The 218,180-nt window shown below is 67.6% G+C and carries 240 protein-coding genes and 9 tRNA genes (2 of these 249 cut by a window edge); 120 read left to right on the top strand and 129 right to left on the bottom strand.

The genetic code is table 11. The features are described from left to right. Together C461_RS08215 and C461_RS08210 are read left to right on the top strand one after the other, a co-directional pair. Positions 1-1,111 carry the 3' portion of an MFS transporter gene (locus tag C461_RS08215; protein WP_008000269.1) on the top strand. Its footprint begins 245 nt before the window's first position, so only the last 1,111 of its 1,356 coding nucleotides appear in the window; its start codon lies off the left edge, out of view; it ends in the stop codon at positions 1,109-1,111. Between the two features lie 100 nt (positions 1,112-1,211). After that, a complete protein-coding gene (locus tag C461_RS08210; protein WP_008000268.1) occupies positions 1,212-1,688 on the top strand; it encodes a 50S ribosomal protein L11 in 477 nt (158 codons plus the stop codon). A 635-nt stretch (positions 1,689-2,323) separates the two neighbouring features. Here C461_RS08210 and C461_RS08205 read toward each other — a convergent pair. Beyond that, positions 2,324-3,049: a DUF4013 domain-containing protein gene (locus C461_RS08205; RefSeq protein ID WP_008000266.1), complete on the bottom strand. Its 726-nt coding sequence runs from the start codon at positions 3,047-3,049 to the stop codon at positions 2,324-2,326. A 153-nt stretch (positions 3,050-3,202) separates the two neighbouring features. Here C461_RS08205 and C461_RS08200 point away from each other — a divergent pair, with 153 nt between their 5' ends. Next, positions 3,203-3,490, top strand: a complete 288-nt coding sequence (locus C461_RS08200; protein ID WP_008000264.1) for a hypothetical protein — start codon at positions 3,203-3,205, stop codon at positions 3,488-3,490. Positions 3,491-3,552: 62 nt separating this feature from the next. Here C461_RS08200 and C461_RS08195 read toward each other — a convergent pair whose 3' ends face one another. Together C461_RS08195 and C461_RS08190 are read right to left on the bottom strand one after the other, a co-directional pair. Continuing rightward, the gene (locus tag C461_RS08195) at positions 3,553-4,071 is read right to left on the bottom strand and encodes a universal stress protein (RefSeq protein WP_008000263.1); all 519 of its coding nucleotides are present in this window, start codon (positions 4,069-4,071) and stop codon (positions 3,553-3,555) included. Positions 4,072-4,192: 121 nt separating this feature from the next. Further along, on the bottom strand, positions 4,193-6,142 hold the full coding sequence (locus C461_RS08190; RefSeq protein WP_008000262.1) for an ATP-binding protein: 1,950 nt from the start codon (positions 6,140-6,142) through the stop codon (positions 4,193-4,195). A 142-nt stretch (positions 6,143-6,284) separates the two neighbouring features. On the opposite strand from C461_RS08190, the gene C461_RS08185 reads away from it, so the two are divergent. Genes C461_RS08185 through C461_RS08175 form a run of 3 tightly spaced genes read left to right on the top strand, consistent with a single transcriptional unit; the run spans position 6,285 to position 8,834 of the window. Next, entirely contained in the window at positions 6,285-6,620 is a 336-nt protein-coding gene (locus C461_RS08185; protein WP_008000261.1) for a DUF7113 family protein, read from the top strand. A 59-nt stretch (positions 6,621-6,679) separates the two neighbouring features. Continuing rightward, positions 6,680-7,387: a DUF2270 domain-containing protein gene (locus C461_RS08180; RefSeq protein ID WP_008000260.1), complete on the top strand. Its 708-nt coding sequence runs from the start codon at positions 6,680-6,682 to the stop codon at positions 7,385-7,387. Between the two features lie 55 nt (positions 7,388-7,442). Continuing rightward, a complete protein-coding gene (locus C461_RS08175; RefSeq protein ID WP_008000259.1) occupies positions 7,443-8,834 on the top strand; it encodes a M28 family peptidase in 1,392 nt (463 codons plus the stop codon). 64 nt (positions 8,835-8,898) lie between these two features. Here C461_RS08175 and C461_RS08170 read toward each other — a convergent pair whose 3' ends face one another. Together C461_RS08170 and C461_RS08165 are read right to left on the bottom strand one after the other, a co-directional pair. After that, entirely contained in the window at positions 8,899-9,087 is a 189-nt protein-coding gene (locus tag C461_RS08170) for a hypothetical protein (RefSeq protein ID WP_008000258.1), read from the bottom strand. A gap of 104 nt (positions 9,088-9,191) precedes the next feature. Continuing rightward, positions 9,192-9,881, bottom strand: a complete 690-nt coding sequence (locus C461_RS08165) for a helix-turn-helix domain-containing protein (RefSeq protein WP_008000257.1) — start codon at positions 9,879-9,881, stop codon at positions 9,192-9,194. A 150-nt stretch (positions 9,882-10,031) separates the two neighbouring features. On the opposite strand from C461_RS08165, the gene C461_RS08160 reads away from it, so the two are divergent. Further along, positions 10,032-10,631 (top strand): hypothetical protein, encoded by a 600-nt coding sequence (locus tag C461_RS08160; protein WP_008000256.1) that lies wholly within the window; start codon positions 10,032-10,034, stop codon positions 10,629-10,631. A gap of 26 nt (positions 10,632-10,657) precedes the next feature. Here C461_RS08160 and C461_RS08155 read toward each other — a convergent pair whose 3' ends face one another. After that, the gene (locus C461_RS08155) at positions 10,658-12,499 is read right to left on the bottom strand and encodes an SLC13 family permease (protein WP_008000253.1); all 1,842 of its coding nucleotides are present in this window, start codon (positions 12,497-12,499) and stop codon (positions 10,658-10,660) included. 120 nt (positions 12,500-12,619) lie between these two features. After that, complete coding sequence (gene eif1A, locus C461_RS08150) at positions 12,620-12,904, bottom strand: translation initiation factor eIF-1A (protein ID WP_008000252.1); 285 nt, start codon at positions 12,902-12,904, stop codon at positions 12,620-12,622. A 213-nt stretch (positions 12,905-13,117) separates the two neighbouring features. Here eif1A and C461_RS16180 point away from each other — a divergent pair, with 213 nt between their 5' ends. From C461_RS16180 to C461_RS08140, 3 genes are all read left to right on the top strand, one after another. After that, complete coding sequence (locus C461_RS16180) at positions 13,118-13,252, top strand: hypothetical protein (protein ID WP_008000249.1); 135 nt, start codon at positions 13,118-13,120, stop codon at positions 13,250-13,252. A gap of 153 nt (positions 13,253-13,405) precedes the next feature. After that, on the top strand, positions 13,406-14,107 hold the full coding sequence (locus tag C461_RS08145) for a carbonic anhydrase (protein ID WP_008000248.1): 702 nt from the start codon (positions 13,406-13,408) through the stop codon (positions 14,105-14,107). A gap of 157 nt (positions 14,108-14,264) precedes the next feature. Continuing rightward, positions 14,265-15,506: an outer membrane protein assembly factor BamB family protein gene (locus C461_RS08140; protein ID WP_008000247.1), complete on the top strand. Its 1,242-nt coding sequence runs from the start codon at positions 14,265-14,267 to the stop codon at positions 15,504-15,506. 263 nt (positions 15,507-15,769) lie between these two features. Here C461_RS08140 and ndk read toward each other — a convergent pair whose 3' ends face one another. From ndk to rpl7ae, 4 genes are read right to left on the bottom strand one after another with little or no spacing between them, the layout of a single operon-like run. Continuing rightward, positions 15,770-16,249, bottom strand: a complete 480-nt coding sequence (ndk, locus tag C461_RS08135; RefSeq protein WP_008000246.1) for a nucleoside-diphosphate kinase — start codon at positions 16,247-16,249, stop codon at positions 15,770-15,772. After that, complete coding sequence (locus tag C461_RS08130; RefSeq protein ID WP_008000245.1) at positions 16,249-16,437, bottom strand: 50S ribosomal protein L24e; 189 nt, start codon at positions 16,435-16,437, stop codon at positions 16,249-16,251. The genes ndk and C461_RS08130 overlap by 1 nt, the downstream gene beginning before the upstream one ends. A gap of 3 nt (positions 16,438-16,440) precedes the next feature. Beyond that, a complete protein-coding gene (locus C461_RS08125) occupies positions 16,441-16,665 on the bottom strand; it encodes a 30S ribosomal protein S28e (RefSeq protein WP_004046478.1) in 225 nt (74 codons plus the stop codon). 6 nt (positions 16,666-16,671) lie between these two features. Continuing rightward, a complete protein-coding gene (rpl7ae, locus tag C461_RS08120) occupies positions 16,672-17,034 on the bottom strand; it encodes a 50S ribosomal protein L7Ae (protein ID WP_008000244.1) in 363 nt (120 codons plus the stop codon). 294 nt (positions 17,035-17,328) lie between these two features. On the opposite strand from rpl7ae, the gene C461_RS08115 reads away from it, so the two are divergent. Further along, positions 17,329-18,741 carry a bifunctional metallophosphatase/5'-nucleotidase gene (locus tag C461_RS08115; protein ID WP_008000243.1) on the top strand — a complete coding sequence of 471 codons (1,413 nt, stop codon included), beginning with the start codon at positions 17,329-17,331 and terminating at the stop codon, positions 18,739-18,741. 97 nt (positions 18,742-18,838) lie between these two features. On the opposite strand, the gene C461_RS08110 is transcribed toward C461_RS08115, so the two are convergent. The 3 genes from C461_RS08110 to C461_RS08100 all read right to left on the bottom strand — a co-directional run bounded on the left by C461_RS08110 (position 18,839) and on the right by C461_RS08100 (position 21,366). Further along, positions 18,839-19,348, bottom strand: coding sequence for a GNAT family N-acetyltransferase (locus tag C461_RS08110; RefSeq protein WP_008000241.1), 510 nt, complete (start codon positions 19,346-19,348; stop codon positions 18,839-18,841). A gap of 190 nt (positions 19,349-19,538) precedes the next feature. Next, positions 19,539-20,468: a bifunctional methylenetetrahydrofolate dehydrogenase/methenyltetrahydrofolate cyclohydrolase gene (locus C461_RS08105; RefSeq protein WP_008000238.1), complete on the bottom strand. Its 930-nt coding sequence runs from the start codon at positions 20,466-20,468 to the stop codon at positions 19,539-19,541. 121 nt (positions 20,469-20,589) lie between these two features. Next, positions 20,590-21,366, bottom strand: coding sequence for an aldo/keto reductase (locus tag C461_RS08100; RefSeq protein ID WP_008000236.1), 777 nt, complete (start codon positions 21,364-21,366; stop codon positions 20,590-20,592). Positions 21,367-21,595: 229 nt separating this feature from the next. Between C461_RS08100 and C461_RS08095 the strand changes: the two genes are divergently transcribed. Next, positions 21,596-22,141: a hypothetical protein gene (locus C461_RS08095; RefSeq protein ID WP_008000234.1), complete on the top strand. Its 546-nt coding sequence runs from the start codon at positions 21,596-21,598 to the stop codon at positions 22,139-22,141. A 46-nt stretch (positions 22,142-22,187) separates the two neighbouring features. On the opposite strand, the gene C461_RS08090 is transcribed toward C461_RS08095, so the two are convergent. Continuing rightward, positions 22,188-22,871, bottom strand: coding sequence for an HAD family hydrolase (locus tag C461_RS08090; protein ID WP_008000232.1), 684 nt, complete (start codon positions 22,869-22,871; stop codon positions 22,188-22,190). Between the two features lie 138 nt (positions 22,872-23,009). Here C461_RS08090 and C461_RS08085 point away from each other — a divergent pair, with 138 nt between their 5' ends. Then, the gene (locus C461_RS08085) at positions 23,010-24,149 is read left to right on the top strand and encodes a CBS domain-containing protein (protein WP_049906439.1); all 1,140 of its coding nucleotides are present in this window, start codon (positions 23,010-23,012) and stop codon (positions 24,147-24,149) included. A gap of 149 nt (positions 24,150-24,298) precedes the next feature. Here C461_RS08085 and C461_RS08080 read toward each other — a convergent pair whose 3' ends face one another. From C461_RS08080 to C461_RS08070, 3 genes are all read right to left on the bottom strand, one after another. Beyond that, entirely contained in the window at positions 24,299-27,787 is a 3,489-nt protein-coding gene (locus C461_RS08080) for a S8 family serine peptidase (protein WP_049906438.1), read from the bottom strand. A 50-nt stretch (positions 27,788-27,837) separates the two neighbouring features. Beyond that, entirely contained in the window at positions 27,838-28,545 is a 708-nt protein-coding gene (gene radB, locus C461_RS08075) for a DNA repair and recombination protein RadB (RefSeq protein ID WP_008000227.1), read from the bottom strand. A gap of 155 nt (positions 28,546-28,700) precedes the next feature. Then, positions 28,701-28,907, bottom strand: coding sequence for a cold-shock protein (locus tag C461_RS08070; protein WP_008000225.1), 207 nt, complete (start codon positions 28,905-28,907; stop codon positions 28,701-28,703). 173 nt (positions 28,908-29,080) lie between these two features. Between C461_RS08070 and C461_RS08065 the strand changes: the two genes are divergently transcribed. Genes C461_RS08065 through C461_RS08055 form a run of 3 tightly spaced genes read left to right on the top strand, consistent with a single transcriptional unit; the run spans position 29,081 to position 31,006 of the window. Beyond that, complete coding sequence (locus C461_RS08065) at positions 29,081-29,785, top strand: SCO family protein (RefSeq protein WP_008000223.1); 705 nt, start codon at positions 29,081-29,083, stop codon at positions 29,783-29,785. Beyond that, complete coding sequence (locus C461_RS08060) at positions 29,782-30,327, top strand: TlpA family protein disulfide reductase (protein ID WP_008000222.1); 546 nt, start codon at positions 29,782-29,784, stop codon at positions 30,325-30,327. The genes C461_RS08065 and C461_RS08060 overlap by 4 nt, the downstream gene beginning before the upstream one ends. A gap of 13 nt (positions 30,328-30,340) precedes the next feature. Further along, positions 30,341-31,006 carry a cytochrome c biogenesis CcdA family protein gene (locus tag C461_RS08055; RefSeq protein WP_008000220.1) on the top strand — a complete coding sequence of 222 codons (666 nt, stop codon included), beginning with the start codon at positions 30,341-30,343 and terminating at the stop codon, positions 31,004-31,006. Between the two features lie 59 nt (positions 31,007-31,065). On the opposite strand, the gene C461_RS08050 is transcribed toward C461_RS08055, so the two are convergent. After that, on the bottom strand, positions 31,066-31,476 hold the full coding sequence (locus tag C461_RS08050; RefSeq protein WP_008000218.1) for a hypothetical protein: 411 nt from the start codon (positions 31,474-31,476) through the stop codon (positions 31,066-31,068). A gap of 187 nt (positions 31,477-31,663) precedes the next feature. Between C461_RS08050 and C461_RS08045 the strand changes: the two genes are divergently transcribed. The 3 genes from C461_RS08045 (at position 31,664) to C461_RS08035 (ending at position 33,958) form a co-directional block, all read left to right on the top strand. After that, positions 31,664-32,296: a hypothetical protein gene (locus C461_RS08045; RefSeq protein WP_008000216.1), complete on the top strand. Its 633-nt coding sequence runs from the start codon at positions 31,664-31,666 to the stop codon at positions 32,294-32,296. Between the two features lie 108 nt (positions 32,297-32,404). Next, a complete protein-coding gene (locus C461_RS08040; protein WP_008000215.1) occupies positions 32,405-33,061 on the top strand; it encodes an AIM24 family protein in 657 nt (218 codons plus the stop codon). Positions 33,062-33,127: 66 nt separating this feature from the next. Next, on the top strand, positions 33,128-33,958 hold the full coding sequence (locus C461_RS08035; protein ID WP_008000213.1) for a glycerophosphodiester phosphodiesterase: 831 nt from the start codon (positions 33,128-33,130) through the stop codon (positions 33,956-33,958). A gap of 51 nt (positions 33,959-34,009) precedes the next feature. Here the strand turns inward: C461_RS08035 and C461_RS08030 are convergent, their stop codons facing one another. Then, positions 34,010-35,365 carry a sodium-dependent transporter gene (locus tag C461_RS08030; RefSeq protein WP_049906436.1) on the bottom strand — a complete coding sequence of 452 codons (1,356 nt, stop codon included), beginning with the start codon at positions 35,363-35,365 and terminating at the stop codon, positions 34,010-34,012. A 224-nt stretch (positions 35,366-35,589) separates the two neighbouring features. On the opposite strand from C461_RS08030, the gene C461_RS08025 reads away from it, so the two are divergent. Next, a complete protein-coding gene (locus C461_RS08025) occupies positions 35,590-36,996 on the top strand; it encodes an NAD(P)/FAD-dependent oxidoreductase (protein ID WP_008000209.1) in 1,407 nt (468 codons plus the stop codon). Positions 36,997-37,035: 39 nt separating this feature from the next. On the opposite strand, the gene C461_RS08020 is transcribed toward C461_RS08025, so the two are convergent. After that, positions 37,036-38,157 carry a M24 family metallopeptidase gene (locus C461_RS08020; RefSeq protein ID WP_008000207.1) on the bottom strand — a complete coding sequence of 374 codons (1,122 nt, stop codon included), beginning with the start codon at positions 38,155-38,157 and terminating at the stop codon, positions 37,036-37,038. Positions 38,158-38,364: 207 nt separating this feature from the next. Here C461_RS08020 and C461_RS08015 point away from each other — a divergent pair. After that, positions 38,365-38,439, top strand: a tRNA-Val gene (locus tag C461_RS08015). A 582-nt stretch (positions 38,440-39,021) separates the two neighbouring features. Here C461_RS08015 and C461_RS08010 read toward each other — a convergent pair. Beyond that, positions 39,022-39,945 (bottom strand): ferritin-like domain-containing protein, encoded by a 924-nt coding sequence (locus C461_RS08010; RefSeq protein ID WP_152418369.1) that lies wholly within the window; start codon positions 39,943-39,945, stop codon positions 39,022-39,024. Between the two features lie 222 nt (positions 39,946-40,167). On the opposite strand from C461_RS08010, the gene C461_RS15670 reads away from it, so the two are divergent. From C461_RS15670 to C461_RS07985, 6 genes are all read left to right on the top strand, one after another. Beyond that, positions 40,168-40,320 carry a hypothetical protein gene (locus C461_RS15670; RefSeq protein WP_156062196.1) on the top strand — a complete coding sequence of 51 codons (153 nt, stop codon included), beginning with the start codon at positions 40,168-40,170 and terminating at the stop codon, positions 40,318-40,320. An 18-nt stretch (positions 40,321-40,338) separates the two neighbouring features. Beyond that, entirely contained in the window at positions 40,339-41,013 is a 675-nt protein-coding gene (phoU, locus tag C461_RS08005) for a phosphate signaling complex protein PhoU (protein WP_008000204.1), read from the top strand. 138 nt (positions 41,014-41,151) lie between these two features. After that, positions 41,152-41,556, top strand: coding sequence for an acyl-CoA thioesterase (locus C461_RS08000; protein ID WP_008000202.1), 405 nt, complete (start codon positions 41,152-41,154; stop codon positions 41,554-41,556). Between the two features lie 130 nt (positions 41,557-41,686). After that, complete coding sequence (locus C461_RS07995; protein WP_008000200.1) at positions 41,687-41,926, top strand: glutaredoxin family protein; 240 nt, start codon at positions 41,687-41,689, stop codon at positions 41,924-41,926. Then, positions 41,923-42,456, top strand: a complete 534-nt coding sequence (locus C461_RS07990; RefSeq protein ID WP_008000198.1) for a cob(I)yrinic acid a,c-diamide adenosyltransferase — start codon at positions 41,923-41,925, stop codon at positions 42,454-42,456. Before C461_RS07995 ends, C461_RS07990 begins: the two co-directional genes overlap by 4 nt. Before the next feature lie 75 nt (positions 42,457-42,531). Then, positions 42,532-42,810, top strand: coding sequence for a DUF7553 family protein (locus C461_RS07985; protein WP_008000196.1), 279 nt, complete (start codon positions 42,532-42,534; stop codon positions 42,808-42,810). Between the two features lie 33 nt (positions 42,811-42,843). Here the strand turns inward: C461_RS07985 and C461_RS07980 are convergent, their stop codons facing one another. Continuing rightward, entirely contained in the window at positions 42,844-43,356 is a 513-nt protein-coding gene (locus C461_RS07980) for a hypothetical protein (protein ID WP_008000194.1), read from the bottom strand. A gap of 83 nt (positions 43,357-43,439) precedes the next feature. Here C461_RS07980 and C461_RS07975 point away from each other — a divergent pair. Continuing rightward, positions 43,440-43,514, top strand: a tRNA-Val gene (locus C461_RS07975). 858 nt (positions 43,515-44,372) lie between these two features. On the opposite strand, the gene C461_RS16290 is transcribed toward C461_RS07975, so the two are convergent. Continuing rightward, on the bottom strand, positions 44,373-45,173 hold the full coding sequence (locus C461_RS16290; RefSeq protein WP_008000192.1) for an IclR family transcriptional regulator: 801 nt from the start codon (positions 45,171-45,173) through the stop codon (positions 44,373-44,375). A gap of 146 nt (positions 45,174-45,319) precedes the next feature. Between C461_RS16290 and C461_RS07965 the strand changes: the two genes are divergently transcribed. The 6 genes from C461_RS07965 (at position 45,320) to C461_RS07940 (ending at position 53,045) form a co-directional block, all read left to right on the top strand. After that, on the top strand, positions 45,320-46,570 hold the full coding sequence (locus C461_RS07965) for a Zn-dependent hydrolase (protein WP_008000191.1): 1,251 nt from the start codon (positions 45,320-45,322) through the stop codon (positions 46,568-46,570). Positions 46,571-46,795: 225 nt separating this feature from the next. Further along, positions 46,796-48,367, top strand: a complete 1,572-nt coding sequence (locus C461_RS07960) for an ABC transporter substrate-binding protein (RefSeq protein ID WP_008000190.1) — start codon at positions 46,796-46,798, stop codon at positions 48,365-48,367. A gap of 55 nt (positions 48,368-48,422) precedes the next feature. Next, the gene (locus tag C461_RS07955) at positions 48,423-49,382 is read left to right on the top strand and encodes an ABC transporter permease (RefSeq protein ID WP_008000189.1); all 960 of its coding nucleotides are present in this window, start codon (positions 48,423-48,425) and stop codon (positions 49,380-49,382) included. Further along, entirely contained in the window at positions 49,382-50,272 is an 891-nt protein-coding gene (locus C461_RS07950; protein ID WP_008000188.1) for an ABC transporter permease, read from the top strand. The genes C461_RS07955 and C461_RS07950 overlap by 1 nt, the downstream gene beginning before the upstream one ends. Next, positions 50,269-52,377, top strand: coding sequence for an ABC transporter ATP-binding protein (locus tag C461_RS07945; RefSeq protein WP_008000187.1), 2,109 nt, complete (start codon positions 50,269-50,271; stop codon positions 52,375-52,377). The genes C461_RS07950 and C461_RS07945 overlap by 4 nt, the downstream gene beginning before the upstream one ends. Beyond that, positions 52,374-53,045, top strand: a complete 672-nt coding sequence (locus C461_RS07940) for a DUF1028 domain-containing protein (RefSeq protein ID WP_008000186.1) — start codon at positions 52,374-52,376, stop codon at positions 53,043-53,045. The genes C461_RS07945 and C461_RS07940 overlap by 4 nt, the downstream gene beginning before the upstream one ends. Before the next feature lie 930 nt (positions 53,046-53,975). On the opposite strand, the gene C461_RS07935 is transcribed toward C461_RS07940, so the two are convergent. After that, positions 53,976-54,845 carry an SDR family NAD(P)-dependent oxidoreductase gene (locus C461_RS07935; RefSeq protein ID WP_008000184.1) on the bottom strand — a complete coding sequence of 290 codons (870 nt, stop codon included), beginning with the start codon at positions 54,843-54,845 and terminating at the stop codon, positions 53,976-53,978. A 3-nt stretch (positions 54,846-54,848) separates the two neighbouring features. Beyond that, positions 54,849-55,604 carry a competence/damage-inducible protein A gene (locus C461_RS07930; RefSeq protein WP_008000183.1) on the bottom strand — a complete coding sequence of 252 codons (756 nt, stop codon included), beginning with the start codon at positions 55,602-55,604 and terminating at the stop codon, positions 54,849-54,851. Positions 55,605-55,802: 198 nt separating this feature from the next. Between C461_RS07930 and C461_RS07925 the strand changes: the two genes are divergently transcribed. Then, positions 55,803-56,591, top strand: a complete 789-nt coding sequence (locus tag C461_RS07925) for a DUF7260 family protein (protein ID WP_008000182.1) — start codon at positions 55,803-55,805, stop codon at positions 56,589-56,591. A gap of 9 nt (positions 56,592-56,600) precedes the next feature. On the opposite strand, the gene C461_RS07920 is transcribed toward C461_RS07925, so the two are convergent. Both C461_RS07920 and C461_RS16175 read right to left on the bottom strand, forming a co-directional pair. Further along, positions 56,601-57,944, bottom strand: coding sequence for an MFS transporter (locus C461_RS07920; RefSeq protein WP_008000181.1), 1,344 nt, complete (start codon positions 57,942-57,944; stop codon positions 56,601-56,603). Further along, positions 57,937-58,071 carry a hypothetical protein gene (locus C461_RS16175; RefSeq protein WP_275039110.1) on the bottom strand — a complete coding sequence of 45 codons (135 nt, stop codon included), beginning with the start codon at positions 58,069-58,071 and terminating at the stop codon, positions 57,937-57,939. The genes C461_RS07920 and C461_RS16175 overlap by 8 nt, the downstream gene beginning before the upstream one ends. A gap of 468 nt (positions 58,072-58,539) precedes the next feature. Between C461_RS16175 and C461_RS07915 the strand changes: the two genes are divergently transcribed. Next, the gene (locus tag C461_RS07915) at positions 58,540-58,944 is read left to right on the top strand and encodes a universal stress protein (RefSeq protein ID WP_008000180.1); all 405 of its coding nucleotides are present in this window, start codon (positions 58,540-58,542) and stop codon (positions 58,942-58,944) included. Positions 58,945-59,066: 122 nt separating this feature from the next. Then, positions 59,067-60,104 carry an NAD(P)/FAD-dependent oxidoreductase gene (locus tag C461_RS07910; protein ID WP_008000179.1) on the top strand — a complete coding sequence of 346 codons (1,038 nt, stop codon included), beginning with the start codon at positions 59,067-59,069 and terminating at the stop codon, positions 60,102-60,104. A gap of 157 nt (positions 60,105-60,261) precedes the next feature. Here the strand turns inward: C461_RS07910 and C461_RS07905 are convergent, their stop codons facing one another. Beyond that, positions 60,262-60,549, bottom strand: a complete 288-nt coding sequence (locus C461_RS07905; protein ID WP_008000178.1) for a hypothetical protein — start codon at positions 60,547-60,549, stop codon at positions 60,262-60,264. A 253-nt stretch (positions 60,550-60,802) separates the two neighbouring features. Here C461_RS07905 and C461_RS07900 point away from each other — a divergent pair, with 253 nt between their 5' ends. The 5 genes from C461_RS07900 to C461_RS07880 all read left to right on the top strand — a co-directional run bounded on the left by C461_RS07900 (position 60,803) and on the right by C461_RS07880 (position 64,272). After that, positions 60,803-61,213 (top strand): hypothetical protein, encoded by a 411-nt coding sequence (locus C461_RS07900; RefSeq protein WP_008000177.1) that lies wholly within the window; start codon positions 60,803-60,805, stop codon positions 61,211-61,213. A gap of 135 nt (positions 61,214-61,348) precedes the next feature. After that, complete coding sequence (locus C461_RS07895) at positions 61,349-61,708, top strand: hypothetical protein (RefSeq protein WP_008000176.1); 360 nt, start codon at positions 61,349-61,351, stop codon at positions 61,706-61,708. Positions 61,709-61,816: 108 nt separating this feature from the next. Beyond that, positions 61,817-62,737: a DNA adenine methylase gene (locus C461_RS07890; protein WP_008000174.1), complete on the top strand. Its 921-nt coding sequence runs from the start codon at positions 61,817-61,819 to the stop codon at positions 62,735-62,737. Positions 62,738-62,896: 159 nt separating this feature from the next. Further along, positions 62,897-63,346, top strand: a complete 450-nt coding sequence (locus C461_RS07885; RefSeq protein WP_008000172.1) for a universal stress protein — start codon at positions 62,897-62,899, stop codon at positions 63,344-63,346. Further along, positions 63,346-64,272: a DUF63 family protein gene (locus C461_RS07880; RefSeq protein WP_008000170.1), complete on the top strand. Its 927-nt coding sequence runs from the start codon at positions 63,346-63,348 to the stop codon at positions 64,270-64,272. Before C461_RS07885 ends, C461_RS07880 begins: the two co-directional genes overlap by 1 nt. Positions 64,273-64,468: 196 nt before the next feature. Here the strand turns inward: C461_RS07880 and C461_RS07875 are convergent, their stop codons facing one another. The 3 genes from C461_RS07875 to C461_RS07865 all read right to left on the bottom strand — a co-directional run bounded on the left by C461_RS07875 (position 64,469) and on the right by C461_RS07865 (position 67,268). Then, on the bottom strand, positions 64,469-65,050 hold the full coding sequence (locus C461_RS07875) for a DUF2150 family protein (RefSeq protein WP_008000167.1): 582 nt from the start codon (positions 65,048-65,050) through the stop codon (positions 64,469-64,471). A 178-nt stretch (positions 65,051-65,228) separates the two neighbouring features. Beyond that, complete coding sequence (locus tag C461_RS07870; RefSeq protein WP_008000165.1) at positions 65,229-66,077, bottom strand: TatD family hydrolase; 849 nt, start codon at positions 66,075-66,077, stop codon at positions 65,229-65,231. 126 nt (positions 66,078-66,203) lie between these two features. Beyond that, a complete protein-coding gene (locus tag C461_RS07865; RefSeq protein ID WP_008000163.1) occupies positions 66,204-67,268 on the bottom strand; it encodes a succinylglutamate desuccinylase/aspartoacylase family protein in 1,065 nt (354 codons plus the stop codon). A gap of 180 nt (positions 67,269-67,448) precedes the next feature. Here C461_RS07865 and C461_RS07860 point away from each other — a divergent pair, with 180 nt between their 5' ends. After that, complete coding sequence (locus C461_RS07860) at positions 67,449-68,801, top strand: putative ATP-dependent zinc protease (protein ID WP_193365806.1); 1,353 nt, start codon at positions 67,449-67,451, stop codon at positions 68,799-68,801. Between the two features lie 158 nt (positions 68,802-68,959). On the opposite strand, the gene C461_RS07855 is transcribed toward C461_RS07860, so the two are convergent. Together C461_RS07855 and C461_RS07850 are read right to left on the bottom strand one after the other, a co-directional pair. After that, complete coding sequence (locus C461_RS07855; RefSeq protein WP_008000159.1) at positions 68,960-69,199, bottom strand: UPF0058 family protein; 240 nt, start codon at positions 69,197-69,199, stop codon at positions 68,960-68,962. A gap of 413 nt (positions 69,200-69,612) precedes the next feature. Then, complete coding sequence (locus tag C461_RS07850; protein WP_008000157.1) at positions 69,613-70,209, bottom strand: DNA-3-methyladenine glycosylase family protein; 597 nt, start codon at positions 70,207-70,209, stop codon at positions 69,613-69,615. A gap of 127 nt (positions 70,210-70,336) precedes the next feature. Here C461_RS07850 and C461_RS07845 point away from each other — a divergent pair, with 127 nt between their 5' ends. After that, a complete protein-coding gene (locus C461_RS07845; RefSeq protein WP_008000155.1) occupies positions 70,337-72,331 on the top strand; it encodes a 3-hydroxyacyl-CoA dehydrogenase/enoyl-CoA hydratase family protein in 1,995 nt (664 codons plus the stop codon). 98 nt (positions 72,332-72,429) lie between these two features. Here the strand turns inward: C461_RS07845 and asd are convergent, their stop codons facing one another. Next, positions 72,430-73,476, bottom strand: coding sequence for an aspartate-semialdehyde dehydrogenase (gene asd / locus C461_RS07840; RefSeq protein WP_008000153.1), 1,047 nt, complete (start codon positions 73,474-73,476; stop codon positions 72,430-72,432). Between the two features lie 243 nt (positions 73,477-73,719). Between asd and C461_RS07835 the strand changes: the two genes are divergently transcribed. Further along, positions 73,720-75,399: a Na+/H+ antiporter NhaC family protein gene (locus C461_RS07835; protein ID WP_008000151.1), complete on the top strand. Its 1,680-nt coding sequence runs from the start codon at positions 73,720-73,722 to the stop codon at positions 75,397-75,399. A 272-nt stretch (positions 75,400-75,671) separates the two neighbouring features. On the opposite strand, the gene C461_RS07830 is transcribed toward C461_RS07835, so the two are convergent. Together C461_RS07830 and C461_RS07825 are read right to left on the bottom strand one after the other, a co-directional pair. Continuing rightward, positions 75,672-76,757 carry a hypothetical protein gene (locus tag C461_RS07830; RefSeq protein WP_008000150.1) on the bottom strand — a complete coding sequence of 362 codons (1,086 nt, stop codon included), beginning with the start codon at positions 76,755-76,757 and terminating at the stop codon, positions 75,672-75,674. Next, complete coding sequence (locus C461_RS07825; protein ID WP_008000149.1) at positions 76,754-77,386, bottom strand: hypothetical protein; 633 nt, start codon at positions 77,384-77,386, stop codon at positions 76,754-76,756. Before C461_RS07825 ends, C461_RS07830 begins: the two co-directional genes overlap by 4 nt. 163 nt (positions 77,387-77,549) lie before the next feature. Here C461_RS07825 and C461_RS07820 point away from each other — a divergent pair, with 163 nt between their 5' ends. The 3 genes from C461_RS07820 to C461_RS07810 all read left to right on the top strand — a co-directional run bounded on the left by C461_RS07820 (position 77,550) and on the right by C461_RS07810 (position 81,130). After that, positions 77,550-78,542, top strand: a complete 993-nt coding sequence (locus tag C461_RS07820; RefSeq protein ID WP_008000148.1) for a calcium/sodium antiporter — start codon at positions 77,550-77,552, stop codon at positions 78,540-78,542. Between the two features lie 207 nt (positions 78,543-78,749). Further along, positions 78,750-80,579, top strand: coding sequence for an ATP-binding protein (locus tag C461_RS07815; protein ID WP_008000147.1), 1,830 nt, complete (start codon positions 78,750-78,752; stop codon positions 80,577-80,579). A gap of 47 nt (positions 80,580-80,626) precedes the next feature. Further along, positions 80,627-81,130, top strand: coding sequence for a DUF367 family protein (locus C461_RS07810; protein WP_008000146.1), 504 nt, complete (start codon positions 80,627-80,629; stop codon positions 81,128-81,130). A gap of 111 nt (positions 81,131-81,241) precedes the next feature. Here the strand turns inward: C461_RS07810 and C461_RS07805 are convergent, their stop codons facing one another. Next, positions 81,242-81,604 carry a DUF5518 domain-containing protein gene (locus tag C461_RS07805; RefSeq protein ID WP_049906431.1) on the bottom strand — a complete coding sequence of 121 codons (363 nt, stop codon included), beginning with the start codon at positions 81,602-81,604 and terminating at the stop codon, positions 81,242-81,244. Positions 81,605-81,730: 126 nt separating this feature from the next. Here C461_RS07805 and C461_RS07800 point away from each other — a divergent pair, with 126 nt between their 5' ends. From C461_RS07800 to C461_RS15825, 3 genes are all read left to right on the top strand, one after another. Beyond that, positions 81,731-82,729: a hypothetical protein gene (locus tag C461_RS07800; protein WP_008000144.1), complete on the top strand. Its 999-nt coding sequence runs from the start codon at positions 81,731-81,733 to the stop codon at positions 82,727-82,729. Positions 82,730-82,834: 105 nt separating this feature from the next. Beyond that, on the top strand, positions 82,835-83,134 hold the full coding sequence (locus C461_RS07795; protein WP_008000143.1) for a hypothetical protein: 300 nt from the start codon (positions 82,835-82,837) through the stop codon (positions 83,132-83,134). 162 nt (positions 83,135-83,296) lie between these two features. Continuing rightward, on the top strand, positions 83,297-83,473 hold the full coding sequence (locus C461_RS15825; protein WP_008000141.1) for a hypothetical protein: 177 nt from the start codon (positions 83,297-83,299) through the stop codon (positions 83,471-83,473). A 95-nt stretch (positions 83,474-83,568) separates the two neighbouring features. Here C461_RS15825 and C461_RS07790 read toward each other — a convergent pair whose 3' ends face one another. Then, positions 83,569-84,636: a type II glyceraldehyde-3-phosphate dehydrogenase gene (locus tag C461_RS07790; RefSeq protein ID WP_008000139.1), complete on the bottom strand. Its 1,068-nt coding sequence runs from the start codon at positions 84,634-84,636 to the stop codon at positions 83,569-83,571. Between the two features lie 199 nt (positions 84,637-84,835). On the opposite strand from C461_RS07790, the gene C461_RS07785 reads away from it, so the two are divergent. Beyond that, positions 84,836-85,786, top strand: a complete 951-nt coding sequence (locus tag C461_RS07785) for an aminopeptidase (RefSeq protein ID WP_008000137.1) — start codon at positions 84,836-84,838, stop codon at positions 85,784-85,786. 23 nt (positions 85,787-85,809) lie between these two features. On the opposite strand, the gene C461_RS07780 is transcribed toward C461_RS07785, so the two are convergent. Next, complete coding sequence (locus C461_RS07780; RefSeq protein ID WP_008000134.1) at positions 85,810-86,745, bottom strand: HVO_0234 family beta-propeller protein; 936 nt, start codon at positions 86,743-86,745, stop codon at positions 85,810-85,812. Positions 86,746-86,901: 156 nt separating this feature from the next. On the opposite strand from C461_RS07780, the gene C461_RS07775 reads away from it, so the two are divergent. Next, on the top strand, positions 86,902-87,885 hold the full coding sequence (locus C461_RS07775; RefSeq protein WP_008000131.1) for a hypothetical protein: 984 nt from the start codon (positions 86,902-86,904) through the stop codon (positions 87,883-87,885). A gap of 538 nt (positions 87,886-88,423) precedes the next feature. Here the strand turns inward: C461_RS07775 and katG are convergent. Next, complete coding sequence (gene katG, locus C461_RS07770) at positions 88,424-90,565, bottom strand: catalase/peroxidase HPI (protein ID WP_008000128.1); 2,142 nt, start codon at positions 90,563-90,565, stop codon at positions 88,424-88,426. Between the two features lie 288 nt (positions 90,566-90,853). On the opposite strand from katG, the gene C461_RS07765 reads away from it, so the two are divergent. Together C461_RS07765 and C461_RS07760 are read left to right on the top strand one after the other, a co-directional pair. Next, positions 90,854-92,173: a phosphoribosylamine--glycine ligase gene (locus tag C461_RS07765; protein ID WP_008000126.1), complete on the top strand. Its 1,320-nt coding sequence runs from the start codon at positions 90,854-90,856 to the stop codon at positions 92,171-92,173. A gap of 76 nt (positions 92,174-92,249) precedes the next feature. After that, a complete protein-coding gene (locus C461_RS07760) occupies positions 92,250-92,819 on the top strand; it encodes a helix-turn-helix domain-containing protein (RefSeq protein WP_008000124.1) in 570 nt (189 codons plus the stop codon). Positions 92,820-92,950: 131 nt separating this feature from the next. Here the strand turns inward: C461_RS07760 and C461_RS07755 are convergent, their stop codons facing one another. Next, positions 92,951-93,355, bottom strand: a complete 405-nt coding sequence (locus C461_RS07755; protein ID WP_008000122.1) for a universal stress protein — start codon at positions 93,353-93,355, stop codon at positions 92,951-92,953. 113 nt (positions 93,356-93,468) lie between these two features. Between C461_RS07755 and C461_RS07750 the strand changes: the two genes are divergently transcribed. The 3 genes from C461_RS07750 (at position 93,469) to C461_RS07740 (ending at position 96,550) form a co-directional block, all read left to right on the top strand. Further along, positions 93,469-94,716 (top strand): HD domain-containing protein, encoded by a 1,248-nt coding sequence (locus C461_RS07750; RefSeq protein ID WP_008000120.1) that lies wholly within the window; start codon positions 93,469-93,471, stop codon positions 94,714-94,716. A 70-nt stretch (positions 94,717-94,786) separates the two neighbouring features. Next, complete coding sequence (locus C461_RS07745) at positions 94,787-95,851, top strand: amidohydrolase family protein (RefSeq protein ID WP_008000118.1); 1,065 nt, start codon at positions 94,787-94,789, stop codon at positions 95,849-95,851. A 24-nt stretch (positions 95,852-95,875) separates the two neighbouring features. Next, positions 95,876-96,550 carry a thymidine kinase gene (locus tag C461_RS07740; protein ID WP_008000116.1) on the top strand — a complete coding sequence of 225 codons (675 nt, stop codon included), beginning with the start codon at positions 95,876-95,878 and terminating at the stop codon, positions 96,548-96,550. A gap of 89 nt (positions 96,551-96,639) precedes the next feature. Here C461_RS07740 and C461_RS07735 read toward each other — a convergent pair whose 3' ends face one another. The 3 genes from C461_RS07735 to C461_RS07725 form a co-directional block, all read right to left on the bottom strand. Then, a complete protein-coding gene (locus C461_RS07735; protein ID WP_008000113.1) occupies positions 96,640-96,933 on the bottom strand; it encodes a hypothetical protein in 294 nt (97 codons plus the stop codon). 127 nt (positions 96,934-97,060) lie between these two features. After that, entirely contained in the window at positions 97,061-97,591 is a 531-nt protein-coding gene (locus C461_RS07730; RefSeq protein WP_049906467.1) for a transcriptional regulator FilR1 domain-containing protein, read from the bottom strand. Between the two features lie 103 nt (positions 97,592-97,694). After that, a complete protein-coding gene (locus C461_RS07725) occupies positions 97,695-98,318 on the bottom strand; it encodes a class I SAM-dependent methyltransferase (protein WP_008000109.1) in 624 nt (207 codons plus the stop codon). A 60-nt stretch (positions 98,319-98,378) separates the two neighbouring features. Here C461_RS07725 and C461_RS07720 point away from each other — a divergent pair, with 60 nt between their 5' ends. After that, complete coding sequence (locus tag C461_RS07720) at positions 98,379-98,930, top strand: CinA family protein (protein ID WP_008000108.1); 552 nt, start codon at positions 98,379-98,381, stop codon at positions 98,928-98,930. A gap of 55 nt (positions 98,931-98,985) precedes the next feature. Here the strand turns inward: C461_RS07720 and C461_RS07715 are convergent, their stop codons facing one another. The 4 genes from C461_RS07715 to C461_RS07700 form a co-directional block, all read right to left on the bottom strand. After that, positions 98,986-99,189 (bottom strand): hypothetical protein, encoded by a 204-nt coding sequence (locus tag C461_RS07715; protein ID WP_008000107.1) that lies wholly within the window; start codon positions 99,187-99,189, stop codon positions 98,986-98,988. Positions 99,190-99,264: 75 nt separating this feature from the next. After that, positions 99,265-99,338 (bottom strand) — tRNA-Thr (locus C461_RS07710). Between the two features lie 69 nt (positions 99,339-99,407). Beyond that, positions 99,408-100,052, bottom strand: a complete 645-nt coding sequence (locus C461_RS07705) for a GNAT family N-acetyltransferase (RefSeq protein ID WP_008000106.1) — start codon at positions 100,050-100,052, stop codon at positions 99,408-99,410. A 43-nt stretch (positions 100,053-100,095) separates the two neighbouring features. Continuing rightward, entirely contained in the window at positions 100,096-100,716 is a 621-nt protein-coding gene (locus C461_RS07700; protein WP_049906429.1) for a CBS domain-containing protein, read from the bottom strand. Between the two features lie 160 nt (positions 100,717-100,876). Here C461_RS07700 and udk point away from each other — a divergent pair, with 160 nt between their 5' ends. Then, positions 100,877-101,575: a uridine kinase gene (udk, locus tag C461_RS07695; RefSeq protein WP_008000104.1), complete on the top strand. Its 699-nt coding sequence runs from the start codon at positions 100,877-100,879 to the stop codon at positions 101,573-101,575. Between the two features lie 517 nt (positions 101,576-102,092). On the opposite strand, the gene C461_RS07690 is transcribed toward udk, so the two are convergent. Then, complete coding sequence (locus C461_RS07690) at positions 102,093-103,478, bottom strand: DEAD/DEAH box helicase family protein (RefSeq protein WP_008000103.1); 1,386 nt, start codon at positions 103,476-103,478, stop codon at positions 102,093-102,095. A 49-nt stretch (positions 103,479-103,527) separates the two neighbouring features. On the opposite strand from C461_RS07690, the gene C461_RS07685 reads away from it, so the two are divergent. Both C461_RS07685 and C461_RS07680 read left to right on the top strand, forming a co-directional pair. Further along, entirely contained in the window at positions 103,528-104,559 is a 1,032-nt protein-coding gene (locus C461_RS07685; protein ID WP_008000102.1) for an alpha/beta hydrolase, read from the top strand. A gap of 116 nt (positions 104,560-104,675) precedes the next feature. Continuing rightward, positions 104,676-105,047: a hypothetical protein gene (locus C461_RS07680; RefSeq protein WP_008000101.1), complete on the top strand. Its 372-nt coding sequence runs from the start codon at positions 104,676-104,678 to the stop codon at positions 105,045-105,047. A 38-nt stretch (positions 105,048-105,085) separates the two neighbouring features. Here the strand turns inward: C461_RS07680 and C461_RS07675 are convergent, their stop codons facing one another. Further along, positions 105,086-106,099: an alpha/beta fold hydrolase gene (locus C461_RS07675; RefSeq protein ID WP_008000099.1), complete on the bottom strand. Its 1,014-nt coding sequence runs from the start codon at positions 106,097-106,099 to the stop codon at positions 105,086-105,088. Positions 106,100-106,349: 250 nt separating this feature from the next. On the opposite strand from C461_RS07675, the gene C461_RS07670 reads away from it, so the two are divergent. Next, positions 106,350-107,933 (top strand): sulfatase-like hydrolase/transferase, encoded by a 1,584-nt coding sequence (locus C461_RS07670; protein ID WP_008000096.1) that lies wholly within the window; start codon positions 106,350-106,352, stop codon positions 107,931-107,933. Further along, positions 107,933-108,355 carry a GtrA family protein gene (locus C461_RS07665; RefSeq protein WP_008000095.1) on the top strand — a complete coding sequence of 141 codons (423 nt, stop codon included), beginning with the start codon at positions 107,933-107,935 and terminating at the stop codon, positions 108,353-108,355. The genes C461_RS07670 and C461_RS07665 overlap by 1 nt, the downstream gene beginning before the upstream one ends. Positions 108,356-108,379: 24 nt before the next feature. Here the strand turns inward: C461_RS07665 and C461_RS07660 are convergent, their stop codons facing one another. The 6 genes from C461_RS07660 to C461_RS15515 all read right to left on the bottom strand — a co-directional run bounded on the left by C461_RS07660 (position 108,380) and on the right by C461_RS15515 (position 111,590). Beyond that, positions 108,380-109,084: a VTT domain-containing protein gene (locus C461_RS07660; RefSeq protein WP_049906464.1), complete on the bottom strand. Its 705-nt coding sequence runs from the start codon at positions 109,082-109,084 to the stop codon at positions 108,380-108,382. A gap of 355 nt (positions 109,085-109,439) precedes the next feature. Further along, positions 109,440-110,528, bottom strand: a complete 1,089-nt coding sequence (locus C461_RS07655) for a tyrosine-type recombinase/integrase (RefSeq protein ID WP_008000090.1) — start codon at positions 110,526-110,528, stop codon at positions 109,440-109,442. Between the two features lie 118 nt (positions 110,529-110,646). Next, the gene (locus C461_RS15665; protein ID WP_156062194.1) at positions 110,647-110,808 is read right to left on the bottom strand and encodes a hypothetical protein; all 162 of its coding nucleotides are present in this window, start codon (positions 110,806-110,808) and stop codon (positions 110,647-110,649) included. Next, positions 110,805-111,080 (bottom strand): hypothetical protein, encoded by a 276-nt coding sequence (locus tag C461_RS07650; RefSeq protein WP_008000088.1) that lies wholly within the window; start codon positions 111,078-111,080, stop codon positions 110,805-110,807. Before C461_RS07650 ends, C461_RS15665 begins: the two co-directional genes overlap by 4 nt. After that, a complete protein-coding gene (locus C461_RS07645; RefSeq protein ID WP_008000087.1) occupies positions 111,077-111,400 on the bottom strand; it encodes a helix-turn-helix transcriptional regulator in 324 nt (107 codons plus the stop codon). The genes C461_RS07650 and C461_RS07645 overlap by 4 nt, the downstream gene beginning before the upstream one ends. Then, entirely contained in the window at positions 111,393-111,590 is a 198-nt protein-coding gene (locus C461_RS15515) for a hypothetical protein (RefSeq protein ID WP_152418368.1), read from the bottom strand. Before C461_RS15515 ends, C461_RS07645 begins: the two co-directional genes overlap by 8 nt. A 317-nt stretch (positions 111,591-111,907) precedes the next feature. Here C461_RS15515 and C461_RS15110 point away from each other — a divergent pair, with 317 nt between their 5' ends. From C461_RS15110 to C461_RS15105, 3 genes are read left to right on the top strand one after another with little or no spacing between them, the layout of a single operon-like run. Continuing rightward, positions 111,908-112,213, top strand: a complete 306-nt coding sequence (locus C461_RS15110; RefSeq protein ID WP_321163300.1) for a helix-turn-helix domain-containing protein — start codon at positions 111,908-111,910, stop codon at positions 112,211-112,213. Positions 112,214-112,215: 2 nt separating this feature from the next. Further along, a complete protein-coding gene (locus C461_RS07640) occupies positions 112,216-112,539 on the top strand; it encodes a winged helix-turn-helix domain-containing protein (RefSeq protein WP_239639102.1) in 324 nt (107 codons plus the stop codon). After that, a complete protein-coding gene (locus tag C461_RS15105; protein WP_080506269.1) occupies positions 112,539-114,137 on the top strand; it encodes a pentapeptide repeat-containing protein in 1,599 nt (532 codons plus the stop codon). Before C461_RS07640 ends, C461_RS15105 begins: the two co-directional genes overlap by 1 nt. 239 nt (positions 114,138-114,376) lie before the next feature. On the opposite strand, the gene C461_RS15510 is transcribed toward C461_RS15105, so the two are convergent. The 5 genes from C461_RS15510 to C461_RS07610 all read right to left on the bottom strand — a co-directional run bounded on the left by C461_RS15510 (position 114,377) and on the right by C461_RS07610 (position 122,124). Beyond that, positions 114,377-114,844 carry a hypothetical protein gene (locus C461_RS15510; RefSeq protein WP_152418367.1) on the bottom strand — a complete coding sequence of 156 codons (468 nt, stop codon included), beginning with the start codon at positions 114,842-114,844 and terminating at the stop codon, positions 114,377-114,379. After that, the gene (locus C461_RS15505) at positions 114,822-116,321 is read right to left on the bottom strand and encodes a PIN domain-containing protein (protein ID WP_152418366.1); all 1,500 of its coding nucleotides are present in this window, start codon (positions 116,319-116,321) and stop codon (positions 114,822-114,824) included. The genes C461_RS15510 and C461_RS15505 overlap by 23 nt, the downstream gene beginning before the upstream one ends. Positions 116,322-116,407: 86 nt before the next feature. Then, on the bottom strand, positions 116,408-120,598 hold the full coding sequence (locus tag C461_RS07620; protein WP_008000080.1) for an Eco57I restriction-modification methylase domain-containing protein: 4,191 nt from the start codon (positions 120,596-120,598) through the stop codon (positions 116,408-116,410). 241 nt (positions 120,599-120,839) lie between these two features. After that, complete coding sequence (locus C461_RS07615) at positions 120,840-121,247, bottom strand: hypothetical protein (RefSeq protein ID WP_008000078.1); 408 nt, start codon at positions 121,245-121,247, stop codon at positions 120,840-120,842. 265 nt (positions 121,248-121,512) lie between these two features. Beyond that, on the bottom strand, positions 121,513-122,124 hold the full coding sequence (locus tag C461_RS07610; protein ID WP_008000077.1) for a tyrosine-type recombinase/integrase: 612 nt from the start codon (positions 122,122-122,124) through the stop codon (positions 121,513-121,515). A 167-nt stretch (positions 122,125-122,291) separates the two neighbouring features. On the opposite strand from C461_RS07610, the gene C461_RS07605 reads away from it, so the two are divergent. After that, complete coding sequence (locus C461_RS07605; RefSeq protein WP_008000075.1) at positions 122,292-122,504, top strand: hypothetical protein; 213 nt, start codon at positions 122,292-122,294, stop codon at positions 122,502-122,504. 225 nt (positions 122,505-122,729) lie between these two features. Here C461_RS07605 and C461_RS07600 read toward each other — a convergent pair whose 3' ends face one another. From C461_RS07600 to trmY, 13 genes are all read right to left on the bottom strand, one after another. Next, on the bottom strand, positions 122,730-124,019 hold the full coding sequence (locus C461_RS07600) for a DNA-methyltransferase (protein WP_008000072.1): 1,290 nt from the start codon (positions 124,017-124,019) through the stop codon (positions 122,730-122,732). Between the two features lie 129 nt (positions 124,020-124,148). Next, on the bottom strand, positions 124,149-124,403 hold the full coding sequence (locus tag C461_RS07595; protein WP_008000071.1) for a hypothetical protein: 255 nt from the start codon (positions 124,401-124,403) through the stop codon (positions 124,149-124,151). Between the two features lie 12 nt (positions 124,404-124,415). Next, positions 124,416-124,934, bottom strand: coding sequence for an HNH endonuclease (locus C461_RS07590; protein WP_008000070.1), 519 nt, complete (start codon positions 124,932-124,934; stop codon positions 124,416-124,418). A gap of 7 nt (positions 124,935-124,941) precedes the next feature. Beyond that, complete coding sequence (locus C461_RS07585; protein ID WP_008000069.1) at positions 124,942-125,787, bottom strand: hypothetical protein; 846 nt, start codon at positions 125,785-125,787, stop codon at positions 124,942-124,944. After that, positions 125,787-125,969, bottom strand: coding sequence for a hypothetical protein (locus tag C461_RS07580; protein WP_008000068.1), 183 nt, complete (start codon positions 125,967-125,969; stop codon positions 125,787-125,789). Before C461_RS07580 ends, C461_RS07585 begins: the two co-directional genes overlap by 1 nt. Before the next feature lie 373 nt (positions 125,970-126,342). Then, on the bottom strand, positions 126,343-126,579 hold the full coding sequence (locus C461_RS07575) for an AbrB/MazE/SpoVT family DNA-binding domain-containing protein (RefSeq protein ID WP_049906428.1): 237 nt from the start codon (positions 126,577-126,579) through the stop codon (positions 126,343-126,345). 201 nt (positions 126,580-126,780) lie between these two features. Further along, complete coding sequence (locus C461_RS07570; protein ID WP_008000066.1) at positions 126,781-127,008, bottom strand: hypothetical protein; 228 nt, start codon at positions 127,006-127,008, stop codon at positions 126,781-126,783. Continuing rightward, complete coding sequence (locus tag C461_RS07565; protein ID WP_008000065.1) at positions 126,998-127,510, bottom strand: hypothetical protein; 513 nt, start codon at positions 127,508-127,510, stop codon at positions 126,998-127,000. Before C461_RS07565 ends, C461_RS07570 begins: the two co-directional genes overlap by 11 nt. Before the next feature lie 268 nt (positions 127,511-127,778). Then, positions 127,779-128,234 carry a hypothetical protein gene (locus C461_RS07560; protein ID WP_239639100.1) on the bottom strand — a complete coding sequence of 152 codons (456 nt, stop codon included), beginning with the start codon at positions 128,232-128,234 and terminating at the stop codon, positions 127,779-127,781. Beyond that, entirely contained in the window at positions 128,231-128,572 is a 342-nt protein-coding gene (locus C461_RS07555) for a hypothetical protein (RefSeq protein ID WP_008000062.1), read from the bottom strand. The genes C461_RS07560 and C461_RS07555 overlap by 4 nt, the downstream gene beginning before the upstream one ends. Positions 128,573-128,645: 73 nt before the next feature. Next, a tRNA-Pro gene (locus C461_RS07550) sits at positions 128,646-128,718 on the bottom strand. Between the two features lie 108 nt (positions 128,719-128,826). Beyond that, positions 128,827-129,207 (bottom strand): CHY zinc finger protein, encoded by a 381-nt coding sequence (locus tag C461_RS07545; protein ID WP_008000060.1) that lies wholly within the window; start codon positions 129,205-129,207, stop codon positions 128,827-128,829. A gap of 3 nt (positions 129,208-129,210) precedes the next feature. Beyond that, positions 129,211-129,837 carry a tRNA (pseudouridine(54)-N(1))-methyltransferase TrmY gene (trmY, locus tag C461_RS07540; protein ID WP_008000058.1) on the bottom strand — a complete coding sequence of 209 codons (627 nt, stop codon included), beginning with the start codon at positions 129,835-129,837 and terminating at the stop codon, positions 129,211-129,213. A 50-nt stretch (positions 129,838-129,887) separates the two neighbouring features. On the opposite strand from trmY, the gene C461_RS15495 reads away from it, so the two are divergent. Beyond that, the gene (locus C461_RS15495) at positions 129,888-130,031 is read left to right on the top strand and encodes a zinc finger HIT domain-containing protein (protein WP_152418364.1); all 144 of its coding nucleotides are present in this window, start codon (positions 129,888-129,890) and stop codon (positions 130,029-130,031) included. A 69-nt stretch (positions 130,032-130,100) separates the two neighbouring features. Here C461_RS15495 and pyrF read toward each other — a convergent pair whose 3' ends face one another. The 6 genes from pyrF to C461_RS07510 all read right to left on the bottom strand — a co-directional run bounded on the left by pyrF (position 130,101) and on the right by C461_RS07510 (position 136,884). Next, a complete protein-coding gene (gene pyrF, locus C461_RS07535; RefSeq protein WP_008000056.1) occupies positions 130,101-130,931 on the bottom strand; it encodes an orotidine-5'-phosphate decarboxylase in 831 nt (276 codons plus the stop codon). A gap of 25 nt (positions 130,932-130,956) precedes the next feature. After that, a complete protein-coding gene (locus C461_RS07530) occupies positions 130,957-131,688 on the bottom strand; it encodes a class I SAM-dependent methyltransferase (protein WP_008000054.1) in 732 nt (243 codons plus the stop codon). Continuing rightward, positions 131,646-132,446, bottom strand: a complete 801-nt coding sequence (locus C461_RS07525; protein ID WP_008000052.1) for a hypothetical protein — start codon at positions 132,444-132,446, stop codon at positions 131,646-131,648. Before C461_RS07525 ends, C461_RS07530 begins: the two co-directional genes overlap by 43 nt. Positions 132,447-132,566: 120 nt before the next feature. Continuing rightward, positions 132,567-133,919, bottom strand: a complete 1,353-nt coding sequence (locus tag C461_RS07520) for a M14 family zinc carboxypeptidase (RefSeq protein WP_008000049.1) — start codon at positions 133,917-133,919, stop codon at positions 132,567-132,569. A gap of 130 nt (positions 133,920-134,049) precedes the next feature. Further along, the gene (locus C461_RS07515; protein ID WP_049906427.1) at positions 134,050-135,693 is read right to left on the bottom strand and encodes a succinic semialdehyde dehydrogenase; all 1,644 of its coding nucleotides are present in this window, start codon (positions 135,691-135,693) and stop codon (positions 134,050-134,052) included. Between the two features lie 75 nt (positions 135,694-135,768). Continuing rightward, complete coding sequence (locus C461_RS07510) at positions 135,769-136,884, bottom strand: AI-2E family transporter (RefSeq protein WP_008000046.1); 1,116 nt, start codon at positions 136,882-136,884, stop codon at positions 135,769-135,771. Positions 136,885-137,056: 172 nt separating this feature from the next. Here C461_RS07510 and C461_RS07505 point away from each other — a divergent pair, with 172 nt between their 5' ends. The 4 genes from C461_RS07505 to speB all read left to right on the top strand — a co-directional run bounded on the left by C461_RS07505 (position 137,057) and on the right by speB (position 139,851). Continuing rightward, positions 137,057-138,208 carry an aminotransferase class I/II-fold pyridoxal phosphate-dependent enzyme gene (locus C461_RS07505; protein WP_008000044.1) on the top strand — a complete coding sequence of 384 codons (1,152 nt, stop codon included), beginning with the start codon at positions 137,057-137,059 and terminating at the stop codon, positions 138,206-138,208. Between the two features lies 1 nt (position 138,209). After that, on the top strand, positions 138,210-138,494 hold the full coding sequence (locus tag C461_RS07500) for a hypothetical protein (protein WP_008000042.1): 285 nt from the start codon (positions 138,210-138,212) through the stop codon (positions 138,492-138,494). 127 nt (positions 138,495-138,621) lie between these two features. Next, the gene (locus C461_RS07495) at positions 138,622-138,999 is read left to right on the top strand and encodes a translation initiation factor IF-5A (protein ID WP_008000040.1); all 378 of its coding nucleotides are present in this window, start codon (positions 138,622-138,624) and stop codon (positions 138,997-138,999) included. A 9-nt stretch (positions 139,000-139,008) separates the two neighbouring features. Continuing rightward, the gene (gene speB / locus C461_RS07490; protein ID WP_008000038.1) at positions 139,009-139,851 is read left to right on the top strand and encodes an agmatinase; all 843 of its coding nucleotides are present in this window, start codon (positions 139,009-139,011) and stop codon (positions 139,849-139,851) included. A 46-nt stretch (positions 139,852-139,897) separates the two neighbouring features. On the opposite strand, the gene C461_RS07485 is transcribed toward speB, so the two are convergent. Both C461_RS07485 and C461_RS07480 read right to left on the bottom strand, forming a co-directional pair. Continuing rightward, entirely contained in the window at positions 139,898-140,149 is a 252-nt protein-coding gene (locus C461_RS07485; protein WP_008000036.1) for a hypothetical protein, read from the bottom strand. A gap of 92 nt (positions 140,150-140,241) precedes the next feature. Continuing rightward, positions 140,242-141,924 (bottom strand): amidohydrolase, encoded by a 1,683-nt coding sequence (locus tag C461_RS07480; protein ID WP_008000033.1) that lies wholly within the window; start codon positions 141,922-141,924, stop codon positions 140,242-140,244. Between the two features lie 232 nt (positions 141,925-142,156). Between C461_RS07480 and C461_RS07475 the strand changes: the two genes are divergently transcribed. The 3 genes from C461_RS07475 (at position 142,157) to C461_RS07465 (ending at position 143,439) form a co-directional block, all read left to right on the top strand. Next, the gene (locus C461_RS07475) at positions 142,157-142,606 is read left to right on the top strand and encodes a universal stress protein (RefSeq protein WP_008000030.1); all 450 of its coding nucleotides are present in this window, start codon (positions 142,157-142,159) and stop codon (positions 142,604-142,606) included. A gap of 69 nt (positions 142,607-142,675) precedes the next feature. Further along, complete coding sequence (locus C461_RS07470) at positions 142,676-143,002, top strand: cupin domain-containing protein (protein ID WP_008000028.1); 327 nt, start codon at positions 142,676-142,678, stop codon at positions 143,000-143,002. Beyond that, on the top strand, positions 143,002-143,439 hold the full coding sequence (locus tag C461_RS07465; RefSeq protein WP_008000027.1) for a rhodanese-like domain-containing protein: 438 nt from the start codon (positions 143,002-143,004) through the stop codon (positions 143,437-143,439). Before C461_RS07470 ends, C461_RS07465 begins: the two co-directional genes overlap by 1 nt. A 20-nt stretch (positions 143,440-143,459) precedes the next feature. Here C461_RS07465 and C461_RS07460 read toward each other — a convergent pair whose 3' ends face one another. The 4 genes from C461_RS07460 to C461_RS07445 form a co-directional block, all read right to left on the bottom strand. Beyond that, a complete protein-coding gene (locus tag C461_RS07460; RefSeq protein WP_008000025.1) occupies positions 143,460-145,574 on the bottom strand; it encodes a hypothetical protein in 2,115 nt (704 codons plus the stop codon). 181 nt (positions 145,575-145,755) lie between these two features. Next, the gene (locus C461_RS07455; protein WP_008000023.1) at positions 145,756-146,664 is read right to left on the bottom strand and encodes a Vms1/Ankzf1 family peptidyl-tRNA hydrolase; all 909 of its coding nucleotides are present in this window, start codon (positions 146,662-146,664) and stop codon (positions 145,756-145,758) included. Positions 146,665-147,134: 470 nt separating this feature from the next. Continuing rightward, positions 147,135-147,479, bottom strand: a complete 345-nt coding sequence (locus C461_RS07450; RefSeq protein ID WP_049906461.1) for a DUF5802 family protein — start codon at positions 147,477-147,479, stop codon at positions 147,135-147,137. Positions 147,480-147,661: 182 nt separating this feature from the next. Continuing rightward, a complete protein-coding gene (locus tag C461_RS07445; RefSeq protein ID WP_342764033.1) occupies positions 147,662-148,687 on the bottom strand; it encodes a decarboxylating 6-phosphogluconate dehydrogenase in 1,026 nt (341 codons plus the stop codon). A gap of 95 nt (positions 148,688-148,782) precedes the next feature. Here C461_RS07445 and C461_RS07440 point away from each other — a divergent pair, with 95 nt between their 5' ends. Further along, positions 148,783-149,523, top strand: coding sequence for a helix-turn-helix domain-containing protein (locus tag C461_RS07440; RefSeq protein WP_008000018.1), 741 nt, complete (start codon positions 148,783-148,785; stop codon positions 149,521-149,523). 122 nt (positions 149,524-149,645) lie between these two features. Beyond that, positions 149,646-150,545 (top strand): DUF6159 family protein, encoded by a 900-nt coding sequence (locus tag C461_RS07435; protein ID WP_008000016.1) that lies wholly within the window; start codon positions 149,646-149,648, stop codon positions 150,543-150,545. 36 nt (positions 150,546-150,581) lie between these two features. Here C461_RS07435 and gcvPB read toward each other — a convergent pair whose 3' ends face one another. From gcvPB to fen, 5 genes are all read right to left on the bottom strand, one after another. Beyond that, complete coding sequence (gcvPB, locus tag C461_RS07430; protein ID WP_008000015.1) at positions 150,582-152,012, bottom strand: aminomethyl-transferring glycine dehydrogenase subunit GcvPB; 1,431 nt, start codon at positions 152,010-152,012, stop codon at positions 150,582-150,584. Continuing rightward, positions 152,013-153,344 carry an aminomethyl-transferring glycine dehydrogenase subunit GcvPA gene (gene gcvPA, locus C461_RS07425; RefSeq protein WP_008000014.1) on the bottom strand — a complete coding sequence of 444 codons (1,332 nt, stop codon included), beginning with the start codon at positions 153,342-153,344 and terminating at the stop codon, positions 152,013-152,015. It lies immediately after the preceding gene. Next, entirely contained in the window at positions 153,341-153,496 is a 156-nt protein-coding gene (locus tag C461_RS15660; protein WP_156062192.1) for a hypothetical protein, read from the bottom strand. Before C461_RS15660 ends, gcvPA begins: the two co-directional genes overlap by 4 nt. Next, the gene (gene gcvH, locus C461_RS07420) at positions 153,493-153,876 is read right to left on the bottom strand and encodes a glycine cleavage system protein GcvH (protein WP_008000013.1); all 384 of its coding nucleotides are present in this window, start codon (positions 153,874-153,876) and stop codon (positions 153,493-153,495) included. The genes C461_RS15660 and gcvH overlap by 4 nt, the downstream gene beginning before the upstream one ends. Before the next feature lie 257 nt (positions 153,877-154,133). Further along, positions 154,134-155,111, bottom strand: coding sequence for a flap endonuclease-1 (fen, locus tag C461_RS07415; protein ID WP_008000012.1), 978 nt, complete (start codon positions 155,109-155,111; stop codon positions 154,134-154,136). Between the two features lie 173 nt (positions 155,112-155,284). On the opposite strand from fen, the gene fer reads away from it, so the two are divergent. After that, on the top strand, positions 155,285-155,944 hold the full coding sequence (fer, locus tag C461_RS07410) for a ferredoxin Fer (protein WP_008000011.1): 660 nt from the start codon (positions 155,285-155,287) through the stop codon (positions 155,942-155,944). 12 nt (positions 155,945-155,956) lie between these two features. Here the strand turns inward: fer and C461_RS07405 are convergent, their stop codons facing one another. Beyond that, positions 155,957-158,137 (bottom strand): DHH family phosphoesterase, encoded by a 2,181-nt coding sequence (locus C461_RS07405; protein WP_008000010.1) that lies wholly within the window; start codon positions 158,135-158,137, stop codon positions 155,957-155,959. 96 nt (positions 158,138-158,233) lie between these two features. Beyond that, positions 158,234-158,848, bottom strand: coding sequence for a YIP1 family protein (locus C461_RS07400; protein WP_049906425.1), 615 nt, complete (start codon positions 158,846-158,848; stop codon positions 158,234-158,236). Between the two features lie 229 nt (positions 158,849-159,077). On the opposite strand from C461_RS07400, the gene C461_RS07395 reads away from it, so the two are divergent. After that, positions 159,078-159,545 (top strand): type IV pilin, encoded by a 468-nt coding sequence (locus C461_RS07395; protein ID WP_008000008.1) that lies wholly within the window; start codon positions 159,078-159,080, stop codon positions 159,543-159,545. Positions 159,546-159,578: 33 nt separating this feature from the next. Here C461_RS07395 and C461_RS07390 read toward each other — a convergent pair whose 3' ends face one another. Together C461_RS07390 and C461_RS07385 are read right to left on the bottom strand one after the other, a co-directional pair. Further along, positions 159,579-160,712: a Gfo/Idh/MocA family protein gene (locus C461_RS07390; RefSeq protein WP_049906424.1), complete on the bottom strand. Its 1,134-nt coding sequence runs from the start codon at positions 160,710-160,712 to the stop codon at positions 159,579-159,581. A gap of 15 nt (positions 160,713-160,727) precedes the next feature. Then, complete coding sequence (locus C461_RS07385; RefSeq protein ID WP_008000006.1) at positions 160,728-161,699, bottom strand: sugar phosphate isomerase/epimerase family protein; 972 nt, start codon at positions 161,697-161,699, stop codon at positions 160,728-160,730. A gap of 206 nt (positions 161,700-161,905) precedes the next feature. Between C461_RS07385 and C461_RS07380 the strand changes: the two genes are divergently transcribed. Then, positions 161,906-162,805, top strand: a complete 900-nt coding sequence (locus C461_RS07380) for a PspA/IM30 family protein (RefSeq protein WP_008000005.1) — start codon at positions 161,906-161,908, stop codon at positions 162,803-162,805. An 89-nt stretch (positions 162,806-162,894) separates the two neighbouring features. Here the strand turns inward: C461_RS07380 and C461_RS07375 are convergent, their stop codons facing one another. From C461_RS07375 to C461_RS07335, 9 genes are all read right to left on the bottom strand, one after another. Continuing rightward, positions 162,895-163,941, bottom strand: a complete 1,047-nt coding sequence (locus tag C461_RS07375; RefSeq protein WP_008000004.1) for a dipeptide epimerase — start codon at positions 163,939-163,941, stop codon at positions 162,895-162,897. Beyond that, complete coding sequence (locus C461_RS07370) at positions 163,938-164,999, bottom strand: DUF1611 domain-containing protein (protein WP_008000002.1); 1,062 nt, start codon at positions 164,997-164,999, stop codon at positions 163,938-163,940. The genes C461_RS07375 and C461_RS07370 overlap by 4 nt, the downstream gene beginning before the upstream one ends. A gap of 93 nt (positions 165,000-165,092) precedes the next feature. Further along, positions 165,093-165,326 (bottom strand): YgaP family membrane protein, encoded by a 234-nt coding sequence (locus C461_RS07365; protein ID WP_008000000.1) that lies wholly within the window; start codon positions 165,324-165,326, stop codon positions 165,093-165,095. A 169-nt stretch (positions 165,327-165,495) separates the two neighbouring features. Beyond that, a complete protein-coding gene (locus C461_RS07360; protein ID WP_007999999.1) occupies positions 165,496-166,368 on the bottom strand; it encodes a sulfurtransferase in 873 nt (290 codons plus the stop codon). Positions 166,369-166,463: 95 nt separating this feature from the next. Next, complete coding sequence (locus C461_RS07355) at positions 166,464-166,889, bottom strand: universal stress protein (RefSeq protein ID WP_007999997.1); 426 nt, start codon at positions 166,887-166,889, stop codon at positions 166,464-166,466. A 114-nt stretch (positions 166,890-167,003) separates the two neighbouring features. Continuing rightward, positions 167,004-167,978 (bottom strand): Gfo/Idh/MocA family protein, encoded by a 975-nt coding sequence (locus tag C461_RS07350; protein WP_007999995.1) that lies wholly within the window; start codon positions 167,976-167,978, stop codon positions 167,004-167,006. A 72-nt stretch (positions 167,979-168,050) separates the two neighbouring features. Further along, positions 168,051-168,602, bottom strand: coding sequence for a GNAT family N-acetyltransferase (locus C461_RS07345; RefSeq protein ID WP_049906422.1), 552 nt, complete (start codon positions 168,600-168,602; stop codon positions 168,051-168,053). Position 168,603: 1 nt separating this feature from the next. Beyond that, positions 168,604-169,890 (bottom strand): ornithine cyclodeaminase, encoded by a 1,287-nt coding sequence (locus C461_RS07340; RefSeq protein ID WP_007999991.1) that lies wholly within the window; start codon positions 169,888-169,890, stop codon positions 168,604-168,606. Positions 169,891-169,991: 101 nt separating this feature from the next. Beyond that, positions 169,992-171,863, bottom strand: a complete 1,872-nt coding sequence (locus tag C461_RS07335) for a site-2 protease family protein (RefSeq protein ID WP_007999990.1) — start codon at positions 171,861-171,863, stop codon at positions 169,992-169,994. Positions 171,864-171,972: 109 nt separating this feature from the next. On the opposite strand from C461_RS07335, the gene C461_RS07330 reads away from it, so the two are divergent. Next, positions 171,973-172,212 carry a hypothetical protein gene (locus C461_RS07330; RefSeq protein ID WP_007999988.1) on the top strand — a complete coding sequence of 80 codons (240 nt, stop codon included), beginning with the start codon at positions 171,973-171,975 and terminating at the stop codon, positions 172,210-172,212. Positions 172,213-172,265: 53 nt separating this feature from the next. Here C461_RS07330 and C461_RS07325 read toward each other — a convergent pair whose 3' ends face one another. The 4 genes from C461_RS07325 to C461_RS07310 all read right to left on the bottom strand — a co-directional run bounded on the left by C461_RS07325 (position 172,266) and on the right by C461_RS07310 (position 176,173). Beyond that, on the bottom strand, positions 172,266-173,930 hold the full coding sequence (locus tag C461_RS07325) for a methyl-accepting chemotaxis protein (RefSeq protein WP_007999986.1): 1,665 nt from the start codon (positions 173,928-173,930) through the stop codon (positions 172,266-172,268). Between the two features lie 157 nt (positions 173,931-174,087). Then, a complete protein-coding gene (locus tag C461_RS07320) occupies positions 174,088-175,071 on the bottom strand; it encodes a 5,10-methylenetetrahydromethanopterin reductase (RefSeq protein ID WP_007999983.1) in 984 nt (327 codons plus the stop codon). A gap of 1 nt (position 175,072) precedes the next feature. After that, the gene (locus C461_RS07315) at positions 175,073-175,831 is read right to left on the bottom strand and encodes a coenzyme F420-0:L-glutamate ligase (RefSeq protein WP_007999981.1); all 759 of its coding nucleotides are present in this window, start codon (positions 175,829-175,831) and stop codon (positions 175,073-175,075) included. A 269-nt stretch (positions 175,832-176,100) separates the two neighbouring features. Beyond that, positions 176,101-176,173: transfer RNA gene (locus C461_RS07310), tRNA-His, on the bottom strand. Positions 176,174-176,382: 209 nt separating this feature from the next. On the opposite strand from C461_RS07310, the gene C461_RS07305 reads away from it, so the two are divergent. The 6 genes from C461_RS07305 to C461_RS07280 all read left to right on the top strand — a co-directional run bounded on the left by C461_RS07305 (position 176,383) and on the right by C461_RS07280 (position 181,515). Then, positions 176,383-176,838, top strand: a complete 456-nt coding sequence (locus C461_RS07305) for a DUF5814 domain-containing protein (protein WP_007999979.1) — start codon at positions 176,383-176,385, stop codon at positions 176,836-176,838. A 530-nt stretch (positions 176,839-177,368) separates the two neighbouring features. Continuing rightward, entirely contained in the window at positions 177,369-178,205 is an 837-nt protein-coding gene (locus C461_RS07300; RefSeq protein WP_049906460.1) for a COX15/CtaA family protein, read from the top strand. Between the two features lie 62 nt (positions 178,206-178,267). Next, positions 178,268-179,065: a basic amino acid ABC transporter substrate-binding protein gene (locus C461_RS07295; RefSeq protein WP_007999973.1), complete on the top strand. Its 798-nt coding sequence runs from the start codon at positions 178,268-178,270 to the stop codon at positions 179,063-179,065. Between the two features lies 1 nt (position 179,066). After that, positions 179,067-179,846, top strand: a complete 780-nt coding sequence (locus C461_RS07290) for an amino acid ABC transporter permease (protein WP_007999971.1) — start codon at positions 179,067-179,069, stop codon at positions 179,844-179,846. Beyond that, the gene (locus C461_RS07285) at positions 179,843-180,589 is read left to right on the top strand and encodes an amino acid ABC transporter ATP-binding protein (RefSeq protein WP_007999969.1); all 747 of its coding nucleotides are present in this window, start codon (positions 179,843-179,845) and stop codon (positions 180,587-180,589) included. Before C461_RS07290 ends, C461_RS07285 begins: the two co-directional genes overlap by 4 nt. Beyond that, positions 180,589-181,515 (top strand): amino acid ABC transporter permease, encoded by a 927-nt coding sequence (locus C461_RS07280; RefSeq protein WP_007999967.1) that lies wholly within the window; start codon positions 180,589-180,591, stop codon positions 181,513-181,515. The genes C461_RS07285 and C461_RS07280 overlap by 1 nt, the downstream gene beginning before the upstream one ends. A gap of 23 nt (positions 181,516-181,538) precedes the next feature. Here C461_RS07280 and C461_RS07275 read toward each other — a convergent pair whose 3' ends face one another. Next, complete coding sequence (locus C461_RS07275; protein ID WP_007999966.1) at positions 181,539-182,612, bottom strand: alcohol dehydrogenase catalytic domain-containing protein; 1,074 nt, start codon at positions 182,610-182,612, stop codon at positions 181,539-181,541. 251 nt (positions 182,613-182,863) lie between these two features. On the opposite strand from C461_RS07275, the gene C461_RS07270 reads away from it, so the two are divergent. Continuing rightward, positions 182,864-183,883: a sensor histidine kinase gene (locus C461_RS07270; protein ID WP_049906458.1), complete on the top strand. Its 1,020-nt coding sequence runs from the start codon at positions 182,864-182,866 to the stop codon at positions 183,881-183,883. Here C461_RS07270 and C461_RS07265 read toward each other — a convergent pair. Further along, complete coding sequence (locus C461_RS07265) at positions 183,880-185,355, bottom strand: replication factor C large subunit (protein WP_007999962.1); 1,476 nt, start codon at positions 185,353-185,355, stop codon at positions 183,880-183,882. The genes C461_RS07270 and C461_RS07265 overlap by 4 nt on opposite strands. Before the next feature lie 117 nt (positions 185,356-185,472). Between C461_RS07265 and C461_RS07260 the strand changes: the two genes are divergently transcribed. Both C461_RS07260 and C461_RS07255 read left to right on the top strand, forming a co-directional pair. Next, entirely contained in the window at positions 185,473-186,108 is a 636-nt protein-coding gene (locus C461_RS07260) for a DsbA family oxidoreductase (protein ID WP_007999960.1), read from the top strand. Beyond that, positions 186,105-187,235, top strand: a complete 1,131-nt coding sequence (locus C461_RS07255; protein WP_007999959.1) for a redoxin domain-containing protein — start codon at positions 186,105-186,107, stop codon at positions 187,233-187,235. Before C461_RS07260 ends, C461_RS07255 begins: the two co-directional genes overlap by 4 nt. Positions 187,236-187,342: 107 nt before the next feature. Here C461_RS07255 and C461_RS07250 read toward each other — a convergent pair. The 5 genes from C461_RS07250 to C461_RS07230 all read right to left on the bottom strand — a co-directional run bounded on the left by C461_RS07250 (position 187,343) and on the right by C461_RS07230 (position 190,561). Continuing rightward, positions 187,343-187,413, bottom strand: a tRNA-Pro gene (locus tag C461_RS07250). A 95-nt stretch (positions 187,414-187,508) separates the two neighbouring features. Further along, positions 187,509-188,492 (bottom strand): RNA-guided pseudouridylation complex pseudouridine synthase subunit Cbf5, encoded by a 984-nt coding sequence (locus tag C461_RS07245; RefSeq protein ID WP_007999958.1) that lies wholly within the window; start codon positions 188,490-188,492, stop codon positions 187,509-187,511. A 22-nt stretch (positions 188,493-188,514) separates the two neighbouring features. Then, positions 188,515-189,093 (bottom strand): (d)CMP kinase, encoded by a 579-nt coding sequence (cmk, locus tag C461_RS07240; RefSeq protein ID WP_007999957.1) that lies wholly within the window; start codon positions 189,091-189,093, stop codon positions 188,515-188,517. Between the two features lie 102 nt (positions 189,094-189,195). Continuing rightward, on the bottom strand, positions 189,196-189,531 hold the full coding sequence (locus C461_RS07235; RefSeq protein WP_007999956.1) for a hypothetical protein: 336 nt from the start codon (positions 189,529-189,531) through the stop codon (positions 189,196-189,198). Next, positions 189,521-190,561, bottom strand: a complete 1,041-nt coding sequence (locus C461_RS07230) for a zinc-binding dehydrogenase (RefSeq protein WP_007999955.1) — start codon at positions 190,559-190,561, stop codon at positions 189,521-189,523. The genes C461_RS07235 and C461_RS07230 overlap by 11 nt, the downstream gene beginning before the upstream one ends. A gap of 349 nt (positions 190,562-190,910) precedes the next feature. On the opposite strand from C461_RS07230, the gene C461_RS07225 reads away from it, so the two are divergent. The 13 genes from C461_RS07225 (at position 190,911) to rpsB (ending at position 197,111) form a co-directional block, all read left to right on the top strand. After that, a tRNA-Ser gene (locus C461_RS07225) sits at positions 190,911-190,996 on the top strand. 57 nt (positions 190,997-191,053) lie between these two features. Beyond that, entirely contained in the window at positions 191,054-191,578 is a 525-nt protein-coding gene (locus C461_RS07220; protein WP_007999954.1) for a 30S ribosomal protein S13, read from the top strand. Next, positions 191,575-192,102, top strand: coding sequence for a 30S ribosomal protein S4 (locus C461_RS07215; protein WP_007999953.1), 528 nt, complete (start codon positions 191,575-191,577; stop codon positions 192,100-192,102). Before C461_RS07220 ends, C461_RS07215 begins: the two co-directional genes overlap by 4 nt. Before the next feature lie 6 nt (positions 192,103-192,108). Beyond that, the gene (locus C461_RS07210; RefSeq protein WP_004046448.1) at positions 192,109-192,498 is read left to right on the top strand and encodes a 30S ribosomal protein S11; all 390 of its coding nucleotides are present in this window, start codon (positions 192,109-192,111) and stop codon (positions 192,496-192,498) included. A gap of 1 nt (position 192,499) precedes the next feature. Next, complete coding sequence (locus C461_RS07205; RefSeq protein ID WP_007999946.1) at positions 192,500-193,252, top strand: DNA-directed RNA polymerase subunit D; 753 nt, start codon at positions 192,500-192,502, stop codon at positions 193,250-193,252. A 149-nt stretch (positions 193,253-193,401) separates the two neighbouring features. Next, positions 193,402-193,486, top strand: a tRNA-Leu gene (locus C461_RS07200). Positions 193,487-193,525: 39 nt separating this feature from the next. Further along, entirely contained in the window at positions 193,526-193,879 is a 354-nt protein-coding gene (locus C461_RS07195) for a 50S ribosomal protein L18e (protein WP_007999944.1), read from the top strand. Next, a complete protein-coding gene (locus C461_RS07190; protein WP_007999942.1) occupies positions 193,876-194,325 on the top strand; it encodes a 50S ribosomal protein L13 in 450 nt (149 codons plus the stop codon). Before C461_RS07195 ends, C461_RS07190 begins: the two co-directional genes overlap by 4 nt. Then, positions 194,319-194,717 (top strand): 30S ribosomal protein S9, encoded by a 399-nt coding sequence (locus tag C461_RS07185; protein ID WP_007999940.1) that lies wholly within the window; start codon positions 194,319-194,321, stop codon positions 194,715-194,717. Before C461_RS07190 ends, C461_RS07185 begins: the two co-directional genes overlap by 7 nt. A gap of 12 nt (positions 194,718-194,729) precedes the next feature. Then, positions 194,730-194,924, top strand: coding sequence for a DNA-directed RNA polymerase subunit N (locus C461_RS07180; protein WP_007999938.1), 195 nt, complete (start codon positions 194,730-194,732; stop codon positions 194,922-194,924). A gap of 2 nt (positions 194,925-194,926) precedes the next feature. Further along, positions 194,927-195,106 carry a DNA-directed RNA polymerase subunit K gene (locus tag C461_RS07175; protein WP_007999936.1) on the top strand — a complete coding sequence of 60 codons (180 nt, stop codon included), beginning with the start codon at positions 194,927-194,929 and terminating at the stop codon, positions 195,104-195,106. Beyond that, positions 195,106-196,308 (top strand): phosphopyruvate hydratase, encoded by a 1,203-nt coding sequence (gene eno, locus C461_RS07170; RefSeq protein ID WP_007999935.1) that lies wholly within the window; start codon positions 195,106-195,108, stop codon positions 196,306-196,308. The genes C461_RS07175 and eno overlap by 1 nt, the downstream gene beginning before the upstream one ends. Further along, positions 196,305-197,111 (top strand): 30S ribosomal protein S2, encoded by an 807-nt coding sequence (gene rpsB / locus C461_RS07165; protein WP_007999932.1) that lies wholly within the window; start codon positions 196,305-196,307, stop codon positions 197,109-197,111. The genes eno and rpsB overlap by 4 nt, the downstream gene beginning before the upstream one ends. A gap of 37 nt (positions 197,112-197,148) precedes the next feature. Here rpsB and C461_RS07160 read toward each other — a convergent pair whose 3' ends face one another. Then, entirely contained in the window at positions 197,149-197,520 is a 372-nt protein-coding gene (locus tag C461_RS07160) for a DUF4870 domain-containing protein (RefSeq protein ID WP_007999930.1), read from the bottom strand. Positions 197,521-197,545: 25 nt separating this feature from the next. Beyond that, the gene (locus C461_RS07155; RefSeq protein ID WP_007999928.1) at positions 197,546-198,139 is read right to left on the bottom strand and encodes a mechanosensitive ion channel domain-containing protein; all 594 of its coding nucleotides are present in this window, start codon (positions 198,137-198,139) and stop codon (positions 197,546-197,548) included. 127 nt (positions 198,140-198,266) lie between these two features. Between C461_RS07155 and mvk the strand changes: the two genes are divergently transcribed. The 4 genes from mvk to C461_RS07135 are packed head-to-tail and all read left to right on the top strand — an operon-like array spanning position 198,267 to position 201,483. Beyond that, positions 198,267-199,283 carry a mevalonate kinase gene (gene mvk, locus C461_RS07150; RefSeq protein WP_007999926.1) on the top strand — a complete coding sequence of 339 codons (1,017 nt, stop codon included), beginning with the start codon at positions 198,267-198,269 and terminating at the stop codon, positions 199,281-199,283. Further along, entirely contained in the window at positions 199,280-200,080 is an 801-nt protein-coding gene (locus C461_RS07145; protein ID WP_007999924.1) for an isopentenyl phosphate kinase, read from the top strand. Before mvk ends, C461_RS07145 begins: the two co-directional genes overlap by 4 nt. Before the next feature lie 45 nt (positions 200,081-200,125). Next, on the top strand, positions 200,126-201,166 hold the full coding sequence (locus C461_RS07140; protein ID WP_007999923.1) for an Mrp/NBP35 family ATP-binding protein: 1,041 nt from the start codon (positions 200,126-200,128) through the stop codon (positions 201,164-201,166). Continuing rightward, positions 201,163-201,483, top strand: coding sequence for a hypothetical protein (locus C461_RS07135; protein ID WP_007999921.1), 321 nt, complete (start codon positions 201,163-201,165; stop codon positions 201,481-201,483). The genes C461_RS07140 and C461_RS07135 overlap by 4 nt, the downstream gene beginning before the upstream one ends. 362 nt (positions 201,484-201,845) lie before the next feature. On the opposite strand, the gene C461_RS07130 is transcribed toward C461_RS07135, so the two are convergent. Beyond that, positions 201,846-202,313, bottom strand: coding sequence for a hypothetical protein (locus C461_RS07130; protein WP_007999920.1), 468 nt, complete (start codon positions 202,311-202,313; stop codon positions 201,846-201,848). Between the two features lie 97 nt (positions 202,314-202,410). On the opposite strand from C461_RS07130, the gene C461_RS07125 reads away from it, so the two are divergent. Continuing rightward, on the top strand, positions 202,411-203,595 hold the full coding sequence (locus C461_RS07125; RefSeq protein WP_007999918.1) for a CobW family GTP-binding protein: 1,185 nt from the start codon (positions 202,411-202,413) through the stop codon (positions 203,593-203,595). Between the two features lie 33 nt (positions 203,596-203,628). Here C461_RS07125 and C461_RS15820 read toward each other — a convergent pair whose 3' ends face one another. After that, positions 203,629-203,781 (bottom strand): hypothetical protein, encoded by a 153-nt coding sequence (locus C461_RS15820; RefSeq protein WP_007999915.1) that lies wholly within the window; start codon positions 203,779-203,781, stop codon positions 203,629-203,631. Positions 203,782-203,903: 122 nt separating this feature from the next. Here C461_RS15820 and C461_RS15815 point away from each other — a divergent pair, with 122 nt between their 5' ends. Continuing rightward, the gene (locus tag C461_RS15815; RefSeq protein ID WP_007999913.1) at positions 203,904-204,071 is read left to right on the top strand and encodes a hypothetical protein; all 168 of its coding nucleotides are present in this window, start codon (positions 203,904-203,906) and stop codon (positions 204,069-204,071) included. Between the two features lie 64 nt (positions 204,072-204,135). Here the strand turns inward: C461_RS15815 and C461_RS07120 are convergent, their stop codons facing one another. Next, positions 204,136-205,305 (bottom strand): glutathione-independent formaldehyde dehydrogenase, encoded by a 1,170-nt coding sequence (locus C461_RS07120; protein WP_007999910.1) that lies wholly within the window; start codon positions 205,303-205,305, stop codon positions 204,136-204,138. A 277-nt stretch (positions 205,306-205,582) separates the two neighbouring features. Between C461_RS07120 and C461_RS07115 the strand changes: the two genes are divergently transcribed. After that, positions 205,583-205,900: a DUF5785 family protein gene (locus tag C461_RS07115; protein WP_007999909.1), complete on the top strand. Its 318-nt coding sequence runs from the start codon at positions 205,583-205,585 to the stop codon at positions 205,898-205,900. Between the two features lie 207 nt (positions 205,901-206,107). Here the strand turns inward: C461_RS07115 and C461_RS07110 are convergent, their stop codons facing one another. Together C461_RS07110 and C461_RS07105 are read right to left on the bottom strand one after the other, a co-directional pair. Next, on the bottom strand, positions 206,108-206,695 hold the full coding sequence (locus C461_RS07110; protein ID WP_007999908.1) for an NAD(P)/FAD-dependent oxidoreductase: 588 nt from the start codon (positions 206,693-206,695) through the stop codon (positions 206,108-206,110). Between the two features lie 78 nt (positions 206,696-206,773). After that, positions 206,774-207,646 carry a hypothetical protein gene (locus C461_RS07105; protein ID WP_007999907.1) on the bottom strand — a complete coding sequence of 291 codons (873 nt, stop codon included), beginning with the start codon at positions 207,644-207,646 and terminating at the stop codon, positions 206,774-206,776. Positions 207,647-207,807: 161 nt separating this feature from the next. Here C461_RS07105 and C461_RS07100 point away from each other — a divergent pair. The 7 genes from C461_RS07100 (at position 207,808) to C461_RS07075 (ending at position 212,340) form a co-directional block, all read left to right on the top strand. Next, positions 207,808-207,881, top strand: a tRNA-Tyr gene (locus C461_RS07100). Between the two features lie 301 nt (positions 207,882-208,182). Then, a complete protein-coding gene (locus tag C461_RS15480; RefSeq protein WP_152418362.1) occupies positions 208,183-208,872 on the top strand; it encodes a hypothetical protein in 690 nt (229 codons plus the stop codon). A 280-nt stretch (positions 208,873-209,152) separates the two neighbouring features. Continuing rightward, entirely contained in the window at positions 209,153-209,668 is a 516-nt protein-coding gene (locus C461_RS07095) for a hypothetical protein (protein ID WP_007999906.1), read from the top strand. A gap of 141 nt (positions 209,669-209,809) precedes the next feature. Then, on the top strand, positions 209,810-210,385 hold the full coding sequence (locus C461_RS07090) for a hypothetical protein (RefSeq protein WP_007999905.1): 576 nt from the start codon (positions 209,810-209,812) through the stop codon (positions 210,383-210,385). Further along, complete coding sequence (locus C461_RS07085) at positions 210,375-210,767, top strand: hypothetical protein (RefSeq protein WP_007999904.1); 393 nt, start codon at positions 210,375-210,377, stop codon at positions 210,765-210,767. Before C461_RS07090 ends, C461_RS07085 begins: the two co-directional genes overlap by 11 nt. Beyond that, positions 210,764-212,041 carry a helix-hairpin-helix domain-containing protein gene (locus C461_RS07080; RefSeq protein WP_007999903.1) on the top strand — a complete coding sequence of 426 codons (1,278 nt, stop codon included), beginning with the start codon at positions 210,764-210,766 and terminating at the stop codon, positions 212,039-212,041. Before C461_RS07085 ends, C461_RS07080 begins: the two co-directional genes overlap by 4 nt. Beyond that, positions 212,038-212,340: a hypothetical protein gene (locus tag C461_RS07075; RefSeq protein WP_007999902.1), complete on the top strand. Its 303-nt coding sequence runs from the start codon at positions 212,038-212,040 to the stop codon at positions 212,338-212,340. Before C461_RS07080 ends, C461_RS07075 begins: the two co-directional genes overlap by 4 nt. A 60-nt stretch (positions 212,341-212,400) precedes the next feature. On the opposite strand, the gene C461_RS07070 is transcribed toward C461_RS07075, so the two are convergent. Continuing rightward, a complete protein-coding gene (locus tag C461_RS07070; protein WP_007999901.1) occupies positions 212,401-213,561 on the bottom strand; it encodes a hypothetical protein in 1,161 nt (386 codons plus the stop codon). Between the two features lie 108 nt (positions 213,562-213,669). Here C461_RS07070 and C461_RS07065 point away from each other — a divergent pair, with 108 nt between their 5' ends. Then, positions 213,670-214,158 (top strand): universal stress protein, encoded by a 489-nt coding sequence (locus tag C461_RS07065; protein ID WP_007999900.1) that lies wholly within the window; start codon positions 213,670-213,672, stop codon positions 214,156-214,158. Between the two features lie 81 nt (positions 214,159-214,239). On the opposite strand, the gene C461_RS07060 is transcribed toward C461_RS07065, so the two are convergent. The 4 genes from C461_RS07060 to C461_RS07045 all read right to left on the bottom strand — a co-directional run bounded on the left by C461_RS07060 (position 214,240) and on the right by C461_RS07045 (position 217,251). Next, the gene (locus C461_RS07060; protein WP_007999899.1) at positions 214,240-214,920 is read right to left on the bottom strand and encodes a DJ-1/PfpI family protein; all 681 of its coding nucleotides are present in this window, start codon (positions 214,918-214,920) and stop codon (positions 214,240-214,242) included. A gap of 90 nt (positions 214,921-215,010) precedes the next feature. Beyond that, a complete protein-coding gene (locus C461_RS07055; protein ID WP_049906421.1) occupies positions 215,011-215,700 on the bottom strand; it encodes an SCO family protein in 690 nt (229 codons plus the stop codon). Positions 215,701-215,804: 104 nt separating this feature from the next. Beyond that, the gene (locus C461_RS07050; protein ID WP_007999896.1) at positions 215,805-216,674 is read right to left on the bottom strand and encodes a sulfite exporter TauE/SafE family protein; all 870 of its coding nucleotides are present in this window, start codon (positions 216,672-216,674) and stop codon (positions 215,805-215,807) included. 73 nt (positions 216,675-216,747) lie between these two features. After that, positions 216,748-217,251: a winged helix-turn-helix transcriptional regulator gene (locus tag C461_RS07045; RefSeq protein WP_007999895.1), complete on the bottom strand. Its 504-nt coding sequence runs from the start codon at positions 217,249-217,251 to the stop codon at positions 216,748-216,750. Between the two features lie 164 nt (positions 217,252-217,415). Between C461_RS07045 and C461_RS07040 the strand changes: the two genes are divergently transcribed. Continuing rightward, on the top strand, positions 217,416-217,751 hold the full coding sequence (locus tag C461_RS07040) for a DUF7471 family protein (RefSeq protein ID WP_049906456.1): 336 nt from the start codon (positions 217,416-217,418) through the stop codon (positions 217,749-217,751). 86 nt (positions 217,752-217,837) lie between these two features. On the opposite strand, the gene C461_RS07035 is transcribed toward C461_RS07040, so the two are convergent. Further along, positions 217,838-218,180, bottom strand: the 3' portion of a protein-coding gene (locus C461_RS07035; RefSeq protein WP_007999891.1) for an ABC transporter permease subunit. The gene runs 551 nt beyond the window's last position; only the last 343 of its 894 coding nucleotides appear in the window; its start codon lies beyond the right edge, outside the window — the gene reads right to left on this strand; the stop codon is at positions 217,838-217,840.

Raw genomic sequence — 218,180 nt, 5'->3', positions numbered from 1 at the left:
GCTGCTCATCGAGGGGATCGCCACTTTCGGCTACGTCCTCGCGCTGGTCTTGCCCGCCGCGGCGTCGCTCCGGTGGATCGCGGAGTCGCTACCGACGGCTGCGATCGGACCCGTCGTCGTCAGCGCCGACTGGTGGATGACGCCGATAGCGGTCGCCGTCGCACCGGAGACGTGGTTCCTCTTGGCTCGGGTCCTGTGGGGGCTCGGGTCCGCCGCGGTGTTCGCGACCGCGTACACCATCGCCGCCGACCTCTCGGACAGCGGCTCGCGCGGAACGAACATGGGCGTCGTCCGCGGCGGGATCACGATGGGCTTTCCGGCCGGTCTCGTCCTCGGCGGAATCGTCTCCTCGCTGGCTGGCAACGCCGCCGCGTTCACCGTCGCGGCCGCGTTCGCGCTCGCCGCGAGCGTCGTCGCCTACCGGCTCGTCCCCGAGACCCACGTGACGGGCGATCGGTCCGGGGAGTCGATCAAACCGTGGGACATCGACACCTCGGTCCCGGCGGTGACCGTCGGGCTCGTCAACTTCGGGCTGCTGTTCGCGTACATCGGCGCGCTGTTCGCCACGCTCGTGCTGTTTCTGAACGAGAACGAGCTCTCGCTGCTCGGACTGGACCCGCAGGGAACGTCCGGGCTGTTCATGGCCGGCACCGTGCTCTCCGCGTCCGCGTTCATGCTCCTCGGCGGGCGGCTCTCGGACACGCGCGAGTCGCGGACGCCGGTGCTTCTCGCCTTCCTCGTCGTGTCTTTCGTCGGATTCTTACTGCTCGCCCGGGCGAGCTCGGTACTCGACCTCGGGCTGGCCTGCGTCTTCATCGGCGCCGGGCAGGGCGGGACGAGCGGGCCGATGATGGCGCTGTTAGCCGACCTCACGCCCGACGAGCGGATGGGGCGGGCCTCCGGGACGAACAACGTCCTCGGCGACATCGGGGGCGGACTCGGTCCGATGGTGTCGCTGCCGCTGGTCGAGACGGTCGGATTCGCGCCTATCTACGCCGCCTGCGCCGTCGTTCCGCTCGCGGCGGGCGTCGCGCTCCTTCTCGGCGTCCACCGGGAGACGGGAACGTTCCTGCCCGGGCGGACCGCGGGAGAGGCGGGAGCGGAATCGTAGCCGAGCCCGTCGTCTGCGGGCGGGACCGCCGTATGCGAACCGCTGGCTCCCGCTGCTCGAAAGAACAACCGTTAAAAGTCGCCACCGGGTTCCTATGGGTATGGCTGGAACTATCGAAGCGCTCGTCCCTGGCGGGCAGGCCAATCCCGGCCCGCCGCTCGGTCCCGAGCTCGGGCCGACGCCGGTGGACGTACAGGACGTCGTGGCGCAGATCAACGACGAGACCGCCGCGTTCGACGGTATGGAGGTCCCCGTCACCGTCGAGTACGAGGACGACGGCTCCTTCACGATCGAAGTCGGCGTCCCGCCGACGGCCGAACTGATCAAAGACGAGGTCGGGTTCGAGACGGGCTCCGGTGAGCCCCAGAAGGACTTCGTCGCGGACATGTCGATCGAGCAGGTGAAGAAGGTCGCAGAGCAGAAGTCGAGCGACCTGCTCGCGTACGACGTGAAGAACGCCGCCAAGGAGGTCGGCGGCACCTGCGCCTCTCTCGGTGTCACCATCGAGGGCGAGGACGCCCGGACGTTCGACGACCGCGTCGACGCCGGCGACTACGACGACGTTCTCGACGAGTAACGTCGCCTTTTGCGTTCGCGACTTTCGTTTTGCCGTCTCTGTGGAACGCAGTACGTGACGCGCTCTGATCCAGCGACGGTCGAGGCAGGGACAGCGATGATCGGGTGCGGGAGTGGGCGTCGCAGAACGGTTGAGTGATTGTTTATAAGCGAAGCAGTGGTGTTGCTGTCGGCTGTTTATAAATAGCTGCTGGCGCAGTAAACACTCACAAAGCCCCAGCCACGACGACTCGCGCGCCTTGCTGCGCTCCTCGCTCAGTCGCTACCGCTCCCTTCGCTGCGGTGCTTGCTGCAGCGTGCTTCGCCCTCGTGGCTGCCCCTTTGAGTCCCGCCCGCACCGCAACCGCAGCCTCACGCCTCCCCAACCTCGTCGCTGGCGCCGTCGGCGCCAGCGACTCCCTCGCGCTCGGGTTCGCGCCTTGAGAAGGCGCTCACCGGAGCGCGCCACCGCATTTATTTATAAACAGTCGCCGCCGCTCGCGTCTATTTATATACTACGCCGCTGGCGGCGGTCGATGACACTCATCTTCGCACTCGCTCAAGAAGGAATCCTCATCGAACAGTCGGTTCACGCTGTGTTACGTCTGAAAACGGAGGGTTTCTACGGAGCCGTTGCGCTCACTGTCCGTCGACCGCCTACACGGCGGGCCGTTCGACGGGTTCGGGCTCCGTCAGATCGGTCGCGACGGGGCGCACGTCCGCCCACGTCCAGCCGATGACGGCGGCCGCGGCGACGAGCGCGTAGAACTGGACGAAGAGCCCGGCGATCGTGCCGAGCACGGGGACCACCGAGAGGACCCCGACCGCCAGCGTGCCGGCGAGGACGACCGCGGCCGCCGAGAGCCAGCCGACGGCGTACGCCCGCTTCGTGATGACCCCCCAGAGCGTGCCGACGGCGAAGCCGTCACCGACGCGCCCCGAGTCCGCGACCGCGGCCAGCGCCGCGGGCGTCACGTAGAGGCCCGCGAGCGAGACGGCGAACGCGACGAGGACGAGGAGCAAGGCGAGCGCGCCGCCGAGAAGGCCGCCGAAGAGCCCGGCCGCGCCGCCGTCGCCCGCGCCCACGACGACCGCACCGACGCCGAACACCGCCGCGACGGCGAGGATCGCGAGCGGGAGCAGCGAGTAGACGAGCGTGACCGCGAACGCTTTCAGGCCCTCAACGAGGAGGTCCGCCCACGCTTCGAAGACCGGCAGCTCGTCGTCGCCGCCGGCCGTCCGCCGCACGACGCGAGAGACGTACCCGAGCACGAGGACCGAAGGGATGATGAGCGGACTCGCGAGCAGGAGTAGTCCGCCGATGACGACCGTCATGACGGCGTCGTCGCCGTCTTTGAGGTAGTTGAAGGACGCTGATATCATGGGTGATCCCATGTGATAACGCGCCGAGAGGACTTAATTTCGTACGGTGACACCGTGCGAGCCGGTGACGCTGCCTGCGGACGTGACATCCGCACGAACCGGCGACGCCGCGCGGACGGCGCTTTTATCTCCGAAACGCGCTGAGACGGGGACATGCCCGACCTCAACCCCGTCGCCAAGCGGATCCACAACGTCCAGCCGCGACCGGTTCGGCTCACGATCGACGACGACGAGACCGGCGTGTTCGAGTTCTCCTCGACGGAGTTCTTCCAGCGCGAGTTCCGCGGGGAGGGCGTCCGCACCGACGACGACGTCGACGCCGCGTTCCGGCTGATCACCTCCGACGACTACGAGTCGGTGCTGCTCGGGCGGTCCGGGCCGGACGAAGACGGCTGGACCGTCGTCGGCGAGGTCACCGCCGCGGAGCGCGCGGACGACTGAACGGAGGTTCGACGCTCCGCGGGCTCGGTTCAGATCACCGGACACCGGTCACCGGACGCCGATCATCGGACGACGGTCACCGGAATCTCGGCGCGGCGGACGACGCTCTCGGCGACGCTCCCGAGGAGGACTCGAGAGAGTCCGGTCCGACCGCGGCTCGCGAGCACGACGTGATCGAAGGGGTCGGCGTCAACGGCCTCGCGGCCGTCGGCGTCGGTGGCTTCGCGGTCGTCGGCGTCGGTGTCGCCATCGCTATCCTCGGCCGCGTCCCCGATCGCCCGCTCTCCGCTCGCGACCGCGAGGATCGTCGAGGTGGGGCGGCCGACCTCCAGCCGCGTGTCGATATCGCGGTCGACCGCGTCGGCCGCCTCTCGGAGGATCCGCTCGCCGCGCTGCGTGGCGCTGTCGTACCACTGGTCGACCGCACCGGGGAACCCGCTTTCCGCACCGGTCATCGAGTCGGCCGGACTGATGACGTGTAGCGCCGTCACCTCGGCGTCGGGCCACTCCGACGCGGCGAACTGCAGCGCCTCGATCGCATCCGCCGAGCCGTCGACCGCGACGAGGATTCGTTTTCCCATACCCGCGCTTCTCAGTGGCGGATAAAAAAGGGGTTGCCGGCTCCGGGGCGGTGAAAACGCGGGCGGGCGGCGGACTGTCAGCGGGTGATCGGCGGACCGTCAGCAGGCGGGCGGCGGACCGTCAGTCGTGCCGCGTGACGCACTCCGAGAGCCCGATCAGCTCGACCGGTTCGGAGTTGTCCGGCGAGTAGACCACCATCTGCCCTTTCTCCATGTACGGGACCTTCCCCGCGAGGTTCGAGGGAATGTTCACGCTGGCGATCGCGTCCTCGTCGCCGAGGTTGAGGACGACTTTGGTGTTCACCTGTTTAAATACAGACTCGGCCACGTCCTGTGGGTCCTGCGTGATCAAAAAGAGGCCGAGCCGCTCTTTTCGGCCCTGTTTCGCGGCCTCCGTGAACTTCTGGACGACTTTCTGCGCCTGCACGTTGTCGGCGTCCGCGAGGAAGTTGTGCGCCTCGTCCATCCCGATCAGCAGCGGCGTCTCCTTGATCCGATCGCTTTCGGGATCGTTCGAGAGCTTGTCGTCGACGAGCAGCCCCGCGACCGCGAGGACGACGATCTCCTTCTGTCGCGAGGTCGGCAGGTGGTAGGTGGGGACGACGGAGAGTCCACCGGGGCGGACGAGGGTGTGGTCCAGTTCCGTGATCGGCTTCGCGTCCTGGTCGAAGATCCCGCCGGGGACTCCGCGGACCCGTCGCTTGACGGCGTCGAACGTCGCCTCGTGGATACGGCCGCTCTCGTGGAGCTCCTCTTTGAGCGCCGGGTCGTCGAGGTACGAGAGGAACTGGCTGTACGTCCCCGAATCGCCGTAGTCGCGGAAAAAGCGGTTGATAAGCGTCAAAAGCGCCGGATACTGGTTGTCGTTGAGCCCCGACCCCGCAACGAGCCACGGCATCTCCTGTGTGAGCGAGAAGGGAATCGTGAACTCGACGCGCTCCGCCCGGTGGCCCTCACCCGGGTACGTCGCGTTCGCGGATCGCGGTACCAGCGCGACGGTGTCGTCGTGGCCGCCGTGGGCGATCCCCTCGCGCTCCAACCGCCGGGCGAAGTCGGCGTCGAGGTCGGGGTTGTCGTCGTGCATCTGCGCGTACTCGTCTTGCGGGTCGAACTGCACGACCGCCATCCGCGACTCGCGGCCGTCGCCCATCGGGTACGTCCGGTCGGGGTCGAGGTACTGCCGGAGGAGGTTCTTCGAGGCGTGCGTCTTCCCGGAGCCGGTACCGCCGGCGACGAGCGTGTGCCTGAACGCGAGCGGATCGCCGTCGGTGTAATCGTCCTTCACCCGGTAGTCGACGGTGGGCGGCTTCGCGGCGGTCCGCACCTTCTCGCCCCCGACGGAGAGGTGCCCGAGGAAGACGCCGTCGTCGGGGATCTTCAGCCCCGTCTTGATCTCGGCGTCGTCCGCGGCCTCTTCGACGACCGCGCCGGGCTTCGGGACCCGATCGGTCATCCGACGCGTCAGGTCCTCCCCGGTGCCGTATATCACCGACATCGGCTCCAGTTCGGCCATGAACTTGTAGTCGCGCTCGGCGAACTCGTCGCGGCGCATCTGTCTGCGCGCGTGGATCTCGGTCGCGTCGTCCGACTGGAACTCCTGTGCGTACTCCAGGGCCGTGATCCGACAGAACAACCGCTCGCCGTCGGGATAGGGCACGAGGAGATACTTACCGAGCCGGACCGCCTCGCGGTTGCCCGTCGTGACGAACGCTCTCAGGGTCGTCTCCTCCGCCTCCTCGGCGACCCGGAGCCCCTGCGAGACAGAGACGACGCCGAGTCCCCGGTCGGTGCCCGCCGGTTCGACGTCGTACGTCGCGAAATCGTCGGCGGCGCCGTCGCGTCCGGTATCGGCACGCCCGGCACCGCCACGCCCGCCTTCGGCGGCGCCGTCATCGTTGGCGCCGTCATCGTTGGCACCGTCGTCCCCGTCGCCCCCGTCTCCGGCGCCGCCGCCATCGCGGCCGCCGCCGTCGCGGCCGTTTCGATCCGACGATCCCTGTTGCGGTCGGCGGTCACCGTCTCCGCCGTCCGCGTCCTCGTCGGTGAAATCGGTGAAATCCTCCAGCGTCATGAGTGGATCACCGCCGGCTACCCCGAAAGCGTTTCCCCCTCCGCGCGGGCGTCGACCGTCGGGCCGCTGACGGTCCTCGGCGGACGCCCGGCCGGCCGTGTCACCGCGGCGCCCTTTTCACCGTTGAGCACGTACCGAACGCATGATACTGGTTTGCGGCAGCGGCGGCGGCACCGACCTCACCGGGACGGTGTTCGAGCGCGGCGAAGAGCCGCCGGCCTACAAGGGCGCACCGAACGAGGATGCGCCGTACGTCTGGGTGTGCGACTCCTTCTACCAAGTCGAGAGCGGCGGCTCCGCGCTGCTCGTCGACGGCGAGGAGATCCGTGTCGCCTTCGAGGAACCGATGCCCCGCGGGTTCGACACCAAGGCCGCCGCGATCGACGCCGCGAAAGAGCACGTCCGCACGCAGTTCGCTCGGATCGGCGTCGATCCCGATTCCGTGACGATCGAGGTGACGAAGGCGGACCCCGCCTGAGGCGTTGCCACACCGGGGTGCGCGTCGGACTTACCCGTCTCGCCCCCGGAACGGACGGTATGTCCGAACCACCAGAGGACTTCGATCCGGGTTCGCGGAAGGAGCGCGAGGTCGCGGCCGAGGCCGCGGGAGACCGCTCCGACTTCCTTTCGCTTATGGCTCACACGTATCGTGGCGAGCTCGGTCGGACGACGTCGTGGCGGACTCGCATCGACCGAACGACCAACTGGGCGGTTGTGGTGACGGCGTCGCTGCTCACGTGGACCTTCTCGAACGAGGCGCGCCCCCACTACGTGCTGCTCATCGGACTCGTAATGCTCAGCGTCTTCCTCGGGATCGAGACCCGCCGCTACCGGATGTTCGACATCTGGCGGTCCCGCGTGCGACTCTTAGAGGAGAACGTGTTCGCGAACGCGCTCGATCCGGAGGGCGTCAAGCAGTCGAACTGGCGGAAGCTCCTGAGCAATGACCTCCGTAAGCCGAGGATCAAGACGCCCGCCGTCGAGGCGATGTCCCGACGCCTCCGTCGAGTGTACGCACCGCTGTTCTCCGTCCTTGTCGCCGCGTGGATCGTTCGGCTCACCGTCTTCACCCCGTCCGGGAGCGGCGTCGTCGCGACCGCGTCGATCGGCGCGATCCACGGCGCCTTCGTGCTCGCGCTCGTCGGCTGTTTCTACCTCGTCGTGCTGACGCTGACGCTGCGGCGGCGCCCCAGGCAGGCGAAGGGGGAAATCCAGTCCGCGGACGGCGCCGACGAGTGGAAGTGATTCGGGTCGATTCCGCTTTCCATACCCCTTTTCACTCTCGGTCCAACCGAGTCGTATGACAGCGCTACCGGACCGCGTCGTCGGCGACGCGCGCACGAGCGACTTCGGGTGGGACATCCTCACGGACCTGACGGACATCGGAAACCGGATGGCGGGATCCGCCGGCGAGCGCCGCGGCGCAGAGCGAGTCGTCGCTGCCTTCGAGGAGGTCGGCCTCCGCAACGCCGGGCTCGTCGAGTTCGAGATCCCCGGCTGGTGGCGCGGCGACGCCGCGATCGAGCTGTCGGGCGCCGTCGACCGCCGCCACGAACGGTCCCACGAGGTCATCGCGCTTCCGGGCACGCCCGCCGGCGAGGCGACGGCGCCGCTCGTCGACGTCGGCGACGGCACCGACGAGGCGTTCGAGGCGGCCGGCGACGACCTCGACGGCGCCGTCGCGATGGTCACCTCGCGCACGCCGGAGTCCCACGGACGGTGGATCCACCGGATGGAAAAGTACGTCAACGCGGCCGAGCGCGGCGCCGTCGCGTTCGTCTTCCGCAACCACATCGAGGGCGCGCTCCCGCCGACCGGCGAGATCGGGTACCACAATCGCCCCGGCCCGATTCCGGCCGTGGGCGTCTCGAAGGAGGTCGGCGAGCGGCTCGCGCGACTCGCCGAGGACGCCGCGACGAGCGCGGACGCCGCCGACCACCTCGACGTAACCGTCGAGGTCGACTGTCGGAACGAGCCGGCGACCTCGATCAACGCCGTCGCCGACGTGGGGCCGGACACCGACGAGGCGGTGCTGCTCACGGCGCACGTCGACGCCCACGACGTGAGTGACGGGGCGAACGACAACGGCGCCGGCTCCGCGCTGGTCGCCGAGGTCGGTCGCCTGCTCGCGTCGGTCGAAGACGACCTCGACACCCGCGTCCGCCTGATCACCTTCGGCTCCGAGGAGATCGGTCTCTGGGGCGCGTACCATACCGCGGAGACGACCCCCCGCGACGAGATCGCCTGCGTGGTCAACCTCGACGGCGCGTGTAGCTCCCGGAACCTCCGGGTCGGCACCAACGGCTTCGACGGGATGCGGGCCGTGTTCGAGGCGGTCACCGACGCGTTCGACGCCCCGCTCTCGGTCGGCGAGACGATATCGCCGCACGGCGACCAGTGGGCCTTCGTTCAGGAGGGGATCCCGGCGGTGATGGCGTCGACGACCTCGGACCGGTCCGGTCGGGGCTGGGGTCACACTCACGCCGACACGCTGGACAAACTCGACCCGCGCGACCTGCGAGAGGTGGCGACGCTGATCGCGGAGGCGACGTACAGGCTCGCGACGCCGGGCGACGACGCGGCGCACGGCGGGGCGGTCGAACACCGACCCAGAGACGAGATCCGCCGATCCATTCCCAGCGGATACGTTCAAGAGCTCAAGACCGGCGGTCGGTGGCCGTACGATCGGTGACCTGTCCGACCGGTGGAGTCGGAACCGCCGACAGATAGCTCTCGTCTGTCTCGCGGCGCGCCCCCTACGCCTCTTCGGAGTCGCAGACGCCGAGCGGCAGCGTGTCCGCCGCCTCCGCGTCGCCGTCGAGCCCTTCGTAGGCGTCGTCGATGAGGCGGGCGAGTTGGGCCTCTGGCGTTACCCCGCGGGCGGCCGCGAGCGCCGTGAGCCGGTCGTACTGCTCGGCCGGAACGGACACCGAACCCTCGTTCATACGCGGCGCTCCGTCCCGAAGCTACAAAAGTATTGTTCGAGAATCGCCGCGAACGAGCCGTTTCGGGGGAATTTCGGCAGCCACCGGCTCCCACGAACGGGACCTCACTCGGTCTCGAACCGGTCGAACAGCGCGTTCATCACGCTCGACTCCGCCCGAGAGAGGTGTTCCCACACCGTCGTCGACCCGAGCCCGAGTTCGTCGGCGACGTCCTCGACGCCGACGCCCCCCTGGTGATCGTAGTACCCGATCGAGATGGCGGTCGCCAGCACCTCCCGCTGTCTCGCCGTGAGCCCGTCGAGGATCCCGGACGCCGGGAGCGACGGGGGGCGCTCTATCGACGCCAGTTCGACGTTTCGGGCGAGTTCGACCTCGTTCCCGCCCTCTTCGAGCCGACGCATCACTTCCGAGAGGTCGTCGTCGTCGTCCAGGTACGCCGTCCATCGCTCGATCCCGCCGGCGATCGTCGTCCCCATTCGGTAGTGGATACCCATCTCGGCGAATCGCCCGCGGATCGAGCCCCAGCCGACGGTGTCGATGATCAACGCGAGATACGTGTGATTGCCAGTTACCGACGAGAGCGGCTCCGCTTCGATCACCGCGGGAGCGTCCCTGAACTCCTCGATAAACGACTGAATCTCCTCCGTCGGCCCTCGAAGCTCGATGATCCGTTTCCGTTCGGTCCCGCGCCCGGTCATCGAGGAGACCGACCGGAACGTCACCTCGGGGTGTCGGGCGCTCACGTCCGACTCCGGCCCGCCGTGGTGGCGTATCCGAAACGTCACTTCACGCATACGAACGGATACGCGCGGAAGGGGATACGGTTTCCGGCGGGAAGGTGCGGGCTTCGACGAGGCCCGATCCGGGCCGCAGGGGCGCCGTCAGCCGTGCTGGCCGCTACTCTGCCGCGCGCTTATTGCGCCGCGTCACCAACTCCGGGACGAATGCCCGACCGACCCTCCCGAGACGGGCGAACGTCCGAGTCGACCGAATCGGCCGCGTCGACGGCTGCGAACGTCAACGATCCCGTCGACGATCCCGTCGACGGCTCCACCGACAGCCACGTCGACGGCTCCACCGACAGCCACGTCGACGAGGCGGTGAAGCGCCGTCTCCGCGAGGCGTACCTCAACGACGAGGAGCGCGTCCTGATCGTGACCGGCGTGCGGTCGGTCGGCAGCACGGTCGTCGTGGAGCTCGAACCGCCACACGGCGGTACCACGCACACCGAGCGGTTCGCCGCCCCTCGGGACGGCTCGCTGTCCGAGTCGGCGGCGTTCCTCGAGTTCCTCGCCGCCGCCGGCGTCTCCCCGCTCGACGTCGACGAGCTGGTCGGCACGCGGATCCCGGCGACGTACGACCCGGAGACGGGATGGCGCCTCGACGAGGCGTACGCGACTGACCGAGCGGACGAGTCGGCCGACGCGGCGCCCCGGGACCGCGCCGCCGACTGGGTCTGGACGAACCGCTACTGGCTGCTCGCGGTCCTCCTCGTCGGCGGCGAACTGCTGTTCGTGGCCGTGATAATCGTGCTGTTCGCCTGATCGGCTCGGCGGGCCAGCGATCGCGGCTACACGCCCCAGAGCAGCGTCACGCCGACGGTCGTCACGACCGCCAGCAGGATCTGAAGCGGTCCGCCGACCCGGACGAAGTCGGTGAACTCGTAGCCGCCGGGACCGTACACCATCAGGTTCGTCTGATACCCCACCGGCGTCGAGAAGGAGGTCGCCGACGCGAACATCACGACGAGCAGGAACGCGAACCCGTTCGCGCCGAGCTGCGCGGCCGCGTCCACCGCGATCGGGATCATCAACACGACCGTCGCGACCGGTGTGATGACGTTCGCGAGGATCCCCGTCACCAGCGAGAACAGCAGCAACACCGCGACGGTCGGGAGTATCGCTCCGGTCGCCACGAGCCCTTCCGCGATCAGCGCCGCCCCGCCGGTCCGCTCCATCGCCAGTCCGAGGGGGATCACGCCGGCGAGTAGGAATATCACGTTCCACGAGACGGCGTCGTACGCGTCCGAGGTGGTGAGACAGCCGGTGACAACCATCAGGAACACGCCCCCGAGCGCGGCAATGACCACCGGGAGGACGCCGAGGGCGGCCGCGCCGACGACCGCGACCATGATCCCGACGGCGATCGGGGCCCGCGGCGACAGCGGCGCGACCGTCTCGACGTCCGCGTCGAGCAGGCGGTCCAGTCCCTCCGCGTCCACGCTGACGAGGTCGCCGGACTCCGCGAAGTGGGCCGCGGACTCCGGGGTCGTCCGGACGAGCAGGAGGTCTCCGGCCGCGAGCTCGACGTCGTCGAGTCCGGTACGGATCAGCTTCCCCTCCCGCCGGATCGCGAGTACCCTCGTTCCGTACACCTCTCGGAGGCGAGTCTTCGCAAGCGTCTCACCGACGAACGTCGAGGAATTCGGCACGAGCGCCTTGTCGAGGATGGCGTCGGTCGTCGTGTTCTCGAGCGTCTCGTCCGTCACCTCCTGGCTGCTGAGCGTTCGGAGGTCGCGCTCCGCACAGAGGGCCTCGACCGACTCGTGCGTCCCGTGGACAACGAGCACGTCGCCGGAGCGGAGTCGGCGGGTGGAATCGACCGCGAGCGACCCCTTCCCGTCCCGCCGGAGCTGAAGGACGCTCGCGCCGGCCTCGGTCCGCTCGGCGAGGTCGGACACGGGGATCCCGAGCGAGTCGCTCCCGGGCGGGACGCGGACGTGTGTCAGGAACTCGTCGAGATCGAACTCCTCGACGAGGTCGGCGCCGGCGGGGATACGCGCCGGGGTGAGGCGTCGGCCGATCGTCATCAGGTAGAGAACTCCGACGGAGAGGACGACGACCCCGAGCGCGGAGAACTCGAACATCCCGATCGGGCCGCGGGGGAGGAGGGTGGCCGCGAACTCGCTCGCGAGCAGATTGGTCGCGGTACCGATCAGCGTGAGGACCCCACCGAGGATCGCGGCGTACGAGAGCGGCATGAGCAGCTTCGACGGCGACACCCCGCTCTGGTCGGCGAGATCGGTGATCATCGGGATAAACACGGCGACGACCGGCGTGTTGTTGACGAACCCCGCGATCGGTCCCGTGGTCAGCACGGTCGCCGCGAGCGCGCGCGTCTCGCTCCCGCGGGTCACCGACGCCAGTCGAATCCCGAGCCGCTCTACCAGTCCCGTGCCGTTGATCCCGGCGCTCAGCATGTACATCGCGACGATGGTGATCGTCGCCGTGTTGGCGAACCCGGATATCGCGCCGCGGGCGCTCACACCCGTCCACGGCTCCAGCGCCGCCAAGGCGACGACGATTCCGATCGCGGTGATGTCGTTGGGGATCGCCTCCGTGACGAACAGCACCAGCGCGGCCGCTATCAGCCCGAACACCACGAGCGTCCCTGTCGACGCGCCGGCGAGCATGGTACACTCCCCTCTGTCGAACTACATAGGGCTTCGCTCTCGAGACTCACGTTCCGTTCTCCGACGACCGACCGCGTCCGGGTCCGTCTATCGGGCGGCTCCGCGACAGAAGTAGAGAAACTACTGGATGTGGCCTTCGCGCCGCAGCTGGTCCGCGTCCTCGTCGGTGTACCGCCACTCGACGTTCGCCTTCTCGTCCTGCCAGGACCACGGTTCGGCGAGGACGACGTCGCCCTCGCTTATCCACGTGCGGTACTTCATGCGGCCGGGGATCCGACCGAGTCGCGTCTCGCCGTCCACACAGCGCAGACGGACGTGATTCCCGCCGAGATGCTCCGTCACCACGGCGAACACTTCGTCGTCCGAGGGCATTCGGAGGTTCCGACGCCCGGATTCTTCGCTCATACAGCCAGTAAGTCGTTCTGCCGTATAAGTGATGGGAGATCCGTGTGCGCGTATCTCGTGCCACTATTTCCCACGAATTGGCGGTGAACGAAGGTCGGTACTGGCGGTGAACGCGGGACGCGCTCGCCGTCGACGGAGTGCACGAGAGAAACCTCGCTTCGAGGGCGACGGCGAGCGAAGCGTTCAAATCCCACCGCACCGCTCGTAGGAGACATGGAAGACATGGAATCCATCGTCCTGAACGACGACGACGAGGTGCTCGCGCCCGCGGTCGTGGTGGCGACGATCGCCGTGCTCGCCGTCTTCGTCGTCGGATTCGTCGTGTTCGGGATCGGTCTGATCGTCTGACCGCCCGGACCGAGATGCGTCCCGCCCTCGCCGCGGCGGGCAGCGCTCGTCTCGACGTCACCGTGGCTGGCAGCGCTCGTCTCGCCGCCGCCGTGGTGACCCGTGTGTGGCGCTTTCGTGTGCCTTTTTCATTCGACTCGTCGAACCGGCCCCATGGCCCACGGTTTGCTGATCGAACTCCTCGACCGCAACGACCGGCACGTCGACTCGCTCGACGTGGACGCGTTCGCCGACTATCGCGAGGCGCAGCGCCCGCCGGTGGTCTCCGTCTGCTGTTCGGACTCTCGCGTCTCTCAAGAGGGGATGTGGGCGATCGATCGGCCGGGGTATCTGTTTACCGCAGGCAACATCGGGAACCGCGTAAGCGACGTCGTCGACGGCGATCGCGTCCTCTCGGGGAGCATCGCGTACCCTCTCGGTCACGCCGACACGGACGTGCTCGCGGTCGTCGGCCACACCGGCTGCGGCGCGGTCGGCGCCGCGCTCTCGGCGGTCCAAACCGGCGAGTACCCGGCCGAACCGGGGGTGCGCGCCGACGTCGAGGACCTCGTACCGATCGTCGAGCGCGGGTTGGCCGACGACGCCGTCGCCGGAGACGGCTCGGACGTCGGTGCGACTCGCCGCAACCGACTCGTCGAGTACAACGTCCACGAGCAGGTCTCGGCCGCGTTAGCGACCGACGAAGTTGCCGACGGCGACGCCGACGTGTACGGGTTCGTCTACGACTTCCATCACGCCTACGGCGAGCGCGACGGTGTCACCTACCTGGTGAACGCGAACGGCGAGCGCGACCCGGCCGTGCTCCGCGACCTCGTCGGCGACGAGCGAGCCGACCACGTCGCGACCCTGCTGTAGTCGGCTCCGTCGATCCGGCGACCCACCGCGCTCTCGGGCCACCGTTCTACTGACCAACCACCCTCCCGGGCCACCACTCTATCGACCCGTCACCCTCTGTTCTATTTTGGTTCTGCATCCGACAGCGGTATGAGCGCTCCGGCCGAATTCCGAGCACATGGACCGTCGCGTTCTGTTTGCGAGCCTGATCCTCTTCGCCGGCGGCGCAACCGGCGTCGGGGTCGCCCTCTTCGCGTTCGTCGGTATCGACGACACGTCGATCGACACGGAGATCGTCTGGGAGACCGAACCCGTCGAGGGCGACGACGGCACCGGCGCCGTGATCGCCTCCATGGAGGGCGACTCGGTCGTGCTCCAATCGACGGTCGCCGACGGCGAACGCGCCGTGCGCGCGACGACCGTCGGCGAGGGCGTCGCGTGGACGACACCGCTCTCAGCGCTCGCCGTCGGCGACCGCGGGGGCGACGAGACCGACGATCCCGCGGGGATCAGCGAGCTCACATCGGGCACCCTCGGCGGCGACCCGGTCGTCGCGTTCACCACGGACTCCGGGTCGCTCGTCGTTCTCGACGCGGCCGACGGCGCGGAGCGGTTCGTCGTCGAAACCGACGCGCCGGGCGGACTCCAACCGGCGATCGGTGACCTCACCGGCAACGGAGAGTCGGAACTCGCCGCGACCGGGGCGGACGGCACGGTGCTCGTCGTTGACGGCGACGGTGACCGACTGTTCGAGACCGACCTCGGCGAATCGGTCGACAGACGGCCCCTGATCGTCGAGCCCACCGACTCCACCCCCACCGACGACGCGGATCTCGGCGGGCTCGCGGTGGCGACGGAGCGAGACGGGAACTACACGGTCCACCTGCTCGACGAGCGGGGCGAGACGCGGTGGACGACGACGCCCGCGGTCACGCCGCTGAGCTGGAACGCCGCGGACACGAGAAACGGGCCGATACTGGCGCTCGGCGGGGCGAACGGGAACCTAGAGACCATCGAGACCGAGGACGGGTCGCTCCGGTACGAGATCGGGTTACAGGACCGCCCCGTCTCCGTCGGCGACGCCAGTCCCGGACAGGTGTTCGTCGGCGGCGTCGGGAGCGTCTGGGCGGTCGACCTCCTCGACGGAGAGGTCTCGTGGAAACAGCAGTACGGCGGTCAGACCCGCGTGAACCCGCCGGGAGTCGGCGACGTCGACGGCGACGGAACGGTGGCGCCGGTCGCGGTGAACCGAGACGGAGACACGCTCGTGATGAGCCGAACCGGAGAGGCGCTCACCCGCGGCGGCGTCGGCTCTGCGGTCGTCTACGCCGGGCCGCTGTTCGCCGACGTCACCGACGACGGAAGCGACGAGGTGATCGTCGTCACCGAAGACGGTCGGATCATCGCGCTGTCGCGGTAGCGACCACCGGTCGCTGGAGGGCTGCGACTTCCCGCGTTCCGGTCCCCGGTCCGTCGCTCTCGGTCGGCGACGCTGGCCGGCGGGTCGCCCCGGTTTATTAACCAACGAATCTCAAAAACCGGCAGACGAGAGCGAGGTGTCACCGAATTTTCATCGGAAACGCGGTGTGTCACGATAGCGACCGCTACCGCGGATCCCACGTCGGGTCTCCAAAACGAAACGGCGCGAAACGACGCCGACGAAATCGCGTCGGGGTCGCCGGCTCAGTGCTGCTCGTCCTCGTACACCCACGCGGCGGTGTCGAGGCCGTAGTCGACGAGTTCGTCCTCGTCGAAGAACAGGTCGATCTCGCGGGCGTTCGCGCCCTCGTCCTCGTGGTCCGACGCGTGGATCACGTTGTGGCCGAGATCGAGGCCGAAGTCGCCGCGGATCGTGCCCGGGGCGGACTCGGCGGGGTCGGTCTCGCCGACCATCGCGCGGACCTGTCGGGTCGCGTCCGCGCCCTCCCACACCATCGCGAAGACGGGGCCGGAGGTGATGAACTCGACGAGGCCGTCGAAGAACGGTTTGTCCTCGTGCTCGCCGTAGTGGTCGTGCGCGAGGTCCTCGTCGATCTGCATGAACTTCCCGCCGACGAGCTTCAGGCCGCGGTCCTCGAAGCGAGAGACGATCTCGCCGATGAGGCCGCGCTGGACGCCGTCGGGCTTGACCATCACGAAGGTGCGTTCGTCGTGGTGGCTCATTACTCGCCTCCCTGCTTACGGCCTTCCTCGGTCCACTCGAGGTCGCGCGCCTCGCGGCCGAGGAAGTAGTTCTTCTCCGCCTTCGAGTCGACGAAGTGGAGGATGGTGCCGTCCTTCTTGACGTACATCGTGCCCGTGCCGGGCTCGATCTCCTCGCCGGTGTAATCGCAGGTGCGTGTCTCGACCATTGGTTATCGGCCTCCGATGGAGTCGGCGTCGCGCTGGGTCTCGCGGAGCTGGAGCACGTCGCCCATGCGGACGGGTCCCAGGACGTTCCGGGTGATGATCCGGCCCTGGTTCGATCCTTCCTGGATGCGGCACTTGACCTGCATGGCCTCGCCGTGCATCCCGGTCTTGCCGACGACCTCGATCACCTCGGCGGTGGTCGAATCGCCGGTGCCCTCTTCTGCGCTCATGGGTGGTTATCGGAGCTCCGCGACCTTCTCGCCGATGTCCTCGACGTCGTCGTCGGCGTCGCCGGCGTCGACGATGGCGGCGGCGGCCGAACCGACTTCGAGGCCGGCGGCGTGACCGACTTCGTCCTGCGTCTCGACGAAGACGACCGGGATGCCCTTCTCCTCTGCGAGTTCGGGGAGGTGCATCACGATCTCCTCGGGGGAGACGTCCTCGGCGACGATGACGAGATCGGCGTTGCCGCGCTCGACGGCCTTCGTGGTCTCGTTCGTTCCTTTCTTCACGGTACCGGTGTCTCGGGCGACCTCGAGCGATTCAAGAGATCGCTCGGCGAGGTCGGCTGGGGTTTCGTAGTCTACGTAAACGGGCATATGTTGTTCACCTATCCTCGGCGTGGGCTCGCGTGTCCGTCCCGTGGTCGGTCCCTAACGGAACGGCACATCATCAACCCCGCAGAGGCTGTGAAGCGACGTAGTCCGGACATCCATAAAAGCGCTTTCAATGTCCTGCGCGTGTGCGAGCGGGGATCACGGCGACGGCGTCTCGGTCACGTCGGGACGTTCGTGACAGTTTCGGCGGGCGCCCGTTCGCGAACGCGCACGCCGAATCGACGACCGAAACTCCGCGCTTTTTAAGCGCCGCTCGCTCCTCTACACCGACATCGAATGGTCCGTCTCGTCCACTACTCCGACATCGAGAACGTCTTCGACGCCCCCGAGCGGGCGGCCCGCCTCGCCGGCCGGATCGCCGAGCTCTCGGGCCCCGACGCCGCCGTGGTCGCCACCGGGGACACGACCGCCCCCGGCGTCCTCTCGCTGGTCGCGACGGGACGGCAGATCCACGACTTCTACGCCGCGACGGACACCGCCCTCGACACCTTCGGCAACCACGAGTTCGACTACGGCCCCGACGCGCTCCGCGACCTCGTCGCGGACGCGTCCGCGACCTTCGTCTCGGCGAACGTCCGCGACGAGGACGGCGAGCCGTTCGGCCGCGAGCAGGGCGTCGTCCCGTGGGCGACTCGAGAGGTCGACGGCGCGACGGTCGGGTTCGTCGGCGTCACCGATCCCGCGACCGATTCGCTGAACCCGATGGCCGCCGAGCTCTCCTTTTCGGACCCCGTGACCGCCGCCCGCGACGCGCTCGACGAGATGCGGGCGGCGGTCGCCGCAGCCGACGGCGCCGGACCACTCGACCACGTCGTCGTGCTCTCACACCTCGGTGCCGGTGACGACGACCTCGCGCGCGAACTCGACGTCGACGCGGTCCTCGGCGGACACGTCCACAGCCGGCGCAACGAGGTCGTCGCGGACACGCGGCTCGTCCGCCCCGGCGTCAACGGCGAGACGGTCGCCGAGATCGAACTGGGGTCCGCCGTCCCCGACGCGACGCTCCACGAGCCGGACGGCGCCGCGCCCGTCCCCGGGCTCGAAGCGGCCCTGGCAGACCGGATGGCCGCCGCCGACCTCGGCGAGGTCGTCGACGTCGTCGACGAACCGATCGAGCGCGCGGGCGCGGTCGTCCACGGCGGGGAGTGCCGCGTCGGTAACTTCGTCGCCGACGCGTTCCGGTGGGTACACGACGCCGACGTCGGCCTGTCGAACGCGGGCGGGCTCCGACAGGGCGACCCCCTCGCGGGCGACGTGACGAAGGCCGACCTGATCAGCCTCATCCCCTTCGAGGAGCCGGTGACGCTCGCGTCCGTGACGGGCGCGGAGCTCCACGACGTGTTCCGGGAGATGGCCGCCCCCGACGTCGACTTCGGCGAGGACGACTGGTGGCACGGCCACGTCTCGAACGCGCGGGTCGTCTGGGACGCCGACGCCGAACTGATCCTCGAAGCCACCGTCGGCGGCGAGCCGATCGATCCCGAGGAGCGCTACACGGTCGCCGTCTCGGAGTACCTGCTCCACTCCGAACACGAGTTCCCGACGCTCGCGCAGCGCCACCGGATCGACGAGGCCGGCATCCAGTACGAGGTGCTCGCCGACTACGCTCGCGAACGGGGGATCGACCCCGCGATCGAGGGTCGGATCGAGATCGAAAACCGGGCCGCGGTCGCGAGCGACGACGACTAGGGCGCGTGGCCCCGACGGCGATTTCGCGATCACACGCGCTCGGCGCCGCCGAACGCCTCGGAGCTACCGGGGCCCGCTCTGGGACCGGCCCGACGCTTCACTCCTTCGTCTGAAACTCCGGCCGGTACGTGACGAGTCCGTTCACCCCGTCTAACGCCCCCTCGTAGAGCGGTTTGACCATGAACGCTTCGTCGGCACCGTACTCGTTGTCGAGCTCGTACCCGCTCGCTCGTTCGAAGCCGAAGCGACCGTAGTACTCGGGGTCACCCAACACGACTACCGCGTCAACACCGGCCGCACGGCATCGCGCTATCCCCCGCCGAATCAGCGCCGAGCCGACGCCCTCGCGTTGGTGTTCCGGGAGGACACCGACCGGTGCCAGCCCCACCAGCCTGACTGTCTCGCCGTGACCGGCGACGGTCGTCGGGGAAAACAGGACGTGCCCCACGACGCGGTCGTCTGTGACTGCCACGAGCGAGACCACGGCCTTGTCGGCGTCGTGTAACCGCCGTACGATGCGTGATTCGTCGGTCCTCCCGCCGAAGGCGCGTCGATGTACCGCAACGACGGCGTCCGCGTCATCCGCGGTGAACGGTCGTATCTCCATGGACGAGTGGCAGAATCTGAAATCTATACCTAAATATGCGGTCCGGTGGCGGGCCGACGGCAAGTGCGCGCCCGCGAGCGATCGCCGATAACCAGAGGGCCGGGATTTGGGCGGATTCCGTCGCAGTCGTCTTCGGTGCGTCAGCGACGGGTCCTGAGCAGCCCGCGGTCCGTCCGGCCGCGTCCTCGCCTCACTCCAGATCGATCGCGACGTCGTGTTGCAGACCGGCCGCCTTCACCGTATTATAAAGCAGCATCGCGCGCGTCATCGGGCCGACGCCGCCGGGAACCGGGGTGATCGCCCCCGCGACCGACTTCGCCGACTCGTACTCGACGTCGCCCACGAGCGCGTATCCCTTCTCGGTGTCCGCCTCGACGCGGTTGATCCCCACGTCGATGACGGTCGCGCCCTCCTTCAGCATCGAGCCGTCGATGAACTCCGGTATCCCGACGGCGGCGATCACGATGTCCGCGTCCGCCAGCTTGCCCGCCAAGTCCTCCGTCCGGGAGTGACAGACGGTCGTGGTCGCGTTGCCGGTCGGTCCCTTCTGGATCAGGAGGTTCGCCATCGGTTTGCCGACGATGTCGGAGCGGCCGACGACGACCGCGTCGGCGCCCTCCGTCTCCACGTCGTACGCGGCCAAGAGCTTCTGGACGCCGTGCGGCGTGCAGGGTTTAAACCGGGCGTCGCCGGCGACCAGTCGCCCGACGTTCTCCGGGTGGAAGCCGTCGACGTCTTTCTCGGGCGCGATCCGTCGGAGAACGCTCCGCTTGTCGACGTGGTCCGGCACGGGCAGCTGCACCAGAATGCCGTGCACGTCCTCGCGCGCGTTCAGGTCGTCGATGGTGTCGTACAGCTCCGCGGCGGGGGCGTCGGCGTCGATCTCGACGTGGATCCCCTCGATGCCGACCTCCTCGCAGTCGCGCTGTTTCATCGAGACGTACGTCTCGCTCGCGGGGTCGTCGCTCATCAGCACGGTCGCCAGCCCGGGCGTCACGCCGGCGTCTTCGAGCGTCTCGACGTGCTCGGCGACGTCGGCGCGCACGTCCGCAGCGACGGCGTTACCGTCGATGATCGTGGTCTCATCGGCGGGCTCCGTCTCCTCGGCGGTCTCGGTCATACCGACACGGACGGGAAGGCGATATAAAAACAACGCGGGATCGTGGTCATATCCGGTCGTCGCTCGGCCGATATATGCGTATCACTGGATCGTTCCGGTTCGAGAGGTGGGTCGGCGGCGGCTACTCGGGAAACAGTTCCTCCTCGCGTTCGACCGCGTCGATGGCGGCGGTCTCCGCGGGCGAGAGCTCCAGATCGGCGGCGGCGAGGTTCGCCCGGAGGTGTCGCTCGCTCGACGCCTTCGGGATCGTCACGACCGGCTCCTTCGCGGTCGCCCACGCGATCGCGACCGCTTCCGGCGTCGTGTCGTGCGCCGCCGCCGCGTCGACGACGGCGTCGATCTCGCCGACCCGCCCGCCGGCCAGCGGCGAGTACGCGACGACGGTGTACCCGTGTTCGCGGGCGTGTTCGATCAGCGCCGGCTTATAAAACAACGGGTGAAGCTCCGTTTGGTGGGCGGCGAGCGGCGCGTCGAGCGCCTCGATCGCGCGGTCGAGGTCGGCGAGTTCGAAGTTCGAGACGCCGACGTTCCGGACGAGGCCGTCGTCGACGAGCGCGTCGAGCGCGGGCAGCGTCGCCTCGGGGTCGTACGCGCCGCGCGGCCGGTGGACGTACAGCAGGTCGAGCGTCTCGACGCCGAGCAGATCGGCGCTCTCGCGGGCCGTCGGCCCCACGTCGTCGGGACCGAGGTCGTCGATCCAGAGCTTCGTCGCGACGGTCACGTCCTCGCGACGCACGTCGGTCGCCGCGAGCCCGGCGGCGAGCCCCTCGCCGACGACGGCCTCGTTGTCGTAGATCCGCGCGGTGTCGAGGTGGCGGTAGCCGACCGACAGCGCCGTCCCGATCGGCTCGGGATCGTCGATTCCCATCGTCCCGAGACCGACTGGCGGAAGGTCCATACCCCGTCAACGCTCCGCCCCGGATAAAAACGCCCGACTCGCGAAGGCGACCGGGGGGTGCCAATTTAAGTCGTTTCCCGGACACGATCGGCTGTCCCGCCATGGTCACGCCCGCCCTCCCTCGCCGCCGAGCGTCCGGTTCGAGATCCCGGTTCGAACCCGAGTTGACACGCCCGAACGCGACGTCGTTCTCGAACCGCCTCGCCGACTCGCCGCGTCCCGGTCGTCGATGACCGCGACGGACACGTGGGCGTTCGAAACGACTCGCGGGTCGGTGCTAGTCGGGCCGAGCGAGCTTCGCTTTCGGCACGGCGTGACGGGCGCCCTCGCCGGGAGCTTCGCTGCGCTGGCCGCGGGACGGCTCCCACCGGTCGTCCGACACGGCGGGTGGCCGGGCCTCGCGCTCGTCACGGCCCTCGCGACCGTCGCGATGGAGTGGGCGTGGAGCGACGGGGTGACGGTACAGCTCGTTCTCGGCCTGTTGGGGGTCGTCGCGGTTTTCAGCGGTAGTCTCGTCTCGGCGATACGGTTGGGCGCCGACGCGATCCCGCTCCGGACCGTCGAGCACGCGACGTTCGAGGACGGAACGATCACCGTCGCGCACCGGACCGACGACGATCTGACGGAACGAACGATCCGCCCCCGGAACGACGCGGAGCGAGCGGACGCGGCGCTCGCGCTCCGGCTCCGCGGCGTCACCCTCCGCGGTATCGCGGACGACGAGGCGGTCTCTCGGACGGTCGTCGACGCGCCCAAGACGGAACTCGTCGTCTGAGCGGTTCCGAGGCGTAATCGGCTACCGATTCAAAAGGCGCGGCCGATCAGGCCGACTCCTCGGGGTCGACCGGCGCCCGTCCGCAGATGCTCACGAGGTCGTGGAGATCGGCGATCTCGTAGGTCGGCTGACACGAGAGGTCGGCGGAGCGGCGGTGCGGACGCCGGACGAACGCGGAGTCGATGCCGGCGTTGTCGGCGGCGCGCACGTCGGACTCGTTGTCGCCGACGAAGATGGCGGTCTCGGCGTCGAGGTCCTCCAGCGCGCGCTCGATGTAGTACGGGGACGGTTTCTTGCGCGAGAGACTCGCGATCGACGGCTCGCGCCCGTAGGCGACCTCGAACTGACCGGCGAGGTCGAAGTGGTCGAGCACGGCGTCGACCGTCGCCTGCTGGTTCGAGGAGACGACGCCGAGAGACGCGTCCAGGTGTCGGATCGCGTCGACGTCGTCGTAGGGTGTCTTCTGTCCCTTCCGGGCGGCGTCGAGCTGCGCGGCCGAGGCGGTCTCGTCGCGAATGCGCCAGAACTCCGTCGGGTCCATCCCGTAGCGCTCGCAGATGTCGGTCAGCGTCGCGGGGTCGACGCCGACGGCGACGTCGTCGACGTGGGCCAAGTCCGGGTCCTCGACGCCGAGGCTCACGAAGGCGTCCCACGCGGCCTCTCGGAGGGTGTCGAACGAGGTCCGTCCGATGAGTACCCCGTCCTTGTCGAAGACGACGGCGTCGTACACGGGTGGCTCTCGGTCGGTAACGGGCAAAAAGCTTTCACCGGAACGGCGGGTGACCGCGAGACGTCGGAGCGGACTCCCACCGATCGCCACACCGCCCGCACTTTCAATACCCGGCGCGTCCTACCTTCCACTTGGACCATGAACATTGTTGATATCGCAGTGCCGGAATACGTCGAAGTAGACGCCGATGAGCGACTCGCGAAGGTCCGGTCCATCTTCGAGCGGGAGAACCCGAAGGGGATCATCGTCATGGAGGACGGCGAGTACGCCGGCGTAGTCGGAGAAAAGCAGCTCCTGCGATCGCGAATGGAAGACGACACCAAGGTGTCGGTCGTCATGAAGCCGGCGCCGTCGGTGGATCGCCACGAGGACGTCCGCGAGACGGCGCGGCTCCTCGTCGAGGGCGACGTGAAGATCGCTCCCGTCTACGAGGGCGAGAAGCTCTACGGGATCGTCACCGTCGACCAGATCCTCGAGGCGGTTCTCGACAGCCTCGACGCGATCACCGTCGGACAGATCGCGACCGAGGACGTGATCGGGATCCACGAGAAAGAGAGCGTCGGCCGCGCCATCAACCGGCTCCGCGAGAACGGCATCTCGCGACTTCCGGTTCTCGACGAGGACGGCGGTCTCGTCGGCGTCGTCACCACCAACGACATCGTCGAGTTCGTCGTCCGCGACCACGAGCGACAGGGCAGCGGCGACCGCGCGGGCGACATCGACCGGATGCTCGACATCCCCGTCTACGACATCATGTCGAACCCCGTCGTCACCGCGACGGCCGACGAGACGGCACGCGCGGTCGTCTCGCGCATGTTCGACAACGACGTCTCCGGCCTCGTCGTCACCCCCGGTGACGCCGAGACCGTCGCCGGCATGGTGACCAAAACCGACGTGCTCCGCGCGCTCACGTTCACCGAACAGGAGTCGATGGACGTACAGATCACCAACGTCGATCTGCTGGACACGACCACTCGCGGCCACATCGTCGAGTCGATCGAGCAGGTCGCGGACAAGTACGCGGACATGCACGTCATCCACGCGCACGTCCGGTTCCACGCGCACAAAGAGAAGCTCCGCGGCACGCCGCTGATCCAGTGTCAGATCCGCCTCCGGACCAACGAGGGACAGGTCGGCGGCTCCGGCGAGGGGTACGGCGCCGAACACGCCTTCCACGTCGCGCTCGACAAGCTGGAGCGGAACGTCTTAGAGATCAAAGGCGTCAACGCCGACGAGGAGTACCGCGGGCAGCTGCTGCGCAAGCTCGGCGAATTGTAAGCGGGTGAGGGTCGCCGCAGTGTTCCGCGGCGTCCCGTGACGTCTGACCGTTCCGGCGTGTCGGCGGCCCCGATCGATTCGATCGGACCCGGTCGCTCCGGCACTCGGTACCGGTTCGATCGCCCGCCGCTCGCGATTTCGGTGCGACTTCATCCAGCGGAGCGACAGGTGACCAGCGCCGTCACGAGAACCGCCGCGATACCGGCTGCGAATCCGAACCCCGGCACGTCGTCGGACGTCTCGGAATCGGACTCGGCGGCCGCCTCGTCGTCTCCGTTTTGCGTGTCTTCCGTCTCGCCGTCGGTCTCACTGTCGGTCGCGCCGCCATCGGCGTCCGTCTCGCCGTCGCTACTGGGCTCGGCGTCGACGGTCCCGCCCTCGATGTCAGCCGACTCGTCGTCGATCGGATCGTCGCCGACGGAGCCCACATCCTCGGTTTCGTTCGTCGGGTCAGTCTCGCCGGTTTCGTTCGTCTCGTCGGTTTCGTTCGTCTCGTCGGTTTCGTTCGTCTCGTCGGGCTCGGTCGAGGACTCTTCGGTGTCGTCGGTGCCGTCCGACGACGGTGCGCGCGCCCCGCCTCCACCACCGCTACTTCCGTCGCCACCGGAGCCGTCGTCCGAACTGCCATCGTCGGAGCCGCCGTCGCCACCGGAGTCGTCGTCGCTGTCGCCGCCCGACACCTCGAAGGAGAGCGAGCGCGAGTCGTCGTCCGTCGTGGCAGTGAGTTCGTACGCCCCCGTCTCCGCGTCCGAGCCGACGGACACCGTGAACGATCCGGCGTCCGTCTCGCCGACCGCGACGCCCGTGATCGTCGTCGGGTTGGGCGACGCCGAGCCGCCGGGCGTCACGTCGACGTCGACTGTCGCGTCGCCCGCCGCCCGCCCGTCGTTCCGAACGGAGACGGTGAACTCGCCGCTCTCGCCTCGTTCGATATCGCTCGGGCCGGTGAGTTCGCGGACGGAGAACACCGCCCGCGGGGCGAGTGACGCGTTCACTTCCCGCGTCTCGTTCGCCGCGAGATCGACCGACTGCGAGGAGTTCGCATACCCATCCGCGGCGGCGGTCACCGTGCGCGTACCGCGATCGACCGCGAGCGAGTAGGTCCCGTCGGCGTCGGTCACGTTCGACGCCGAACCGACCGTCGTTGTCGCGCCCGCGATCGGTTCGCCGCCGCTCGAATTCACCACGGTTCCGAACACCGTCGCCGGTCGCGGACCGAGCCGGAACCCCGGATCTGTCGTCGCGTTGGGCTCGATCTGTACGCCCGTTTCGGTCGTGGGATCGAAGTCGGGCGCGTCCGCAGTGACGTCGTACGCGCCGGGCCGAAGGTCGACGGCGTACGTCCCCTCGGCTCCAGATTCGACTGCGGCCACTTCGCTTCCGCTCTCGTTCGTGACAGTTACCGTCGCGTTCGTCGGGGGATCTCCTCCGTCGCTCGCGTCCACGCCCCCGGCGAGCGTCCCGTTCCGGAGTGCCAAGGAGACGTTCGCAGTCGCGGTGTCGCCCGATTCCGCGAGGCTCACCGTCTCGTCGGCCGGCGCGTACGTCGCGTTGCTCGCGGTGACGGTCAGATTCGTCGCCGGCACGGCGACCTCGTAGGCCCCGTCCGGTCCGGTTACCGCCGTCCCCACGGTCTCCGTACCGTTCTCAACGGCCACGTCTATCCCGGAGAGCGTCGCGTTCGTGTCCGCGTCGGTGACGGTACCGTTGACGGTCCCGACCGCCTCGGCGATTCGGATCGACCCGGTGGCGGCGTCCTCCGGAGAGGCGATCGTCACGGTCGTCTCGCCGGTTCCGAAGCCACTGGGGACCGTTCCGTTGAGCGGGACGGTCGTCTCGTTTCCGGAGGCGATCGAGACGTTTTCTTCGGTGAGCACGGTGACGTTGCTGGCGTTTTCGGGGTCGGTAAGACGGAGTTCGACGGTGCGGTTGTCGCCGCCCGCGCGGCCGGTGTTCGTCACCGTCGCCGTCGCGTTGAGCGGCCCGGGCCGCTCGACCGTCGCCGGGACCGAGAGGTCCGAGACGTCGTACGCGGGCGCGACGGCCGACACGGCCGCGAACCCGTCGACGATACCGGTCCCGTAGCGGGCGTCAGGCGCTGTCGCACCGTCCGGGTGGTTCGCCGTGGTTCGGATCGTCTCGTGGAGCTCGTCGTCGGTGACGTCCCGGGGTGACGCCGAGATCATCAGCGCGGCGACGCCGCTGACGTGCGGTGCGGCCATGGAAGTGCCGTCGAACCGCTCGTACCCGCCGCCGGGCACGGACGAATTAACGCTCACGCCCGGCGCCGCCACGTCCGGGACCACGTACTTCTCCGGCCAGTCGTCCGGTGGTCCGCTCCGGTCGTCCACCCGGCTCCAGTTCCAGTCCTCGGTGCCGTTCAGCGTCTGACCGCCGGAGAAGTACGCGGCGTCGCGGTTCCGATCGACGGCCCCGACCGCGGTGGCGTCGTAGACGTTCCCCGGAGAGCTCGACGTTCCCGGTCCGCGGTTTCCGGACGCGGCTACGACGATCTTCCCCGCATCGCGCGCGTTTCGGACGGGCTCTACGAACTCCGCGAAGGTGCCGTCGGCACCGAGACTCATCTGAAGCACGTCCACGCTCGACTCGTCCATCGCGTGCTCCATCCCGGCGAGCACCTGCACGAACGTCGCGCCCTCTCCGGACTCGTCGAACGTTTTGATCCCGTAGAGATCGGCCGCGGGCGCGACGCCGATCGCGGTCCCGCTCCCGTTCCCGCCGGCTACGGACCCGGCGACGTGGGTTCCGTGTCCGTCCTCGTCGTAGGCGTGTTCCGGACCTTCGCTTACCAAGGCGCCGGAGGCGTTGTACTCGGCCCACCCGCTCACCGTCAGGTCCGGGTGATCGGGATCGATCCCGGTGTCGATCACGGCGACGGTCGCCCCCTCCCCGCGGGTATCGAACGTCGTCCAGACGTCCGGCGCTCGAACCATGTCGACGCCGTACGTGGCGTTCGTCGACGCCGACGTGGTGGACGCGAAGTCCGGATCGGGACCCGCGACGGAGCCGGAACCGCCGACCGAACCTCCGCCATCGTCGGCGGTAGCCGAGTCGAGTTCCACTCGGAAGTTCTCGTGGACGCGCTCGACGCCCCTGACTTCGAGGAGTCGGTCGATCGGGACGCGGTCAGTGTCGACCGTGACGAGCATCGCGTTCGCGAGCCAGAAGTGCCGGTCGACCGTAACCGCGTGGTGGCGGTCGGCGAACCGGTCGAAGTCGGCCTGCGAGTTCGCGGCGGCCGTCTTGAGTCCCTCCGTCGAGACGGTGCCTGACTCCCCAGGGCCCTCGGCGTCAGTCGAGCCGACCTTCGCGTCGCCCTCGAACCGGACGACAAGTTCGACGGTACCGTCGACCGACCTGAGCCCCGGACTGATCGCGCCACGGGCGGGTGTCTCGCCGGCAGACACCTCGCTGGCGGATACCTCGCTGGCAGCTGTCTCGCCCATGACCGCATCGTCGACCGCACCCGTTCCGGCGCTGTCGGCACTCGATGCGGGAGCGCTTCCGGCCGAACCGATTCCGCCGGCCACCGCGACCGGCGCGACGGCTCCGACAAGTAGGCAGGCGACGAGAACGATCACGGCCACCGCGGTCGGAGCCCGCCGCTGGCTGCTCATTATCACTCAGGCCGGCGCGGCGTTCATAACTCTCCCGACAGGGGCGACGCTTACGACTCCACGCCTTCAGCGAGTCCGTCGGCGACGATCCGGAACGTCGTCGTGTCGCCAGCGGGCTTCGATCGGTGTTTTTCGAGCGTCGCCCGCCGGTTGCCGCCACGGAACCGGTCGACGCGGAGGATGGCACCGGTCCAGTGGTTGAGCGTGTTACCGCCGAGCGCGCGGTCGCGGTCGCTGTCGGGATCGGTGAACACCTGGTTGGTGATCACGACGGCCAAGTCGTGTCGGCGGGCCAGAGAGAGGAGGTGCGTCACCTGTTTGGCGACTTTCCGGAGCGACTCGCCGCCCTCGGTGTCGCCGGCGCGTTCGAGCCGGTAGAAGCCGGTCGCGGAGTCTAACACGATCAGGTCTACCTCGCCGGCGAGCTCCTCGGCGTCGCGGACCGCCTCGCGCTGGTCGTCGAAGTCGTACGCCTCCGAGATCACGAGCCGCGAGGCGATCTCTTCGACCGTCTCGTCGGTGTCGGACCGGTCGACCTGCCCCGCCGCGAGCTGCTCGAAGCGGTCGATGGAGAGCCCCTCGGTGTCGATGTACAGCGCGCGGTCGCCCCGCGCCGCGACCTCGACCGCCGCCGCGAGCGCGAGGTTCGTCTTGCCGGCGGCCGGCGGGCCGTACACCTGCGTCACGACGCCGCGCTCGAACCCGCCGCCCAACAGGTCGTCGACCGGTCGGCAGCCGGTCGGAATCGGATCGCTCACTACCGGGTCGTTCAGACGGGCTCCTACTTAAACAATCGATTCCGTCGACGAAACGCGTCTGCGGACCGCCAGCGGACGCGTCGCTCGTCGGAAGTTGAGAGTGTGGAAAAGCGGATCAGCGGTCGATCACGCGGACCGACGGCCGGGATCCGAAATTAGTTGCGAGTGAGGTTCGTCGCGCGGGGTCCCTTGGGGGACGACTCGATGTCGAACTCGACCTCCTGGCCCTCCTCGAGGTCCGGGCCGCCGACGTCTTCCATGTGGAAGAACACGTCCTCGTCGTCGTCCACGCCGTCGTCGTCAGTCGAAATGAAACCGTAGCCGCCAGTGTCGTTGAAGAAGTCAACCTTACCGTTTGCCATTACAACCAAACATACAGGCGTTTCGGGGATAACGCTTGCGAGGGTCGTGGTACCACGACCGTTTCCGGACGTTTGTCACGATCGCTTCGATCGCCCCCGCGGTGGCTGTGCTCACCGGATGCAACCAGCCGCGAGGTTCATTTACGAGCGTCCACGTAGCTAGGCGTATACACATGGATCGCCGCACCTACCTCCGGTCGCTCGGCGCCGCGACTGCGACCGTCTCCACCGCCGCGACCGCCGGCTGTCTCGGCGGGCTAGGCGGGCTCGGTGACTCGGGCGCTGAGGGAACGATTCTCGGGCCGCCCGAGAGAGACTTGAGCGAGGCGTCCCACCCGAGCTACGGGGACGAGATGCCGCATATCGCCGTTCCCGATCCGATCACGGGCGAGACGGTGTCCACCGAGGGCCTCGAGGGCGAGCGCGCCGTGCTGTGGACCTCGTTTTACACGAACTGCCCCGACGGCGTCTGCCCGGCGCTCATCCTCCGTCTCCGGCGCGCGCAGGAGTACGCCGCCGAGCAGGGGGTCGGCGACGAGGCGGCGTTCCTCTCGCTCACGTTCGATCCCGAACAGGACACCGCGGAGGTGCTCCGCGAGTACGCCGACCAGCGCGGGGTCGACCTCGACGCGGGTAACTGGCACTTCCTCCGGCCCGAGAGCTACGAGCGCGGACGGGAGCTGATGGACGAGCAGTTCGGGCTCATGATCGAGAAGCGGGACGCCGACGAGCACGAGAACCTGGAGTACCAGTTCCCCCACGTCGGGATTATCCTCCTCGCCAACAAAGACGGGATCGTCGAGCGGGTGTACCCGAGGGGGCCGCAGACGGACATCGAACGGCTCGTCGACGACTTCGAACGGGTGGTCACCGCGTGAGGCGTCGCCACCTCCTCGCCGGGCTCGCGAGCGTCGGCGTCCTCGGCGGAGCCGGAGTCGTCGCGAGCGGGAACGCGCCCGACGCGCTCGGCGGCGGCGACGCGGCCGAGCCGATCGAGCCGGTGACGATCGCCACGGTCGAGGCGCCGGGAAGCCGCGACGGCGAGGTGACCCTTCCGGCGCCCGACCGCCCGACGTTCATCGACTTCTTCGGCACGTGGTGTGCGCCCTGTTCCGAGCAGATGCCCGACCTCGTCGCGGCGCACGACCGGATCGGCGACGAGGCGCTGTTCGTCTCGGTGACGACCGAGGACGTCGGCGACGCGGTCAGCGAGGAGACGGTCGCCGAGTGGTGGGCCGACCACGACGGCGACTGGCTCGTCGCGGCCGACGTCTCGGCCGAGCTCGCCGCCCGGCTCAACGTCGGCGGCTACCCGAGCGCGCGCGCCGTCGACGCGACGGGACGCGTCCGCTGGTCGACCTCCGGGACCCACACCACGGAGGAGTTCGTCGACGGCATCGAGAGAGCGCTCGACCGATGACGGGACGGGTCCGATGACCGACGTCTCGCTCGCGACCAACGTGCCGTTCGCCGTGACCGCGGGGGTCGCGACGTTCTTCTCGCCGTGCGCGTACCCGCTCTTGCCGGGATACGTCGGGTTCTACGTGAACTCCGTCGACGCCGACCAAGCCTCGGTGACCGGCGCGGGGGTGCGCGGCCTCGCGGCCGCGGTCGGCGTGCTCGCGACGTTCACGCTGCTCGCGGGCGCCACCGTCCAGGTCGGACAGTCGGCGCTGTCGAACATCACCGTCTTCGAGACGCTCGTGGGCGGACTGCTCATCGTCTTCGGGCTGCTCGTCGTCGCCGGCTGGGGCCCCTCTATCTCCGTGTCGCTGCCGAAGCGACGGTCGAGCGTCTTCGGGTTCGGGGTGTTCGGGGCGGGGTACGCGCTCGCCGGGGCGGGCTGTGTCGCACCGGTATTCCTCGCCGTGGTCGCGCGCGCCATCGCGCTTCCCGACGACGCCGCCTTCCTCGTCCTCTCGGTGTACGCCGGCGTCGTCGCGGCCTTGATGGCCGCGACGACAGTCGCGACGGGCGTCGGGCTGATCAGCAACGCGAACCGGGTAATGACTCACGCCGACTCCCTGAAACGCCTCGCGGGCGCGGTGATGATCGTCGCCGGTGCCGGCCAGCTGTACCTCTCGCTGGTCGTCTACTGACCGGTTGCGGAGTCGAGCCGAAACGCCGACCCGGGTCGTCAGAGCGTGTCCCCGGGTCGTCAGAGCGTGTCCCCGAGTCGGTCGGTCGTCGTTTCGTTCACGAAGGAGGTCGCCTCGTACGGTTCGCCGTCGGCGATCACGATCGGCCGGTCGGGGCCGTCAGCGCCGAACGTCCAGTAGTAGTCGACGCTCACGACGATATCGTAACCGTCGTCCCGCTCGCTCACCGAGACGACGCCCGCGCCGACGACGATCTCCCGGATCGTCTCGGTCTCCTCCTCGACGGTCCGGTTGTGCCGGTACACCTCCTCGTATGCGGCGGCGTACGGGCCGGCCGTCTCCGCGTCCACCGTCGGCGGCCGTTCCGGGTACTCTCGAGGGCCGACCGCATCGCCGCCGATGCCGCCGAGAAAGCCGCCGAGGAAGATCAGCGCGACGATTCCCATCGCGGCGAGGGAGCGATCCGTCATATGCGCTTCCCCAGCCGCGGGCGTCATAGCCCTGTTGGCGCGCAAACGGCGTCCTCTCGAGCGGCGACGCTCCCTCCACGGCCGATCGTCGAGCGCCGATCGTCGAGCGCCGATCGATCGCGTCGGAACGCGTCGGAACGCGTCGACTCAGAGACATTCATATACGTATCTGCGTCCTGATACGACTATGGTCACGACGCGAAGGCGGTACCTCAGCGGCATCGGCGGCGGATCGGCCCTGCTCATTGGTGCCGGGTGTCTCGGCCGAGATCCGCCGGGCGGCGGCGACGGCGACGACGGCGGGAACGATAGCGACGGTGCGGGCGGAACGCGTCCCGAGGGAACGGGCGGGCCGGGGATCACGGTCGTCTCGGTCGACGCCGCCGACGGCCTCCCCGTCGTTCCCTCCGTCGAGGTCGTCCGCGAGGCCGCGACGGAGGAGTCGCCGCCGCGGATCCGGACGGTCCTCGAGAACACGAGCGACGAGTCGGTCACGGTCGGCGAAGGCCGTGCGGTCCACCTCGAGTACGTGTACGACGACACCGACGCGCTCGTGTTCCTTCCGAGCGACGGGGGGTATCCGGCCGAGCCCGGTTGCTGGCGACTCACGGACGGCGTGGCCGTCACCGAGGAGTTCCGCACGTTCGAGATCGACGCCGGCGGGTCCAGCAGCCGAACGGTCGACCTCTACGGGGCGCCGGGCGAGGACGCCTGCCTCCCGGTCGGGGAGTACCGGTTCGAAACGCCCGTCACGATCGGCGACCCGGGGTCCGACCCCGAGCAGTCGGGCCGGTGGGGTCTCACGATCCTCTTGGAGTGAACGGGCCGGCGCCCGGAAGGCTCGCGGCGCCGACCACGAAGGACCAAGATTGATAATCGATTGCGAGGAAACGGCCCGTAGCCGAACCCGACGGTTCGGTCCCCGCACATGAACTTAGATCAGTTCGCAGCCGAGAACGCGCCGACGGAGAGCGCGGAACCGTTCCAGCGCGAGAACAGCTACACCCTCGACGTCAGCGTCGACGGCACCGTGATGGCGAAGGCCGGATCGATGATCGCGTACACGGGCGACCTCTCGTTCACCGGGAAGGCCTCCGCCGAAGGCGGCATCACCGGATTCCTCAAGCAGGCGGCGACCGGCGAGGGAACTCCCGTCATGGCCGTCGAGGGTCGGGGACACGCGTACCTCGCCGACGACGGGAAGAAGGTGCAGGTCGTCGAACTCGCCGACGGCGAGTCGATCACGGTCAACGGCGAGGACGTCCTCGCGTTCCAGGAGTCGCTCTCCTACGAGATCAACACGATCGACAGTCTCGCCGGCGCGTTCGCCGGCGGGTTCAGCAACGTCTACCTCGAAGGTCCCGGCTACGTCGCGCTCACCACCCACGGCGATCCGATCGTCCTCGAGCCGCCGGTGTCGACCGACCCGAGCGCGACGGTCGCTTGGGGCGAGACTACACCGAACGTCGAGGTGAACCGCAGCCTCTCGGACATGGTCGGCCAGGAGTCCGGTGAGCGGTACCAGATGCGGTTCGACGGCTCGGGCGGATTCGTCGTCGTGCAGCCGTACGAGGAGCACGTCTAGTTCGCGACCCGACAGCTGCCGAGCGCGGCGACAGCTATTTTTTTCGCCCCGCCGAGCCGTCGATCGATGGACGACCGCGCAGCCGCCGGTGACCCGACCCTGATCGCCCACCGCGGGTTCGCCGGCGAGAACCCGGAGAACACCGTGGCCGCCGTCGAGCGAGCCGCCGACCGCCGAGCCGACTGGATCGAGGTCGACGTCATGCCCACCGCCGACGGCGACGTGGTCGTCGTTCACGACGCGGAGCTCTCCGGTCGCGGCGAGCGGGGGCTCACCGACGCGACGGGCGTCGTCTGGGAGACGGACACCGCCGCGGTCACCGGCGCGGAGGTGCTCGACAGCGGGGAGACCGTCCCGCTACTCGCGGAGGTGCTCGACGCGGTCCCCCCGGCCGTCGGCGTGAACGTCGAGCTCAAGAACCCCGGTCGGTGGGACCTCCGCCCCGACGAGAAGCTCGCCGCCGACGCGCTCGCGGACCGGACGGCCGTCTGGCGCCCCTTCGTCGACCGCGTGCTCGACGCGACGGAGGGGCGTGACAACGACCTCTTGTTCTCGTCGTTCTGCGAGGGCGCGCTCGCGGCGGTCCGGGAGCTGTCGTCGCTGCCGGTCGCTCCGTTGGTGTCTCGGTCCGTCGCGGCTGGACTCGCGATCGCCCGCGAGCACGAGGCGGCCGCGATCCACCCGCCGCTCGACGCGATTCGGGGCACGCCGTTTTTCGACGCGGAGCGGTTCGGCGCTCCCGACGACGTCGGGGGCGAGTCGATCGTCGCCGCCGCGCACGACGAGGGACGCGCGGTGAACGTCTGGACCGTCGAGACGTGGCATCAGGCCGACCGCCTCGCGGCGGCGGGCGTCGATGGGGTCATCGCGGACTACTCAACGCTCCTGCGCGACTGAGACGACTGTCGACATTTAAAAAAAAGCGTTCGGCGGTCCGGTGCGGCTCGCTTACCGCGCGGCCAGCCACTCGGCGAGGTCCCCGGTGAGGAAGTCGACGTAGTCGACGATCCCGAGGTACAGCGAGATGAGCACGACGATCACGATCGGGATCCGGACGATCCAGATCCAGGCGTCGCCCAAGCCGCCGAGGGCGCCGATTCCCCGTTCGAGCTCCTCGCGGGCGATCTCGGGGATCACCCAGCCGACGAACAGCGCGAGCAGCAGCGACCCCAACACGAGCAGGACGCCGTCGGCCAGTTTGTCGTACAGGTCGAGGAAGATCAGGTCGATCGTGACGGGCACGCCCAGCAGGAAGACGGCGACACCGAGCGCCACCGACGCCGGCACGCGGGCGACGCCGAGTTCGTCGATCAGGTACGAGACGAGGACTTCGAGAATGCTGATCGCAGAGGAGAGCGCCGCGATCCCGACCATCGCGAAGAACACGACCCCGAGGATGCGACCGCCGGGAATCCCGGCGAACGCGGACGTGAGGCTCACGAAGATCGCGCTTGCGCCGCCCGATCCGGGTTCGATCCCGGCCGCGAAGAGGAAGGGGAAGACGACGAAGCCGACGATGACGGCGATGAGGGTGTCGAGGGTGACGATCACGCCCGCGTCGGCCGCGAGGTTCCGGTCCTCGCCGAGGTAGGAGGCGTAGGTGATCATCACGCCCATCCCGAGCGAGAGCGTGAAGAAGGCCTGTCCGGCGGCCGCCGGCAGGATGCTCGCCCAGTTCGCCGCGAGGTAGCCGAAGTCGGGCGAGAGGTAGTAGCTGTACGCGGCCGTCGACGCGTCCAGCGTGAACGCGTACGCCGCGAGTCCGAGGAGCAGCGCGATGATCGCGGGCACCATCACCTTCACGCCGATCTCGATGCCCTTCCGCACGCCCGCGGCGATGATCCCGATGACCAGCGCCATGAACACGGCGTGGAAGAGCAGCGAGTCGAGTCCGGTCGAGACGGTGCCGAACAGCGCCCCGGCCTCTTCGGGGCCGGCGAGCGCGTAGCCGTCGGTGACTCCGATGAGCGTGTACCGGAGGAACCACCCGGCGACGACGCTGTAGTACGAGAGAATGACGAAGCCGGTGACGACGAACAGCCAGCCGAGGTAGTTCCACGCCCCGCTGCCGAGTTCCCGTATCGCGCCGACGGGGTTCAGGTTGGTGTACCGCCCGATCACGAACTCGACGAGGATCGCCGGGAAGCCGATGAGCGCGACGAAAAGCAGGTAGGTGACGAGGAAGGCGCCGCCGCCCTCCTGTCCGGTGATGAACGGGAACCGCCAGATGTTCCCGAGCCCCACCGCGCTGCCGACCGCAGCGAGGATGAAGCCCGCTCGCGTTGCCCATGTCTCACGTGGCATTGGTATCGGATCACTTCCTCCCCCCGGTAAAAACGTGTCTCTCCGGCGCTGTATCCAGTAATGAACGTCCCTGAACGATCCGTGTCGGGTGCGGACCGGGGCGTGTCGATCGCGTGTCAATTGCGTGCCGATCGCGTGCCGATCGCGTGTCAATCGCGTGTCGATCCACCGTCGGTCTCGGACTGGACCGTGAATTTAATAGCCGGAGGGTTACCTCACGGGATATGGAACGCGTAGACGTCGCGATCGTGGGCGGCGGTCCGGCCGGGGCCTCCGCAGCGCACGCGGCCGCGACTGACGGCGCCGACGCCCTCGTCTTCGAGAAGGGCGTCCCCCGAGCGGACAGGGACCGACTGGGTCCCGACTCGACGGACGCCGCGGGCATTCTGGACTACTGGGTCGACATCATGGGGATCCACCCCGACGAGTTCGACGACGGCGTCGTGCAGCGGGAGCTGAACCGCGCGGAGTTTCGCGGCCCCGACGAGGCCGCGACGCTCACCTCGACCGGCATCGACTCCTCGTACGACAAGTTCGGGTACACCTTCCAGCGCGCCCGCTTCGACGACTGGCTCCGCGATCGCGCCGAGGACGCCGGCGCCGAGTACCGCGTCGGCGAGTCCGTCCGCGGCGTCGACACCGATCTGGCCGTGACGCCGGGCGATGGCGGCGACGCGAGCGTCGACGACCCGCGTCACACCCTCGAACTCTCTTCCGGCGAATCGGTCGGAGCGGACTTCGTGGTGCTCGCCGACGGCCCGCAGCGAACCGTCACGAACCGCGTGCTCGACGAGTACCTGCCCGCCGACGCGGCCGCTTCCGACCGCCTCGCCTCGCGGACGGCGAACCACATCGCGTATCAGGAGTACCGACGCGTCCCCGAAGCGGTGTTCGAGGAGGTCAACGACGCCCTCGTCTTCTGGTGGGGCGTGATGCCCGGCGAGACCGCCTACCCGTGGATATTCCCGAACGCGGACCGCGTCTGCCGGATCGGGCTGACGATGCCGATCGGCCTCGACATCGACGAATTCGACCGGGACGCCTACGCGCTCCTCGATGCGGACGACGAGTCGATCCCGCGAGGCGGCGAGTACGTCCGACGCCTGCTGGAGTGGCAGTACGGCGACGAGTACGACATCGAGACGGACTTCCCGATCGTCGAGGACGCCGGCAAGCGGAACGGAACGGAGACGTATCCGATCTCCTCGACGCGACCGATCGACTCGCCGACCGACGCCGGAATCGCCGTCGTCGGCGGCGCGATGGGAACGACCTCCGCCTTCCACGAGGGCGGCGACCACGTCGCGGTCCGCACCGGCGCCATCGCCGGCGAGTTGGCCGCCGCGGGCGATCTGGCGCCCTACAACCGGCGCTGGAAGGAGGCGATCGGCGACGAGATCGTCCGTAACGTGACGATGGCCGACATGGTGGCCGACTACGACCCGGACGACTGGAACCGGATCATCGGCGCGGCCGACGCGATGCTCGCCGCCGAGGCGGGGGACGGGCTGCTCTCGCAGCCGTACCGCTCCGGCTGGGAGTCGGCGAAGCTCCTGCTCGGGTACAAGTGGAACAAGCGGCGCGTCAAGAAGGACTACGTCGGGATCGACGAGAGCGAGTACGTGTACTGAGGGCGGTTCGTTTTTTTTTAATCAGCCAGCAAGGCCGACCTATCGGATCACCGGCGCGGTCAACTCCCGCGTCGTCGCGCTGATCCCCTCGACGTCGACGGGTGCAACCTCGTGGGTCGGCCACTGTCCCGTCTTCGTGAGCGTCTCGGTTCGGTCCGCCGCGACGAGGTGTGTGTCCTCGCTTTTCGCACCCTGCACCGTCGGATTCCACGCGTATCCCATCGGTCGCCGAACCGGCTCGTCTCCCTCCGGGGTGGCGATCCACTCGCGGCCCGCGAAGCCGGCGGCGCCGCCCTGGTGGTGTCGCTTCCACTCGTCCGCGAAGCCCACGGCGGCGTACGCCTCGCGGATCGCGGCGAACACGTCGCCGGCGGTGTCCGGGCCGGCCGCGTCCGTGAGTTCGCCGGCGGCCGCCGCCTCGGTGGCGGCGAGTGCGGTCGCTTCCACGCGAGCGGCCGCGCGGTGCCGTTCTTCCAGCCAGTCGGGGGCGTCGAAGGCGACGGTCCGCGTCAGGGAGGCGTACAGCCCGGCCCGCTCGGCGGTGACGGAGACGAGCGCGTAGTCGCCGAGCGCCGCGTCGGTCGGTGTGTAGTGGCGGTACTTCTGTGCCCGTTCGGCGCCGCCGACGAGCACGACGGGGGTGTCGACGTCGCGGGAGGCGAGCGAGATATCGATCCCGGCGGCGACCTCGTACTCGGGGTCCTCGGGTTCGAGATTGCGACAGACGGTCTCGACCGCCGCCGCGGCCTCGCGACCGAGTTCGCGGTAGCGCTCGACGTCGGCGGCGGTGAGCGGCTGTCGCAGCCGGCTCCCGTCGACGCGCTCGAAGCCCGGCACGTCGAAGTCGGCGGCGGCGGGCGCGGGCGAGCGCTCCGCGAGCGCGTCGGCCAGCGAGTCGGCGTACCACGGGAACGACTCGACGGCGACCGCGTCGGGGAGCTCCTCCTCGGCGAGGCGGGCAGCCTCGATGTCGTCGGTGACGACGCGGAGGTCGCCGTCGTACCCCGCGGCCGCGACGCCGACGTCGGCGTCGGCGTCGACGACGTTGTCGCCGCCCGTGAGCCACGCGAACCCGTTGGGCTTGGCGAACCAGACCGCTTCGAGCCCGCGCTCGTCCAGGTACGCGTCGAGCCTGTCGGTGCGGGCGGCGAGATCGACCATACCGACCGACTCTCGTCAATCCAGTAAAACCGGTCGAAAGCGGGCCGCGGTCGACGCCGGCGACGACGAGTATCCCCGCCACTGCGCCGCAGGTCGCCTCACGCGACCGGCGGCCGATCGAGGGACCGCACCCCTGCGACGGCGACCGAAACGAAAGGTTCAATTATATCCCCCGGATACACGAAAATGCGTCAGAAAGCCCCACTCGGGTTGGTAGTCTAGTCCGGTTATGACACCTCCTTGACATGGAGGAGGCCGGCAGTTCAAATCTGCCCCAACCCACTTCTACTTTCGTTTTGGTCCGTTAGCGGTCGACATCCGCACCGCGCCAGCGGGGGCGCAAGCTCGGAAGGCGCACCCCGCGAGTTGTGGAAGCCACGAGGCCGAAATCCACTTCCAAGGTGGGGGAGCGTGTCACCACGACGAGTCGGATCGATCTGTCGTTCCGGAGGACGGCGACAGCGTCGCAGATTGACATCCTCTCCGCGCTGAAGCGCGAGGCTTTGCGTTGAATTTTCCGTAAGCGGTGATTTCTCTCCGCAGGGTGCGGACTTTTCGATGAGATCGACGAGCTGCTCACTGCCAAATGGGACATAGTCGGAAAGTGTGTCGTACGAATCACAGGGCGGCGTTACCGCCGAGTACGCTCGACCAACCGAAATTGACGCCCTCTCCCCTGGGAGACGTTTCAGCCTCGAAACTGTCACAGAAGAGTCGGGTCCAATCGAGACCGACGCGGTCTCGTCGGCACGGGACCCGATTCTCAGACCGGAGCGGCTATCGGCGTCACTGGAGGCGAACGACCGGTGGTACCACGGGCGGAGGCGCTATTGCTGTTCCGCCGTGGTCCCGCTCGCTGCTCCGTCAGTTCGAGGTGTCGGTACCGTTCCCGTTTTCGGGAGTGTCGGTACCGTTCCCGTTTTCGGGAGTGTCGGTGCCGTTCTCCTCTTCGGGAGCGTCGGTGCCGTTCTCCTCTTCGGGAGCGTCGGTGCCGTTCTCCTCTTCGGGAGCGTCGGTGCCCTCACCTTCCTCCTCGTCACCCTCCTCCTCGTCATCCGGCTCTTCCATACCGACGATGAACGGAGCGACGAGTTCCTCGACCTCCGACCGGGACCGCGGTGCGTCGACCACATTCGGGAAGTTCGTGTCGCCGTTGAGCGTCCGCAGGTACGAGGTGTGGCGCGCCTCGACGCTGTGGATTCCGAGCGCCGGAACGAGGATGTTTTCGTTCTCGATATAGGGTGCGGCACCGGCGTACGCTGACACACCGACATCCTCGATCTCTGCGGCCGTTTCGAGGAACTCCACGGGGTCCTCCACTACCCCCCCGAAGTCGAACTCAGGCTCCTCGACCGGCTCGCCTCCGAGTTCCTCGACCGCTGCCCCGAGCGCCTCGGCGTGGGCTTCCTCGTGGGCCTGTATCGTCTCGAGTTCTCCGAACATCCCATCACGGAGCGGATCCTCCTCGCTGAGGGTCTCCATGAAGGCCTCCTCACCGATGTTTTCCAGCGCTTCCGCGTAGAAGCGCGCTTCGAGGAACTCCAGCGTCCGAGCGTAATTGAGGATGTCGACGTCGTCCTCGAACTCGCTTTCGACCGGCTCGGTCTCTCCGCCGTCTTCGCTCTCGCTCTCTTCTTCATCATCCGCTTGGGCGACCGCGGACCCGACGGACGCGCCTCCGAGCGCGAGACCGCCGAGCGCACCGGCCGACCCGATCATGAACTTTCGCCGCGTGTTGATCGTCGCACTGTCCGTCAGTCGTTCGCTGTCGTCTGCGTTCGGATTCACCACACCCCACCGTAATACGGGTCAGTTCTTTGTTATATATCTCGTATTATTCGCTCCGTCCGGCTTACAAACGCGAGTGTGATAGAATACCGAGTCGGCTGTATTTCCGGTCGCACTTACGCCGTCTCCCGGTATTCCGACCACATTCGGAGTAATTCCGTTGTACGCGGTCTGCCGGCCCACACGCGATTCGTCGGTTCACACTCCCGATGCGTGGCGCTGATGCACTCCGAAGCGTCGGATCTCACGAAGCACGACGCCGAAACACGGCGCGATCGGGGCTCCGAGGAGCCGTTCGGAGGGAAACTCTTCTCAGTGATCGACGCATCCGAAGCTCAAGAGGCAATCGCCGACGTGTTTTTATACGTCGAGTGAGGCGATTACGCCAACACAATGCCACGCGAACAGTACCAGACGAAACTGGAGGGGCTCCGCGACGACGTGCTCTACATGAGCGAGGTCGTCGCCGAGCGGCTCCGTATGGGTCTCGACGCCTTAGAACAGCAGGACTCGGAACTGGGGGAAGAAGTCATCACCGGCGACGCCGAAATCAACGACCTCTACCTCGAGTTAGAGGGCAATTGCACCGACCTCATCGCGCTCCAGCAGCCGGTCGCGGGCGACCTGCGCTTCATCGCTGCGTCGTTCAAGATCATCACCGACCTCGAGCGGATCGCCGACCTCGCGACGAATCTCGGCGAGTACGCCAAGCAGGCGGACCAAGAGGTGTTCCCCGACGTTGACGTCCAGCGTATCGGCGACGAGACGCTGGCGATGCTCGACGAGGCGATGGACGCCTACGCGGAGTCGGACTCGGAGCGCTGTTTCGCCGTCGCCGAGGCCGACGACGAGCTCGACGCGGCCTGCGAGGCCGCGAGCGACCTCGTCGTCCGCGATCTCATCGAGCGCGATGATCTCCGCGAAAAGGCGGACGTGGAAGGGACGATGCAGAACGTCTCCCGGCTCCTCCTGACGATCCGCGACCTCGAACGGGTCGGCGACCACGCCGTCAACATCGCGGCCCGGTCGCTGTACATGATCGAGAACGACGACGAGTTGCTGTACTGACCGGCGGTTCCGCGGATCGGCGGCTCTGCGGTTCGCCGGCGTCGGTAGACCGGCGGCCGGTCCGACGAGCGCTCGGCGAAACCCGGCGCCGCCGTCCGATGCCGACGCCTACATTATCCACGCTGGAGAGTGACCACCATGAGCACGTACACCGCCGAGATCGACGTTCGCTTCCGCGACATCGACGCGATGGGTCACGTCAACAACGCCGTCTACGCGACGTACGTCGAGCAGGCTCGGACCGAGTACTTCCGCGACGTACTCGACGCCGACCTCACCCGCGTCTCCACCGTGCTGGCGTCGCTCTCGATCGATTTCCGGCGACCGGTCGAGCTGACGGACGGGACGGTCACGGTGTCGGTCGACGTCGCGGAGATCGGTCGCTCCAGCGTGACGATGACACACGAGATCCGGGCCGGCGCGGACGGCGCGGTCGTCGCGGACGCGGACGCGACGCTCGTCGCACTCGACCCCGAGACCGGGGAGCCCGCGCCGCTCCCGGAGGCACACCGGTCGGAGATGGAGTCGTACCACGGGCTGTAGCCGAACTGTAGCAAAACCGTCGCCGAGCCGTAGCCAAACCGTCACCGAGCCGTAGCCGGACCGCCCCTGTCGGCCGCGAACCGTTCGGCGACACCCTACCTTCTTGCTCCCGCGCGCCGATCGCTTGCGTATGACTGTGCAACTGTACGCCCTCGACGGGTGTCCCTGGTGTGAGAAGGTGTCCGACGCGCTCGATGCCGCCGGCGTGGCGTACGAGACCGAGTGGGTCGACGCGCTCCACTCCGACCGCAACGACGTGAAACGAGTCAGCGGCCAGCGCGGCGTTCCCGTACTGGTCGACGAGGCGCGCGGGGTGACCATGTCCGAGAGTGCGAACATCCTGGAGTACGTCGAGCGGAGCCTCGAATGACGATCTACACCGGGCGCGGAGACGAAGGCGACACCGACCTCCGGGACATGAGCCGAGTGTCGAAGTCCAGCCCGCGGATCGAGGCGTACGGGACCGTCGACGAGGCGAACGCGCTGATCGGCACGGTGCGCCCGACCGGCCACGACGACCTCGACGGCCTCTTGGAGGCGATCCAAAACCACCTCCACGTGGTGCAGGCGGACCTCGCGAACCCGGATCCCGATCCCGACGATCCGCAGGTGGACACCGAGATCGTCGCGACCCTCGAAGACCGGATCGACGAGTTCGACGAGGAACTAGAGCCGCTCAGGTCGTTCATCCTCCCCGGCGGCGGCGAGTCCGGTGCCCGACTCCACCACGCGCGGACCGTGACGCGGCGCGCCGAGCGCCGAGTCGTGGAACTCGCGCGATCGGAGCCGATCAACGAGACGGTCGTCACGTACCTGAACCGGCTGTCAGACCTGCTGTTCACCCTCGGGCGGGTCGCGAACGCCCGCGACGGCGAGCCTGAGGAGTCTCCGTCGTACTGATCGCGGCCGCCCGTCGAATTCTGTCCTCCGTGCGTAGCCACAAAGGATATATCCGTTGTCCGCCAAAGGGCAGATATGAGCAAACACTTCGAAGACGCACGGTACTACCTCGGCCGCGCGGCCGAACACGCGAAGGCTGGCGTGAAAGAGGAGCTGGAGCCGCTGCAGGCTCGCGTGAAAGACCTCGTCGGCGCCGACGAGGACGAGGAGCCCGAGGCCTCGCGGTTGGACCGGCTCCAGGCGGATCTGAAGGAGTTAGAAGAGCGCGCGGAGGGCGAAGCCCGCGAGGCGATCGCCTCGGCGCGCGAGCGCGTGAACGCGTACCGCGGCCGCGACGCCGCCGCGGAGGAGTAACGGGTCGACTCGGCCGCCGACCGGCGCATACGACTATTTTTCGGGTCCGTCAACGTCGACCGCGAGCCGTTCGCGCTCGGGCACCACCGCGTACTCGATCCCGGCGCGCTCGAACAGGTCGCGGGTCCGCTCGACGCCGGCGGCGGCGTCGACGGCGGTCGCCCGGTAGTGGCGGATCGGGTGTCGGATCCACGAGGGCTCCCAGTGTGCGTACACGTCGGTCGTCTCGTCGTTCGGGCCGACGAACAGCGCGAGGTGGAGTTGGTCGTCGCTCGCGAGCGCACCCTCGGGGTAGCGGACCCAGCTCGCGACGGTCGTCTCCGGGGGCGTGCTCCCGCGGATCTTCAGCGAGGAGACGAGATTGCGGACGAATCCGAGTCTGTGGAGCCGCGCCTCGACGAGGGGATACGGCTCGCGGAGCGTGAGCGCGTACTGGTCGCGAGGCGTCGTCCGCTCGGCGTATAGTCCCACCACCGAAAGCGGCAGGTGAAGCAGGCTCGTGATGCGCTGCCGAAGGCGCTCGAGGAAGCGGAGTTCGTGGGTCACGCGGCCCTGTTGGCGCGCTCGACGAATGAATCCTCGCGACAAAGTAACCCTTAAGTCCCGAGGTCGGATACGTCGACACGAGCGGGTTGGTGGTCTAGCCAGGTTATGACGGCTCCTTCACACGGAGCAGGTCGGCGGTTCGAATCCGCCCCAACCCACTTCTGGCGGCACACTGCGACGAACGAGCGACGCAAGTGAGGAGCCGTGCCGCCAGAATGGATGACGCGGATTCGAAGCAGGGAACGAAGCGAGCGTTAGCGAGCGGGGTGGCTGAGGTTCGAAGCCGCCCAACCCATTTCTGTCGACACCGCAACTGCGAGCGCGCCGATTCGGGCGACCCCAGCAGAGACGTTTCTGACCGGCGGAGTACACCTGCACGGTGTAGTTCGTCCACCCGTACTGCGGGATACGGACCGCGACGGCCGCCGGTCGAAACGATCGTTCCGTCGGTGCGCGAGAGTAAGATCTACTCATATTTAAGTATATCTCCAAATCCGATATATCTAGAGAAAAGATAGTTTCGGAGGATACGCAGAGAGACGGGATAATCGGTTACTAGCGATATACTCGAGTATTGTGGAACGTGTCGGCCGATACGCTCATGCAGAGAGGATCCGGTACGAGAGATCGACGTCAGCTATAAAACCCGTGTATTTTAGGCAATATATAAATAACACTTGTAGTTTTTACCATATAAAACACAGATACAGATAGTTCTCTGCGTATTAGCACCCATATGTGTGATACGCTCTAAAAAACATATATCTTCTGTGGTATCTATAAAATGGTCAAAATGAAATAATTACACAGACACCCCCGCACGCGTTCCGGCCGAGGTTCGTGTCGTCCAGAACGACGCGGCCGTTCTGCGTGTCGCACGATCCGTGAGACCTCTCGGAAGTGATAGTACTTTACACATATAGGCTTGTAACGCATCTGGGCGGACGGCGGCTGTGGGGTGATCCAGTGGGGGATCGACGACTCTCCAGCTCGTTCGCAGTATGCGAACGGATCGGTCACCGAAGCGATTCGCTCGCGCTCGACATGTTGAGTTTCGCTTCGATCACGTTCGCGCGCTCGGTGATTTTCTCCGCGAACACCTCGTGGCATCGATCCAGCGTGAATCGGCCGGTCGGTCCGGAGATACTGATCCCTCCGAGCACCTCGCCGTCCGCGTCTCGGATCGGAGCACCGACGGCACGAATCCCCATCACCTCTTCTTCGTCGTTGATCGCGTATCCCTGCGAGCGAATCGCCGATAGCTCCGCGAACAGTTCGTCGGGGTCCGTGATCGTGTTCGGTGTCTTCTCCGGTAATCCGTGCTCCTCGACGATCGAGTCGACTCGCTGTTCGGGCAGCGCCGCCAGCACGGCCTTGCCGCTCGCGGTGAAGTGGAGGTAGTCGGGCTGTTGCTCTTTGGTGGTGTGATACTCCCCGCCGACGGCGTGTTCGCCGGCGGATTTGTAGATATTTCTCTCGAAGCCGTGCTGTTCACACATCAAGTGGACGTACTCGCCGCTGTCCGCGGCCAGATCCTCGACGACGGATTGTCCATATACGAACAACGGCTCTCGGTGCCGAACCGCGTTGCCGAGATAGAGAAACTCGAGGCTCAGCCTGTACCTCCCTTCGTCTCGGACGACGAGGTGTTGTTCTCGCAGCGTGTTGAGATACGCGTGAGCCGAGCTTTTCGAGATGTCGACGTGCTCGGCGAGCTCGGTCACCCCCGCGCCGCCGAGTTCGTTCAGAGCCGCCACGATGTCGCACGCTCGCGCGACCGTCGCGAGCCGCCGGGGTTGGGTTCCGGATCCGGTCATGAGTGGTTCTCGGTCGAATCCACCATAATTGTTCGCATTTGACGAACGCTCGATCGCCGCGCCGAGCGGGGTCGGCAGTCGGTCGCGCCGAGGGCGATCGTCCCAATACGAACGCTTAACACACGGCACGCGACACCACAACGGTGATGGACACCGTGTCAACAACGCGCTTGCGGACCGATATCGAGGCGAACGCCGAGTTCGGGCGCGTGGACGTGGACGACGGACGGGGACGGACCGTGCTCGCGGGGACGGATGCGAACCGCGACGCCCGAGACTACTTCGTGACCAGGTTGCAAGCCGCCGACATGGACGTCACGATCGACGCCGTCGGAAACGTCGTCGGGCGGTGGGTTCCGGCGTCGGCGGACCCGGACGCGGCCCCCATCGCGTCCGGGAGTCACCTCGACTCCGTGCCGCACGGCGGGATATTCGACGGTCCGCTCGGGGTGTACGCGGCGCTGGAGGCCGTTCGTGCGCTCCAAGACGCGGCGGTCGAACTCGCCCGGCCCGTTCACGTCGTCTGCTTCACCGAAGAGGAGGGACAGCGGTTCGGGAACGGGCTCGTCGGATCGTCGGTCGCGACGGGGCGCTCCTCCGTCGCCGAGACGCTCTCGTACACCGACGAGTCGGGCGTCACCTTCGAGGAGGAGTTCGAGCGGATCGGGTACCGCGGAACCGGGTCGATCGACGCGAGCGAGTGGAGCGCGTGGATCGAGCTCCACGTCGAGCAAGGGACGCGGCTGGAAGACGCGGGCGCCGCGGTCGGGATCGTGAGCGACATCGCCGGGATCACGCACTGTTACGCGGACGTGATCGGACACGCCGACCACGCCGGATCGACGCCGATGGCCGATCGGACCGACGCGCTGGCCGCCGCGAGCGAACTCGTGCTCGACGTGGAATCCGACGCGCGCCGATCGGTGACGGACGGCTCGCAGACGGCGGTCGGAACCGTCGGGAGCCTCGACGTGTCCCCGAACGCCACGAACGTCATTCCCGGTGACGCGCGGTTGGGAATCGACATCCGCGACGTCGACGACGCCTCGATCGAGTCGCTGGTCTCGGACCTCGAAGCCAGCGCCCGCCGCATCGAAGCCGACCGGGACGTCGAGGTGAGGATCGAACGGCCCTACATGGTCCCGCCGGCACCCATGGCGGAGCGCTGCCGGTCGGGCTTGCGGACCGCGGCCGAGACGGCAGACATTCCGGCGCTCGAACTCCACTCGGGGGCGGCACACGACACGATGAACGTCGCGCGGGTGACCGACGCCGGCCTGTTGTTCGCGCCGTCGGCTGACGGTATCTCTCACAACCCGCTCGAGTGGACGGACTGGAGCGACTGCGCGGCGGCGACGGCCGTGCTCGCCGGGGCGATCAAAAATATCGAGACGTGATGTGAATGTGGAACCTCCGGCACGGGAAAACCCACAGAGCGGCGATCAATAAGCGTCGATCCTCCAAAACAGTATTATGTGATAATATTCTGCCGCTCACTGCGCAACCATTCTGACCCATAGTTTTATATAGATAACATCGGTACGGAGCTACAGCGAATGACAACTAATAACAGTAGTCATAGTGACGGCGCGTCGTCAGACGGACCGAGCCGTCGGTTGTTCATGAAGGCCGCGGCGACCGGGGTTCCGATCGCGTTCGCCGGGTGTCTCGGCGGCGATGGCGGCGACGGCGACGGCAACGGTGGCGGCGACGACGGGAGCGGCGAGACGGCGGACACGCCGGACAGCGGCGGCGTGTCCGACGAGGAAAACGCCCTGCTCTGGGGCGGGAGCGTCCCGGTCCAGAGCCTCGATCCGCACTTCGAAAGCGCGGCGGCGACCGCACGCGTCCTCGAGAACATCACGCAGGGCCTGCTCAGGGTTAACTGGGATTACGACCTCGAACCGCTGCTCGCGGAGTCGTGGGAAACCTCGGACGACAACCTCGAAATCACGTTCTCGCTCAGAGAAGACGTCGTCTTCCACGACGGCACCGAATTCACGTCCGAAGACGTCATCGAATCGTTCCGGCGAATCCGCGACGGCGAAGCGATCGCCGCCGGATATATGGACCGGGTGGATTCGATGGAGACGCCCGACGATCACACCTTCGTCATGCGGCTCGCGGAGCCGTTCGCGCCGATGCTGTTCCGGATGGCGACCTCGGACATGCACATCCTCACGGCCGAGCAGGCCCAGCAGGACTCGATATCCGAGCCGATCGGGACCGGCCCGTTCCAGTTCGACAGCATCGAGATCGACAGCGAGTTCGTGATGACGAAGTTCGACGACTACTGGGACGACGAGCTCCCGTACCTCGACAAGGTGACGAAACTCGAGATCTCGGACGACGACAACCGCCTGAACACGTTCAACGCGGGCGAAGTCGACTTCATCAACGACGTGCCGCCCAGGCACGCCGAAGACCTCGACGCGGACGAGGACGTCGATTTCATCAGGCGGTTCCCGAAGTCGCTCACCTACCTCGGCGTCAACTGCAACGAGCCGCCGTTCGATAACCGCGACGCCCGGCTCGCGCTCGAATACGCGATCGACAAACAAGAGGTCATGGAGGCGGCGCTGTACGGACAGGGACAGGTAGCGACCAGCCCCGCGTCGCCCGGGAGCCAGTGGGAGCACCCCGATCTCGAGCCGCGAGAGCAGGACTTCGAGAAGGCCCAAGAGCACCTGGAGGCCGCGGGGTACCCCGACGGGTTCGAGGCGACGTTCCAGATCCCCGAGCAGTACAACGACCAAGTCACCGCCGCACAGGTCATCGAGGCGTCCGCCGCGCAGGTCGGGATCGAACTGGATATCCAACAGATCACGTGGAGCAACTGGCTCAGCGACGTGTACTCCGACCAGAACTTCCAGGCGACGACGAGCTCGTACCTCGCGCTGTGGTTCCCGGACGCCGGGTTCCACCGCCCGCTTCACAGCGACGGAGCGTTCTTCTTCACCGGCTGGGAGGACCAGGAGTACAACGACCTGATCGACGAGGCCCGGACGATGTACGACATGGAGAATCGGGCGCCGCTGTACCACGAGGCGGCGGAGATGCTCAAGGAGCGTCGCTCCGGTCACATCCTGCTGTACTGGGCGCCCACGCTCATGGCGCGTCACAACAACTACACCGGCGAGGTCATGTCACCGGACGGCTCGACGTTCCGGTTCGAAGGCACGCAACTGGAATAACCACAGTCGCACAATGACACAGACCTCCACGTACCGATCCGGGATACGCACATAGATGGCGTTCGCCAACTACCTCGCCAAACGGCTCGGATTCATGGCGGTGACGCTGTTTCTCGTGACGCTCATCACCTTCGGGTTGACGAACATCCTTCCGGGTAACGTCGCGCTCCTCATCCTCGGACCGAACGCGAACGCGGAGTCGATCGCCCAGTTGGAAGCCCAACTCGGATTGAATCAGCCGCTTTTCGTGCAGTACGTCGACTGGATCGTTAATTTGGCACAGGGAGACATGGGCATGTCGCTGCGGTACAACACGCCGGTCGTCGATCAGATCGCTGTTCGGCTCCCGCGATCGCTGCTGCTGGCGGTGTCGGCGACGGCCGTCTCGGTGACGCTCTCGATTCCGCTCGGGATCATCGCCGCCGTGAAAAAGAACACGCCGACCGATCTGACCGCGTCGATGTTGGCGTTCTTGGGGCTCTCGCTGCCGATCTTCCTCTGGGGACTCGTGTTCATCTACGCGTTCGCGCTCACGATTAACGGCTTCCCCACCCGCGGATACGTCTCGCCGTGGGTCGATCCCGTCGGGGCGCTCCACCACCTCGTCTTGCCGGCGAGCGCGATGGGCGTCGCGCTCACCGCGTACATCATGCGTATGACCAGATCGAGTATGATCGACGAACTGAGCGAAGACTACGTCGAGTTCGCGCGGTCGAAGGGGCTCAGCGAGCGGGCCGTCGTCCTTCGACACGCGCTGAAGAACGCGGCGATTCCGGTCATCACCGTCATCGCGTTCCAGTTCAGTTACGCGTTCGGCGGCGTCGTGGTGCTCGAAGAGGTGTTCTCGTGGCCCGGTATCGGTCGCCTCACGCTCACCGCGATCGAGAACCGCGACATCCCGCTCTTACAGGGCTGTATCATCGTTATCGCGCTGATCTACATGCTCTCGAACTTCCTCGCGGACGCGTTCTACGCGTACGTCGATCCGCGCATCCGATACGGAGGGTCCGACTGATGTCGTCCGAGCGATTCTCGATAAGCGACGAGCGGAAGGCGCACTACGGTCGGTTTATCCGTCAGTTCCGCCGGAACCAGAAGGCGATGATCGGGCTCGGCATCGTCGTGAGCCTGTTCGTCATCGCTATCGTCACGTCCCTGTTCCCGGAGATCGTCCCGTACGATCCCGGTGCGACGAACGTTCCCAACAGGGAGGCCGCGCCGAGCCTCTCGCATCCGATGGGGACCGACGAACTCGGGAGAGACGTGTTCAGCCGCGTCGTGTTGGGCACGCAGATCTCGCTGTACGTCGGGTTCACGTCGATCAGCGCGGCAATGGTCATGGGCACCTCGATCGGGATCGTCGCGGGCTACTACCAGGGGCTCACCGACGAGGCCCTGATGCGCGCGATGGACGCCATGATGTCGTTCCCGCCGATCCTGTTGGCGCTCACCATCGTCGCGGTGATGGAGCCGAGCCTGAACAACGTCATCATCGCGTTGGCGCTGGTGTACACGCCGTTTATCGCGCGCGTGGCACGCAGCGCGGCGCTGTCGGTGCGCAACGAGTCGTACATCGAGGCGGCGGAGGCCCGCGGCGAGAGCGATCTGTACATCATCTTCCGCGAGGTGCTGCCGAACTGCGTCGGCCCGCTGCTGGTTCAGGGGTCGATCAACATCGCGTTTACCATGCTGCTCGAAGCGAGCCTCTCGTTCCTCGGGCTCGGCGTGCAGCCGCCGGAGCCGTCGTGGGGGTTGATGATCAACTCCGGGTGGGCGTACATGGGTGACGCCCCGTGGATGGTCTTCTTCCCGGCGGCGGCCATCGCAACCGCCGTCATCGGGTTTAATCTGCTCGGCGACGGGCTCCGCGACGTGCTGGATCCGAAAGGGGAGATCATCGAATGAACCCGAACACCACAGACCCGCTGTTGTCGGTCGAATCGCTTCGGACGCAGTTCCGCACTGAAGAAGGGACGGTGACGGCCGTCGACGACGTCTCTTTCTCGTTGGAGAAGGGCGAGGTCATGGGCATCGTCGGCGAGTCCGGCGCCGGAAAAAGCGTCACCGCGAGGTCGATCATGCAGCTGATCGACTACCCCGGCGAGATCGTCTCCGGCTCGATCACCTTCGGCGACCGAGACCTCCTCTCGCTGTCAGAAGAGGAGATGCAGGGCGTCCGCGGCAACGAGATCACGCTCATCCCGCAGGACCCGATGACCGCGCTCAATCCCGTGTTGACGGTCGGCCAGCAGATCACCGAGACGATCGAACTCCACCAGGACGTGAGTTCCGCGGAGGCCCGGACGATCGCGATCGACGCGATGCGGGAGGTAGAGATCCCCGCTCCGGCGGAGCGGATCGACGAGTACCCGCACGAGTTCTCCGGGGGGATGCGACAGCGGATCCTCATCGCGATCGGGCTGGCGTGTGAGCCGGACCTGATCATCGCCGACGAGCCGACGACCGCCCTCGACGTCACGACGCAGGCGAAGATCCTCGATCTGCTCAACGACCTGCGCGAGAAACACGGCGTCTCGATTCTGATGATCACGCACAACCTGGGCGTCGTCGCACAGACGTGCGACCGCGTGGGCGTCATGTACGCCGGGAACCTCGTCGAGACGGGAGCGGTGTCGTCGATCTTCGCGCGACCGCGACACCCGTACACCCGGACGCTGATAGACGCGATCCCGGCGGTCGACTCCGACCGCGACCGCCTCTACGCGCTCCCCGGGTCGATGCCGGACCTCAAATCGCTCCCCGACGGCTGCAACTTCGCGGAGCGGTGTCCTCACGCCGTCGACGCGTGTCGAACCGGCGACGACCCGACGCTCGAACCCGCCTCCGACGGGGAGGGCGGATCGCACGCGGCGTGTATCCGCTCGGACGAACTCGACCTCTCGGAGTCGGCCGTCGAAGCGGGCGACGCGCGACAGCAGAAGGATATCGCCGACGACCCGCTGCTCGAAGTGAACGGGCTGAAAAAGCACTTCCCGTCGGGCGACGGGTTGTTCGGGAACCTCTCGCTCGCGCGGACGGACGGCGGAGGGTTAACGCTCGAACGCCGGTACGTGAAAGCGGTTGACGGCGTCGACTTCACGATCAACCGCGGCGAGACGGTCGGGCTCGTCGGCGAGAGCGGCTGCGGGAAGTCGACGGTCGCCCGGACCGTCATGCAACTGCTCGAACCGACGGCCGGCGAGGTGTACTTCGACGGCCAGCCGCTTCACTCGCTCGGCAAATCGGCGATCCGCAGTCTCCGTCAGGAGATGCAGATCATCTTTCAGGACCCGAAGAGCTCGCTCAACCCCCGGAAGACCGTCGGGCAGATCGTGGGGCGGGGGATGGAGAAGCACGGGATCGCCACGGGCGACGAGAAGCGCGAGCGGATCGCGGAGCTGTTAGAACGCGTCGGCCTGCAGGCGAGCGACGTCGACAAGTACCCGCACCAGTTCTCGGGCGGGCAACAACAGCGGATCGCGATCGCTAACGCCCTCGCCGTGGAGCCGGACCTCATCGTCTGTGACGAGCCGGTCTCGGCGCTCGACGTGAGCGTGCAGGCGCAGATCCTCAACCTGCTCGACGACATCCAAGCGGAGTTCGGCCTGTCGTACCTGTTCATCTCGCACAACATCAGCGTCGTCCAGCACATCTGCGACCGGGTCGCCGTCATGTACCTCGGCAAGATCGCCGAGATCGGATCGGTCGACCAAGTGTTCGACGCCCCGTACCACCCGTACACGGAGAGTCTCCTCTCGGCGGTCCCGCACCCGACACCCGAGACGCAGCCGGAGCGGATCCTGCTCGACGGGACCGTGCCGAGCCCGCTCGACCCGCCGAGCGGGTGCCCGTTCCACACGCGGTGCCCGAAGAAGATCGGCGACGTGTGCGAGACCGACGTCCCGGTTCCGGAGCCGGTCGGCGGCGAATCGACCCACCAGATATCCTGTCACCTGTCCGAGGCGGACATGTCTGACCCGCTGTACGAGACCGGAGAGAGCGACGCGTGACCTTCTCGATCTGCGCGTCCGTCGACGGTCGACACGGCGCCGCGATCGCCACGAAGGCGATCGCCGTCGGCTCGACGGCGCCGTTCGTCTGTCGCGACGGGGCCGTCTGCACGCAGGCGATGACGAAGACGCCGATCGGCGTCCGCGCGACCGACCGCATGGCTCGGGGCGCGTCCGTCGACGAGGCGGTCTCGGCGCTGCTGGCCGCCGACGAGCACGCCGACCAGCGACAGGTCCACGGGATCGACGGGGCGGGCGAGACCGTGACGCACACCGGCTCCGACTGCGAGTCGTTCGCGGGCGACGCCGCGGCGGAGACGCACACCGTGGCCGGGAACATGCTCTCGGGACCCGCGGTGCTCGAAGCGATGACCGACGCGTTCGCGGCGGCCGGGGACCGGCCGCTCGACCGCCGACTGCTCGCGGCGCTCCGCGCGGGCGAAGACGCGGGCGGCGACAAACGCGGACCGAACGCCCAGAGCGCGGCCCTCGTCGTGTTCGACCCGGAGACTCCGCGGATCGAACACGACCTCCGCGTCGACGAACACACCGACGCGGTGACAGAACTCGAGCGAGTCCACGACGCGGCGGCGACCGCCGGCGCCGACTGGGCCGCCGAGTATCCGAACCTGGACCTACAGCGGTTCCCGCCGCCGGAGACGGACTGAACGGATCGCGCCGGCGGCCCACCGCCGACACGTGTCTACGGTCGGCGACGACGATCCGAAGGGCGAGGGCGGCCCCGATCGCGGTCGCCCCCGCTCTCGACGATTCAGCACACGAGAGCGGCGCGCGGAGAACCCCCCGCGAATCGGTGTCTTCACCGTGACCGTGGCCCGGACGAGCGCGGAGACGTTGTTCGTACATCTCATAATAATATAGTACTATGAATTCTGGTATATCTGAGGCACGTCGAGTCAGAGCTATATTTCGAGGCTGATACGCCGGTCCGATTCGCGATCGGCGGGCGCGCGGGTCCGAGTTCCGTTGCGGACGACCTGCGAACGACCTGCGAGCGACTTGCGAATGACCTGCCAACGACTTGCGGACAGTGGGTTCCGATCGACGGCGTGAACGATCAGTTATAGATGAACCGGTGGTGTTGCTGTCGGCCATATATAAATCGCTGCTGGCGAGGTCACCTCTCTGCAACCGCGCCGCATTGCAGCGCGCACCGGGTTTCCCCGTCGAAGCGCAGAGAGACAGCGGCGCTCTCGCTTGCAATCGGCGACGCCAACCGCACGGTCCATTTATAACCGATCGTCGCCCCGCTCGCGATTATTTATATACGACGTGGATAAACGACGTCGCCAGCGACGGTCGACAACATCCACTCCCGCTATCGAGTCAATCTCACTTTGGTTGTCTCACTTTGGTTGTCTCACTTTGGTTGCCTCACTTGGGTGTGCGTTCACGAATCGACGATCGCTCCGAACGCACCGGTCGAGGGAGATCGAGGTACCGCTATATCTATCGTTTCCTCGGTGGTTTATTAGAGACACCAGTATTCATATGTTTTTGTGGGCCGATCCGACGAGCGACGTCGGGACGCCGCTGCAGTCTGTCTCGCCGGCCGCGATCCCTGCCCGCCGGCCCCGTCACGGCCAGTCGGCGTCCACGCCGACCAGCTCGGCGCTCGCCTCCCAGAGCCGCTCGCGCGCCGCCGGATCGCTCGCCGCGGTCGACGGCGTCAGGTCGCCGTCGCCGACGTACGCGCCGGTTCGCTCGGCGAACGTGTCGTCGGCGATCAGTCGGACCACCCGAGCGGCGGCCTCGTCCGCCGAGGTCCCGACGCCCGGGACCAGTCCGGCGGCGCGGACCATGACCCGCGTCGGGAGGGACGCGTCGCGGAACAGGTTCGTCGAGGGAACGAACCCGGGGTGGACGCAGTTCGCCGTGATCGCGTCGTCGTCGGGGATTCGGGCCGCGAGCTCCAGCGTGAACGCCACGGTCGCGAGCTTCGACCGGGCGTACGCGTCCAGCGCGTCGTAGTCGGCGGCGAACTGGAGGTCGTCGAAGTCGAACGCGGCGCGCCGGTGGATGTCCGAGGCGGTGACGACGACTCTCGCGGGAGCCGACGCGGCGAGCCGGTCGTACAGCTCGTGGGTGAGCAGGTACGGCGCGAGGTGGTTCACGGCGAGCGTGAGTTCGACGCCGTCGGCCGTTTCGGTCCGCGATCGGGTCGAGAGGCCGGCGTTGTGCGCGAGGACGTCGATCCGATCGTACGCCTCCAGCAGCCGAGCGGCGAGGTCCCGGACCGCCGCGGTCGTCGCGAGGTCGGCGCGGTGAAATCGGACCGTCCCGGCCGCGTCGGCGGTCTCGGCGACGAGCGACTCGCCGCGGCCGCGGTCTCGGCCGACGGCCGCGACGGTGGCGCCGCGCTCCGCGAGGGCGACCGCCGCGAGGCGACCGATACCGCTCGTGGCTCCGGTGAGAACGACGACGCGGTCGGCGAGGTCCGTCGGCACCGCTTACTCGCCCCCGTCGCCCCACCCGCGCCGCACCGGCGTCTCGCTCGCGTCGACGTTCGCGAGCAGCCACTCGGCGGCGCCGGCGAGCGCCTCGTCGTCGGTGGCGGTCACCTTCAGGCGGTTGTGATCGGCCTCGCGGTCGGGGTAACAGCCGACGGCGACGTCGAACCGCTCCATGCTCTCCGTCAACGCCGGGATGATGTTCGACTCCGGCTCGACCGTGTAGAGGAACCGCGAGCACCGGTCGCCGCTGAACTCGTCGGCGACGGCGTCGAACATCGCTTTCAGTTCGCTCGGAATTCCCGGCATCACGTACACGCCCTCGACGACGCAGCCGGGCGCGAGCCCCGCCTCGTTCAGCAGCGGTCGGCTCCCCGCCGGGATCGCGGCCTCCGCCTCCACGTCCACGTCCACCTCGCGGTCGGGGATCCGGTCGCGAATCTCGGCGAGCCGACGCCCGACCGCCTCCCGCGTCAGGTCGGTGGGGGCCATCTCTCGGTCGAACGCGTCCGCGACGGCCTCCATCGTCACGTCGTCGGGCGTGCCGCCGAGTCCCCCCGTTACGATCACCGCGTCGAAGGCGGCGGCGTACTCGCTGACGCGCTTCGCGATGACCGCTCGGTCGTCCGGGATCGAGAGGATCCGCCGCACGGCGACCCCGCGGTCGCTCAACTCGGCCGCGAGCCAGTTCGCGTTCGTGTTCACCGTGTCCCCCGAGAGCAGTTCGTCGCCGACCGTGATCAACGCGACGTCCATTACCGCCCTCTTAGGCCGGGCGACGGATGTGCGTTTCCCGTCTCCCATCGCTTCGTTCTCCTTTCCCTCCGTCTCCCACCCCTCCGTCCTCCTTTCTCTCCGTCGACTCGGGAGTGCTATAGAGGAGTCAATACCGCTATTTCGCGCCGGATACCCCTCATAGCAGCGTTTACGCCGGCGACACCTAACGGGTGCGGTATGGCAACGGGTACCGGATCGTCGGCGGGCTGGGAGGAACAACTCGGCGAGGCGCGAGAGCGACTTCGGATCGAGCGGCGGCGCGTCGTCGACGAGCGCGAGGCGTTTCGCGCCTTCCGGAGCCGAGTGGACTCGGTCGCGGCTGAAACTGTCCAACCGGCCCAGCGGAGCGGCGGCGCGATGCGCGAGACGGCGCCCGCGCCCGGTTCCGGGCTGGTGGCGGTCAGGGACGCATACGTGGAGACGGTGATGTCCGTGCCGCACTACGAGGACGAGTACGACGACACCTACGAACGGAGCGTCGCCGCCGAGTTCGGACCGGAGTTGGCGTACGCGCTCGCTCGGACTTCCCGGTTCCACGCCGAGTACAAGCGATCGCTGCTCGCCGCGGCGGACACCGCGGTCGAAGAGCGCGAGCGGTTCCTGAAGACGGTCCGTTCGGAGACCGAGTCGGTCGAGCGGGCCGCCACCCGGCTCTCACCGATAGCGGCCGAGACGGAGTCGATGGCGGGGACCGCGGATCCCGATGCGGGGTTCGGTGCGCTCGACGCGTCTCGCGCCCGAGCGAAGGTCCTGCTCGGCGACTGCGACCGGATCGCCGCCCGCCGTCAGCGCGAGTTGGCGGCCCACGAGCGCGACCTCGCGCTCGGCGACGATATCGACCTCCCGACGTACCTGTACCAAGACCTCGCCGTCACGTATCCGGTCCTCTCGGCCGTCGGCGCGGTCGGCGATCGCCTAGACGCGCTCGTCAACCGGATCGAGCGGTCGATGGCCGAGACCGCTTGAGACGGGCGGTCAGTCCGTCGCCGTCGCGTCTGGTTCCCCGAGTCCGGCGTCGCCCGGGGGGCGGAGCGCGAACGTGGCGACGCCGGCGGCGACCGCGAGGCCGCCGCCGAGCGCGAACGTCGGAGTCCAGCCGAAGGTGGCGACGAGGTAGCCGGTCACGGTGCCGGCGAAGACGCCGCCGCCGACCTTCGCGGTGTACAACACCGCGTAGTTGCCCGACGAGTGCCGCGCGCCGTAGTAGTCGGCGAGCAGCGCCGGGAAGTAGACGTACAGCGGGGAGGAGAAGAACATCGCCCCCATCACGAGCGCGATAAAGAGGACGCCGGACCCCGCGGACCCGGCGCCGATGAGCGCGATCCGGAACAGGCCGGCGAGGACGAACGAGATCGCCATCACCCACTTGCGGTCGAACCGGTCCGAGGCCTCGCCGAGGATCATCCGCGAGACCCCGGCCGCGACGGGGAGCAGGGTCGCCGCGGCGGTCGCGATCCCGGCGGCCAGCCCGAAGTGGTCGGCGAACCGGACCACGTTGGCGATGACGATGAGGTCGGCGCCGGCGGTCGCGATGAACATCGCGTACAGCAGCCAGAACTGCCACGTCGAGAGCATCTCGCGCGTCGTGTAGGCACGTCCCCGGAGCGACGCCGCCAGCCTCGTGTCGTTCCCGTTGTCGTCGGCGGCCCCACCGTCGGTATCGTCGTCGGAGTTGCGATCGTCCAGTCCCAGCCAGTCGTCCGGCGGGTCCCGAAGCAGGAACGCCCCGACGAGGGTCACGACGAGGATCGCCAGTCCCACGTTCCGGAGCACGTCGCTGTAGGCGGTGACCGTCGCGTTCGCGCGGACGTAGGGGACCACGAGCGCGCTCCCGCCGGCGAACGCCATCGTGCCGATCCCGGTAGTGAGCCCGGTTCGGTCCGGGAACCACTTGACCGCGGTGTTGACCGCGACCGTGTACACGATGCCGACGCCGACCGCCCCGAGCGAGTACAGCAGGTACAGCTGCCAGACGCTGGTCGCGTACGCGAGACCGATGTACCCCCCGCCGGCCAACAGGGCCGCGAGGAACGTGAGCGCGCCCGGACCGCGGCTGTCGCGCCACTTCCCGGCCGGGAACTGCGAGAGCGACTGGAACACGACGTAAAACGAGAACACCGCCCCGAGCGCCGGGAGCGCGATGTCGAGGCTCTCCGCGAGGGGCTGTTCGATCGACGACCAGACGTACTGGTAGGGGCTCACGGCGGCCATCATCCCGGCCGCAGCGAGGATCTGCCACCACCGGGAGAAACCGAGTATCTCGGACGCGCGTCCGGCGTAATCCACGCCGTCGCCGTCGGAAGCCGGTTCGTCACCCATCGTTGCGGTGCGTCGCGCCTGCAGTGGTGTTGGAGATCATGTCGATGGAGATCGTGTCGATAGCGTCGGCGACCGCGACCGCGTCGGCCTCGGTCGTGACCGCGTTCGTCTCGTACTCGACACACACACCGATTAAAACGCGTCGTTCGGGAGGTTCTTGCCCCCATCGTCGGCGGCTGCCGCGGAGAAGCGCCCGACCGACGCCGCGTCGCGCGAATCCGGTAGTTTCGATCACAGATTTTTACCAAATTTCGCCGTAGAACTGCATAATCGTTCGACATTTGTCAGGCGTATCGCTGCAGACGAGCCAATAGATAATGATAATCGTCTATCCTGTCGAAAATGATTAAGTAACGCCTTCGCCACTATCGGAGTAAGCACGGCCGGGGTCGTTTCGGAGCGGCGACCGGCACACGAATCCATGTCAGCCGATCCAGATCTCGCGGAGTCAGACCCCATCGCACCGACCACCAGAGTCCCGTCGTCCTCGTCGGCGTCCGCATCGTCGTCCTCGTCGGCGTCCGCATCGTCGTCCTCGTCGGCGTCTGCATCGTCACCCTCGTCGGCGTCCCCCGCAGCCGGGCGGTTCGAGCGCGTGCTCGTCGTCGTCCGCGATGACGACGCTGGCCGGGCCGCCGCCGGGACCGCGCTCGACGTCGCCGCCGTGCACGGCGGCACCGTCGACGCCCTGTACGTCGTCGACACGACCGAGCACTGGGACATGGCCGTCGAGCGCCACGAGCGCACCGGCGAGACCCTCGTCGAAGAGGTCGAGGCGCGCGGTGCGGCCGCCGACGTCGACGTGGACAAGTGGTTCCGATACGGCACCGCGCACGACGAGGTGCTCGACTTCGCCGAGTGCCACGACGCCGACCTGATCGTCGTCGGCTCCGCGCGCCGGACCGGACTCGACCGACTGGTCAACCCCGAGACGCTCCCGGTTCGCGTCCAGCGCGGCGCCGACGTTCCAGTCATGGTGGTCGGTCCGGAAGACCGGTGAGCGTCTCACCGCTTTGGTGAATACCCTGACGGCGTGGCGAGCGACTCGTCGGCTTCGGCCCGTTCGGGCCGCGTCGCCCTCACCGAGCCATCGATTAAGTGCTCCGAGTGTGTACGGAGAGTGTGACACACATCGGCATCGTCGGCGCCGGCGCCGGGGCGGCGGCCGCGGCGTTCGCGCTCGCTGACGCCGCTCCCGAGGCGGACGTAACGATCCTCGAAAAGTCCGGCGGGGTGTGCGGTCGCGCGGCGACGCGCCGCCGCGACGACTGCACGTACGATTACGGCGCGAACTACCTGAAGGCCGACGACGAGCGCGTCGTCGAGTTGATCACGAACGTGCTCGACGACGACGGCCTCGTCGACGTCACCGAACCGATCTACACGTTCAACGCGGACGGGACGGTGTCGCCGGGGCGCGACGCCGACGCGCACAAGTGGAGCTACCGTCGAGGGCTCACCCAGGTCGCGAAGCGGCTGCTCGCGCGGACCGACGCGACGGTCCACCGGCGGACTCGCGTCGAGCGGGTCCGCCGGGCGGGTTCACAGTGGGAGCTCGACGACGCGGACGGGGCGACGTGGGGGCCGTTCGACGCCCTGCTGTTGAACCCGCCGGCGCCGCAGACCGCCGAGCTACTCGGCGACGCCGAGTGGGACGCCCCCCTCCGCGAGCGGCTCGTCGACGCCGTCGGCGAGGTCGCGTTCCGGACCGTCTGGACCGCCGCGCTCCACTATCCGTTCGCGGTCGACGTCCCCTATTACGGACTCGTCAACACCGACAAGGAGCACGCCGTCGGGTGGATCTCCCGCGAGGAGTGCAAGGCCGGTCACGTCCCCGACGGCGAGACGCTGTTGATCGCGCAGGCGAACCACGAGTGGTCGGTCGAGCGCTACGACGACGATCCGGCGACGAACGTCGCGGCCCTCGCCGAGCACGCGGCCGCGATCGTGGGCGACGACCGGCTCGCGGCGCCCGACTGGACGGATCACCAGGGCTGGCGGTACGCACAGCCGGAGACGGGCGTCGATAGCGACCCGGTCGAGTCGGCGCGCGAAGCGGGGCTGTTTCTGACCGGTGACTGGGTCGCCGGCGAGGGCCGGCTCCACGCCGCGCTCGCGAACGGACTCACCGTCGGCGAGCACGTGGCGGACGGGATATAAAAAGAACGACGGAGCGGTGCGGTTCGCGGGAGCTCCGGGTGAACGGGTACTTAGCTCCGGGTAAACCGTATTTAGCTCCGGGTGAACGGGTACTTAGCTCCGGGTAAACCGTATTTAGCTCCGGGTGAACGGGTACTTAGCTCCGGATAAACCGTATTTAGCTCCGGGTGAATCGGTACTCGACCGTGCCGAGACCGGGGAGCGTCAGGTGTCGCACCGATCCCCGGTGTCGGCGAGCGTGGTCGGCGATCGATCGCGAGATGGCCGCGACGGCGACGCCGCCGACGAGGAGGGTCACCGCGGCCAGCGGATGCTCCGCGATGAAAAACGGGAGGGTGAAGAGCGCGACGAACGCGACGGTGCCTTTCGGAGAGCTACCGGTGGACAGGACGCCGGCGCCGCTCGCGTTGCGGTCCGCCGCCGATCCGATGGTCGTGGGGTGCATACTAACGGGTACACGCTCCGCCGATATATACCTTTCATATTCCAAATATGTTTTGAGAAAGGGTAGCATGGATCATTCGCTAGATCGGTCTAAAACGGTTGTTAACGGAGTGTACTATCTACCATGGTACGGAGTCGTACACCTCTCATATATCTGTGAATTCGGCGCCGTTGGCGCGGCTGCACCTCCTCGACGACGTCCGGGACGGCACCGGAACCGGAGGGTTTCTGCCCGCTCCCCTCCTTGCGTATTTATGACGGAGCACCCGCCGCCGAGCACGCAGGCGAACGTCCCCTTCTGGACGGTGGTCGCACTGACCGCGCTGTACCTGCCCGTGTCGCTCGTGGCGTCGTCGCTGATCGACTCGGGAGAGCGTGGATACCCCGCCGCCCTCGACGCCGTCGCCGGCCCCGTTGCCGAGACCGGAGGCGTTCTCGCCGCGGCGGTCGGCGGCGCGGCGTGGCTTCTCGTCGGCGGCGCGCTGCTCGTCGCGTTCCGGGCCGAACTCGGCTCGATGCGACGCCGGACGGCGTGGCGACCGCCAGAGAAGGGATACCTGATCCTCGCGGCCGGCGCGTTGTTGGCGCACCCGCTCACCGGGCTCCCGTTCATCTTTCTGATCGTCGCCGGGTACACCCTGCATCGCGGGCTCCGAGTTCGATAGGACGCGAGGGAGTCCGTGCGCAGAAGCGAGCGGCGCTCGCGCGGTACCGGATCGTGCGTCTCGTCGCGGGCACTGACACGTTGCCCCATACATTTATTTCACTCCAGTCGATCGTAAGATACGGAGCGACACAGCATGATACGGAACACCTCCACCTCACGGCCGGCGGCAGCCACGGAGCCCGATCGATGGCGAGTCATCGCCGGACTCGCCGACGGGACCGTCGAGACGGTCGCGGACCTCAATCTCCGCGGCAGCGCCGACGATATCGCCGCCGAACTCCGTGAGCAACACCTCCCCGCCTTGGAGGAGGCCGGCTACATCGAGTGGGACCGCGAAGCGGGCACGATCGAGCCCGGGCCGAACTTCGAGGAGGCGGCCGCCCACGTCTCGGACCTCCCGACCCCGAATCTCGGCGCCACCGGCGACGGCGGCGTCGTGGACGGAGATGCCACCGAGAGCGACACCGCCGAAGGGGAACCGGCCGACGACTGATCGGGAGACCCGGTCGGCCGTCCGCCCTCCACCGCCGTCTCGCTTTTTAGCTCCGTCTCGCCTCGCCCGAGACGTTTATACGCCGGCGCCGGGGAGTCCCGACATCGCATGGCCGAGCCGATCCTGAAGTGGGCCGGCGGGAAGCGGCAGCTCCTCGACGAGCTGTACGCCCGGTTCCCGACCGACCACGACCGCTACCACGAGCCGTTCATCGGCGGCGGCGCGCTCTTCTTCGACCTCGAACCGCCCGACGCGACGATCAACGACGCGAATCCCCGGCTGGTGAACTTCTACGAGCAGGTGCGAGACGATCCCGAGGCGCTCATCGATCGGCTGGCGTCGTTCGACGACCCCGAGGCCGACCCGGACCCGTCGCTCCCGTACGACGAGACGACGGCCCGGGACCGCTCCGTCGAGAGCTACTACTACCAACAGCGCGCGCGGTTCAACCGACGGCCGTACGAGAGCGAGTTCGATCCGCTGACGGAGGCCGCGCTCCTGTTGTACCTGAATCGGACCTGCTACAACGGGCTCTACCGCGAGAACGCCGACGGCGGGTTCAACGTCCCCGTCGGTCGGTACGCGAACCCGGACTGGGTCCAGCGCGACCGGATCCGGCGGGCGAGCGACGTGCTCGCGACGACGACGATCCGCAACGACGACTTCGCGTACGTGCTCGACGTCGCCGAGCCGGGCGACCTCGTCTACTTCGATCCGCCGTACGAGCCGATGAGCGCGACCGCGAGCTTCAACGAGTACAGCGCCGACGGCTTCGACCGCGAGGACCAGCGTCGGCTGCTCGACGTGGCGGGCGCGCTCGACGAGGCGGGGGTGTGGGTCGTGGTGAGCAACAGCGGCGTGATGTACGAGCCGTACGCCGAGGCCGGCCTCCACGTCGACGTGGAGGGCGCGACCCGCGCGATCAACAGCGATCCCGACAACCGCGACGCGGTCGACGAGATCGTCGCGACGAACGTGCCGCCCGACGAGCGACTCGACGGCGGGCAACGCGGGCTCCCGGAGTTCTGACGATCGGGAGGCGTCCGCCGTCGCTTGCCGTCCATCGCGGCCGCCGTCCACCGCGTCCGCCGTCCACCGCGTCCGCCGCCCATCGCGGCCGCCGTCCACCGACCGACCCGCCCGATCGCATGGGGCGGGCTTTTTGAACTCCCCCGACGACGTCCAGGTATGACCGATCTCGACATCGACCTCGTCCTCGTTCCCGTCGACGGGAGCGAGGAGTCCCACGAGGCGGTCGACTACGCGATCACGGTCGCGAGCGAGTACGACGCGAGCGTCCACGCCCTGTACGTGCTTGACGAGGACGTGGTCCGCGCGCTCGACCACGGCGTGGTCGAGACGGCCGACGTCGCCGACGACACGGAGGCGTTCACCGACTCGGTCGCCACGCGCGCCGAGGCCGCCGGCGTCGCCCACAGCAACTCCATCGCGTACGGCTTCTCGACGACCGTGAAGACGGTCCACCCGGGAAGCGTCGTCCTCGACACCGCGGAAGAGCTCGACTCCGACTTCATCGTCGTCCCGCGCGAGCCCGTCAGCGGCGACCCCGGGCAGGTGCTCGGGAAGGCCGCGGAGTACGTCCTGTTGTACGCCAGCCAGCCCGTGCTGTCGGTGTGATGGCGGTCGCCCTCGCTGCCCTCGCCGCCCTCGCCGCTCCCGCCACCCTCCCGTTTCTCCCCGCCGGGACGACGCTCCCGCCGGCGCCCTACCTCCTCGCGGTGCTCCTCGTGGCCGGTGTCGTCGCCGTCGTACTTCGGCGACGCCCGCCCACCGTCACCGACCGGCACGTCCTCGCGCTCACGCCGTGGGTGATCCTCGGATCGGCCGCCCACGTCCTGTACGTGATCGACGCGCTCCCGCCGCTCGTGAGGCCGCTCGCGGGGTCGCCGACGGTGTACCTCACGGTCGGCGCGCTCGCCGGCGCGAGTTGGCTCGCGGCCGACGCGACCGACGCAGAGGCGGCCGACGCGACCAACGCAGAGGCGGCCGCCGCCGCCGACGGTCGAGGAGCCGAGCGCGACCCGGCCGGATCGGGTGTTCCCCGGGCGCTCGCCGCGGTCGGGACGCTCGCGCTCGTCCCGGTCGTCGCCGTCGCCGTCGCCGCCGGCATCTCGACCGACGGCGCGTTCTGGTCGGCCGTCTCGCTCGCGGCGGCCGTTCCGATCGCCGCGCTCGTCTGGACCGGCCTCACCAGAGCCCGTCCGGAGACGGGGATAACCGGCGGCGTCGGCGCGCTCGCCGTGTTCGGACACGCGCTCGACGGCGCCTCGACCGCGGTCGGAACGACCCAGCTCGGGTTCGGCGAGCGGACGCCCCTCTCGCGGCTCATCCTGGAGATCGAGGGGCTCCCGGCGGTGCCGGTGTTCGGCGAGGGGTGGCTGTTCGTACTGGTCAAGCTCGCGGTCGCGAGCCTCGTCGTCTGGCTGTTCACGCCGTACGTGCGAGACGAGCCCGCGGAGGGGTACCTCCTGTTGGGGTTCATCGCCGCCGTCGGGCTCGGGCCCGCGGCGCACAACTTGCTGCTCTTTTCGGTGGTGGCGTGAGTGCGGCGGTCGAACTGACGGGCGGCAGGTCACGGCCGTCGCTATGCGGGATGAGAATATCGAGAGAGGGGAGAAAACGGGAAAAGACGGGAGCACGAGATAACGAGATACCGGGCGCCGCCGAGCGAACGGCGTAGCGGCCGAGATCCCGGGCGCCGCGGCGGCGGGACGCTCAGGGGTGCGTGAGACGACGCCGTCAGTCGTCTTCTTCGACGACTTCCGGGTCCTCGATGGCCGACTGGAGCGAGTCGAGCCCGTTGACCCACTCGGAGACGAGCCCGTACTCCAGCTCGTCGACGAGTTCGATGTCGAGCGGCTCGCCGTCGATGACGCGGGTGCCGGCCTGCACGACGTAGCCGAGCGCGGCGTCGAGGTCCTCTTCGGCCTCGGCGTCGGCGGCCGCGTGGACGAACTCGGTGACGTCGCCCTCGACGACGCCGCCGACGACGTACTCCTCGGCCGCGTAGAACACGGGGACGAGCGAGGTCTGAACCCCGTCGATCAACATGAGCTTGTCCTCGTCGTCGAACGCGACCTCGGCGAGCACGATCTCGCGGATGTCGCGGATCTCCTCGACCGCGCGCTCCTCGTCGATGCGCTCCTCGTCGAGCGCCGCGAGGACCTTCACGACCGCGATCGCGGCGTCGTCTTGAAGGTTCAACAGCAGGCGGGCGGAGTCCTCGTTCTCGGGGTCGAGCTCCTCTTCTTCCAGCCGGTCGAGCCAGTTCTGCCAGCGTTCGTCGGTATAGAACGTTTCAACGGCGTCGTCGTCGGTCATGTGCTGTACGTTGCCCGGCCAACTCAAATGCCTTTCCTATCGATCGCCGCGCGAGACGGTTTCGCACCCTCGATCCGGCGAGATTCGGCGATTCGGTGGCTCGATGAGCTTGACGGTCGGCGGTTCGGTGGGTTTGAGGATCGGCGGTTCGGTGGGTTGACGCTTGGCGAGCCGAGGGTCACTCCAGCGTCGCCTCGGTGTCGATTCCGTACACGGCGGCGGGCGTCTCGACGTGGGCGCGGCGGACCGCCTCGTCGTGGCCGTTCTCTACCAGCCAGCGCACGCGGCGGGGAACCGTCTTCGGCCCGAGCACCATTCCCGGCTTCTCGGGGTCGTCGACGAAGTCGGTCTCCATCAGGAACGGCTCACCCGACTCGGCGGCCCGTTCGAGCCGGTCCTTTTCGCTCATGACGCTCGGCGTCACCCCCGCGAGCCGGCCCTCGGCGTAGTGTTTGACCACGGTCGCGGGGTCGAGCCCGACCTCCTCGGCGACGGCGGCGAGATCCGTCAGGTCCTCGGTGGCCTCGGTGTGGAGCTGCACGGCGCAGTCGAGGGCGGCGCCGAGTTCGAACGCGCGCCGGGTCACGGCGTTCGACGCGTCCCAGACCGCGTCGCTCACCTCGTAGTGCGGACGGCCGGACTTCAGCGCGAGCGCCTCGCCGTCGGCGACGAACTCGCTCGCGACCTCCAGACCGCCTTGCATCAGGTCGCGGGCCGCCTCGGGCTCGAATCCCCGCTCGTCGACGAGGCGGCTTATCAGACCGGGGTGGACGCCGAGAACGGGCCACGCGCGGCCCGGCAGGACCTCGGTCGCGGCGTCGACCGCGTCGATCGTCTCCTCGAAGACGGGCCGGAAGTCCGCGGGCTCGTCCGGCTCGACGCCGAGGTGCCACGACGGCTTGTTCACCACGAGCAGGTGGGTGCCGCCGAGGTGAACGAAGTCCTCGACGGCGTCGATCCCGCGGCCGTGACGCGGGTCGAGGTGGAGGTGGTTGTCGAGCACCGGCGTGTCGAGATCGTCGGTCATACCGGCGACACGGTCGGGCGGCGCATATACGCCACGCCTTCGAAGAAGGGTCGGGAGCCGGCTCGTCTGCCGCGGCCGACTCAGTTCGCGCCGGTCGACTCGTCCACCATGTCCGCCGCGTCCGACTCAGTTCGCGCCGGTCGACCCGTCCACCACGTCCGCCGCGTCCGGCTGCCCGACCGGCTGCGGGGCGTTGCCGGTCTCGATCGCCCGCCGCGTCGACTCGTCGATCTCGACGAGGTGACACAGCGGGTTTCCGGGGTAGACGACGGGGTTCTCCAGGAGACCGATCAGGAGTCCCGTGAAGGGCGCCTCGATGGCGACGGCGTCCTGTTTGAACGGGTTGGTGATGGTCGCGATCCGCTCGCCCTCGTGGACGAGCGAGCCGCTCTCGAAGTGCGTATCGACGATGCCGCCGGAGTCGGCGCGGAGCCACGTCTTTTCGCCCGCGCCGGAGACGATCGTCCGCCAGCCGGGCCAGCGCACGGTATCGGTTTCGAGCAGCTCGTACTCCGCGAAGACGGAGCGGGCCCCGCCGAGCGCGTCGTCGATGAGGGGACGCTGGAAGCGGTGCGCCTCGCCCATCTCGATGGTGATCGTGGGGATCCCGTCGGCCGTCGCCTCTCCGCGGAGGGTGCCGCTCGGCCCCTCGCTGTCGATGATCACCTTCGAGCCGAACGCCATCGCGAGGCGGTGGACTCCCGCGTCGGTCATGTCCGCGCGGACGTGGAGCATGTTCGTCCGTCCGCGGGTCGAGGTGTGGAAGTCGAGACCGAAATCGCAGGGGGCGATGAAGTTCGAGTAGATCTGATTCGCCATGCGGTTCGAGCTCGTCGACCCCGCTTTCCCGGGGAACGAGCGGTTGAGGTCGCGGTCGTAAACGGGGAGGTAGCGCTGCTGGGCGATGAACCCGGGGACGTTGAGCACGGGCAGACAGACGAGGGTGCCCGCCAGCTTCTCGAGGTCCCACTCGTGGGCGATTTCGCGGACGACTTCGATCCCGTTGAGCTCGTCGCCGTGGGCGGCCGCCGTGAGGAAGACCGTCGGTCCGTCGAGTTCCCCGTTGACGATAGTCACGGGTATCCGGACCGGATCGCCGAGGTACGTCTCGCTGATTCCGTAGCGGATGTTCTGCGTCTCGCCGGGCGGTACCGCGCCGCCGTTGTACGTGAACACCCGATCGTCGCTCATGTCACAGTGGAGCGGGGCAGAGAGTATATATATGGCGGCCCGGAGATCTCGCAGGCGGCGTGCCGGATCCGGCCGCCGAGGCGGTCGTCGCTGGCGGTTGAGGCGGTCGTCGCTGGCGGTCGAAACAGTCGCCGGGCGAAAATCGGGCGACCTTTTACGTCGGCCCGTGCAGATCCGGCCATGAGTTCGGATCCGGTACGGGTGGGAGTGCTGTCGCTACACAACAGCAAGGAAACGAAGGCGATCTGCAACGCGGTCGAAGACCTCGGCCACGAGCCGGTGTGGCTCCGCGAGGAGAACGCAGCGATAAGCGTCGAGGACGGCGACGTGTCGGTCGAGCCCGACGTCGACGTCATCGCCAACCGACTGCTGTTGTCGAACACGGACCAGCCCGCGGAGCTGCTCGGGCTGGCGACGACGTTCGAGCGGATCCGGCCGATGCTGAACGAGCCGGACGCGGTGCTCGCGTCGATCCACAAGTTCGCGACGGCCGCGACGCTCGCCGACTGGAACATCCGCGTGCCGGACGCCCTGCTCGCGCTGTCGAACGACCGGCTCAACGAGGGCCGCGAGCGCTTCGGCGACGTGGGCGTGTACAAGACCGCGATCGGCACCCACGGCGGCGGCACGTGGAAGGTCGATCTCACCGAGCGCGTGAACCCGAAAGTCGGCAACCGACAGGCGTTCCTCCAACAGCTCATCGACCGCGACGACGAGAAACACCGGGACCTCCGCGTGTACATCGTCGGCGACGAGATCATCGGGTCGATGTACCGCTACGCGCCCGAGGGCGACTGGCGGACCAACGTCGCGCTCGGCGGCGCCGTCGAGGACGCGACCGACGACATGCCCGAGGAGGCCGCCGAGACCGCGCTGTACGCGGCCGACGTGATGGATCTGGACTACGCCGGCGTCGACCTCGTCGAGGGGTACGACGGCTGGTACGTGCTCGAAGTGAACCCGACGGCCGGGTTTAAAGGCCTGTTCGAGGCGACCGGCACGAGCCCCGCCCCGCACATCGCGAAACTCGCGATCGAGACGGTCGGCGGCGAGGTCGACGCCGACGACGTCGAACGCATCTCGGCGACGCTCGACGACTCGCGGCCGTCCTGTGCGCCGATCCCGAAAAAGACCAGCTCCGAGCAGCCGGACATCGGCTACATCGAGGAAGTCGTCGTCACCGGTACCTCCGGGTCGACGCAGGCGCTCGCGAAGTCGGACACGGGCGCGACCCGGACGAGCATCGACACGCAGTTGGCCGCCGAGATCGGCGCCGGTCCGATCAAGAGCATGACGCGCGTGAAGTCGGGCAGCGTGAAGGGCGGGAAGGCGCGCCCGGTCGTCGACCTCGTGATCGGTATCGGCGGCAACCAACACACCGTCACCGCGAGCGTCGAGGACCGCGGACACATGGAGTACCCGCTGCTTCTCGGCCGCGACATCCTCAGCGACTACCGCGTCGACGTGCGGCGGCGGGCCGACGTCGACGAGGCCGAGCGCGCCGAGGCCGGCGAGATCCTCGAAGAGGAGTAGAGCACCTCGCGAGCGCCCCGACCCCCGTGCCGGCGTTCGTCGCTGGCGTGTGTATTGACGACGGTGTGTCCCTGTCAGACGTGCGAGAGCGGCGGCTATTTATAAACAGATGACGCTGTCGCGATCCTCGAAAGATGAGCGGCGTCGGCCGGCGCCGTTCAGTTCACCGGCCGGTCCACGTTGGCAGCGGGTGCCCGTTCGAGCCACCACTCGATCGAGTCGCCGAGAGCCGCGATCGCTTCGTGATGGTTCCGTTTCGACTTGTGGATGCTCGACGGGCGTACCCCCAGCGCGTCGTACGTGGCAATCGTCTCGGCCGGCATGTCTTCGTTCTCGATCAAATAGTGCGTGACTTCCCGAAGCAGCGCGTGCGTGTGAACGAGTTCTTTCTTTCGCATGACGTTTCTCGTCGAGCGTGAATGGTCGGGCTGCCGTTCCGGTGACTCGGAGCGCGTCCTGCCAGCTTCTCAAACAGCGGTCCGTGACCGGCGCAGGCGTGTGGGAGACGGTTTGCGTGGCGGTGTCAACGGGGCGGGCGCGATCGCGAAGTGAGCCGCGTTCTCCCACGACGACGATGTGTGCGAAACAGTATCAAACACAGCGTTTTCTCAGATGCTCACTACCCGTTCTACAGTGACAGCGGCTCTATCCCGTGTGATGACCGAAAAGCGGGTAGCGACGGGACACCGAACCGCGTGGTCGGCACGCAGCGCCGTCGCCGCCGACCGCGGGCGGCTATTTATAAATGAACGAGCGCGGACCGCGCGTGGACCCGCCCGCACTCATAAATGTGCGCCGCGCCGGCGACGATTCACGACTCGTACTCCGCCCAGATGTACCGCGTACCGTAGCTCCGGTACGGGCGCCACGCGTCGCCGATCTCCCGCATCTCGGCGCGCGAGAGGTCGTCGCCGTCGTTGTACACCTGTTCGATCCCCTTTCGCACCGCGAGGTCGCCGAGCGGGAGCACGTCCTCGCGGCCGAGCGCGAAGATCAGGTACATCCGCGCGGTCCACTCGCCGACGCCGCGGATCTCGGTGAGTCGGTCGACGACCGCGCCGTCGTCGGCGTCGGCGAGGCCCGCCCGCGTCAGGTCGCGGTCGTCGTCGCGGAACGCCTCGGCCGCGTTTCGCAGGTACTCGACTTTCGTCCCGCTGAGGCCGGTCTCCCTGAGCGCCGCCTCGTCGGCCGCGAGCAGGCTCTCGGGAGCTACCGTACCGTCGAGCGCGTCGACCATCCGCCCGTGGATCGCCGACGCGGAGGCGGTCGAGAGCTGCTGGTTCACGATCGAGGTGCAGAGCCGCGCGAACGCGTCGTCCGCCGGCTCGATCGCGAGCGGGCCGTGCCGGTCGATCAGCCGCGCCATCGTCGGGTCCTCGCGCAGGGTCGCCGCGACTCGGTCGTCCATCGGCTCCTCTTCGACCCGGAGCGACCTGTACGTTTCCCGTTCCGAGCGCCCACCCGGATAAACTTACAGTGAGTTTTCCGTTTGGAAGATGGAAACGTTCAACCATGACGGTTCCGACCGATCTGACATGCAGCTCGAAGACGTCCAGCACGTAACGGTCCTCGGCGCCGGGAACATGGGCCACGGTATCGCGGAGGTGGCCGCGCTCGCCGGCTACGACGTGGCGCTGCGGGACATCGAAGACGAGTTCGTCCAGAAGGGGTACGACCAGATCGAGTGGTCGCTCGGCAAGCTCGCCGAGAAGGACCGCATCGGCGACGCGGAGGCCGACGCCGCGCTCGACCGCGTCGAGCCGTTCGTCGACCTCGAAGCGTCGCTCGCCGACGCCGACGTGGTGATCGAGGTCGTCCCCGAGAAGATGGCAATTAAAAAGGACGTGTACGACGAGGTCGTCGAGTACGCGCCCGAGGACGCCGTCTTCGTCACCAACACCTCCAGTCTCTCGATCACCGAGCTCTCGGAGGTCACCGACCGCCCCGAGCGCTTCTGCGGGATGCACTTTTTCAACCCGCCGGTGCGGATGGACCTCGTCGAGGTCATCTCCGGGAAGCACACGTCCGAGGACACCCTCGAACTGATCGAGGGGTTCGCGGAGTCGATGGGGAAGACCCCGGTGCGCGTCCGCAAGGACAGCCCCGGGTTCATCGTCAACCGCATCCTCGTCCCGCTGATGAACGAGGCGGCGTGGATCGTCGAGTCCGGCGACGCGACGATCGAGACGGTCGACTCGACGACGAAGTTCGACATGGGCCTCCCGATGGGCTCGTTCGAGCTCGCCGATCAGGTCGGCATCGACGTGGGGTACCACGTCCTCGACTACATGCACGAGGTGCTCGGCGAGGCGTACCGCCCCTGCCCGCTGCTCGTCGAGAAGGTCGAGGCGGAGGAGCTCGGCAAGAAGACCGGCTCCGGGTTCTACGACTACGAGAACGGCGGCGCACAGGTCCCCAGCGACGCGATCGACGCCGACGTGCGCAAGCGACTGCTCGCCGTGATGGCGAACGAGGTCGCCGGCCTGATCGGCAACGACGTCGCCGACGCGCCCGCTATCGACCGCGCCGTGATGCTCGGCGCCGGCTTCCCGGACGGCCCGGCGAAGCTCGCCGACGGCGAGGGGCTCGCGGAGCTCGTCGCCGTCCTCGACGATCTGCACGAGGAGACCGGTGAAGCGCGCTACGCGGCGACGGACTACCTCCGCGAGGCCGCCGAGTCGGGCGGCTTCCACGGCGACGCCGCCGGCGAGGGCGACGCGGCGGGCGACGGCGCGGACCCCTACGCGAGCTACGACACCCTCAACGTCGCCGTCGAGGACCGGGTCGGTCACGTCGAGATCGACCGCCCGCACCGGATGAACACCATAAGCGGCGAGCTGCTCGACGACCTCGCGGACGCGATCGACCGGCTCGACGCGGACGACGACGTGCGGGCGATCCTGCTGTCGGGCGCGGGCGACCGCGCCTTTTCGGCGGGCGCCGACGTCCAGAGCATGGCCGCCGGCGGGGCGGACCCGATCCACGCCGTCGAGCTCTCCCGACAGGGCCAGCAGACGTTCGGCAAGCTCGAGGCGTCGGACAAACCCGTCGTCGCCGCCATCGACGGCTACTGCCTCGGCGGCGGTATGGAGCTCGCGACCGCGGCCGACATGCGGATCGCCTCCGAGCGCTCCGAACTCGGCCAGCCCGAGCACGACCTCGGCCTGTTGCCGGGGTGGGGCGGCACGCAGCGGCTCGCCCGGATCGTCGGCGAGGGACGCGCGAAGGAGATCATCTTCACCGCCGACCGCTACGACGCGGCGACTATGGAAGAGTACGACTTCCTCAACGACGTGGTCCCCGACGACGAACTCGACGAGCGCGCCCGAGAGCTGGTCGAACAGCTGGCCGCCGGCCCGCCGATCGCACAGAAGTACACGAAGCGCGCGATGCACGCCGGCCGCACCGACGGCGAGGCCGGCCTCGAACTGGAAGCGATGGGCTTCGGCCACGTGATGAACACCGACGACCTCATGGAGGGGATCACGGCGTTCATGGGCGACGGCGAGCCCGAGTTCGAAGGGAAGTAACGCGCTCGCCGACCGACTGCGTGTTCCTCGTTTAAAAAGAAAATCGGCGACTTACTGCCGGCGCCGACCGTATCCGAGCCGCCCTCGACGTTCTCGTCTCAGACGTACCCTTCCTCGACGAGCAGTTCGCCGTTCAAAAGCGAGGCGCCCGCCGCGCCGCGGATCGTGTTGTGCGCGAGGCAGTTGTACTTCACGCCGGCGTTCGTCTCCTGGAGGCCGCCGGCGACGATGCCCATCCCGTCCGCGTACGTGCGGTCGAGGCGGGGCTGGGGGCGCTCCGGCTCGTCGTCGCCGAACACCTTGATGAGCTGATCGGGCGAACTCGGGAGCGCGCCGGCGCCCTCGAACGAGGCCATCGCCTCGCGGAGGTCGTCGATCGAGGGGTCCTCGGCGAACTCGGCGAAGACGTTCTCCAGGTGGCCGTCGAGCGTCGGGATGCGGTTACAGGAGGCGGCGACGTCGGCGCCGTGGAGGTGGACCTCCGCGCCGTCGAACTCGCCGAGCAGCTTGCGCGATTCCGTCTCCATCTTCTCCTCTTCGCCGCCGATGTGCGGGATGGCGTTGTCGATGATCTCCATCGAGGTGACGCCGGAGTAGCCCGCGCCCGAAACGGCCTGCAGGGTGGACACGTGGACGCTTTCGAGGCCGAACTGGTCGATCGCCGCGAGGGTGGGAACCATCGTGATCGTCGAGCAGTTCGGGTTCTTCACGAGGGCGCCGTCCCAGCCGCGCTCGTCGCGCTGCACCTCGATCAAATCGAGGTGATCGGGGTTGATCTCGGGAATCGTGAGGGGGACGTCCATCGCCATGCGGTCGTTCGAGGAGTTCGAGGAGACGACGTACCCGTCCTCTAAGAACGCCGGTTCGACCTCGGCGGCGACGCCCGAGGGGAGCGACGAGAAGAGGAGGTCCACGTCGGCGTCGGCGATGCCGTCCGGCGACGTCTCGACGACGGTCATCTCCGCGACGTCGTCCGGGATGGGGGTGTCGACGCGCCACTTGGCGGCCTCGCGGTACGTCTTGCCCGCGCTGTCCGCGCTCGCGGTGACCGCGGCGAGGTCGAACGTCGGGTGATCGTCGAGCAACTGGATGAACCGCTGGCCCACGGCGCCGGTGGCGCCGAGGATGCCGACTCGTACAGACATTGCGCGTGGGTCTGTCACAGGGACGTAAGTGCGTTCGGATACGCGCCGATACCGCCGGGCACGGACGCATCGCCGATGACATCGAAGGCGAGATCACAACGTCTGCGCGCTTCCGACTGACAAACCCGACCGCTTCGAGGCCGAGACGGATCGGACGTTTTCGAACGCGGCACCGATCGGTCCGGATCCGCTATTCGGCGCCGTCAGAGAGGATTTATGTTTTGAGCGGGAGATTTCGCAACTATGACTCAGTTTGGCGCGGTTTCCGTCGTCCCGCCGCTGCTCGCTATCGTGCTGGCGGTGCTCACCCGCAAGGCGGTGTTGTCGCTGTTCCTCGGTATCTGGTCGGGGGCAGTGATCTACACCGGCGGGCTGGGGATCGTCCAGACGTTCGAGTGGATCGTCGCGGCCGTCTCGGACGAGTTTCAGGCGACCATCCTCGTGTTCACCCTGCTGCTCGGCTCCGGCGTCGCCATGGTGTGGAACCTCGGCGGCACAGCCGCGGTCCGCGACTGGGCGCTCGAACGCCTCGACTCCCAGCGGCAGGCCGGACTCGTCGCGTGGGGGCTCGGCATCGTCCTCTTTTTCGACGACTACGCCAACACCGCGATCGTCGGCTCCGCGATGAAGGACGTCTCCGACCGGCTCCGGATCTCTCGCGAGAAGCTGTCGTACATCGTCGACTCCACCGCCGCGCCGGTGGCGACGCTGGGGATCTCCTCGTGGGTGGCGTTCCAGCTCTCGCTCATCACCGAGGGGTACGAGGCCGCCGGCGTCGACGCCGCGAACCGCCCCGGCGTCTTCGAGGTGTTCGTCTCGTCGATCCCGTTCAACATGTACGCGATCCTCGCGATCGTGATGGTCCTCCTGATCGTCGGCTCCGGGCGGGACTACGGCGAGATGCTCACCGCCGAACACCGCTCGTGGACGGCCGGCAAGGTCACGCGCGACGAGGCCGTCCCGATGCAGGACGTCGCCGGCGAACTCGGCGAGCCGCCCGCGTCGACCCCGCGGCTCGTCAACTTCTTCGTCCCCGTGGCGGTGCTCATCGCCGTGACGGTCGGAACCGCGCTGTGGTCGGGGGAGTTCTCACCGATCGGCTTCGGCGGCGACCTCCTCGCCGGGGAGTTCGGTGCGGCTGGCGGGCGGCTGTGGGACGCCGCGCTCAACGCCTCGTACGAGGTGGCGCTCATGATCGGCTCGTTCGCGATGGTCGCGAGCGGGTTCGTCCTCGGGCGGGCGTACCGCATCTTCGGGCTCGGCGACGCGACCGAGTACACGATCGGCGGGTTCTCGATCATGCTCACGGCGGTCTCCATCCTCGTGCTCGCGTGGGGGATCGGCGAGGCGATCGACGCGCTCGGCACCGGCGCGTACGTCGCGAACGTCGCGGTGGGCTCCGTCTCGTCCGCCCTCCTGCCCGCTCTCGTGTTCGTCGTCGCCGGCCTCATCGCCTTCTCGACCGGCACCTCGTGGGGGACGATGGGGATCGTCACGCCGATCGCGATCCCGATCGCCTGGGAGATCAGCGGCGGCGGCGCGGCGGGCCACACCCTCGTGGCGGCGATGGTCGGCGTCATCTTCTCCGGCGCCATCTTCGGCGACCACAGCTCGCCCATCTCCGATACGACCGTCCTCTCGGCGACGTTCACCGGCGCCGATCTGATCGACCACGTCCGCACGCAGATCTACTACGCGGTCACCGTCGCCCTCGTCGTCGTCCTCCTGCTGGTCGTCTGGGGGGTCACGCGGGTGACGCCGCTCGCGCTGCTCCCGCTCGGCGCCCTCCTGCTCGCCGGGCTCGTGTACCTGCTCTCGGAGTTCGACGCCTCCCGCCGCGGGATCGATCCGGTGTCGGTCTCGGAGCCGCAGGCGGACGACGGCGAGCGCGTGGTCGTCGCTGGGACCGAACAGGACGACTGACGACGACAGACGGCTACAGACGGACGTTTTAAAAGCACAGACCGGCTATCACCGCTCGCGCGCCCTCAGTCCCCGCCCGAGTACTCCCCGATGGGAGCGATGACAGCGCGGAGAACCCAGGCGCGTGATATGTGGTCGCTGACGCGACCCGCCCGTCGCCGCGCAGGCGACCGCCCGCCACGAGGGTTTCCCGGTTGACGCGGCACGCCGCCGGAGATGAGACCGGTCGTTAGTGTTGCGGGCGACACGTCGCTATCCCCGATACCGACGGGTCACTCCGGCCCCGAGTCGCGCAATACCAACGGTCCGATGGCGAGCGTCCGCTTCGCGAGGGTGAGGACGCGGAGCACGTAGGAGACGAACAGCGAGAAGGGGAGAAGCGTGACCGCGAACGCGCCGCCTACGACGAGCGTCACGTGGTCGACGCCGAGAGTCCGTCCCGGAAACGTTCCGGCGTCGACGACCGCAAGCATGAGCCCTGCGACGACCAGCGCCGGCACCGCGGCGTAGAGGATCTGCCGCGAGAGATCGATCAGCACCCACTGGAAGTACAGCGTCTTGACGTGCTCGCGAGCGGGACCGAACAGCGACAGCGACCCTTTCAGCTCTTCGAGCAGATCCTGCTCGTCGTCGATGAGCGCCTCGCCGTGGTCGTCGAGGATGCGCTCGGCTCGTCCGATCTTCGGGCCGTAGTCGAAGTTGAGGGCGGCGAACACCACGTCGAAGGAGCCGAACTCCGCGCCGTCGAGTTGACCGCGTACGGTGTCGGCGTTCTCGACGACGCCCGTGGCGAGTTCGTCGACGTCCTCCCAGAGCGCGGTCTCGTCGGGTTCATCACCACGTCGTTCGTGGACCGACTCGCGGAGGTCCCGGGCGCGGCGGGACGCGGCCCCGAGGATCGCGTCGAGGAACGCGGCGGGATCCGTGGGTACCGGGGTGCCGGTTAGTTCCGCGATAGCGTCCCGAACCGTGAGCGTGTCGTTCATACGCTCCTGCTGGTCTCCGAGCGGGCCGTTCTCCTGCGTAAGCACGACTTGGCCGATCGTGACGACGAGCGTCGCCCCGGTGACGATCACCGTGATCATCGAAGCGAACAGCGTCTCGATCGGGTCGCTCGACCCGACCTTCTCAGCGAGAGACGGCGAGAAGGCGACCGCCACGGCGACAAACGCGACGAAGATAGCGAGTGTCAGCACTCCCGCGACGAGAAGCCGGTTCGCGCGCAACAGCAGCCAGAGTTTCACTCGGCTCTCGCCGGCGCGCTCTCGCATCGTGTCGGCAGTACTCGCATCGCTGTCGGCATCGTCGGCGTCGGCGGCGTCGTCCTCGCTCGACGCCACCTCCAAGTCCCCGCTCATCGCGGCTCGATACTCACGGAGAAGTCGTCGACGTAGTGCGTCGCGTCCGCCTCCCAGATCACGGCCGTCCCGACGGCGAGGTGAAGCGTGTCGGTCGACAGCTCCGAGGTGGTCCACTCGAAGGCGTACTCGCGCCACCCGTCCGCGAGCCACAGCGCGTCCCGGAGCCCGCCGTAGGGCGTCTCGCCGAGGTCCGTCGTGTTGAGACCGGGCTGCGGGAAGTCCTCCTCGGCCGCCGGCGGCTCGGGACCCAGCCGCATCACGGCGTGTCGGATCGTGTTGAACGACTCCGACTCGCTCCAGAACTGACCGCTCACCGCGATCCGATACGACCCGCCCGGCTCGACGGGAACCGGGTGAACGGCCCACGTGACGCCGTCGTCGTAGTCGCCCTGGTTCCAGATCCGGAGCGAGCGATCCCCCGTCGTCGCCTCCGCCTCGGAAACGTCGACTTCCCAGTCGAACTCTCCGACATCGACCTCGGGGCCGATCGCGGCGCCGGTCTCCCACTCGCCGATGCCGTTCTCGAACCCCTCGATGAACGTCGGGTCGTCGCTTCCGCTCGCACAGCCCGCGAGCCCGCCGACGGCGACCGCCGTTCCCGCGCGGAGCACGTCTCGTCGGTCCATACTCGTGTTACTACGACGACACGTATAGTGACAGGGGGCGACTCGCGCCGGTAGCGGAGCCGTCGCTCCGGCGTCACAAAGGGCGTCGGCTCGTGATCCCGGTTCCGCACTCGGCGTCGGCTCGTGGCTCAGGTTTAGTACCGTCCATCGAGAACCGTCGACCATGTCGTCGTCACCGCCGATCGCCCAGTTCGCCGTCCTCGCCGTGTCCGTCCTCGGGCTGTGGATCGGCGCCCGCGCGCTCGTCGACGCGACGGTTCGACTGGCTCGGCGCTTCGGCGTCAGCGAACTCACGATCGGGTTGACGATCGTCGCGATGGGGACCTCGACCCCGGAACTCGTCGTGACGGTCGACGCCGCGCTCGCCGGGCTGGGGGAAATCGGCGTCGGCAACGTCGTGGGGTCCAACATCTACAACCTCGCGTTCATCCTCGGCGCGGTGTCGCTGCTTCGGGTGATCCCGGTCGAGCGGTCGCTGGTCCACCGCGACGGCGTCGCGCTGGTCCTCTCGACGGTCGTCGCCTTCGGCGTCCTCTTCGACCGCACCGTGACCGGGCTCGAAGGGGTCCTCCTCGCGGGGCTGTTCGCCGCGTACACGGCCTACCTCGTTCGCGACGAGCAGTCGGCACACTCGATCGAGACCGAGTACCCGGACTCCCGGGTCACCGGGGCGATCACGGAGGCCGTCCCGAGCGGGCTCTCGGCCCGCGGCCGCGACGCGCTGCTCCTGGTCGGCGGACTGGGGATCGTCCTGATCAGCGGTCACTACATGGTCGAGGCGGCGTCGACGCTCGCCCGGGGCGTCGGGATCTCCGACTGGGTGATCGGCGGAACGATCGTCGCCGCCGGCACGTCGACGCCGGAGCTGGCGGTCTCGCTCGTCGCGATGCGGCAGGGACACGTCGGGATGTCCGTGGGGAACGTCGTCGGCAGCAACGTGTTCAACGTGCTGGGGATCCTCGGCATCGCGGCGGTCATCCGACCGCTCGCCGTCGGCGGCGCGGCGATCGAGAGCCTCCTCTGGCTGCTGGTGATCACGGTGCTCATGGTCGGGGCGCTCTGGTCGGGCCGCAGGCTCTCGCGGCCCGAAGGCGGCCTCTTTGTCCTCAGCGAACTGGCTCGGTGGGCGCTCGGCCTGCTGCGGATATTCGGGTGAGAGCGCGGTGTGATCCCGACGCTCGACCGACCGGAGTTCGGAAGCCACGAATCGTCGACGCCCGCCACGGCGCCGCCGAGAGAGCCCGCGGACGGTTGAAGCGGAGGGGCAGGCCGCCGCGCCGCTCTACAGGTTAGGTATTTGTTGCTTCTGCACTCACACCCGAACCGTTATCGGACGTGGCTTTGAGGGATAAGCCGACGCAGTATGGATCCCGTCTTCCTCGCGCACGTCTCGATATTCGCCGCCTCGGCGCTCGCGTGCGTCGCGGCCGTCCCGCGCGCCAGACGGATCCGTCATCCGGAAACGCGCGACGGAATGGTGGCGTTGCTCCTGACGGTCGCGCTCTGGGCGAGCGGCTACGTCGGCTACTTCCTCGCACCGGGCGAGACGGCCAAGGAGGCCTCGTACATCGTCGGATTCGTGTTCGCGCTGCTCTCGGTCGGCGCGTGGCTCTACTTCTGTGCCGCCTACACCGGTCGGTCGCCGCGACGCGCGCCGTACCGGCGGGCCGTCGTCGGCGTGTTCGTGGTGGTGAGCCTGCTGAAGGTCACGAACCCGCTTCACGAACTCTACTTCACGACCGCGTGGGCCACCGAGCCGTTCCCGCACCTCGCGATCCGCCACGAGCTGTTGTACTGGCTGGTCCTCGGGCTCTCGTACGCCGTGATCGCCGTCGGCTTCTTCATGCTGCTGGAACAGCTCTACTACACCGCACTCGACAGCCGATCGCTGACCGCACTCATCGCCGTCACCGCGATTCCCACCACGGCCACCGTCGCCGGCGAGAGCTTCTCGTGGCTGCTCCCGCTGATGTACGAGCCGCCCGGCGTGGCCCTGTTCGCGGTCGGCACCATGTTCGTCTACTTCCGGCGGTTCGAGACGATCCAGTTCGCCGCCGACAGCGACGACCCGGCGATATTCCTGGACCAAACCGGCCGCATCCGTGATCACAACCGGGCCGCGCGCCTGCTGTTCCCGGCGCTCCACGGCGCGATCGGTGAGCCGCTCGACGCGGTGCTCCCGCGGCTCGCCGTCGACCGCGACGAGGACGCCGTGATCGCGGTCGCGGTCGACGGAGAGCGCGGCGGACCGCGAGACGGAGAGCGCGACGGCGACGCGTCGACGCGGTACTACCAGGTCTCGCGAAACGCCTTCACGTCGCGCGGGGTGACCGGCGGCGAGCTGCTCACGGTCGACGACGTCACCGACAGAGAGCGGTACCGTCTCCGGCTCGAAGAGCGCACCGCGCAGCTCGAAGCGCTGAACCGCGTGGTCAGACACGACATCCGCAACGACATGGCCGTGATACACGGGTGGGCGGAGACGCTCCGGGACCACGTCGACGACGAGGGGCAGGACGCGCTCGACCGCGTGCTCCGCAAGTCGACGCACGTCATCGAGCTGACGGAGACCGCCCGCGACTTCGTCGAGTCGCTTACGGGGGACGCCGTGCCCGAGACGAAGCCCGTCGACCTCTGCGGGCTGCTCGAAACGGAAGTGCAAGCGGCGCGCGACTCCTTCCCGCAAGCCGCGTTCCGGCTCTCCCCGGAGCCGCCGGCCGCGACCGTTCGCGGGAACGAGATGCTCGCCTCGGTGTTCAGGAACCTCCTGAACAACGCCGTCCAGCACAACGACACCGACCACCCGGAGGTGACGGTGACCTGCGAGGCGTTCGACGACCGCGTCCGCCTCAGATTCGCCGACAACGGGCCGGGAATCCCCGACGACGCCAAAGCGACGATCTTCGGGAAGGGAAAGAAGGGCATCGACAGCCCCGGGTCCGGGATCGGGCTGTACCTCGTTCGCGCCCTGACGGAGCAGTTCGGCGGCGACGTGTGGGTGACGGACAACGAGCCGCGAGGGGCCGCGTTCGTGGTCGAACTCCCGAGAGCGGCGGCCGAGTCCGCAGACCGACCGGAGACCGATGACGACGCCGCGACGGAGCCGGGAGCAGCGGACGACGCCGCATCGGAGTCGGACGAAGCGGACGACACCGCGACGGACCCCGGAGAAGCCGACGCCGCGGACGACTGACGCGGACGCTCCGCACGCCTTATTAGCCGTTCAGGCGAACGTGTGACGTGGATCTCCACGTCCGATACGAGGGCGACGACGACCCCGACAAGTGTACGGCTCGGAAGCTCGCGCGGTTCGACCTCGCCGAGCTCCATCGGTCCGATCGGGCGACTCCCTACGGCGTCGTGTTGAACCCCCACGCCGAGCGGGCACTCTCGCCGGCGGACGCCGCGGTCGCCGCGGAGAACGCGCTCGTCGCGCTCGACTGCTCGTGGGAGTCGGCCGGCGAGAAGATGTTCACGCTGCCGGGCGAGCACCGCGCGCTGCCGTACCTCGTCGCCGGGAACCCCGTCAACTTCGGCCGACCGATGCGGCTCACCACGGTGGAGGCGTTCGCGGCCGCGCTCGCGATCCTCGGGGAACCCGAGCACGCAGAGCGGATCATGGCGAAATTCACGTGGGGGGAGACGTTCCTCGATCTCAACGAGGAGCCGCTGCGGCGGTACGCCGACTGCGAGGACTCCGCCGAGGTCGTCGCCGTCCAGCAGGAATACCTCGACCGAGAGTAGTCCCCGCCGCCGAGTTCGCCCGAGAGACGGGGAGCGCCCCTGACGAACGGGACTACCGCTGCCGCTCGCCGCTTTTCAACCCCGCCGATCGGAGAGATCGAGAAGTGTCCCTCAATCGCCGAGCACGCCGCCTATCGCCCCCGCGAGCGCCGAGTCGATCGCGAACAGGAGCGTGAGGAACAGCCCGACGACGAACACGCCCGCCCCGCCGAGCAGGCCGCCGAGAGGCCCACCGGCCAGCCCCACCAAGCCGCCGAAGGCCGCGAGCAGCAGCGTGACCGCGATCCCGCTCACCGATCCCGCGAGCAGCCCGTGCCACGTGCCGGAGAGCAGCCCGCCGCCGGCCACGTAGCCGGCGACGAACCCGCCGATCAGCCCCGCACCGATGTGGCCGATCACGGGCGCAAAGGACGCGAGCAACCCGGCTATCACCATCACCACGAATCCGTACCCGACGGCGCGCCAGTCAGTCATACCGTCCATTAGCCGACGACAAAATAAATACTCGCCGCCGTTGAGTCCCCGATCCATTCGGTCGTTCGAAGGCGATCCGATCGTTCGACCGACAATTTATCCGGAGCGTCGACGTAGCAGCGTCGGATGCCCTCCGAGAACGGTGTCGTCGCGACCGCCGACACCTCCTCCGACGCGGCCGCCGTCGAGTCCGACGACGCCACCGACGTCACCGACGACACGGACGCCGACCGTTCCGTCGGCTCCGCGCCCGACGAACCGATCGAATGGGGACCGGTCCGCTACGACCGGATCCGCTCGCTCGCGGCGGGAGCCGGCCTGCTCCTCCTCGTCGCCCTCGGGACGGTCCTCGCGGTGCTGGTGGGCTCTCTCGGCAGCGCGCTGCTCACCGCCGGTCCCGCGGCGCTCGTCGCGGACGTATCCCCCGGCGGCGTCGCCGTGGCCGCGGGGCTGCTCGTCGCCGCCGCGATCGCGCTCGCTCCGATCCTCCTCTTTCGGTTCGGGAAGTCGACGTCCGGCCTGTTTCCCCCGTACGAGGGCGGATTCGACCCGTCATCGCTCCGGCCGCGGTGGGTCGTCGCCGGCGCCGTCCTCCCCGCAGCGGCGTGGTGGGCCGGCCCGGGGTGGCTCGCGTCGGGCGCCTTCTCGCTCATTCCGCTCGCGTGGCTGGTTCCGATGATGGCGTTCCTGCCGGGCGCTCTCCACCGGCTCGACCCGGCGGCGATGACCCTCGAACGGACCGGCGCGAACGACGACCGGACGCGCGCCGACGACCTCGGCGCCGTCATCCGCACCCGACGCATCGATCTGCCGTGGCTCGGGACCACCGTCTTTCTGCTCGCGTACCGCGGGAACGCGTGGTTCCGATCGACGCCGTGGACGTTCGTTCCGGCCGACCGCGCCGACGCCGTCGAGTCGGCGCTCGCGGACGTGCTCGCGCGTAGCGACGGCCCGGACCGCGCGAGCGTCGCCGAGCGGGTCGTCTTGGCGATCGTCGGCTCCTCGTCGCTCGTCGTCGGCGCGACGATGGCGCTCGCGGCCGGCGAGGGGGCCGGGGGGCTCGCGCTGGCGCTGCTCACGGGACCGTTCAGTCTCCTCTTTCTCGCGCTCGCCGCCCGGTTGTGAGGCGGAGTCACCGCGTTCAGGCGATCGCGCCGGTGCTTCGGTTTCGACCCCGGTTGTGGTACCCTCTACCACGCGACTCAAATACTCGGGCCGCGTAGGCGAGGCATGGACCCACAGCGTCTGGACGGCGCGCTGGAACGGGAGTTCGGCGGGACTGCGGCAGAGCGGCGTGCGGTAGCCCGAGCGGCCAGAGACCTCGCGGACTCCGGTCGCCCGTCCCGCGACCGCGGACACGCGCTGACCGTTCCCGGCGTGATCGACAACCTCGGCGACGCTCCCGAGGGATCGTCGGTCGTCGACCGGTGGAACTGGTGGTTGGGGTCGCTCGACGTCGCCTACGGCGGTTACGACTACTTCACCGTCCGCTTCGTCGAAGGCGACGAAACCGCCGGTCTCCGGCGATAGGGCGGCGCACTTCGACCACACCTCGACCACACCTCGACCACACCCCGCCCACGCCCAATCGTTCGGCGGGCCGATCGCCGGCGTTCGCGCCCGAGGCGTTCACTTTCACTTCCACTCCGCGGATGGCTCGGGTATACGTACGTATCGTCCGGATCGTGAGGTATGAGCGCGACCACTCAGGACCGACCGCGGTACGCGACGGCGACGCGCGTGGACGTCACCGACTGTCCGGCCGACCGGATCGACGATCGGATCCGCAGGAACCGCGTTCGCGGGAGCGAGGTCCACCTCGAACGCCGCGGCGGTCGAACGTTTCTCGTGACGACGCCGGCGGAGTAGTGATTCGGCCAACCACGGCCGACAGAACCCCGAAAACAGCCGAAAGAGAGCCGAAAACAGCCGACAGAACCCCGAAAACAGCCGTCAGCGCCCGATCAGTCGTCTGCGGTGACCGGGTTTCGAGTCGACCCGCCGTCGGAGAGTAGGCTGTCGAGCCCGATCCCGAGCGCCTCGTCCGTCTTCGCGACCGACTCCTCCCGGGAGAGATCCGTCGATAGCGCGCGAATCGCATCGACGTTTTCGGGGACGACGTCGGCCTCTTGGTGGATGTTCTGGAAGAGGTACAGATCGCGTCCCTGGACGCTGATCGACTCGGTCCAGATGCAGTTCTCCCAGAGATCGCCGCGCGGGCGCCCCACGTCCGCCGCGTAGTCTTTGAGCGCGCCGGCGCCGTCGAGGCCCGCGCGCTCGGGGATCAGGAAGAGTCGGCCTTCCCCCTCGAGCAGTTCGCGGACCGCCGTCGCCGTCGGCGCCGTTTCGAGCGTGACGTTGACGCTGTGGGTGTGCATCGCGGTCACCGGCGCCTTGAGCGCGGCCGTGTCGACCGCGATATCGGGGAGTACCGTGTTCACGTCCGGCCCGTGGTGGGAGGGAACCGTCGCCGGATCCGGCACGATGTCGTTGATCGGGCCGCGACCGGTCTCGGTCGGATCGCCGCCCCGGCGGACCAACGTCACCCGCGCCTTTTCGACGCCGTACGTCTCCTCCAGCGGGGCGAGGAGCCGTGAGAGGCCGGTGGTGTTACAGGAGACGACTCGCAGCGAATCGGCGTCGGCGACCGACTCGTCGCTGCCGCGGGCGTTGAACGACGCGTCGGCGACGGTCGCGTCCTCGCCGCCCTGGTACACCGCGGGGGTGTCGTGGGCCTCGTAGATCGACCGGTTCTGTTCGCCAACGCCGCTCGGACAGCAGTCGACGACGATATCGACGGCGTCGAGCAGGTCCGGGAGGGTGCCCGCGACGCCCACCCCCGCCCGCTCGAACTCCTCGACGCGGTCGCCGATCGCGGCGTACAGATCGTAGCCGGAGCGGATCGCCGTCTCCGCGCCGTACGTCGGACTCGTCTTCGTCACGCCCACGACCTCCATGTCGGGCTGGGCCGCGACCGCGTCCGCGACCCGCTTCCCGATAGTGCCGTACCCGTTGACGCCCACGCGTATCATGCCTCACAGTCGCTCAGGAACCGGCATAATTCTTTCGAGGATTTTAGAAAGAAATTAACTACGCCGCGAGTAACGGGTCGGTTAATTCGCGCGATGCGAGCGTGCAACTGAGTTTCGTAACAGAGTAAATAATGCGAAACACCGCGAGGCACCACGAGCGATGCGAAGGACTAACGCCCGCCGTCACCGAGCGGTTGCCATGTCATCCGACCTCTCCGAGGCAGCGGACACCGCCATCGGTCAGTGTTTGAACGTCGCCGCCGGCGAGACCGTCGTCGTCGTGACCGACGACAAGCGCGCGCCGATCGGCGAGGCGCTGTACGCGGCCGCGACCGAGGTGACCAATGACGCGACGATCCTCCGGTACCCGCCGGCCGAACAGCACGGGGCCGAGCCGCCGGCGCCCGTCGCGGCCGCGATGACCGAAAGCGACGTGTTCCTCGCGCCGACGACGAAGAGCCTCAGCCACACTCGGGCGCGGGGCGCGGCCTGCGACACCGGCGCTCGCGGCGCGACGCTCCCGGGAATCACCGAGGACGTGTTCACGACCGGGCTCGACGCTGACTATGCCGCCATCGACGCCGCCTGCGACGAGGTGCTCGCGCAGGTCGGCGACGCCGACGAGATCCGCGTCACCACCCCCGAAGGAACGGACGTCACCTTCGGGATCGGCGACCGCGAGTGGCTCGCGGACACCGGGATGGTCCACGAGCCCGGTCAGTTCTCGAACCTCCCCGCCGGCGAGGTGTTCGTGGCGCCCGAGACGGCGACGGGAACCTTCGTCGTCGACGGGACGATGATGCCCCACGGACTGCTCGACGACGGCCACGAGCTCACCTTCGAGGTCGCTGACGGGCAGGTGACGACGATCTCCGACGACGCGATCCGCGCCGACGTCGAGGCGGCCGCAGAATCGGTCGGCGACGCCGCCTACAACCTCGCGGAGCTCGGGATCGGCACGAACGTCGGGGTCGGCGAACTCGTCGGCTCCGTCCTCTTAGACGAGAAGGCCGGCGGCACCGTCCACATCGCCATCGGCGACAACGCCGGTATCGGCGGCGAGACCGACGCGCCGATCCACCTCGACGGCATCCTCCGGCACCCGACCGTCTTCGCCGGCGGCGAGGAGATCGACCTGCCGACCGCCTGAGAAAGATAACGGGGCCGTCCGGCTCACTCCACGACCGCGAGCGCGACGCCCGCGACTCCCCGAACCCCCACAACTTGATGCCGCCAGCCGTCGCCGGCGTCGACACAGAGGGTGCCGGCGTCGGTGACCGCGACCGACACGCCGGGACCGTAGCCGAGCGCGACCGGCTCCTCGTCGACGGGGAGCTCCGCCGCATTCCACGCCTCGGTGCCCCACTCGCCGTCGCTCTCGTGGACGAACAGATCGCCGTCGACGACCGCCATCGCGTGGCCGTCGCCGTCGGCCGCCACCGCCTCGGCGTCTCCTTCTCGCGCCGGCATCCAACCGTTCCCGAGCCAGTAGAGGCCGTCCGCCGTCGCGGCCAGCGGCATCCCCGATCCCGCCACGTCGCGGGCGTCGTCGAGACCGACCGAGACGAGGCTCGGCCCCGACTCGGCGGCGTCGCCCTCGTTGACCCGGTGGACCCCGTCCGCGGCGGCGACGAGCGGACCGTCGATCGCCCTGGGGTCCGGGACCGATCCGATCCGCGTCGCCGTCGCGTCGTCTGCTGTTGCGTCGTCTGCCGTCGCGTCGCCCGCTGTCGCATCGGACCCGATCGCGATCCGATCGATCTCGCCGTCGTCGCCGGCGACCAGAAAGGCGCCGTCGTGGACGCCGACGGCGACCGCCGGGGCCGGGCCGACCTCGACCGGTTCGAAAGCGATATCGTCGCCGACGGGTGCGACGAGCAGGCCGTCGTCGGTCGCGACGCCGAGCAGATCGGGGGCCGCCCGCCGGGGGAGCACGGCGGCGCCGCGAGCGGGGTCGCGCGCGACCATGTCGAACGCGCCGACCTTGTCCGCCGACAGCGCCACCCGGACCACGCCGCTCTCGGTGGCGACGTACGCGTCGGTCCTCCCCGCCGACCCGGCGTACACGCGCTTCTCCTCGATCGAGATGTCGTCCTCCGCAGGTGCCATTGGCGAGGCCTTCGACGGCGGCCCCCATAAGCCCCCCGCGGCAGTCCTCGTACGCCCCCTGCGGCAGTCTTCATTCGCCCCGCGCGGCAGCCCTCATCCGCCTCGCGCGGCGACCGTTCCGATGCCCATTAGGTCGCCGACGGCGTACCGTCGACCGTGCAATCGGTCGCCGCCGATCTCGGCACCCTGCTCGCCGACGTCGCCCCCAGACTCGCCCGCATCACGGCGTTCATCGCGGTCGGCGTCTTCGTCGCCAACGTCGCCGTCGCGTTCGGACTGATCCGGTACGTCGCCGGCCTCTCCGGCAGTCTCACCCGTCCCGCGAACCTCCCCGACGAGGTCGGCACCGCGATCCTCACGACCGCCGCCTCGACGACCGCGGGGTACGCCACGCTCGCCGAGTACCGCGAGTCGGGGCTGCTCGACGACCGGGCGACGCTCGTCGCCGTGACCATCAACACGTTCTTCGGGTTCGTCCAGCACGTGTTCACGTACTACATCCCGGTGTTGATCCCGATCCTCGGGGTCCGAACCGGGACCGTCTACGTCTCCGCGCGGGCCGGGATCGCGCTCGCGATCACCGTCACGGGCGTCCTCGCCGGCGGCGTGCTGCTGTCCGAGCGCAACGTGAACCGCGACGCGCTCGCCGACGTCGACGCGAGCGGCCCCGAGGACGACGACCGGACCCGAACCGAGCGCGTTCGCGAGGCGGCCGCGAAGTCGTGGTCGACCCTGCGCCGGATCGTCCCGCGGCTCGCGGTGGTGTACACGCTCGTGATCGCGTTCGTCACCGCCTACGACGTCGAGGCGCTGACGAGCGTCGCGGAGCCGATCACCGGCGTCCTCGGGCTCCCCGGCGCCGCGGTCCCCGTGATCGCCGTCTACACGCTCGACACGACCGCCGGCGCGGTGACGCTCGCCGGGACGGAAGCCGGCATCTTCACCGTCCGCACCGCCGTCGCGAGCCTGCTCATCGGCGGGATTCTCTCCTTCGCCGTCTCCACGTTCCGCCGCTCGATTCCCTTCCAGTACGGGATCTGGGGCGCCGAGTTCGGCACGAAGGTGATCGCCGTCAACACGGCGCTCAAACTCGTCTTCATCTCGATCACCGTCGCGCTGCTGCTCGCGCCGGTGTGGTGAGCGGGAGCGTTCGGCCGGTCTCCAGAACGGCTCGAACAGCGGAACCGACGGGGCGGCTGTGGGAACCGACCAATAGACACGACCGGCGGCGACGACTATTTATAAGTGAACGGTGCGGTCGGCGTCGCCGGCGCGGAGCGCCGGCTGCCAGAGAATCTTCGATTCTCGCTGGAGTCGGTCGTCCCGTGCGAAGCGACGGGCGACCGACGAGGCTGGGGAGGCGTGAGGTGCGGGGCTGTACGGTGGGGCTATACCGTGCGATCGAGCCGTCGGTACCGTTCATCCCAACGATCCGCGGTTTATAAACAGCCGACGTCGACACCGCTGCTTCAGTTATCAATAACCGACCACCCGCCCCGATCCAACTACTCCCGCACTCGATCGAGTCACTCTCGCACTCGATCGGGCCCACGCCGCATCGATCGTATCGATCGTATCGATCGGCTGGTTCGGCCAGGAGAGAGTATATAAATAAACGCGGTTCCACCGGCGTCGACGAACCGCAAAAAGCGACGAGTCGCCTCGCGCCGCGACCGATCTACTCCAGATCGAAGCGGTCGAGCCGCATGACCGACTCCCACGTGTCCACGAAGTCCTCGACGAGGTCCTCCTCGCCGTCGTCGCTCGCGTAGACCTCGGTGATGGCCCGCAACCGGGAGTTCGAACCGAAGATGAGGTCCGCGCGCGTGCCCGTCCACTCGACCTCGCCGGTCTCGCGGTCGACCGCCTCGAACACGTCCTCGCTGTCCTCGGCCGGCACCCACTCCGTGTCCATGTCGATCAGGTTCACGAAGAAGTCGTTGGTCAGCGTCCCCGGTCGGTCGGTGAGCACGCCGCGGTCCGTGCCCTGGTAGGTCGCGCCCAGCGCGCGCATGCCGCCGACGAGCGCGGTCATCTCGGTCGCCGTCAGGTTCAACAGCTCCGCTTTGTCCACCAGCAGTCGCTCGATGTCGTCGCCCTGCACGTCGCCGAGGTAGTTCCGGAAGCCGTCGGCCTTCGGCCTGAGCGCCTCGAACGAGTCGGCGTCGGTCTGTTCCGGCGAGGCGTCGGTCCGCCCCGGCTCGAAGGCGACGTCCACGTCGTGGCCGGCGTCCGCCGCGGCCTGCTCGACCGCCGCGGCGCCGCCTAAGACGATCAGGTCGGCGAGCGAGACTCTCGTCTCGTCGGAGCGCGAGTCGTTGAACTCCGACCGGACCGCTTCGAGGGTCTCCAGTACGGTCTCGAGCTGTGCCGGCTCGTTGACCTCCCAGTTACGCTGGGGGTCGAGACGGAGGCGGGCGCCGTTCGCGCCGCCGCGCTTGTCGCTGTCGCGGTACGTCGACGCCGCCGCCCACGCGGTCTTGACGAGCTGTTGGGTGGTCAGGTCGGTCGCGAGGACCTCCTCTTTGAGCGTCTCGATCTCCGACTCGCCGATCAGGTCGTGGTCGACCTCCGGGAGGGGGTCTTGCCACAGCATCTCCTCGTCGGGAACCTCCGGGCCGAGGAACCGCGACGGCGGCCCCATGTCCCGGTGGGTCAGCTTGTACCAGGCCTTCGCGAAGTTCATGCCGAACTCCATCGGGTTCTCCTGGAAGCGCTCGACGATCTCCCGGTACGCCGGATCGCGCTTCAGCGCGACGTCCGTCGTGAGCATCATGGGCGTCTGGGTCTCCGACGGGTCGTGCGCGTCCGGGACGGTGTCGTGTAGCTCCTCGTCGACGGGGGTCCACTGCCACGCGCCACCGGGGCCCTTCTCGGCTTCCCACTCGTAATCGAGCAGGTTATCGAGGTATCCCATGTCCCACTCGGTCGGCGATTGGGTCCACGGCCCCTCGATGCCGCTCGTGATCATCTCGCCGCCCTTGCTCGGCGAGCCCTCGTTCGTCCAGCCGAGGCCCTGCTCCTCGATGGGGGCCGCTTCCGGCTCGGGGCCGAGGTTCTCGTCGGGGTCGTCGGCGCCGTGCACCTTCCCGAACGTGTGACCGCCGGCGATGAGCGCGGCCGTCTCCTCGTCGTTCATCGCCATGCGATCGAACGTCTGACGGATGTTCTTCGCCGACGCGAGCGGGTCGGGCTGGCCGTCCGGTCCCTCGGGGTTCACGTAGATCAGCCCCATCACGGACGCGGCGAGGCCCTGCTCGATCTCGCCGGGCTCGTCGAAGCGCTCCTGCGTGTCCATCTCGGCCTCGGGACCCCAGAAGACGGCCTCGTCGGGCTCGAAGGCGTCCTCGCGGCCGCCGGCGAAACCGAACGTCCGGAAGCCCATCGACTCGATGGCGACGTTCCCGGTGAGGACCATCAGGTCGGCCCACGAGAGCTTGCGGCCGTACTTCTGTTTGACGGGGAGCAGCAGCCGGCGCGCCTTGTCGAGGTTCGCGTTGTCCGGCCAGCTGTTGAGGGGGGCGAAACGCTGTCGCCCGCCCGCCGCGCCGCCGCGGCCGTCGGCCGTCCGGTAGGTCCCGGCGCTGTGCCACGCCATCCGGATGAACAGCGGTCCGTAGTGGCCGTAGTCGGCGGGCCACCAGTCCTGCGAGGTGGTCATCAGCTCTTCGATGTCCGCTTTCACCTCGTCGAGGTCGAGCGACTGGAACGCCTCGGCGTAGTCGAAGTCGTCCTCGTAGGGCCCGACGTCGCGGGCGTTCTGGTCGAGGACCTTCAAGTTCAACTGGTTCGGCCACCAGTCGTGGTTGCGCCCCTGCATTATCGAGCGTCCTCACAGAACTCGGAATCGCCTGTCGTGTGATCGGTGTCGTCAGACATCAGTTACCGTCGAATCTTCTGCCACCGTCAATAAAAATCTGGTTACTCCTGCTCGAATAATGCAGCAAAAACAACCTATATTTCTGATATATGAATATTTATTCTCAGTATTTGAACTCTCGCTTCGCCGTCGACGGTCCAGTGGGCGCGTTCGATCGAGCCGCGTCGACACACGCGTCGACTCTCCGGCGGCACACAGACTCAAGTTCCGTCCGCGTGACAACTGGGTATGGAGCCCAAACGCTTCTTGTTCGTCTCCGCTGACGCCGCACTGATCACCGATCTGGCGTGGCAGGTCCGCGAGGAGGGCCACGACGTCAAGTACTACATCGAGGCCGAAAGCGATCGAGAGATCGGGGACGGCTTCGTCTCCAAAATCGACAATTGGGAGGCCGAGGTCGACTGGGCGGACGTGATCGTCTTCGACGACATCTGGGTCGGCTCCGACATCGGTACCGGCGCGCTCGCCCAGGAACTCCGCGAGGACGGGAACGCCGTCGTCGGCGGGACGCCGAACACCGATCACCTCGAAGAGGATCGCGGGTATGCGATGGATATTCTCGAAGAACACGGTGTGAACACCGTCGAACACCACATCTTCGACAGTTTCGACGCGGGGATACAGCACGTCCAAGAGAACCCTGCCCCGTATGTGATCAAACCGCTCGGCGAAGTCCAGAACGTCAAGCGCTTACTGTACGTCGGGAACGAGGACGACGGGAGCGACGTCGTAGACGTGTTGAAGGCGTACAAGAAGGCGTGGGGTCACCGGATGAAGGGCTTCCAGCTGCAACGCAAAGTAGAGGGTGTCGAAATCGCTATCTGCGGGTTCTTCAACGGGAACGAGTTCATTGACCAGGTCAATTTTAATTTTGAGCATAAGAAATTATTCCCAGGGAATATCGGTCCCTCAACTGGCGAGATGGGGACGTCGATGTTCTGGGCCGGCCAGAACAAACTGTTCAAAGAGACCTTCGGGAAACTCGAAGGCTGGCTCGCCGACGAGGGGTACGTCGGGAGCATCGACATCAACTGCATCGTGAACGAAAACGGGATCTACCCGTTGGAGTTCACGCCGCGGTTCGGGTACCCGACGATCGCGCTGCAAGAAGAGTCGATCGAATCGTCTACCGGCGAGTTCTTCTATGATCTCGCCCACGGCAACGACCCCGACGTAACCGTTCACAACGGCTACCAGATCGCGGTTCGGGTCGTCCTTCCGCCGTTCCCGTTCGACGACGAGAAGACGTACGACGAGAACTCCCGGAACGCCGCCGTCGTCTTCGACACGGAGAGTCGCGACGGGATCCACCTCGAAGACACGAAACGGATCGACGGCCAGTGGCGCGTCGCCGGCGAAAGCGGGATGCCGCTCGTCGTCACCGGCAAAGGCGAGACGATGCAGGCCGCGCGCGAGCAGGCGTACGACCGCGTCGACGACATCGTGATCCCCAACCTGTACTACCGCGACGACATCGGCGAGCGCTGGATCGACGGCGACGGGGATCGACTGCAAGCGTGGGGGTACCTCGGCCCGCACGCGGAGTGAGCCGCCGGTTCGGTGTCCGTCGCTCGGCCGCCGTGGCTCCACGACTTTTTAACGGTCCGGGTCCACTACTCGCGGTATGGCGAAGTACTCGACGGGCGACGGCGGCGGCGGCGACGACGGCGACGCCTGTGAGCTCTGCGGGCGCGAGACGACCGACCTCCAGCGAGCGACGGTCGCCGGGGCGAAGCTACTGGTGTGTTCGAGCTGCCGGCCGCACGACGACGCCGGGAACGCTCCCGGCGGGCGCGGCGGATCCGGCGGAGGCGGCGGAGGTGGCGGAAGCGCCGGCGGCAGTCCCGGCGGCGCGGGCGCCGACTCGACCGGACCCGAGAGCCGGAAAAAGGAGATCGCTCGGAAGCAGGCGAAGATGTACGATTCGGCGACTGGCGACTCCAAGCACTGGGAGGAGGGCGGCACCAACTACGAGTCGGACCGGCTCCCGTACCTCGTCTCCGGCTACGGGGAGGCCGTCGCCGAGGCGCGGCAGGCCGCCGGACTGACCGTCGAGGAGCTCGCGGCCGAGCTCGACGTCGACGAGGACGATCTGTTTGCGGTCGAGGACGGCCGCGCCGCGACCGCCGGCGTCGGCGGCTCCGTCGTCCGCGCCGTCGAAGAGCGGCTCGACGTGGAGATCGTCGACGAGTAGGCCGAGCGAATCGCAGCGGTCGTCACGGTACTTGAGGCCGCTCCCGACGTGCTCGGGCCCCAGATCACTCTTTGACGGCGTGGTGACGGCGTGGTGATAGCGTAGAATTGCGGCGTCTGCCGCCGGTGAGGTTACTCCGCGTCCGGCGCCGGTACCGCGATGACCGGCCGATCGGCGCCCAGGATCACGTCCTGCGTCACGCTCCCGAAGACGGCCTTCCCGGTCGGCCTGCGCTTCCGGCCCGACACGCAGATCGCGTCGGCGTCGACCGCCTCGGCGGCCGCGAGCAACTCGTCTGCGGGCTCGCCGCTCGCCTCGTAGTGCACGCAGTTCACGCCGGCCTCCGTGAGGTGTTCGCGGGCGCGACGGACCGCCGACAGCTGGTTGACCGAGGCGCCTTCGGGGTTGTCCTGAAACACGTGACACAGGTGCGCGGTCACCTCGTCCGCCGCCGTCGGGAGATCCGCGATCGCCGCGGCCTGTGCGATCGCTCGCCGGTCGTCCGCGGTATCGATGCCGATGATCACGTCATACATGATCGGCCGTTTGCATACCGGCCGTATAAATCGTACCGGAGTTCTCACGGCGCGAGTGAGCGCGATCCCCCGAGCACCCGCCTCTTTTATTCGGTGACGACGAACGGCGAGCCATGATCACGGTCAAAGACACCGTCCACGATCATATCGAGATCGACGGTGTCGCCGCCGACCTCCTCGACACGCCGGCCGTCCAGCGGCTCCGCCACATCAAACAGCTCGGTACGGTCCAGCTCGTCTACCCCTCCGCGAACCACACCCGCTTCGAGCACAGCCTCGGCGTCTACCACCTCGCGAGCCGGGCGCTCGATCACCTCGGGATCGGCGGGAAGCAGGCCGACCGAATCGAGGCCGCCGCGATGCTCCACGACGTGGGGCACGGCCCCTTCAGCCACAACCTCGAGACGCTCACGCACCGCCGCACCGGAAAGTACCACGACGACGTCGCCGAGCTACTCGCGACCGGCGAGGTCGGCGCGGTGCTGCGGGCGCACGACCTCGATCCCGACCGGATCGCCGGACTCGTCGCCGGCGAGGAGAAGTACGGCCAACTCGTCTCGGGAGAGCTGGACGTCGACCGGATGGACTACCTCGTGCGCGACGCGTATCACACGGGCGTCCCGTACGGCACTATCGACACCGAGCGGTTCGTTCGCGAGCTGACGTTCGTGGACGCCCCCGGCGACGCCGGTGCGCGATCTAGGCCGCGGCTCGTGTTGGACGAGGGGAACGTCCAGACGGCCGAGAGCCTGCTCCTCGCCCGCGCGCTGATGAATCCCGTCGTCTACACGCACCACGTGGCGCGCATCTCGAAAGCGATGCTGCGGCGGGCCGCGACCGACCTCCTCGACGCCACGGCGACGACCGCCCCCGAGCTCCGTCGGATGGACGACCACGACTTCCTCGCGGCGATCCGCGACTGTCGAGAGACGGACGACCTCTCCCGTCGGTACGACGAGCGCGATCTGTACAAGCTGGCGGTATGGGCCGAGTACGACGACGTTCCCGAGCGGATCCACGCGGCCGACCACGCGACCGAGGTGGCGCTCGAACGCGAGATCGGCGAAGAGGCTGGCGTCGACCGCGATCACGTCCTCCTCGACGTGCCGCCGGAGCCGTCGATGCGCGAGTCGACCGCGCGGGTCACCGTCAACGGCGAAGTGCGCCGGTTAGAGCGGCAATCGCCGCTCGTGTCCGCGCTCCGGACCGCTCAGCGCAACCAGTGGCGGCTCGGCGTGTACGCGCCCGCGCCGGCGACGGACCGGGTCGGCCGCGCCGCCGCCGACGTGCTCGGGATCGACTCCGACGGGCTCGTCGCCGAGGCCCGCGCCGCGATGCCGACGACGCTCGACGAGTTCTGAGGGACGGCCGCTCCGAACTCTGACGATCTGTTCCCGTGAGGTTTTAACCACGGGCTGGCGACCGTGAGGTATGCATCTGGAGGGGACGGTACTCGTCGGTACGGAGTTCGAGCCCGTCGAGGGGCGGGTGGTCGTCGCCGACGGCGAGATCGTCCGGATCGAAGAGGGACCGGTCGACGGCGACGACGTGATCCTCCCCGCGTTCGTCAACGCGCACACCCACATCGGCGACTCCATCGCCAAGGAGGCCGGCGAGGGGCTCTCACTCGACGACCTCGTCGCCCCGCCCGACGGGCTCAAACACCGGCTCCTCCGCTCGGCGAGCCACGAGGAGAAAGTCGCCGCGATGGCGCGGACGCTCCGGTACATGGAGTCGACCGGAACGGGGACGTTCATCGAGTTCCGCGAGGGCGGCGTTCCGGGCGTCGAGGCGCTCCGAGACGCCCTCGCCGGCGACGGGGTCGCACTCGGCGAGCGCGCGATCGACGCGGTCGCGCTCGGACGCGACGACCCCGACGTGCTCTCGGTCGCGGACGGCTACGGCGCTTCCGGCGCCCGCGACGCCGATTTCGACGCCGTGCGGGCCGACACCCGCGAGGCCGGCAAGCTGTTCGGGATCCACGCGGGCGAGCGCGACGCCGACGACATCAACCCGGCGATGGACCTCGAGCCCGACTTCCTCGTCCACATGGTTCACGCCGAAGCGATCCACCTCGATCGGCTCGAAGACCGCGGGACGCCCGTCGTCGTCTGCCCGCGGTCGAACCTCGTGACGAACGTCGGCGTCCCGCCGATCCGCGACCTCGCCGAACGGACGACAGTCGCGCTCGGCACCGACAACGTGATGCTCGACTCGCCGTCGATGTTCCGCGAGATGGAGTTCGCCGCGAAGCTCGCGGACCTGCCCGCCCGCGAGGTGCTCCGGATGGCGACGGTCAACGGCGCGGCGATCGCGGGGGAGAACCGCGGCGTGATCGAGCCGGGCGCCGACGCCGACCTGCTCGTCCTCGACGGCGACTCTGACAACCTCGCCGGCGCTCGCGACATCGTCCGAGCGATCGTCCGGCGCGCCGGGGCCGCCGACGTCTCGCGGGTCGTCCTCGGCGGCGAACCGGTCGGGAAAGAAACGATTTAGTCGTTGGCTCGTGCCCGGGAGTATATGCACGCGATCACTCGATCCGGCTGGATCGAGGTCATCTCGGGGTCGATGTTTTCGGGGAAAACGGAGGAGCTGCTCCGCCGGCTCCGCCGGTCTGAGATCGCCGGCCAGTCCGTCGCCGTCTACAAGCCGGCGGTCGACGACCGCTACGGCGAGACGACTATCGGGACCCACAACGGCCGCCAGTGGGACGCCCGGGTCGTCGCCAACGAGGGGGACGGCCCGCTGGCGATCCTCGACGACGATCCGTACCCCGAGGTCGTCGCGATCGACGAGGCGAACTTCTTCTCGAACGCCCTCGTCGACGTCTGTAACGTCCTCGCCGACAACGGCGTCCGCGTGATCGTCTCCGGGACCGATCAGACGTTCCGCGGCGAGCCGTTCGAGCCGCTCCCCCAGCTCGTGGCGACCGCCGAGTACGTCGACAAACTGCAGGCCATCTGCACGCAGTGCGGCGAGCCGGCCTCGCGGAACCAGCGGCTCATCGAGGGCGAACCCGCCCACACCGACGACCCGACGATCCTCGTCGGCGCCGAGGAGTCGTACGAGGCCCGGTGTCGCGACTGTCACGTGGTCAGAACCGGCGAGCGGGCGGCGAGCGAGCGCTCGTACCTGCCGGCCGAGGAGGAAGAGCGGGACGAGCGAGAGGGTCCGGTCGACGCGGCCGACGACTGACGGCCGCTACCGATCCGCCCGTACTCGGTGGTCAGACGAGAGAACACGCGATAGCGCGGCGGAGCCGCGCGGATCGGTGGCCGCTCCGGTCACGCGGTGAGCTGGTCACCGTCGGCGCCGCCGGCGTCGCTGGCGTCGTCGACGGAGTCCGACGCGTCTGATTCCGGGTCGTCCGCCGCGGTCGCGACCCGGTACAGCCCGACGAGCGCGGCGAGGACCAGCACTGCGCCCTCTATTCGGGCGGCGACGGGGACCCAGCCCCTCGGCTCGGCCTCGCCGGCGTTTCGGTACATGGCACGCGTCCACAGCCGGACGACCGATCGCGGGGCGAGCGTCTCGATCAGGCCGACGACACCGGTGACGAGCAGGAGTAGCGCTTTCATGACTCCTAGTTCGACGCGAGCGGACAAAAACGGTGCGCCGGTTCCGGACGGACGCAGGTCAGATCCCGGTGGCCACGTTTTCGGTCGGCGCTCCGCTTTCCGGTCGGCGCCTCTGCTCCCGCTCCGGTCAGATCGGATCCGCCGCGGCGAGATACCGGCGGCAGGTGGCGGCCGCCCACTCGCGGACCGCGGGGTCGTCGGACCACGCCACCGCGGCGAGCCCGTCTCCGTCGAACAGGCCGACGACGGCGCGCTCGGCGACGAGCAGGACGGCCACGGTCGAGTGGCCGTCGTGAACGAACGCGTCGACCCCGCGGTCCGCGAGCGCGCTCCGCACCGCGGGTCCAACTGCACCGGTGAGCCGCTCGCTCGCGGTGCCGGTGAGGACGAGTCGAACGTCGCCGCCGATCGACCCGGAGAGCCCGCGGGAGAGCCCCCGGACGAGCGCCGGATCGATTCGGGGAACGACGCCGACGATCGACTCGTTCTCTCCGGCTAGCAACTCGAGCGCCCGCGCCGACGGTGCCGGCCGGTCACCGCGCTCAACCACGCGGAGTCGACCGTCGAGCGCGTCGCCGAGATCACCGGCATCGACGCCGACGGCCGCCGCGACGAGCCGTCGGAGGACCGATCCCGGGCCGTCGCCGGTATCGCCGATGCCGCTGTTGCCGCCAGTGCCGCCGGTGCCGCCGGTACCGCCGGTGCCGCCGGTGCCGTCAGCGGTCGAGGGCATCGGAGCGGCGTCGCGACCGTCGGTCTCGTCAGGCATCGCCGCGCTCCCCGTTGGGGCGGGCGGGGTACGACTGCCGCCCGCCAGTCGACCGGCGGGCGAGCAGTCTGGCGCTCGCGCGGCGGCGATCGCCGGGGCGTTCCTGCGTCGTCTCGTCGTAGTACAGCACCGTCAGCCCGAGGCCGGCGCGGAGGAGCTCGTTCGCGGCGAATCGGTACCGGTCGTCGCTCGGCCCGGACGGCGCCGACGCGGCCGAGCGGAGGTGTCCCTCGACGAAGAGGTAGCCGCCGGGAACGAGCGCCTCGGTCAGGTCCGCGAACCGATCGAGGGTGTGGAAGTAGCTCATCGTGATCAGCTCGTACGCGTCGGTCGGGAACCCGTAGGTCGAGACGTCGCCCTGGATGGTCTCGACACGCCCTTCGAGACCGCCCGTCGCAGCGCGCTCGCGGACGATAGCGAGCCCCTCCCGCGAGGCGTCGAGCGCGTCGACGGCGTATCCGCGGTCGGCGAGGAACACCGCGTTACGTCCCGTGCCGGCGGCGACGTCGAGCGCTCGGCCGTCGGGGATCTCGGGTTCGTACGCGCGCAGCACGTCGGCGGGGTCCGGCGCGCGCGGGTACTCGCCGGCGGCGAATCGCTCGTCCCAGTCGGTCATACGGATCGATCGCGCCCCGGCGGGCGTAAACCCCACGGGGGTGGGGCCCGGAGCGGGCGTATGGACGCAGGCCACGACGCGGACGAGCCGATCGAGCCGATCGAGGCGACGCTCGGCGCGCTGTTGACCGAGCGCGAGGAGACGCTCGCGGTCGCGGAGTCGCTGACGGGGGGACTCGTCGGCTCGCGGGTGACCGACGTGCCCGGCGCGAGCGCCTACTTCGACCGGGGGTTCGTCACCTACGCGTACGACGCCAAACGCGAGCTGCTCGGCGTATCGCGCGAGGCGCTCGACGCGGAGGGCGCCGTGAGCGCCCCGGTCGCCGAGCAGATGGCGGCCGGCGCGCGCGACCGAGCGAACACGACGTGGGCGGTCGCCACGACCGGCATCGCCGGCCCGGGCGGCGGCACCGAGGCGAAACCCGTCGGGCTCACCTACGTCGGCGTGGCGTACGCCGCCCCGTGGGGTACCGAGGAGTCGTTCGTCCGCACGGAGCGGGTCGTGCTCGACGGCGACCGCGCCGCGGTGAAACGGGGCGCCGCCGACGCCGCGCTCGAGGCCCTCGTGCGGACGATCCGCGAGGTGGAACCGGTGAGTGAGACGGACGAGTGAGTCGGGCGAGTGAGATGAGGGAACCGAGCGCGCGGGAGAAGTTCTGAGAGGCGTCTCACTCGATGTAGGCGTTGCCGACGACCGCGATCAGGAGCGCTGCGACGACGATCCACGCGATCGGCTCGGCGGCCAGCAACCTGATCGGACGGGCGACGGACTCGTCGAACCCGAACAGCGCGCCGGCCGACAGCGCCGCGGCGAGCACGAGCAGGGCGACGACGCCGGCGACGCCGAGCAGCGCGGAATCGGTCCGGTCCATGCGACCGATCCGGCTTCAGTCCATATAAACGGATCCGAGAGAAGGGCGCCGAGAGACGGAAAACGAGCCGTACCAAGCCAGGGCAGGGATTTGAACCCCGGAAGTCTCGATTACAAGTCGAGTGCATGAACCGCCCATGCTCCCCTGGCGCAGGCGGGCGTACTCGGTCCTCGTATGAGTGCGTGTCGCTTTCGGCGAGCGACGACGCCGGGCGAGGATCAGGCGGGGTCGTCGGTCGTGCCGGTCTCGTTGCCGTCGGCGTCTGTCGGTGTCCGGCCCGAGTCGGTCGGTGTTCGGTCCGGGTCGGCCGACAGCGACTTCGTCAGCTCGACGCGATGGGGTTCGTAGCCGTGGTCGGCGTAGAACGCCCGGGCCCGCTCGTTGTCCGCGAGCGCCTCCAGCGCGACCGCGTCGGCGCCCGCCTCCCGGAGCGCATCCTCGGCCGCGCACAACAGCGCGGTCCCGACGCCCTCGCCGCGGCGCTCGGGCGCGACGAACAGGTTGCTCACCACTCCTCGCGTTCGGTCGCGTTCGTACCCGCCGTGATCGAGCCCGAAGCCGACGAAGCCGATCGGGTCGCCGTCGCGGGGGTCGGCGGGGGAGTTGTCGTGAGCGCCACCGCGGTCGTCCGTGTCGCCGTCCCCGGGGTCGGCGGCCGCCGTCTCGCGCGCGACGAGCAGTTCGCCGGTGACGGCCGCTCGCGCGGCCCACTCGCGGACCGCGCCGCGGTTGTCGTCCGCGAGCAGCGTGGAACCGTACCGCCGCTGTCCCGCGGCGAGCGCGACCCACATATCGGTCACCGAATCGATGTCGTCGACGGTCGCGGGCTCGATCGTGACGCGCGTGCGGTCGCCGTCGCTCATTCGGCTGTCGTTCGGAGCGGTGCGTGTTGAGCCTGCCGCCCGCTCACACGTCTCGGCACTCCGGACAGACGGCCTGTCCGTTCGCGGACACGAGGTCGGGAACGAGCGCGCCGCAGCTCTCGCACACGCCCTGCGTCGCCGATCCCGACGCGTCGGTCGACGACGACGCCACGGCGGGGTCGATCCCGCCGTTCGTGCCCGCCATCGGCGCGTCGGCCGCTCGGGTGTCCTCCAGCGCCGCCTCGTCGGCCACCACGTCGTGTGCTCCGTTGCCGGTCCTGGGCGCGCCCGCGGCGAGCGCGTCCTCCGCGGTGACGACGCCGACGGCCGCCCCGTCGTCGACTGCCACGACGCGATCCGCGCCCTCGGAGACGAGACGTTCCTCGACGACGGCGAGCGCGTCGTCCGGCGCCACCGTCGGCAGGGGCGGTCCCATGACGGACCCGACCGTCGGCCCGTCGGTATCGAGGGAGCCGGCGTCGAGCAGCGCGCCGAGCGCGTCCCGGCAGCCGAGTCGGCCCACGGGCTCACCCCCGCGCAGCACGACCAGGCAGTTCGTGCCTTCGTCGACGAGCAGGGCCGCCGCCTCCGCCAGCGGGTCGGACTCGCTCACGCCGAGGAACTCGCGGTGCATCACGTCCCTGACCGTGGTGTCTGTTCGCATACAACGTGGATATGACGCAACCGGCTAAAAGCTGCCCCCGGTATCGTTATAAGAATTCCCGGCGTAGACGGGCGATCGGCACGGAAGCGGCGGTCTCGCTCCCGTCCGGACGGCGCCGACAAAAAGGAGGCTTCAAACCGTCCGGCGACCGAACGGCGGTATGACCATTCCCTCGTTCGTGATCGGGATCGCGGGGGGGACGGGCGCGGGGAAGACGACCGTCTCCCGGCTCGTCACCCGCGACCTCGGCGACAGCGTCACCCGCATCCCGCTCGACAACTACTACCAGGACCTCTCGCACCTCGACTTCGAGGAGCGACAGTCGATCAACTACGATCACCCGTCGGCGTTCGAGTGGGAACTCCTCCGCGAGCACCTCGAAGCGCTCCTCGAAGGGCAGTCCGTACAGATGCCTCAGTACGACTTCGAGGTCCACAACCGCAAGCCGGAGCGGATCACCGTCGAGCCGACCGACGTCATCGTGCTCGAAGGGATCCTCGCGCTGTACGACGAGGAGATCAACGAGATGATGGACCTCCGCCTGTTCGTCGAGACCGACGCCGACGTCCGCATCCTCCGGCGGATCCGGCGGGACGTCATCGAGCGCGGCCGCGACCTGGAAGGCGTCATCGACCAGTACCTCTCGACGGTGAAACCGATGCACGAGCAGTTCATCGAGCCGTCGAAGAAACACGCCGACGTGATCATCCCGGAGGGCGCGAACAGCGTCGCGATCAACCTCCTCGAAGAGAAGCTGCGCGCCGAGGTCGAGGGCGACGCCGTCCGAAGCTGGGAACGCGGCAGCCTCGAAGAGGAACTCGGCGAGCAGCGCTCGCTCGACGTCGACGGCGACGACTGAACAGATCGGACCGGGCGAAAAGTGTGACCGCGACCGTGTTCCAGCCCGTCCGTGGCCACCGGCGAAACGGCAGCGGTCGAGAGCGGGAGTGAGTATCGAAGACCGCCGACGGCAACGTGGTTTATAAATAACCAAGAGCGGCAGCGACAACTATTTATAAATGAACAACTGCGGTGGCGCGCTCCGGTGAGCGCCTTATAAAGGCGCGAACCGAGCGCGAGGGAGTCGGGCGTCCGGAGCGAAGCGGAGGGCGCCCGACGAGGCTGGGGAGGCGTGAGGCTGCGGTTGCGGTGCCGTGCCGTACGGATAAGCCGTTAGCACCGGTTCTGCCGCGCTCAACGACTGATAAACAGCCGACAGCAACACCACTCGATCACTGATAAACAGCCGACAGCAACACCACGCTTTCACTTATAAACGATCGCTCCACCGCGTGCAACACCCACTCCCGCAATCGCTCGGACGATGCGTGTCGGTGAGCGGCCACGGGCCTCGACACTGCGATCCCGCGACGACCCTACCGCCGTCGGCTCGCGACCCGCTCCTCGGCGGTCTCCGCGCTGACGACCTCGTACAGGACCGCGCGCCCGCCGTCGTCTTTCGGCCGGAGGACGCGTCCGAGCCGCTGGGTGAACTCGCGTTCGCTGCCCGACCCCGAGAGGACGACCGCCACGTTGGCGTCGGGCACGTCCACGCCCTCGTCGAGGACGTTGGCGGCGACGACTCGTCCGTAGGTTCCCTCACGGAAGCGCGAGAGGATCTCTCGGCGCTCCGTCGCGCCCGTCTCGGCCGTGATCGCCGGCAGCAGGAACCGCTCCGAGAGTCGGTAGACGAGGTCCGTGTGCGCGGTGAAGACGATCACGCGGTCGTCGCGGTGGCGGTCGAGGATCGATTCGAGGCGGTCGACCTTTCGACGCGCGTTCATCATGATCTCGCGCGCCTCGCTTTTCGCCAACAGCGCCTCCCGCGCGGCGGGATCGTTTCCGGAGCGTCTGACGAGTTTCTGGTAGTCGCTCCCGCTCGCGAACGTGATCCCGGCGTCGCGCACGTACTCGACGAACACGCCCTGCTTCGCGTCGTACCGGTCCCGCTCGTCGGGCGTCAGTTCCACCTCGATCCGCCGGATGTCGTAGGGCGCGAGGTGGTCGCCAGCCAGGTCGTCCACGGAGAGCGCGTACGCCCGCTCGCCGATCAGCTCCGCGACCGTCTCGTGGGCGCCGTCGGGCCGCTCGAACGTCGCGGTGAGTCCGAGGCGCGCCGGCGCCGCGAGCAGCCGCGCCACGTCCCGGTACCCCTCGCCGCCGAGGTGGTGGACCTCGTCGAAGACGACGAACTCGAAGGCGTCGCCGACGCTCTCGGCTTTCAGGTACGCGGAGTCGTACGTCGACACCGTGATCGCCTCCCGTCGCTGTTCGCCGCCGCCGAACCGGCCGATCGGAACGTCGAACTCCGCCTCCAACTCCCGTTGCCACTGGTCGAGGAGGTCCACCGTCGGCACGACGACGAGCGTCGGGACTCCCAGTTCGACCATCGCGCGGATCGCGATCACCGTCTTTCCGGCCCCGGTCGGGAGTTCGAGCACCCCGCGGTCGCCCGCGTCGCGCCAGGCGTCCAGCGCCTCGCGCTGGTACTCGCGGAGCTCGTAGTCGGTCGCGAGCGCGTCCGGCAGCCCGGCGTCCGCGGCCGCCCGGTCGCTCGCGTCGAGGACGTGATCGTCGACGCTGACGCCCGCGACCGCGAGCGCCCGACGAATCGCGGCGTAGCGGTAGGCGGGCGCCCGGGGCGTTCCGGACCGCGGGTCCGTCTCGACGCCCGGCAGCGGTGGAAGCGACGGCTCGCCGGCGTCGCTCCCGCCGGCGCCGACGCGAATCGTGCCGTTCTCGTAGGTCAGCCGGACGTCCATCGGCGGCAGTAGCCGACCGACTTACAAAGGGTCACCGCCTCAGTCCGCCATGCGCGCGGCCGAACTCGACCCGGAACTCGCCGCGGTCGTCGACGAGATCGAGTCGCTCGGGCTCCCCGAGTGGAGCGCGCTCTCGGTCGACGCCGCGAGACGCCTCGAAGACGAGGTGTTCGCTGCCGAGCCCGACCCTCCCGTCGCCGACGTTCTGGACCTCGCTTTCGCGGGACCGCACGGCGAGGTTCCGATTCGGGTGTACCGCCCGGCGTCCGCCGTGGACCGATCGACCTCGCCCGCCAGGACCCTCGTCCACTTCCACGGCGGCGGCTGGACGCTCGGCACGCTCGACTCCATCGACGGCCCCTGCCGCGAACTGGCGATCCGGGCGGACGCCGTCGTCGTATCGGTGGACTACCGCCTCGCCCCGGAACACCCCTTCCCCGTCGCGGTCGACGAGGCCGCCGCGGCGGTTGAGTGGGTCGCGAGCAACGCGGCGACCGTCGGCGGCGACCCCGACCGGCTGGGCGTGTCGGGCACCAGCGCCGGCGGGACGCTCGCGCTCGCGGCCGCGATGCACGCGCGAGAGTTCGGGAGTCGGAACGAGTCCGCCGGATGTCAGGACGAGTCCGCCGTGTCCGAAGCCATCGGTCCCGGCCCCGACGACCCCGACGCCGACGATCCGGTCATCGCCGGACAGTTCCTCTGTTACCCTATCGCGGGATGCGACTTCGAGACCGAGTCGTACCGCGAGAACGCCGACGGTCCGTTGCTCACCCGGGCCGACATGCGTTGGTTTTTCGACCAGTACCTCCGGAGCCCGGTGGACGCTCGGAACCCCTTCGCGGTTCCGCTCCGCGCTCGCGACCTCGGGGGACTCCCGCCGGCGACGATCGTCACCGCCGGGTACGACCCGCTCCGCGACGACGGCGTCGCGCTCGCCGACCGGTTCGCGAGCGAGGGGACGCCCGTCGATCACCGCCACTATCCGGCGATGGCCCACGGGTTCTGTAGCCTCTCCGACCGCGTCGCGGTCGCCGACGAGGCGCTCGCAGCGCTCGCGGCGGACGTTCGATCGCGGCTCTGAGGCTGAGCGAGACGACCGACGCGAGTGACGCACCGCGAACGCCGCGACCCGCCGGCCGATCGCGTCGCACCGCGACGACGACGCCTCCAAGTGATCGGCCCGGTAAGTGGCGGGACATGACGCTTATCGGATCGGCCGTCACGTTCGTCGTCGGACTGCTCGTCGGCGGCTTGGCCATCTTCATCGGCGCCGCGGTCGTCACCGGCACGCGCGATTACGGACACGCGGTGTTCACGGCACTGTTCGGCGCGATCGTTTGGGGACTGTCGGCGTTCCTGCTCTCGTGGCTCCCCCTGATCGGTGAGTTCGTCCCGCTGATCGCGTGGGTCTGGCTGATTCGTCACCGCTACGACACGTCGTGGGTACACGCCGGAGTCATCGGGTTCATCGCGTGGGGCTCGGCGATCCTCGTGTTGGCGATACTCCCGTTCGCCGGCGTCAGCGACGCGGTCGGCGTCCCGTTCGTCCGAACGCTCGCCGCGGTGTGAGTCGGAGTCGCGGGAGCGGCGGGTGACGCGAGCGAACGCTACTCTCGCGCGCCCGGCGGGAGCGGATCGGCGTGGTCGGCGATCGCTTTGGCGACGCGATGCGGCTCCTCGTGGACGACCCAGTGAGTCGCGGTGTCGAACGTCAGCAGTCGCCCGTCGACGCAGTAGTCGACGCTGCGCCCGGCCATTCGCTTCGTGAGAAACCGGTCGTTCGCGCCCCAGATAACGAGCGTCGGGACCTCGACACGGGTCGTCGTCGGCACGGGACGGTCGCGCACGATCGCGCGGTACCAGTTGACCATCGCCTCGAACGCGCCGTCGCGGTTCCACGCGCGCCGGTAGCGTCTGAAATCCTCCTCGTTGAACGTGCCCGGCGCGCTCGACTCCCGGAGACCGCGCACGGCCAGCCGCCAGTTCCCCGCGCTGGCGACGGCCTCGGGAAGTATCGGCAGCTGAAACGCGAGCACGTACCAGCTCTTCAGCCGCTGGTCCCACGAGTGTCGGAGGGTCTGTTCGAAGACGGTCGGGTGCGGGACGTTCACGGCGACGAACGCGGAGAGGCGGTCGGGGTGGTGGATCGCGAGCCACCAGCCGACCGCGGCTCCCCAGTCGTGGCCGGCGACCGCGGCCGTCTCGTAGTCGTACGCGTCGATCAGGCCGACGACGTCGCGCGCGAGGTCCCCGATCCGGTAGTCGCTCACGTTCGGCGGCTTCTCCGAGAGGTTATACCCGCGCTGGTCGGGCACGACGACGCGGTACCCGGCGTTCACCAGCGGCACGATCGTCTCGTGCCAGCCGTACCAGAACTCCGGAAATCCGTGGAGCAGCACCAGCAACTCCCCGTCTTCGGGGCCCGCCTCGACGACGTGCAGCCGGACGCCGTTCGTCTCCACCGCCCGCGACGTGCCGGGCACCGCGTCGGGGATCTCGTCCGCCGGCACGGACGCGTCGAGGTCGGTGACGTCGACGATTCGGCCGCCGGGCGCGACGGCTTCGGTATCGGTGCCGTCAGCCGATCTCGCGTCCCCTCCCTCGGTCGATGGGTCGCTCATACCGACATATCGACAGCCAGCGGCAAATAGCTACGTCTGCACCGACCTCGGTGATCGAAATCCTCAAGCCACTGGCAAACGGCAGTAAAGTAACTAGTGATTCTGACGTTCGGCCAGACGAGGCGTGGGCCTCCCGCCGGCCCTTCCCCTCGACGGACGCTTCCGACCCGTTCCAACCGTGAACGGCGCTCGGCACGCCCGGTCAGGTCGATCTGCGGTTCGGCGACGTCGGAGACACCAATCGCATAACATGGCACGGGACACGTCACAATCGGAGGGTGGTGCATCGGACGAGAGCGAGTCGGAGTCGGGGTCGGCTGACACGACCGCGGAGACTGAGACGGCTGACGAAACCGGGGAGGCGGCCGACGCGAGTGAACGCGCCGAGGCGGCGCTCGAATCTCGAGTCTCCAACGTCCTGCTCGTCACGATCGACTCGCTCCGCGCGGACGCGATCGGTCCCTACGACGAGACCCGAAGCTCTCCCGTATTGGACAGCCTCGCCGACGCGGGGACCGTCTTCGACCGCTCGTTCGCGAACGGGAACTGGACGCCGTTTTCGTTCCCGTCGATCCTCGCCTCGGAGCCGGTGTTCGCCCGGAACGGGAACATCGGTGTGGCGGAGTCGCGGACGCTCGCCTCGGTGCTCTCCGAGGCGGGCATCGCGACCGGCGGGTTCAACGCCGCGAACGGCTTCCTCACCTCGCACTGGGGGTATCCCGAGGGGTTCGACGAGTTCGAACCGTTCGTCACGAGCGTCGGCTCCAGCCGGTACAGCCGATACCTCGCGGCACACCCCACCGTCGAGGCGTGGATCCAACTCGCGACGTCGCCGATCCGCCGGCTCGGGTCCAAGCTCCGCGGCGAGAGCGACGACCGGCCGTTTCTCGACGCCTCGCGGATGTTCGACGTCGAGGACGCCGCGACCGGTTTCATCGACGACACGGACGAGCCGTTCTTCCTGTGGGTCCACTACATGGACACCCACACTCCGTACGTCCCGGCGCCGCGGTACATCCGCGAGGTGTCGGACGGACTGGTCGGCACCCATCGGATGCTCCACGCACACACGCGGACGAGCCTCGGCTGGGAGGTCGGCGATCGGACGCTCAGCGACCTCCGAACGCTGTACCAAGCGACCGTGCGGCAGGTCGACGCCAGCGTCGGTCGCCTGCTCGATCAGCTCGACGCCGCCGGCATCGCCGACGAGACCGCGATCGTCGTCGCCGGTGACCACGGCGAGGAGTTCCAAGAACACGGCCACCTCGCGCACTACCCGAAGCTGTACGACGAGCTGATCCACGTCCCGCTGATCGTGAACGTGCCCGGCGCGGACGGCGGGCGCGTCTCCGAGCACGTCGGTCTCGACGCGATCCCGCCGACGATCGCGGACCTCCTCGGCGTCGACGCCCCGGACGACTGGCGCGGCGAGTCCCTCGCGCCCGCGCTCGGCGGCGACGCGGACCCCGATCAGGACCCCGTCGTCTCGGTGACCGTCCGCGGCGAAGAGGTCACCGACCAGCCGATCCCGCGGTCGATGGCGGACGGCGACCTGTTGGTGAGCGTCCGCGACGCCGAGTGGACATACATCGAAAACGCGGACGACGGGTCGACGGAGCTGTACCACCGGCCGTCGGATCCCACACAGCAGGCCGACCTGTCCGACGATCCGACAGACGAAGAACTGGCGGTGATCGAGCGGTTCGCGCCGATCGCGGCGACGCACGTCGCGGAGCTTCGCGACCGGGAATCCGATCGGGTGGCCGCGGGCGATTCGGACGACGAGGTCGACGAGGACCTCGAAGCGCGGCTCGAAGCGCTCGGCTATCGCTGATGATCCGCGCTGTTCTCCGCGATCTCGTGAGCGGCCCGATCGCGGTGCAGCTCCGCCGGTTCGTCATCGTAGGGGCGGCCACCGCCGGCGTTCAGATGATACTGCTGTGGCTGTTCGTCGACTTCGCCGGAGTGAACTACCTCATCGGCGCGACGATAGCCATCGAGATCACGATCATCCTGACGTACGTGCTCAACAACGCCTGGACCTTCCGCGCGAGCAAGAACACGGGCGTCCGCGAGTATCTGGCCGGACTGCTCAAGACGAACGTCGTTCGCGGAAGCGCGATCCCGCTCCAGCTCGGCGTGTTATTCGGGCTCGTAGAGTTCGGCAACGTCATGTACCTCGTCGCCAACGCGATCGCGATCTTCCTCAGCGGGATCTATCGGTTCGTGTTGGACGCGCAGTGGACGTGGGGATGAGGTAACGGGGCAGCGGGCGGCCGCCTACCGGAACGGGATCCGCGGCTCGACCCGCGCGAGGAGGTTCCGGACCGACTCCTGTTTGTAGTACCCCACGATCGACGCGAGGACGATGACGGCGAGGATCGCAATCGCCGAGCCGATCCGGCCGTTCGCCAGTTCGCCGCCGGCGTACACGGTGAACACGTACGCGGGCAGTCGGCCGATGGCGATGACGCCCAGAAACGTCGGGAGCGACCACTTCGTGAGGCCGGCGAGAAAGCAGACGGCGTCGTCCGGGAGGCCGGGAATCGCGACGAACGCGAGAAGCCCGGGGATGCCGACGGTGTCGACGAAGCCGTCGAACCGCTCGACGACGTCTTCGTGGACCACGTCCTCGACGAAGGACCGCCCGTATCGCTTCGCGAGCGAGAACGCGATCGCGCTGCCGATGATCACCCCGATGAGACTGTAGACGGTGCCTGCCACCGGTCCGAAGAGGTAGCCGGCCGCGAGCGCGACTACCTGTCCGGGGACCGGGGCGACGACCACCTGCACGGCCTGAATGACGATGAACACGAGCGGGGCGAGCGCGCCGAACTGCCGGATCCACGCGCGGAGCGCGTCGACGTCGGTGATGAACCCGCCGTACCGACGCACGAAGAGGGACAGCGAGACGAACGCGGCGACGACGACCAGCGCGGCGACGACGCCCCGCCGACGGTCCGCCGGCGAGGAGAACAGCTTCATGTACGTCATCGCAACGCCTCGGTGAATGTGAACCTTACCGATAATTCGATCGTCCTGTCGCGCTGTGACAACGGCTGGCGAGCCCGTTGGTCGTCGGTGTGAGTGGAATGCCACGAGCGAGTTCGTCTTCGCCGCCGTTTCGCGGGCGGTTGCTGGTCGATCCGCTCTCTCTACGGCGGCCGGAACGAAGTGCTCGATCAGATCGGCGACTCGCTCTGCCCACAGAACCGCGATTACGGCGACCCGAGGGCCGTCGCTGCGGAGTGTAAAAACGGATGCGGGAGAAGTGGGCCGGCACGATGTACATCTACCCGTCTGCGTAGCCGGCTCGAACTGTTCTCCCGTGTGGTCTCGCTCAGTTGCGTTCATTGTCGAAATTCTCGTTCTGCTTCAGTTGCTCAACGTAGTCCTGCCGCTGTTCCATCCGATCTCTGTACCGCCGCCACCGGTCCTCCTGTGAAGCCCAGTCGTAGTGGTTCTCGATCGTCTTCACCGTCGCGTCGACCCGCTCCGCGACGACCTCCGGCGGAATGCCCTGGTTCAGTTGCCACGTGATCGACCCCGTCCGTATCGGATGGGGAGATCTCGACGACGGGCACTTACTCAGGTGGGCGTACTGCGTCCACTCGCAGGTGTCCGGGTCCTTGTCGTGTGGACAGCCTCCGGCGACGCACGGCTGCGTAGCGCCGTAGCTCCACACCCGAACGGTGTTTTCCGTCGGTCGACCCTTCGCGCTCGCTATGAGCGGCTTGCGGCCGTGATCGTCGCGGACATCGAACCGGTTCTCCCGCACGTACTCGCTGACGACGCGGGCGACCTCGTCGGGAACCCCGACCGGGCGCTCTCCCCGCCGGTTGTTCTTCAGCGGGGTCTTCGTGTCCGGCCGGTGCCGGAACTCGACCCAGCTCTGTTCGCCCTCGTCGACGCGGGCGTTCAGGTCGCGGACGTCGAGCGCCCGCAAGCCGCTCTGGCGGGCGCCGGTGAACCACGCGAGTTCGAGGAACGCGTGGGCTCGGGTGGCCCGATCCTGTTCCGAGGCGCGGTAGTACTCGATCAGGCGTATCGCCGCCGGCGTCGTGAGGCTCGTCTCGTCGGCGCGGTCCTCCGGGTTGATGTCCGGGATGCGCACCGACTCGCTCAGCCCGTCCTCGACGGCGTCGATCTGTTCGAGGTACTCCGCGAACATCCGCAACGTCCACATCTCGCCTTCGAGCGTCGCCGGCGCGACGTTCGCGCTGCGGATCTCGTAGTACTCGTCGATGTCGTAGCCACGGAGCTGGCCGACGTGGTCGAGCCTAATTCCCTCACACCACTCCACGAAGAGCTTGAGGCGGTACTTCCACGACTTCACGGACGCGTCCGTCGCGTCGGCTCGTCGACGCCGGAGGTACCGCTGTGCGGCCTCGCGGACCGACAACTCGGCGGGTGCCTGCCGACCGCTCATGGTCCCCGGTTCACGTGGAAGCCCGACCGGTTGCACGACCAGCCGCAACTCGGGCACCGGTAGCCGTTCACGAAGGGGTCGACGAGGCGATCGCAGCGTCCGCAGCGCCAGAGCGTGCTCACGCAACCACCTTGCCCGTCTCGAACTGGTCGGGACTGATCCCCGCCTGTCGTCGGGCCATGTCGACCGCCGCGTCGTCGGTCGCGACGACGCTGACGCCCACGTCTTCGAGGACCGTGCCGGTCCCGGTCCGAAGGCGAACCGTCAGTGTTCGCGTCACGCATCGGCCCTTGTCGGATCGGGATCGGCGAGATCCTCGTAGTCGAGATCACGGAGCTCGTCGACGACCCAGCCGGCGTCACCCGGCAGCGCGCGGGCGAGCCGGTGGACGTCGTAGTCCGTGACGACCGCGCCGGGTGTCATCACCGCGTAGAGCAACTGCGGGGAGTGATAGCCAGCGGGCTCCAGCTCCGGATCGTCGTCGGGATCGAGACGCTCGACGCCCACCGTGTACGCGGTCGCGGTCCCGTCCGCGATGCGCGTGAACCTCATTCGCCACCTCCGGCAACCCACTGATCGCGACGGTCGAGTGCGTCGCGGGCGTCGTCCGTGAGCGCGTAGTCGTTCGTTCGACGGTCGCGCTCGCCCTTCTCGACCAGTCCCTCCTCGACGAGCGTATCGAGGTTCGGGTAGAGTCGGCCGTGATTCACGGCGATCCCGTAGTACGTCTCCAGTTCGGCCTTGATCGAGAGGCCCTTCTGGTGGTTCTCTCGATCGAGGATCCGAAGAATGTCTCGCTGGAACGCGGTGAGATCGGCGACGGCGCCCGTCCCATTGACCTCGGGCGTCTCGCCGCGTGCCGCGCTACTCATCGCGCACCTCCCGCAGGTCGCTCTGGAGTGCACCGAACGCGTCCGCGCACTCCGCACAGAGCGCACCGCCGTAGGCGGCGTCGTAGCCGTCAGCGGAGGCTGGGCAGAGACCGCAGCCGCCATCGTTGTTTCCGCTCGGTTCGCCGGTCGTCGCGCAGGGCTTAAGCCCCGCAGTTGCCTTCGTTGGCATGGTTCTGTGGTTTCAGCACAGAACCCGACCCGGTNTTCGCCGGTCGTCGCGCAGGGCTTAAGCCCCGCAGTTGCCTTCGTTGGCATGGTTCTGTGGTTTCAGCACAGAACCCGACCCGGTCGGGTGTCCTACCACCGCGACCGGGATCCTACATTTTCTCACACTGCCGAGAGTCTCTCACTCGGGCTCCGTACCTCACACAATAATCCGACTGTTCATAAATGTACTGGCTGGTAGATTCTCTACTATTAGAACATATTTTCTCTAACTCATTTTCTACTATCAATTCCTAGCACCAAAGATGAAGCAGTTAATAAATGAGCACAATGAGAAAGAGCAGCGGATGGATGACTATCTGGGATGACAGAATTATGGAGATTATTCGAGAGGGAGGCCCTACCTCAGCTAGTGAGTTGGCCAAGCACAATTATATTCACACGAGCCGGCCGAATATCTCTCGTCGACTTAACAAGCTAGCAGATCATGGCCTCCTCCAACGACTCCCAAACGGCGTGTATAGTTTGTCACAGAAAGGCGAGCTGTATCTCGATGGTGAGCTGAACGCCGAGGAGCTTGCTGATCAGCCTCAGAACGGTAACGGAAGTGCACACGCAGGAACCTGATCGTGGTCAAGAAATCGGCGAACTGGATGGTTCACGAGGACGATAAGATCCTTGAGTACCTCAGCCGCGAAGACCCCCGGTCGTGGTGGCAGATCGCTCACGATATCCACCTTAGCGGTCGTCTCGTTCGAACTCGCCTCCGCGTCCTCGCGAAAGCCGGCTGGGTCGCCAACGACGATCGCGGCGACCTCGACGACCACTGGTCGATCACGACGCGCGGTGTCGGCTACCTTGCCGGCTACGTCGACGCCAACCTCATTCGCCCGCTTCCGGCACTTCGGCCGCCGCACGCGACGCGTCCCGGCTGGTGGGCCGGGTTCGGGTAATGATGAACGAGGTTCCAGAAGGGAAGTGTGGATACACGTGGCCAGAGAATCACGAAGTGGACGATCGGGCGAACCATCAGAGTTGCTGCTGGCGTGATTCCTTCAAAAACTCGGATCGGTGTGTTTGGCACGCAGATCCGGGTGAAATTGGTGAAAAATCCATAGAAGCACTGCAACAATTTCACCCCGACGCCGAGGCGAGTGAACAGACACAATCGGGTACTGAACTACTTGACGGGGCGATGCTGACCGGAATTAGTTTTGATGACAAATTTTCATTAGATGGACACTATCTTCGAGAATCTGATTTCTCTGAAACAAATATCTCAAGTGTTAGTTTCACCGATGCTGATCTCTTTGGTGCTGACTTCACTGACGCTGATATCTTTGATGCTGACTTCACCGACGCCAACCTTGTGAGTGCCAACCTCACCGACGCCGAGATTTGGAGCGTTAACTTCACCAACGCCGAATTTCTTGGTGCCGACCTCAGCGAGGCCAGAATCATGGGTACTGATCTCACTGACGCCTCCCTCCAAAGTACCGACCTCACCGCTGCCAAGCTTTGGCTTTCCGACCTCACTAACGCCTCCCTTCCAAGTGCCAACCTCACTGACACCGAGATTTGGGATTCAGACGTTACCGACGCCGACTTACGGAGTGCCGACCTCTCTGGCGCCAATTTTACAGGTGCCCCTCTACGTTGGGCATCGCTCCTAGACGCAACTGCGATCCGTACGAACTTCACCGATGCCGATCTTCTCGGGGCAAACTTGGAAGGAGCATCTCTGAAAGATAGCCAATTCGACGGGGCCGATCTCACAGGCGCACGGTTGTACGATTCGAAGCCCCAAGGTGTGTCGATTAACGATCAGACAGTCTTCAGCAACCAGACCGTATACGAGCGAGAAGCCGACCCTTGCGATTCGTGTCACCTCCTCTACAGAGAGCCAACCACCCCAACGTCACTCCCGGACAAGTTTGCTCTCGCAGTACGAAGCGGTCAGGTTCTTCAGTCGCGCTATCGCAGCGCCGACGCGAGCCCACCCTCTGCGTCTATAGCGAAGGTTCGGCAGGCAATCAAACGATTCCGACGCCATCGTAGCCTCGATACGGACGACCGGCGAGAAGTCGGTGATCGACTGAAAAAGGCGATCAGCGTCTACCGCATCCGGCAGCGCCTCCAACGCGAGAACAGCCGCCCGCGCGACGTCGCGCAACCCTACGTGAGAGAACAGCACTGCCGCCGAAAGCGCGCCTTCGCCACGCGCTCGTACTGGGAGTGGTTCAAGCACTCCACGTACCGGTGGGTCATGCTCTACGGCGAGAGCCCCGCTCGCGTCGTCGGCACCTCGGTTGCGGTCGTCGCGATCTTCGCGGCGATCTACTCGATCGTCGGCGGGATCGTGATCGGCGGCTCCGAGCCCGACCTCATCGGCAACATCTACTTCAGCGCCGTCACCTTCTCGACGCTCGGCTACGGCGGCATCGAACCGACCACGACGACCACGCAGCTGCTCGCCAGTGTGCAATCGTTGATCGGTGGCATCCTGATCGCGCTTCTCGTCGCCGTGTTTGGGCGTCGGGCGCTCCGGTAGGGGCGTTATTAGCGTTTGTCGGTGGATTGACGACGGCGAATTCGTCGAACACGAAGATCGAGATCTCGGATTTGATCGCGCCAAGGTAGTGGTCGATCACTACCTGAGGGCAGCGGTATCAGGACGAAGGGTTCCATCAGGGATTGGGCGTTCCTCTGGCAAATTCTCGCCTATCGCTCATGTTACTAGATCCGTTGATAGACGATGTTGTGAGAGGTGGTAATATATCCACGCGTTGCTTAATCAGAAGAGTAATTCTGGTGCCTTGGACTTGGGATGCTATCAAGTGATGTTCCAGACTCGTTCCGAAGCTCCGGAATAAGATCTCCCTTCAAATAATGAAAGGAAGTTGGAGGCACAAAATCAGGATTACGTTCCCAAGGATCGATTGAATCCTGAAAGCGATGGCTCTGGTCGATCTTGTATGCATATCCAATATCTGCTCCGTCAAAATACTCCATGAATCTCTCCCGTGTCTCGATTCCAGACTCATCACCAAATTCTTGCCATAGGCTTGCTGGATCGCTCTCAATCACGGTTTCCATGGTGAATGCGCCCACGATCCGCTGATCGGGAGAGGATGCATAGAGGAATACGGTATCAACCGCATCAGAATCTCGGAAGGAGGTACGACGGAATTCGTAAGCTTTCTCTCCATCGAGAATTTTTCTCGCGAACTCCGGCTTAATCGAGAGCAAAGCGTCCATCGAGCCCTCCTTGTTCCTTGATGTATTCATAATCCTCTTCCGAAATTCCCTGCATGACCTGTAATGGACCACTTAGTACACCACTATCTAATAGGTTCTTATAGGAGATACACTCGTCAAGATCGAAGTGCCACCGGAACAGGATGACATTCGTTCCAGATTCAGCACGTTCTGCAATCTCGTCGGCAGTAAATACAGATCTCTTGCCAACCAGTTTCTGGATTTTGTCTGTGTCCGTGATGTTGAAATAGGCCTCCTCACAGACTCCAATCGAAGTGACCGCTTTTTCGTCTACACTCCTATAGAACAGCAGAATATCACCAGGTTCAATCTGGTAATTCTTCGCACCCGTCAGATATGCCTTTTTAATGGCATTTCCTTCTGTATGGAATTCACCATCAAACTCTACCAACGAGGTCTGTCTGTTCTGGTAAGACGTAAAAAGGCGATCATGGTACGTTGGCCGGATCGGTGTTAGGTACTTGTCTACCTCTGTTCCGTCGTAAAATGAAGGATAATAGTTCTTTGTTATCCCAATAGGATCTGGGTTATGTCCGGGCCCAGGGGTTAATCGTTTGAGAAATACTGACTCACCATCTTTCTCTTCCGCGGCATATTCAAATCCGTAACTCCTGATCAATTCAACAAAGTAATCATCTGTACCATCATCGTAATAGGTCAAATAGATCTCGTCTAATTCGTGGTGAACTGCTTCCCTGATAGAGATTGATACGAGTAGCTCTCCGATTTTTGACCCCCATCGGTGTTCTGCTACTTTTAAAGTCGAGATCTTCATTCGCCTACTCCTACCTAAGGAATGTGAGGCGCCAAGAGCCTCGACTTCATTCGGCTTGAGAACAAGAAGGGCACCAAGTGATCTATCAGTATTATAGGTCACCCAACTTGTCCGCTCTGATTTTTCTTGTGCCCATGACTCAAACCGACTGTAATCCCGTTTCAATGAATCAAAGATGGGATCAGACAGATCCAATTCTCCAAGCGTAGTCCGTTCTAATGAGAGTGGTCCATAGAGTTCTGGTTCATCAGGACTAAAGAAATCCCAACCTTCCTCAATAGTAAATACACGCTCTTCAAGCCCTATATCCAGAGCTTTCTTGTGAATTCCTCTGTCTTCTGTAATAAGAAAGTCAACCAGGTCGTCGTATACAGAGTACAATATTGCGTTATCAACGACATCGTTTATTTTCTGACCTTCTGGTACCTCTTGGCGAAAATCAGAGTCGTCATCAGTGGGGTAGGCAGGAAACCCGATTCGTTCATAGGTTTCTATTCTAGATTCATTTCTCGCCCTTCGTTCCACATCTCCATCATTCCTGATCTCTTTTTCAGAGAGAGGATGTATCAGAATCTTATGGTTATTTTCTCTCAGTGTTTTTTCCAACTTGCGGAGGGACTTAGGGACAACATCGTCGTCCTCACGGTGGATGAATATATTCGTATCAATTAGAATTTTCATTTACGTCACCAGTCTATGATTGGTATCTGAGGTGGTAATGATATATATCTGGGGGTAACGAGTTTGTTGGTTCTCCTCTAGATGTTCTACGCTACCGCCTCCTCAACGATCTCGATCTCCTCCTCAGTCAGCCCGTACAGTTCGTAGACGATCTCGTCGATAAGCTTGTCCGTCTGTTCGATCTTGGCGTCGAGCTCCTCGGCGCGCTCTTTCGTCCGCAGATAGTTCTCCAGGTCGTCGGCCACGTCGTCGACATCGGGTAACTCGATCGCCTTCAGCCGATCGACGAGCGACTTCGTCTTCGTCGCCGTCTCGCGGAAGTTCGCGAAGCCGCCCGCCTCGTCGACGGCGACCGGAACGAAGTGCTCGATCAGGTCTGCCTCCGTCTCCGTGAGGTCCGTGATCCGGAACGCCGGCAGGTACTCCGTCTCTGTGTAGCCCCATCGGTCCGTCTCGTGCGCGTCCTCGTCGTCGGGCTTGTAGCGGGCGGTGGCCTCGATCAGGACCGTGTTGGGGGACTCGCGATTGACGCGGGCGTCGCCGATACGGAGATTAGACCGCTCAGCTTTAGTCTCAGACAACACAGATGTTGGGCTATTTTCGGCCGGTGAGAGCAAACCAATTGTAGATATCTCAACTGCGTTCTTGTAATTTCCAAGATTGTCTAGTAAATCTGGATTGATCCTTTCCCTCTGTTCCTGGAGCTGAACCATTATTTTCCCGATAGGAGATAAGGATGGGACCTCTACGGAATCTCTCTTGATTCTGATTTCCGAATATTCAGACAATAGATTACTAACATGAGACACGTCCGATCGTGATAGCTCAATGTCCTCTTCACCAGCAATAGGTATATTCTCGACGTAGATCTCGCTATTCATGTAGTAACCCCCACGCATTCGCGAGCTGATAGAGTGCAGATACAATTCTGAGATGGTGGAGTTCAGAATAGATAGGAGGTGATAATCCTGGTGAGGAATAATGAATGCTGTCTTATTCGGATAGATTCCTTCTGTATCAATAGCAAAACGTGCGTTCTTCGATACCTCTGGATAGATTACCTTGCTAGAACCGAAATCCGATTCGTAATCAGCTGCATATCGAGATAAGCAGAACCAATCAAAACGGCCCTGTTGACATTCTGGCCGTGACTCTAATTCGTCTCTCCACTTCTCTAGGTGAGCTTTTACAGCAGGGTAATTATTTATATCGAGGTCCCATGTTGCATATATTAGGTATTCTGTAGGAGACTCATGGTAGAACCGTCTGATCTCATTACCGGAAATGAACGGTTTAATTATCTCTGAGCTATCGCCATCTTTTGCTTCCAATTTTTCTTTTGTTTCTTTGTCAATAACAAATGCATCGTTTAATCCAGTCACTATTCCCCGATTTATTTCTCCATCAATGTAGTCCTCCAAAGGTTGCTTTTCATCGACTTTGTCAAGTACAGCATTGGTTCTCTTTGATCTAAGTCTCCAAGTTTCACCGAAATTTTTCGATGGTATACTAACAGATTCTGACTCAACGTATCTCCCTAAATCGGTGAAAGATAGATCCTCGACATCAACATAGTCTGTATCGACGTCGCTCTGTGTTTCTTTTTCCAATATGAATATGGCAGGGGACGTTGTTACACCGGGGAACACCGGCAAATCCTTAAAATCTATAATTTTCCGAATGCCACTTTCCTCTGCTAGGTAGCTTCTTAGGCTTGAGCCGTAATTAGCAGTGATAAACCGGTTAGAAGAAATATACCCCAGGGTCCCATCCAGCCGAGCGATATTCAATCCGCGTTCGAAAAAGTATGAGTAAATATCTGCCTTCCCATCGTAAACTCGGAAGTTCTCCTCGACATAATCTTTAATTTTGCTTAGCTTTTCTTGACGCACATACGGCGGATTCCCTATAACGGCATCAAACCCGGCCGCAGGCATTTTCTCGCCGTCGGCGTCGAAGAACACCTCGGGGAACTCCAACTCCCAGTGGAAGAAGTTCTGCTCGTCAGCCGTCACCTGGGCCGCCATGAACCAGTCTTCTCCGCGGATCGTCGCCCAGTCATCTTCGCTCTCAATCGCCCCCGCCATCTGTTCGTAGGCGTCCTCCGGCACGTTGGCGCCGAACTCCTCGGCGGTGTGGACGTTCGCTAACTCGAAGAGACGCGTGTACAGCGGGTCGTCGCGAATCTCGTCGTACAGCTCCTCCATCGATTTCACGCTCTCCAGTGAGTCGTTGTCGTACGCGAGCAGGTCCGCCATCAGTTCCATCACGTGTTCGAGCGTGTCCTGCCGAACGCGAGCGAACGCCTGCGTCAGTGTGAGCTGACCGCCACTCTCCTCGGTGTCGTCCGAGAGCACCTCCGTGATATCGCTTCCGACCAGCGAGTTCCCGTCCTTCAGGTGGTGATCGAGAAACGCGAGCGGCTGGTCCGCCGCGAGCGTTTCGAGCCACATCGACAGCTTCGACAGTTCGACCGCCATCCCGTTCAGGTCGACCCCGTAGATGACCTCCTTGGAAATCTCCCGGCGGATCTCTTGCTCGTCGTACGACTGAATCTCCTGTTCGCGAACGACCTCCATCACCTGCTCGGTGAGGTATCCCGTCGCCTTCGTCAGGAAGTGGCCCGACCCCATTGCCGGGTCGAGCACGGTCAGGTCCTTCACTCGCTGGTAGAACTCCGCGAAGTACTCCCGATCGCTCGGCTTGAGTCCCTGATCGCGGAGGTCTACGTCGATCTCGTCGATCAGCGGGTCGACCGTCTCCTCGACGATGTACGTGACCACGTAGTCCGTCGTGTAGTACGCGCCCGTGGCCTTGCGCTCGCCCTCATCGTTGACGACGTACAGCCCGCCCTCCTCGACGATTTCGACCGCCTCCGCCGCCGTGACCTCCGAGGCTGGCTTCCACACCTGTCCGCCGTCCTCCGAGACCGCCGCGACGCCCTCCGCGTCCGCGATCCGGAACTCGTGTTCGAGCAGCCCCTCATAGATCGATCCGAGGTGCCGCGTGTCCAGGTCAGCGTAGTCCGCCGGCACGTGCTCGCCGTCCTCGTTCTCCGTGGTCGACAGCCAGTAGATGACCTCGGCGATGTACGGGTCCTTCACCTCGTAGTCGTCGAGGAACGCGTGGTCCTCCTGGCTGAACAGCCCCCCGTTGTACGGCGGGATATCGAGGTCTTCCTCGCCCTCGTCGATCAGCTCGAACAGCTCCGAGAGCCGTCCCCAGATGGAAGAGGAGAATCGGCTGTACTCCTCGGAGAACGCCTCCCCGGACTCGACGTCCATGCCCTCCACGTCGTCGAGAATCTCCTCGCGCTTCGCTTCGAGGCTGAAGTACTCGTGATACTCCTCGGCGTCGTCGGGATCGTCCGGATCGATCAGCCCGCGTGACTCCGCGTACAGCACGAACATCAGCCGGTACAGGAGAACCAGCGACTGCTCTTTCAGCTCGTCGCGGTCCACCTCACCTTCCGCGCCGACGTCGAGGTCGTTCGACTCGACGAAGCCCTTACCGAGTACTCGCAGCGCCCGGAACACGTTGTCCTGGAGGTCCTCACCGAGTTCCTGTGCCGCCGTCTCCGATTCCGTCCATACGTCGTCGAGGAACGAACTCCCCGAGTGCTCAACGAACGCCTCCGGCCGGAAGAACGCGAAGAAGTACTTGAACGCCTCCAGGTTCCCGCTCTCGATGACCTCCGGGAGATCGACCTCGTAGTAGGTCTGTGTCTCGTAGTCCTTTGTGCCGTAGAGCCGCCACTTCTTCCCGTCGGTGAGTACGCCCCACCGCAGGTCTCCCGGCGTCCGTTCGAGATAGTACTTAATCTGGTGAGAGGCGTCCCGATACGACCGCTGTTCGGCGAAGCGCTGCTCGAAGTTGGCGTCCCACTGTTTGGCTTCGAGGATCGCCGACGCCTGTGAGAACATGGCGTCGACGTCGCCGGCCGCGCGCCGCTGTGCCGCCTCCCGTCGGGCGTCGTCGTTTTCGTACAGCAGCCGGTCGACGTGGCCGCCACCGTCGGGAAGCGTCGCCTCGGAGATCGTGTCGAACCCGAGAATGTCGAGGACCTCCGCGATCCACGTGTCGATCAGGCCGTCCTCGTTGTACGTTCCAAGAAGCGCCGCCTCCTTCTGCCAGAGTTCGTTGATCTCGTCGAACGCCTCCTGAGCCTCGACGTCGCAATCCCACGCGTCCAGATCCGAAACGCGCTCGTCGAGATAGTACCCGGAGAAGAGATTCGAATTCCGATAGGGGCCACTGCCGAGTGTGGCTTGGCTCATGTGATATCCAATCCACACATCACCGCGAGTATATAGCTGACGGAGCAGTTACCAGCGCTGGATCACGCCGACGCGAGCGTCCACGAGTCACCGCATCCCAACCGCACCCGGGAGAACCCCTGTGCGCTGGGGATCGTCCACAAACGCGCTCTGCCGTTAGAAGAGCCAGAGGAAGAGCCGACAGAAGCGAGCTAGCGTGGTGGTGTAACTCCGGGATCTCCTTGGCCTGCTCGCTCACTTATCAGTCCTGGCGATAATATGTGTACTCCGTGTAATCGATGACCACAGATGGGTCGACACTGGTTCCGTCGACGGCGTCAACGAATTGCTTGGGGTAGATTCTCACTACCTCTGCCGGATCCGCTCCGGCGTCCTCAAGCATCTCTATAGCGGTCGCGGTGTCCGTCACAGTTGGCTGCTCGGCCTCTACTCTCTGTAAGCCGGCCACGCAGTCTCCGACATCCATCTCCTCATCTAACGCAGGTTCAATCACCTGCTTGCGTGCTTCTTCAGCCGCATTCTCCAGGTCCATAAGCGCCTTCCGCATCTTAGTAAGCGCAATAGCATTGCTCGTGTCTATGCCGTGATCAGCCACACTCTCGGCATAGCGGGCCGCATCTTGGAGCGTCCCAAGGTCGGGGTGTACCATTGTATCTCGACTGTTGGGGAAGTTTCCGTGTATAGCTTTCTGCAATCTTGGTCAATTAGTCGCTCGTCGATTCATCTACCAAGAGACTCGCCGAGACGACACGCTGTCGCTACTGCTAATCCGGCCCGTTTCGCCCTCCCCCTCCTGTACCCATATATACGCCCGCGCGTGTGAGCAGATTCTCAGTAGGCAGCAGAAACTCCGAACCGGCCGATCTCAGAGATCGCCATATCGAGATATATGGAGATATCGGTGCAGATTCCGGTCAGACGCGGTCGATGTGGTCGTAGACGCGTTCGGTCGTCTGGATGCTCGCGTGCCGGAGCCGGTTCCGCACGTCGTAGAACGTGTTGTTGTCCTCAACGTTGAGCATCCGATAGGCGACGCTGTGGCGCAGCGTGTGCGGCGTCACGTCCTCCGGGGTTCCACGGCCGGCGACGGTCATCGGACGCACGTCGGCGGCGACAGCGGCGTCTCGCACGACGTTCCGCACTGACTCAGTTGACATCCGATCGGACTGTCGCGACGGCCAGAGCGCTGGCGAATCCTTCCACCTCCCGCCGAGATACATTCGGAGCGTCCGAACGGTCTCGTCGGCGAGCCCGATCTCGGTGTAGCTCGGGGAGCGGTCTGTCGGGTAGTCCTTCTGGAGTGCAGCTGGGAGCGCGATCACGCCGTCGTCGAGGTCCAGATGGTCGTCGACGTCGAGCGCGATCGCCTCGGCGACCCGCAGCCCGGTGTCGTACAGCGTCGCGATCAGTGCGTCGTTGCGAGCAGCGAGATACGTCGCACTCGCCTCGACGGTTGCACTTCGCATCTTGTCGACCTGTTCCGGCTTCAGCCAGACTGTCGCTTTCTCTTGAGTTTGGGAATCCATAGTTCGGGGTGTTTCGCAGTGTGTTGTTTATAAACGGTACAGCGGAAGGGAGGGGGTCAGTTTGGGAGTCTATACAAAGAATCCCAAACTCGTCTTAAGCGTTGACACACCCCCAGTTCAGAGAGAGTAGGCGAGGTTTCATCACGTCGGTACCGGTACTAATCCCCATGATCGACGAGGATTTGATCAGAGACCAACTGGACGACCCGGACATCAAGATCCAGAAGATCGGTGAAGATGGGAAAGGATCGTTCGCGAATGTAGTGGTTTCTGGGACTAAGTCCAAACTGATCCGGCTGACGCAGGAAAACTTCGATGTCGAAGGTAAACCGAAGGGCATGGACGACGGAGTCCACGCGAGACTCCGCCCAAAGTGGTAGCCATCGATCCCCTCAGTTCCTTGCTCACTCGGCATGGTATCGTTCCCCGTGTCAACATTGTCAGCGTAGATCGCTCTCGCCTGGCCTGATCCCGGAGCTTTCTGTTCCGCCTTTACGAACGCACTGTCCGGCGAGTTTGCCGTAACAACCGTTGACCACCGAGTCCCGGGCGAGCCTTCAAGACTCACGCTGTATCGATCGTCTCCGAATTGATCGTCGACGGCGTCACTCGGCACCGGGATCACCTCCGTCGGCGAAGGCAGCGAGGTGGGTTTCGTTCTCATCGAGGAGCCGTTCCGGCTCGTCGACGGTGATGCCGACACGGCGCTGCGCAAGAGCAACGTAGTCCGGGTTCAGGTCGATCCCTACGAACCGGCGCCCCAGACGCTTCGCGACGAGCGCGGTCGTTCCGGCGCCAGTGAACGGATCGAGCACGATCCCCGGTTCGGTGTAGTCGCCGACGGTCGGGCAGTCACAAGCCTGTTTCCACCCGGTTCGGGTGCGGGCACCGGTCGAGAACTCACGCGTGTAGGCACCGAGAACTTCACGCGCTTCTCGGGTGAGTTCGGCTTTCTCCTCGTCTACCTTCCCGTATCCCCCGTCAGAGTGATGATTTGAAACGTACTCATCGTGAAGGCCGACATCACGGGCCGCCTCCAGGTGTTTGAGGTCGAGGTCGGACTGTTCGTAGAGTTCAAGCGCACGAGCCTTCTTGTCCCGATTGTTCGGGTTGGCGAGGAGATCAGGCTCGCTCACCGTGTGATCGTATGGGGTCCCACAGACGGCACAGACTTTCGGCGGGCACGACGACTTGAGAGGTATCTCACACAGCTCCGGCGGGTAGACTGCGAAGTGTGCCTCGGGGAACGATTTGATCGGTACCTCAAGAACATCACCCGGATTCTTCCCATTCGGATGAAGGAACTGATCCGGATCTAGAGTCTGGTCGTTTCCGGGGAACGGCCGCTCCGTATTGTCGTTTCGACCAGTTCTATTTAGCGAACTCTCAGCGTGTGACTCGCGGATCGCATCGAGGTCGAACCAGTAATCCCGTGTCGGCGTCAGTTGAAAGACGAACTCCTTGTGCTCGTGGAGCCGATCTTTGACCGGGTGAGGCATCGGATTCGGTTTCGACCAGACAGCATCCGATCGAACGATCCAGCCGGCATTCTGAAGTGCGATCGCGACCCGGTGCGGGGCGAGCGTCTTCTGTTTCTCGATGAACGAGTCACCGAGGTTCAGCCACCAACTGCCGTCGTCACGAAGGACGCGTCGCAGCTCGTCACCGACGTCGACGAGCGCGTCGACGAACTCGTCCAGAGACTCTTCAAGCCCGATCTGTCCGTCAACGCCGTAGTCGCGCAAGCCGTAGTAGGGCGGTGAGGTCATCACGCAGTGAACCGACGACTCCGGCATCTCGCGGAGCGTCCCGACTACATCGCCCTGGTGGATGTCGTTGATCCACCGATCGATCTCCCCGTCGCGTTGATCGTCGACGGCGCGGTTGTCGCTCATGCTTTCACCTGCTTTTTCCAGCCAGCACCGGCGCTACCTGTTCCGTCGTGCCCGCAGTCGGAGCATTCGTCGGGGAGCTTCCGGTTCACCCCGTAGAACGTCCGATAACAGCCGCAGCAGGCAACGAGTTCACTCATTGTGAGCCCCCATCTTCTCGACCTGCTCAGCGACCGGTTTGAACTCCCAGCTGCCGATCGAGCCACCGTACAGGTCTCCGTACGAATCCGCCACCGAGGTCGCCGTCGCGCGGTCCGACCGACCCGTGTGATCCGGATCGTGACGCTGTCGACAGCGCTCGCGCTCCTGGTCCTGCACCAGCTGCAGGAGCAGCGCGTTCTGTAGCTCCATCGCCTCCGCGATCCGTTCTAGGTTCTCGTCGTTCATCGTTGACCTCGTTCAGACCTCGATCGGCTCTCCGTCGCACTCTTGTCTCGCACACTCCAGGCACCGCTCTCCGGCGAATCCCGGTGATGTCGCGAGCAGCTCCGCGGATTCTCCACACCCGGCGCAGGCGTCGTCCGTGACGCCATCTGTGTGCTGCCGGTGCTCGCGCTTCTCGTCTTCCGCCCACGCTCGCATCTGCTGCTGGGTGATCGACGCATGTTCGCCGTGGTCGACCGGCTCGATATTCTCCGCCCGGTTGTCCCACTTGATCCCGTTGCGATGGTGCACATCCTTCCCGGCGAGATCGTCGAGCACTGACTCGATCGGCTCGTCGATCGGGTAGCACTCGACGACTGCGAGCAGCCGGTGGTGCGCGACGTACACGTCTTCGCGACCGGCCCTCGTCGTGTGTGGCCGGTGCTCGGTCGACCGCCACCGCTCGTAGCCCGCCCCGCTCCCGTGACCGGCCTTCGCATGTTCGAACCGAGCGTACGGCTGCACACGGTTCTCTCCGAGGTGATAGGCTTCCACACCGTCATCACCTGCTCTGAATCCGCGGGGCCAGCATCATCTGCACAGTGCCGAAGCCGTCCGCGAACTCGTAGTCCATCTTCATCGGCGTATCCTCGGCGAACCGCACCTGGAGGTCTGTGCCGCTGCTCACCGGCTTCAGTATCCCGCTGTACTTCGACCCCTGCGTCGATCCGCCGGTCAAGTACGGAACCGAGTACATTGCCACTGCGTCCGAGGCGAAGTTTGCTTCCGACATCTCGTCGGGTTCGAGAACCGTCTTGATGTCGTCTGTGTCTCCGTGGCCACAGATGACGAGCTTCCCGTCGTCGACAGCCGATTCCAGCTCGACGTGGTCGCTCACGAGAGCGCTGTTCTCGATCGCTTCCGTCACCAGCCCCGCGTCGGCCGTAAACTCGCTGTCGAGGTCGAGATCCGGGATGTCCGGCTCGTCTCGCATCATGTCCGTGTTGATGCCCGCCATTTCCACCTCGACGTTCGTGTGCTCGATCTCTACCGAGAGCGTCTCAGGCTGGAACGTGAGCGTGATCGGATCCGCTCCGCTCGCCCCGTCGATGTAGTCGTCAAGGCGCTGCAGATTCAGCCCGATCGGGAACATCCCTTCCCCGACCGACTCGAACGCGCCCGGCTCGACCCCGATGTCAACCATGGCCACGTTCGCCGGGTCGACAGCCGTGACCGACAGCCCGTCGTAGCCGAGCCGGAAGATCGCCTCGTCGACGACCGTCAGTAGCTGATCGACGACCTGCTGGAGCACCTCTGCGCGGATGACGACGGAGAGGTTCCCGATCGGGGCCGACTCTACGTCGGGCGTCTGTTCGTCCTCGGTCTCTTCCGCGTCAGCAGCCGCCATTACGCACCACCTCCGACGCCGTCGGCCGTGTCGTCGAAGTCGGTACCGTCGTCGATTTCGGTGGTGTCGTCACTCATGGTCGTCGTAGTCGCGAACTGCTCGGTCGTTCTCTCGATGCTCTTCGGCACGCCGCTCAGCGTCTGCTCCAGCTCCTCGGCGGAGATCCCCGCCGGCGCCTCCACGACGNGGTCGTTCTCTCGATGCTCTTCGGCACGCCGCTCAGCGTCTGCTCCAGCTCCTCGGCGGAGATCCCCGCCGGCGCCTCCACGACGATCGAAACGTCGCCCCGTTCAACACTCGCCAGCGCACGATCGCCAACGACGTCGACGTCAAGCACCGTCGGGTGCTCTGTCGCCGCTGTCTCCGGCGTCTTTCTCGTGGCAGCCCCGCCGTCCGTTGCGACCCGCTCCAGACCCGTCTCGATAAGTCTGTGAGGTGGGCAGCGATTCTCTGCTCCTGTGCGGTGACGATCAGTCATCGGCCACCCCCAGAGAGAATCCGCCTTCGCTGCCGGGCTTGTGGATCGTCGNATTCTCTGCTCCTGTGCGGTGACGATCAGTCATCGGCCACCCCCAGAGAGAATCCGCCTTCGCTGCCGGGCTTGTGGATCGTCGCCTTGGTGGATCCCTCTTCGGCGGTAAACAGGAGGTCGTCTCCGTGTTCGAGGTCCCACTCCATCGCCAGTGCCCGGGGGATCGTCACGGTGAAACTTCCATCGCCCTCTTGAATCCGCCGTCCGTCGGCCAGGAATCCGGTGATTCCCGTCGATTTGTAGCCGTCTGACTTACTCATCGTCACTCACCCCGCAGAGCGCTTTCCCGGCGGTGCAGCCGTTGTAGCGACACTTCGCACAGAACCGCAGACCGCCGTTGCTACCCTCGCACGTAGGGCACTCGCATTCGCGCGACGGGTGTCGGCTGCGGGTGTCTTGCAGCGCTTCACCGGTTGCGTCTGCGTCGGTGTTCGTGGCCGTGCGAGTCGACATCGCCCGGTTCATGCTTCCCTCCAGTACTCGACCTCGTGGCTCGCGTTCATCGCGTCGTGATCCCACGGCGAGTCGTCGCCGACCTCCAAGAGGAGCGTCGCCGTCTCCTCACACGTGCAGCAGAACGCCGAGAGAACACGCCGTTCGCCGACGTCGACCTCGTAGGGCTCGGCGTCCGACGGCCCACGCTTGTCGACGTTCTCGGCGGCGCCGACGACGCGCGACTTACTCGCCATCGGCCACCTCCGTGCCGGCTGCAGCCAGTTCGTCGAGCCGCTCGCGCGCCTCCCCGCCGTCCGTCGCGGCCTTCCGCGCCGGCGTGTCTGGCTCGGTGTCGACGCTGATCGGCTCGTCGTCGAGCGAACCGACGATGATCCACACGTCGTGGATCCCCTGGTGGAGTCGGATCACGTCCGCCGCCTTCAGCGGCTTCACCACCATCCGTCGAATCGCGTCGGTCTGAATGTTCAGGTGGTTCGCAAGCACCGACTCCGCCGTCTCCAGTTCGATCCGCCCGCCGATGCCGGTCCACTCGACGAGCTTCCGATGCCCTTCGCGGGCCTTCAGCGGGATCTCGCCGTCGCCGCTCTCGCTCGCGTCGTCGCCGTCGACGTACGCCTCCGAGACCGCGAACCGAATCGCGTCCGCCAGCGACCCGTGCTCCTCTTCAGCCTCGGCGAGTGCTTCGAGACGGGCGTCGTCGCGGATCGTCGCCTTCGCAACTCGCGACTCGCTCATGCCGACACCCCGCTACGCCTGCGAGCACGGCCACGGCCGCATAATGCGCGGCGGCGCGCGCGCCGCCTGCTGTTCGCGCTCACACACTCGGGTGCGTCACGTGGGCACCGATTCTTCCACACCCCCGTACCTTCGTACGACTTCATAAATTCGGAGCGAGAGGCTCCATCGGTGCCGTTTACTGCCGAATCGGTGTCGTACGACGGGGTTGCTGATCCGTACGACTTGTACACTCCACCTGTTCCACGCGAAACAGTCGAAACGGAGGTCATCGTTCGACACCTCCGTCAGCCGCGACGGGCTGGTCGGGCTCGGCGTCGACGCGATCTCGCTCGACGTCGTCGACGGAGAGCCACCACGGTGGCGAAGTGTGGACCCGATTCGCGTCGAGGTCAGTCACAGCGAGATCGTCGTGGCTCCACTTCCACCAGAGCAGCGCGACGTGAGCGCACCAGCCGCGGAAGCGGTAGCTGTCGCACTCGCACTCGGCCCGCAGTTGGCCCTCGTAGAGCGCGAACAGCACGCGGTGTTTTGAGAGACCGTCCTCATCGACGTAGCCAAGCAGCACGTCGAATTCGGCCGGGTTCACCGGGCCGACTGTCGACGGCGCGGCTTGTGCGCGCTGCCAGCTGGAGGACATCGTCCATCCGCTCGGGAACTGCAGCCGATCCGGCTCGCCGAGCCGGTTTGCGATCTGCTCGCGGTGCTCTTCGACGGCGTTCATGGCGGCGAACACCTCTTCACGAAGTTGCCGACACCACCCGCGTGCCTATCCTCGATGTGCTTCCGGATTGCGTCGTGAACAGCCGTCTCGCCGCAGCGGATCTTCGATATCCACTCGTCTTCATCGAACCGCGTGTTCACGGCGTAGAATCGCGTCTCGCCGTCGACGACCTCGCGAACGTAGCCGTTCCAGCCCGCGGTGTCCTGCCAGAGCCGCAGCTCGTCGTTCGCGTTGAACAGTTCGCCGATACTCAGCTCGCGCCGCTCCTCGACGACCGCGCGCGCCGCGTTTCCGTCAGCGTCGAGATCAACGTCGATCTGCCGCTCGACACTGCTCATAACGCCACCTCCTGAGGCGGCGCGAGAGTGCCTCTACGTGTAAGAAAAAGGTGGAAAAGGTATATGTATCCTATGGGCCGGCACGAATTTGAATCGTGGTTACGGCCACCCGAAGGCCGAAGGATACCAAGCTACCCCACCGGCCCGCATCTCCACGAAGGCCGTTCGTTCTTTTAACCTTTCCGAAATCCGGGGGGCCACCGATCGGATCGGTCCTCGCTGGACCGATTCCGGGCCCCGATCCGATCGGTCGCTCACGCCTCGAAGTAGCGGTCGCGGTGCGCCCGACAGCCGGGGTTAAACCCGGCCTCGCAGTGCGGGCAGGCATCGCCGTCGTCGAGGTACTCGGTCGCGGTCAGGGTCTCACCGCACCGCCCGCACAGCACCGCAGGCTCGGCGAACCGATCGCGGGGCCACGGCTCCGGATCGTGGTCGCTCGCGGCGTCGTGGCACGCGTCGCAGGGGGAGTACGTCTCACAGCAGCCGAACCGGAGCGCGACGACGTCGAGGGGACCGTCCCAGTGGGCACACCGCGTTTCCGGACCGACGTCGACCCCACGGAGGGGGACGGCGAACCGACCGTCGGTCGCCGGCGCGGTCGTGGTCCGGCGCTCGTCGGGCGAAGACGCGGACATCGATCAGTAGGCGGCGTACCCGTTGGTGTCGAGCCAGTTGTGGACGACCGTGATCGTGTGGTCGGCGTGGAGTCGCTCGGGGCCGACGCGCACCCGACGCTCGGCCGCGGTTTCGAGCGCCGCCGACTCCTCGTCGGTGAAGTCGTTGTGATCGGAGAGCACGAAGACGGGATCGGCGGGCGGCTCGGCGTCGACGAGGGGGTCGCCGTCCTCGTGCAGTTGAACGAGCGTCGGGTCCGCGGGGCCGCCGTCGGCCCCGGCGCCGTCGCCGACGAGGCGGTCCAGCGTCGCCGACAGTCCCATTCGGCGGAGTTCGACCCCGGGCGAGACGTCCGCGGGCATGTGACCGATAGCGTCCGGCTTCGCGGCGATCGCGTCTCGCACCCGGGCGGCGACGTTCCGCTCGTCGGGGTGGAGGTGCCGGAGCGTGTCGGCGTCGAAGGTGATCGTGAGTTCGTCGGCGACGACGAGGTGGACGCGGACGCGGTCGCGGATCCCGTGCGAGAGGAACACGCCCGCGGCGACACACCGGCAGAGGAGGTCGAGGCGGCCCGCCCCGGGGATGTCAGACAGCGAGATCGCGTCCGGGTCCGTGGGGACGTCGTGGCCGATGACGACGAACTGGCGCATACGCGGGGGTCGCCCCCGATACTGATAAGGAATCCGACCCAAGATCCGGTATGAGCGTCACCGGACTCTGTCAGATCTGCGAGGCCGCGACGGCGCGTTACACCTGCGGTCGGTGCGGGCGGGTCGTCTGTGGCGACCACTGGAACGACGCCGGAGGGGCCTGTACCGCCTGCCTGCAGGGCCACCAGCAGTGAGCGTCGCGCGACGGGGCGCGGCCGCCGAGCGGAGCGGCGGAGCGGGAAGGTGAGAGCCGACAGACGCGTCTACCGGTACTGATTCAGCCGCTTTTTGAGACGCTTCGCGGAGTCGCCGGCGGCGCCGAAGTACGTCGCCTCCTCAGCTGGCCGGCTCGACTCCTCGCCGGCGAAGATGATCCCGCGAGAGGAGTTGACGAGTCCGACGTCGACCGCGGCGTCCGGGTGTTCGGCGAGTCCGTGTTCGACGGCGGCCTCGGCGTCGCCGCCCTGCGCGCCCACGCCGGGAACGAGGAAGGGAATCCGCGGAACGATCTCGCGGATCTGCGCGAGTTCTTCGGGGGCCGTCGCGCCGACGACGAGTCCGACGTTGGCGTTCCCGTTCCACACGTCCGCGAGTGCCGCGACGCGCTCGTAGAGGGGCTCGCCGGAAGCGAGTTCGAGGTCCTGGAGGTCGCTGCCGCCGGGGTTCGAGGTCCGACAGAGGACGAACACGCCCTTGTCCGCGCGGTCGAGGAACGGCTGGAGCGAGTCGCGACCCATGTACGGGTTCACGGTGATCGCGTCGGCCTCGTCGAGCGCCTCGGCGTACCGCCGGGTCGTGTTCCCGATGTCGGCGCGCTTGGCGTCGAGGAGGACCGGGACGCCCTTTCCGTGGGCGTAGGCAATCGTCTCTCGGAGCGCGCGCCAGCCGTCGGCGTCCTCGTAGAAGGCCGCGTTCGGCTTGTAGCAGGCGGCGTGCTCGTGGGTCGCGTCGATGATCCGGCGGTTGAACGCCCACCGCGGCAGGTCCGCGTCGGCGACGAACTCGGGGAGCCGGCTCGGGTCGGGGTCGAGCCCGACCGAAACGACGCTGTCCGCGGTCTCGATCCGATCCGCGAGCGTCTCGAAGAAGCTCATGCGCGGTGGTGCGCGCGGCGACGCGCTAAACGTTGTGTTCTGCGCCGCCACTCCGCTCACGGTCGTCGCTCCCGTGTCCAGCGAACACCGAGACGGTCCCGAAGAGGTATCGCTCGACCGTCACCCGTCGCGTGCGGTCGTCGAGCGCGCGCCGCGACGCCGCGGTCCGCTCGGCGAGCAGGCCGAGCGGGTTCTCGGACCGGGCGTCGAACAGCCGGGCGTTCAGTCGGACGAACGCCCACAGCGCCGCGTTCGCCGGGCGGCTCCCCCGCGGCGAGAATCCCGCGACCACGACGCTGTCGGCCAGGTCACACCACGCGCTCACGACCGCGTACGGGTCCGGAAACAGCGAGGTGACGAACGTCGCGAGGACGCCGTCTGCCGTCCGTATCGGCGGCTCGGTGGCGTCTCCCTGGACCAGCGAGACGTTCTCCCACCCCCTTCGCTCGACGAGACCGCGCGCCCGGTCGAGCATCGCCCGGGTGAGGTCGACGCCCACGACGCGCCCGGTCGGTCCCACGGCCTCGCGTAACGCCGGGAGGTTGACGCCCGGCCCGCAACCGAACTCGACGACCGTGTCGCCGGGGTCGAGGTCGAGCGCGCGGACGCAGCCCGCACGCACCCCGCCGACCGAGGCGGTCGCTCGCGCGAACCAGTCGTAGACTCGAGCCCACTCGGCGTAGCCGCGCTGGATACGCCGCGCGCGTGCTCGGCTCACGGCGGCGCACGGAGTTCCGCGGGCGAGGTCTTCGGCCACCACTGCTCCGGGCCGTCTCGGGCCACGGACGAGTGGCACTGGTCGGTCGCCGAGCACGCCCGCGGGCGCTGGTAGTCGATACCGCGCTCCGCTAAGTACGTCACGTACCCGTCGTCGACCCGGTCGAGCTTCTCGTGGCACACCCACTTCTCGCCGTACAGCCCGGCCCCGACGTTCCGGTACGGACAGGTGAACGTCGTCCGCTCGGCGCTGCCGTCGGCGGCCGTCTCGTCGATGTCGACACCGACGGACCGGTAGGCCAGCCGGAGTCGACGCGCGATCCGGTCCGGCGACGAGACGCCGAGGAAGAGCCCGTGCGCGAAGACGTACCCGAAGCCGTGGAGCAGACGCTCGAAGCGGGTCAGTCGGGCCGGGTCGTCGTCGAGCATCGAGCGGACGGTCTCGTACCAGCCGGCGACCTCGGTCACCTCGTCGAGCAGCGAGTCGGCCGCCGCGAGCGCTCGCCGTCGCTCGGGGAGCGGCGCGGCACCGTCCGAGAGGCGGAACGACGGCACCGCCTCGACGTGTTCGAGCACGTCCTCTCTGAGCACTCTCCCGTCGAGGTACGCGTCGGTCAGATCCCGGAGTTCCGGGTACCACTCACCGGTCAGCCTCCCGTACGTGCCGTCGAGAAGGTCGTCGACGCGGTCGATCAGCTCCGAGTCGGCTCGGCCCGTTCGGGTCGCTCCGTCGGTCTCTGGCGCCGCCGGAAACGCGTCGACGATCCGCCGTAGTTCGGCGGCGTCCGGTCCTGCCATGTTGACACATGGCAGGCTACGCTCTTGAATCCGCGTGTCGCGGGGCGGATCGCAAGCGGTCGCTCCCGCGACCGCGGTCCGGCTCCTCGTCGCGGGAGTCGATCGGTCTGCGCTGCCCCCCTATCGGCCGAACGGACTGCCGATACCCTCGGCCAGCGCCATATCGAAGTAGTCCAGTTCGTCGACTTCGCTGATAGAGCCGTCGGCGATCCGCTCGAAGGTCGCCATGAATCCCTCGACCGTGATCTTGACCGTCGTACCGATCGCCTTGTGACCGCGCTCGTCGCTCTGGTGAGACACCTCGTAGAGCATTCCGGCGGCGTCGGTCCGCGGGCAGAGCGCGTCGAGGTACGATGCCCACAGCGGACCGTAGCCGTATCGGGTGAGCGTGTTGAACTTCCCGTTGCCGAACTGCTGAGCCTGCTCGTTGACGAGTTGGTTGAGTCGCAGCGAGCGCGTCTGAGCGTCCTCCGAGAGGTACGGGTTCCCCTCGCCGACGTAGCTGGCGTAGTCGAACCGATCGCGATCGATGTATCTTGGACCGAACGGGGCCATCACGCTCATGACGGACTGCCACTCCGGGCCGTTCCCCGCGTCCCGGGACTCCGGGTCGACGGTCGCGCCCTGATGGTGGTGGGTGATCGCCCAGTCGGGGTCGGCGCCGAGGAAGGACTCGGTCACCGCCCGGTTCTCTGGGTTGAGGTTGAGCCCGACGGCGAACAGCTCATCGTACGGGTTCTCTCCGACCGGGTCCAATACGTCGAGCGGGACGTCCTCGACCGGGACGTTGAGGTAGCCGAACTGCGGGTCGTCCTCGAGGGGAGACCACCAGTCCTCGTCCTCGTCGCCCGACTCGAAGTCGGGCAGGATGCTGAACCCGCGGTTCATGTCGTACCCCGGTACGTCGCCGGAGGCGTACGAGTTCTCGTTGATGTACCGAGAGTCGCCCTCCTCCCAGGTGTTGGTGTTGTACCGACGCTGCCGAAGCTCGCCGTCGGTTCCGAGCCCGTCATCACCCACGAAGTTCGCGCCGTCGGGGTTGACCCGGGGGACGATGGTGATGGTCAGGTTGTCGAGGATGGTCTCAACCCGGCGGGACCCGCCCGTGGCCAGCTGGTTGAGGATCCGCACGACGGCCTCGGCGCCCGAGGGCTCGTCGCCGTGGATCTGATTGATGAGGTGGAGGCTCTCGTCGCCGTCACCGACGGTGACCTCCCAGATCGGGTCTCCGCGGCCGGCCGAGGAGCCGATCTGTCGGAGGTCCGTCCGGTCGCTCCGGCGGTCGATCTGTTTCAGGCGCTCACCGAGCTGTTCGTTGTCGAGGTACGCCTCGTAGTTGACCGCGCGTTCGTTCGGCGCCCACGGTCCGCCGGGTCGATAGTCGCCACCGTCCGACTGTCCACTTACCGTGGATCCGAACCCGGCGAATCCGACTGCGGCGATACCGCTCTGAATGAACCGTCGTCTGTGCATGTCGATAGCACCCGTCTCGAAGTTATTTAATCTATTGTACAGAAGACATCATATATTAATGGCGCCATAGTGGGTATTTATAAACGATAGACGGATGAAATTCCGCCGTTCAGAGCGGCAAAAAGGACAATCATCGCTGCAGCCCGATCCGTTTTTTGAGTCGACGAGCGCCGCGACTCGCTTTCCGCCCGAGACTGATCGCCGCAAACGCGCCGCGAACGAACCACTCTGTCGGGATTCGGTCGGGGAACGCGAGCGGTCCGACGCGCGAGACCCCGACCGTTCGCGGCTCGACGAACCGCCGGATCCCTTCGGGACCGTGGCGCCGTCCGAGCCCCGAGTCGCCGAATCCGCCCATCGGCGCGTCGGTCGCCCCCCACGTCGCGAGGAACCCGTCGTTTACGTTGACCGTCCCGCAGTCGATTTCGCGAGCGATCGCGGCGCCGCGGGCCCGATCGGACGTCCAGACGCTCGCGTTGAGCCCGTACGGCGAGTCGTTCGCGGCCGCGACGGCGGCGTCCGCGTCCGGCACGGGCGTCACCGACACGACCGGCCCGAACGTCTCTTCGCGCGCGAGCGTCGAATCGGGGTCCACGTCGGTCAAGACCGTCGGCTCGTAACAGAAGGGGCCGATATCGGGTCGGTGGCTCCCGCCGGTCAGGAGGGTCGCGCCGGCTTCGCGGGCCTCGTCGACGCGGCTTTCGACGCGGTCCAACTGGTCGGCGTCGATCAGCGACCCGAGGTCGGCGTCGTAGTCGTAGCCGGTCCCGAGCGAGAGCCGCTCGGTCTCTCGGACGAACGCCTCGAGGAACGCGTCGTACGCGGAGTCGACGACGTAGATCCGCTCGGCGGCCAGACAGAGCTGGCCGGCGTTCGAGAAACACGCTTGTACCGCACCGCGGGCCGTCTCGTCGACGTCCGCGTCGCCGAGCACGACGAGCGGGTTGTTGCTCCCCAGCTCCAGCGAGCAGTCGATCAGGTTTCGGCCCGCGCGCTCGGCGACGACCCGCCCGGTCTCCGTGCTGCCGGTGAACGCGACGTAGTCGACCCGATCGATCAGCGCGGGCCCGACCGTCGGCCCCTCGCCCGTGACCACCTGGAAGACCCCGTCCGGAAGTCCGGCGACCTCCAACAGCTCTTCGAGCGCGAGGGCGCCGTACGGCGTTTTCTCGTCGGGTTTGAGCACGACCGCGTTGCCCGCGACGAGGGCGGGAAGCGCGTCGGCCATCGAGAGCGTCAGCGGGTAGTTCCACGGCGAGATGACACCGACGACGCCGACGGGGTCGTAGGTAACGGTGGCGGTGGTGGCCCCGGGTACCGCGGCGCGCCGCCGCTCCGGGCCGAGCACTGCTTCCGCCTCGTTCGCGAGGAACGAACACCCCGTCGGCACGTCGAACAGCTCTTCGACCGCGGTCCGACGGGACTTCCCGGTCTCGACCTGGAGGACGTCGAGCAGCTCCTCGCGGTGACCCAACACGAGGTCACCGAATCGATCGACGACCGCGGTCCGCTCGGCGACGGGGGTCTCCTCCCACGCGGTCTGTGCCGTCCGCGAGCGGTCGACGGCGGCGTCGACGGCCGCCGCGTCGCAGGCCGGCACGGAACCGATCCGCTCGTCGGTCGCGGGGGCAACGACATCGATCCCGTCGCCAGCGGCGGCGTTCGCCTCGCCGGTTCGTGCGGAGCGCATCGCGCGGTCGGAGAGGTCGGCGAGTCGTCGTGCCGCGAGGTGCGGTGCGTCGGTGAGGGCCACAGAGCGGTCTGTCGGGGACATCAGTCGTCGAAACGACGGGGAGGAGCGGCAAAGCCGTGCCGGTGAGCCGATCCGCTGGGTCCGATGTCGAGACGGTTAGTTCCCGGCGTCCGTCGTCTCGGTCGTGTCCGTCGAATCCGTCGTCTCGGTCGTGTCCGTCGCGTCGACCGTATCCGTCGACTCCGCCACCGCCGCATCTGTCGCGTCCGTAGTCGGCTCGGCAGCCGCCGCCGGTCCGTTCCCCTCGGCGAGCATGTCGATAACTTCGATCAGGAGCGACACCACGAGCGGGCCGACGATGAGTCCGATCGCGCCGACGGTGAGGATGCCGCCGACGAAGCCGACGAAGTACAGCCCCGAAGAGATCTTCCCCGTCCGGTCGGCGAGTTGGGTCCGGATCACGGCGTCGGGGACGAACGAGACGACGATCAGTCCGAGCGCCAGCACGATGATCGCCCGAGTCGTCTCGCCGACCAGCAGGTCGCCCGCGGCCAGCGCGACGACGAGCACGCTCGGGCCGACGATTGGAATGAACTGGAGGACGCCCGCGATGACGGCCAACAGGATCGGTGAACTGTATCCCAGAAGAGAGAACAGCGCGATCGCGAGGACGAACGTCGCCGCCGCCGTCGCCGCTTGGAGGACGTAAATCGAGTAGAGCGTCATCCGCGTCCGGACGTGGAGTCGGGTCGGGATGTCGTGGTACTCCGCCGGGATCACTTTGAGAATGGCGGCACCGACCGCGCTCGGTCGGCGGAGAAGCCCGTATACGAGGAACGTGAACACGGCGAGTTCGAGGACGAGACGCGGTGCCGCGGCAGTGATATCGATCGCCACCTGGCGGATCAACGTCTGTGCGGACGCCACGAACGGTTCGATCTCGACGACCACGTCGAATTCGCCCGCGCTCAGGGGGATCGTCTCGGGAATCCGCCCGAGAGCCTCGATCAGTTGCGTTCGCTGTCGGTACAGGACGTAGAACACCGGCGCGACCAACCCGACGGCGACGAGAAACGCGACGACGGTCGAGACCGCGCCCGCGACCCGGTCGGACGCCCCGCGCCGAACGAGCAGCTGACGAAGCGGGTAGAGAACGTACGCGACGGTGATCGCGAAGACGACGGTCCGCAGAACCGACGCCAGGATGGTCGCCGCGAGCGCGGCCATCGCGACGAGCAGCACGCCGAGGAGCCGCCGTCGGTCGAGAACCATGCTGCCGTGTCGCGATGACGGGAGAAAATCGTTCCGGTGAAACCGCGTCGCGTTCTCGAACGCGACTCTCCGACGCGGGCGGAGCGTCGTGTACGGCTCCGAGGGCCGAACGGCACCGGCGCCGTCGCGAGGGACCGTAGCACCTAACCTCGCTGCACCCCCAGTTCCGGGTATGCGCATCGACCCGTTCGGCCTCGAACGCTGGTTCGCGGAGTACGAACACGAGGCCGACATCATGTTGGCCGAGAGCGGTATCCGCTCACTCGACGCGAGCCGGTTCGACCTCGATCCGGGCCGGCTCGACTACGTCATCCCGACCAACGGGGACCCAAACTTCCGGGCGTCGATCGGCGATCGATACGGCCGGAGCGCCGACGAGGTCCTGTTCACCTGCGGGACCCAAGAGGCGAACTTCCTCGCGTTCCTCTCGCTTCTGGGCGACGAGAACGCCGTCGGCGGGGAGGACGATGAATCGGCGATCGGATCCGGAACCCACGCCGTCGTCGTCACGCCGACGTACCAGGCGCTCCACGCGGTTCCCGACGCCTTCGGCGAGGTGACTCGCGTCGAACTCGAACCTCCCGAGTGGGAGCTCGATCCCGAGGCGATCGCCGACGCCGCCCGCGACGACACTGCCGTGATCGTCGTGAACAACCCGAACAACCCGACCGGACGGTATCACGACGAGTCCGCGATGCGGGCGGCGTACGATGTCGCCGTCGAGCGCGACGCCTACCTCCTCTGTGACGAGGTGTACCGCCTGCTCGCCGACGAGCCGCAGCCCCCGGTCGCGAGCTTCGGGGCGCACGGGATCTCGACGACGAGTCTCACCAAGGCGTACGGGCTCGCCGGGCTCCGCTTCGGCTGGATCGCCGGCCCCGAAGCGGTCGTCGATCGCGCGTGGCGCTGGAAGGATTACACCACCATTTCCCCGTCGCTGTTCGGCCAGCACGTCGCGAAGCAGGCGCTCGGACGGCTCGAACCGCAAATCTTGGAGGAGAACCGCGAGTTGGCGGCGGCGAACCGCGCGATCGTCGCCGACTGGCTCGACCGCCACGATCTCGACTGGCACGACCCCGTCGGCGTCAACGGGTTCGTGACGGTGCCCGACGGCTTCGAGGACGGTGAGTCGTTCTGTCGACGGGTCGTCGAGACCGAGAGCGTCGTGCTCGCGCCGGGGAATCTGTTCGGCTTCCCGAATCGCTTCCGAATCGGGTTCGGGCTCCCGACCGAGGAGTTAGCGGAGGGACTCGAACGCGTGAGCCGGGTCATCGAGGGCAGCGCCATGTCGGAGGCGGGCGCCGAGGCCGACGGAGGCGCCTGAGATGGGATTCTTCAGCGAGCTGAAAGCCGATGTAGTCGGGTTCATCCGCGATCCGACGGACGAACAGAAGGCGCTGTTCGTCGCCGTCGTCGTGATGATCATCGCCGACCGCGCGCTCTACTGGGTCGACTTCCCGTTCGTCGTACGGACGACGGCGGCGGTGGGCGTCGGGTTCATCGGCTTGTTCATCGCGAGCTACCTCCTCACCGGGCAGTTCGTCCCGCCGGACGGCGACGCCGGCGACGAGGACGACACGGAGGAGTACGTCGACGAACTCGACCCCTGAGCGACGCGAAGGGACGAGCGCACGGCCGCGTCGATATCGGTGTCGTTCCCGGTGCCGTTCCCGGTGTCCGTCCCGGCGTCGGCGGCGTTCCAAACCGTTTATACCCGCGCCGGGGAAAGTAGCGCTCATGCCGCGAGAGCAGAAGCAGGTTCGCGAACTGCAGGAGGGCAGTTACGTCATGATGGACAGCTCGCCCTGCAAGATTAACCACTACAGCACAGCCAAGCCCGGAAAACACGGGAGCGCCAAGGCGCGCGTCGAGGGCAAGGGCGTCTTCGACGAGAAGAAGCGCTCGCTCTCGCAGCCCGTCGACGCGAAGGTCTGGGTCCCGATCATCGAGCGGAAGCAGGGCCAGGTCGTCTCCGTCTCCGGCGACGACGCGCAGGTCATGGACCTCGACACCTACGAGACGTTCACCATGCGCATCCCCGAGGGCGAGGACTTCAACTCGGACGACACGATCGAGTACCTCGAGTACGAGGGCCAGCGCAAGGTCGTCGGATAGTCGAGGCCGATGTTTCCCGGAGCGACGACCGATCGCGAGGCTGCTTCCTACGTGGTCGTCGGCGCTCCGCTCGACGCTACGACCACTTTTCAGCCGGGTACCCGGTTCGGACCGGACCGGGTCCGGCGATTCGCGCGGACCTACGACGATTACGACCGGCGAACGGACAGCGACTTCTCCGCGCTCGGCGTCTGTGACGCCGGCGACGTACATCCGTGGGACGACGTCAAGGCGTACCTCGATCACCTCGCCGCCGAACTCCGGAGCGTCACTTACGACGACGCCGTCCCGGTGCTACTCGGCGGAGAGCACACGGTCACGTACGCCGGCGTGCAGGCGGTCGACCCGGACGTGCTCGTCGTCTGCGACGCCCATCTCGACTTACGCGACGCCTACGACGGCAACCCGTGGAGCCACGCGTGCGTCACTCGCCGCGCCCTGGACGACCTCGACGTCGACCGCGCCGTGATCGTCGGTGCGCGCACCGGGTCGCGCGAAGAGTGGGACCGCGCCGCGGACGCCGACGTGGAGGTCGTCGCCCCCGAGGACGCTCGCGGGTGGCTCGACGGGCTCCTCGCAGGCGATGACGACCCGTTCGCGGGCGAGTCGGTGTACTGTTCCGTCGACGTCGACGGACTCGATCCGGGGTTCGCGCCGGGTACCGGGACGATGGAGCCGTTCGGGCTCGCTCCCCGCGAGGCCCGCGACCTCGTTCGCGCGGTCGCGCCGCACGCCGACGGCTTCGACGCCGTCGAGGTGAACGACCGCGACGACGGTCAGGCCGCGGCGCTCGCGGGCAAGCTCCTTCGGGAGTTCGTCAGGACGCACGCGGTGGACGGCGACGCGGAGTGATGCGACGGGGCGACGATGCGACGCGGTGTCGCCGGATTAAATAGCGCTACGACAGCTCCGAGAGCCGTCGCCGGACCGCGGTCACCGCCTCGATCGAGTCGATCCACTCGCGCGGGTCGGTACACCAGATGCGGTCTCCTTCGACGCTGACGCAGAACACCGAGTCGCTGGAGGGCGACAGCGTTACCCCGTCGACGTCCGACCGGTCACCGAGGTAGGCGTCGATCAGGCGGCGGGCCGTTTCCGCCTCCGGCCGGAGCCGACTGCCCGCGGCGTACTCGATTGCTATCTCTGCCATACCCGGCGCTACGAACTACACGATTAATAACTATCCTCTTTTGGCAGCGCTTGCGAAGCGACCGCGTCGGACGCGCCCGGTACCGTCCGCGTTCACCGCCCGTCGTAGACGACGTTGCCGTCGACGACGGTCATCGCGACGTCGATGTCCCGGATCGCTTCGGGCGTCGCCCACGGTGACGAGTCGAGGGCGACGAAATCGGCGCTCGTGCCGACTTCGATCGTTCCGAGCCGGTCCTCGTCGAACCCGGCGTACGCCGCGCCGCGGGTGTACGCGCGCAAGGCCTCCGCGACGGTGAGCCGCTGCGACTCGGCGGGGGCGTTGACGGCGTGGTGGACGCCAAGGAGAGGGTCCATGGGCATCCCGTCGGAACCGAACGCGAGGTGGACGCCGGCATCGAGCATGTCGCGGTAGCGGTTCGTCTCCGTCCGACGGTCACCGAGGCGGGCGTCGTAGAGCCCGTCCTCGCCCGCCCACTTGAGGAAGTTCGGCTGGACGCTGGCGACGACCCCCGTCTCGGCGAGTCGGTCGATCGCCTCGTCGTCGGCCAGTTCGACGTGTTCGATCCGGTGGCGAGCGGTGCCGGGAGAGTCGCCGACGGCGGCCGTCTCGTACGCGTCGAGGACGGCGTCGACCGCCTCGTCGCCGATCGCGTGGGCGGTGAACTGATACCCGGACGCGGTGGCGTCGGCGACCGTCTCCGCGAGCTCGTCGGGGTCGACGACCCACTGTCCGCGCTCGTCGGGCGCGTCGGCGTACGGCTCCGAGAGTCTCGCGGTTCGCCCGCCGAAACTCCCGTCGGTGTACGACTTTATCGCGCCGGTCTCGACCCTCTCGCTCCCGGCGTTCGTCGAGAGCCCGACCTCTCGGAGGGCGTCCAAGTGGTCGCTCCAGTAGTTGATCCGGACGCGCGCGGTCAGTTCTCCCGCCGCCTCCAGATCGCGGTAGACCCGGGGCGCGTGCGAGCCGCGGACCATGTCGTGAAAGCCGGTGATTCCCTTTTCGGCGCAGTCGGCGAGCGCGGCGGTGACGATATCTCTGGTCTCTTCGGGACCGGGTTCGACCGCCTCGTAGATCGGGTCGATGGCGCTTTCGAGGAGGACCCCCGTCGGCGCCCCCGTGCCGTCGGTGGGGACCGTCTCGTCCGGTGCCGCCGCGAGCGCCGCGTCGAACCGGTCCAGGGCGACGCCGTTGACCGCCGCGACGTGCATGTCCTCGCGGAAGGCCGCCACCGGGCGGTCGGTCGAGACGCGGTCGAGGTCGTCCCGCGTCAGGTAGCGCTCGTCGTCCCACGTCGACTCGTCGTAGCCGTAGCCGAGCACCCAGTCGTCGGTGTCGGCGTCGGTATCGGTGTCGGCGTCGGCGTCGGCGGCCGCCTCACCGCTCGATTCCGAGGCCGCCAGCTCCGCCGCTCGCTCGGCGAGCAGCGAAACGGCGTCGGCGGGCGAGTCAGCCGCCGACAGGTCCGCGTGGACGAGGTACCGGCCGACCGTCGTCAGGTGGGTGTGCGCGTCGATGAATCCGGGCAGGAGGACGCGCCCGTCGAGGTCGATCACGTCGGTGTCGACGCCCGCGAGGAACGTCACGTCGTGAGTGCGGCCGAGTCTGACGATCTCGCCGTCGCGGACCGCGACCGCCTCGTGGGTGGCGGACGCGGCGTCCGCGTCGTCCGTCGCGGTCGGTTCGGTGCTCTCGTCGGCCCCGGTCGGCCCCGCGTCCCCCGCGAGCGTGTGGATCTCCCCGTTCACGAACAGTCGATCCGCGGCGTCGGTCATGCACGAATCCGCGACAGCGAGCGTGTTAATCGTTCGGGAAGCAGTCGTCGACGACGGGAAGGGGCCGAGATGCGCGAGACGAACCGAGAGACGCGGAGCAGGCTGAGAGACGCGAGACGAACCGAGAGACGTGAGACGGACAGAAACGACTGGGAGCACCGGGAACGGCGGCCGTCCGCCCGGAGTGAGAATCGCCGACCGTTTTATTCGGCCCCGCGGCGAACGTCGAGATATGTACGATCGGATACTCCTCCCCACCGACGGCAGCGAGGGCGTCGACCGCGCGATCGACCACGCTGTCGACGCGGCCGACCGGTACGGTGCGACCCTGCACATCCTCTACGTCGTCGACAGCGACATCGTCAACGCGTACTCCGGCGACGAGTTCGTCGACGGCTCGGAGGGCGCGGGGGAAACGCTCGAAGAGCGCGGCCGCGACGCGCTCGACACGGTGGCGGCTCACGCGGCCGACGCGGGCGTCGAGACGGTCACGGAACTCGTGTACGGCGTCCCCCACGAGGAGATCCTCGCGTACATCGACGACGAGGACATCGACCTCGCGGTGATGGGCTCGAAGACGCGGTCGGGCAACTACCGGCGGATGCTCGGCTCCGTCACGGAGCGCGTCTCTCGACAGTCCACGGCGCCGGTGAGCATCGTGAAGACGACCGTTTCGGAGTAGTCGCCGGCGCGCGCGACGCAGCGGGTCGCTCGCCGGACGCTTTTTGTATCGACGGGTGCGACGACACCCATGACGATCGATCGATACGCGGAGGCCGTTTCCGGACTGGATCCCGCCGCCGGGGCGGTCGAGACGGCCGAACTCGTCGTCACCGACGACGTGCTCGTCAAGGCGTTCGTGCTCGGGCCGAACGCGGCCGTAGAGCCGCACGAGCACCCCGACGCCACCAACGTCTTCCACGTCGTCGAGGGGCGACCGACCGTCCGGCGGGGAGACGCGGAGGAACCGCTCGCGGCGCCGGCCGTCGTCCCTAACGAGCGCGGGACCGTCCACGGCGTCCGCAACGACACCGACGAGCGAGCCGTGATCACGGCGAGCCTCTGCCCGCTCCCCTGATGGACGGCGAGATCGACCCCGACGAGCTGGCGGCCCTGCTGGCCGACGGCGACGCCGGTTCCGAACGCGCCGACGACTCCGACGACGACTCCGACGACGACCTCCGGATCGTCGACATCCGTGACCGACGCGCCTTCGATCGGGGACATCTCCCGGGGAGCGAGTCCATCCCCTTCTCGGAGCTGACGACCCGCATCGCCGAACTGGAGGGCGCCTCTCGGATCGTCACCGTCTGCCCACACGGAATCGCCAGCCAACAGGCGGCGCGACTCATCGGCAGCTACGCGGGGACCGAAAGCGCGCAGGTCGAGAGCCTCCGCGGCGGAATCGAGGCGTGGCAGCGCGACGTCGGAGAGTTGGAGGTGACGGCGGCCGAGGACGACACCGGTGGCGGCGGGGGCGGCGAGGCCGACGAAGGCCCCGACGCGCCGTTCTAGGTCACGCTCTCTGTCTCGTTCTAGCGGTCGCCGCCGCCGGGCGAAAACCGGACCGCCGCGAGCGCGGCGAGCACCGCGACGATCGCGAGCGCCGGGCCGAACCCGGGCACCTCGCCGTCGGTGCCCCCGTCGATCACGCCACCGCCGGTCACCGCGACCGTCGTTGACGCCTCGTCGACCGGCCCGACGACGCGCACGGTCGCCGACTCGGAGCCGGCCGACCCGTTCACCGGGACGTCCCGTGCGACGGTCGTTTCGGCGCCCGCGTCGAGTCGGACGGACTCGGTCGCGACGCGCTCGCCGTCGACGACGAACGCGACCTCTCCGCCGGCGGGGATGCCGGCGTCGTTGGCGACGGTCGCCGTCGCGCGGACCGACTCGCCGGCCTCGACGGACGCCCGGTCCGTCGAGACGTCTCGGACGAGCACGGGCGCGGGGTCGGTCACGACGACGGAGAGCGTCTCGCTCCCGACCCTCACCTCGTGTTCGCCCGGCTCGTCGAAGGTGCGTTCGAACCGTTCGACGGCCTCGTTGCCCGGCCCGATCGTCCCGGCGCGCGTCTCGACCGGCTCCCCGTCGACCGTCAGGGTCAACCGGTAACCGCCGGCGGCCCCGCCGGTGTTCGAGACGAGCACAGACAGATCGAGCGTCTCGTTCGCGACGAGTTCAACCGGCCCGCGGTCGACGGGGCGGTCGCGGTACTCCCCGGTCGCTCGGACGCCGTCTTCGGCGAGGCCGTACCCGACCCGCGCGGGCGTCTCGCCGAACGCCTCGGCGTGGGCCGTTCGGTCCCACGTTCGGGGGGCGGCGTCGGTGGTCGTCAGTCGATCGGCGTCGGATCGGACCGTCGCGGCGAGGTCGTCGTCGCCGCCCGCCGCCGCGGCCGACTCGACCGCGTCGAGCACGTCGCGGTTCGTGATCGGACCGGCGGCGTCGTTCAGGTCGCGAAAGACCGTCGCGAGCGAGGCCCTTCCGTCCGTCGCGAGCCGGATGCGCCGATCGAGTTCGCCCGCGACGAGCGCTCCCTTTAGATAGTTGGCGTTACCCGCCCACGTCCCGGGGTCGGCGAGGGTCGACGACGCGGCCGGCTCCCGCTCGCCGCGCGCGAGGGTTCGTTCGAAGTCGTCGAAGTCGACGTCACCCCGTTCGAGCGCGAACAGCGCGGCGTAGTAGGTGGCGGTCGCCTCCGTAATCCAGCGCCCGCTCGGCTCCGTGCGGTACGCCTGCCGAGTGTGAACGTACTCGTGGGTCCAGACGTCGTCGGCCGTCGTCACGGGCTCCTCGTCGCGGACCCACAGGTCCGCGTCGCCGGTCTGGAGCCCGCGGACCCCCCACGACACGTCGCCGGTCGGTGCCACGACCGCGAACACCTCCTCGTCGGGCGGTCCCACTCGCAGGGCGGCCGCCGCGCCGTCGAACACTCCGAAGACCTCCTCGGGGGTCGCGACCGGGTCCGCGGCGTCGGGGACGATCAGGCGGTATCGACCGCCGTCGCCCTCGTGAACGTGCTCCTCGTAGGGGCCGAGATACGCCATCGACTGCGAGGCGGCTCCCTCTCCGTCGACGGCGGTCTCGCGTTCGAGTCGGACCTGACCGCTGTACTGGCCGGTGTACGACCACGCGGCGGCGGTCCGCGGGGTCTGCACGAGCGCCCAGTCGCCGGCGTCGACGAACCGGTAGGTGCCGCCCGCCCCGATCGGTCCCGCCTGCTCGACCGTGTCGTTCGCGTCCATCGCGTAGGTGAGGGAGGGGCGTTCCGTCTCGCCGTCCCACGTCCAGACCGGCTCGCCGGATCCGGGATCGGTCGCGCGCTCGAACCCGTCCGCCTCGACCGGGGCGTCGTTCGCGCTGCGCAGCGTGAGTTCGAGCGACGTGACCCGATCGGGGATCTCCGCGCGCGTCGTGACCCCGACTTCGCCGGGGTCGTCGATCAAAGAGAGGTCGTGCCGGAGTCGTATCGTGTCGGCGTCGTCGGTGTCGGCGACCGTGTCGGTGGCGGCGACCGCGTCAGCGTCGGGAGCGTCGGGGGTGGCTCCCACGTCGACACCGGCCGCTGCGACTCCGCCGGCCAGCACGGCGACGAGACACGCGACGGCGATCGCGCGGGCTATCGACGGAGAGCCGAGCCGCTTCATACGGGCGCTACCGACGACGCGAAGTTAGACCTGTCTATCGCGACGGAAAAAGAGGGGGGAACGGAGAGCGTGTGACTGGCCCTCCGTGTTGCGGTAAGCACCTACTCTATATTGGTATGCACTCCTTTATCCGGCGCGTTGGCGACTCGTCCGGCCCGACGCGACGCCCCGTGGCGCCCGGTCAGATCGCGTGAATCCGCGCGGTCCAGAAGTCTCGGAACGCGTCGGTTAACGCCCGCTTCGGCTTCCCGGTCGCATCCGAGACGTCGGAGACGTCGGCGTGCTCGCGGAGGTCGCCGAGGACGCTGCGCTCGCCGACGACGATGACGCGCTCGATGTCCTCGGCGGCGGCGACGGCGGCCAACTCGGTGGTCGCCTTCCGCAGGTGATCGTCGATCTGTCCCTCGCGCCGGCGCTCGAAGCGGCCCTGCGAGAAGCCGCCCTTCGAGTGCGCCTCCTTCACGTCGGAGGTGAACCCCTCGAAGGCGACTCGCTCGGTGCCCTCGTAGGTGCCGAGCGCGAAGGTGTCCGACCGGACCAACGCGAACGCGAACCGCCCGGTCGGTCGGAACCACGCGTCGTCGAGCCGGAAGGTGTCGGCCCACTCGTCGAACGGGTCGGGCTCGATCGCGGGCGCGACGGCGGCGCTCACGACCCCGGTGTCGTCGGCGAGGACCACCGCGGGGGCCGCCCGCCTGATAAGGCCCGTCCGGTCACCGAACCACTCGGCGACGGTCTCGGGCACGGCGTCGCCGTCCGGGACGAACGCCGTCAACAGCCCCTCGGGGTCGTCGCTCTCGACGGCCCGGAACCGGTCGAGGGCGTCTTCGAGCCGGTCCCCGCGGACGTCGGTGACGCGACGGAAGTCGGCGGCGTCCTCGTCGCCGCCGGCGCGGTCGAGGCGCTCTTCTAACGACTCGATCCGGTGTTCGAGTTCGTTCACCCGCTCTTCGGCGCGCTGACGGTCGGCGACCGCGTCGGACCGGCGCTCCTCTTCGGCCTCCGCGTGGCGTTCGAGGTGGCGCTTCTCCTCCTCCAACTCCTCGATCCGCTCTTTCAGCTCGGCGCGCCCGAGCAGCCTGTCGATCATACCGAATCCGCGACCCCCGGCGACCTAAAAGGTGCGTCTGCGGCGGCGACGTGAGCGCTATTACATATAAACGACAGCGGTGGCGCGCGCCTGCGAGCGGCCGCCAAGGGCGGCCGCGAGTCAGCGCGTGCGAGGGAGTCGGTCGCCCGGAGCAACGCGGAGGGCGGCCGACGAGGCTGGGGAGGCGTGAGGCTGCGGTGCTGTGCGGGGTGGGGCTCAAAGGGGCAACCGCGAGGACGCCGCAGGCGACGTAAGCACCGCAACGAGGGAGCACGAGCGACCGAGTGAGGAGCGCAGCAAGCGTGCGGCGTCCTCGCGGTTGGGGCTTTGGCGGTGTTCACCGCCGATCCGCTGTCAACGACTTATAAGAGAGCGGCTGGGGCTTTAGAAGCATTCTCTGCCGGTGTCCAGTTTGTTATTTATAAACGATCGACGACACCATCACAGAAAACGGAGCCAACACACGAGTATTACGCGTTCGCGAACGGCTCCCACCCCTCCCAGCGCAGCAGCGCCTCGGCGCGGTCCGCGTCCGCCAACAACACGTTCCGGCGATCCGGAAGCGCCTCGTCCGCGAGCGCGTAGGGGATCGCGAGCGTGCCGCTCGGAACGTCGTCGTCGCCGCCGACCGGGATGTGCCCGCCGTCGACCTTCATCACGAGGGGGGCGTCGAGTCGCTCGACCCCCTCGCCGTCCGCGTACAACTGCTCGTTGACGTGCTCGTGGTCGACCCGCTGGATGACGGCCCGATCGCCGTCATGGGGTTCCACGTACAGTTCCCCCAGATAGTAGCCGCTCGAAAAGCGTTCGAACATACTGTGCATGTGAACCTCTCTCACGGTGGCACATAAACATTACTCGGAGGGTGAACGATCAGTATATATACTCGATCGGAATCGTTCGATCGCGATGGCGCCAGCGAGTAAAAACGACCGACTGAAGCGGATCGCCGGCGACGACAGGTCCCGGCCGGTCCGGCCGCTACTTCGTCGGTTGCCTATTCGCCGTCAGATCGCCGGGCGACCTCGTGACGGCCGAAGCCGTACCGGAGCCGGTTCGCGAGCCGCCGCGAGAACCGGCCCTCGTTGCGCGAGTCGAACCGCTCCGCGAGCGCCTGGTAGATGATCGGCACCGGTACCTCCTGTTCGAGCGCCTCCTCGACGGTCCACGTCCCCGTCGACCCGCCGGCGACGTGGTCGGCGACGTCGCCGAGGTCGGACCCCTCCTCGCGGAACGCCTCCTCGCACAGTTCGAGGAGCCACGACCGGATCACGGCGCCGTTGTTCCACGTCCGCGCGACCGACTCCATGTCGAGGTCGTACCGGCCCTCGGTGAGCAGTTCGAACCCCTCGCCGTACGCCTGCATCAGCGCGTACTCGACGCCGTTGTGGACCATCTTCACGTAGTGGCCCGATCCGGACTCGCCCATCCGGTCGTGACCGTCCGGGCCGGTCGCCACCGCGTCGAAGACGGGGACCAGCGCCTCGTAGGCCCACTCGGGGCCGCCGATCATCAGCGAGAACCCCTCCGCCGCGCTGGCCGGGCCGCCGGAGGTCCCGCAGTCGAGGTAGGCAGCGTCCGTCTCCTCGCTCCGGCGCACCGACTCGCGAAAGCGCGAGTTCCCGCCGTCGACGACCACGTCGTCCGCGTCGAGGTGCGGTTCGAGATCCGCGAGGGTGGCGTCGACGGCGTCGCCCGCGGGCACCATGAGCCAGATCCGCTTGCCGTCGCCGTCCTCGTCGTCCGATCCATCCAGCCGCTCACAGAGGTCCGCGACGGAGTCCGCCGGCTCCGCGCCCGCCTCCGCCGCGGTCGCCGTCGCCTCCGCCGAGAGGTCGAACGCGACCACGTCGTGGCCCGCCTCCATAGACCGATTCGCGACGATCTGTCCCATCCGTCCGAGTCCGATGACGCCGAGTTCCATGCGCGAGGGGTGGCGACCGCCCGCCGTAGTGGTTCCGGTTCGGACGGCGTCGCCCTCGTCTCCGCCTGAGTATTTAATGACTGAAACGTGTGAAGCCACAGTGGTAGGGAGCGGCGGATCGTACGCTCGGTACCGATGGCCCAGAACGTCACCGCCGACCGCCCCGCCCCGAGTGGACCGTCCGGAGGCGACCGATGAACCGGATCGAACTGCGGCTCGGCCTCCCGACCGGGTCGTGGATCGGCGACGCCTCGCGCGCCTGTCCGGACGCTACCTTCCGCGTCTCGGAGACGATTGCGGCGGAGCCGGGCGACGTGAGCGACGTCACTGTCAGCGGCATCGCTCGCGAACGGGCGGTCGAGGCGCTTCGCGAGCACGACCGCGTGGACGCCGTCGACGTCGTCGAGCGCCGCGGATCCGCGACCGCGCTCCGTGTGACCGGGAGCGCCCCGCCGTTCGTCGTCGCCGCCAGACGCGTCGGGCTCCCGATAGCGGCGACCGTCGAGGTCACCGACGGCGGTGCGACGCTCCCGATAGCCGGTCGCAGAGAGCTGCTCACCGCGTTCGGAACCGAACTCGCCACCGAGGGCGTCACGGTCGGGGTGGGCGGGATCGCCGACGAAGCGGACCGCGCGCTCACGGACGCCCAGCGCGACCTCGTCCTCGCCGCCGTCGACGCCGGCTACTACGACACGCCGCGCGAGTGCACCCTCACCGAGTTGGCCGCGGAACGAGAGATCGCGAAATCGACCTGCAGCGAGACCCTCCACCGAGCCGAAGGTCGCGTGATGCGACGCTTCGTCGAGGGGGCGTTCCCGTTCGACGGTGACGGAACCGGCCGGTCCGACGCCGGACCGCCCGGTATTCGCGAGGCGACCGCGTCCCGAGATGACCGCGAGACGCACCGGGTCGAGGTCGTCAGGCCGGGGCCGTAGCGTCGGATCGAACGGTAGCCGGCGGTGAGTCGGAACCGAAGTCGGTGCTCCGGAGACGCCGGGCCGCGAGCGCGACCGTCCGACCCGACGGTATAAATACGCCGGCGACGCCATGGACCGTCATGGTAACTCGAACGCCCTCCCGCCGGATCGGCTTCTTCGACCGGATCCGAACCGGGTGGACCCTGACGAAAGACAGCGCGAGCGTCATCCGTGACAGCCCGGAGCTGTTGGCCTTCCCGCTGCTCGCCGGCGTCGCGAGCGCCGCGTTCCTCGTCGTCTTCTTTGTGCCGATGCTGATCGCGAACCTCGTCGGCAGCGGGCTGGAGTACCTCGCGCTGTTCGGCTGGTACTTCGTCACGACCTTCCTGAGCACCTACGCCGCGGCGGCGCTCGTCCACGCGACCAACGAGACGTTCCACGGACGCGATCCGAGCGTCCGCGAGAGCCTGTCGGCGGTCAGCGGGCGACTCGGCCCGATCGCCGCGTGGTCGCTGATCTCGGCGACGGTGAGCGTCCTGCTCAAGGCCCTCGAGGACTCGGACAACCCGCTCGCCGGACTCCTCGGGGTGCTCTTCTCCGTCGGGTGGGCGATCATGACGTTCTTCGTCGTCCCCGTGATCGTCTTCGAGGACGTCTCCGTCACCGGCATGTTCTCGCGGAGCGCCGAGACGTTCCGAGCCACGTGGGGCGAGACGCTGGGCGCCGGCTTCGGCGTCACGCTCGTCGTCGGCCTCTTCGGACTCGGCCTCGCCGTCGTCGCGCTCGCGGTCTCGCTGCCGCTCGCGGCCGTGTTCCCCGTCGCCGGCGGGGTGCTCGCGGTGCTGCTCGTCGCCGTCGCGATCGCGACCACCTACCTCCTCAGCCAGACGATCTGGGGCGTCGCGAAGACCGCGCTGTACGTGTACGCGGCCGAGGGACAGGCGCCCTCGCAGTTCGAGAACTTCGAGTTCGAGACGCTCGGCGGGCGAACGGAGAAACGGGCGTCGCCCGGAAACGCGGGGACGCGAGATACCTTATAAATCGAACCCGAATAACGATCGCCCGCGACCGGGCGGCTACTCCTCGTCGAGCGCCTGCCACGACAGCCGCGGGTTCCGCGCGGCACCGACCTGATCGATCCGGCCGGCCGCGGTCCGGTTCGGCGCCGTATCGAGCGCCTCGTCGGTGTCGGCGTACGCGAGGTTGAACGCCGCCGCGAGGTCGTCGAGCGACGATTTGTTCTCGATCTCCGTCGGCTCGGTGAGCATGGCCTCGGGGACCATCTCCGGCCACTTCGTGGTCGGCGGATGGACGCCGAAATCGAGCATGCGCTTGGCGACGTCGGCGGCGTCGCGATCGCCCGCCGTCGCGGCGAACTCGTGGTGGAAGGGGCCGTGCGGCACGTCCAGGTCGATCCGTTCGGCGAGGTAGTTCGCGTTGAGCACGGCCTTCGCGGCCGCGTCCGCGAGCCCCTCGTCGCCGAGCCGCGCGATGTACGCGTACGTCTTTATCAGGACCAGCCAGTTGCCGGTGAAGCCGTGGACTTTCCCGATCGTGTGGTCCGGCTCGAACCGCTCGTAGCCGCTACCGCCGGAGCCCTCTCTGACCTGCGGCGACGGCAGGAACTCGGCGAGTTCGTCGACGACGCCGACCGGGCCGGCGCCGGGGCCGCCGCCGCCGTGCGGTGTCGCGAACGTCTTGTGGACGTTGTAGTGCATCACGTCGAATCCCATGTCGCCGGGTCGACCGCGGCCGAGCAGGGCGTTGAGGTTCGCGCCGTCGTAGTACAGGAGGCCGCCGGCGTCGTGAACGATGTCGGCGATCTCCGCGATGTCGCGCTCGAAGAGCCCGACCGTGTTCGGGTTGGTCAACATGAGGGCGGCGGTGTCGTCGCCGACGGCCGCCTCCAGCGCCTCGACGTCGACGCGCCCGTCCTCGCCGGAGGGCAACTCGACGACGTCGTAGCCGGCGGTCGCGGCGGTCGCGAAGTTCGTCCCGTGGGCCGACGCCGGGATCACGACCTCGGAGCGGTCGTTGCCGTGGTGCTCGTGGTACGCCTTCGCCACGAGGATACCGGTGAACTCACCGGCGGCGCCCGCGGGGGGTTGGAGCGTGACCGCGTCCATGCCGCCGATCGAAGCGAGGAACTCCTGGAGCCGGTACTGGAGTTCGAGGGTCCCCTGAACGGACCGTTCAGAGCGGTCGGGGTGGACCGCCGCGTTCGGGTCGGCGGCGACGTCCTCCGTGAACTTCGGGTTGTACTTCATCGTGCAGCTGCCGAGCGGGTACGGCCCGGAGTCGATCGCCCAGTTCATCTGCGAGAGACGGGTGTAGTGTCTGGCGATCTCCGGCTCCGACGGCTCGGGGAGCGTGAGCTCGTCGCGCGTCAGGTCGTCCGGGAGCGGCGACGACTCCGTCACGTCGACGGTGGTCTCGCCTTTCTCGGCGAGCAGCGGTTCGTGAACGTCCTCTCCGTCTCGCGTGTACTTGGCTTGGTCGTGGATCACTCAGATCACCTCTCCGAAGGCCGCGACGAGCCCGTCCACTTGTCCGGCGTTCAGGTCCGTGACGCACACCTGTAGCAGGTGATCGTCGAGGACGTGGACCGCGAAGCCCGCCGCTTCGAGGTCCGTGGCGATGGCGGGCGCCGGCTGGTCGACGCGCACGACGAACTCGCGAAGGTGGTGGCGGTCGTGAACGGGCGCGACCGCGCCGCTGAGCTCGTCGATCCGGTCGGCGAGATCGGCCGCCTCGCGGACGCAGTCGTTCGCGAGATCGACGAGCCCCGAGGGCCCGAGGGTCGCGGCGTGGATCGCCGCGCGGAGTGCGACCCACGCCTGGTTCGTGCAGATGTTCGACGTCGCTCGCTCCTTGCGGATGTGCTGTTCGCGGGTCTGAAGCGTGAGCGTGTACGCGCGGTCGCCGCGCGCGTCTTCGCTCGCGCCCACGAGCCGTCCCGGGACCTGCCGGAGGTACTCCTCGCGGCAGGCGAAGATCCCGAGCCCCATGCCGTAGGCGGTCGGGAGGCCGAGTACCCCGGCCTCGCCCACGACCACGTCCGCGCCCACGTCTGCGGGGCGTTCGAGGACAGAGAGCGACACCACGTCCGAGCCGAGCGCGAACAGCGCGTCGACGTCGCTCGCGAGGTCGCCGATCGCCGCGAGCCGCTCCTCGATGCAGCCGCGGACCGTCGGGTTCTCGGCGTACACCATGACGACGTCGTCGCCGACGCGGTCGCCGAGCGCGTCGATATCGGCGATGCCGTCGTCCATCGGGTAGGTCTCGATCGTCAGCCCGGCGCCGGCGCAGTAGTTCGCCAGCACCTCACGTTTCCCCTCGCGGAGGTGCTCGGGGACGAGCACCGCGTCGCCGGAGGTGGATCGGACGCGGTCGGCCAGCGTCGCTGCCTCGCCCAGCGCCGTCGCGGCGTCGTACATCGAGCAGTTCGCGATCGGCAGGCCCGTCAGTTCGACGAGCATCGACTGGTACTCGAAGAGCGCCTGCAGGAACCCCTGGGAGATCTCCGGCTGATACTGCGTGTAGCTCGTCAGGAACTCCGCGCGGTCAGAGAGGTGGTCGACGATGCTCGGGACGTAGTGCCCGTAGTGGCCGCGCCCGAGGAACTCGACGAGGTCGCGGTTGCGGCCGAAGATCCGCGAGCACTCCTCGCGGATCTCTCGTTCCGTCCGGGGTTCGATGCCGAACGCGCCGTCGAAGGCGACGTCGGACGGGATGTCGAAGAGCGCCGCCTCGTCATCGACACCGACGGCGTCGAGCATCGCCGCGGTCTCGGCGTCGGTGTGCGGCGCGTAGGGGGTGCCGCGTCCGCGCCCGCTCATCGGTTCGCCCCGTCGCGGTGGTTTCCCGGTTGATTCCCGTCCCGTCCGTCAGCGAGTGGCTTGCTCATGATCGTGTGTTCGCGGGTGTCCGTTCCCTCGGTCAGTCTGTCGTGCTGGCGGTTCTGCTGTCCGTCCGTTGGTCCCGTCGTCACGCGATCTGTGCGTCGTACTCGTCGGCGTCGAGCAGCTCCTCGGCGTCTCCGTCGTCGGGCGGCGCCACCTCCAGCAGCCACCCGTCGCCGTACGGATCCTCGTTGACGAGTTCCGGCCGATCGAACAGCGCCTCGTTGACGCCGACGACCTCGCCGGACACCGGCGAGTACAGATCGGAGACGGCCTTGATCGACTCGACGACGCCGAACGGCTCGTCGGCCACGACCTCGTCGCCGACCGCCGGCAGCTCGACGAACACCACGTCGCCGAGCTCGTCCTGTGCGAAGTCGGAGACGCCGATCCGGACGGTGTCGCCGCCGGTCGTCACCCACTCGTGCGATTCTAGGTATCGTAGCTCGTCGGGAACTTCGAAGCTCATTGGTAAGGAAGGTCGTCGCGGGACGCTCGGTTCGGCGGGCGTCGACCCGTATGGCCGCTCCGGTGATAGCCGCCAGAGCGACCCCAGAGAGGCGATCTGCCGGGTCGAGGCGTCGTCCACGACATCTGTACGTCACCCTTCTGACGACGGGGAAATAAAAGGTGTGTTCCCGGCGACCACACGCCCAGCGGTCGGTCCCGCGGCCGGTGTGCTGTCGGTGCCGTCGTCACTTCCCGCCCGCGGTCACCGCCTTCGGTCTACGTCCACCGGTCGAGCCCCGTCTGGACCTGTGACTCCGCGATGCGCTCGAATCCGCGCGTGACCTCGTCGGCGTCGACCCCCCACTCGTCGACGACGTACGACCGGGCGGCCTCGACGTCCGGGTTCACCGCGGTGTCGACGTCGACGTCGACGGCCGGCGGGTCCATGAACAGCTCGCGGATCGCCGCCGCGTTCGGAATCTCCGCGCCGCGCGCCTCGAGGACGCCCCACAGGTCGCCGTGTTCCGCGATCGCTTTCACCGCGGTTTTCGGTCCGACGCCGCGGACGCCCTCGTTGAAATCGGTCCCGCACAGCATGGCGATGTCGACGAGTCCCTGTCGGTCCACGCCGAGGTCGTCGAGCGTCGCCGCGAGGTCCATCAGCTCCGGGTTCCCCTTGCTCGTGAGCTGTCGAAGGGTGGTGGGAGCGCCGAACAGCAGGGTGTCGTAGTCCTCGCTACCGGCGTGGTCGACGGCGCCCGTGGCGGCCATGTGCGCGCACTGCGCTTCCCCTTCTGCGGGCGCCTCGACGATCGGCACGTCGAGCAGTTCCAGCAGCTCGCGGGTCGTCTCGTGAATCGTGTCGGTGAGCCGCTGCGTCCGGGCTTCGAGCCGGGCGGCCTCGACCGCGTCGCCCCGCTCCGCCGCGGCCGCACGGCGCTCTTCCGCCTGTTCGCGCTTCGCTCGACGGTCCGCGACCTCGTCGGCTTTCAGGTCCGTCACGGCGCCGTCGAACACCATCACCGGAATGAGGTCGTGCTCGAAGAACTTCGGGAGCCCCTGGACGATCCCGATCAGGTTCGCGACCTCGACGCCGTCCGCGGTCGTGTACTTTCTGTCGGCGGTCCACTTCACCGTCGTCGTGAGGTACCGGTACAGCCAGTTGTGCGCGTCGACGGCGACGACGCTCCCCTCGATCTCCTCGAAGGCGACCTCGCGGATCGCCGCGAGGTCGCGCAGGTCCGCGTTTCCCATTAGCGATCCCGTCGGGGGCGCGGCTCTTAAACCATCGACTCGCGCGGCCGGTCGTCGCCACGATCGCTGGGTTCGACGTGACCGCTGGGTTCGCCACGATCGCCGCGTCGTCCCCCGTCGCTGCCGGCTTGTGGAGCGTTTATGTGCGTCAACCGACTACGTCGTGGTAGCGAATGGTCTCGCCGTTCGAGGTGTTGGAAGTCGACGAGGACGCCGACGACGCGACGATCGAGCGGGCGTACCGCGAGCGAGTGAAACAGGCCCATCCGGACCAAGGTGGAACGCTCGAAGAGTTCCAACTCGTCAGGCGCGCCTATCGCGAACTCGACGAGCGGGACCGAAGCGGCGGCGGTAACGGAGACGCGACCGACCCGGCCGACATCGACTTGGATGACGACGACGGAGCGGGCGCCGAGGCGAAGCCCGTCCGCGTCGAGTTCCTCGATTACGAGGTACTCGGCGACTACGGCTGGTCGCTCGACGACGAGGACCTTTTTCGGAAGGCTTCACACGCCGATCTCGACGACGACGAACACGGGCGGCTGCTCGTGCAACCGGACGAGAGCCTGCTCGAAGGGGCCGAAAACCGCGGGTTCGGGTGGCCGTTCTCCTGTCGTGGGGGCGCCTGCGCGAACTGCGCCGTCTACGTCGTCGAGGGCGAGCTCTCGCAGCCGGCCAACCACATCATGCCCGACGACCTCGCAGAGCGAGGGTTCCGGCTTTCGTGTAACGGGTATCCAGTGACCGACGAGCTCAAAATCGTGTTCAACGTCAAACACCGCGCCGAACTCGACGACCTCATTCTGCCGCCGGGGCCGTTCACGCGGCGATAGCGTCCGTCGCCCTCAGAACGCTTCCGCGACGGCCGCGACGATGGCGTCCTCGACGGCGTCGCGCTCGCCCGAGAGGAACTCGATTTTTCCCTCGCGGAGTCCGGCGGTGGTGACGTCGGCGGCGGGCGCCAGCTCGGCTGCCCGGTCTGCGACGTCGCGGATCGAGACGTCCGCGGTCGTCCGGACGTACAGCTCGTCGGTGCCGATCCCGACCGTCGCGTACGCCTCGCCGTCCGCGTTCCGGCGGTGGAGGTCGTCGAGCAGGAGCGGCGTCGGCGGGAAGTCGTAGCGGTGAGTGTAGCCGTCGGTGTCGAGCACGCCGAACTCGACGCCGTCGACCGCCTCGGTGACGATGTTCGCCGTCGCCGTCTCGACTTCCGTCTCCAGCTTCTCGCGGAACTGCTCGGAGACGTGCGCCGCGAGGTTGCCCCCGTCCTCGAAGAGGAGGTCGGCGACGAGTTCGCGCTTGTCCTGGTACGACTGGTAGTACGCCTCCAGGGCGATCGCCTCGCGCAGTTCGGCGACGCGCTCGACGTCGTATCCCGCGTCACGGGCGAGGTCGACGTACCGATCGGGGGTGTCCGCCCAGTAGCTCACGGCCGGCAGGTGCCGGAGGTCCTCGCGGACTTCGTCGTTGACCGCGGAGGCCAGCGACGCGACGAGCGCCCCGGTCGAGAGGTCGGCGTCGATCGACTCGATGTCGGGCGAGACCAGCGTGTCGACCGCGTCGCGCGTCTCGGGGTCCGCGACCGCGGCGTCGACGACGACCGCGTCGACGCCGTAGACGGACAGGAGGTCGATGCCGTCCGCGGACTCGGTCGTCGAGCCGGTGCCGACGAGCAGGAAGAGGGGGAGCTTCTCGTCGTGGCGGTCGCGGTCCTGCAGCATGCGGGTCGCGTCGTTGGTGGCCGCGTCCATGTCGTACACCGGGTCGTCGAGCGGCCGGCGGGTGAAGTAGTGGTACTCCGCGTCGCTCTTGGCGTGTTCGTCTCGGATCAGCGGAAGGACGGCGCGCTCGACGGCCGCGCCGGCGACGTAGCCGTCCGCGGTGGCCGGGTGCCGGACGACGATGGGGCGCGATTCGAGCACGGCCCGGCGGATCGCCTCCGCGGCGTCGAGCAGCCCGTCGGCGAGCTTCGCGACCGTCTCGTCGCCCGCGAGCGGCTGGAGCCCCTCGGGACGCGCCTCGTCAGTGAGCGCCTCGGCGAGCCGGCGGCGGACCGCGTCGGCGTCTGCGCCGTCAAGGAGGACCAGCGCCTCGGACTCGACCTGCACGTCGCCTCGGTGGCTTTCGACCTCGCCGTCGATCCGAACCACGTCACCGATTTCGGCGGTCGGGTACGCCCGAACGCCGGGCTCGACGAAGGCGGCGACGTCGACGACGCCGGTCTCGTCTCGAACCTCGAAGACGGTCGGTCCGCCCGTCTGTCGCACGCTGACGACTTCGCCGTCGATCCGAACCTCGTCGCCGACGGCGTCGGCGAGCGTGCCGATGTCGACGCGCTCGCGACCGTCGGCGAGGTCGTCTTCCCCGTCCGCGTCGGCCTCGTCGGCCTCGTCGGCCTCGTCGGCCGACTCGTCCGCCGCGTCGGCGGCAGCGGCGTCTTCTCCATCGTCCTCATCGTCCTCATCGTCGGTCGCAGCGTCCTGAGACTCGTCGACGTCGGGAGACGCCGCGTCCTCGCTCTCGTCCGCGTCGACATCGCTCGACCCGGAGTCGTCGCGTTCGCCGTTCTCCTCAGCCTCGACCTCGTCGGTGTCGTCGTCGGTGGTGGACTCGTCGGAAGATTCGTCGTCCGCGTCGTCTTCTTCCGGAAGGTGCTCTGAGTCGCCGTCCTGCACGAGGACGCCGCGGAACTCGCGGTCGGCCTGTCGGATCGACCACGCGAGATCGATGTTGCCGTTGTCGCGGACGCCTTTCACCTGCACGAACACCTCGTCGCCCGGCTCCCAGTCCAGGCTGTCGAGCCGACGGTCGAGCTCGGAGCGGTGGAGCAGCCCCGTCACGCCCGGGGCGAGGTCGATAAACACGCCGAAGTCGGCGTAGCCGTCGACGATGCCGCGGTAGAATCGGGAGGGAACGAGCTGGTTCGGAGAGTCGCCGCGGAAGTCGAACACGACGTCCTCTTGGTGCGGGTCACAGATGCGCCCGTCACCGCCGACGTCGGCGCCACAAATGATACAGGATCCCATTTGAGTACACCGAGAGCCTCGGGCCTAAAACTGTTGTCGAAACCCTCTCGGGGCGCCGACAGCGACGAGCGTGCCTCGGTCCGCCCCTCGGGCCGATCAACCGACGAGCGTGCGAATCGACGCGACGACGCGGTAGCCGATGCCGTATCCGAGGACGGCGGGCGGAAGGCCGGCGACGAGGGTCCGAATCGGGGTCGTCCCGTGGACGATCCGAAACCCGATCAACAGGAGGACCGTCGCGTACGCGCCGCAGAGCACTCTGACCACCGGTATCGGCGGTCCGGCGAGCGCCATCGGCGAACTCGCGTACGCGACGACCTGAACCGTCTCGCTCACCCCGCCCCGGTCGCGCAGCGAGAGCCCGCCGTCGAACTCGACGCTGGCGACGATCACCGAGACCGTCGCGACCGCCGCGGTGAGGTGGAGTCCGACCGGCGCTCCCAGCGCGACCACCACGAGGAACAGCACGACCGCCGACAGCGGCACGGACTCGACGATCCCCGGGATCACGGACGGGTCGACCGCGATCCAGCCGAGGGTGAACGCCGCCGCGACGGCGACGGCGAACGTCAGCGCCGGCGCCTGATCGCCCCGGGTAACCCCGTTGACGAAGAGGCGCCGCGGTCGGATCAGCGCCTCCACCCACGCCCGAGCGAGGCCACGGGGACCGCGCGCCCGCCCGCCGTCCGGATCCTCGAACCAGGATGTCACGGGCGTCCTTCGAGCGGGTGGATTAACGGGGTTCCGGTTTTCGCCGTGACGCTTCCGGCGCCCGCGACAGTATCGACGACCACGACGGCGCCGCGGCGCAGCGTCGTAGTGTCGCCGCGTCGCAGCGCCACAGCGTCCCGACAGCGACTGGCGACGCCGTCACGTCCGTTATCTCGCCTGATACTCGGCGGGTAAACCCTTATGTCGCTCGGCGCGGAGTCAGACGCGAATGCACGCGTTTCGGAACGACGAACGGGGGTTTACCCCGATAGCCGGCACGGGGCTGCTCGTCGGCATCGTCGTGCTGCTGTTAGCGATCGTCGGTGCCGCGGTGTTCGGCCTCATCGACGGCGTCGCCCCGCCGGACGCGAAGTTCGAGGTCGAAGAGGACGGCGGCGAACTCGTCGTCGTCGCGCTCGGCCCCGACCCGGTCGCGGCAGAGGAGCTGTACGTCCGCGGGTCGGACCCGGACGAGAACGTCCAGTTCGGATCGTGGCCGGGCGACGGGGTCGTCCGACCGGGCGATCGGGTCGCGGTCCCGAACGCGACGGGTAACGAACAGTTAGAGATCGTCTGGGAGCCCGTGGCGTTCGCCACCCGAGAGACGCTCACCGAGTACGACGGCGAGGACTCGGAGATAAGCGAGTGGGCGGACGAGGAGGGCGGCACCGACCCGCTCGGCGGCGGCGAGTTCTGAGCGGTTCGGGTCTTGGTGTCAGCTCGGATCGCCTCAGTCGAGCGACACCCACGCTCCGCGTTCGTCGGACTCCTCGATGGCGTCGAGGACGCGCTGGACGTCGTAGCCGTCCGCGAACGAGGGTTCGAACTCGCCGCCCTCGGCGACGGCGGTGAGGAACTCGTAGTTCTCGTGGACGAACGTGTGTTCCCAGCCGATCACGTGGCCCGGGGGCCACCAGTGGTCGACGTACGGATCCGTCTCGTCGGTGACGAGCACCGTCTCGTAGCCGCGGGCGTCCCCGCTGAGCACCTCCAACTCGTTGAGTCGCTCTAAGGAGAACTTCAGGCTCCCCTCCGAGCCGTGCACCTCGATCGTGTGGTCGTTCTTGTGCCCGGTCGCGAACCGAGTCGCCTCGAAGCTCCCCATCGCGCCGGACTCGTAGGCGACCTGCGCCGTGTAGGCGTCGTCGACGGTCACGTCGCGGTGTTCGTCGACAGCGCCGTCGTCGTCGTACACCGGCCGCTCGTCGACGAACGTTTCGAGGTGCCCCGAGACGCGGTCGATCTCGCCGACCTCGTCGCCGACGAGGAAGTCCGCGAGGTCGATCGTGTGCGCGCCGAGGTCGCCGAGCGCGCCGGACCCCGCGAGGTCGGCGTCCATTCGCCACGCCCACGGCGCCTCGGGGTCGACGAGCCAGTCTTGGAGGTACCGCCCGCGAACCTGCCGGATCTCGCCGAGCTCGCCGTCTTCGATCAGCCCCTTCGCGTACCGGATCGCCGGGACGAACCGGTAGTTGAACGCGGTCCCAGTCGGTACGTCGGCGTCGGCCGCGGCGTCGCGCATCGCTCCCGCCTCCTCCAGCGTCGGCGCGAGCGGCTTCTCACAGAGGACGGGGACGCCCGCTTCGAGGGCGGCGATCGACGGCTCCGCGTGGACGTGGTTCGGCCCGAGGTTGTAGAAGACGTCCACCTCCTCGAGCGCGTCCTCCCAGTCGGTCGCCGTGTGCGCGAAGCCGAACCGCTCGGCCGCCTCCGCTAAGGCCTCCTCGTCGCGCCCGACGAGCGTGTGCCGCTCGATGTCGGGCGCGTCCGGGAAGAACATCGGGAGTCTCGCGAGCGCGTTTGCGTGCGCCTTGCCCATGAACCGATACCCCAGCACGCCGATTTTGAGTGGTTGCTGTGTCATTGGTGTGTCCGCCGCTTACTCCGCCCAGTACGCGTCGCCCGGTCGCGTCTCGAAGACCGCGCGGTCGAGCACGTCGACCGCCTTCTCCAGTCCCTCCCGCGAGGAGGTGAGCGAGTCCTCGTGTTCGATGGAGAGCGCGCCCTCGTAGCCGACCATCCGGAGCGTCGAGACGACGTCCTTCCAGTGAGCCTCGTCGTGGCCGTAGCCGATCGACCGGAACAGCCACGAGCGGTCGGCCTCCTCGGTGTAGCCGGTCGTGTCGAGCACGCCCTTCACGCGCGCGTTCGCGTCGTACACTTTCGTGTCCTTGGCGTGGACGTGGTGGATCGCGTCGTGTGCGCCCAAAAAGCGGATCGCCTCCGTCACGTCGATCCCCTGCCAGTAGAGGTGCGAGGGGTCGAAGTTGGCGCCGATCCGCTCGTTGGTCGCCTCCCGCAGCGCGAGCATGCCGGTGGGCTCGTAGACGAGCATGTTCGGGTGCATCTCGATGGCGACGTCGACGCCGTGGTCCTCGGCGTGAGCGGCCAGGTCGCGCCAGTACGGGATCGCGACCTCGTCCCACTGGTAGGCGTGGGCGTCGGCGTGCTCGCTCGGCCACGGCGCCGTGATCCAGTTGGGCGTCGAGTCGCCGGGCGCCCCCGCGGGCAGCCCCGAGAAACAGGTGACCGTTCCCACGTCGAGCTGATCGGCCAGCTCGATCGCCTCGCGAAGCTCTCGGTCGGCTTCCGCGGCCCGCTCCTCGTCGGGATGCAGGGGGTTGTTGTGGGTCGCGAGCGCGGAGATCCGGAGGTCGTGCCCGTCGAGCAAGTCGAGCAGCGCCGCCTGCGCGTCCGCGTCGTCGAGCGTCGCCTCGCGGTCGACGTGGTCCTCGCCGGGCCAGCCGCCGACGCCGAGCTCGACGGCGTCGACGCCGATTTCCTCGAGGTACGCGACCGCATCGTCGATCGATTCGCCGCCTAAGGGGACGGTTAACACGCCGATGTCCATGATCGAACGTATTACAACAACCCGAATAAATATTCGGGGGATTCGGCTCGCGGGGGATCTCACCCGTCGCCGCCGGCGCACACGCGGTCGCTCAGACGCCGGCCGGACCCTCGCAGGCGACGGTTTCGCCCGCCGTCGCGCCCGTCGCGCCCGTCGAACCCGTCGAACCACATGAGGTTTTAACGGGTGGAGCGTGTATGACGGGTATGGGAATCCTCTCTCGCGCCTCCTACGTCATCCGCTCGAAGCTGAACGCCCTCCTCAATCGAGCGGAGGACCCGACGGAGTCGCTCGATTACTCGTACGAACAGATGCGCGACGAGCTCCAAGACGTCAAACAGGGGATCGCCGACCTGACGACCCAGAAGAAGCGTCTAGAGATTCAAAAACGCAAGCTCGAAGAGAACGTCGAGAAGCACAACCGGCAGGCCCGCGAGGCGGTCCAGCAGGACCGCGACGACCTCGCGCGGAAGGCGCTCGAAAAGAAGAAGTCGAAGATGGCCCAGATCGAGGAGCTGGAAGGCCAGATCGCCAAACTGAACGACACCCAAGAGCAGCTCGTCGAAAAGAAGAACAAGCTCCAGAACCGCATCGAGGAGTTCCGCACGAAAAAGGAGACGATGAAAGCGCGCTACGAGGCCGCGGAAGCGTCCTCGCGCGTCTCGGAGGCGATGACCGGCGTCGGCGACGAGATGGAGGACGTGAGCCGCTCGATCGAGCGCGCCGAGGAGCGGACCGAAGAGATGGAGGCGCGCGCGGAGGCGATGGACGAACTGGAGGACTCGGGCGCGTTCGAGGACGCGCTCTCGGACAAGGACAGCATCGACCGAGAGCTCGAGAGCCTCTCGACGAACAGCGAGGTCGACGCCGAGCTGGAGACGCTGAAAGGCGAGATGGGGAAAGGCGAACCGGCGAGCGGCGGCGACGCCAGCACCGACGAGGAGATCGAGGCCGAGCTCGAAGACATCGAGACGGAGATCGACGCGGACGACCTCGAGGCGGACCTCGACGAGGACTCCGACCGTGACTCGGACGAGGCGACCGACGAGGCCGTTGACGTGGAGCTAGAAGAGTCCGAAGCCGACGCCGACGAACAGCGGAACTAGTCGACCCGTGCGGCGGAGCCGACCGCCTCGCCTTCGCGTCGTTCCGTTTCTGCGTCGTTCCGTATCCGCGGCATTCCGTTTCTGCGTCGCTATTCGTCCGCTAAGCGCGCTCCGGTCCCCGATCGCTCCTGCGCGCCGAGCCGGATCTCGCCGGCCGGCATCTCGATCCCGTCGTACGGGTCGTCGGCGAGCAGCAGCGACCCGTCGAGGTCGGCGTAATCGAGCAGGGGCGCGAGCTGTGCGGCGGCGGCGATCGACGCGTTCGACTCGATCATGCAGCCGCACATCACGTCGAGCCCGTGGGCGCGCGCGGCGGCGATCATGCGCCGCGCCTCCAGGAGGCCGCCTGTCTTCATCAGCTTCAGATTCGCGATGTCACAGCGGTCGGCGATCGCCGGGATGTCCGAGAGCGTCACGCAGGACTCGTCTGCGGCGATCGGGAGCGCGGACCGCTCGTACACGAACCGGAGGCCTTCCGGGTCCTCGGCCGGGACGGGCTGTTCGACGAACTCCACGCCGCTGTCGGCGAGCCACTCGGTCTTCGCGACCGCCTCCCGCGGCGTCCACGCCTCGTTGGCGTCGACCCGGACCCGGGCGTCCGGCGCCGCGTCGCGGACGGCGTCGATCAGCTCCCGGTCCCGGTCGGTGCCGAGCTTGATCTTCAGCACGGAGTACCCCGCGTCCACCGCGGCGGCGGTCTTCTCGCGGACGCGCTCGGTCTCGTCGAGCCCGATGGTGAACGAGGTCGCCGGCGCGGCGTCGGCGTCGAGCCCCCAGAGCCGGTACAGCGGCACGCCGAGCCGCTTGGCGGCGAGGTCGTGAACCGCGATCGAGACGGCCGTTCGCGCGGCCGGGTTGTCGTTGACCACGGCCGCCAGCTCGGTTTCGATCTCGTGGAGCGCGTGCGGGTCGCCGACCTCCTCGACGGCCGCGAGCAGGTCCGGGAGGACCGCCTCGACCGTGCCGGCGGTCTCGCCGTAGTGCGCGGCGGGCGCGGCGCCGCCGACGCCCGTCATCCCGCCTTCGTCCGCGATCCGGACGATCACGTTCTCGGCGTCGGTCTGCGTCCCCCGCGAGATCGTGAAGGGGTCCGCGAGCGGCATCGACACCCGCTCGAACGTCGCGTCGAGGCTCATGCGTCCTCGCCGAGCCCGGCCGCGACGATGCCGTCGACGATGCGATCCGCGCCGTCACGGACGGGGTCGGCCGCGGGGACGCCGGCGTCGTCGGCGAACGCCGCGACCGCTTCTGTGGCCGCCGCGTCGTCGGCGACGTCCTTCGTGTTGAGCGCGCCCGCGACGACGCTCGTCTCGTGGACCGGGTTCGCGAGCCCTTCGTAGAGGTCGAGGTACTCCGAGACGGGCGGCAGCGAGAAGGACTCGTAGCCGTGGACGACCTCGCGGCCGGCGGCGTGACAGAGCACGAGCCCGTCGGCCATCGACCCGTGGAGGATGCCGCAGGTGACCGCCGAGTAGGCGGGGTGGATGATGCTGCCCTGCCCCTCGACGACGAGCAGGTCGTGGTTGTCGCCGATCTCGACGAGCATGTCCTCGACGGCGCCGGCGGTGAAATCGGAGACGACCCGGTCGATCGGGTTCCCCCACCCGGCGATCATGATCCCGGTCTGCCCGGTCGGGACGAACGCGGCGTCGATCCCGCGCTCGCGGGCGGCCGCGACGATTTCGAGCGAGGCCGTCATCTTCCCGACCGAACAGTCGGTGCCGACGGTGAGCACCACGTCGGCGTCGACGTCGCCGGAGGCGCCGGTCGCGACCGTGAGGTCGTCGTCCGGCTCGCGGACGTCGACGAGGTCGACGCCGTGTTCGTCGGCGAGCGCGGCGAGTTCCGCGTCCTCGTTGAGGAAGTAGTGGAGCCCGCTGACCACGTCGCAGCCGGCCTCGATAGCGGCCCGAACGTCTCCCCGCCACGACTCGTCGAAGCCACCGCCGATCGGCGCGATCCCGATATATAAGGCGTCCACCTCGCCGTCGGCGGCCGCGTACGCGTCCGCGAACGACTCGACGATCGGCGCGTCGGCGAGGTCGGGGACGTGGTCGCGTACCCGGTCGCCGGCGCGGTCGCGGTCGAGGACGGCTCGGAGGTCCTGATCCCCGTAGCGCATGACGCCGAGAGCGGTCTTCGCGCGGTCAGGGAACTTCTCGTGGGCGAGGATGACGATCCGTTCGTCGCTCATAACGGCCTGATATCCCCGTGTAGGCTTAAAAGGGTCGAGGTTCGATCACCCGAGGCGCGGTGCGATCGCGGCCACTTCCGGCCGCTCGGTCGCCTATCGCGATCCGCCGGCCGACGCCGGGCAGGTGTCGACGCCGAGCAGCGCGTAGAGCCCGCAAAATCCCGTTGCGGCGGTGCCGAGCATGAGTAGGGCGGCCACGCCGAGAACGAGGGCTGCGATCCCGGAAAGCGGGAAGAATCCGGCGAGAGTCGCCAGCGAGACGGTTCCGAAGATCGCACCGAGGGCCGTTCTCACGCGCTTGTCCGTGATTCCGACGTTCTGGTCCATACAACACAATACGACACACAACCGTATATACGTTTGCACAACCGCTCACCGATTGCGGTCGAGACCGGTCGACCGCCCCGTCGCTCAGCGTGTTGAGACGGCCGAGGATTCCGACCGCTCGCCGTCAGCGGAGGTTAAAAATGAACGATGTCGTGTGCCGGCTGGCGGCCTACTCGCCCGTCTCGATCGGCGCGCCGACGAGGTTCCCCCACTCGGTCCACGAGCCGTCGTAGTTGCGGACGTCGTCGTAGTCGAGCAGTTCGTGGAGCAGGAACCACTCGATGGACGAGCGCTCGCCGACGCGGCAGTAGGTGATCGTCGATTCGTCGCCGTCGACACCGGCGTCCGAGTACAGCTCGCGGAGTTCGTCGGCGCTCTTGAACGTCCCGTCCTCGTTCAGGGTGGTTCCGATCGGAACGTTGCTCGCGCCGGGGATGTGGCCGCCGCGCTGGGCCGTTTCGTTGAGCCCCTCGGGGGCGATGACCTCGCCGGAGAACTCCTCGGGGGAGCGGACGTCGACCATCGGGATCCCCTCCTCGATGGCCTTGTCGATGTCGTCTTTGTACGCGCGGACGCTCTCGAAGGGACCGCGGGCCTCGTACTCACGCGGGGTGAAGTCGGGCACCTCAGTCGTGAGCGGGTAGTCGTTATCGACCCAGTACCCCTTCCCGCCGTCGATCACGCGCACGTCCTTGTGACCGTAGTACTTGTAGATCCAGTAGCCGAACAGCGCGAACCAGTTCGGGACGCGCCCGCCACCGTACACGACGACCGTCGTGTCGGCGTCGATGCCGCCCTCGCCGTTTCGCTCCGCGAAGTTCTCCTTCGAGACGATGTCGCGCTCCGTCTCGTCGGTGAAGACCTCGTCCCACTCGAAGTTCAGCGCGCCGGGGATGTGTCCCTCCTCGTAGGGCGTGTACTCCGACTCGTCGGTGACGGTCGGATTGTTGATCTCGACGAGCCGGAGGTCCGAGTCGTCGTCCTGGAACGCGTCGAGGTTCGATTCCACCCAATCCGCCGTGACGAGTACGTCGTCTGTCATCGGGTTGTGTTACGCGCCCAACCTGTTTTGAAGGTGCGGTACGGGTGGACATTGCCGTCGTCTCGGACGCCCGGCGTCGAGGGGCGTTTAGCGGGTCACCGAATCACCGTCACGGGGACGTTCGCCTTGTCGACGACGCTTTTCGCGACGCTGCCGACGACCTGTTCGCGCTCCTCGCTCAGCCCGCGGTGACCGACGTAGATCGCGTCGACCGGCTGCTCGCGGGCGTACTGGGTGATCGCGTCGGCCGGCCGCCCGGTGAGCAGTTGCGTCTCGACGTCGATCGGTTCGTCGCCGACCGCCTCGTCGGCGAGCCGCCGCGCGTTCGCGAGGATGTCCTCGCCGGCCTCGACGGCGGCCTCCTCGCCCGGGAGGATGAGCGTCCCGTCGATAAGCTCCGAGTCCGGGGTCAACACGTGTGCGATCACCAGCGTCTCGTAGAACGCGACCGCCTGCCGGGCCGCGTACCTGACCGCGTTGTCGCCCTCTGTAGACCCGTCAGTGGCAACCAGATAGCTCATGACTGAACATACTGCGAGCGAGTACATAACATCTGTCCGGCGTTCCCACGCCGTGGTGGTTCGAGAGGAGGTTGCCGTCAGTCGTCGAGATCGGCGACAGTCGTCCGGTTGCCGTCAGTCGCTGAGGTCGATCCGGTCGCCGTCGGACGCGTGGATCGCGTCGAGTATCCGCTGGACCCGCGCCGCCGCCTCGAACGAGACGAGATCGCCTCCCTCGCCGTCCATCGCGGCCGCGAACTCGTCGAGCAACGCCGCCGTGGTGTCGCCCCGCTCGCCGACCAGCACCGCCTCGTCCGGACCGCCGCGGTCGCGAACGAGCCGGTACCACCCCGTCAGCGACAGCGATCCGCGATCGCCGGCGACCGTGATCGAGTTCTCCTCGGCGCCGGCGTGGTCGCACAACAGATCGAGGGTCCCGCGGACGCCGCCGGCGCGGAACGTCGCGACGGCGTCGTTCTCGTAGGCCGCCGGGCCGGAGTACCCGACGTCGGCGCTCACCGCGCCGACCCGGCCGAACAGCTCCTCGACGCCGAACAGGAAGTGGGTCCCGACCTCCCGCAGCGGGCCGCCCTGTTCGCGGGACTCGAGCCACGAGACGTCTTGCCACTCGCGGGGCCACTGCGGGAAGCGGAAGCGCAACTCGACGCGACGCGGGTCGCCGATCGCCCCCTCGGCGACCAGCTCGCGAAGGCGGACGAACCCCGGCGTGTACCGGAACGGGAGGTTCACGGCCGTGACGCGGTCCGTCGCCGCGGCGAGCGCGACCATCTCGCGGCCCGTCTCGGCGTCGGCCGCGATCGGCTTCTCGCAGATCACGTGTCGGCCGGCGTCGAGCGCGCTCGCGACGACCTCGCGGTGCGCGAGCGGGGGCACGCCGACGTAGACCGCGTCGAGCCCCTCGATCGCGACGAGCGCCTCGTAGTCGGTCGTCGTCGCGGTCGCGTCGGTGCCGTAGTCGGCCGCCAGCGACGCGGCGCGGTCGGCGTCGAGGTCGCAGGCGGCGGCGAGTTCGTAGCGGTCGTGGGCGTCGATCGCGGCGGCGAGCCGATTCCCGATCACGCCGCAGCCGACGATGCCGATGTCGTACATGGAACCGCAGAACAGGTAGAGACGTTTGTAGTTTCGGAGGCCGGCCGCGGAGGGACGGCCGCGGACTCCCGGTCAGTTGTCGCCGAGCGGTCGCGCGACCATCTCGCCCCACGGCTCGAAGCCGTAGCGGTCGTAGAAGGCGCGGGCGCGGCCGTTCTTCGGGTCCACGTCGAGGACGATCCGATCGAGCGGGAGGGTCTGATCGCCCGCGAGGTCCACGGCGGCAGTCATGAGGTCGTCGGCGACGCCGGTGCCGCGGTGGCCGGGAGCGACGTACAGCTCGTTGATCACGGCGGCGTCCCAGATCATCGCGAGGCGCTCGGGGAGGACGAAGACGTAGCCGACGACGACGCCGTCGCTCCCGTCGGCCGAACCGCCGTTCTCGTCGGCCGAGTCGCCGTTCTCGTCGACCGCGACCGTCACGCACCGCGGGTCGTCGGCGACGCAGCGGTCGACCCACGCGAGCCACCGCTCTCGGTAGGCGTCGGTGAGCTTTCCTTCGTAAGCCGTCGCCTTCTCGTCGCCGCCGGTGTTCTCGCCGAGGCCGCGCTCGAAGGCGAGTTTGCAGTCGTACAGGCCGTCGGCGTCGGTCGCGCGGTCGTAGGGGCGGAGCGAGACGCTCACGTCACTCACCACTGGCGCCGGCGGATTCGACGCTCTCGTCGATCGGTTCGTCGGCGTCCAGCACGAACTCCGCGAGCGTGGGGACGAACGTCCCGATGTCGGTGACCATACCGACGGCCTGCGCGGAGCCGCGGTCGAGCAGCTGGGTGACCGTGGCGGGGTTGATGTCGACGCAGACGGTCTTCGTCGTCGACGGGAGGCAGTTCCCGACGGCGACCGAGTGCAGCAGCGTCGCGAGCATGAGCACGATGTCGGCCTCGTGGGCCTGATCGCGGATGGCGTTCTGCGCCGCGACCGCGTCGGTGATCGTGTCCGGGAGGGGGCCGTCGTCGCGGATCGAGCCCGCGAGCACGGTGTCGACGTCGTTTTTCACGCACTGGTACATCACGCCCTCGCCGATGATCCCGTCCTCGACGGCCGCCTCGATCCCGCCGGCGCGGATGATCTCCGAGATGGTCCAGATGTGGTGTTTGTGCCCCTTCCGCGGGTGCTCGAGCGTCTCGACGTCCATGCCGAGCGAGGTGCCGTACAGCGAGCGCTCCAGGTCGTGCGTGGCGAACCCGTTTCCGACGGACAGCGCGTCGACGTACCCGGCGGCGACGAGATCAGCGAGCGCGTCGCCCGCGCCCGAGTGGATCACGGCGGGACCGGCGACGACCATCACGTTGCCGCCCGCCGCCTTCACCTCGCGAAGCTCCGCGGCGACCTCGCGGATCGTCGAGTTCGAGGGGCGCTCGGCGGAGACGCCGCCCTGCATGAACCCGAAGGCGCCGCCACCGCTGCGCGGGCGCTCGGGCGGTCGCACCCGGATCCCGGACTGGTCGGTCGCGATCAGGTCCCCCTCCTCGACGGCGTTGAGCACTTTCGTGTACGCTCGGGGACCGCCGTCGGGGGCGCCGTGGGGCTCCACGACCAGCGCGCAGTCCATCTCGATCCGCTCGACGTCGATCCACTCGCCGTCGTACAGCACTTCCGTCGGGTGATTCGTCGTGGAGTAGAAGTTCGGCGGGACGACCTTGTCCGCGGGCGCGGAGACGAGGTCGACGTCGGTGGGGTTCTCCAACATCGCGCCGTTCTGGTGGAGTTCGTGCAGAATGGCCTGCAGCGTCTCCGCGTCGTCGGCGGAGACGGCCATCCGACAGTACGACTCCGCCTCCTCGTGGGTCCCCACGTCGAACTGCTCGACGTCGAAGGAGCCGCCGAGGTCCATCACCGCGCCGAAACAGCGCTGCATCGTCCCGCTGTCGATGATGTGGCCCTCGATCTCGACAGTGCGTGAGTGGCTCATACCTCATCGTTTCGCCGCGCGGAGAAACCGGTTTCCCATTCGGCGAACGTCGCCCGTCGGCGTTCGCGGGCCGCGCTCCGGCGCGCCCGGTGTCCGGTGGCTCAGATGGCGCCGACCGCCGAGAGGATCTGGTTCCCGAAGATCATCGCGACCAGTCCGAACAGCATGACGAGTCCCGACGAGACCGTGATCGTGCGGACCGCGGCGTGGCGGTCGTCGATCGGCACCCGACTCGCGACCGCCTCGGCGACCATGCGGAGGATCCGACCCCCGTCGAGCGGGAACGCCGGCAGGCAGTTGAACAGCGCGAGCTGGATGTTGATCCACCCGGTCCAGAAGAGCAGGTTCGCCAGCAGGAACGTCCCGCCGCCGAGCGCCGCGAGCGTCCCGTCGACCGCGTAGAAGTTGGCGATCTCGCCGGTGAACCCCGCGAAGTTGAACGGGAGCCCGAACAGGCTGCCGAGCGGGAGAATGAGCGCCACGAACACGAGCCCGAGCGGCGAGTCGGTCAGCCCGCCGAGCGCGAGGCCGTCCGTCGCGCCTTCGCCGCCGTCGCCGCCGAGCAGTTCGAGGTAAGCGCCGGCGGGGTACTCGGAGACGCCGATGTCGTCGAGCGCGAGCCCGCTCGTTCCCGGGAAGACGCTCACGCCGATGAACCCGCCGTCGCGGTTCGGGTGCGGGTCGAGTTCGACGTCGTAGGACGCGCGTTCGTCGTCGGGGCCGTACCCGACGACCTCGACCGTGGCGCCGGGCTCCCGGTCGCCGAGCACCGTCGCGAGGTCGTCGTTGTCGTGGATCCGTTCGCCGTCGATCTCGACGATCGTCATCGGCTGATCGAGCGGGGCGCCGGCGTCGTGGAGCGGCCCGTCGGTCTGGAGGCCGACGATGTACGCGCCGATCGGGATCTCGGCCTCGGACACGCCGCCGAGACTCTCGTTCGCCTCCGAGTCGTCGACGGCGACGGTCGCCCGCTCGTCCTCGCCGACGGCCGCGAAGAACCCGCGTTCGGTCGCGACCGCCTCGCCGTTCACCGACTCGATCGTCACCGGTTCACCGCCGATGGTGACGCCGAGAGGGTTCCCGCCCGCCGAACCGATGACTTGGAGTTCGCGCTCCAGTTCGACGGTCCGCGTTCCGTCGCCGTCGTCCGCGGTGACGGTCACGGTGTCGCCGGCCGCCGCGATGGCGGCCTCGAACTCGGCGGCGGTGTCGACGGGGGCGCCGTCGACCTCGATGATCCGATCGCCCTGCGCGAGGTCCGTGCCGGCGGCGGGCGATCCGGGCGTCACCTCGCCGACCGCGTAGCCGGGCGCCGGCGAAATGGCGCCGACGACCGGGCCGAAAAGCAGCGCGAAGACGACGATCGTGAGGAGCGCGTTCGCGGTCACGCCGGCCGCGAACATCCGGGCGCGGGCGCCGCGAGAGACCGACTGGGTCGCCTCCTCGTTCGGCTCGACGAAGGCCCCGACCGGTAGGAACGTGAAGAAGACGAGCCCCATCGACTCGATGTCGATCCCCTCGACGCGACACAGCAGACCGTGTGCGCCCTCGTGGATCACCATCGCGATCGCAAGCCCGGCGACGATCTCCGGGGCGACAGACAGCGGGAGGAAGTCGTTGACCCCGGGGATGATGAGGAAGTTCTGCGGCTGCTGGATCGCTGAGGGCTGGCTCGCACCGAGCGCCGAGATCGCCGAGGAGATGATGAGGACGAACGACCCGACCATCGCGACGAGCGCGCCGCCGAGCCCGAGGTTCGCGATCGCCCGCCAGAACCGCTTCGGGCGGGAGAGCCGGTCGAGGAAGATGCGCCCGCGGAGGGTGCGGATCGTCAGTACCGGCCCGGAGACACCGATCGAGTCGGGGAGGATGCCGCGGTTGCGCAGCCACATCGCGGCCGCGGAGTACGCGAGGACCCCGGTGAGGACCCACAACAGCGTGTTCTCGGCGAACAGGTCCAACAGCGTGTTCATGACGGGTAGGTCCGTGTCGGCGGCGTGTAAGCCGTTCGGTTACTAGAGCCGTCGCCGAAAACCGACCGCGAACTCAACACCCAAGTACCCCCCGGATCAACGACCGTGTATGATCGCGCTCATCGACTTCGTCTCGCGGCTGGTCGGCGACGTCGGCCGGTTCGTCGACATCTTCTTGAACGACCTGATCCTCGGCGCCGCCGACCCGCTGTCCGTGCTGCTGGTGCTCGTCGGACAGGTGCTCATCATCGCCTCGGTGGCCGCCTTCGGCTACGCGGTCGTCGGCGCGCTCCTCAACGAAATCGGCGTGACGCTGCCCTCGCTGGGCGATCGCGGTCGAGTCGAATAACCGGGCGCTCTCAGTAGTCGGACGCTCTCAGTAGTCGGACGCTCCTCGCCGCGTCAGTCGTCGCTCGGACTCGGCTGTCGCTCCGGTCGCCGGCCGGTCGCCGCATCCCGCTGACCGGGCGTCCCGCCCGTCTCTGAAGGAACCGTGAACTCGTCGAGCGTCGCCAACAGCTCGTCGGACTGGTCCGAGAGCGTGTGCACGCGACGCGTCACCTCCGAGACGGTCGCCGTCTGCTCTTCGGCGGCCGCCGCGACGGTCTCCGCCTCGGTCGCCGTCTGCCGGCTCACCGACGCGATGCTGTCGACCATGTCGACGACTTCCTGTGTCGTCCGCGCCTGATCGTCGGTCGCGTCGCTGATCTCTTGGACCGTTTCGTCCACCGTCGTCACGTCCTCGACGACCTCCTCGAACTCCCGGAGCGTGGACTCGATCGTGTCCACGCTCTCGGCGACCTGCGACTCCATCACCTCGACGTCGGCGGCCGTCCCGGCCGACGCGTTCTGCACCTCGTCGATCCGCCCGGAGATCTCGGCAGCCTCCGCGCGGGTCTCCTCGGCGAGCGCCTTCACCTCGTCGGCGACGACCGCGAACCCGTCGCCGGAGCCGTTCGCCCGCGCCGCCTCGATCGAGGCGTTGAGCGCGAGCAGGTTCGTCTCCTCCGCGATTCCGTCGATAACGGAGGCGATCTCGTCGATCTCCTCGATCCGATCGACGAGGTCGGCCACGGCCGTCGCGGTCTCGGCGATCCGCGCTTCGAGCATCTCCAGTTCCTCGATCGCCTCGGCGGCCTCCTCGCGGCCAGCCCGACCGCGGTCGGCGGCGCTCCTCGCGGTCGCGGCCGCGTCGTCCGCCGACGCCGCGATCTCCTCGACGGTCGCCGAGAGCGTGCTCATCTCGCCGGAGACGGCCTCCAGCTGGTCGGTCTGGGCGGCCGCGCCGTCGGAAATCTCCTGGACCGAGCGCGCGACCTCGGCGCTGGCGTCGTCGACTTCGTCCATGCTCGCTCGCACGTCGTCGCTCGTGGCCGCGACGTCGCCGGTGAACGACTGCACGTCGCCGACGGTCCCGCCGAGCGTGGCGACGAGTCGGTTGTAGTTCGCGACGAGCTCGGCGTACCGGTCCTCGTCGGTGGCGAGGTCATCGGCGTCGATCGTCGCGGTGAGATCGCCGCCTTGCGCCCGCTCGGCGGCGTCGCCGAAGGCGTCGACGAGCGATTCGAGCTCGGTCGTGTACGCCGCCATGTTCGCGGCCATCTCCGACAGCGAGTCGCCGAACGCGCCCGGCACGTCCTCGTCGAGCGCGGGGTCGTCGAACGACTGCGCCGCGAGCGCCTCCGCCTGCGCCGAGACGGTACCGAGGTACCGCTGCACCTCGGTGAACGCGTTCACGAGGTTACCGATCTCGTCCGGCTGGTCGCTGCCGGCGAGGGCGGTCTCGGCGCCGCCGACCGTCCCACGCCCGTCGATATCCCCCGCCGCGATCGCGTCGGCGCCGGCCTCTAACTGGCGCAGCGGCGCGACGAAATCGCGCCGAACGATGAGCAGCGTGTTGTAGATGGCAACCACCGCACCGAGAAACAGGACGCCGGAGACGACGTACGAGCGCCGCCCGGAGAACAGAAACGGGGCGAGGAAGATTCCGACGGTGACGAGAAACTGGATCCCGACGGCGGTGACGACCTTCCGCTCTATCGACTCCGAGATCCCGAGCCGGTCCATCGTTCCCCAGAGCAGGGACTCGTAGCGACCCCGGAGGCCCGCGGGTCGCCGTGGCGCGTTCGACATACTCGACACTCGACGAAAGCGGGTTATGAACCTCTCCCCGAAGTTATCAGGCGCGATTCTCGATTCCCAGCCCGTGACAATCCGGGGAGCGCTAGAAGAGCCCGTCGACCGCTTCGGCGGCGAGGTCGACGCTCGCCTCCAAGTCCGGGCCGAGCGGTGACCCGACGACGAGCCCGTCGGCGTGCTCGGCCACGGCGGCGGCCCGATCGCGAACCGTCTGGGGGGTACCGGCCATGCAGAACGCGTCGATCATCTCGGGCGTGACCAGTTCGAACGCCGCGCCGAACTCGCCGGCCGAGACGCGGTCGCCGATCGTAGACGCGGCGTCCGGATCGATGCCGTGCCGCTTCAGGACGGGCGGTGCGGCGCCCGCGGTGATGAACGCGACCGGCGGCCGCGCGGCTTCCCGAGCCGCCTCGGCGTCCTCGGCGACCGAGACCGCGGCGTACGCGATCAGATCGAACTCGCCGCGGTGATCGGGTCGGTCGGCGAGCCCGTCGTCGACCTGGTCGCGAGCCCACGCCAGGTCCTTCGGGTGCGAGCCGTTGTAGAGGAGCCCGTCGGCGTGCTTCGCGGCCATCCGGCACATGTGCGGCCCCTCGCCGCCGACGTGGACCGGGATATCCGCGCCCTGCGGGGGCTCGTAGTTGAGTCCCGCCTCGCTGGCGTCGAAGGTGCCCTCGTGGTCGACCCGCTCGCCGGCCCACAGCTTCTGGGCCGTCTTGAACGCCTCCAGCACGGATCGGAGCCCGCGTTCGTCCGCGAGCCCGAGGTTCGCGAGCGTCGACGGGTCGCCGGGGCCGAGTCCGAAGACGGCGCGGCCCTCGGAGAGTTCGTCGAGGGTGGCGACTCGCGAGGCGAGCGTCACGGGGTGGGTCTCGTACGGGTTGGCGACGCCCGGGCCGAGCCGGACCGACTCCGTCGCGGTCGCCAGCTGCGAGAGGAACGCCCACGGGTCGCGGTTGTTGTAGTGACACGTCGAGTAAACGGCGTCGTAGCCGGCCGCTTCGGCGCGGACGCCGAGGTCGACGAGACGGTGCAAGTCGTGTTCGGGGGTGAGTTCGATGCCGAGCATGTCAGTGGTCCTCGTAGCTCCAGTCGCGCAGCGCCTGCCGGACGAAGTCGCCCTCGACCTCGCGGAAGTGGTTGTCCGACCCCTCGTGGTCGCCGAACGCCCAGTCGCGGACGACGACGACCGGGGTGCCGCCGTCGCCCTCGCCGGCGACGAGGTTGGCGGCCGAGGCGAGTTCGTCGATCACGTTCTGGACGGTGACGCCCATCTCGCGGCCGTCGCGGTCGCGCTCGCCGCGCCAGTCGCGGCTCGCCGGTAGCCCGGCCCAGCCGATGGCGACGCCGCGCTGACCGTGCCGGAAGGGGCGGCCGCAGGTGTCGCTGACGACGACGCGGTCGGCCGCGATCCCCTCGCGGATTCGCGCCGCGCTCTCGGAGGGGCGCTCCGGGAGCAACAGCAGGTCGCCGCCGGGGACGTTCGATCGGTCGATGCCCGCGTTGACACCGATGTGGCCGAAGCGCGTCGCCGTCAGGAGGAACGGCGCCTCCATGATCAGCTCCGCCGACTCCTCGAGGACGGCCTGCGCGAAGCGCGGGTCCTTCTCGTCGCCCGCGATCTCCGCGAGCCGGTCGGCCACCTCGTTCGCGCGAGGGCTCGGCTCGAAGTCGTCGAGGTTGTAGGTCCGCCCCTCAGCCTTCGAAACGACGGTGCTGGCGACGACGACCACGTCGTCCTCGCGGAGGTCGGCGCGCTCGTCGATCATGGCCGCGAGATCGTCTCCGTCCCGGATCTCCGGGAGGTCCGGAACGGCAAACAGCTCCATACGCACCCGTGTGCGGCGACGACGAAAAACCCCGCCGGTACCGGGACGGTTTGACGGTTTTCGACCGACCGGCGTTCCGGTTCGCGTTCGCGTCGCGATCCGTTCGAATACCGCCTCCTTCGACCCTCTACAGAGCCTCGTGGCTCACGAAGTTGCTCGCCACAAAAGGTCCGGGTGCGAGAATCGAACCCGAGGCGAGACTCGCTCCGCTCGTCTCGCGTGATTCGATCTCGCCGTCCGTCCTGCTTCGTCACTACGTTCCGCAGAAGGTCCGGGTGCGAGAATCGAACCCGCGTCTCAGCCTCCACAAGGCTGAAGGATAGTCCACTACCCTAACCCGGACACGCGTCGATATCTATCCCGCTTTGATAAATAACGGTTACGACTCCCGGACGGGCGTGTGACGGGGTGGCGTTCGGGCGTCGTCGACGGCCACGTCGCCTCGTAGCCCCGCAGCCTCGCAACCTCGCAACCTCACAGCCCCGCGGCCTCCCGGCGCGTCACACCGACCACACGCCTTTTGCCGCCCGGCGACGTACCGCCGACAACCCGTGGCGTTCACCGACAAGATCTACGTGAAGAACCACCGACAGCTCGCCTCACAGCTGGAGACGAGCATCCCGAAGGGGGCGTTCGCCGGCGCGACCCTCGACATCCTCTACAGCGGCGACGGCCTCTCGAAGCTCGACTCGACGACGCGCGACCGCATCCTCGACTTCGCCGAGGACTTCCTCGACTGCGACTGTCAGGCGAACCCCTACTGCGGCTGTCCCGAGGAGAAGTTCATGCGGTACGTCCTCGAACTCCGCGCCGAGGGGCTCGGTCCGCAGGCGATCGTCGACGTGATGACGGACGACTACATGGTGTACGCGTACACCGGCGACGTGCTCTCTTTCCTCGACAACTCGGTCCGCAACCTGGAGGCGATCGAGACGCTCGCGGACGTCGAGGGCAACGAGGAGATGTCCGAGCGGGCGCGCCAGGCGAAACGCGAACTGTCCGGGTAAGCGGGCGCGCGATCGCGGGTGGTTCCGGCGGTGCTGGCAGCCGTGTGTTCCCCTGTGACAGGGCAGTGAGAGTCTCGGGCTCCCTCGTCGATCGCTTATAAACCGTTGCTGATAGAGCGACTCCCTCAGCAGTCGTGTATTTATCAATCGTTGACGGCGCAGTGAGCGGCTTCAACGCCCCTGATCCGCACAGCCCCGCAACCGCCCAGCACCTCACGCCTCCCCAGCCTCGCCGCGACGGCGCTTATAAGCGCCGTCGCAGGCTCCCTCGCGCTCGGTTCGCGCCGCCGTGCGGCGCTCACCGGAGCGCGCCGACGCTCCGTTTTTTATAAACAACTGTCGCCGCTGCGCTTATTCACTTATATACTGCATTCCACAGAAGTCTGCGAGATCCGCGCTCCAGTTCGCGTCGTCGTTCCCGGCCGCGTGGAGCGGCCGAACGGTCTAAGTACGCGCATGCCTGAATTCGGCCAATGAGTCTTCGGCCCGCGTGGTTGACGTTCAGACGGTACGCGGCGGCGACGACGGGGATGACGCTGACGCTCTTTGCGCTCGGCGTGTACACCGCAGCGACCGGCTCGGGACTGGCGTGTCAGGCCCAGTGGCCGCTCTGCTCCGATCAGCTCATCCCCGCGCTCGTGATCAACCCGGACTTCATCGAGTGGTTCCACCGGGTCTGGGCGATGGTCACCGGCTTCCTGATCATCGGCGTCGCCGGCTGGACGTGGCTCGGCGGGCTCGACCGGCGGACCCGACTGGCGGCGACGCTCGCGGTCGCCATCCTTCCCCTCCAGATCACCGTCGGCGCGGTCACGGTCACCCTCGGCGGGCTCGTCCCCGGCGGCTACACCGTGTCCACGCACGCCGCGCACCTGATCGTCGCGCTGACGATCTTCACGCTCCTCGCTCTCGCGACCATCTGGGGCGGCGGCCGCGGATCGCCGAAGCTGCTCCGGATCGCGACCGGGATCGCCCTCGTCGGGATCCTCGGTAGCGTGGTCGTCTCCCGGGCGGTCCCCTTCGTCACCTACTCACCGGGTGCACAGGCGGCCTTCTACGTCACGGGACTGGCCGGACACCTCGGGCTCGTCGCGACGGTCGCGTACGCCACGGAGGCGGTCGGCTCCGGCTACGCCGGCGTCGACCGCGACGCCGTCGGCACCGTCCGGACGCTCGCCGCGGGCTCGATGGCCGCGCTCATCGTCACGCTGCTTCTGGGACGCGATCTCGTGTTGTACACGAGCCTGTGGCAGCAGTTCAACCTCGTCGCGCTCGGCGTCGCCGTCGCGCTCGCGGCCGGCGCGGCGTGGGTCGTCCGTTCGATAGACGGCACGCAGGCGACCGCCGAGCCGATCGCCGGAGACTGAGGCGGTGCCGACGTACCGCCCGAGGAAGAAAGCTTAAAATCGCTTCCCGTTCTCGCACACGTATGTCATACCGCACGCAGACCGACATGAGTCGGCGGACGTACCTGAAGCTGACCGGTGCGTCGAGCGCCGTCGGGCTGACGGGAGTCGCCGGCTGTCTCGGCGACGACAGCACCACGATCACGCCCGGCACCGCGCCCGGCTTCCCGCCGTTCGAGATGCAGGAAGACGGCGAGCTGATCGGGTTCGACATCGATCTGCTGGAGGCCGTCGTCGCGGAGACCGACTACGAGCTGGGCGAGTGGGCGACCTTCGAGTTCGACTCGCTCATCCCGGCGCTCACGCAGAACGAGGAGATCGACGTGATCGCCGCCGCGATGACGATCACCGAGGACCGTCAGGAGACGATCGCCTTCTCGGACCCCTACTGGGAGTCCGATCAGGCGATTCTCGTCCGCGAGGGCGGCGACTTCCAGCCCGGGGCGTGGGAGGACTTCGACGGCGCCCGCGTGGGCGCACAGTCTGGGACGACCGGCGCCGATCAGGTGACGGCGAACCTCATCGATCCCGGAATCATCAGCGAGGACGACTACTCGTCGTACGACAGCTACGTGTTCGCGGTCGAGGACCTCGAAAACGAGAACATCGACGCCGTCGTCCTCGACCTCCCGGTCGCCGAGACGTTCGCGGCCAGCCGCGACGTGGAAGTCGCGTTCGTCGAGGAGACCGGCGAGCAGTTCGGCTTCGGCCTCCGTCAGGGCGAGTCGGAGTTCCAGTCGGCGCTGAACGACGGGCTCGCGACCGTTCGCGACGACGGGACGTACGAGGAGATAACCACCACCTGGTTCGGGCAGGAGTAGGATGGCTGCCGGATGGACCGTCGCGCTCGCCGCGGTCGAGAGCGCCGCCGCCGGGGCGCCGCCGATCGGAGGCGCGCCCGCGATCATCGGCGACGCTGCCGACTGGGAGTTCGTCTTCCGGAACGCGGACTACCTCGGCGTCGGCGTCCTGCTGACGGTCGGGCTCACGGTCGCGTCCATCCTCCTCGGTTTCGTCGTCGGGTTCCCGGCCGGCGCGGTCGAGGTGTACGGCGGCGGCTACCTCAAACGGGCCGTGAACGCCGCGGGCGTCGTCCTCAGGGGCACGCCGATCGTCGTGATCCTCATCGTGATGTACTTCGTCGTCGGCGTTCCGCAGATCAACCTCGGCGTCGTCTCGATCTCGTCGGCGGTCACCGCCGGGATACTCGGGCTCGGCCTGCGAAGCGCCGCGTACCAGTCACAGATCTTCCGGGCGTCGCTCGCCAGCGTGGACGCCGGCCAGCTGGAGGCCGGCCGCTCGATCGGGCTCTCGCGGCTCGAAGCGGTCCGGTACGTCGTCGTTCCGCAGGCGCTTCGACGGTCGATCCCGGGGTTCCAAAACGAGTTCACGATCGTCTTGAAAGACACGAGCATCGTCTTCGCGATCGGGCTCGCCGAGCTGTTGACCCGCGGGTACGACCTGTTCTCGGAGCGAACGACCGCAGTGCTCGAAGTCATCCTCTTTATCAGTGCAATATACTTCGTCCTCACCTTCACGACGAACCGCGCGCTCGACTACCTCGGCGACTACTACGCGATCCCGGAGGGTGAGTCGGCGTGAGTGACGACGGCTTCCTCCGGGTAGCGGACGTCTCGAAGTGGTACGGCGACGAGCAGGTGCTCCACGACGTCTCCTTCGAGATGGACCGCGGCGACGTGACCGTCCTCATCGGTCCGTCGGGCTCCGGCAAATCGACGATGCTCCGCTGCGTCAACCGACTCGCCGAGGCGCAGGAGGGATCGATCCTGCTCGACGGCGAGGAGGTGCTGTCCCCGGATCTCGACGTCAACGACCTCCGCAGAGAGGTCGGGATGGTGTTCCAGGGGTTCAACCTGTTCGCGCACCTGACCGCAGTCGGCAACGTCGCGCTCGGCCCGCGGCGCGTGCTCGGCCTCTCGGAGGCCGCGGCCCGCGAGCGCGCCGAAGCGCAGCTCGAACGCGTCGGGTTAGGCGATCAGTTCGATTCGTACCCCGCGGAGCTGTCCGGCGGGCAACAACAGCGGGTCGGCATCGCCCGCGCGCTGGCGATGGAGCCGAAGCTCCTGCTGTTCGACGAGCCGACGAGCGCGCTGGACCCGGAGCTCATCGGCGAGGTGCTGGAGGTGATGCACGGGCTCGTCGACGAGGGGATGACGATGCTCGTCGTCACCCACGAGATGAGCTTCGCGCGGGAGGTCGCCGACGAGATCGTGTTCTTAGACGACGGCCGCGTCGTCGAGCGCGGTCCGCCCGACCAGCTGTTCGAACGACCGGAACGGGAGCGGACCGGCCGGTTCCTCGAACGCATCGCGAGCCACGACTGATGGCGGGCGCGACGCGACCCGCGACGGTGCGGGAACGTGTGGCGGACTCCGACCGCTCGGTGGGCCGCCTCCTCCTCGTCGCCGCGGGCGCGCTGTTCTGGGGCTGGCTGGTCGTCAGCTGGGTCAACCGGTGGCTCGGCGGCGTCCTCGTCCCGGTCGGCGACCCGCTCGTTCCGCCCGGCGCGGTCGAGGCGACACTCGCCGCGATCCCGGGAATCGCGGCGTACGCGGCCGACGCCGCGTTCGTCGTCGAGCTCTCTCCGGAGATCGCCCGCGGAACGTGGCTGACGGTCGTCATCACCGCTGCGAGCCTCGTCGTCGGCTTCTTCATCGCGGTCCCGCTGGCGGTGACGCGGGTGTACGGCCGGTTCTCCGCGTGGGTGTCGCTGGCGTACACAGAACTGCTGCGCGGGACGCCCCTCCTCGCGCAGCTGTTCGTGCTCCACTACGGGCTCAACCTCGGGAGCTACGTCCCCGACACGCTCTCGGGCGTGTTCGCGCGAAACGTCGTGTGGGTGGCGATCGTCGGGTTCACGCTCAACGGCGCCGCCTATCAGGCGGAGTACATCCGCGGCGCCATCGAGAGCGTCGAAGAGGGACAGATCACCGCGGGCCGCGCGATCGGTCTCTCGAAGCTGGAGACGATCTACTACGTCGTGCTTCCGCAGGGACTCCGATACGCGATCCCCTCGTGGACCAACGAGTTCGTGTACCTGATCAAGTACTCCTCGTTGGCCGCGTTCATCACGGTTCCCGAACTCTACTACCGAGCCGATCAGATCGCCTCCGAGACGTTCCGTTACACGCTGATTTTCATCGTCACGGGCGTGACGTACCTCGCGTTGGTGCTCACGGCCTCGAAGCTGATGGAACGGGTCGAGTCCCGTGTCTCGATCCCCGGACTCGGCGTCGACCGCGAGCGATAGCTCGCGGGAGACTGCCGACGGCGCTACTTCGTGAACTCAGTGACGACCTCGACGCCGCGAACGTCGTACGTACCCATCGCTGCCAGCCGTTCGGAGACCTCCGAGAGCGAAATCTCTCGGCTCACGAGCGCGCCGGGATCGACGTCGGTCGCTTCGACGAGCGCGAACAGGTCGTCGTAGCTCGTCGGCGGCATCCCCCGAGCGCCGACGAACGACACCTCCCAGCGGGTCATCCAGTCGGTCGGCAGCGAGACCTCGCCGCGCTCGGCCTCGGTTGTCAGTCCGACCTGCACGTGGCACCCGCGCGGTCGAACCGATCGGACCGAGTTGCGGCACGTCTCGGCGATACCGAGCGCGTCGACGGAGACGTCGGCGCCCCCGTCGGTCAGTTCGCGAACGCGCGCTGACACCCCCTCGGCGCCGACGGCGGCGGCGTTCACCGTGCGGTCGGCGCCGAGATCGGCCGCCGCCGCGAGCGCGTCGTCGTCGACGTCGACCGCGACGACGCTCGCGCCGAGGGCGTCACCGATCTGAACCGCGGAGAGGCCGACGCCGCCGCAGCCGTGGACCGCGAGGGCGTCGCCGCCGGCGAGGCCGGCCCGCTCGGCCAGCGCGTGGTACGCGGTCATGTACCGGCAGCCGAGCGCGGCCGCGTCGGTCGCGTCGAGCCACGGCGGTCGTTCGACGAGGTTGTAGTCGGCGCCGGGCACCCGAACCCGTTCGGCGAACGCGCCCGGCGCCGCCGGTTCGAAGCCGAGCGCTCGCCCATCGCCGCAGACGTTGCCGGCGCCGCGACGGCAGTACGGGCAGGTGCCGTCGCCGAGCGAGAACGGGACGACCACCCGGTCGCCCAGTTCGAATCGGTCGACAGCGTCGCCGACGGCGACCACCTCTCCCGCCGGCTCGTGCCCGAGGATCTGCCCGCGGGGCACCCGATCGTCGGCCCACTCGCCGTGGCCCATCCACGCGTGCCAGTCGCTCCGGCAGACGCCGCACGCCTCGACGCGGACCACCGCCCCGTCGGGACCGGGCTCCGGCGCGGGCACCTCGCGGATCGTCAGCGGTTCGCCGTAGTTTCTGAGGATCGCCGCCTGCATACCGCGTACGGCGACCCTGAGGAAGTTAAACCGTTCCCCGGCTACAGGAGTGCGTCAGACATATGAACCGTTCGTGATACGACAGATTGTTTATTCGGTCCGATTCTCCCCAATTCTCGTGTGAGAGACGGCTTACGGGAGCGAAACCGTTGTATTCAGCCGTTTTAGTGGTAATAACAGCCTCGGATCGAAGTGATATTCAAGTAAGATTTATTATCCCCCAATGTAAGATTTTAGATGTGTCTCAGCCGATGGAGCGTCGACCGGGGGTGGCGTACCGACGTCCGGGCGGCGATCCGACCCGATTCGTCGTCGAAGCGGCCGACGAGCCTCAGCTGAACGTCGGGGCGTTCCCGCGGACCGGCTGGCTGGAGGCCGTCGCCGAGTCGGACCGGGAGCGGCTCCGGTCGGCGCTGGACGGCGACGCTATCGACGTCACGTACCGCCTCACCGTCGACGACGAGCCGACGTGGGTCCACGAGCGCGGATCACACACCGAGGGGGGTGACGTGGTCGGGTACCTGTTCCCGGCCGGCGAGCGGTTCGAGAGCCGCCGCCGGCTCGAACGGGAGCGCGAACGCCTCGCGGAGTTCGCGAGCGTCGTCTCGCACGACCTCCGGAATCCGCTTTCGGTCGCCGTCGGCAACCTCGAACTGGCGACGGAACTCGACGGCGACGCGGCCGACGAGCGACTGAACCGCGCGCGCGACGCGCTCGGGTGGATGGACGACCTCATCTCCGACCTGCTCGCGCTCGCCCGAGAGGGTCGAACCGTCGAGGAGACGACGACGACGGCCCTCGAAGACGTCGTCCGCCGAGCGTGGCGAACGGTGGGGGACGACGCGGACGCGGCGCTCGTCGTCGACGGCTCGCTGCCGACCGTCGACTGCGACGGGAGCCGACTCAGGCAGGCCTTCGAGAATCTCTTCCGAAACAGCATCGAGCACGGCTCCGCCGGCGGCCCGCCCGACTCCGACGATCGCTCGGGTCCCTCGGTCCGGATCGTCGTCGGCCCGCTTCAGGACGGGTTCTACGTCGCCGACGACGGGACCGGGATCCCCCCGGAGGAGCGTGACGCCGTCTTCGAACCGGGGCGTTCCACCGCCGACGACGGGACCGGCTTCGGACTCGCGATCGTCGAGCGAATCGCGGAAGCACACGGCTGGTCGGTCAGTGTCACGGAGGGTCGCGACGGGGGCGCGCGATTCGACTTCACCGGCGTGGACTGCGAGCGGTGCGGCGACACCGACGGCGCGACGATCGGCGATTAGAGAAAGTCGCTCAGTCCGGCCTGCCCGTCGTCCTCGCTTCCGTCGTCGCCGTTTTCAGCCTCGCTGTGTTCCTCGTCGTCGCTCGTGCCGTCAGGGCTTTCGGGCTCTGTCGGGTCCGACTTCGACCCGTTGTCTACCGCCTCGCGGGCTACGCCGGCGAACGCGCCGTCGGCGTTGTCCTCGATCAGCTGGTCGCGCCGCGCCTGCGCGTCGGCGACGATCGACTCCACCTTGTTCGTCGTCTCGCCGGAGCCGGTGACGAAGGACACGCCCGCCTCGTCGAGGTCGTAGGCGGCCGCCATCGCGACCGTCAGATCGCGCGGCTTGCAGTGGTGCGTCACCGTCTGGAGGAACGGCAACACCTCGCGTCGGGCCGTCGCGATGCTACACCCGCTCGCGGCGGCGATCCGTCCGACGACCTCGTCCGCGGTCGCGTCCGAGGAGGCCCAGAACTGCGGGCGCCCGTACCGGGTCCACCCGCCCTTGGTGCCGTCGCGGGCCGCGGCGACCCCGGCGGCCGCGTTGTCGGTCGCGTAGCGCCAGTACGAGTAATTCTGCGTGGCGCGCACGCGACCCAGCCAGACGTCGGCGTTCGCGAGAAAGTCGTACGCCCGGACCGCCTCCATCGGGTCGTACACGTCGAGGACGTTGTTCTCGACCCACTTCGTGAGGTCGTCGGGCGTCTCGTCGACCGCGTACGCCGACTGCAGCGCCTCCTCGGCGGACTCCTCTTTGAGGACCGCGTCGAGAAACGGGAACAGGCCGAGCGCCTTGTCGCGGTCGCCGGTGACCACGTCCTCGACCGCGATCGAGTCGCGGCCCTCGGTGGCGGCCTGCAGGTCATTGATCGCGCCGCGGAGGTCGCCGCGGTTGCGCTCGGCGATCCGCTGGAGGGCGTCGGGCTCGAACTCGATCCCCTCCTTCCGACAGACGTCTCGGAGCACTGGGACGATGGAGCGCGCGGAGACGTCGCGGAACTCGATCTCTTGGGTGGCGTTGCGGAGCCCGCGGGACATGTCGTAGAACTCGTTGGCGATGAGGACGATGGGCTGGCCCGACTCCTTGACCAGCTCCGTGATCGCCGAGGCGCCGCCGCGGTCGTAGTTGCCGTGGATGTTGTCGGCCTCGTCTAAGATGACGAGTTGGCGAGAGGCCGTGTCGCCGCCCGCGGCGCCGCCGCCGGCCGCGCTCCCGCCGAGGGTGGCGTTGCGAGCCGCCCGCCCCGCGAAGCGCTCGATGACGTCGGCGGTGCGCTGGTCGGAGGCGTTCAGTTCGACCGTCTCCCAGCCCATGTCGTTCGCGAGCGCGTGGGCCGCGCTCGTCTTCCCGACGCCCGGGCTCCCGTGGAGGACGACCGCCTCGCGGTGATCGTCCCACGAGCGCGCCCACGTCGCGAACGCGTCGCGGGCCTTGTCGTTGCCGCGGACCTCCGAGAGCGTGCTCGGGCGGTACTTCTCCGTCCAATCGGCCATTACCGGCGGTAGGGTTGTCCGGCGTTTAGTGGTTCCGGAGGTGTCCGGGCGACGTCGACCCCGGTAACGTCACCCTCACTAGGGCCCTTATCAGGCCGGCGCCCGTACCCGCGAGCAATGACGCAGACCAGCGACGACATCACCGTGTATTCGGACTACGTGTGTCCGTTTTGTTACCTGGGCCGACAGTCGTTGGACGCCTATCTAGAGACGCGAGAGGACGACCTCGACATCGACTGGCGGCCGTTCGACCTCCGGAGTCAGAAGCGCGGCCCCGACGGCGAGATCGACCACTCCGTCGACGACGGCAAAGACGAGGCGTACTTCGACCAGGTTCGACAGAACGTGGCGCGCCTGAAAACGGAGTACGACGCCGAGGAGATGCTCGACCTCGACGACCTCCCGGACGAGGTTGACTCCTTCGACGCGCAGGTCGCCTCGTGGTACGTGAGCGCGGAGCATCCCGCCCGGTGGCTCGACTTCGACGAGGCGATCTTCGAGGCCCTCTGGGTCGACGGCCGAGACATCGGCGACGTCGACGTGCTCGCGGAGATCGCCGACTCGGTGGGACTGGACGGCGAGGAAGTCCGGAGCGCGGTCGCGGACGAGGACCGTCGGGATCGGCTCCGCGAGCGCTTCGTCGACGCGCAGCGCGACGGCGTCACGGGCGTTCCGACGTTTGCATACGAGGGGCACGCCGCCCGCGGTGCGGTTCCGCCAGAACAGCTGGAACGGCTCGTCGAGGGCGTGTGACGTCGCCGACCCGGGACGACTCCGTCTCCGACGGCCCCCCGGTCGGTGCGGTCCTCGACCGGGTCCGCGCACGCGAGTTCCACCCGCTCGATGAGACGAGCTTTACGATCGATCGGACGGTAGCGGAGCACGGGATCGCGGACCTCGCCGACGAGGACTGGCGCGTGCGGCTGCTCGCCGTCCGCGACCTCGTCCGAGGCGGCGACGACGCGACGGCGGACATCGCGGCCGGGCTGCGGGACGACGACGTGCAGGTCCGATACGTCTGCGCGACGGCGTTGGGGGTTCTTCGGGCCCGCTCCGCGGTGGACGCGCTCGAACGGGTGGTCCGCGAGGACCCGGACCCGCTGGCGCGGTCGCAGGCGATCGTCGCCCTCGGGCGGATCGGCGCCGACGAGTCGCTGGCGCTCCTCCGCGACCGACTGGCGGCCGACGACTCGAAGGACGTTCGCCACCAGGCCGAACTCGCGGTCGATCGCATCGAGAAGGGCGCGGTCGCCGAACCCGAGCTCGCGGCGGCGTTCCGGGCGCTCGATCCCGAGGCGTTCGGACGGGTGACCGTCGGGGAGTCGGCGCCCGCGTTCGAGCTGCCGGACACCGACGGTCGGACGTGGGACCTCGAGGACGCCGTCGGTGGCGACGGCGACGGCTGGACCGTGTTGATCTGGGTCTTCGCCGACTGGTGTCCGGTCTGTCACCGCGAGTTCGACGAGCTGATCGAACTCCGCGAGGAGTTGGCCGACGCGAACGTCACCGTGGCGACCGTCGAGTGTCACGAGGCGTACCGCGGTCGGGTGATGGTCGGTCAAGAGCTGGAGCCGGAGTACTGGTTCGCCGACGAACCGTTCGCCGAGACGTACACGGACCGGATCTGGTGGCCGCACCTGATCGACCGCGCGGGGGCAGTCGGCGCCGCGTACGGGGTCGACCCGATGGCGTACGCCGTCCACGCCGAGTACATCAACCGACCCGCGACCGTCGTCATCGACCCCGAGGGCACCGTTCGGTTCGCGTACTACGGGACGTTCTGGGGCGATCGCCCCTCCGTCGAAGAGACGCTGGAGATGATACGGACCGAGACGTTCGCGTTCGAGCACCCGGAGCGGCGATCGTCGCCGGCCGAGTGAGCGATTGGGGCCGCGTCTGAGGCGGTTTATCGTGCACCCCAGAATGCGGTTTTCGGGTGGTAGAGGTGGCTAAGGCTGTCGTTTATAGCAATCCTCAAAATTTCTGATGGGACCGCTGAGAGTCGAACTCAGGTCCTACGGACCCCATCCGCAGAGGATACCACTACCCCACGGTCCCTGTCTGCATCCGAAAACATGTGAGTCCGGTAATTAAGGACTTCGCTTCGGTCGCCCGGTCCGTGACGGACCGCCGACCGCGTCGCAGTCGTCCGATCAGACGAGAACGCGTTCCAGGGAGACGACGACGCCCGAGTCGGCGTCGGGATCGCCGACGAGCCGTCCGAGACAGACCGCGGCGCCGTCGGGAGTGTGGCAGGCGACGAGCGGCGCGTCGTCCCCGTCTGCACCGTCACTCGCGTTGCGGTCGGCGTCGTCGCCGAAATCGGCGGTATCGACGTCGATGACGCCGGGCGCGTACACGGGCGCGCCGGTGGCGACGTTGCGGGCCGCGGAGGGGGCGACGGTTACCGAGGGAAGGTGAACCAGCGCGTCCTCGGCGGGGCGGACAACCTCGCGGAGGAGCGCGTCGTCGCCGTCCTCGGCCCACGCGAGCGCGTCGAAGAGGTCCTGGAGGGTGTGGAGATCGCTGTCGTCGAACGGGACGGTCGCGGTCCGGCGGAGGTGGCCCATGTGCGCGCCGACGCCCGTCGCGAGCCCGATATCGTGACACAGCTTTCGGATGTACGTGCCGGACTCACACCCGATTCGGAGGAGGGCCCGTCGTTCCTCGACCTCCAGTACGTCCAAATCGTGGATTGTTCGCGTCCGGAGCCGGCGAGTCACTGCGCTCTTGCGCGGCGGCTTCTGGTAGATTTCGGCCTCGAACTCGGCGGCGACCGAGCGGAAATCGGTCGGGGCGGGCCCGTGGAGTTCGAGCACCGAGACGTACTCTTTGCCCCCCTCCAAGAAGACCTGGGCAGCCCGCGTCGCGTCGCCGGTGAGCGTCGGGAGACAGCCGGTGACTTTCGGATCCAGCGTACCGGCGTGTGCGACCCCGTCTATCGCCTCGCCGTCGGGGTCCAGCGCCGCGAGCGTCTCGTTGATCGCGTTTCGAACCCACGCTGAGAGCTGGTGGGAGGACGGGCCGGCGGGCTTGTCGACGTTGACGACGCCGAATCGGAGCAGCTCGGGCACGGAGCGCTCGCCGGGCGGGGCACGAAGCGGATCGCGGTCGGTGTCGTCGGGGTGTCGGGTCATGCGGGGATACTGTTCGCGACGGTCAGAAGTCGTAGTTCACGCCCTCGATCGGGGCTTTCCCTTCGTCGTCGACGGGCTCGTACGCCTCGACCGTCGCGACGAGCACGTCGAGGAAGCGGCCGGGGCTCCAGCGGGCGGTGTTGTACGCGGCGTCGTAAATCGAGAGATCGTCGATGTCGATGTCGTAGTACTCCAGGTATCGCTTCCGCTCGGAGGCCTCGCGTCGCTCTGTCTCCGCCTTCGCGCGGTCGACGGGCTTCGATTCGCGCTCGGCGATCCGCTCGGCGCGGACCGAGACGGGGGCGTCGAACCAGAACCGGAAGTCGGCGTGGTCGCCCGCGAGCCAGCCGGCGAGCCGCGACTCGAGCACGAGGTCGTCGCTGGTCGTGGCGATCTCGTGGAGCCGACGGTCGAGGTTGCGGTCGAACTGGGGGTCGTTCTCGGCGAACTCGTTGAACTCGACGGGCGTCATGTCGCGTTCGGCGGCCATCTCGCGGAAGATGTCGCCGCCGGAGACGTGATCGAGCCCCAACCGATCGGCGAGTCCCGCGGCGTTCGTGCTCTTCCCGCTTCCCGGCGGGCCGGAGACGGTGATCAACATATCGCTACTGCGCGTGACTCGTTCAAAACGGTTGTCGTTCGGCGCCGACGCGGGGCGAGAGAGAAGGTGACGCAGGCCCGGTTACTGATCGCGGAGGCCCGGTCACTGATCGCGGGTCGCCGCGGTCATCGACCAGACCGCGACGAGTCCGAGGAGGAGCGCGGGGACGAGCGGGAGCGCGAGGTACGTCGCGAAGAACGTGAACCCGAACGCGCCGGCCGCGTACGGGTAGAGGTAGATGACTCCGGGGATGACGAGGACGCAAGTGAACAGCACGGCCGTCAGCGCCCACCCCCGCGTTCCGAAGCCGTCGGCGTCCGGCTCGTCGGGGCCCCCCGAAACGGGACCGCCGCTGCTCGGGTCACCCTCGGGCGCGTGGACGTAACCGCCGTCTGCGGAGCGGTCCGCGTCGCCGCCGGCCTCGGTCTCAGAACTCACTGTCGGGTTTTACCACCACCTTACCAAAGCCCTCACGGTTTTCGAGCATCTGGTGGGCGCGCGCGGCTTCGCTCATCGGCAGCGTCTCTCGGACGTGCGGCTCGAAGGTCCCGTCCCAGACGAGTTCGAGCACGTCGTCGACCTCGCCCGGCGTCGCCATCGTCGAGCCGATCACGGACAGCTGGTTCCAGAAGATCCGATTGAGCCCGGCGCCGGGGTTCGGTCCGGTGGTCGCGCCGCAGGTGACGAGCCGACCGCCCTTCGCCATCGACTTCAGCGAGTCGGGATAGGTCGCCTCGCCGACGTGGTCGACGACGACGTCGACGCCGCGCCGGCCGGTCAGCTCGGCGATCTCGTCGGCGAAGTCGTTCGTCTCGTAGTCGATCACGTGGTCCGCGCCGCATGCCTCGGCGTGCGAGAGCTTCTCTTCGGTGGAGGCCGTCGCGAACACCTCACAGCCCGCGTGGTCGGCGATCTGGACAGCCGCGTGACCGACGCCGCCGGAGGCGCCGAGCACGAGCACCTTCTCGCCGGCCTCGATGTCCGCGCGCGTCTGGAGCATCCGCCACGCGGTCTGGAAGACGAGCGAGGCGGACCCGGCGACCTCCCAGTCGACGTCCGAGGGAACCGGGACGAGGTTCTCCTCGGGGACGGCCGCGAGCTCGGCGTGAACGCCGCGGACGTGCTCGCCGATGATGTGGAACGACGGGCACAGCGACTCCTCGCCGTCGCGACAGAACTCGCAGGTGCCACAGGAGACGCCCGCGCTCACGGCGACGTGGTCGCCCGGTTCGAACCGCGTCACGCCCTCGCCGACCGCCTCGACGACGCCGGCGGCGTCACTGCCGGGAATGTGGGGCATCTCGAGGTCGACGCCGGGGAGCCCCCGTCGCGTCCAGATGTCGAGGTGGTTCAACGCGCCCGCCTTGACGTCGACGAGCACCTCGCCGCGGTCGGGCTCTGGGTCCGGGAATTCGCCGTACTCGATCACGTCGCGGTCGCCGTGAGCGTCGAACTGAACGGCCTTCATGCGCAGACCCATCCGCGGCATCCACTAAACAGTACGCCAAACGGCGCCCGCTGCTCGTACCGGGCAGACGATTCCGCAGCGGCCCCCGCCGACTCGTCGGTGACGCCCGCCGACCCGCTAGTGGCGCCCGCCGACCCGCTAGTGGCGCCCGCCGACCCGCTAGTGGCGCCCGCCGACCCGCTAGTGGCGCCCGCCGACCCGTTGGCTCTCTGCCCCTCCCAGACCGTGCTAGAGGCCCTCATCCCCTCGTGCGTTCCGTGATGTTTAAGTAGCGAAAGCGGGACCGTACGGATGCACGAACTGCAGGGGCACCGGGTCCCGAGTCCACGAGGGCGATGATACGACGCGAGTTGCGGTAGCCAAGCCTGGCCCAAGGCGCAGGGTTGCTAACTCTGTGGCGTCACTGCCTCCGGGGTTCGAATCCCCGCCGCAACGCTCGAACGGACCGAGTACCGCCGGATTCGCGCCGGTAGGGCTCACCACAACCAACACATGAGCACGGAAGAATCACAGGACGACTCGCCGGAGGAGGAAGAAGACCTCCAGTACTTCGTCCGTATCGGGGGCGCTGACCTCGACGGGACGAAGACGGTCGAGCGAAGCCTGTCCGAACTCGACGGCATCGGCACGCGCACGGCGCGGCTGGTCGCCGAGAAGGCAAACGTGGACAAAAACGCCACGTTCGGCCTCCTCGACGAGGGTGACATCGACGCGGTGGTCGACATCGCCGAGAACCTCGAAGACCACGTCCCGTCGTGGATGACGAACCGACAGAACGACTTCTACTCCGGAGAGACGACGCACCTCGTCGGCACCGACGTCAACGAGAAGCGCCGCCACGACATCAACCGGATGAAGGTCATCGAATCGTACAAAGGCGTTCGCCACAAGCGCGGCCAGAAGGTACGCGGCCAGCGCACGAAGTCCACGGGTCGGTCCGAGGGCACCATCGGCGTCAACGTCGAGGAGATCCGCGAGGAGATGGCGGAAGACGAAGCAGCGGGTGACGAGGAATGAGCACCGGCAAGAACACGAAGGGCTACGAGACGCCGAACCACCCGTACCAGGGCGAGCGGATCGCCGAGGAGTCCGATCTCCTCTCTCGGTACGGTCTCAAGAACAAAGAGGAGTTCTGGCGCGCTCAGTCCGAGCTGCGCAGCATGCGTCGCGAGGCGCGGCGCCTGCTCGGCGAGGCCCAGGGTGACGTCGACGTCGCACAGGAAGCCGGCGCGGAGTTCGTTACGCGACTCCGTCGCATCGGCATTCTCGGCGACAACGACGACATCTCGGCGGTCCTCTCGCTGGACGTGACCGACCTGCTCGAGCGCCGTCTTCAGACGGTCGCCTACCGGCAGGGGTTCGCGTCCTCGACTCAGCAGGCCCGCCAGTTCATCGTTCACGGCCACATCACCGTCAACGGAGCGCGCGTCACGCGCCCCTCGGTGAAAGTCGACGTGGACGACGAAGGCGCCATCGCCTTCGACGAGACGAGCCCGCTCGCGGACGATCTCCACCCCGAGCGCGCGGAGTCACAGGAGTAACCAACCATGAGTGAATCCGAGGACGGAAAGTGGGGCATCGCCCACGTGTACGCATCGTTCAACAACACGCTCATCACGGTCACCGACGAGACGGGCGCCGAGACGATCGCCAAGTCGTCCGGTGGCACCGTGGTGAAGCAGAACCGCGACGAGGCGTCGCCGTACGCCGCCATGCAGATGGCGGAAGTCGTCGCCGAGCGCGTCAAGGACGCCGGCCTGGAGGGCGTGCACGTTCGCGTGCGCGGCCCCGGCGGCAACCTGAACAAGTCCACCGGTCCCGGTGCGCAGGCGACGATCCGCGCGCTTTCGCGCGCCGGCGTCGAAATCGGCCGGATCGAGGACGTCACGCCCATCCCGCACGACGGGACGAAGGCGCCCAAGAACAAGCGAGTCTGACATGACGGAAGCAGATTTCGACGTTGAGTACGTCGAACGGGACGAACGGAGCGCGCGGGTACTGATCCGTGGGCTCACGCCGGCGTTCGCGAACGGCATCCGCCGCGCGATGATCGCCGACGTCCCGACGTTCTCGATCGACACGGTCAATTTCGTCGAGAACTCCTCCGTCATGTTCGACGAGATGATCGGCCTCCGTCTGGGGCTCATCCCCCTGACGACGCCGCTGGACGACTTCGAAATCGGCGACGAGGTCACACTCGCGCTCGACGTCGAAGGTCCGGCAACGGCGTACTCCGGCGACATCGAGAGCGCAGACCCGCTCGTCGAAGTCGCCGACGACAACGTCCCGATCATCGAGCTGAAGGAGGGACAGCGGCTGGAGTTCGAGGCCACCGCGGTGCTCGACTCCGGAAAGGAGCACGCCAAACACCAGGGCGGCGTCTCCGTCGGCTACCGCCACCTTCAGCGCGTCACCGTCGAGGGCGACCTCGGCGAGTTCGACGAGGACGAGCCGCGAATCCTCCGCGGGGTCATCGAGACGCCCGAAGGAGAGATCGTGCTCACCGACGAGTTCGACAACGACCTCTCGGAGAAGTTCCCCGGGAAGGAAGTCAGCGTCGAGGACGTCCCCGGAGCCTTCGTCTTCCACATCGAGACGGACGGCTCGTTCAGCGTCGAAGAACTGCTGCTCCGCGCGATCGACTCCATCGAGGAGCGCGCGGACGAACTACAGACGAAAGTCGCAGTATAACGTAATGACGGACCTTCAGACCACTCGTCCGGCGCTCGCCCCTGTTCGCAGCCGCGGCGCCGCAGTCCGACCCGACGTCGCGTCGGGTCGTCTCGCCGACAGCGGGACCGAAAGTGGTTTGAAGGGGACCGGATTACTCAGGAGTGCACGCAGGGATAGCCAAGTCAGGCCAACGGCGCAGCGTTCAGGGCGCTGTCCTGTAGAGGTCCGCAGGTTCAAATCCTGCTCCCTGCACTCCGTTTTTCAGAAACTCTCCACACAGGAGGGACAGCTATGAGTAGCAAGACGAATCCGAAACTACAGAACCTCATCGCCGATCTGAAGTCGGTCTCGCGTGACTCCGGTGCCAACGTGTGGCAGGATGTCGCCGACCGACTCGAGAAGCCACGGCGCACGCACGCTGAGGTCAACCTGGGTCGCATCGAACGGTACGCTCAGGAAGACGAGACGGTCGTCGTCCCCGGCAAGGTGCTGGGCAGCGGTGTGCTCGAAAAGAACGTCACCGTCGCCGCCGTCGACTTCTCGGGCACCGCCCGCACGAAGATCGACCAGGCCGGCGAAGCGGTGTCGCTTGAACAGTTCGTCGAACAGAACCCCGAAGGCAGCAACGTCCGGGTGATCCGATGAGTCTCGCAAAAATCGACGCGGACGTCGTCGTCGACGCCCGTGACTGCATCCTCGGTCGCGTCTCCTCGGAGGTCGCCCAGCGCGTCCTCGGTGGGGAGACGGTCGCCGTCGTCAACGCCGAGCGCGCGGTTATCACCGGCAACGAAGAAGCGACGATGGAGACGTACCACACCCGTGCGGAGCTCGGCTCCGACAGCGGCCCGTACTACCCCAAACGGCCCGACCGCATCTTCAAGCGTGCCATCCGCGGCATGCTGCCGTACAAGACGGAGGACGGTCGCGAGGCGTTCGCGAACGTACGCGTGTACGTCGGGAACCCCTACGAGCGCGACGAGGACACCGAGAGTGTCGTCCTCGACGGCACTTCGCTCGACCGCCTCTCGAACATCAAATTCACGACGCTCGGAGACATCTCCGAGTCTCTGGGAGCCAACGTCACATGGTAACTAACACCTCAGGCAAGAAGAAGACGGCCGTCGCCCGCGCCACCGTGCGCGACGGCGCCGGTCGCGTTCGCATCAACTCCCAGCCAGTCGAGCTGGTGGAACCGGAGCAGGCACGGCTCAAGATGCTGGAGCCGTTCCGCATCGCGGGCGAGGAGCTCCGCGACGGCGTCGACATCGACATCAACGTCGAGGGCGGCGGCTTCAGCGGCCAGGCCGACGCGGCCCGGACCGCCATCGCGCGCGGTCTCGTCCAGCACCTCGGCGACGCCGAGCTGCGCGACGCGTACATGAACTTCGACCGCACGCTGCTGGTCAACGACGTTCGCCAGTCCGAACCCAAGAAGTGGGGCGGACCGGGTGCGCGTGCTCGTTACCAGAAGTCCTACCGCTGAGGTGATCCAGTCATGATGATCCCCGTCCGGTGTTTCACGTGCGGTAACGTCGTTGGTGAACACTGGGAAGCGTTCAAAGAGCGCGCCCGCGAGGGCGACGAGGACCCGGGCGAAGTGCTCGACGACCTCGGCGTCGACCGGCACTGCTGTCGCCGGATGCTGATCAGTCACCGCGACCTCGTGGACGTCGTCTCACCGTACCAGTAACAATGTCAAGACAGCGATACAATCGATACGAGAAAGCACGGATCCTCGGCGCGCGAGCGCTGCAGGTGTCCTACGGGGCACCCGTGCTGATCGAGACGAACCAGACGGAGCCCATCCTCGTCGCCGCCGAGGAGTACGACGCGGGTGCGCTCCCCTTTACCGTCCGGAGGGAATCCAACTAATGACACGAATCACCAGCATCTCGCTGCGACGCGTGCTCGACTCCCGCGGAAACGCCACCGTCGAGGCCGACGTGCTCACCGAGTCCGGCGGCTTCGGCCGCGGCGCCGCGCCCAGCGGGGCGTCGACCGGCGAGTACGAGGCGATCGAACTACCGGCCGGCGAGTCCATCGCAAAGGCCAGAGAACACGCGGTTCCTCGTCTCGAAGGGTTGTACGCGGGCGATCAGCGCTCCGTCGACAACGCCCTTCGGGCGGCCGACGGGACGGACGACTTCTCCGCGATCGGCGCCAACAGCGCCGTCGCCATCTCGATGGCCGCCGCGAAGGCCGCGGCCGACGTGCTCGGTGCCCCGCTGTACCAGCATCTCGGTGGCGCGTTCCGCGGCGAGAACTTCCCGATCCCGCTCGGCAACGTCGTCGGCGGCGGGGAACACGCCAAGGAGGCGACCCACATCCAGGAGTTCCTCGCGGCACCCGTCGGCGCACCGAGCGTCTCGGAGGCCGTCTTCGCGAACGCCGCGGTCCACGCGGCAGTCGCGGACGTGCTCGACGAGCGCGGCGTGCCCGCGGCGAAGGGCGACGAGGGCGCGTGGGCGCCCCCGATCTCCGACGCAGAGGCGTTCGAGGTCGTCGAGGAGGCGGTCGACCGCGTCGCGGACGAGGTCGGCTTCGAGATCCGATTCGGGCTCGACATGGCCGCCGCGGAGCTGTACGACGACGACGAGGACGCGTACGTGTACGGCGACGAGACGAAATCGACCGACGAACAGGTCGAGTACGTCGCCGGACTCGTCGACGAGTACGATCTCGCGTACGTCGAAGACCCGCTCGATGAGAACGACTACGAGGCGTTCGCGGAGCTGACCGACCGGGTCGGCGACCGGACGCTGATCTGCGGTGACGACCTGTTCGTCACCAACGTCGAGCGGCTCCAAGAGGGGATCGACGTCGGCGCGGCCAACAGCATCCTGATCAAGCCGAACCAGATCGGGACGCTGTCGGACGCGTTCGACGCGGTCGAACTCGCCGCTCGGAACGGGTACGAGACGGTCATCTCACACCGGTCGGGCGAGACCGAAGACACGACCATCGCACACCTCGCCGTGGCGACCGACGCCGGGTACATCAAGACCGGGACGGTCGGCGGCGAGCGAACTGCCAAGCTGAACGAACTAGTCCGCATCGCGGACGACGCAGTATGACGGAAGATAACGACGCGGTCGAACTCGACGACGACGCGGAGACCGAGGCGGTCGACGCGGCGGTCGAGGAGGAGGCCGACACGACCGAGGAACCGACCGCCGACGCGGACGCCAACGCGGCGCCCGCCGACGCCGAGACCGCCGCCGGCGAGGAGACGGACGGCGACGAGGAGGCCGACGAGGAGGCCTCCCCGTTCGACGACGACGTCATGCCGGACGACGACGTCGACCTGCTCATCCCCGTCGAGGACTACCTCTCTGCGGGTGTCCACATCGGGACCCAGCAGAAGACGGCGGACATGGAGCGGTTCATCCACCGCGTCCGCGACGACGGCCTGTACGTGCTCGACGTGAGCACGACGGACCAGCGTATCCGCACCGCCGCGGACTTCCTCTCGAACTACAACCCCGAGCAGATCCTCGTCACGTCCTCGCGGCAGTACGGCCGGTTCCCGGCCGAGAAGTTCGCGGACGCCATCGGCGCCCGCGCCCGCACGGGACGGTTCATCCCCGGCACGCTGACGAACCCCGATTACGCCGGCTACATCGAGCCGGACGTCGTCGTGGTGACCGACCCGATCGGTGACGCACAGGCCGTCAAGGAGGCCATCACCGTCGGCATCCCGGTCATCGCGATGTGCGACTCCAACAACCAGCTGTCGAACGTCGACCTGGTCATCCCGACGAACAACAAGGGTCGTCGCGCCCTGTCGGTCGTCTACTGGCTGCTCGCCAACGAGACGCTCGACCGCCGCGGCACCGACACCGTGTTCGCCCTCGACGACTTCGAGGACGAGCTGTAACACGGCCGTTCGACGTCGAGTTCGACTTTTCTACGGACTACAACAGATCGATGGTGAGCGGGTAGCTCCACACTTCGCCGTTAGACGCCTTCACCGCGGCGATGACGACGAAGACGAGATCGAGCAGCCCGAGCAGCGGGAGGATCAGCAGCCCGATGCCGACGAGGATCAGGACCCCGGCGATCACCGAGTAGATCGTGAGCCAGATCTGCCAGTTGATCGCCGTTCGGGCGTTGGCTTTCACGAACTCGTCGTCGCTGACGAGGAGGACGACGAGCGGCCCGATAAGCCACGTGAACAGCGCGAGGATATGCGTGATCGCGGCCATCGAGGTGTTTCCGCCGGACGGTCCACTCTCGGTGGCCGGGGCGTTTTCGGTGCGCTCAGCGCCTTCGGAAGCGGAGGACATGACTCTGAGATCCGACTGTGGATAGTTAACTGTTAGCTTGGGTGTTCTGAGTATCTCGGGCGTCGTCTTCGGTCCCGGGCTTCGCGGGCACGTCGTGGGTCCACCGCGACTCGATCTCCCGGTTCGCGAGCACGACGCGGTCGCCGTCGTCGGCGTCGATGCGGGTCTTCCGGAGTTCGATCGCGGCGACCGTTCCGGTCACGCCCTTCGCTTCGACGCGGTACCCCGGGTTGAAGTCGGGATCGCGAAGGAGGTAAACGCCCGCTACCGTGTCCTCGATCATCTCCGAGAGCGCGTAGGAGACGCCCAGTGCGATGAAGCCGACGGCGGTACCGAGACTCGCCGCGATATCGCCCATCCCGATCACCTTCAGGAACGTCAGCGCGACGCCGAACCACAGGAAAATGGACACGAGGGTGACGAGGAGGTCGCCCACGAGTTCGCGGTCGCCGACGTACAACCTATTGATGGAGCCCCGGACCACCGAGAGGACGACTCGCACCGTCACGTACGCCAGCGTGAGAAAGACCAGCCCCGAGAGCAGCCGCGGTATCGCGACCGCCAGACTCTCGAGGAAGTTCGTGAGCGAGCGTGTCAACAGCGACGGGAGCGTCGTCATGGCGCGCACGACGGCGGGCGGCGGTGAAAAGGTGGCGGGGGCGGTGGGGCTCGCCGGTCCGTGATCGATCGTCGTCGACGACCCAGCAAGCGCAACGCCTGTAAGCCCCCGGGAAGAGAGGAGTGGTATGACCGTCTGTGAAGCGCCGGGGAAGGTGTACCTCTTCGGCGAACACGCCGTCGTCTACGGCGAGCCGGCCGTGCCGGCGGCCATCGAGCGCCGCGCCACGGTGACCGCCGAGCCGCGATCTGACGATCACGTCCGCGTCGAGGCCGAAGACCTCTCGCTCGACGGGTTCACCGTCGAGTACTCCGGCGGAACCGGCAACCGTCCCGACGTGGACGTGCCGACGCCGCTCGTCGAGGCCGCGATGGGCTACGTCGACGCCGCGGTTCGGGAGGCCCGAGCGGCCGCCGACGCGCCGGACGCCGGTTTCGACATCACCGTCGAAAGCGAGATTCCGCTCGGCGCCGGACTCGGATCGTCCGCCGCCGTCGTCGTCGCGGGGATCGACGCGGCGACGCGCGCGCTCGGCGTCCAGTTGGACCGCAGGGAGTTGGCGGACCGCGCCTACCGCGCCGAGTTCGAGGTACAGGACGGACAGGCGTCCCGAGCGGACACGTTCTGTTCGACCATGGGCGGGGCGGTACGGGTCGAGGGGGACGACTGCGAACCGATCGAGGCGCCGAACCTCCCGTTCGTCGTCGGCTTCGACGGCGGCGCCGGCGACACCGGGGAGCTGGTGGCCGGCGTCGGCGAACTGCGCGAGGAGTACGGGTTCGCCGCCGACACCGTGGAATCGATCGGCGACATCGTCCGGACCGGTGAGGAACTGCTGTCCGACTCGGCTCCCGGGGCGGACCCGCAACGCGAACTCCTCGCGGAGCTCGGCGAACTGATGGATTTCAACCACGGGTTGCTCTCCGCGCTCGGCGTCTCGGCGCGCTCGTTGGACTCGATGGTGTGGGCCGCCCGCGACGCCGGAGCGCACGGGGCGAAGCTCACCGGCGCGGGCGGCGGCGGGTGTATCGTCGCGCTCGACGCGAGCGACGCGACCGAGACGGCGCTCTCGTTCACGCAGGGCTGTGATGAGGCGTTTCGCGCTGAGTTAGCGACCGAGGGCGTCCGGGTGGTCGAGTCGTGACGGGCGACGCGGCGGGCACCGGTGGCGGGCCCGCGAATCCGCCGGTCGTGCTCAAACTCGGCGGGAGCCTGATCACGGAGAAGGACCGGCCGGAGACGCTCGACGCAGCCGCGCTCGACGCAGCCTGCGACGCGATCGCGGCCGCCGTGTCGGACGGCGCCGTCGACCGGCTCGTGATCGTCCACGGCGGCGGCAGCTTCGGGCACCACCACGCCAGCGAGCACGGCGTCTCGACGACGGCTGGGACCAGCGACGCGAGGGCCGTGATGGACATCCACGGCGCGATGACGACGTTGAACGAGCGCGTCCTCTCGCGACTGCACGATCGGGACGTGTCCGCGGTGCCGGTACACCCGCTCTCGCTGTCGGCGCGCCCGGACGGCCCCGGCGGCGCCCTCGACCTGCCGCTCTCCTCGACGGCGACGCTGCTCGACGAGGGATTCGTTCCCGTCCTCCACGGCGACGGCGTGGCGACCGCCGGCGAGGGAGTCACCGTCGTCTCCGGCGACGAGTTGGTCGTCGAACTGGCGACCGGGCTCGACGCTCGGCGGGTGGGCGTCTGCTCGACGGTTCCGGGGGTCCTCGACGCGCCGGAGGGCGGCGAGGTGATCCCGGCCATCGATTCGTTCGAGGCGGTCGCCGACGCGCTCGGCGGGAGCGACGCCACCGACGTCTCCGGCGGGATGGCGGCGAAGGTCAGGGAGCTACTGGCGCTTGAGGCGCCGGCGTACGTGTTCGGCGCCGCGGGATTAGAGCCGTTCTTGCGCGGCGGCGACCCCGGAACGCGGATCGAGTGATCGAGGGACAGAACCCTTATTCGACGCACCGCCTTCCCTTCGGACATGAACGAAGCGGACGTGCGAGAGCGGCTCGCGGGCGTAGACGACCCGGATCTCGGCGACGACATCGTCTCGCTCGGGCTGGTGAACGACGTCGAGGTCGACGACGCGGGTGAGATCCGGATCTCGTTGGCCCTCGGCGCGCCCTTTTCGCCGCACGAGTCGGCGATCGCCGACGACGTCCGCGAGGCGTTCGCGGACACCGACTTCGAGGTGGCGCTGTCGGCGTCGATCCCCGACGAGTTGGACGCCGCCGAGCAGGTGCTCCCCGGCGTACAAAACGTCATCGCGGTCGCCTCCGGCAAGGGCGGGGTCGGCAAATCGACGATGGCGGTCAACATCGCGGCGGGGCTCTCGGCGCTCGGCGCCCGCGTCGGCCTCTTCGACGCCGACGTGTACGGGCCGAACGTCCCGCGGATGGTCGCGGCGGAGGAGCGGCCCCGGACCGACGGCGACACGATCGTCCCGCCCGAGCGCTTCGGCGTGAAGCTGATCAGCATGGACTTTCTCACCGGGGAAGACGACCCGGTGATCTGGCGCGGACCGATGGTCCACAAGATCATCACCCAGCTCGTCGAGGACGTGCAGTGGGGCGAGCTCGACTACCTCGTGATGGACCTCCCGCCGGGGACCGGCGACACCCAACTGACGATCCTCCAGACGCTGCCGCTGACGGGCGCCGTGATCGTCACCACCCCGCAGGAAGTCGCGCTCGACGACGCGGTGAAGGGGCTCCGGATGTTCGGCAAACACGACACGAACGTGCTCGGGATCGCCGAGAACATGGCCGGCTTCCGGTGTCCCGACTGCGGCGGGTTCCACGAGATATTCGGCTCCGGCGGCGGGAAGGCGCTCGCGCGGGAACACGACCTTCCCTTCCTCGGCGGCGTCCCGCTTGACCCCGCGGTTCGGACCGGCGGTGACGACGGCGAGCCGGTCGTCCTCGACGAGGGCGAGACGGCGGACGCGTTCAAGGTGATCGTGGAGAACGTCGCGAACAACGCCGGCGTGGTGCGCCGTCGCGGGGTGAGCGAGGGCCGATGAGCGGGCAACATGAAGCCGACGACGAGAGCGGCGAGCATGTCGATCCCCTCGACGCGGCCGGCGTCGATCCGGTCGTCCCGGAGTCGGCCGCGGACGCGGCTGGCGAGGCGTTCGCCGAGGACGACGAGGTCCGCGCGTTCCTCCGCGAGATCGCGGGCGACGTGCGCGGCGACAGCTCCGAGAGCAAGCAGCTCTCGGCGATCCTCTACCGCGTGTCAGACCTGTACGACCCCGACGAGCAGACCTCGCCGGAGGAGATCTATCTGAACGTCCGGCACATCATGCAGATCAAAGCGCAGGGCGGGATCGAGCGGTAATACGGGGTTGGTAGTGGAGCGGTCGACTGAGTGCATTTAGTCGTCGCATTTATACGGATTTCACGGGTATCGTAGTGAATCCCTCCAAATCCCCAGCCGCTCATTTATAAGCGTCTGCTGGAAGATCGGTAGCGAACTCTTCAAAGCCCCAGCTGCGACGGCTCGCGGCTGCCCTTTGAGTCCCGCCACGCACCGCAACCGCACCTCACGCCTCCCCAGCCTCGTCGGCGCGGCGCTTATAAGCGCCACGCCGACTCCCTCGCGCGTGCTCTTCGCGCCCGATGGGCGCTCAGAGGCACGCGCCACCGCACCGCCAGATTCGTTTATAAACTCTTGAGTCATATTTCGCCTCGACCGCCTGTTCACACCCGCTCGTCGAGCACCGTCTCGTCGCCGTGGCGGACTTCGGTGCGGTCCGGAACGGGTGCCTCCGCGAACGCGACGGCGATCTCGTAGGGATGCGTTTGGCCGATGTCTGAGCACGGGCCGCCGTCCCAGTCGGGATCGTCCTCGGTGGTCAGCCGGAACAGCAGGCGGTCGGCGGAGAGTTCCGCTTCGATCAGGTCGACGCGGTAGCAGTCCCGCGAGCCGTCGAGCAGCCGCCCCCTGACGGTGAGGCGCGGCGGCTCGGCGTCGACCGCGCGGAGCAAGGCGGCGGCGTCGTTGGGGCTCGGCTCGTCGGACTCGAACTCGCCGGTGTGTTCGCGTCGGAGGGTTACGTCCGCGCCGTCGACGGTCTCGGGGATCTCGCTCCACGGCGGCGTGGGACACCCGGCGATCGAGGCGGTCGAAACGGCGGCCGCGGTCGAGAGGAGGGCTCTGCGGCGCATGGTAGAGAGCCGCCCGGCGGCCGGAGTAAACTTTGTGGCGGCGGGACCCCCGCTGATCGATCGTTTCATACTGGTAGCACGTCTCATGGTAACACACATGAGTGACGACGACCGGATTCCCGTCACCGTCCTCAGCGGGTACCTCGGCGCCGGGAAGACGACGATGGTGAACCACCTGCTCGCGAATCCCGGCGACAGACGGATCGCCGTCATTCTGAACGACATGGGCGAGGTGAACGTCGACGCCGAACTCGTCGCCCGCGAGAACGACGAGGAGGGGGTGATCGACCTCTCGAACGGCTGCATCTGCTGCCGGCTTCAGGACGACCTGCTGACCGAGGCGGCGGCGCTCGCGGAGTCGCGAGAGTTCGATTACCTCCTCGTCGAATCCTCCGGGATCTCCGAGCCGATTCCGATCGCGCGGGCGTTCACCGAGGGGACCGAGGACTCCGACATCGACCCGACCGAGCGCTTCCGACTCGACACGATGGTGACGGTCCTCGACACCTACGGCTTCTGGAAGGAGTTCGACGCGGGCGAGAGCCTCCCCGGCGGCGAGGGGGCGGCGACCGACCGACCCCTAGCGGACGTGCTCGTCGAGGGGATCGAGTTCTGTGACGTGCTCGTGTTGAACAAGACGGACATGGTCCCCGACGACGTGCTCGACGAGATCGAGTCGGTCGCGGAGCGGCTCGGCCCGCGGGCGACGCGGATCCGGACCAGCTACTCCGAGGTCGGCCCCGACGCGGTCCTCGACACCGGGCTGTTCGACTTCGAGACCGCGACGCGCTCGCCCGGCTGGAAGCGCGAGATCGCGGCGAGCGAGGCGGGAGGGACGGAGGGCGACGGCGACGTCCACACCGACGGCCACGACGGCACCGACAGCCACGGCCACGACCACGCGGAGGGCGCCGCGGCGGCTCACGGGGTCGATTCGTTCGTCTACCGGTCGACCGAGCCGTTCGCCCCGGGGCCGTTCGCCGACTGGCTCGGCGATTGGGACGGTGCGATCGTGCGGGCGAAGGGCGTCGCGAACGTCGCGGGCACCGACGACGTCATCGGCGTGAGCCAAGCCGGACCGTCGGTCCAGGCGGGACCCATCGGCGAGTGGGGGCCCGACGACGACCGACGGACGCGGCTCGTGTTCATCGGCAGCGACATGGACGAGTCGCGGATCCGCCGGGAGCTCGACGATCTGGCGGCGATCGACGGGCGCGAGGGCACCGCCGCCGATGTCGACGACGCCGATGTCGTCGACGCCGCCGACGCGTTTCCGCTCTGAACGAGGCCCGCGAGGCCTTCGCTTCGGTCTCGGTCAGATTCCTAACTCGGTCTGCAGGTCGTCCCAGTCCTCGTGGAACCCGTGGGTGGACTCGGTCTCGGCGCCGATCGCCGACTGGTACACGTCGTCGTACTTCAACAGCTCACCCCAGCCGTCGTGGAACGCCCAGTTGCAGTACTGACACATACGTCTACCCACACCCGGCAGCGACATACCGGTTTCGCCGCTCGCACCGATCTCGCCGACAGAGTGAACCGCACCGGCGTTCTATCGAGTTGTAACCCGCGGGAACCGCGGGAGCATATCACATGGGAACGTACAGACGAGGCGGACACGTCCAGGGCGGCGACGACGGGGTCGAGCGATTCTGCGAACACTGCGACTGGCACCGCGTGGCCGACGGCTACCCGGATCTCATCGCGGCGTATCAGTCGCACCTCCGGGACGAACACCCGAAGGCGTGGCTCCGGACGTGACAGAGACGCGGCGAAAGAATTCGGAACGATAAGGGGAGACGAAGCGAGGCGAGGCCTCGAAAGGCTACGGCTCTAGGAGGACCTTCGTGACGCCCTCTTCGCGGGCGTCGAACGCCTCGTACATCTCCGGTGCTTCGTCGAGGTTGACCCGGTGGGAGACGACCCAGCTCGGGTCCGCGCGGCCCTCGATGATCATGTCGCGGAGGTACCGGTTGTACGCCTTCACGTTACACTGCCCCGTGCCGCACTTGAGCCCCTTCTCGAAGAACTTCCCGAAGTCGATACCGAGCCGCCCCTGCGCGGCCATGTCGTCGGGCGCGCCCGGGTCCTCGGGGACGTACAGGCCGGGAATACCGAGCTGTCCGGTCGGTCGAACGACGCGGATGAGGTTGTTGATGACGACGGCCGGGTTCTCCTTGGCCGGGTCGTACGCGTAGTCTTCCGTCTCCGTGTCGACGTCTTCGGGGTCGGTCGCCTGGTAGCCGACGGCGTCGACGCCCTTGTCGACCATCCCGCCGTGGACGTCGAGAATTTGGTCGACCGGGTCGCCCTCCGAGAAGTCGATCGCGTGGGCGTCGCAGTGCTCTTCGGCCAGTTCGAGTCGGCTCGGTACCTGGTCGACGACGTAGATCTCGGCCGCCCCCTTGATCTTCGCGCTGTAGGCTGCCATCAGACCGACCGGCCCGGCCCCGAAGACCGCGACCGACTCGCCGGGCTGCAGGTCCGCCAGTTCAGTTCCGTGCCATCCCGTCGGGAAGATGTCCGCGAGCAGCGAGAACGCGTCCTCGTGTTCGTCTCCCTCCGGCAGTTTCAGCGCGTTGTGGTCGGCGTACGGGACGCGCAGTTTCTCGGCCTGTCCGCCCGGATACGGCCCCATGGCGACGTAGCCGTACGCTCCGCCGGCGAATCCGGGATTCACGTTGGTACAGAAGCCGGTGTACCCCTCCTCGCAGTTCTGACAGAAGCCGCACGAGACGTTAAAGGGCATCACGACGCGATCGCCTTCCTCCAGCGTGGACACCGCCTCGCCGACCTCCGAGACGATCCCCATGTTCTCGTGGCCGAACACGATCCCCTCCTCGGCCGCGGTTCGTCCCTCGTACATGTGGAGGTCCGATCCGCAGATGCACGACGTCGTGATGTCGACGACGACGTCGTTCGGGTGATTGATCTCCGGGTCATCGACCTCTTCGACGGCGACCTCATACGGTCCTTGGTATACTACGGCTTTCATGATGTGATCCGAGTTAACAGAGAACGTGACACGTTCTAAATGTTTTTACATTATGCAATACCATTAACAAATTGAGGGAAGGTTCAACTAACCTTCGGCGCCGGATCGGACCGTACCGGGCGCGACGACGTCGTTCGGTCGTCACTATCGCAGCGCCACCGCAGCGCCACCGCAGCGCCACCGCAGCGCCACCGCAGCGCCACCACAGCGCCGCCCGGAGACGGGGATCGTTGGGCGTTCCGAAATGACTATCCCCGGTCCGGGCAAAGCGCCGCACATGGACTGGCCACACGACCCCGACGGCGAGCAGGGGAGCGAGGGCATGCGACAGTACGGTCACGCCGTGCTCGCGAAGAAGATCAACGAAGAAGAGGACTTCCCGCTGTCCGCTGCCGACTACGTCGACCAGTACGGCGACCACCCGATCCGAATCGACTTCGAGACGGTCGTCTCCGTCACGGACATCTTCGAGGGTGTAGAAAAAGAGGAGTTCGCGGACTTCGTCGAGTTCCACCAGGAGCTCGGGCGCGCGATGCGCGAGAACGGCTACTGGTTCTACGAGGGCGCCGACAAGTTCGTCGACGGCACCGCCTGAGTCGGGTTGGTCGTCAGTCGTCCGGCGTCAGTCGTGCAGCCAGATCGACGAGAGCCGGCGAACGCACGAACCACACGGACGGCGTCATTTGTTTATAAACAGCCGTCGCCGACGCCGCATTCACTGATACATAGTCGGTGACGGCGGACGGCGGGGGCTCGCTTCGATCGCGATCGAGCCGGGTGACCCGGCACCGCGGTGGCCGAACTATTCGTCGTCGATCAGGCCGCCGAACACCGCGCTCGCGGTGTCGGGGACGTCGAAGTCGTGGTAGTGCTCGCCCTTCTCGTTCGAGAGGATGTTGAGGGCCGCGGCGGCGCCGTCGCCCGCGGCGATGACGGCCTGCCACTCCTCGGCACGGACCATCCCACCGGTCGCGTACGCGCCCTCGACGCTCGTCTCCATCGAGACGCCGACGTCGACGGTGTCGTCCTCGCCGAAGTCGCAGCCGAGCGACTCGGCGAGGTCGCGGTTCGCGCCGGTCGCCAGCACGACGTAGTCGGCCTCGTACTCGCCGTCGGCCGTCGTCAGCGCGAAGCCGTCGCCGCTCGCTTCGACCGCGGTGACCTTCTCGTCCTGCCGGCGGTCGACGCCGAAGTCGTCGACCTGCTGGCGGGCCGTCGCCATGAACTCGCTGCCGCCGACGGAGCCCACGCCGAGGTAGTTGAACAGGTGCGCCTTGTGCATCCACGTGCCGTCGGTGTCGAAGAGGACGGTGTCGAGTCCGTTCTTGCCCGCGAACAGTCCCGCGCTGAGTCCCGCCGGTCCACCGCCGACGATTGCTACGTCAACCATATTCGACATAACGGCCTCACACTGATAAGAACTGGCGAAAGCGGTCATCGACACGAGCAGAACAGGCCACGGCTCGAGCTACCCCGAGAAATCGGACAGCGAGCCGCGGTCGCCGGCGTCGTCGTCGCGGTCGTCGGGCTTGTCGCGGTCGTCGGGTTCATCGGATCCGTCACCGCGCCCGTCGGGGCCGTGTTCGCCCCACGGGTCGTCGGGGTCCACGGGTTCGACGGCGCGGTCGAGTTCGTCCGGGTCGTAGTCGCGGTCCTCGTCGAGCAGCATCGCGAGCCGCTGCCACCGGGCGCTCTGCTCGTCTTCGCCCTCCGGACCGACGCGGGCGCCGTGGGTCTTGAAAAAGCGCGTGCCGCGACCGAGCCGCGACCCCTCGCCCGTGTGGCCGTCGAAGATCGCGTCGAACGTCCCGCCGGGTTCGAGATCGCCGACGGGGAAGTCGTGCGCGGGGTCCTCGCCGCGCTCGCGGGCCGCGGCGCGCCGGTCGGCGACGGCCGAGAAGTACGCGTCGGCGTTGGACGCCTCGCGGGTGGAGGTGGCGCGGGCGGCCGCCAACGCGGCGTGGATCGCACAGAGCCGACCCTTCCACTCGGCGGGCTCCCAGCGCTCGGTGGCGAGTTCCTCGTAGCGTTCGATCGTGAGGGCCACGTCGCTGCCCGCGCGCAGGTCCTCGACGACGTAGAGGTTCAGGCGGTCCCAGAGGTTCCACGCGTAGCCGGAGCGGGCCAGCTCCCACGCCGCCCACGCGGCCACCTCCTCGTCGGAGCGGCGCACCGCTTTCTGGAGGAGGCTGGAGACGGTGTAGCGGCTGTACCCGCCGTCCGTCTCGTTCGACTCCTTCGGCTCGCCGAAGTCGTTCTCGCCGGTCGCGTCCGGCGTCGTGTCGGTCTCCAAGCTCCCGTCCGACCCGAACGTCGCCTGTCTGTCGTCGCCGTCGGCCATACGCCCGCTCCCGGCGCGAGCGACTTAAAAACCGCGCGCCGGGCGGGCTCCTGACGATCGGTGAATAGGGTCCGGGCTATCGATCTGCCCCGCGGTACGGCGGATCACACCGGGGTTGAAAGGGAACTCTTAAGTTAGATCCGGCGGCTAGAATACGGTAACCGCCCTTAGCTCAGCCTGGTAGAGCAGTCGACTGTAGATCGACTTGTCCCCCGTTCAATTCGGGGAGGGCGGACTGAACCTCAACACTCGTGAGCGACAGCGAGCGGGTGCTGACCGTGAGGGACAACTGACCCGAATTGAGCAGACGAGTCACAGCCCGGACCGGCGAGCGAAGCGAGCCGCACGCCCGGACTGTCTCGGCGAGGGAAGATATCCAACCCCTGCTATCTAGATTTATATGAGAGTACCAAAATTCGGCTATCGATTGCTTCAAAAAATAGTCGTATTCCACTGTTGCCAACGTTAAATTTCGAAAGTGGTTCAATTTCTACAGTTCCCAAAGAATAATCCGAGAACGTGGCAGAGGCTTAGGTATGACAGAGGACTCCCCTGACAGTCAACTCTTTCCTGAAATTGGAGACGAAGCACACCTATATCTGAATCACAATCAGACTCGGAAAACTGAACAAGCGAACCATGCTCTCAAGCTGCTACAAATTAACCTCCTTATAGCCAGTATCTTTGTCGCGGCTCCCGTTCTTTTCCAACTTCGGGGACTCAATCAGTTCGAGATATTCATAGTAAACCTCTATACGTTCGGTGGTGCGGTCTTTTGGTTACTTTCCGCAGGAGCTTCAACGAGTGCATTTATGCATTCTCGGGCGTCGTTGAATCCGGAATTAACCGTTTTTGAGAATTATCTCAGAGAGGAGTTCGATAATGAGCAGTTCCGCGAATACCTTGGAGCTATCAGTACCGAATCGAAGCGCACGAGTGGACAGTGTTTTTGGCTGTTGAGTATTTCAGCGGCTTCCGCAGTAGTGACTATCTGTTTTTTCGGATTGAGCGTTGTTGATTCTGTGACTGCAGACTCAATTGCATATCTACAGGGTCTATGGCCTCTGCTTGCTATCGGTCTGTTAACGTTTCTACCCTCTACAGTACTGAGAATAATTAGCCACTTCCATCCCAATTCTGTCTATCTGAGCTTCGGCTCTGAAGACTTGGATCGATATCTCGGTGAAAATGATCAGTCAGAGAAGGTCGGACAGAATTCCGATTAGATACTGTTGATGTAATCTGGCCTTGAGCCAACCTGCTGTCTGGGTACTCTATACAACAACTTGTCAACGGCCTCCAGATCCACCACCGCCGGTACAGCACCTTGGCAGTCGTCATCAACTCAGGTATATGACCCAGCCCCCGTCCACCGGCCCGGAGCGTACCATGACGATTGAGGGTGTCGATCAACTCTCATCGACCGCGTAAGCGACGAAATACCGGCAATTTCCTCCCCAATTTCTTACATACTACTTTAATATTTATTACTATAATTGATTAAGAATGTCCGTAGGACAAGAACTCCTCGACGTGCCGTTTCCCGAGATGGTGGCCAGCATGGGGCAGGGCATCGCTGACGCCCAGAACCAGTTAGACATGAACTCGGTCGAGGTCGCGAAGACGCTCGCGGAGACAGAGATCGAGGTCGTCCCGGCGATCACGCGGACGATCGACTCGAACGGCGACGTCACCTACTCCTCGGCGGACGCGATCGACGTCTCCCTGCTACAGGCGGGGCTGTTCCCGACGTTCTACCAGTTCTCCGAGGCCGTCATCGAAGTCGAGATGGACATCAAAACGACCACCGAACGCGAGACCGACATCGACGTCAGCGCCAAGGCGCACGCCGGGTTCGGGCTGTGGGGCGGGAGCATCCAGACCGACGTGAGCCACAACCGGAAGTTCGGCAAGGAGGTCCACGGGACGAGCAAGCTGAAGACCACGATGGTCCCGGTGCCGGAGCCGCCGTACCTCTTCCCCGAGGTCGAGACCGTCGACAATCGCACGACCGAGGAGTGACCGATCCCGATCGCTCCACACCGGCGATCCGCGCTCGACACCCGGACCGCACCCGGACCGCAGACGCATCCGAACCCGAACCGCGGATCGCACCCGAACCGCAGATCGCATCCGACCAACGGAGCGACCACATCGATTCATATGCCACTACGAGCCCATCACCTACCGCCGCGCAGCACCGCCCCCGACCGCTCCGCCCGAGCGGTCGCCGACGTCCCGTTCGACGACCTCGTCTACCTGCTGGCCGCGGGCGTCGCGGACGCCCAGACGGCCCTCGACGCCCACACCGTCGAGACGCTCGACACCCTCGCGGAGACCGCAGTCGACGTGGTCCCGTCGGTCACCCGCACCGTCGAGCCCGACGGCTCGGTGCGGACGGAGACCGCCCCCGCCGAGTCCCGCTCCCTCCTCGAACTCGGACTCACGCCCGCCCGGTATCAGTTCAGCGACGCGACGGTCGAGGTCGAAGTCGACGTCAGCGTCACGGAGCGGACCGGACGCGACGGCGAGAGCACTCGCGATGACGAGTCCGGAGACGCCCGCGACGCCGGGCGGGTGGATCGAGCGGTCGGGCTGCGGGCCGGCACGCAGGCCGTGATCGACCGGCGCCGGTTCGATCGCACGATCGGCGCGAACGCCCGGCTCGCGGCGCGGCTCGAACCGACGCCGCTGCCGACGCGACTCGAATCGGGAGACGGGGGCCCAGATGCCAACTGACCAGTGGCTCGACCGACCGCTCAAGGAGTTCATCCGCACCGTCGCGTTCTCCGTCGCGGAGGGGCAGGAGGAACTGGACCGCCGGGCCATGCGCTCCCAGCGGGCGATCGAACGCGAGATCGAGGACGGCACCCTCGGGTACGACCTCGACGCGTCGTGGCTCCGGTTCTCCGAGGTCGAAGCGGACCTCGAACTGACGCTCTCGATCGAGGGGCAAGCGGTCAAGGACCCGGAGACGAAGGAGGTCCGCGGGTACAAGCCGGTGGTGAGCGCCCTGCCGCTGAACCACCGCGCCAAACACGAGTACGACGTGGACGCCGAGATCGCCAGCGAGGTGCGACTCCGCATCGCTCCCGTCCCGCCCGAGCCCCGCCAGCCATGAGCGACCGGTACGTGACTCGCGACGACACGGTCCGCCTCACCGAGACGTTCCAGCTGGAAGAGCTCCCCCAACTCGACGTCGAGAAGTTCGAGACCGTCGAGCGGGCGGCCGTCGAGCGGGTGATCACCGAACAGCAGGAGTCGCTCGTGCGGCTCCAGACCGACGTGCTCGACGTTCGAACCGAGCGGAACGCGTTGGAGCGCCAGCTCTCGACGCTCGAAGCGGAGCGCGGGCAACTGCAGGAGCGCGTCAGAGAGCTCGAAGCACAGCGTCCGGCGCTGGAGCCGAAAACCGTGTTCGCGAACCTCGGTGCCGCGCTCCAGGAGGTCGACGAGGACCTGCAGGGCGAGCGCTACCGAGTCGACGACGTCGATTTCACGCTCAAGACGAACGTGATCCAGACGGACGAGGGGGTGCGGATGCACCTGCCGTCGCTGGACGAGTCGTCGGCGTCGGCGAACCTCAGCGAGGTCTCGTTCCGGCTCCGAGCGCCGCGGAGCGACGCGGAGGGCGACCGGCCGACCTACGTCGACGTGCCGGATCTCCGTGGCGTCCCACACGCCGTCGCGACGCGACGACTCGCCTCGGCCGAGCTGACGGTCGGAACGGTCGAGCGGGTCGCCGACCCGAGTTCCACGCCCGGGACGGTCATCGAGCAGTTCCCCGAGCCCTACACGGTCGCCGAGCCCGAGGCGCCGGTGGACCTCGTGCTCGTCTCTGAGCCCGACCCAGAGCCCGAATCCGACCCAGAGCCCGAATCCGACCCAGAGCCCGAATCCGACCCGGACCCGTCGTCCGAGGACGCGGGCGCGGACGACGCGGCCGACACGCGAACAGGCGCGGGCTCCGGAGACGACGTCCGAGAGCCCGACGACGACGAGCGAGCCAAGATGGAGGCGTTTCGGCGAGCGGTCGTCGAGATCGAACCCGAGCACGGCGACGCGGTCGTCGACCGTCTCCGCCGAGCCGGCGTGACCGACCTCGAATCGCTGATCCGGCAGGACCCGAAAGCGCTCGCGGAAGCGCTGTCGATTCCGGTCGACCGGATCGTCGAGCTACAGGAACGGCTCGGTGGGGACAGAGACCCGATAGCGCTCGAAGAGGTGTCGGGAATCGGGCCGACGTACGCGAAGCGGCTCCGCGAGGCGGGCGTCGAGAACGTCTCGCAGTTGGCGGCCGTCGAGCCCGAACGCGTCGCCGAGATCGCGCAGACGTCGACGAGCCGCGCCGGTGACTGGATCGAGCAAGCGACGCAAATGGTTCGGGGCGGATGACCCTCGCGGAACGCTTCGGCGCGTCGATCGAGATCACCGGACCGGACCCCGAAACGGAGGGGTTCTTCCTAGTGACGCGGCGAGACGAGACCGACCACGACGCGTTCGTCACCGGCCTGTTGGGACTCGTGGGCACCTCGGGACGGTTGGTCTTGCACCACCGATCGGGATTCGCCGTCGTCCGACTCCCGTTCGGGCGCGCCCAGCGGTTGAAGCGGCTCGCGTGGGTCGAAACCGTCGGCGGGGTCCGGTTCGACCCGGAGCAGTTCGCGGCGGTCACCGGCGCCCCGGCGCCGTGATCGGCGCTCCCTCGATGATCGCTCGCAGAAGACGGTCGAAAAACGGCCGTGTCCGCCGCCTCACGCGCTGTTCAGCACGTACGTCGCGACGTAGTCCAACAGGTACGGGAGGAGGAGTCCGGTCACGATGCTCGTCACCTGCTGGAGTCTGACCGGGTACTCGTGCATCTGCTTGACGACGTTCATGTTCATGAACTGGTTCATATAGCGAGTGGCGCTGTCGGGCGTCTCGGGCTCGACGTCTGGGAACGTCCGCCCGTTCCCCTCTAACTCCGAGACTCGGGTTGCGATCTTGCCGAGGCGAGCCTCTTTCTGGTGGGCCATGAACCGGTGCAACGAGAGCACCGGGTAGAAGAACAGCACCGCCCCGACCAGGGTTCCGGCGACGAGGTACAGTGTGTCGATCGCTACCAGTGCGGCGTTATCGACGCTCGCATTCACCTGAATTCCGGTGGTGATCGTGATCAGAGTGTACAACGCGAGCCCGATCACGTACCGGTGCCCGCTCGCCTCGATCAGGGCGCCGACGGGGCGGAGGCCGCCGTACCCGGACACGTCACCGAAATCGAGGAGCCGATCCGACCGGATTCGCGCCGGGAGCGCCAAGTGGACGTTCGCGACGACCGCGACGAACTCGGCGAGGAGCGGGTAGTACACGAACGGGATGATCACGAAAAACGAGAGTCCGCCCTCGACCGGCCCCAGCGAGGACAGGACGAACTCGACGTTGCCGAGTCCGAACAGGTACGTCGCGTGCAACAGCAGCCCGCAGGCGAGCAGCGCCCGTCTGAGCCGCGGCGGGGCGGGGCGGCGCTGCCACTCGTCGACCGAACGCCACGTCGCGGCGAGCACGGCGCCGTCGAGCCATCGGAGGAAGCGGTCGACGCCTTCGAGCACCGCCGGGTCGACGTCGGCGACCGGCTCGTGGTCGGTGATCGCTTCGGCGACCGATCCGTACTTGGTCGCGAGCCCGGTCACGGTCGAGGCGATCAACAGGAGCCCGGCGAGTTCGAGCGACTGCGAGGCGATCCAGACCGGAGACGCCGACGCGGTGCCCGAGACGACCGACCCGCTCGTTTCGATCCCCCACACTATCGCGACGAACAGGTGCGGCGCGAGCGACGGCACGCCCGACTTCGTGGCGACCCAGCCGATCCCGGTCGCCTCGGTGAACCGTCCGATCCACAGCGCTGATTCCCCCCGAGACGGCGCGGACGACATGGGTCCGCATACGTCGTTCGTGACAAAAAATTTGTGTGTGATCGGCACAAATCTCCCCGTGAATTCTCACCGACAGTATATTTACGTCTCGCACGCTACCGTCTCGACATGACTCTCGTCGTGGTGCCGGTTCGGTACCCGCCGTCATCGCACTCCGAGGCGACGCTGCGGGAGGCCGTTCGCATTGCGGAAGAGCGCGACGCGGACCTCACCATCCTCCACGTAGACCTGTACCAGAACTCGGGCGGCGTCTCCCGGAGCAGCCTCAAACGCGAGGTCGAACGGCGACTCGGTCGGCTCGACCGCGCCCGCTACGTCGTCCGTCGCGGCTTCCTCGTCGAGGAGACCATCCTCGAGGAGATTATCGCTGAGGGGGCCGACGTCGTCGTCATCGGCTCGAAGCAGGCCGGACGTTGGCGCCGCATGGTCCAGAAGCTCCTCTCGGACCCCGACATCGACACGTACCTCCGCAGCGAACTCGACTGCACCGTGATCACCGTCGACGCCGACGGCGGCATCACGAGCAACGAGGCCGAGGAGAGCGGTGTGGGCGGGGCGGACGAACCCCCACTTCCCGGGGACAACGCGGACGACTGATCGGGAATTGGAGCCACCTCGGACTCACCTCGGACTCATCTCGGACCATCTCAGAGCCACCTCTGACCCGCGCCAAACCTTTTAGGCCGCCCCGTCGGCGACCTCGTACCGACGCTCGTATTCGATCACCGTCGCCACGCGGTCGGCGATCTCGGCGCCGAACTCCCGGTCGACGAGGTGTAACGCCAGATCGATCCCCGAGGTCACCCCGCCGGCGGTGAGGAGGTCGCCGTCGTCGACGACCCGCGCGTCGACGACCTCGGCGCCGGACTCGCGAAGCTCGTCGATCGCGGACGCGTGCGTGACCGCCGGGCGGCCGTCGGTGACGCCGGCTTCCGCGAGCAGCATCGCCCCGGTGCAGACGGCGGCGATCCGCGTGCCGGCGGCGTGGTGCTGGCCGAGGGCTCGCGGCACGTCCCCCTTCCGCGCCTCCGCCCACGCGCTCGCGGCGACGTCGCGGGCGCTCCACCCGCCCCCAGGGACGACGAGCAGGTCCGGGGCCGCGTCGGCTCCCGGCTCGGGAAGCGTCCCGTCGACGCCGACGCGAGTCCCGTGGCTCGCGGTCACCGTCTCGCGCTCGTCGAGGGTGACGTACCGGACGCGGCCGAGAGGGCTCCCGGCCGCCGAGTCGTCCGCGTCGGTGGTGGCATCCGCGTCAGGGGTGTCGTCCGCGGCGTAGCCGAGCGCGTAGTCGAACACCTCGTACGGGCCGATTCCATCCAACTCGTCGAAGCCGTCGTACAGCAGAATGTCGACACGCATACCGCCTCGGAGGAGGCCGGCGGGCTTGTGCGTTCCCCTCGGCGAGAGCCGGCTCCGACGGGAGCGGTGGTCTCGGTGATCGACCGTCGGTCACGACTCGGCGAACGCGTTCGCGACGGTCTCGAGGTCGCCGGCGACGCGTTCGCGGTCGATGTTCTCGCCGCGGTAGGCGCGTTCGACGACGCCGTCGGGATTGGCGAGGATCGTGACGACGATGTGGGTGAAGTCGTAGCCCTCCAGTCGCTCGCTGTCTGTCGTGCGCTCGAACCCGATCCCGAGCCGGTCCTGTACGACGGCCTTCGCCTCGTCGGGCGACTCGGGACGGAGGTAGTGCCAGTTGCCCGCGTCGAGGTCGACACCGATCTCGGCGGCGTTGTCCCGCAGCGCGGCCTCGTCGTCCCGTTCCGGGTCGAAGGTGATCGGGAGGAACGCGACGTCGTCGGTCAGGCCCGCCTCCGCGATGCGGTGTTGGACCTCGACGTACCGCCGGAGGAGGATCCCGCACTCGGCCGGACAGAAGGTGAATATCCCGGTCACGAGCGCGGTCCGATCGAGCGACGCGGTGTCGATCGTCGTTCCCGCGATCGGGTCCGGAAGGGAGAACTCGGGGAGTCGCTGTCCGTACGCGGGGTACGCGAGGTCCTCGCTGTCCGCGATCTGATCCTCCTGTGGACCGAGCACGGTGCCGTCGGGACCGTCGTCGCGCAGCCGCGACACGCAGCCCGCGACGCCCCCCGTCGCCACCGTCCCGATCCCGCCGAGCACCGTCCGACGTCTCATGTCCGAACCGACGGACCGTCGCCGCATAACGCGTCTGGTGCGATCGACGAACGCGGACCGAACGGGGGTGAGGAGACAGGTGGCGACGAACGCCGACCCGGCGGTCAAAACGGCGCGTAGTACGGGATCGGCGGGTGCGGGAGCGGGACACCGAGCGTCGCGAGTCCGTGCTGCAGCGGGATGTACCCGAGCGCGACGAACGCGACGCCGAGCACCCGGTGCATCCGCAGGCGCGTCTCGACGCTGATCGACTGGAACACCGTCCCGAAGAGGAACATGGCGGGGATCGTCCCGACCCCGAGCGCGCCGAGCGCGACGGCCCCGCCCAGCGCGTTCCCCTGGACGAACGCGTAGAGGAACGCCGGGTACAACAGCGGGCAGGGCAAGAGCCCGTGTGCGGCCCCGAGCCCGACGATCCGCCAGTCGCCCACCCACGCGTCGACGCGAGGGACGATCCGGCGCGTGACGAATCCGGAGGCGCGCTCCAGCCCGGGGACCGGAATCGACTGCAGCTCTAGGCGGAGCGCGTAGCGGAGACCGATGGCGATGATGACGCCGCCGACGAGGAGTCCGGTGAGCGCGTGGACGTCGTCGGCGATCGTCGTGACCGTCCGCCCGGTGACGAACACGAGGCTCCCGGCGAGCCCGAACAGCCCCCCGAGCGCGGCGTAGCTCGTCGCCCGACCGGCGTTGAACAGGGCGTGCTGTCGCACCTGGTGGACCGTGAGGTGATCGTCGCGGCGGCCGGCCGAGGAGCCGGTCCCGCTCGCACCGCCCCCAGCACCCCCGCCGCCCGTCCGCATCCGGTCCGCGTAGGTCGTCACGAGGGGGCCACACATCCCGAGACAGTGCGCCCCGCCGAGCAGTCCGATGAGGAGGAACACCGCGAGACCGACCGGCTCGCTCGAATAGATCGTCCCGGACGGCTCGCACGTGGTCGTCAGCGGAGCCTGCGTCGGGAGGAGCGCGCGCATGCGTCACCGTCGGTTCCGGGCCGTTCTAACGGATCTGGTGCGATCGACGAACGCGGCCGGCCCCGGCCGACGCTCACTCGAAGATGCTGTCGACGGTCCGCACGAACCGGTCGACGAGCCGGTCCGGCAGCGACGGCGACACCGCGTCGAGGAGGTCGGCCGTCCGGTCGGGGCGGGCCAGTCGCAGCGTCATCGGCCGGTCCTCGGACTTCTCGATGACGTCGGCGTCGGCGAGGTTGGAGACGTGCCAGGCGATCGTGCTCCGCGCGAGGTCCAGATCGTCCGCCAGCGTCGTCGGTTTCGTCGGCCCGTCGGCGTGGAGTCGGACGATGATCTCGCGGGCGGTCTCTCGGCGGAGGAACGCGAGCGCCCGTCGCTCCCACGGATCGAAAGCGGGATCGAAGTAGTGCGCGCGGCCGGCGACGCGCTCGACCGCGAGTTCGCCGTCCCGCACGAGCCGCCGGAGGTGATACTGCGCCTGTCCGGTGGCGATATCGAGGTCGCGACCGACCCGGTTGAAGTGGACGCCGGGCGTGTCGCGGACGTGTCGCCGCACCCGGGCTCTGGTCGTCGCCATTGGTTGGTACTCGCCCGTACCGGATATCCACTTAAAAAGCGCGCGGGCGTTCCCTCCGAGCGAGAGCGACCGGGACGAGTATTCTTATCGCTCCCCGCACAACGACACGTACCGTGACTGTGTCGTTCCCGCCGCTCGCCCCGCCGTCCCCGACGCCCCCTCCGCTGCCGTCGTCCGTACCGCTGGCGATCGAGGGGTTAGGTCCCGTCGGCTCGTTCCTGTTGCTCGGCGTCATCGCCGTCGCCGGGATCGGTACGGGCGTCCTCTTCTTGGTGAGCGTCGTCGCGTCCCGCCGCCGCGGGGGCGGCCAGTTCCGCCTCATCAGCGTCGCCGTCGGGGTGTTGCTGGCGCGGTCGATCGTCGGCGCGGGGACCGTCCTCGGATACGTCCCGATGCCGGTCCACCACTTCCTCGAACACAGCCTCGATTTCCTGATCGCGGCGATCGTGCTCTACGCCGTGTACGCGCACGCGCCGGGATCGCTCCCGAAATCGACGTGAAGGGGTGAAGAGGTGAGGCGGTGAAGAAGTGAGGCGGTGAAGAGGTGAGGCGGTGAAGAGGTGAGGCGGTGAGGAACGCTACTCGCCTACTCCTCGCGCCGGAATCGAACCCGCTCGATCGCCGCGTCGATCCGGCTCCGAAACGCCAGTGACGCGACGGCGACCGCGCCGCCGCCGAGCGTCCAGCCGACGAGCGACCCGACCGCACGGCCGACGTCGACGACCCCGCCGTCGGGGGCGAAGGCGACGCCGATCACGGTCTCGAAGACGAGCCCGCGGAACGCCCCGTTCGGCGTGAGCGCGAGTTGCGCGGGGATCCCGGCCGGCGACGCCCCCGACGCGAGCGATCGCAGGAGTGCGAGGTCGCCGCCGAGGACGCCGGCGACCAGCGCGAGGAGGGCGAGCGCGAGCGCGCTCCGCCGGGTGGAC

This window comes from Halorubrum aidingense JCM 13560, from assembly GCF_000336995.1.
GTDB lineage: Archaea > Halobacteriota > Halobacteria > Halobacteriales > Haloferacaceae > Halorubrum > Halorubrum aidingense.
Note: the sequence above shows the minus strand (reverse complement) of the source record. Positions and strands in the feature narration are given on the sequence as shown.

What these genes read in the sequence shown, in the direction of transcription:
- C461_RS07385 (WP_008000006.1), bottom strand. Translation starts at nt 161,699, where the DNA reads ATGGACATCGGCGTGTTAACCGTCCCCTTAGGCGGCGAATCGATCGAC.
- C461_RS07925 (WP_008000182.1), top strand. Translation starts at nt 55,803, where the DNA reads ATGGCAACGGGTACCGGATCGTCGGCGGGCTGGGAGGAACAACTCGGC.
- C461_RS07955 (WP_008000189.1), top strand. Translation starts at nt 48,423, where the DNA reads ATGGCGTTCGCCAACTACCTCGCCAAACGGCTCGGATTCATGGCGGTG.
- C461_RS07375 (WP_008000004.1), bottom strand. Translation starts at nt 163,941, where the DNA reads ATGAGCCTCGACGCGACGTTCGAGCGGGTGTCGATGCCGCTCGCGGAC.
- C461_RS07485 (WP_008000036.1), bottom strand. Translation starts at nt 140,149, where the DNA reads ATGGCAGAGATAGCAATCGAGTACGCCGCGGGCAGTCGGCTCCGGCCG.
- C461_RS07180 (WP_007999938.1), top strand. Translation starts at nt 194,730, where the DNA reads ATGATGATCCCCGTCCGGTGTTTCACGTGCGGTAACGTCGTTGGTGAA.
- trmY (WP_008000058.1), bottom strand. Translation starts at nt 129,837, where the DNA reads ATGCGCCAGTTCGTCGTCATCGGCCACGACGTCCCCACGGACCCGGAC.
- C461_RS07060 (WP_007999899.1), bottom strand. Translation starts at nt 214,920, where the DNA reads ATGCGTGTCGACATTCTGCTGTACGACGGCTTCGACGAGTTGGATGGA.
- C461_RS07330 (WP_007999988.1), top strand. Translation starts at nt 171,973, where the DNA reads ATGATCGCGCTCATCGACTTCGTCTCGCGGCTGGTCGGCGACGTCGGC.
- C461_RS07155 (WP_007999928.1), bottom strand. Translation starts at nt 198,139, where the DNA reads ATGACGACGCTCCCGTCGCTGTTGACACGCTCGCTCACGAACTTCCTC.
- C461_RS08045 (WP_008000216.1), top strand. Translation starts at nt 31,664, where the DNA reads ATGGTCACGACGCGAAGGCGGTACCTCAGCGGCATCGGCGGCGGATCG.
- C461_RS07965 (WP_008000191.1), top strand. Translation starts at nt 45,320, where the DNA reads ATGGACACCGTGTCAACAACGCGCTTGCGGACCGATATCGAGGCGAAC.
- C461_RS07960 (WP_008000190.1), top strand. Translation starts at nt 46,796, where the DNA reads ATGAAGGCCGCGGCGACCGGGGTTCCGATCGCGTTCGCCGGGTGTCTC.
- C461_RS07685 (WP_008000102.1), top strand. Translation starts at nt 103,528, where the DNA reads ATGCGCGCGGCCGAACTCGACCCGGAACTCGCCGCGGTCGTCGACGAG.
- C461_RS08110 (WP_008000241.1), bottom strand. Translation starts at nt 19,348, where the DNA reads ATGGAGATACGACCGTTCACCGCGGATGACGCGGACGCCGTCGTTGCG.
- C461_RS08080 (WP_049906438.1), bottom strand. Translation starts at nt 27,787, where the DNA reads ATGAGCAGCCAGCGGCGGGCTCCGACCGCGGTGGCCGTGATCGTTCTC.
- C461_RS07105 (WP_007999907.1), bottom strand. Translation starts at nt 207,646, where the DNA reads ATGGCCGACGGCGACGACAGACAGGCGACGTTCGGGTCGGACGGGAGC.
- C461_RS07505 (WP_008000044.1), top strand. Translation starts at nt 137,057, where the DNA reads ATGCGCATCGACCCGTTCGGCCTCGAACGCTGGTTCGCGGAGTACGAA.
- C461_RS07160 (WP_007999930.1), bottom strand. Translation starts at nt 197,520, where the DNA reads ATGTCCTCCGCTTCCGAAGGCGCTGAGCGCACCGAAAACGCCCCGGCC.
- C461_RS08180 (WP_008000260.1), top strand. Translation starts at nt 6,680, where the DNA reads ATGTCCGAACCACCAGAGGACTTCGATCCGGGTTCGCGGAAGGAGCGC.
- C461_RS07885 (WP_008000172.1), top strand. Translation starts at nt 62,897, where the DNA reads ATGACCGATCTCGACATCGACCTCGTCCTCGTTCCCGTCGACGGGAGC.
- C461_RS07055 (WP_049906421.1), bottom strand. Translation starts at nt 215,700, where the DNA reads ATGAGACGTCGGACGGTGCTCGGCGGGATCGGGACGGTGGCGACGGGG.
- C461_RS15820 (WP_007999915.1), bottom strand. Translation starts at nt 203,781, where the DNA reads ATGTGTCAGTACTGCAACTGGGCGTTCCACGACGGCTGGGGTGAGCTG.
- C461_RS07800 (WP_008000144.1), top strand. Translation starts at nt 81,731, where the DNA reads ATGCCCTCCGAGAACGGTGTCGTCGCGACCGCCGACACCTCCTCCGAC.
- C461_RS07320 (WP_007999983.1), bottom strand. Translation starts at nt 175,071, where the DNA reads ATGCTCGGCATCGAACTCACCCCCGAACACGACTTGCACCGTCTCGTC.
- gcvH (WP_008000013.1), bottom strand. Translation starts at nt 153,876, where the DNA reads ATGAGCTTCGAAGTTCCCGACGAGCTACGATACCTAGAATCGCACGAG.
- C461_RS07120 (WP_007999910.1), bottom strand. Translation starts at nt 205,305, where the DNA reads ATGAAAGCCGTAGTATACCAAGGACCGTATGAGGTCGCCGTCGAAGAG.
- C461_RS07815 (WP_008000147.1), top strand. Translation starts at nt 78,750, where the DNA reads ATGGATCCCGTCTTCCTCGCGCACGTCTCGATATTCGCCGCCTCGGCG.
- C461_RS07755 (WP_008000122.1), bottom strand. Translation starts at nt 93,355, where the DNA reads ATGTATGACGTGATCATCGGCATCGATACCGCGGACGACCGGCGAGCG.
- C461_RS07780 (WP_008000134.1), bottom strand. Translation starts at nt 86,745, where the DNA reads ATGGCACCTGCGGAGGACGACATCTCGATCGAGGAGAAGCGCGTGTAC.
- C461_RS08195 (WP_008000263.1), bottom strand. Translation starts at nt 4,071, where the DNA reads ATGGGAAAACGAATCCTCGTCGCGGTCGACGGCTCGGCGGATGCGATC.
- katG (WP_008000128.1), bottom strand. Translation starts at nt 90,565, where the DNA reads ATGCAGGGGCGCAACCACGACTGGTGGCCGAACCAGTTGAACTTGAAG.
- C461_RS07845 (WP_008000155.1), top strand. Translation starts at nt 70,337, where the DNA reads ATGCAGCTCGAAGACGTCCAGCACGTAACGGTCCTCGGCGCCGGGAAC.
- C461_RS07605 (WP_008000075.1), top strand. Translation starts at nt 122,292, where the DNA reads ATGATCGACGAGGATTTGATCAGAGACCAACTGGACGACCCGGACATC.
- C461_RS07390 (WP_049906424.1), bottom strand. Translation starts at nt 160,712, where the DNA reads ATGACACAGCAACCACTCAAAATCGGCGTGCTGGGGTATCGGTTCATG.
- C461_RS07900 (WP_008000177.1), top strand. Translation starts at nt 60,803, where the DNA reads ATGACGGAGCACCCGCCGCCGAGCACGCAGGCGAACGTCCCCTTCTGG.
- C461_RS07680 (WP_008000101.1), top strand. Translation starts at nt 104,676, where the DNA reads ATGACGCTTATCGGATCGGCCGTCACGTTCGTCGTCGGACTGCTCGTC.
- C461_RS08040 (WP_008000215.1), top strand. Translation starts at nt 32,405, where the DNA reads ATGAACTTAGATCAGTTCGCAGCCGAGAACGCGCCGACGGAGAGCGCG.
- C461_RS08035 (WP_008000213.1), top strand. Translation starts at nt 33,128, where the DNA reads ATGGACGACCGCGCAGCCGCCGGTGACCCGACCCTGATCGCCCACCGC.
- C461_RS07545 (WP_008000060.1), bottom strand. Translation starts at nt 129,207, where the DNA reads ATGTCCGCGTCTTCGCCCGACGAGCGCCGGACCACGACCGCGCCGGCG.
- C461_RS07195 (WP_007999944.1), top strand. Translation starts at nt 193,526, where the DNA reads ATGAGTAGCAAGACGAATCCGAAACTACAGAACCTCATCGCCGATCTG.
- C461_RS07230 (WP_007999955.1), bottom strand. Translation starts at nt 190,561, where the DNA reads ATGAAGGCCGTTCAGTTCGACGCTCACGGCGACCGCGACGTGATCGAG.
- speB (WP_008000038.1), top strand. Translation starts at nt 139,009, where the DNA reads ATGTTTCCCGGAGCGACGACCGATCGCGAGGCTGCTTCCTACGTGGTC.
- C461_RS07875 (WP_008000167.1), bottom strand. Translation starts at nt 65,050, where the DNA reads ATGACCGACGACGACGCCGTTGAAACGTTCTATACCGACGAACGCTGG.
- C461_RS07220 (WP_007999954.1), top strand. Translation starts at nt 191,054, where the DNA reads ATGAGCACGGAAGAATCACAGGACGACTCGCCGGAGGAGGAAGAAGAC.
- C461_RS08105 (WP_008000238.1), bottom strand. Translation starts at nt 20,468, where the DNA reads ATGACCGAGACCGCCGAGGAGACGGAGCCCGCCGATGAGACCACGATC.
- C461_RS07455 (WP_008000023.1), bottom strand. Translation starts at nt 146,664, where the DNA reads ATGATCGACAGGCTGCTCGGGCGCGCCGAGCTGAAAGAGCGGATCGAG.
- C461_RS07095 (WP_007999906.1), top strand. Translation starts at nt 209,153, where the DNA reads ATGTCCGTAGGACAAGAACTCCTCGACGTGCCGTTTCCCGAGATGGTG.
- C461_RS08140 (WP_008000247.1), top strand. Translation starts at nt 14,265, where the DNA reads ATGGACCGTCGCGTTCTGTTTGCGAGCCTGATCCTCTTCGCCGGCGGC.
- C461_RS07510 (WP_008000046.1), bottom strand. Translation starts at nt 136,884, where the DNA reads ATGGTTCTCGACCGACGGCGGCTCCTCGGCGTGCTGCTCGTCGCGATG.
- C461_RS08125 (WP_004046478.1), bottom strand. Translation starts at nt 16,665, where the DNA reads ATGAGCGCAGAAGAGGGCACCGGCGATTCGACCACCGCCGAGGTGATC.
- C461_RS07890 (WP_008000174.1), top strand. Translation starts at nt 61,817, where the DNA reads ATGGCCGAGCCGATCCTGAAGTGGGCCGGCGGGAAGCGGCAGCTCCTC.
- C461_RS08095 (WP_008000234.1), top strand. Translation starts at nt 21,596, where the DNA reads ATGACCGCGACGGACACGTGGGCGTTCGAAACGACTCGCGGGTCGGTG.
- C461_RS15505 (WP_152418366.1), bottom strand. Translation starts at nt 116,321, where the DNA reads ATGAAAATTCTAATTGATACGAATATATTCATCCACCGTGAGGACGAC.
- C461_RS07190 (WP_007999942.1), top strand. Translation starts at nt 193,876, where the DNA reads ATGAGTCTCGCAAAAATCGACGCGGACGTCGTCGTCGACGCCCGTGAC.
- C461_RS07790 (WP_008000139.1), bottom strand. Translation starts at nt 84,636, where the DNA reads ATGATACGCGTGGGCGTCAACGGGTACGGCACTATCGGGAAGCGGGTC.
- C461_RS07745 (WP_008000118.1), top strand. Translation starts at nt 94,787, where the DNA reads ATGCATCTGGAGGGGACGGTACTCGTCGGTACGGAGTTCGAGCCCGTC.
- C461_RS07650 (WP_008000088.1), bottom strand. Translation starts at nt 111,080, where the DNA reads ATGAGGTTCACGCGCATCGCGGACGGGACCGCGACCGCGTACACGGTG.
- C461_RS15510 (WP_152418367.1), bottom strand. Translation starts at nt 114,844, where the DNA reads ATGGACGCTTTGCTCTCGATTAAGCCGGAGTTCGCGAGAAAAATTCTC.
- C461_RS08100 (WP_008000236.1), bottom strand. Translation starts at nt 21,366, where the DNA reads ATGGACCTTCCGCCAGTCGGTCTCGGGACGATGGGAATCGACGATCCC.
- C461_RS07440 (WP_008000018.1), top strand. Translation starts at nt 148,783, where the DNA reads ATGAACCGGATCGAACTGCGGCTCGGCCTCCCGACCGGGTCGTGGATC.
- C461_RS07855 (WP_008000159.1), bottom strand. Translation starts at nt 69,199, where the DNA reads ATGCGAAAGAAAGAACTCGTTCACACGCACGCGCTGCTTCGGGAAGTC.
- C461_RS08025 (WP_008000209.1), top strand. Translation starts at nt 35,590, where the DNA reads ATGGAACGCGTAGACGTCGCGATCGTGGGCGGCGGTCCGGCCGGGGCC.
- C461_RS08190 (WP_008000262.1), bottom strand. Translation starts at nt 6,142, where the DNA reads ATGACGCTGGAGGATTTCACCGATTTCACCGACGAGGACGCGGACGGC.
- C461_RS07665 (WP_008000095.1), top strand. Translation starts at nt 107,933, where the DNA reads ATGATCCGCGCTGTTCTCCGCGATCTCGTGAGCGGCCCGATCGCGGTG.
- C461_RS07075 (WP_007999902.1), top strand. Translation starts at nt 212,038, where the DNA reads ATGACCCTCGCGGAACGCTTCGGCGCGTCGATCGAGATCACCGGACCG.
- C461_RS07215 (WP_007999953.1), top strand. Translation starts at nt 191,575, where the DNA reads ATGAGCACCGGCAAGAACACGAAGGGCTACGAGACGCCGAACCACCCG.
- C461_RS08145 (WP_008000248.1), top strand. Translation starts at nt 13,406, where the DNA reads ATGGCCCACGGTTTGCTGATCGAACTCCTCGACCGCAACGACCGGCAC.
- C461_RS07600 (WP_008000072.1), bottom strand. Translation starts at nt 124,019, where the DNA reads ATGAGCGACAACCGCGCCGTCGACGATCAACGCGACGGGGAGATCGAT.
- C461_RS07835 (WP_008000151.1), top strand. Translation starts at nt 73,720, where the DNA reads ATGACTCAGTTTGGCGCGGTTTCCGTCGTCCCGCCGCTGCTCGCTATC.
- C461_RS07460 (WP_008000025.1), bottom strand. Translation starts at nt 145,574, where the DNA reads ATGAAGCGGCTCGGCTCTCCGTCGATAGCCCGCGCGATCGCCGTCGCG.
- C461_RS07365 (WP_008000000.1), bottom strand. Translation starts at nt 165,326, where the DNA reads ATGGACCAGAACGTCGGAATCACGGACAAGCGCGTGAGAACGGCCCTC.
- C461_RS15495 (WP_152418364.1), top strand. Translation starts at nt 129,888, where the DNA reads ATGAGCGTCACCGGACTCTGTCAGATCTGCGAGGCCGCGACGGCGCGT.
- C461_RS08000 (WP_008000202.1), top strand. Translation starts at nt 41,152, where the DNA reads ATGAGCACGTACACCGCCGAGATCGACGTTCGCTTCCGCGACATCGAC.
- C461_RS07125 (WP_007999918.1), top strand. Translation starts at nt 202,411, where the DNA reads ATGAGTGACGACGACCGGATTCCCGTCACCGTCCTCAGCGGGTACCTC.
- C461_RS07405 (WP_008000010.1), bottom strand. Translation starts at nt 158,137, where the DNA reads ATGGGATCCTGTATCATTTGTGGCGCCGACGTCGGCGGTGACGGGCGC.
- C461_RS07575 (WP_049906428.1), bottom strand. Translation starts at nt 126,579, where the DNA reads ATGAGTAAGTCAGACGGCTACAAATCGACGGGAATCACCGGATTCCTG.
- C461_RS08200 (WP_008000264.1), top strand. Translation starts at nt 3,203, where the DNA reads ATGCCCGACCTCAACCCCGTCGCCAAGCGGATCCACAACGTCCAGCCG.
- C461_RS15105 (WP_080506269.1), top strand. Translation starts at nt 112,539, where the DNA reads ATGATGAACGAGGTTCCAGAAGGGAAGTGTGGATACACGTGGCCAGAG.
- C461_RS07525 (WP_008000052.1), bottom strand. Translation starts at nt 132,446, where the DNA reads ATGGCAGGACCGGACGCCGCCGAACTACGGCGGATCGTCGACGCGTTT.
- C461_RS07675 (WP_008000099.1), bottom strand. Translation starts at nt 106,099, where the DNA reads ATGAGCGACCCATCGACCGAGGGAGGGGACGCGAGATCGGCTGACGGC.
- C461_RS07865 (WP_008000163.1), bottom strand. Translation starts at nt 67,268, where the DNA reads ATGAGCGACGATCGGGTGTTCACGTACAACGGCGGCGCGGTACCGCCC.
- C461_RS07570 (WP_008000066.1), bottom strand. Translation starts at nt 127,008, where the DNA reads ATGGCGAGTAAGTCGCGCGTCGTCGGCGCCGCCGAGAACGTCGACAAG.
- C461_RS07495 (WP_008000040.1), top strand. Translation starts at nt 138,622, where the DNA reads ATGCCGCGAGAGCAGAAGCAGGTTCGCGAACTGCAGGAGGGCAGTTAC.
- C461_RS15825 (WP_008000141.1), top strand. Translation starts at nt 83,297, where the DNA reads ATGAGCGCGACCACTCAGGACCGACCGCGGTACGCGACGGCGACGCGC.
- C461_RS07825 (WP_008000149.1), bottom strand. Translation starts at nt 77,386, where the DNA reads ATGGACCGACGAGACGTGCTCCGCGCGGGAACGGCGGTCGCCGTCGGC.
- C461_RS08065 (WP_008000223.1), top strand. Translation starts at nt 29,081, where the DNA reads ATGGATCGCCGCACCTACCTCCGGTCGCTCGGCGCCGCGACTGCGACC.
- C461_RS07750 (WP_008000120.1), top strand. Translation starts at nt 93,469, where the DNA reads ATGATCACGGTCAAAGACACCGTCCACGATCATATCGAGATCGACGGT.
- ndk (WP_008000246.1), bottom strand. Translation starts at nt 16,249, where the DNA reads ATGAGCCACCACGACGAACGCACCTTCGTGATGGTCAAGCCCGACGGC.
- C461_RS07950 (WP_008000188.1), top strand. Translation starts at nt 49,382, where the DNA reads ATGTCGTCCGAGCGATTCTCGATAAGCGACGAGCGGAAGGCGCACTAC.
- C461_RS08085 (WP_049906439.1), top strand. Translation starts at nt 23,010, where the DNA reads ATGAACATTGTTGATATCGCAGTGCCGGAATACGTCGAAGTAGACGCC.
- C461_RS07595 (WP_008000071.1), bottom strand. Translation starts at nt 124,403, where the DNA reads ATGAACGACGAGAACCTAGAACGGATCGCGGAGGCGATGGAGCTACAG.
- C461_RS07045 (WP_007999895.1), bottom strand. Translation starts at nt 217,251, where the DNA reads ATGGCGACGACCAGAGCCCGGGTGCGGCGACACGTCCGCGACACGCCC.
- C461_RS07720 (WP_008000108.1), top strand. Translation starts at nt 98,379, where the DNA reads ATGGACGCAGGCCACGACGCGGACGAGCCGATCGAGCCGATCGAGGCG.
- C461_RS07830 (WP_008000150.1), bottom strand. Translation starts at nt 76,757, where the DNA reads ATGAGCGGGGACTTGGAGGTGGCGTCGAGCGAGGACGACGCCGCCGAC.
- C461_RS15110 (WP_321163300.1), top strand. Translation starts at nt 111,908, where the DNA reads ATGAGCACAATGAGAAAGAGCAGCGGATGGATGACTATCTGGGATGAC.
- C461_RS15480 (WP_152418362.1), top strand. Translation starts at nt 208,183, where the DNA reads ATGACAGAGGACTCCCCTGACAGTCAACTCTTTCCTGAAATTGGAGAC.
- mvk (WP_007999926.1), top strand. Translation starts at nt 198,267, where the DNA reads ATGACCGTCTGTGAAGCGCCGGGGAAGGTGTACCTCTTCGGCGAACAC.
- C461_RS07880 (WP_008000170.1), top strand. Translation starts at nt 63,346, where the DNA reads ATGGCGGTCGCCCTCGCTGCCCTCGCCGCCCTCGCCGCTCCCGCCACC.
- C461_RS07110 (WP_007999908.1), bottom strand. Translation starts at nt 206,695, where the DNA reads ATGGTTGACGTAGCAATCGTCGGCGGTGGACCGGCGGGACTCAGCGCG.
- C461_RS07265 (WP_007999962.1), bottom strand. Translation starts at nt 185,355, where the DNA reads ATGGCCGATTGGACGGAGAAGTACCGCCCGAGCACGCTCTCGGAGGTC.
- C461_RS07930 (WP_008000183.1), bottom strand. Translation starts at nt 55,604, where the DNA reads ATGGACGTCGCGTTGATCACGGTCGGCGACGAACTGCTCTCGGGGGAC.
- C461_RS07920 (WP_008000181.1), bottom strand. Translation starts at nt 57,944, where the DNA reads ATGGGTGACGAACCGGCTTCCGACGGCGACGGCGTGGATTACGCCGGA.
- C461_RS08130 (WP_008000245.1), bottom strand. Translation starts at nt 16,437, where the DNA reads ATGGTCGAGACACGCACCTGCGATTACACCGGCGAGGAGATCGAGCCC.
- C461_RS07325 (WP_007999986.1), bottom strand. Translation starts at nt 173,930, where the DNA reads ATGGACCGGCTCGGGATCTCGGAGTCGATAGAGCGGAAGGTCGTCACC.
- C461_RS07870 (WP_008000165.1), bottom strand. Translation starts at nt 66,077, where the DNA reads ATGACCGACGATCTCGACACGCCGGTGCTCGACAACCACCTCCACCTC.
- C461_RS07080 (WP_007999903.1), top strand. Translation starts at nt 210,764, where the DNA reads ATGAGCGACCGGTACGTGACTCGCGACGACACGGTCCGCCTCACCGAG.
- C461_RS07465 (WP_008000027.1), top strand. Translation starts at nt 143,002, where the DNA reads ATGGACGGCGAGATCGACCCCGACGAGCTGGCGGCCCTGCTGGCCGAC.
- C461_RS07520 (WP_008000049.1), bottom strand. Translation starts at nt 133,919, where the DNA reads ATGCACAGACGACGGTTCATTCAGAGCGGTATCGCCGCAGTCGGATTC.
- C461_RS07185 (WP_007999940.1), top strand. Translation starts at nt 194,319, where the DNA reads ATGGTAACTAACACCTCAGGCAAGAAGAAGACGGCCGTCGCCCGCGCC.
- C461_RS07705 (WP_008000106.1), bottom strand. Translation starts at nt 100,052, where the DNA reads ATGAGCGACGGCGACCGCACGCGCGTCACGATCGAGCCCGCGACCGTC.
- C461_RS07645 (WP_008000087.1), bottom strand. Translation starts at nt 111,400, where the DNA reads ATGAGTAGCGCGGCACGCGGCGAGACGCCCGAGGTCAATGGGACGGGC.
- C461_RS16290 (WP_008000192.1), bottom strand. Translation starts at nt 45,173, where the DNA reads ATGACCGGATCCGGAACCCAACCCCGGCGGCTCGCGACGGTCGCGCGA.
- C461_RS07905 (WP_008000178.1), bottom strand. Translation starts at nt 60,549, where the DNA reads ATGCACCCCACGACCATCGGATCGGCGGCGGACCGCAACGCGAGCGGC.
- C461_RS07175 (WP_007999936.1), top strand. Translation starts at nt 194,927, where the DNA reads ATGTCAAGACAGCGATACAATCGATACGAGAAAGCACGGATCCTCGGC.
- C461_RS07655 (WP_008000090.1), bottom strand. Translation starts at nt 110,528, where the DNA reads ATGAGCGGTCGGCAGGCACCCGCCGAGTTGTCGGTCCGCGAGGCCGCA.
- C461_RS07360 (WP_007999999.1), bottom strand. Translation starts at nt 166,368, where the DNA reads ATGACAGACGACGTACTCGTCACGGCGGATTGGGTGGAATCGAACCTC.
- C461_RS07565 (WP_008000065.1), bottom strand. Translation starts at nt 127,510, where the DNA reads ATGAGCGAGTCGCGAGTTGCGAAGGCGACGATCCGCGACGACGCCCGT.
- C461_RS07990 (WP_008000198.1), top strand. Translation starts at nt 41,923, where the DNA reads ATGACGATCTACACCGGGCGCGGAGACGAAGGCGACACCGACCTCCGG.
- C461_RS08115 (WP_008000243.1), top strand. Translation starts at nt 17,329, where the DNA reads ATGGTCCGTCTCGTCCACTACTCCGACATCGAGAACGTCTTCGACGCC.
- C461_RS15815 (WP_007999913.1), top strand. Translation starts at nt 203,904, where the DNA reads ATGGGAACGTACAGACGAGGCGGACACGTCCAGGGCGGCGACGACGGG.
- C461_RS16180 (WP_008000249.1), top strand. Translation starts at nt 13,118, where the DNA reads ATGGAAGACATGGAATCCATCGTCCTGAACGACGACGACGAGGTGCTC.
- C461_RS15670 (WP_156062196.1), top strand. Translation starts at nt 40,168, where the DNA reads ATGCACTCCGAAGCGTCGGATCTCACGAAGCACGACGCCGAAACACGG.
- C461_RS07295 (WP_007999973.1), top strand. Translation starts at nt 178,268, where the DNA reads ATGTCATACCGCACGCAGACCGACATGAGTCGGCGGACGTACCTGAAG.
- C461_RS07670 (WP_008000096.1), top strand. Translation starts at nt 106,350, where the DNA reads ATGGCACGGGACACGTCACAATCGGAGGGTGGTGCATCGGACGAGAGC.
- C461_RS07715 (WP_008000107.1), bottom strand. Translation starts at nt 99,189, where the DNA reads ATGGACCGGACCGATTCCGCGCTGCTCGGCGTCGCCGGCGTCGTCGCC.
- C461_RS07260 (WP_007999960.1), top strand. Translation starts at nt 185,473, where the DNA reads ATGACGCAGACCAGCGACGACATCACCGTGTATTCGGACTACGTGTGT.
- C461_RS07560 (WP_239639100.1), bottom strand. Translation starts at nt 128,234, where the DNA reads ATGAACGCCGTCGAAGAGCACCGCGAGCAGATCGCAAACCGGCTCGGC.
- C461_RS07945 (WP_008000187.1), top strand. Translation starts at nt 50,269, where the DNA reads ATGAACCCGAACACCACAGACCCGCTGTTGTCGGTCGAATCGCTTCGG.
- C461_RS07615 (WP_008000078.1), bottom strand. Translation starts at nt 121,247, where the DNA reads ATGGTACACCCCGACCTTGGGACGCTCCAAGATGCGGCCCGCTATGCC.
- C461_RS07475 (WP_008000030.1), top strand. Translation starts at nt 142,157, where the DNA reads ATGTACGATCGGATACTCCTCCCCACCGACGGCAGCGAGGGCGTCGAC.
- C461_RS07380 (WP_008000005.1), top strand. Translation starts at nt 161,906, where the DNA reads ATGGGAATCCTCTCTCGCGCCTCCTACGTCATCCGCTCGAAGCTGAAC.
- C461_RS08205 (WP_008000266.1), bottom strand. Translation starts at nt 3,049, where the DNA reads ATGATATCAGCGTCCTTCAACTACCTCAAAGACGGCGACGACGCCGTC.
- udk (WP_008000104.1), top strand. Translation starts at nt 100,877, where the DNA reads ATGACCATTCCCTCGTTCGTGATCGGGATCGCGGGGGGGACGGGCGCG.
- C461_RS07245 (WP_007999958.1), bottom strand. Translation starts at nt 188,492, where the DNA reads ATGACCCGACACCCCGACGACACCGACCGCGATCCGCTTCGTGCCCCG.
- C461_RS07065 (WP_007999900.1), top strand. Translation starts at nt 213,670, where the DNA reads ATGACTCTCGTCGTGGTGCCGGTTCGGTACCCGCCGTCATCGCACTCC.
- C461_RS07610 (WP_008000077.1), bottom strand. Translation starts at nt 122,124, where the DNA reads ATGGATTCCCAAACTCAAGAGAAAGCGACAGTCTGGCTGAAGCCGGAA.
- C461_RS08055 (WP_008000220.1), top strand. Translation starts at nt 30,341, where the DNA reads ATGACCGACGTCTCGCTCGCGACCAACGTGCCGTTCGCCGTGACCGCG.
- C461_RS07480 (WP_008000033.1), bottom strand. Translation starts at nt 141,924, where the DNA reads ATGACCGACGCCGCGGATCGACTGTTCGTGAACGGGGAGATCCACACG.
- C461_RS07690 (WP_008000103.1), bottom strand. Translation starts at nt 103,478, where the DNA reads ATGGACGTCCGGCTGACCTACGAGAACGGCACGATTCGCGTCGGCGCC.
- phoU (WP_008000204.1), top strand. Translation starts at nt 40,339, where the DNA reads ATGCCACGCGAACAGTACCAGACGAAACTGGAGGGGCTCCGCGACGAC.
- C461_RS07370 (WP_008000002.1), bottom strand. Translation starts at nt 164,999, where the DNA reads ATGAGCGACGAACGGATCGTCATCCTCGCCCACGAGAAGTTCCCTGAC.
- C461_RS07395 (WP_008000008.1), top strand. Translation starts at nt 159,078, where the DNA reads ATGCACGCGTTTCGGAACGACGAACGGGGGTTTACCCCGATAGCCGGC.
- C461_RS07335 (WP_007999990.1), bottom strand. Translation starts at nt 171,863, where the DNA reads ATGAACACGCTGTTGGACCTGTTCGCCGAGAACACGCTGTTGTGGGTC.
- C461_RS07300 (WP_049906460.1), top strand. Translation starts at nt 177,369, where the DNA reads ATGACGCTGACGCTCTTTGCGCTCGGCGTGTACACCGCAGCGACCGGC.
- C461_RS07895 (WP_008000176.1), top strand. Translation starts at nt 61,349, where the DNA reads ATGATACGGAACACCTCCACCTCACGGCCGGCGGCAGCCACGGAGCCC.
- C461_RS08210 (WP_008000268.1), top strand. Translation starts at nt 1,212, where the DNA reads ATGGCTGGAACTATCGAAGCGCTCGTCCCTGGCGGGCAGGCCAATCCC.
- C461_RS07350 (WP_007999995.1), bottom strand. Translation starts at nt 167,978, where the DNA reads ATGTACGACATCGGCATCGTCGGCTGCGGCGTGATCGGGAATCGGCTC.
- C461_RS07765 (WP_008000126.1), top strand. Translation starts at nt 90,854, where the DNA reads ATGGAGCCCAAACGCTTCTTGTTCGTCTCCGCTGACGCCGCACTGATC.
- C461_RS07805 (WP_049906431.1), bottom strand. Translation starts at nt 81,604, where the DNA reads ATGACTGACTGGCGCGCCGTCGGGTACGGATTCGTGGTGATGGTGATA.
- C461_RS07555 (WP_008000062.1), bottom strand. Translation starts at nt 128,572, where the DNA reads ATGAGCAGTGTCGAGCGGCAGATCGACGTTGATCTCGACGCTGACGGA.
- C461_RS07740 (WP_008000116.1), top strand. Translation starts at nt 95,876, where the DNA reads ATGCACGCGATCACTCGATCCGGCTGGATCGAGGTCATCTCGGGGTCG.
- C461_RS08175 (WP_008000259.1), top strand. Translation starts at nt 7,443, where the DNA reads ATGACAGCGCTACCGGACCGCGTCGTCGGCGACGCGCGCACGAGCGAC.
- C461_RS07450 (WP_049906461.1), bottom strand. Translation starts at nt 147,479, where the DNA reads ATGTTCGAACGCTTTTCGAGCGGCTACTATCTGGGGGAACTGTACGTG.
- pyrF (WP_008000056.1), bottom strand. Translation starts at nt 130,931, where the DNA reads ATGAGCTTCTTCGAGACGCTCGCGGATCGGATCGAGACCGCGGACAGC.
- C461_RS08160 (WP_008000256.1), top strand. Translation starts at nt 10,032, where the DNA reads ATGCCCGACCGACCCTCCCGAGACGGGCGAACGTCCGAGTCGACCGAA.
- C461_RS08170 (WP_008000258.1), bottom strand. Translation starts at nt 9,087, where the DNA reads ATGAACGAGGGTTCGGTGTCCGTTCCGGCCGAGCAGTACGACCGGCTC.
- rpsB (WP_007999932.1), top strand. Translation starts at nt 196,305, where the DNA reads ATGACGGAAGATAACGACGCGGTCGAACTCGACGACGACGCGGAGACC.
- C461_RS07515 (WP_049906427.1), bottom strand. Translation starts at nt 135,693, where the DNA reads ATGTCCCCGACAGACCGCTCTGTGGCCCTCACCGACGCACCGCACCTC.
- C461_RS07115 (WP_007999909.1), top strand. Translation starts at nt 205,583, where the DNA reads ATGGACTGGCCACACGACCCCGACGGCGAGCAGGGGAGCGAGGGCATG.
- C461_RS07995 (WP_008000200.1), top strand. Translation starts at nt 41,687, where the DNA reads ATGACTGTGCAACTGTACGCCCTCGACGGGTGTCCCTGGTGTGAGAAG.
- eif1A (WP_008000252.1), bottom strand. Translation starts at nt 12,904, where the DNA reads ATGAGCGAAGAATCCGGGCGTCGGAACCTCCGAATGCCCTCGGACGAC.
- gcvPA (WP_008000014.1), bottom strand. Translation starts at nt 153,344, where the DNA reads ATGAGCGGGCGCGGACGCGGCACCCCCTACGCGCCGCACACCGACGCC.
- C461_RS08050 (WP_008000218.1), bottom strand. Translation starts at nt 31,476, where the DNA reads ATGACGGATCGCTCCCTCGCCGCGATGGGAATCGTCGCGCTGATCTTC.
- C461_RS07340 (WP_007999991.1), bottom strand. Translation starts at nt 169,890, where the DNA reads ATGAGCCACTCACGCACTGTCGAGATCGAGGGCCACATCATCGACAGC.
- C461_RS07500 (WP_008000042.1), top strand. Translation starts at nt 138,210, where the DNA reads ATGGGATTCTTCAGCGAGCTGAAAGCCGATGTAGTCGGGTTCATCCGC.
- C461_RS07985 (WP_008000196.1), top strand. Translation starts at nt 42,532, where the DNA reads ATGAGCAAACACTTCGAAGACGCACGGTACTACCTCGGCCGCGCGGCC.
- C461_RS07860 (WP_193365806.1), top strand. Translation starts at nt 67,449, where the DNA reads ATGAGTTCGGATCCGGTACGGGTGGGAGTGCTGTCGCTACACAACAGC.
- rpl7ae (WP_008000244.1), bottom strand. Translation starts at nt 17,034, where the DNA reads ATGCCCGTTTACGTAGACTACGAAACCCCAGCCGACCTCGCCGAGCGA.
- C461_RS08185 (WP_008000261.1), top strand. Translation starts at nt 6,285, where the DNA reads ATGATACTGGTTTGCGGCAGCGGCGGCGGCACCGACCTCACCGGGACG.
- C461_RS07090 (WP_007999905.1), top strand. Translation starts at nt 209,810, where the DNA reads ATGCCACTACGAGCCCATCACCTACCGCCGCGCAGCACCGCCCCCGAC.
- C461_RS07620 (WP_008000080.1), bottom strand. Translation starts at nt 120,598, where the DNA reads ATGAGCCAAGCCACACTCGGCAGTGGCCCCTATCGGAATTCGAATCTC.
- C461_RS07700 (WP_049906429.1), bottom strand. Translation starts at nt 100,716, where the DNA reads ATGCGAACAGACACCACGGTCAGGGACGTGATGCACCGCGAGTTCCTC.
- C461_RS07355 (WP_007999997.1), bottom strand. Translation starts at nt 166,889, where the DNA reads ATGAGCTATCTGGTTGCCACTGACGGGTCTACAGAGGGCGACAACGCG.
- C461_RS07850 (WP_008000157.1), bottom strand. Translation starts at nt 70,209, where the DNA reads ATGGACGACCGAGTCGCGGCGACCCTGCGCGAGGACCCGACGATGGCG.
- C461_RS07135 (WP_007999921.1), top strand. Translation starts at nt 201,163, where the DNA reads ATGAGCGGGCAACATGAAGCCGACGACGAGAGCGGCGAGCATGTCGAT.
- C461_RS07205 (WP_007999946.1), top strand. Translation starts at nt 192,500, where the DNA reads ATGACGGAAGCAGATTTCGACGTTGAGTACGTCGAACGGGACGAACGG.
- eno (WP_007999935.1), top strand. Translation starts at nt 195,106, where the DNA reads ATGACACGAATCACCAGCATCTCGCTGCGACGCGTGCTCGACTCCCGC.
- C461_RS07290 (WP_007999971.1), top strand. Translation starts at nt 179,067, where the DNA reads ATGGCTGCCGGATGGACCGTCGCGCTCGCCGCGGTCGAGAGCGCCGCC.
- C461_RS08020 (WP_008000207.1), bottom strand. Translation starts at nt 38,157, where the DNA reads ATGGTCGATCTCGCCGCCCGCACCGACAGGCTCGACGCGTACCTGGAC.
- C461_RS07140 (WP_007999923.1), top strand. Translation starts at nt 200,126, where the DNA reads ATGAACGAAGCGGACGTGCGAGAGCGGCTCGCGGGCGTAGACGACCCG.
- C461_RS07085 (WP_007999904.1), top strand. Translation starts at nt 210,375, where the DNA reads ATGCCAACTGACCAGTGGCTCGACCGACCGCTCAAGGAGTTCATCCGC.
- fen (WP_008000012.1), bottom strand. Translation starts at nt 155,111, where the DNA reads ATGGGAAACGCGGACCTGCGCGACCTCGCGGCGATCCGCGAGGTCGCC.
- C461_RS07130 (WP_007999920.1), bottom strand. Translation starts at nt 202,313, where the DNA reads ATGCGCCGCAGAGCCCTCCTCTCGACCGCGGCCGCCGTTTCGACCGCC.
- C461_RS07280 (WP_007999967.1), top strand. Translation starts at nt 180,589, where the DNA reads ATGGCGGGCGCGACGCGACCCGCGACGGTGCGGGAACGTGTGGCGGAC.
- C461_RS07210 (WP_004046448.1), top strand. Translation starts at nt 192,109, where the DNA reads ATGAGTGAATCCGAGGACGGAAAGTGGGGCATCGCCCACGTGTACGCA.
- C461_RS08070 (WP_008000225.1), bottom strand. Translation starts at nt 28,907, where the DNA reads ATGGCAAACGGTAAGGTTGACTTCTTCAACGACACTGGCGGCTACGGT.
- C461_RS07275 (WP_007999966.1), bottom strand. Translation starts at nt 182,612, where the DNA reads ATGCAGGCGGCGATCCTCAGAAACTACGGCGAACCGCTGACGATCCGC.
- C461_RS07820 (WP_008000148.1), top strand. Translation starts at nt 77,550, where the DNA reads ATGTCGTCGTCACCGCCGATCGCCCAGTTCGCCGTCCTCGCCGTGTCC.
- C461_RS07785 (WP_008000137.1), top strand. Translation starts at nt 84,836, where the DNA reads ATGTCATCCGACCTCTCCGAGGCAGCGGACACCGCCATCGGTCAGTGT.
- C461_RS08155 (WP_008000253.1), bottom strand. Translation starts at nt 12,499, where the DNA reads ATGCTCGCCGGCGCGTCGACAGGGACGCTCGTGGTGTTCGGGCTGATA.
- C461_RS07435 (WP_008000016.1), top strand. Translation starts at nt 149,646, where the DNA reads ATGGTAACTCGAACGCCCTCCCGCCGGATCGGCTTCTTCGACCGGATC.
- cmk (WP_007999957.1), bottom strand. Translation starts at nt 189,093, where the DNA reads ATGTTGATCACCGTCTCCGGCCCGCCGGGAAGCGGGAAGAGCACGAAC.
- C461_RS07315 (WP_007999981.1), bottom strand. Translation starts at nt 175,831, where the DNA reads ATGGAGCTGTTTGCCGTTCCGGACCTCCCGGAGATCCGGGACGGAGAC.
- C461_RS07760 (WP_008000124.1), top strand. Translation starts at nt 92,250, where the DNA reads ATGGCGAAGTACTCGACGGGCGACGGCGGCGGCGGCGACGACGGCGAC.
- C461_RS07270 (WP_049906458.1), top strand. Translation starts at nt 182,864, where the DNA reads ATGGAGCGTCGACCGGGGGTGGCGTACCGACGTCCGGGCGGCGATCCG.
- C461_RS07735 (WP_008000113.1), bottom strand. Translation starts at nt 96,933, where the DNA reads ATGAAAGCGCTACTCCTGCTCGTCACCGGTGTCGTCGGCCTGATCGAG.
- C461_RS07470 (WP_008000028.1), top strand. Translation starts at nt 142,676, where the DNA reads ATGACGATCGATCGATACGCGGAGGCCGTTTCCGGACTGGATCCCGCC.
- C461_RS08030 (WP_049906436.1), bottom strand. Translation starts at nt 35,365, where the DNA reads ATGCCACGTGAGACATGGGCAACGCGAGCGGGCTTCATCCTCGCTGCG.
- C461_RS07725 (WP_008000109.1), bottom strand. Translation starts at nt 98,318, where the DNA reads ATGACCGACTGGGACGAGCGATTCGCCGCCGGCGAGTACCCGCGCGCG.
- C461_RS07050 (WP_007999896.1), bottom strand. Translation starts at nt 216,674, where the DNA reads ATGCGCGCGCTCCTCCCGACGCAGGCTCCGCTGACGACCACGTGCGAG.
- C461_RS07660 (WP_049906464.1), bottom strand. Translation starts at nt 109,084, where the DNA reads ATGAAGCTGTTCTCCTCGCCGGCGGACCGTCGGCGGGGCGTCGTCGCC.
- C461_RS07795 (WP_008000143.1), top strand. Translation starts at nt 82,835, where the DNA reads ATGGACCCACAGCGTCTGGACGGCGCGCTGGAACGGGAGTTCGGCGGG.
- C461_RS15515 (WP_152418368.1), bottom strand. Translation starts at nt 111,590, where the DNA reads ATGCCAACGAAGGCAACTGCGGGGCTTAAGCCCTGCGCGACGACCGGC.
- asd (WP_008000153.1), bottom strand. Translation starts at nt 73,476, where the DNA reads ATGTCTGTACGAGTCGGCATCCTCGGCGCCACCGGCGCCGTGGGCCAG.
- fer (WP_008000011.1), top strand. Translation starts at nt 155,285, where the DNA reads ATGGTCTCGCCGTTCGAGGTGTTGGAAGTCGACGAGGACGCCGACGAC.
- C461_RS08165 (WP_008000257.1), bottom strand. Translation starts at nt 9,881, where the DNA reads ATGCGTGAAGTGACGTTTCGGATACGCCACCACGGCGGGCCGGAGTCG.
- C461_RS07070 (WP_007999901.1), bottom strand. Translation starts at nt 213,561, where the DNA reads ATGTCGTCCGCGCCGTCTCGGGGGGAATCAGCGCTGTGGATCGGACGG.
- C461_RS07585 (WP_008000069.1), bottom strand. Translation starts at nt 125,787, where the DNA reads ATGGCGGCTGCTGACGCGGAAGAGACCGAGGACGAACAGACGCCCGAC.